This is a genomic window from Kitasatospora hibisci, from assembly GCF_043950205.1.
GTDB classification, from domain to species: Bacteria; Actinomycetota; Actinomycetes; order Streptomycetales; family Streptomycetaceae; genus Kitasatospora; species Kitasatospora hibisci.
The window spans coordinates 2,467,299-2,630,000 of the sequence record NZ_CP171642.1; the positions used below are offsets into that span (position 1 = coordinate 2,467,299).

Below are 162,702 nucleotides of genomic sequence, written 5' to 3' on the forward strand. Positions count from 1 at the left end.
ATGGCGCTGGTCTGGGTCGCCCTGCTGATGTGGGAGCGCGCCAAGGAGGGCGACGGCCCGGCGCAGCCCGCGGTGGCCCGGCCGATCATCCGGCTCTCGTACGTCCTGGTCGCCGTGGTCGGCCTGCTGGTCGCCGCAGGCAGCCTGGTCACCGGCGCCGGCCACCACCCGGGCACCCCGCGGGACAACAAGATCGTCCCGCGCATCCCGATCGACTACGACCGCCTCGCCCAGGCCCACGCAGACCTGGCCTTCCTCTCCGTCGGCCTCGCCGTCGCGGTGGTCTTCGTGTTCGCCGCGGTGAAGGCCCCGCCGGCCGCCCGCGCAAGGGCCAAGGAACTGCTCGCGGTGCTGCTGCTCCAGGGCGTGCTCGGTTTCGTCCAGTACTTCACCGACGTCCCGGAGCTCCTGGTCGGCCTGCACATGCTGGGCGCCGCGCTCACCTGGATCGCCGTGCTGCGCGTCCCGCTGGCTCTGCGGGTCCGCACGGACGGCGCGCCCGCGGTCTTCCGCCCCGCCGACGAACGCCGGCCCGCAGCGGTCTGATCACCGCCCGGCCGCACCAGGCCCCGAGCGGGCCGAGCACGAAGCAGGGCCTCCGGTCGACGAGACCGGGGGCCCTGCGGCGTTCGTACGACCGGGGCGGTCAGCCGCCGACCTGGATGCCGGCCATGCGCTTCCACTCGTACGGACCGGTCTTCACCTTGAGGGCCAGCTCGCCCTCGAAGTCGTCGTGCAGGGTGATCCCGGCCAGCTCGGCGGCCCGCCGGCCGACCGCGTAGCTCGGCGCGACCTGGTCGCCCCAGGCGCCGTCCGCGCCGACCACGACGATCCGGGTGGCGACGCCGCCGACGTACTCGACGACACCGTCGGCGCTGCCGCCGTGCTGCTCGGCGAAGCTGGTCAGGTACTTGGCGATGCGCTTGGCGCGGCGCTCGGCGCGGGCGTCCGGCGCGGCGGGGGTGGCGGTCTCTGCGCTGCTCATGCCCGCATGCTACCCATCGGTAGCGGCGCTGGCGACGGGAGCGGGCTGTGCACCGGGCCACATACTGGTGGCGTGACCTTCCAAGGCTGGCCCGCCGAGGCCCTCGACTTCTACGAACACCTGGAGGCCGACAACTCCAGGACCTTCTGGCAGTCCCACAAGGAGCAGTACGAGCAGACCGTCCGCGAGCCGATGGAGCGGCTGCTGGCCGAGCTGGAGCCGGAGTTCGGTCCGGGGAAGATCTTCCGCCCCAACCGCGACGTCCGGTTCAGCGCCGACAAGTCGCCGTACAAGACGCACATCGGCGCCCACCTCACGGCCGGCGGCTACGTACAGCTCTCCGCCGACGGCCTGGCCTGCGGCAACGGTCTCTACCAGCTCGCCCCCGACCAGCTGGAGCGCTACCGGGCGGCCGTCGCCGAGGACGTCACCGGCGCCGAGCTGGAGCGGGTGATCGACGCCGTCCGCGCGGCCGGCCCGCAGGTGGTCGGCCGGGACAGCCTGAAGTCCGCCCCGCGCGGCTACCCCAAGGACCACCCCCGGATCGAGCTGCTCCGCCACAAGGGGCTGATCGCCTGGCAGGAGTGGCCGCCGGCGAAGTGGCTCGGCACCAGGACGGCGTACCAGCGGATCACCGCCTTCCTGCGTGCCTCCCAGCCGCTCAAGGACTGGCTGGACGGGCACGTCGGCCCGTCCGAACTCCCGCCCCGCTGAGGGGCGCCGCACCGGAACCCGCCGTGTCGCGGAACGCCGGAGGGCCCCGGTCCGCAGACCGGGGCCCTCCTGACGAACGGGGCTACTTCACGAACGGGTCGATCGCGATCACCACGAAGAGCAGCGTCAGGTAGGTGATCGACCAGTGGAACAGCCGCATCTCCTTCAGCTTGGCGCCGACGATCCCGGCCTTGGCCCGGGCGTAGAGCCCGTGCGCCTCCTTCAGCCAGGCGCCGCCCAGCACCACCGCGGAGACCGGGTACAGCCAGCTGGTCTGCGCCAGCGGCCAGAGCGCCAGCGAGACGGCCACCATCACCCAGGAGTAGGCGACGATCTGCTTGGCGACCGCCAGGTTGCCCTTGATCACCGGGAGCATCGGGACGCCGGCCCGCTCGTAGTCCTCGCGCACCTTCATCGACAGCGGCCAGTAGTGCGGCGGCGTCCAGAAGAAGATGACGAGGAAGAGCACCAGGGCCGACCAGGACACCGAGTTGGTGACCGCCGCCCAGCCGACGAAGACCGGCATGCAGCCGGCGATGCCGCCCCAGACGATGTTCTGCGCGGTGCGCCGCTTCAGGCCCAGGGTGTAGACGAAGACGTAGAAGAGCAGTGCCGACAGCGCCAGCAGCGACGACAGCGGGTTGACCAGCGCGGCCAGCCAGAGCGTCGAGCCGACCGCCAGCGTGATGCCGAAGACCAGCGCCTCGCGCGGCGACACCATGCCCGTGACGAGCGGACGCCGCTCGGTGCGCGACATGACCGCGTCGATGTCCCGGTCGATGTACATGTTGAGGGCGTTGGCGCCGCCCGCCGAGAGGTAGCCGCCGATGACCACCTTCAGCACCAGCAGCGGATCCGGAACACCGCGCTGCGCCAGGAACATCACCGGTACGGTGGTGATCAGCAGCAGCTCGATGATCCGAGGCTTGGTCAGTGCGACGAATGCGCCGACACGGGCCCCGAACGGCCGGTGCGCAGGCGTCGCCCCGGTGACCCCGGCGGGACGGGATTCGACGGCGGTCACTAACACCCCAACTGAAGATGAACCTTCGCAGGCGTCCTCCGGAACGAAGTTCCCGAATCGTCCGCTCTGCGCGTACCACGCCACCTTAGACGCTCCATATCTCCCCACCGGCTCCGGGGTCCCCCGGCGAGGCGTAACGCACACCCCTGGGTGAACAGACGAAGCTGGTTCCGTGCGGCACCGGTCCCCCGTCCCGGCCCTCGGGCAGGCGGAGGCCGCGAAAACAGGAGAGCCTGGGACAAACCCGCCCACAGGGCTCTCGTGGGAATCGCCATACCGAAATCACCGTTCTCTCAGCACGGAGGGTGAGCCTCGGCCCGGACGGTAGGCTCACACCGAGAAGCGGGATCTACCCTCCGTGACCGGCACCACCAAGCGTCAGGCCCCAGCGACGTGGCCGACCCGGTCCCCCTCACGGGGTCACTCTTCAATACGGAAGGAGCCCTGAGACAGGGTGAGCACGACGCCGACGAATGCATTCGAGTGGTCCGAACTCGACGAGCGGACCGTGGACACGGCGCGCGTCCTGGCCATGGACGCGGTCCAGAAGGTCGGCAACGGGCACCCCGGGACGGCCATGTCGCTGGCCCCGGCCGCGTACCTGATCTTCCAGCGCTTCCTGCGCCACGACCCGACCGACCCGTCCTGGGCCGGTCGGGACCGGTTCGTCCTCTCCCCCGGGCACACCAGCCTGACGCTCTACACCCAGCTCTACTTCTCCGGCTACGGCCTGGAGCTGGACGACCTCAAGGCCTTCCGGGTCGCCGGCAGCCGCACCCCGGGCCACCCTGAGCACGGCCACACCGCGGGCGTCGAGACCACCACCGGCCCGCTCGGCCAGGGCATCGCCAACGCCGTGGGCATGGCGATGGCCGCCCGCTACGAGCGCGGCCTCTTCGACCCGGACGCACCGGCCGGCGAGTCCCCGTTCGACCACACCATCTGGGCCATCGTCTCCGACGGCGACCTGGAGGAGGGCATCTCCGCCGAGGCCTCCTCGCTGGCCGGCCACCAGAAGCTGGGCAACCTCGTCGCCCTGTACGACGACAACCACATCTCGATCGAGGGCGACACCGAGACCGCCTTCTCCGAGGACGTCCTCAAGCGCTACGAGGCCTACGGCTGGCACGTCCAGCGGGTGACGCCGAAGCCCAACGGCGACATCGACGTCGCCGCGCTGGCCGACGCGCTGGCCGCCGCCAAGGCCGAGACCTCCCGCCCGTCGATGATCGCTATGCGCACGATCATCGCCTGGCCGGCCCCGGACGCCCAGAACACCGCCAAGGCCCACGGCTCCGCACTCGGCGCCGCCGAGATCGCCGCCACCAAGAAGGTCCTGGGCTTCGACCCGGAGAAGACCTTCGAGGTCAGCGACAAGGTGATCGAGCACGCCCGTCAGGTGATCAAGCGCGGCAAGGCCGCCCGCGACGCGTGGCAGCAGTCCTTCGAGGTCTGGCGTGCGGCCCACCCGCACCGCGCCTCCGAGTTCGACCGCATCCAGGCGGGCGAGCTGCCCGAGGGCTGGAAGAAGGCCGTCCCGGTCTTCGAGGCCGGCAAGGAGGTCGCCACCCGCAAGGCGTCCGGCGAGACCCTCAAGGCGATCGGCGCGGTGATCCCGGAGCTGTGGGGCGGCTCGGCCGACCTCGCGGAGTCCAACCTCACCACGATCGACGAGGACAGCTCCTTCCTGCCCGAGGGCAACCCGCTGAAGAGCGCCAGCCCGTACGGCCGGACGATCCACTTCGGCATCCGCGAGCACGCCATGGGCTCGACCATGAACGGCATCGCGCTGCACGGCCGGACCCGCGTGTTCGGCGGCACCTTCCTGGTCTTCGCCGACTACATGCGCCCGGCCGTCCGCCTGGCCGCACTGATGAAGCTGCCGGTCACCTACGTCTGGACGCACGACTCGATCGGCCTCGGCGAGGACGGCCCGACCCACCAGCCGGTCGAGCACCTTGCCTCGCTGCGCGCCATCCCGGGCCTCGCCATGGTCCGCCCGGCCGACGCCAACGAGACGGCCGTCGCCTGGCGCACGGTCATCGAGCGGCAGACCAGCCACCCCGGCCCGGTCGGCCTGGCACTCACCCGCCAGAACGTCCCGACCTTCGACCGTGAGGTGTTCGGCTCCGCCGAGGGCACCGCGAAGGGCGGCTACATCCTGGCCGAGGCCTCCAACGGCGACCCGCAGGTGATCCTGATCGGCACCGGATCCGAGGTCCAGCTGGCGGTCAAGGCCCGTGAGGTCCTGGAGGCCGAGGGCGTGGCGGTCCGCGTCGTCTCGATGCCGTCCTTCGAGTGGTTCCAGGAGCAGGACCAGGCCTACCGCGACAGCGTGCTGCCGCCGTCGGTCAAGGCCCGCGTCTCGGTCGAGGCCGGCATCGCCCAGGGCTGGCGCGAGCTGGTCGGCGACCACGGCCGGATCGTCTCGCTGGAGCACTTCGGTGCCTCCGCCGACTACAAGGTGCTGTTCGAGGAGTTCGGCCTGACCGCCGAGCGCGTCGTCGCCGAGGCCCACAACGCGCTGCGCTCGCTGGAAGCCGTCAACCGCTAGCGGTCGCCCCGGCCCCCTGCGGGCCCACGGCCGCGCGCTCGCCCGCACAGCGGGTGCGCGGCCCTCTGATCTACCCCACGAAGAACAGAAGAAATAAGGACTGAAGCACCATGACTGACGCACTGAAGCGCCTCAGCGACGAAGGCGTGGCGATCTGGCTGGACGACCTCAGCCGCAAGCGACTGAACACCGGCAACCTGGCCGAGCTGGTGCAGAACAAGCACGTGGTCGGTGTCACCACCAACCCGACCATCTTCCAGAAGGCCATCGCCGGCAGCGGCGACAGCTCCTACGACGGCCAGCTGCGCGACCTCGCCGTCCGCAAGGTCACCACGGACGAGGCCGTCCGTATGATCACCACCTCGGACGTGCGCGACGCCGCCGACGTGCTGCGCCCGGTCTACGACGCCTCCAACGGCCGCGACGGCCGGGTCTCCATCGAGGTCGACCCCCGCCTGGCCCACGAGACCGCGGCCACCGTGGCCGAGGCCAAGCAGCTGTGGTGGCTGGTGGACCGCCCTAACGTGTTCATCAAGATCCCCGCCACCAAGGCCGGCCTGCCCGCGATCAGCGAGGTCATCGGCAAGGGCATCAGCGTCAACGTCACGCTGATCTTCTCGCTCGACCGCTACAAGGCCGTCATGGACGCCTACCTGACCGGTCTGGAGGCCGCCAAGGCCAAGGGCCTGGACCTCTCCCAGATCGAGTCGGTCGCCTCGTTCTTCGTCTCCCGCGTGGACACCGAGATCGACAAGCGCCTGGACAAGATCGGCGGCGACGCCAAGGACCTGCGTTCCAAGGCGGCCCTGGCCAACGCCCGCCTCGCCTACCAGGCGTACGAGGAGGTCTTCGGCACCGTCGACGGCAAGACCGCCGGCAGCGACCGCTGGAAGGCCCTGGAGGCCGCCGGCGCCAAGCCGCAGCGCCCGCTCTGGGCCTCCACCGGCGTCAAGGACCCGGCTCTGCCGGACACCCTGTACGTGACCGAGCTGGTCGCACCGGGCACCGTCAACACCATGCCCGAGGCCACCCTGGACGCCACCGGCGACCACGGCGTCGTCACCGGCGGCACCATCGTGCCGAACTACGCCGACGCCAAGGCCGTCATGGACGCGATCGCGGCCGCCGGCGTGGACTACGACGACGTCGTCCAGGTCCTGGAGGACGAGGGCGTCGAGAAGTTCGAGCAGTCCTGGAACGAACTGCTCGACACCGTCACCGCCTCGCTGGCCTCCTTCGCCGCCGAGAAGTGATTCCTGCTCACAGTCAGCGCACGAAAGCGGAGCACATCAAGTGAGCAATGATTTCCCTGAGTTGACGTCGGACTCGGACGCGGGCAACTCCCAGCCGACCCCCGTCAACCCGCTTCGTGACCCGGCAGACCGGCGGCTCCCGCGCATCGCGGGGCCGTCCGGTCTGGTCATCTTCGGGGTCACCGGCGACCTGTCCCGCAAGAAGCTGATGCCGGCCATCTACGACCTGGCCAACCGCGGCCTGCTGCCGCCGGGCTTCTCGCTCGTCGGCTTCGCCCGCCGCGAGTGGGAGGACGAGGACTTCGCGAAGGAGGTCCACGACGCGGTCAAGGAGCACGCGCGGACCCAGTTCCGCGAGGAGGTCTGGCAGCAGCTCGCCAAGGGCATGCGCTTCGTCCAGGGCGACTTCGGCGACGACGACGCCTTCGACAAGCTCCGCGAGACCATCGAAGAGCTCGACAAGGCACAGGGCACCAGCGGCAACTTCGCCTTCTACCTGTCCGTCCCGCCGAAGTTCTTCCCCACCGTCGTCCAGCAGCTGAAGAAGCACGGCCTGGCCGACCCGCCGCAGGGCTCCTGGCGGCGCGCCGTCATCGAGAAGCCCTTCGGCCACAACCTGGAGAGCGCCCAGGAGCTGAACCGGATCGTCCACGAGGTCTTCCCCCGGGACGAGGTCTTCCGGATCGACCACTACCTGGGCAAGGAGACGGTCCAGAACATCCTGGCGCTCCGCTTCGCCAACCAGATGTTCGAGCCGATCTGGAACCGGTCGTACGTCGACCACGTGCAGATCACCATGGCCGAGGACATCGGCATCGGCGGCCGTGCCGGCTACTACGACGGCATCGGCTCCGCCCGGGACGTCATCCAGAACCACCTGCTGCAGCTGATGGCGCTCACCGCCATCGAGGAGCCGGCGTCCTTCCACCCGAAGGCGCTGGTGGCCGAGAAGCTCAAGGTGCTCAGCGCCGTCAAGCTCCCGGCCGACCTCGGCAAGCACACCGTGCGCGGCCAGTACGCGTCCGGCTGGCAGGGCGGCGAGGAGGTCGTCGGCTACCTCGACGAGGACGGCATCAACCCGGACTCCAAGACCGACACCTACGCCGCCATCAAGCTGGAGATCAACAACCGCCGCTGGGCGGGCGTGCCCTTCTACCTGCGCACCGGCAAGCGGCTGGGCCGCCGGGTCACCGAGATCGCGGTGGTCTTCCAGCGCGCGCCGTACCTGCCGTTCGACTCCTACGCGACCGAGGAACTGGGCCAGAACGCCCTGGTCATCCGGGTGCAGCCGGACGAGGGCGTGACGGTGCGGTTCGGGTCCAAGGTGCCGGGCACCTCCTTCGAGGTCCGGGACGTCACGATGGACTTCGCCTACGGCGAGTCCTTCACCGAGTCCAGCCCGGAGGCGTACGAGCGGCTCATCCTCGACGTGCTGCTCGGCGACGCCAACCTGTTCCCGCGGCACCAGGAGGTCGAGCTCTCCTGGCAGATCCTCGACCCGATCGAGGAGTACTGGGACGCCCACGGCAAGCCCGCCCAGTACGCGGCGGGGACCTGGGGCCCCGTCGAGGCGGACGAGATGCTCGCACGAGACGGCAGGAGCTGGCGCCGGCCATGAAGATCGACCTCACGGACACCACGTCCGGCAAGATCAACGCCGCGCTGATGGCGGCGCGGCGGGCCAGCGGCTCCACCGCGGCCGGCATGGTGCTCACCCTGGTGATCGTGACCGACGAGGGCAGCGCGTACGACGCCCTCAAGGCCGCCAACGACGCCTCCCGCGAGCACCCGTCGCGCACCCTGGCGGTCATCAAGCGCGCCGGGCGCTCGCCCCGGGCCCGCGCCGAGACCCGCCTGGACGCCGAGATCCTGGTCGGCTCCGACGCCGGCTCCGGCGAGACGGTCATCCTGCGCATGCACGGCGAGCTCGCCTCGCACGCGCAGTCGGTCGTCCTGCCGCTGCTGCTGCCGGACGCCCCGGTGGTGGTCTGGTGGCCGGACAACGCCCCGCTGCACCCGGCGCAGGACCCGCTGGGCTCGATCGCCCAGCGCCGGATCAGCGACGCCGTCACCGCCGAGTCCCCGGTCGGACAGCTCGCCCAGCGGGCCGAGAGCTACACTCCCGGCGACACCGACCTGGCCTGGACCCGGATCACCGGCTGGCGCTCGATGCTGGCCGCCGCGCTGGACCAGCGGCCCTCCACGATCACCTCCGCGGTGGTCGAGGGCGAGTCGTACAACCCCAGCGTCGAGCTGCTCGGCCTCTGGCTGCACAGCCGGCTGCACGTACCGGTCGAGCGGGTCGTCACCGGCGGCCCGGGCATCACCGCGGTGCACCTGCGCACCAAGGACGGGGACATCACCCTGGACCGCCCGGACGGCCTGATGGGCACGCTGTCCATGCCCGGCTCGCCGGACCGCCAGGTGGCGCTCAAGCGGCGCGAGACCTCCGAGCTGATCGCGGAGGAGCTGCGCCGGCTCGACCCGGACGACATCTACGCGGCGGCCGTGCGCACCCCCGTGGACCGGCTGCGCGAGCCGGGCAACGCCGAGACCGCGGCGGCCGAGAGGGCCGCGGCGGCGGTCTCCGAGGCCTCGGTGGCCGCCCCGGCGCGGGTGACCGCCAAGCTCCCGGCGGCCGGGACCGACGCGGCCGAGCCCGCGGCGGCCGATGGCGGCGCCGCGGCCAAGAGCCCGGCGAAGACGGCGGGCAAGCGCACGACCCGGAAGAGCGACTCGTGAACCGGCGCAGCGGGTTCACCGTCACGTGGTCGCCCGGCCGGCCCGGCGCCGACCGGCGGCACGGGGAGGGGGCATGACCGCCGCCACCCCCCAGCTGGTCGTCCACCGGGACAAGGAACTGATGGCCCAGGCGGCCGCGGCCCGGCTGATCACCCGGATCGTGGACGCCCAGGCCGCCCGCGGCACCGCCTCGGTGGTGCTCACCGGCGGGCGCAACGGCAATGCCCTGCTGGCCGCCATCGCCGCATCCCCGGCCCGGGACGCGGTGGACTGGGGCCGGCTGGACCTCTGGTGGGGCGACGAGCGCTTCGTGCCCTCCGGAGACCCGGAGCGCAACGCCGTGCAGGCCCGGGCGGAACTGCTCGACGCCGTCCCGCTCGACCCGTCGCGGGTGCACGAGATGCCCGCCTCGGACGGGGTGGACGGCTCGGACGTGGAGGCGGCCGCCGCCCGCTACGCCGAGGAGCTGGCCGCGGCGGCCGGGCCGGGCGACCGGCTCGGCGTCCCGACCTTCGACGTGCTGCTGCTCGGCGTCGGCCCGGACACCCACGTCGCCTCGCTCTTCCCCGAGCACCCGGGCGTCCGGGAGACCGAGCTGACGGTGGTCGGGGTGCGGGGCGCACCGAAGCCCCCGCCGACCCGGGTCTCGCTGACCCTCCCGGCGATCCGGGCGGCCCGCGAGGTCTGGCTGCTGGCGGCGGGCGAGGACAAGGCGGACGCCGTCGCGCTCACCCTGTCCGGCCCCGGCGCGCTGCAGGCGCCCGCCTCGGGCGCGTACGGGCGGGCCCGCACGCTGTGGCTGCTGGACCGGGCCGCGGCGGACCGCATCCCGCCCCAGCTCTACCCGCCGGCCTCGGCCTGACCGGCCCCGGACCGGGAGACACCGAAGGGCGCCCCCGTCGGAAGACGGTGGCGCCCTTCGCCGTTGCTCGTCACTCGCCGGACAGGGCTCAGATCTCGCCGCGCAGCTTGGCCAGCGCCTCGGCGAGGATCGCCTCGCCGTCCGCGTCGGTGCGCCGCTCGCGGACGTAGGCCAGGTGGGTCTTGTAGGGCTCGTTGCGCGAGGGGGCGGGCGGGTTGTGCTCGTCCTGGCCGGCCGGGAAGCCGCAGCGCGGGCAGTCCCAGGTGTCCGGGATGACCGCTTCGGCGGCGAAGCTGGGGCGGGTCTCGTGCTTGTTGGCACACCAGAAGGAGATCCGGTTGCGCGGGGCGGACTCGCCGCGCTCCGCCTCCCCCATCGGGCCGGCTCCGACCCTGCTGCCACGGATGGCGTTGCCACTTGCCACGGTCTGACTCCCTGCGTGCTGGTGCGCCGACCCGCCGCGGTGCGCGTCGGTGACGAAAGTCGTCCTAGTGTAAGCAGGAGTTAAGGATGTACCACCCACCGGCTCCGCCCCGGACCGTTCCAGCATAGGCCGCGGGGCGACGGGACGTCAGAGATACGTCAGCTCTTGTACTTCAGCACCAGGCCGAGCACGACGATGCAGGCGAACCAGGCAACACCGATCACGATGGTGATGCGGTCCAGGTTGCGCTCGGCCACCGCCGAACCACCGCCGGTGGACATCGCACCGCCGCCGAACATGTCGGACAGGCCGCCGCCCTTCCCCTTGTGCAGCAGCACCAGGAGGATCATCAGCAGGCTGAAGATGATCAGGGCAATCGAGAACCCGATAACCACGACGGGACCAACTCTCTCGTATCTTCGGCGAAGGGGCCGGACCCGTGATTGGCGGTCCGGCCCCAAAGCCTACGTTGCTGCGGCGGCGTTAGCCTACTGCCTGCTCACGGTAGCGCACGATCTTGACGAACTCGTCGGCGTCCAGGGAGGCACCGCCGATCAGGCCGCCGTCGATGTCGGGCTTGGCCATCAGGCCGGCCGCACTGGAGGACTTGACCGAACCGCCGTAGAGCACCCGGACCTTGCGGGCAAGCTCGGCGCTGTAGAGCTCGGCGAGCCGCGCGCGGATCGCGGCGCAGACCTCCTGGGCGTCCTCGGGGGTCGCCACCTCGCCGGTGCCGATCGCCCAGACCGGCTCGTAGGCCACCACCAGGGTCTCGGCCTGGGCGGCCGGGATGTCCTGGAGGGCGCCGTCGAGCTGGGCCAGGGTGTGCTCGACGTGGGTGCCGGCCTTGCGGATGTCCAGCGGCTCGCCGATGCAGAGGATCGGGACGATCCCGCTGCGGAAGGCGGCCTTCACCTTGGCGTTGACGATCTCCTCGTTCTCGCCGTGGTACTGGCGGCGCTCCGAGTGGCCGATCACCGCGTAGGTGCACTTCAGCTTGGACAGCATCGGGCCGGAGACCTCGCCGGTGTAGGCACCGGAGTCGTGCTGCGAGATGTCCTGCGAGCCGTACTTGATCTTCAGCTTGTCGCCGTCGACCAGGGTCTGCACCGAGCGCAGGTCGGTGAACGGCACCAGCACCGCGACCTCGACCGACTCGTAGTCCTTGTCGGCCAGCGCGAAGGCCAGCTTCTGGGTGTGCTGGATGGCCTCAAGGTGGTTGAGGTTCATCTTCCAGTTGCCCGCCATCAGCGGGAGACGCTCAGTCATTGCTTCAGCCTTCCAGGGCGGCGAGACCGGGGAGCGTCTTGCCCTCCAGGTACTCAAGGCTCGCGCCACCGCCGGTCGAGATGTGCCCGAACTTCTCCTCGTCGAAGCCCAGGATGCGGACGGCCGCGGCGGAGTCGCCGCCGCCGACCACGGTGAACGCGTCGCTGTCGGTCAGGGCCTGCGCGACGGCCTTGGTGCCCTCGGCGAAGGTGGGGTGCTCGAACACGCCCACCGGGCCGTTCCAGAACACCGTCTTCGCGTCGGCCAGCTTCTCAGCGAACAGGGCCCGGGTCTTCGGGCCGATGTCCAGACCCTCCTTGTCGGCCGGGATCCCGTCCGCGTCGACGACCTCGAAGTCCTCGACCGGGGCGTGCGTCCTGGTGTCCGGGAAGCTCGCGGAGACCGCGACGTCCACCGGGAGCACGAACTCGACGTTGTTCTGCTTGCCCCGCTCCAGGTACTCCAGAACGGTCGGGACCTGGTCCTTCTGCAGCAGCGAGATGCCGACCTCGTTGCCCAGCGCGTACAGGAAGGTGTACGCCATGCCGCCGCCGATCAGGATGCGGTCGGCCTTGCCGAGCAGGTTGTCGATCACGCCGACCTTGTCGGACACCTTGGAGCCGCCGAGCACGACCACGTACGGGCGCTCGACCTCCTCGGTGAGGCGCTTGAGCACGCCCACCTCGGTGGCGATCAGGTCGCCGACGGCGTGCGGCAGGCGGGCCGGCAGGTCGTAGACGGAGGCGTGCTTGCGGTGCACCGCACCGAAGCCGTCGCCGACGTACAGGTCGGCAAGCCGGGCGAGCTCGTCCGCGAACGCGCCGCGCTCGGCGTCGTCCTTGCTGGTCTCGCCGGCGTTGAAGCGCAGGTTTTCGAGCAGCGTGACCTCGCCGTCGGCCAGGGCGGCGACGGTGGCCTTCGCGCTCTCGCCCACGGTGTCGGCCGCGAACGCGACCGGCTTGCCGAGGATCTCGCCCAGCCGGACGGCGACCGGGGCGAGGGAGAACTGCGGGTCCGGCTCGCCCTTGGGGCGGCCGAGGTGGGAGGCGACCACGACCTTGGCACCGCGCTCCAGGAGCTTGGCGATGGTCGGGGCGACAGCGCGGATCCGGCCGTCGTCGGTGATCGTCCCGCCGGACAGCGGCACGTTCAGGTCAGCGCGCACGAACACGCGCTTGCCGGCGACGTCGAGGTCTTCGATGGTCTTCACGGTCTTCGGTCTCCTGGGGAGAGTGTGGAGCAGGCGACGGCACAACGGTGGGCCGTCAAGGGGGAGTTGAGGGTGCGCAGACGAGGGCCCGGACGGCGTCGAAGCCTTCCGGGCCCTCCCCCTTACTTCACTTCAGCTCCCGCTGCGTCAAAGCCGGCCGCCGACGAGGGCGGTCAGGTTGACGAGGCGGTTCGAGTAGCCCCACTCGTTGTCGTACCAGCCGAAGACCTTGACCTGGTTGCCCTGGGCCATGGTCAGCAGCGAGTCGAAGATCGTGGAGAACGGCGAGTTGACGATGTCGGAGGAGACGATCGGGTCCTCGGTGTACTGCAGGATGCCGTTGAGCGAGCTCTCCGAGGCCTTCTTGAAGGCCTCGTTGACCTCGGCGGCGGTGACGTCGCGCTCCAGCGTCACCACCAGGTCGGTGATCGAGCCGGTCGGCACCGGGACGCGCAGCGAGGTGCCGTCCAGCTTGCCCTTGAGCTCCGGCAGGACGAGCGCGGTCGCCTTGGCGGCACCGGTCGACGTCGGGATGATGTTGAGGGCCGCGGCACGGGCGCGCCGCAGGTCCTTGTGCGGGAAGTCCAGGGTGACCTGGTCGTTGGTGTACGCGTGCACCGTGGTCATCAGACCCTTGACGATGCCGAAGCTCTCGTTCAGCACCTTGGCCAGCGGCGCCACGCAGTTGGTGGTGCAGGAGGCGTTGGAGATGATCGTGTGCTGGGCGGGGTCGTACTTGTCGTCGTTGACGCCCATGACGATGGTGATGTCCTCGTCGGTGGCGGGCGCCGAGATGATGACCTTCTTGGCGCCGGCGGCGACGTGCTTGCGGGCCGCCTCGGCCTTGGTGAAGATGCCGGTGGACTCGATGACGATGTCGGCACCGAGCTCGCCCCAGGGCAGGTTCGCCGGGTCGCGCTCGGCGACGACCTTGAAGGTCTTGCCGTCGACGGTGATGCTGTCCGCGGTGTGGGACACCTCGCCCGGGAAGGTGCCCAGGATCGAGTCGTACTTGAGAAGGTGCGCCAGGGTCTTCGTGTCGGTGAGGTCGTTGACACCGACGATCTCGATGTCCGCGCCCTGGGACTTCACCGCCCGGAAGAAGTTGCGGCCGATGCGGCCGAATCCGTTGATGCCTACCCGGATCGTCACGAACCGATCTCCTCGTTAGGTACGCCGGAGCTAAGCCGACGGGGTGGAATTTTGGGATGTCCCCGACCGCCTCCGACCCTACCCCTCCAAAGCCTGGTTGGGCACATCACGCCCGGTACGCCGCCCGGGCGTGGCGTGTCAAGAGGATGTGACCAGGTCGTCCACCCTTGTCCGGTTTGAAAGTTGGGGCGCGCGGCGCGGGGCCGCGCGCGGACCGCGCCGTCCCACGGTTCGGACACGAAACGGCCGGTGCCCCGGACACCCGGGGCACCGGCCGTTCGCCGCGGCTGCGCGCGGGCGTCAGTTGAGCGCCATCTCGTCGGTCAGATTGGCCTCGGTACTGGGCAACCCCAGCTCGGAGGCGCGCTTGTCGGCCATCGCCAGCAGACGGCGGATCCGGCCGGCCACCGCGTCCTTGGTGAGCGGCGGGTCGGCCAGCGCACCCAGCTCCTCCAGCGAGGCCTGCTTGTGCTGCATCCGCAGCTGCCCGGCGGCGGCCAGGTGCTCGGGCACCTCGTCGCCGAGGATCTCCAGCGCGCGCTGCACCCGCGCGCCGGCCGCCACGGCGGCGCGGGCCGAGCGGCGCAGGTTGGCGTCGTCGAAGTTGGCCAGGCGGTTGGCGGTGGCGCGGACCTCGCGCCGCATCCGGCGCTCCTCCCAGGCCAGCACCGACTCGTGGGCGCCGAGCCGGGTCAGCAGCGCGCCGATGGCGTCGCCGTCGCGGATCACCACCCGGTCCACGCCGCGAACCTCACGGGCCTTGGCCGGGATGCCCAGCCGGCGGGCGGCACCGACCAGCGCCAGGGCGGCCTCGGAGCCGGGGCAGGTGATCTCCAGGGAGGACGAGCGGCCGGGCTCGGTGAGCGAGCCGTGCGCCAGGAAGGCTCCGCGCCAGGCGGCCTCGGCGTCGCAGGTCGCCCCGGAGACCACGGCCGGGGGCAGGCCCCGGATCGGTCGACCGCGGCCGTCGACCAGACCGGTCTGGCGGGCGAGGAGTTCGCCGTCCTTGACCACCCGGACCACGTAGCGGCTGCCGCGGCGCAGGCCACCGGGGGCCATCACGACGAGGTCGGAGGAGTGCCCGAAGATCTCCAGGAGGTCCTTGCGCAGCCGCCGGGCCGCCGCTCCGGTGTCGAGCTCCGCCTCGATCACGATGCGGCCGCTCACGATGTGCAGCCCGCCCGCGAATCGCAGGATCGCCGACACCTCCGCCTTGCGGCAGCACGCCCGGGTGACCGGGAGCCGGCTGATTTCGTCCTTCACCGCTGGAGTCATCGCCATGGCCCGATCCTTCCATGTGTCCGGAAAATCCGGTCGTACGCGGCGGCCAAGAGCTCCGGGTCGTGTCGCGGGGTGCCGTCCGCGCGGGCGACCCGGCCGAGCACCAGGGCGGCGCCCATCCGCTCGGCGGCCTTCTCCAGACCGGCCAGGTCCGCCTGGCCGAAGGCGCCGCCCGAGACGGCGCGCTCGTCCACCAGGATCGCATCCACCGCGAGGTCCGGGGCGTGGTCGGCGATGACCTCCAGGTGGCGCTGCGGGGTGAAGCCTTCCGTCTCGCCGGGCTGCGGGGCGAGGTTCAGGGTGAGCAGGCGGCGGGCACGGGTCTCGGTGAGCGCCTTGGCCAGCTCGGGCACCAGCAGGTGCGGCAGCACGCTGGTGAACCAGGAACCCGGGCCGAGCACCACCCAGTCCGCCTCGCGGACGGCGGTGACGGCCTCCGGGACGGCCGGCGGCTCGTCCGGCAGCAGCCGGATCGACTGCACGGTGCCGGGCGTCACCGCGACGCTGGCCTGGCCGCGTACGGCGGACAGCTCGGCGGGGTTGGCCGGGTCGTGGCCCCGGACGACCGCCTCGATGTCCAGCGGGACCGCCGACATCGGCAGCACCCGGCCCTGGACGTTGAGCAGCCGCCCCACCCAGTCCAGCGCGGCGACCGGGTCGCCCAGCTTCTCCCAGAGCGCGACGATCAGCAGGTTGCCGACGGCGTGGCCGCCCAGGTCGCCGGTGCCGGTGAAGCGCTGCTGGATCACCTCGGACCACGTCCGGCCCCAGTCGTCGTCGCCGCAGAGCGCGGCCAGCGCCTTGCGCAGGTCGCCCGGGGGCAGCACGCCGAGCTCCGAGCGCAGCCGGCCGCTGGAACCGCCGTCGTCGGCCACCGTGACGACCGCGGTGAGGTCGGTGGTGAGCCGGCGCAGTGCGGAGAGCGAGGCGGACAGGCCCTGGCCGCCGCCGAGGGCGGTGATCCGGGGGGCCTGGTTGGGGCGGGGTGCCTGGCCGGCACGGCTCTGGCTGGTGCGGACCGGCCCGGTGCGCGCCCGGCTGGGCGCCGCGGCTCGCGGCGGGACCCCCGTCCGGTCGGCGGTCCTGGTCTGCAGCTGCCGCCCGGGCACGTATCCCGTCACACCCACCTCGCGTTCCAACTTGCCGGCCGCCGGCCTCCACCGGCGGTCCGGCAGGGTGCGGCGGCTACTCCCGTCCCATGTCACGGTGGACCAGCACCGTTTCCACACCGTCGGCGATGAGGCGCTTGGTCAGGCGCTCGGACATCGCGACGCTGCGGTGCTTCCCACCGGTGCAGCCTACGGCAAGGGTCATGTAGCGCTTCCCCTCGCGCCGGTACCCCTCGGCGACGATGCGCAGCAGCTCCGCGTAGCCGTCGAGGAACTCGTTGGCCCCGGGCTGCTGGAACACGTAGTCGGCGACGTCGGCGTCGGTGCCGGTACGGGCCCGCAGCTCGGGAACCCAGTGCGGGTTCGGCAGGAAGCGACAGTCCACCACGAGGTCGGCGTCGACCGGAAGACCGTACTTGAAGCCGAAGGACATCACGGTGGCGCGCAGCTCGGGCTCGTCGTGGTCGGCGAACTGGGCGTCGAGCTTGGCCCGCAGCTGGTGCACGTTGAGGTTGGAGGTGTCGATCACCAGGTCGGCCTCGCCGCGCAGATCGCGCAGCAGATCGCGCTCCTGGGCGATCCCGTCGACGATCCGGCCGTCGGCCTGCAGCGGGTGCGGGCGGCGGACGTTCTCGAAGCGGCGGACCAGCGCGTCGTCGGAGGAGTCGAGGAAGACGACCCGGAGCCGGACGCCGCGCTTCTCCAGCTCGTCCAGGGACGTGAGCAGGTCGTCGAAGAACTGCCGGCCGCGGACGTCCACCACGACGCCGATCCGGGCCACGTTGCCCTGGGAGCGGGCTCCGAGGTCCACCATGGTCGGGATCAGGGCCGGCGGCAGGTTGTCCACCACGAACCAGCCCAGGTCCTCCAGGCACTTGGCGGCGGTGGACCGGCCGGCTCCGGACATACCGGAGATGATCACCAGCTCCGGGGCGTTCTCCTCGCCGGCCATCGGCCGGGCGCCCCCATCGTCGGACATGCTCACTTCGGTTCCCCGCTCTCGGTGGTTCTGCTGAGGAGAACGCGCGTCGCGCGGGCACGCTTCCCCGGCTCACTCGGGCGAGTGAGCTCGGGGCGCGCCGGCTGACGGGCGGCGTCGGCCGTCATGGCGTCTCCTGGGATGGTGCGGTCTGGGGCGCTGCGTCGGCCGCGCTGTCGCCGGCCGGGCCGGTCGCGTCCGCGCTGTCATCGATGATCTCGCCGGTGGCGGTGTTCACTGCGGGTGCCGCGGGTGTACGGGACGACAACGCTGCCGCAACAGTCTCCGCCGTCCGGCGTCCGATGCCGGGGACGGCGCAGAGTTCGTCGACGGTGGCCGCCCGGAGCTTCTTCAGCGAGCCGAAGTGCTTGAGCAGTGCCTGGCGGCGAGTCTCGCCGAGGCCGGGGACGGAGTCCAGTTCCCCGGCGGTGAGTCGCTTGGAACGCCTGTTGCGCTGGTAGGTGATCGCGAACCGGTGGGCCTCGTCGCGGACCCGCTGGAGCAGGTAGAGGCCCTCGCTGCTGCGCGGCAGGACCACCGGGTCGTCCTCGCCGGGCAGCCAGACCTCCTCCAGCCGCTTGGCCAGGCCGCAGAGGGCGACGTCGTCGATGCCCAGCTCGTCCAGGGCGCGCCTGGCGGCGGCGACCTGCGGCTGCCCGCCGTCGACGACCAGCAGCTGCGGCGGGTAGGCGAAGCGGCGCGGGCGGCCGGTGTCGGGGTCGACCGGGCCGGCCGGGGCCTCGGCGCCGTCCGGACCTGGCCGGTCCGCGCCGACCACGCCGTCCGGACCGACCGGCTCCTCGGCCTCGGGGACGGCCCACTCCCCCGTCTGCTCGCGCTCCTGCAGGTAGCGGCGGAACCGCCGGCTGATCACCTCGTGCATCGAGCGGACGTCGTCCTGGCCCTCGAAGCCCTTGATCTGGAACCGGCGGTACTCGCTCTTGCGGGCCAGACCGTCCTCGAAGACCACCATCGAGGCGACCACGTCCTCGCCCTGGAGGTGCGAGATGTCGAAGCACTCGATGCGCAGCGGGACGGAGTCCAGCTCCAGGGCGTCGGCGATCTCCTGGAGGGCGCGGCTGCGGGTGGTGAGGTCGGAGGCGCGCTTGGTCTTGTGCAGCGCCAGCGCCTGCTGGGCGTTGCGCTGCACGGTGGCCATCAGGTCCTTCTTGTCGCCCCGCTGCGGGACGCGCAGATCGACCTGGCTGCCCCGCAGCCCGGACAGCCAGTCGCGGACCGGCTCGACCGGCTCGGGCAGCGCGGGCACCAGCACCTCGCGCGGGACGGACTCGCTCCGCTCCTCCGCACTGGCACCGCCGTAGAGCTGTTGCAGGGCGTGCTCGACCAGGCCGGCGGTGTCGACGTCCTCGACCTTGTCGGTGACCCAGCCGCGCTGGCCGCGGACCCGGCCGCCGCGGACGTGGAAGATCTGGACAGCCGCCTCCAGTTCGTCCTCGGCGACGGCGAGCAGGTCGGCGTCGGTGGCGTCGGCGAGGACGATCGCGTTCTTCTCCATCGCGCGCTTGAGGGCTCCGATGTCGTCGCGCAACCGGGCGGCCTTCTCGTACTCCATCTCCGCGGCGGCCTCCTGCATCTGCTCTTCCAGCCGGCGCAGGTAGTTGCCGGTGCGGCCGGCCATGAAGTCGCAGAAGTCCGCGGCCAGCGCGCGGTGTTCGTCCGCCGAGACCTTGCCGACGCAGGGTGCGGCGCACTTGCCGATGTAGCCGAGCAGGCAGGGCCGGCCGACCTGGCTGGCGCGCTTGAAGACGCCGTTGGAGCAGGTGCGGACGGGGAAGACGCGCAGCAGCAGGTCGACCGTCTCGCGGATCGCCCAGGCATGGCCGTAGGGGCCGAAGTAACGCACACCCTTCCTGTGCGCCCCGCGCATCACCTGGACCCGCGGGTACTCCTCGTTGAGGGTGACCGCGAGCTCCGGATAGCTCTTGTCGTCACGGTACTTGACGTTGAAACGGGGGTCGAACTCCTTGATCCAGGAGTACTCCAGCTGGAGCGCCTCGACCTCGGTGGTGACCACCGTCCACTCCACCGACGCCGCGGTGGTGACCATCGTCGCGGTGCGCGGGTGCAGCCCGGCGAGATCCTGGAAGTAGGACGACAGCCGGGGGCGCAGGCTCTTGGCCTTGCCGACGTAGATGACCCGCCCGTGGGCGTCGCGGAACTTGTAGACCCCCGGCGACGTCGGGATCGCGCCGGGCGCCGGGCGGTAGGTGGACGGGTCAGCCATGGGTCCACCGTACCCAGTCGGCGGGGCGTCCCGTGGGCCGGTCCGCAGCTCGGGCGCTGGCCCGGCGGGGGACGCGGCCGGCGGCCGGGGTGCGCGCGGTCACCGGCCGCCGCCCCGGTTGAGCAGGTCCGTGCCGAGCGGGGTGATCGAGTGCAGGACGGCGCCGCCGCGGCGCCGCGTGGTGATCAGGTTCGCCTCGCGCAGGACGCCCGCGTGCTGGCTCGCCGCCGCGGCCGAGATGTTGAGCCGGCGGGCCAGTTCGCCGGTGCTGCAGCCCTCCGCGACCACGCCCAGGGCGGCGGCCCTGGTCCGGCCGAGCAGCGCGCCGAGGGGCTTGCGACTGCGATCGGGCTCCCCGTCCCCCCAGAACGCGGCCGCGGCGAGCGGATCGGCGAGGGCGGGCACGGCCAGGATCGGCGGTGCGCTCTCGTCGGTGAGGTCGGTCAGCAGTTCCACGTGGCCGACCAGGAACACCGTCGGCACCAGGACCAACCCGCGGCCGTTCAGGCGGACGTCCTGCTCCCGGGGGAAGCGGACCTTCAGCACGGGGGCCTCCCACCGGACCAGCGTCGGGGAGACCGTCTCCAGAAGCCGCTCGATGCCGCCCTCCAGCACGGTGCGCGCCCAGTCGGCCCGGACGGCGTCCAACTGCCCGCGCATCCGCTGCCAGTGGGGCTGCACCACCGCGCGGTAGCCGGCGTCCAGCGAGTCGGCGAGGACGCCCCGGGCCTCCTGGTCGCCGTCCGCCAGCGCCCGCAGCCACCCCGGGGCGGCCCGGGGCAGCGAGACGTGCTCCAACTCCAGCCGCAGCACGGTGTCGGAGGTGCTCAGCAGGCGGTCGACGCCGGACTCGATGGTCGGCTCGGTGCCGGTCAGGGCGATCAGGTCGAGGCCCGGCCCGCTGTGCGGTAACAGCGAGGCGAGCGGGCGCAGCCGGCGGCTCAACGGGGCGTCCAGCCGGCCGCGCAGGCCCTGGCGCCAGGGACGGAAGACCGCGGGGACGTTCGGACAGGTCAGCAGCCTCAGCGCGTGGCCGGTCTCGGTCGCCGCCCCGACCGTGGAGACCGTCCTCGTCCGCGCCAGGTCGTCGGCCGTGAAGTGGATCCGCAGCACCGAAGTCCCTCCCATGCCTCCGCCGCTGCCGGAAGTCTCGCGCTCCCCGCCGTGCGCCGTCCAGCAGGAGCTTTAAGCCTGGGCCGAAATGTCTGTCGCTGCACGGCCCGGCCACCGCACGATGGAGTCGTGCAGGAGGTCTCGCCGCCCCGACGGGGGTGGGGCGGCGAGACGGGGCACCGAGGTGGCCCGGCGGTGGGCGCGGCCGCTCAGACCGGGGTCACCCTGAGGTTGTCGCCGTCGACGGCCACCTGGTACTCGGGCAGCGGCAGCTTGGCCGGGCCCTCGACGCGGGCGCCGGTGGACATGTTGAACGAACTGCCGTGGCACGGGCACTTGATCAGCTGGTCCTCGACCTTGTCGACCACGCACCCGGCGTGGGTGCAGACCGCGCTGAAGGCCTCGTACTGGCCGGCGGACGGCTGGGTGACGACGATCTTCTGCTCCCGGTAGACCTTGCCGCCGCCCACCGGCACGTCCGCGGCCGGGCCGACCACCACCGGCTCCTTGGGCTTGGCGGGGGCCGAGGTCTTGGCGGTGGAGGAGCCGCCGGAGGCACAGCCGGAAAGGGCGACCGTGCCCCCGGCGGCCAGGACGGCGGCGGCACCGCAGAGCACGGTGCGACGGGAGGCGGCGGGGCTCTCGGGGGCCTCGGACATCGGTGGCTGCTCCTCGGGGGGGGGTGGGGGCGTCGACGGTCAGCGGCAGTCTATGCGCCGCACCCGGCCGTCCCGTGGCGGGACGGCCGGGTGCGGCACCGGAAGGGCTGCCGGCCGTGCCGGGCCGGCTACTTCTTGGCGGCGGCCCGCTTGCGCGGGGCCTTCACCGCGACCGGGGCGTCGTTGAACTCCCCCGGCAGGATGTCCCGCAGGAACTTGCCGGTGTGGCTGTCCGGGACGGCGGCGATCTGCTCCGGGGTGCCCTCGGCGACCACCGTGCCACCGCCGGAGCCGCCCTCGGGCCCCATGTCGACGATCCAGTCGGCGGTCTTGATCACATCGAGGTTGTGCTCGATGACGATCACCGTGTTGCCCTTCTCCACCAGGCCGGAGAGGACCTTGATCAGCTTGCTGATGTCCTCGAAGTGCAGACCGGTGGTCGGCTCGTCCAGCACGTAGACCGTCCGCCCGGTGGAGCGCTTCTGCAGCTCGGAGGCGAGCTTGACGCGCTGCGCCTCACCGCCGGAGAGCGTCGGCGCGGACTGGCCGAGCCGGACGTAGCCGAGGCCGACGTCGTTGAGCGTCCGCAGATGCCGCGCGATCGCCGGGACGGCCTCGAAGAAGTGCAGCGCCTCCTCGATCGGCATGTCCAGCACCTCGGCGATGGACTTGCCCTTGTAGTGCACCTCCAGCGTCTCCCGGTTGTACCGGGCGCCGTGGCAGACCTCGCACGGCACGTAGACGTCGGGCAGGAAGTTCATCTCGATCTTGATGGTGCCGTCGCCGGAGCAGTTCTCGCAGCGGCCGCCCTTGACGTTGAACGAGAACCGGCCGGGCAGGTATCCGCGGACCTTGGCCTCCTGCGTCTCCGCGAAGAGCCGCCGGACGTGGTCGAACACGCCGGTGTAGGTGGCCGGGTTGGAGCGCGGGGTCCGGCCGATCGGCGACTGGTCGACGTGCACCACCTTGTCCACCAGGTCGGTGCCGGTGATCCGGGTGTGCCGGCCGGGCACGCTGCGGGCGCCGTTCAGCTCCCGCGCGAGGTGGGTGTAGAGGATGTCGTTGACCAGCGTCGACTTGCCGGAGCCGGAGACACCGGTGATCGCGGTGAAGGTGCCGAGCGGGAAGCCGACCGTGACGTCCTTGAGGTTGTGCTCGCGGGCGCCGTGGACGGTCAGCTGGCGCTTGGCTTCCCGCGGGCGGCGGGCGGCCGGGATCGGGATGCTGCGCTTGCCGGAGAGGTACTGGCCGGTGAGCGACTCCTTGTTGCCGAGCAGTTCCTTCAGCGAGCCCGAGTGCACCACCTTGCCACCGTGCTCGCCGGCGCCGGGGCCGATGTCGACCACCCAGTCGGCCGTCTTGATGGTGTCCTCGTCGTGCTCGACGACGATCAGGGTGTTGCCGATGTCCCGCAGGCGGACCAGCGTCTCGATCAGGCGGTGGTTGTCCCGCTGGTGCAGGCCGATCGACGGCTCGTCCAGCACGTAGAGCACGCCGACCAGGCCGGAGCCGATCTGGGTGGCGAGCCGGATGCGCTGGGCCTCGCCGCCGGAGAGGGTGCCGGCCGCGCGGTTGAGCGAGAGGTAGTCCAGCCCGACGTCGACCAGGAAGCGGAGCCGCTCGTTGACCTCCTTGAGGACCCGCTCGGCGATCTTCTTGTCGCGGGCGTTGAGCTTCATCGCGCCCAGGAACTCGGAGCAGTCGCTGATCGACATCGCCGAGACGTCGGCGATGGACCGGCCCTCGACCGTCACCGCGAGCACGATCGGCTTGAGCCGGGTGCCCTCACAGGTCGGGCAGGGCACCTCGCGCATGTAGCCCTCGAAGCGCTCGCGGCTGGAGTCGCTCTCCGCCTCGCCGTGCCGGCGCTGGATGAACGGCACCGCGCCCTCGAAGCCCGTGGTGTACGAGCGGTCCCGGCCGTAGCGGTTGCGGTAGCGCACCTCGACCTGGTGCTTGTGCCCGTAGAGCAGCGCCTTCTTGGCGCGGGCCGGCAGCCCGGCCCAGGGGATGTCGGTGCGGAAGCCCAGCTCGCCGGCGAGGGCGTCGATCAGACGCTGGAAGTACTCCTTGGTGTGGCCGCCGGACCACGGGTGGATGGCGCCCTCGTCCAGCGACCGCTCCTCGTCCGGGACGACCAGCTCCGGGTCCACCTCCATCCGGTTGCCGAGGCCGGAGCAGTCCGGGCAGGCGCCGAACGGCGAGTTGAAGGAGAACGAGCGCGGCTCCAGCTCCTCGAAGGACACGTCGTCGTACGGGCAGTAGAGGTGCTCGGAGTACATCCGCTCGCGCTCCTGGTCGTCCTCCGGGAGGTCGACGAAGTCGAGCACGACCATGCCGCCGCCCAGCCGCAGGGCCGTCTCCACCGAGTCGGTCAGCCGCCGCTTGGCGCCCTCCTTGACGGTGAGCCGGTCGATGACCACCTCGACCGTGTGCTTCTCCTGCTTCTTGAGCTTGGGCGGCTCGGCGAGCTGGATCGTCGCGCCGTCCACCCGGGCGCGGGCGTAGCCCTTGGACTGGAGGTCCGCGAAGAGGTCGACGAACTCGCCCTTGCGCTCGCGCACCACCGGGCTGAGCACCTGGAACCGGGTGCCCTCGGCGAGCTCCAGCACCTTGTCCACGATGGCCTGCGGGGACTGCTTGGCGATCGGGCGGCCGCAGTGCGGGCAGTGCGGCTTGCCGATCCGCGCGAACAGCAGGCGCAGGTAGTCGTAGACCTCGGTGATGGTGCCGACGGTCGAGCGCGGGTTGCGGTTGGTGGACTTCTGGTCGATCGAGACGGCCGGGGAGAGGCCCTCGATGAAGTCGACGTCGGGCTTGTCCATCTGCCCGAGGAACTGCCGGGCGTAGGAGGACAGCGATTCGACGTAGCGGCGCTGACCCTCGGCGAAGATCGTGTCGAAGGCCAGCGAGGACTTGCCGGAGCCGGAGAGGCCCGTGAAGACGATGAGGGAGTCGCGAGGCAGGTCGAGCGAGACGTTCTTGAGGTTGTGCTCGCGAGCACCGCGGACGATGAGGCGGTCGGCCACTGCTTCTGGCGCCTTTCTCCGGGGCGAGACGGCTTGCGGTGAGAGGTGTTCTTCTTCCAGGATGCGGCAGCCAGCCTATAGCTCAGGCGTTCGATTATCGAGCTCGTCAAGCGGAGTCCACCCGAACGAGTGACGCCCCGTCTCCGACCGTCCGCGCACGCCCAAGGAAAGCACCTGCTCAGGGCCCGGATCGGCGATAGCGTCACCTGGTGAACGAGCGGTGCCCCCCGTGGGCACGCACCGCCTCTACCGGAAGGCCGATTCGATGACCGACCCGCAGACCGCCGCCGCCCTCGCCGCCGCCCGGCTGAGCCTGGTCGAGGAGGGCACCCGGCACCTGCTGCACACCGTCTCCGGACTGAAGCCCGAGGCCGTCGCCGAGCCCTCCGCGCTCCCCGGCTGGACCAGGGGCCACGTACTGGCGCACGTCGCCCGCAACGCCGACTCCCTGGTCAACCTCCTGGACGGCGCCCGCACCGGCACCGACATCCCGCAGTACGCCAGCAGCGAGGCGCGCAACCAGGGCATCGAGGACGGCGCCCCGCGCCCGGTGGACGTCCAGCTGGCCGACCTGCGCACCTCGGACGAGCGCTTCGTCGCCGCCGCCGCGCTGCTGCCCGCCGAGGCCTGGACGGCCGACGTCCGCCACCGTGCCGGCTACGTCTTCCCGGCCTCCGACATCCCCTGGAAGCGCCTCGCCGAGGTCGAGTACCACCACGTGGACCTGGACGCCGGCTACACCCCGGCGCACTGGCCGGAGCTGTTCGCGGTCACCGAGTTCCGCAAGCTCTCCGCACGGCTGGCCGGCGCCGACCTGCCCGCCGTCGAGCTGATCGCCGAAGACACCGAGGACCGCGGCGTGATCGGCACCGGCACCCCGTCGCTGACCGTCGAGGGGCCGGTCCGGGCGCTGCTCGCCTGGCTCTCCGGCCGCTCCGACGGCGACGGCCTGCGCCGCACCCCCGACGCCGCGCTCCCCCAGCTTCCCCCCATGGGCTGACCGCGCGAGGATGATCCCAGGACCGACAGAGCGAGGAGCGGACGGATGACGTACCACGGAGCGGTCAAGGTCGGCGGACCGCCGGACGTGCGCGAACTGGCCCACCTGATCATCACCAAGGTGGCCGTAGGCCCGTACGACAACAACGCGTACCTGCTGCGCTGCCGGGCCACCGACGAACAGCTGCTGATCGACGCCGCGGCCGATGCGCCCGTCCTGCTGGAGACCGTCGGCGACGACCTCGCCACCGTGGTCACCACGCACCGCCACCACGACCACTGGGGAGCGCTCGCCGAGGTGGTCGCCACCACCGGCGCCCGGACGGCGGCGGGCGAGCACGACGCCGAGGGCATCGACGTCCCGACCGAGCTGCGGCTGGCCGACGGCGACCGGCTGCGGGTCGGCCAGGTCGAGCTGACCGTCCGGCACCTGGTCGGCCACACCCCGGGGGCGATCGTGCTGGTCTACGACGACCCGCAGGGCCACCCGCACGTCTTCACCGGCGACTGCCTGTTCCCCGGCGGGGTGGGCAACACCTGGGGCGACCCGGCGGCCTTCGAGAGCCTGTACAAGGACGTCAACGAGAAGATCTTCGACGTCCTGCCGGACGAGGCCTGGGTCTACCCCGGGCACGGCAACGACACCACGCTCGGGGCCGAGCGCCCGCACCTCCGGGAGTGGCGCGAGCGCGGCTGGTGAACCCCGAACGCGCGGCGGCCCCCGCGACCGTCACCGGTCGAGGGGGCCACCGCCGTTCGAGGGGCCGGGCGAGGATCAGGCGTCGACCTTCTCCGCCTGCTCGACCACCTCCCGCTCCTGCTTCTTCGCGGCCATCAGGCTGGTCACGGTGGTGACGGCGAGCACCGCCACGATGAAGCCCAGGGAGAACGGGATGCCGATCTCCGGCACGTGCACACCCTGCTCGTGCAGCGCGTGCAGCACCAGCTTCACCCCGATGAAGCCGAGGATCACCGACAGGCCGTACGAGAGGTGGACCAGCTTCTTCAGCAGCCCGCCGATCAGGAAGTACAGCTGGCGCAGACCCATCAGGGCGAAGGCGTTGGCGGTGAAGACGACGTACGGGTCCTGGGTCAGACCGAAGATCGCGGGGATCGAGTCCAGCGCGAACAGCACGTCGGTGGTGCCGATCGCCAGCATCACGATCAGCATCGGCGTCATCAGGCGACGGCCGTTCTCCCGGACGAAGAGCTTGGTGCCGTGGTACTTGTCGGTGGACGGGAAGCGCCGCTCGATCGACTTGAGCAGGCGGTTCTCCTCGAACTCCTCGTCCTCCTCCTCGGCCCGGGCCTCCTTGATCAGCTTCCACGCCGTCCAGACCAGGAAGCCGCCGAAGATGAAGAACACCCACGAGAACTGGGCCACCAGGGCCGCGCCGCCGGCGATGAAGACCGCGCGCAGCACAAGGGCGATGATCACGCCGAACATCAGCACGCGCTGCTGGTAGATCCTCGGCACCGCGAACTTGCTCATGATCAGGATGAACACGAAGAGGTTGTCGACGCTGAGCGACTTCTCGGTGATGTAGCCGGCGAAGAACTCACCGGCCGGCTGCGAACCGGAATGCCACCAGAGGAATCCGCCGAAGACCACGGCGAGCACGATCCAGACCGTGGTCCAGATTCCCGCTTCCTTGATCGAGACCTCGTGCGGCTTGCGGCCGCCGATGAAGAAGTCGGCCACGATCAGCGCCAACAGCACACCGATCGTGCCGACCCACATGCTTACGGAAACGTCCATACTGCTCCTCCGGCAGGTAGGCGAGACAGTCATCGTCACTGCCGGAGGTCTCTTCCGCCCGTGGGGCTCGCGACCGCGAGCGCTCGGACCAGCGCCCCGGGACGCCGCTTCCAGGGCGCCCGTGATGACGGGACTACTGCAGGGAATACTCCCCTCCGCTGCCATCGAGGGTAACAGGGAATCCAAGGAAAGGTAAAGAAGGTAAAGAACCCCTTGGCGGGACGGGACGTCAGCCGCCTAGAGGAACGGCTCGATGGCCGGCAGCAGGTCCTGGAAGGTCCGGCCGCGGGCGGGCGCACCGATCGCCTGCATCCCCCATCCGCCGGACGGCTCGCGGAAGACCTTGGCCATGATCTGCCCGGTGTGCAGCCCGCCGCCGGCGAGCTCGTAGCGGGCGAGCTCCAGCCCCGTGGACTCGTCCACCAGCCTGCAGTAGGCGTTCTGCACCTCGTCGAAGGTCTGCCCGGTGTAGGAGCTCACCGTGAACACCACCTGGGTGATGTGCGCCGGCACGTGCACCAGGTCGACCAGGATCGACTCGTCGTCTCCGCCCGCGCCGGTGCCGCCGACCAGGTTGTCCCCCGTGTGCCTGACCGAGCCGTCGTCGCTCTCCAGGTGCTGGAAGAAGACCACGTCGGACGGCGTCTGCTCGGCGTAGAGCAGCGCCGAGGCGTCCAGGTCGATCTGCCTGGTCCGGCTGCCGAACAGGCCCCGCTTGGGCGCCGCCTTCCAGCCCAGCCCCATCCGGACGACTGTCAGCGACTCGCCCGTCCCCTTCTGCAGGCTGACCTGCTGCCCCTTGGCAAGGTTCACCGACACGGCGTCGTCCTCTCTGCCCGGCCGCGCGGCGGTTCGCCGCGCCGGCTCCACGGTGGAACACCCCGTTGCCGTCCCCCGGCTGAGGCCCCCTGGTGCTCCCGCCCCGTCCCGGAGGCGGCACCGCAGGAAAGCCTAGGGCCTGCGGCCCGGCACTTCGCCCGCCGCCCACCCGATCGCGCCAAGCACGGGACACCGCCGGACTCGGCCGGTGCCGGAACCGGCCGAGCCCGGCGGGTGCAGGCCCCTGGACGGGCCCTACGCGATCCCGGCCTCGCGCATCTGCCGCAGCTCCTTCTTCAGCTCCTTGACCTCGTCCCGCAGCCGGGCCGCGACCTCGAACTGGAGGTCCGTCGCGGCGGCGTGCATGCGGTCCGTCATCGACTGGATCAGCTCGGCCAGCTCGGCGGCCGGCATCGACTTGGCCGGCTTGCGGTCCGCGCCCAGCGCCGGCACCGGGGCCTTGCCCTTGGCCGCCGCACCCCGGTACCCGGTGGAGAGCAGCTCGTCGGTGTCGACGTCCTCGCGGGCGAGGGTGTCCAGGATGTCGCCGATCTTCTTCCGCAGCGGCTGCGGGTCGATCCCGTGCTCCTTGTTGTAGGCCTGCTGCACGGCCCGGCGGCGGTTGGTCTCCTCGATCGCCTTCTCCATCGAGGGGGTGATCCGGTCCGCGTACATGTGGACCTGGCCGGAGACGTTGCGGGCGGCGCGGCCGATGGTCTGGATCAGCGAGGTCCCGGAGCGCAGGAAGCCCTCCTTGTCCGCGTCCAGGATCGCCACCAGGGAGACCTCCGGCAGGTCGAGACCCTCACGGAGCAGGTTGATGCCGACCAGCACGTCGTACTTGCCCGCCCGCAGCTCGCGCAGCAGCTCGACCCGGCGCAGCGTGTCGACGTCGCTGTGCAGGTAGCGGACCCGGATGTCCAGGCCGAGCATGTAGTCGGTGAGGTCCTCGGCCATCTTCTTGGTGAGCGTGGTGACCAGGACGCGCTCGTCCCGCTCCACCCGCTTGCGGACCTCGTGCACCAGGTCGTCGATCTGGCCCTCGGTGGGCTTGACGATCACCTCGGGGTCGATCAGGCCGGTCGGGCGGATGATCTGCTCGACCTGGCCGTCGCCGCGGGACAGCTCGTACGGGCCGGGGGTGGCCGAGAGGTAGACGGTCTGGTCGATCCGCCCCAGGAACTCCTCCCACTTCAGCGGGCGGTTGTCCATCGCGGAGGGCAGCCGGAAGCCGTGCTCGACCAGGGTCCGCTTGCGCGAGGCGTCGCCCTCGTACATCGCGCCGATCTGCGGGACGGTGACGTGCGACTCGTCGACGACCAGGAGGAAGTCCTCCGGGAAGTAGTCGAGCAGGGTGTTCGGCGGCGAGCCGGGCTCGCGGCCGTCGAAGTGCATCGAGTAGTTCTCGACACCGGAGCAGGTGCCGATCTGGCGGAGCATCTCGATGTCGTAGGTGGTGCGCATCCGCAGCCGCTGGGCCTCCAGCAGCTTGCCCTGCTTCTCCAGCCTGGCGAGCGTCTGCTCCAGCTCCTGCTCGATGCCGTTGACGGCGCGCTCCATCCGCTCCGGCCCGGCCACGTAGTGCGAGGCGGGGAAGACGTGGACGGCGTCGTCCTGGCTGATGATCTCGCCGGTGAGCGGGTGCAGCGTGTACAGCGCCTCGATCTCGTCGCCGAACATCTCGATCCGGACGGCGAGCTCCTCGTACACCGGGAAGATCTCGATGGTGTCGCCGCGGACCCGGAAGGTGCCGCGGGTGAAGGCGAGGTCGTTGCGGGTGTACTGGATGTCGACGAACCGGCGCAGCAGCACGTCGCGGTCGATCTCCTCGCCGACCTTGAGCTGGACCATCCGGTCGACGTACTCCTGCGGGGTGCCGAGGCCGTAGATACAGGAGACGGAGGCGACCACGACCACGTCCCGGCGGGTGAGCAGCGAGTTGGTGGCGGAGTGGCGCAGCCGCTCGACCTCCTCGTTGATCGAGGAGTCCTTCTCGATGTAGGTGTCCGTCTGCGGGACGTACGCCTCGGGCTGGTAGTAGTCGTAGTACGAGACGAAGTACTCGACGGCGTTGTTCGGCAGCAGCTCGCGGAACTCGTTGGCCAGCTGGGCGGCCAGCGTCTTGTTCGGCGCCATCACCAGGGTGGGGCGCTGCAGCTTCTCGATCATCCAGGCCGTGGTGGCCGACTTGCCGGTGCCGGTGGCGCCGAGCAGGACGACGTCCTTCTCCCCCGCGCGGATCCGGCGCTCCAACTCGGCGATGGCCGCGGGCTGGTCGCCGTTGGGCTGGTAGGGACTGACGACCTCGAAGGGCGCCACTGACCGCTCAATGCTCGTGATGGGTCGCACGTGTCCACCGTACGACCCACCACCGACAAAGACGGCCCGCTCCGCGAGACCGGTGCCCGGCCCGCGGTTGGCGGGGAGCTCCCCCGTGGCGCCCTACCGGGCGCTGTCCCGGGCCAGGGCGACCAGGCGGGAGATCGCCCGGAGGTACTTCTTCCGGTAGCCGCCGAGCAGCATCTCCTCCGGGAACACCTGGTCGAAGGGGACGCCGGAGGCGGTGATCGGCAGCTCGCGGTCGTACATCCGGTCGGCGAGGACGACCAGGCGCAGCGCGGTGGACTGGTCGTCGACCTGGCGCACGCCGCGCAGGCAGACCGCGGTCACGTCGTCCAGCAGCGCACCGTAGCGGCTGGGGTGGACGGCGGACAGGTGGTCGAGCAGCGCGCCGAAGTCGTCCAGCGAGGCGCCCGGGGTACCGGCGGCCACGGCCTCGACGCGGGCGTCGGTGTACGGCGGCGGGGCGTCCGGCAGGCCACGGTGGCGGTAGTCCTGACCGTCGATCCGCATCGGGCGGAAGTGCGCGGACAGGCCCTGGATCTCGCGCAGGAAGTCGGCGGCGGCGAACCGGCCCTCGCCGAGCTTCTCGGGCAGGGTGTTGGAGGTGGCGCAGAGCTTGACCCCGTTGTCGACCAGCCGGCCGAGCAGGGTGGAGACCAGCACGGTGTCGCCCGGGTCGTCCAGCTCGAACTCGTCGATGCAGAGCAGCTTGTGCCCGGAGAGGGTGGTCACGGCCTGCTGGAAGCCCAGCGCGCCGACCAGGTTGGTGAGCTCGACGAAGGTGCCGAAGGCCTTGGGGCCGGGGGCGGCGTGCCAGAGCGAGGCGAGCAGGTGGGTCTTGCCGACGCCGTAGCCGCCGTCGAGGTAGACGCCGGCCGGGCCGGCGGGCGCGGGGGCGCTGCGACGGAACCAGCTGCGCCTGGGCGCGGAACCGTCTCCCCCGTTGAGACCACCCGCGAACTGCTCCAGGACCTGCACGGCCTCGTGCTGGCTGGGCTGGCCAGGGTCCGGGAGGTACGTCCCGAAGCTGACGTCGGAGAAGCGCGGCGGCGGGACCATCTCGGCCACCAGGCGCTCGGCGGGGACGACGGGGCGCCGGTCGGTCAGGGCGGTGGGGGCTGCCGACGGGGCGGCGGTCGCTATGGACTCGGTCGCGGCGTCGGGGTGTGGGGCTGCTGCGGGCACGGTACTAGAGGGTACGCCTGGTCGCGCAGCGGCCCGTTCGGGGCCGCCGGCGGGAGCCGGTGGAAGACTGGTGGCATGCATCAGTTGATCAGCCCGCTGGCCGAGCCGTTCGCCGATCCCGCCTCGCTGGAGTCACTGGCCGCCGTCTACGCGTACCCCGACCAGGTGAATCGGGGCCGGCCGTGGCTGCGCGCCAACATGGTGGCCGGTCTGGACGGGGCGGCGAAGCTGGACGGGCTCTCGGAGGGCCTCTCCGGGGACGCCGACAAGCGGATCTTCGGGGTGCTGCGGGCGCTGTCCGACGTGGTGCTGGTCGGCGCCGAGACGGTCCGCGCCGAGGGCTACCGGCCCGGGCGGGCGCGGGCCGAGTTCGCCGCGGCGCGCCGTGCGGCCGGGCAGGCCCCGGCACCGGCGATCGCGGTGGTCAGCCGCTCGCTGGGGCTGGACCTGGCGGCGCCGCTGTTCACCGAGCCGCTGGTCCGGACGGTGGTGATCACCGTCGAGGACGCGCCCCCCGCGCGCCTCGCCGAGGTCGCCGGGGCGGCCGACGTGATCGTCGCCGGCCGGGGTTCGGTGGACCTGGCGGCGGCGGTGACGGCACTGGCCGACCGGGGCTGGACACGGCTGCTGACCGAGGGCGGCCCGCGGCTGCTCGGCCGGCTGGCCGCGGCGGGGCTGCTGGACGAGCTGTGCCTGTCGGTCGCGCCGCTGGTCACGGCCGGCGACGCGCCGAGGATCATCCGCGATGCGGAAATGCCTGACGTGCAACGGATGCGACTGGTCTCATTGATCGAGCAGAAAGGATTCCTCTTCACCCGCTACCTGCGTCTTCACCCGCAGTCCGCCTCCTCGGCCCCCTGATCGCCGGACGTGGCCGCACTCCCTCCGGGGACGGCCCGCGCGGCCCGGGTGGCCCGCGGAGCAGCGTGCGGAAAGCTTCCGCCGGGCAGTATGGGATGCGATGCCGGGGCCCGGGGGCCGGCCACTGGAAGGGACTCACGTGTTCAAGACGGTACTGATGATCGAGAAGGCGCTCTCCGACGCCGACGTGGAGCTGGTCACCACGCTCCACAGCGACGAGAAGGTGTCCTTCGTCGTCCTGATGCAGCCGCGCGGCAAGCAGGACGAGCTGCTGCGGGCGCTGGACGACGTCGCCCTCGGCCACCTGGACAAGGTGGTGCACGAGCACGACGAGTCCGAGAGCGGGCCGTCGGTGGGCGACGAGTCGCTGGCGCACAGCCTGCGCCACCTGCGGGCCGCCGGGGCCGAGGCGGTCGGCGAGCTGGTCGAGGACAAGCCGCTGGACCGGCTGCGCTCGGTGGTCGAGGAGCACCGGGCCGACGAGGTCGTCGTGCTCACCTCGCCGCACTTCGTGGAGGAGTTCTTCCACCGCGACTGGGCCTCCCAGGCCCGGCACAAGGTGGGCGTCCCGGTCCTGCGGCTGTTCGCCAGCGACTCCTGACCGGACGCGCGCGTGGTGCAGAATCGTCCTTGCGGTCCGCCCGCGAGGACGATTCGCACATCGGCTCGCGGACCCCGCCGCACACCTGTCCTTCCCTCCTTGCCCGCCGTACGGGCGGGAGGGGCCCATCGCTTGTACGGAGCCCCGCCTTGAACGACGCCGCGCACGACCTGCACGCCCCGCACTTCATCGGCATCGGCGGCGCCGGGATGTCCGGCCTGGCGAAGATCCTCGCGGTGCGCGGCGCCAGCGTCTCCGGCAGCGACTCCAAGGAGTCCGAGACCGTCCTCGCGCTGCGCGCGCTCGGCGCCAGCGTGCACATCGGCCACGCCGCCGAGCACGTCCCGGACGGCGTCAGCAGCGTCGTCGTCTCCAGCGCGATCCGCGCGGACAACCCGGAGCTGGCCGCCGCCCGCGAGCGCGGCATCCCGGTCGTCCACCGCTCCGACGCACTGGCGGCGCTGATGGGCGGCCGCCGGGCGCTGGCGGTGGCCGGCACCCACGGCAAGACCACCACCACCAGCATGCTCGCCGTCGCCCTCGGCGAGCTGGGCCTCGACCCCTCGTACGCGATCGGCGGCGACCTCGACGCCCCCGGCTCCAACGCCCACCACGGCACCGGCGAGATCTTCGTCGCCGAGGCCGACGAGAGCGACCGCAGCTTCCACAAGTACGCGCCCGAGGTGGCGATCGTGCTCAACGTGGAGCTGGACCACCACGCCAACTACGCCTCGATCGACGAGATCTACGAGTCCTTCGAGACCTTCGTCGGCCGGATCACCCCCGGCGGCACCCTGGTCGTCTCCGCCGACCACGACGGCGCCCGCGAGCTGACCTCGCGGGTGGCCGGCCGCGAGGGCCTGAACGTGGTCACCGTCGGCGCCGCCGAGGACGCCGACGTCCGCGTCCTGTCGGTCACCGCCCGTGGCATGACCAGCGAGGTCACCGTCCTGCTGGACGGCGAGGAGCTGGCCTTCACCGTCTCGGTCCCCGGCCGCCACTACGCCCACAACGCGGTCGCCGCGCTGGCCGCCGGCGTGGCCCTCGGCGTCCCGGCCGCCGACCTGGCCAAGGCGCTCGGCTCCTACATCGGCGTGCGGCGCCGGCTCCAGCTCAAGGGCGAGGCCGGCGGCGTGCAGGTGGTCGACTCCTACGCCCACCACCCGACCGAGATGACCGCCGACCTGGAGGCGATCCGCGAGGGCCTGGAGGGGACCGGCCGGGTGCTGGTGGTCTTCCAGCCGCACCTGTTCAGCCGCACCCAGCAGCTCGCCGAGGAGATGGGCCGGGCGCTCGCCCTCGCCGACGCCTCGGTGGTGCTCGACATCTACCCGGCCCGCGAGGACCCGATCCCCGGCGTCACCAGCGAGCTGATCATCGACGCGGCCCGCCGGGCCGGCGCCGACGTCACCGCCGAGCACGCCTTCGACGCCGCCCCCGCACTGCTGGCCGGCCTGGCCCGCCCGGGCGACCTGCTGCTCACCATGGGTGCCGGCGACGTCACCAACCTGGGCCCGGCCGTCCTGGAAGAATTGGAGAGGGGCCTTCAGCACCTCGAAAGCGTTGCCACCAACGTCTGAGTCCGCCCGACGGGAGCCGTGATGAGCTACGAGATCGAGAAGTCCGACGCCGAGTGGCGCGCCCAGCTCACGCCGGAGGAGTACCACGTCCTCCGCGAGGCCGGCACCGAGCGCCCCTTCACCGGCGAGTACACCGACACCAAGACGGTCGGCGTCTACGGCTGCCGGGCCTGCGGCGCCGAGCTGTTCAGCTCGGAGACCAAGTTCGACAGCCACTGCGGCTGGCCGTCCTACTTCGCGCCACTGGCCGAGGACCGCGTCCAGTACATCGAGGACACCTCGCTCGGCATGCGCCGGGTCGAGGTCCGCTGCGCCCGCTGCGGCGGGCACCTCGGCCACGTCTTCGAGGGCGAGGGCTACGGCACGCCCACCGACCAGCGGTACTGCATCAACAGCATCTCGCTGACGCTGAAGCCGGCCGACCGGGCCTGACGAAGCGGGGCCGCAGGCCCGGGAGCCGGCCGCCGGCTCCCGGGCCCGCGTGCTACCCGGAGACCGGGTGGAAGCGGACCGGGAGGTGGACCAGGGCGCGGTGGAACGGGCCCGGGCGCCAGAGCAGTTCCGTGGCGGGGGTGGCCAGTTCGAGGTCGCTCAGCCGGCTGGTGAGCTGCTCGATCGCGGTGATCGCGATCAGCAGCGCGGGGTCGCGGGCCGGGCAGGCGTGCGGGCCGGCCGCCCAGGCCAGGTGCGCCGACTCGCCGCTGCGCAGGCCGGTGCCCTCCGCGGGCGGCGCGGCCTGGGAGTTGGCGGCCGCGTAGGAGACCAGCACCAGCGAGCCGGCCGGGATCTCCCGGCCGTGGAAGGTGATGTCGTACCGCGGGTAGTGCGCCGAGAGGTTGGCCATCGGCGGCTCGTGCCAGAGCACCTCGTCGATCGCCTGGTAGGCGGTCATCGCGCCGCCGATCAGCGAGCCGGCGTAGCGGGCGTCGGTGAGCAGGCGCAGCAGGGCGTTGCCGATCAGGTTGGTGGTCGGCTCGTGCCCGGCGATCATGGTCAGGGTGATCTGCCGGATCACCTCGTCGTTGTCCAGCCCGGCGGGGTGGGTGACGAACCACGAGGTGAGGTCGTGCCGGGGGCGTTCACGCCGCTCGGCGACCATGGCGGTGACCACCGCGACGAGGTCCCCGTAGGCGGCCACGGCCTTCTCGGTGGACTCGATCATCCCGGCGATGCCGGCCACCAGCCGCGCGCTGTGCTCCTCGGGCACGCCGAACCAGGTGGTGACGACGGACACCGGCAACTGCCTGGCGTACTCGGCGATCAGGTCCGCGCTGCCGACCGCTTCGAAGGCGCCGATCAGCCGGTGGGCGACCTCGGCCACCCGGCGCTGGAGCAGGTGCGGTTCGAGCAGGGCGAGCCCGTCGGTGATCACCCGGCGGTAGCGGGCGTGGACCTCGCCGTCGCTGAACAGGGCGGTGGGGCGGTAGCCGAGCATCGGCAGCAGCGGGGAGGTCGGCGGAACGGTCTGCTGCCAGGCCCGGGAGTCCTTCGAGAAGGTGTCGGTGTCGCGCAACAGGTCCAGCGCCGCCTGGTAGTCGGTGACCAGCAGGGCCCCGACGCCGGGGGCGATCTCCACCGGGGCGACGGCGCCGTGCCGGCGCAGCCGGTCGTAGACGAGCTGCGGGTCGGCGGCGAACGCCGGGCCGTAGATCGGGGTCGGCCGCTCGGCCGGCGCGGGGGCGGCGGGGCCCGGGGCCGGCGCGGGGGTGACGTCCGCGGCCGGGACGTCGGTGTCGGTTCGGGTGTCGGTGTCGGTTCGGATGTCGGTCACGGCCCCTCCGGGGCGGGATCGGGGGCTGGGGGCAGGCCGTGCAGGACGTGCTCGGCGAGCGCGATCAGCGCGTCCAGGCTGGAACGGCGCTCACGGGCGTCGCAGAGCACCAGCGGAGTGGCGGGGTGCAGGTCCAGGTGGGCCCGGAGCACGTCGACGGAGTGCACCGGCGCGTCGGGGAAGCCGTTGACGGCCACCGCGTAGGGCAGGCCCTGCTCCTCGACCATGTCCATGATCTCGAAGGAGTCCGCCAGCCGACGGGTGTCGGCCAGCACCAGCGCGCCCACGGCGCCCCGGGCGATGTCCTGCCAGAGCGGGAAGAACCGGCGCTGTCCGGGCGTGCCGAACAGGTACAGCACCACCTGGCCGGGCAGCGTGAGGCGGCCGAAGTCGACCGCGACCGTGGTGGTGCGCTTGCCCGGCAGCAGCGCGGCGTCGTCGACGGGCGCCCCGGTCTCGGTCATCGCCTCCTCGGTGTGGAGGGTCGCGATCTCCGACAGGGTGCGGATCAGCGTCGTCTTGCCGACGCCGAACGGGCCGGCGACGACCAGCTTCATCAGGGTCTGGTCCCGGTCGGGCAGGTAGCCCACACGGCTCGCCCGACCGGTGCGGTCGGCCGGGCTACCGGAGTGCGCGGAGTCCAACGAGGAGCCTCTCGACGATGGTGCGGTCGGTCTGCTGGGCGCGGGGGATCGGGGCGCGGGCGCGAAGGCAGCCCGCCTCGACCAGATCGGCCGCGAGGAAGACGGTGGCGCTCACCGGGAGCCGCAGGTGCGCGGCGGCCTCCACCACGGTCAGTGCGCCGGGCCTCAGCAGCTCCCAGAGCCGCTGGTGCTCGGCCTCCAGCTCCGGTGACTCCGGCGACGGCGCGGTGCCCGTCGCGCACAGCACGGTGAGCCGCTCGAAACCGGTGGTGCCCGGCCGGGACCGGCCGCCGGTGGCCAGGTAGGCGGGGACCATCCGCCTGCGGGGGACGGCGGTCATGACCGCGCTGTCGCGTCCTGCCGCCTGGCCGGGCTCGCCAGGGCGCGGCCGAGGGCGGCCACCTGGACCTGCATCTGGTAAGCCACGTTGCCGAGTTGGGCTTCCGATGTGGTGAACACCGCCAGCGAGGTGTTCTCGCCGGCCGGTACGACGATGGCGAAGCCCAGGTCGGACTCGACCACGGTCTGGGCCAGCCGCGGCTGTTCGACGTCGGTGAACGAGGTGGTGAACGCCCGGGAGGCGGCGTGCAGGGTGGCCGTCATCGCGGCGACCCGCTCGGCGGAGGCGCGGCCGAGGCCGTCCGAGGCACCCTCGACGAGACCGTCACCGGTGGCGATGACCGCGTGCAGGACGCCCGGCAGCTCCAGCAGCGGGGTCAGCACCCACGAGATCTCGTCGGTGGCGGTGGGGCTGGACGTGCTGCTCACTGCTCGGCTCCTTCGGGGGACGGGGCGGGACGGTGGCCGGTCTGGCCCGTGCGGGCGGCGGGGCCGGTGTGGTCGGCCGCGCCGCCGTCGGGGTCGCCGTGGTCGGCGGCCCGGGCGTCGGTGCTGGTCCTCGCAGTGAGGGGCTGCGTGGTGGTCGGGGCGGGGGCGGTGCCGGCCACGGGGGCCGGGTCGGTCGCGGGAGCCGGGTCGGTCGCGGGGACGGGAGCGGGGGCGGTCACGGGGACGCGGTCGGTCACGGGGTCGACGGCGGGGGCCGGGTCGGTCGCGGCCTGACCGACGGCTGCGGCCCCGTCGGCGGCTGCGGCCGCTGCGACGGCGGCCCGGCCGGAGCCGGTGCCCTGCTGCAGCGCCTGCCAGCGGGCGGCCGCCTGCTCGGGTGTCCGCGCGTCCGCGTCCGCCGGGCCGTCGGCCGTCGGAGTCCCCGGCCCGACCCCCGTCACCGGGTCCGCCGCGGCAGCGCCGTCGGCGGGCTGCGGACGGTGGGCGAGCGGCTGCCGCCGGCGCCGACTGGGCAGTCCGCTGCCGTCGTCCGGCACGGCGTGCACCGACGGCACGACGTGCATGGCCGGCGCGTGCTGCCGGTCCGGCACCTCGTGCCCGGCCGGTTCGTCCGACCCGCCCCGCCGCGTGGGCAGCGTCTGCACGGTGGGGGCCGGGCCGGATCCGGCCCGCAGCGGCAGCGGGGTCAGCACGGAGAGCGGCTGCTCACCGTCGACCAGCGTCAGCAGCGCGGCCGGGATCCGCACGATGGTCCGCATGCCGCCGTACGGCGAGGGCTCGATGTGGCAGGAGAAGCCGTACTGCCGGGCGAGCTTGCCGACCACCGCGAAGCCGGTCTTCGGCGGGTTGCCCAGCTCGGTCAGCAGCACCTCGGGCGGGCCGGCCAGCAGTCGGCGGGCCCGGCCCAACTGGTCCTCCTCCATCCCGATCCCGCTGTCGTCGACGATCACCAGCGCCCCGCGGCCGCCCTGCTGAACGGTGACCGGCACGTCCGTCTCCGGGTGCGAGTACGAGGTGGCGTTGGCGAGCAGCTCGGCGATGGTGATGGCGAGCGGCTCGGCGGCACGGGCCACCACGGACAGCCGGTTCTCCCGCAGGTGGTTGGCCACCTTGATCCGGGCGTAGCCGGGCACCCGGGAGAGCGCGCCGATCACCACCTCGGCCAGCGGTGAATCGGTCCTGGCCAGGCCCGGCCAGGCCTCGCAGAGCACGGCGACGGTCTGGATCCGGCGCAGCGCGACCTCGTTGCGGAAGTCGACCTCCAGCAGCCGTGGGTCGTCGTTGTCGTTCTGGAGCTGCTGGACGAGGCTCTGGATCTGGTAGAGCAGGGTTTGGATCTTGGAGGTGGCACCGCGCATCGCGGCCCGGGCGGCGGCGTCGACCCGCTCGCGCTCCTCGGTCACGGCGGCGGCCGAGGCGTCCAGCACGGTCTCCAGGAGCCGGACCGCCTCCGGGCCGACCGCCTCGGCGTCCAGCGGCCCGGCGGCGGGGGCGTTGGGGTGGCTGAGCCGCAGCGCGGCGGTGGACACCCGTTCCTCGGCCAGGTGACCGATCTCCGCCAGCAGTGCCGCGGTGCGCTCCTCGGCGGCCGCGAGCAGGCGCCCGGCCTCGGCGGTGCGGTCCTCGGCGGCGCGGGCGTGCAGTTCGGCCTCGGCTGCCCGGTGCTCCGCCGTCGCGGTGCGCTGGTCCGCCTCACGGACCCGGCCCTCGGCGGCCAGCGCACGGGTCTCGGCGCGCTTGGTCTCCTCGGTGGCCCGGCGGGTGACCGCCTGCGCGTCGCGGAGCTGTTGCTCGCCCCGGGCCAGCCGGGCGTCGGCGGCGCGGGCGCGCTCCTCGCCGTGGGCGGCGGCCGTCTCGGCCGCGCCGGCGCGGCCGAGGGCCCGGGACCGTCCGCGGGCGAGGAGACCGGCCGCCGCGAGCGCGGCGACCGCCGTCACGGCCAGGGCGAGCAGCGCGATCTGCGTCATCGAAGTCCTCGGAGGTCCTCGGTCGAAGGGGCTGGAGGGGTGGCGCGGGGCCGGACGGGTGGCGCGCGGATGGACGGGTGGCGCCGCCCCGGGCCGGCGACCGCCGGACCGGGACGTGCGCGTCCGACGGCGGACCGGCCGGTCGCGGCCGGGTCAGGCGGGGGCGGCGGCGTCCTGTCCGGAGCGCGGCCCCGGGGTGCCGCCGGGCTGTCCCGCCGGTGCCTCGATCTCACGGGCCACCAGCGCCACCTGGGTCATCGCCTCCAGCACGTTCGGCACGGCGCTGCCGTCCAGGTGCCGGTACTCGGCGGACACGGTGAGCACCAGCCGCTCGGGCAGGCCGAGTTCGGGGTAGCGCCGCTCGGCGATGATCCGCCGGGCGGCGTCCAGCGCGGGCGTGCCCTCGGCGTGCAACGCGTGCGCGCGCTCGCGCACGTGGGCGAGGTAGGCGATGTGCGCCTGGACGCCGGAGCGGTCGAGCACCGGGCCGTGGCCGGGGACGAAGATCTCCGCTCCGGTGGCCAGGGCCTGCTCGCAGGCGCCGATGATGTTCTCCAGCGGGCCGGACCAGTGCGAGGGGTGGTCGCCGGGCTGCTCGGGCGTCGAGCCGAAGACCACGTCACCGGTGAACACGGCGCGCTGGTAGGGCAGGTGGACCATCAGGTCGCCGCCGGTGTGCGCGGAGGGCAGGCCGGTGATCTGCACGGGGTACTTCCCCACCCGCAGTTCCAGCTCGCCGCGGAAGACGGTGTGCGGGTGCACCGGCTCGGTCTGCGACCAGTCGAACTGTCCGAAATGGCGCTGCAGGTAGCCGCCGAGCGGCGAGTCGGGATCACCGCCGGCGACCAGCGCGTGCTGCTGTTTCGGGGCCGGCTCGTAGTGGATGTGCTCCAGCGCCTCGTGGGTGGCGATCACCTCGGCATCGGGGAGCACGCCGGCGCCCCACAGGTGGTCGCCGTTGGCGTGGGTGACGACCACGCGGTCGACGTCGACGCCCTCGGGCAGCCGCGTGCGGCTCTCGGCGAGGAACTCCGCGGCGAGGGAGGGGTCGTAGGGGGTGTCGATCCAGAGCGCGGTCCTCGGCGAGGCCAGCAGACCGCAGTTGGCCAACCCCCAGCCCCGCTTCGGCGGGAGCCACACGTACAGGTCTTCGGCAATCGCGCTCACGTTCGCGCGGCTGGTCGTCATGGGCGCGATTATGCCGATGATGTGACTGCGGCGAGGTGAAACCCTTGCGATTCCAGCCACGTCCCGCCCCGAACTCACCCGACCCGTCCGGATTGTCCGTATCACGGTCTGGACCATTCTGCCCCACCGGGCGCAGCGAACGCGGTTACCCGGCGGGCGCGCCGGCGCGACGGCGCGGCGACCCGGCCCCTCACACCACCGGCAGGACGCGGCAGACCTCGACGGTCACGTCCACGGTGTCCAGGCCGATCACCCGGCCCTCGACCGCGGCGAATCCTTTCTCCCCCGACCGGAACAGCGCCGCCAGCGGCGACTTCCGGCTCGCCGCCGCCAGCGCCTCCACCGCCATCGCCGAGCCGAAGGCGAATACCCCGCAGAGCACGACGCAGGGCGCGTGCCGGGGCGTCCGGGTCACGAAGACGAAGCCGTGGTCCCGGATCAGTTCGTCGGCCGCGTTGTACTGCGCCTCGAAGGTCATCCCGCCCCACCGCGCCCGCGCCGCCTCCGGGTAGTCCACGCGGAAGTCCGGGAAGGCGGCACCGAGTACGCCCGCCGAGTACGTGTTGACGCTCGGCCCGCCGATCGAGAACGTCGGCATCCGCGGGTCCTGGGCGCCGGCCGCGACCAGCTCGATCGTCGCCTTCCGGTTCACCTTACGCAGCAGGTCTATGAGTTGGGCGATCGCGCGGGCCTCGGCCATCGGCATGAACAGCACGTTCCGCGGGCCCCGGCTGGTCAGCCTGCGGCCGTCCTTGGCGAAGGTGAACTCCGCCACCTCGATGCTCGGGGTGATGATCTGGACCCGGCCGTACGGCGCGAGCATCGCCCGCAGGAAGCCGTACCGCAGGAACAGCCGGGTGCGGGCGAGGAAGCGGGCCGCCAGGAAGCCGATCACGGCCGGAACGAACCCGACCAGGACCTGAAGCAGGATCTCCATACCATCCCCCGCGCGGAAGACTCGGGCACGAACGGTCTGCGGTGCGGTGATGCCCCGTCAGACAGCCGTGATGCGTGGGGGTGCGGTGGTGATGCGCCGGAGGACGACCGCAGCACCCGCCCCGGCCCCGCAGCACCCGCCCCGGCCCCGGGGCACGCACCCCGGCCGCGCGGCGCGGCGCCCGCGCGACCGGTGCGGCGGCGGATCAGCCGTCGAGCCGCTTGGTGAACTTCCGCTCGCTCGCGCACCGCTCGTAGCCGAGCCAGGCGTTGATAGCCAGCATCGGCGCGTTGGTCGCGTCGTTGCTCGTGTACGCGCGGCGGTAGCCGGCCTCCCGGGCCCGGCGCAGCGACTCCAGCTTGGCCAGCTTGGTCAGCCCCCGGCCGCGGAACGCCCGGCGGCAGGCGGTGAACGCAGACCATTGACTTCCGCTCCCCGCCCTAAAGGGCGGGGATTCCTACCACGGTCGTCTGACCGTCTCGGTGGGTTCCTGCTTCTTCGCGCTGTGCGGGGACGGGTCCCCGGCTTACCCGCGCTCGACAGGCTGACACCGCCAGTCCGGCGGCCGTGGCTATGTTGACGGCGGCGTTGACGTCCCGGTCCAGCCAGACGCCGCACGCCTGGCACTGCCAGACGCGGATGTTCGGCGGCTTGGGGCCGTCCTTGACGCCGCAGTGGGAGCAAACCTGTGAGGTCGGCTCGAAGCGGCCGATCTTGATCAGGTTCCGGCCGTACTTCGCGGCCTTGTACTCCAGCATGGTGACGAACGCCGACCATCCGGCGTCGTGCACGGACTTGGCGAGCCGTGTGCGGGCGAGTCCCTTGACCGCCAGGTCTTCCACCGCGATTGCTTGGTTCTCGCGAATCAGTCCGGTGGAGACCTGGTGGTGGAACTCGCGCCGGGCGTCGGCCACCCGTGCGTGGTTGCGAGCGACCTTGTGACGGGCCTTCTCGCGGTTCTTGCTGCCCTTGGCCTTACGGGACAGGGCTTGCTGTGCGCGTTTGAGCTTCTTCTCTGCGCGCCGGAGGAACTTCGGGGCGTCGATCTTCCGCCCGTCCGAGAGGACGGCGAAGTGTCCGAGGCCGAGATCGAGACCGGTGACCGGTTCGGTCTCGGGAAGGATCTCGGGGTCCGTCTCGACAACGAAGCTGGCGAAGTACCGGCCTGCGCTGTCCTTGATCACCGTCACCGAGGATGGCACGGACGGCAAGGCGCGGGACCACTTCACCCGCACGTCGCCGATCTTCGGCAGCGATAGGTCGCCGCCCGGTGTGATCTTCCATCGGGCGTTCGCGGTGAAGCGGATCGCCTGCCGGGTGTCCTTGCGGGACTTGAACCGGGGCGGTCCCATCTTCGGGCGCATGCCCTTGAGGCCGTCGAAGAAGTTCCGGTAGGCGGTGTCCAGGTCCCGGAGGGACTGTTGCAGCACCACGGCGGACACCTCGCCGAGCCATGCCCGTTCGGGGGTGTTCTTCGCGGCCGTGAGCTGCTTGGACAGCTCGCCGGACGGGATGAACGGCAGCCCGGCGGCGCGGGCGGTCTCACGTGCCCGGAGGGCATCATTGAAGGCCACCCGTGCACACCCGAACGCCCTGGCCAGCGCGGAACGCTGAGGCCCGTTCGGGTACACGCGGAAGCTGTACCTGAGCTGCACGGTCAGCACCGTACCATTTTGGTTTATGGCTGAGTATCAGAACATCCGCACTGGTCGGCACTGCGCTTTCGCCCTGCATGCGCACTTGGTTTTCGTGACGAAGTACCGTCACAAGGTGTTCGCCGAGCGGCATCTGACCCGGCTCGAAGAGATCATGCGGGACGTGTGCGCCGACTTCGAGGTGGAGTTGGTCGAGTTCAACGGCGAGAACAACCACGTCCACCTGCTGGTGAACTTCCCGCCGAAGGTCGCCCTGTCCAAGCTGGTCAACTCGCTCAAAGGCGTCAGCTCGCGCCGGCTGCGGCAGGAGTACCCCGAGCTGGTCAAGCACTACTGGCGCGCACAGCGTCTGTGGTCCGGTTCGTACTTCGCCGGATCAGTCGGCGGCGCGCCGCTGTCGATAGTCCGGCAGTACATCGAGCAGCAGAACCGTCCGGCTTGACGGTCTGCGGTGGGCACCGTCCACAGTGCGGGAGGGTGCCCACCGCACAGGTCAGAGCAGGGTTCAGAATCGCTTCACCACCGGGCTGAAGCCCGGTGCACTGCGATTAGGGCCTGTTCCAAGTTCGGATCATTCGGGTTTGAGGCTGCGGAGCCAGATGACGGCACCGCGCAGGTGGAGTCCGGCGAGGTAGCTGGCGGGGGTCTTGTCATAGCGTGTGGCCAGGCCCCGCCACTCCTTGATCTTGTTGATGCAGCGTTCGACGGTGCTGCGCTCCTTGTAGAGCTCCTGATCGTGGGCAACGGGGCGACCGCCGCGTGAACCCCGCTTCTTGCGGTTGGCGGCCTGGTCGGCCTTCTCCGGGATGACCGCCCTGATCCGGCGGCGGCGCAGGTAGTTGCGGTTGGCGCGGGAGGAGTAGGCCTTGTCGCCGGCTATCGCGTCGGGTCGGGTGCGGGGTCGGCCGACCGGGACGCGGACCTTGATTCGCTCGACCACCTCGATGAAGCGCGGGCTGTCAGCAGACTGTCCGGGCGTGAGGACGAACGACAGTGGCCGGCAGCGGCGCTCGGCCGCGAGGTGGGTCTTGGTGGTCAGCCCACCGCGCGAGCGGCCCAGTTCGGCCGCCCGTAGCCGGGCTCTACGGCGCCGGCGGACACGGCGGCGTTCCTCACGTGCCGGGTCGTCGACAGGGGGTGCCGCCTCCGCTAACGAGGCATTTTGCCCCTTTCGCGAAGCCCCTTTTCCTCCGCGACGGCCTTCTCCAGCTCCTCCAGGAGCGCGGAGTCGACGACCATACCGGCCGCGTGGTGGTGTGCGCGGGCGACTGTGGAGTCCACGCTGACCAGGCTGAGATCGACCTGCCCCCGAGCGGCGGCCTCGGCGATCATCCCGTCCATCAGCGTCTGGAAGGTGCCCGACAGCGCCCAGAGCTGGAACCGGCCATAGACGGTCGACCAGGAGCCGTAGCGTTCAGGGATGTCACGCCACGGACTCCCGGTCCGAAACCGCCACATCACCGCGTTGAAGTGCCTGCGCAGGTCCGGGATCGGGCCGCGCTCGCCCAACGGCAGAAACGGCTCCACCAACTCCCACTCGGCATCAGTCAGATCACCACGCGTCACGCCGAACTTCTACCAGGACGCAACCGCCGAGCGTCCGGAAACGGCGAAACCGAAGATCTGAACTTGAAACAGGCCCTAGTCCAGGTAGCGGTCCACGCCGTCCGTCTGGGCCGCGCTGAACGCGACCGGCTCGCCGTCCGCCACGGCCACGACGGTGAGGTCGCGGTCGAGGTCCGGGCGGGCCCAGTCGCCGTTCAGGAACTCCTCGTAGTCCGCGGCGTCCATCTCGACCTCACCGGGCTCGTCGCGGATCGCGTCCGCCTCGACCAGGAAGATCGGGTACGGGTCGTCCGCCCAGTCGCTCGCCGGGCGCAGCTCCACGCCGGCGGGCAGCACGGGGGCCGCGGGCAGCGGCAGCGCGAGGTCCCGGCCGCCGAAGTGCGCCAGCCTGCCCTCGGTGTAGCCGCGCGCGGCCGCGAAGGCCAGCGAACCCGGCTCCTCGTCCACCCAGCTGTGCACCTCCACCACGCCGTGCTCGGCCAGGTGCCGCTCCGCCGCCGCCAGCAGGGCGGTGAACGCGCCGCGCCGGCGGTACCCGGGCAGCACGCTGCCGTTGGCGTAGCCGATGCCCCGGGTCGTCGTCCCGGTGACCACCCCGCAGCGGACCGAGCCGACCACCCGGCCGTCCACTTCGGCGACCAGGCAGCGGTAGTGCGCGCCCTCGGACTGGTGGCTGTTCAGCCAGGCGAAGACCTCGGGCGTCAGCACCAGGTGGTCGCGCCCGGCACGGTGGGCGGCTGCGGCGGCCTCGGCGTCGCCGGTGCGGAAGCCACGAATCGTCAGTGTCGGCATAGGGGCGACACGATAGACCCCGAACAACCTCTCCCGCCTCCGAATATCGGGCCCCACCTGCGGGGATGCACCGACCGCCGGGATACGATCGTGATCACCGGGCCGACAAGCTCAAATAATCCTCTGAGAAGACCGGATGAGGCTTGGCAGGCTTCCCGCCCGGGGACATCCTCAGCAACACGGCCCGGTCCGGCCCTGGCGACGATGCCCGCGCCGACCGACGGCTTCCCACCCAGCCCTCAGAAGGGGGCGCACCGATGACTTCCCCTGCCCCGAGCGCGCCCACCCGCAGCACGCCCCTCGGCGTCGGCCTCGGCTGGCGAAGCGAGATCGACGTCGTGGTCGAGCGCCAGCCAGGCCTGGACTGGGTCGAGGTGGTCGCCGAGAACATCTGCGCCGGCCACCTGCCCGAGTCGCTGCAGATCCTGCTGACGCGCGGCGTGACCGTCGTCCCGCACGGCGTCGCGCTCGGGCTCGGCGGCGCCGACCGGCCCGACCCGGACCGGCTCGCCAGGCTCGCCGAGACCGCCACCGCGCTCGGCTCGCCGCTGGTCACCGAGCACCTGGCGTTCGTCCGGGCCGGCGGTCTGGAGGCCGGGCACCTGCTGCCGGTGCCGCGCTCCCGCGACGCCCTCGCGGTCGTCGCCGAGAACGTCCGGATCGCGCAGGACCAGCTGCCGGTGCCGCTGGCGCTGGAGAACATCGCCGCCCAGCTGGCCTGGCCGGACGACGAGCTGACCGAGGGCCAGTTCCTCGCCGAGCTGGTCGAGCGCACCGGTGTCCGGCTGCTGATCGACGTCGCCAACCTGCACACCAACCGGGTCAACCTCGGCCTGGACCCGGCCGCCGAGCTGGACCTCCTGCCGCTGGAGGCCCTCGCCTACGTCCACGTGGCGGGCGGGCAACTGGTGGGCGGCGTCTGGCACGACACCCACGCCCACCCCGTCACCGAGCCGGTGCTGGAGGTGCTCGCCGAGCTCTGCGCCCGGGTCGACCCGCCCGGCGTGCTGCTCGAACGGGACGCGAACTTCCCGCCGCCGGCCGAGCTGGCCGAGGAACTGGACGCCATCCGGGCCGTGCTGGCCGGGGCCGGGCGCCGTGGCTGAGGCCGCGGTCCGGGACGCGACCGCCGCTCGCGTCCGGCTTGCCCGCCGTCAGGAGGAGCTGCTGGCCGCCCTGGTGGCCGGCGGTCCGGTTCCGGACGGCTTCGACGCGTCCCACGTCCGCAGCCAGGCCGCCGCACTGGCCGCCAAGCGCCGCGACACCGTCGCCAAGGTGGCGCCGGAGCTGCCCCGGCTGCTCGGCCGGCCCTACGGACCGCTCTTCCTGGCCTACGCGGCCGCGCACCCGCAGACCGGCGGGTACCGCGCCGACGCCCGGGCCTTCGCCGCCTGGGCGCTGGCCGACACCGCACCGGAGGCCGGCGGGCGGCTCGGCCCCGAACAGCGCCGGGCCCTGGAGCAGTGGCTCCACGGCCCCGCCGCACCGCGACCCGGGCCGCTCGCCCGCCTGGGCCGGGCCCTGCTGCCCGGCCGGCGCCGGCCCTGACCCGACATCTCCTCGCACCGTTTCACCATCCGGGGGACAGCCCATGTGGCACAACATCTACTTCCTCGTACCCACCGTGCTGCTGACGGCAGCCGTGCTCCACGCGTCGCAGTCCAAGCAGTGGGTCAAGCGGGTCCCGCAGGCCAAGGGCCTGCCCGGCCGCGGACTGCCGCTGCTGGACGCCGCGTTCCTGGCCGGCGGTCCCGGCCGGGTCTTCGACACCGCGCTGGTCCGGATGCACCAGGCCGGCCTGGTCGTGGTCAACCGCGGCGGTCTGGTCACCCTCACCACCGGCCGGCCGTACGACGCCGTGGACCTCGCCGTCATCGAGGCGATCGGCCCCGGCAAGCAGCGCGAACTCGCCCCGCTGCGGCGTGCGGTGATGCGCTCGGCGGCCGTCCAGGAGCTGGGCGACAAGCTCGCCGACCGCGGGCTGCTGCGCAACCCGCGGCGGATGGCCCGGGCTCGGGCGGCACACCGGCGGATCTGGCTCGCCCTGCTCGCCGTGGTGCTCACCACCGCGCTCGCCTACCTGCTCGACCGGGGAGACGCGGAGCGCCCGGCGTTCTGGTTCCCGCTGCTCCTCGTCGCCGTCGGGCTGGTCTCGCTGGTCGCCACGCGGCCGTTCAAGAGCCGGATCACCCCGGCCGGGGTCCGCCAGCTCGGTCTGATGTCCACCGCCGGCAAGCCGTGGAAGCCCAGCGCCGGGCTCTCCTCGGCCAACAGCGGCCTGTTGCTCGGGGCGGTCGCGCTCGGCGGGCTGGCCGCGGCCGGGCTCGGCGACGAGGAGCTCCAGGAGGCCATGCTCGCCGCGGCCGCGGCCGATGAGCAGGTCCGGGCGATCGCCGCCGGATCGCTCTCGTCCTCGTCCTCGTCCTCGTCCTCGTCGTCCTCCTCCTGTGCCGGCGCGGCCACCTGGTGCGGTTCCTCCTCCGACTCGGGCTCCTCGTCGTCGAGCTGCGGCAGCAGCGGTTGCGGCTCCTCGTCGTCGAGCTGCAGCTCCGGCTCCAGCGGCTGCAGTTCCTCGTCCTCCAGCTGCGGCTCCTCGTCCTCCAGCTGCGGCTCCAGCTGCGGGGGCGGCGGCTGCGGCAGCTGAGCCCGGCGGCACCGGCTGGCGTCACAGTTCGGTATCGCGATTCGAAACTCCGTTCCGCACCCGCCCGGCACCGGACTACAACAAGCCCATGTGGTTGCTCTTCCTGATCCCGGCCTGTGCCGCCGCGGTGCTCTCCTGTATCCGGCTGGTCCGGATGACCGCCACCGCCGACGCGCTGGCCGAGCAGGAGGGCCCCCGACCGCCCGAGGCGGTCGGGATCGGGCTGTACGAGACGGCGTACCTGGCCGGCGGCCCGGACCGGGTGGTCGAACTGGCCCTCGTGCTGATGGCCTCCCGGGGCCGACTGCACCTCGCCCACACCGGCTGGACCACCGTCGTCGACCCGCGGGGCCGCAGCCGGCTGGAGCGGGCCGTGGTGGCCGCCGTCGGGCCGGAGGGCCAGTGCCGCACCGACGAGCTGCGCCGGGCGATGGCGGCCCACCCCACCGTGCTGGAGATCGGCAGCCGGCTCTCGCTGGCCGGCCTGGCGACCCCTGCGGCCGTGCAGCGGAACACGGTGCTGGCGGTCCGCCAGGTCCGGCAGGCGCTGCTGCTCTCGGTGGTGCTGCTGGCCACCGCGCTGGTCGTCGACGGCCTCGCGGACGGCAGCGCCTCGGCGGCGCTCGCCTGGTTCTCGCTGCCGCTGGTGCTGACCTCCGGCACGCTGCTGATGGCCCGGGTCGACGTCTACCCGTACACCCGCTGGGCCTCCCCGATCGGCCAGGAGGTGCTGCGCGAGGTCCGGCCGCAGCGCCAGCACGGCCTCACCGACGACGACGAGCGTGAACTCCTCACCGCCGTCGCGATGCTCGGCTCCGCCGCCCTGCCCGACGCGCGCCTGCGCGCGGCCCTGCGGCCGCACCGCCGCTGACCGGGCCGCGGCCTGCCCCGGACACGCCGAAGGCCCGGCTCCGGAGCCGGGCCTTCGCCGGACCGTGCTCAGACCAGGCCGTTGAGCAGCTCGCTGACCGGCTTGCGGCGGCCGGTGAAGAACGGCACCTCCTCGCGGACGTGGAGCCGGGCCCGGGACGGGCGCAGGTCGCGCATCAGGTCGACGATCCGGTGCAGCTCGTCCGCCTCGAAGGCGAGCAGCCACTCGTAGTCGCCGAGCGCGAACGAGGCCACCGTGTTGGCCCGCACGTCCGGGTAGCCGCGCGCCATCTGGCCGTGCTCGGCGAGCATCGCGCGCCGTTCGGCGTCCGGCAGCAGGTACCACTCGTAGGAGCGGACGAACGGGTAGACGCAGACGTAGTCGCGCGGCCGCTCGTCCGCGAGGAACGCCGGGATGTGCGACTTGTTGAACTCGGCCGGGCGGTGCAGCGCCATGTTCGACCAGACCGGCTCCAGCACCCGGCCCAGGCAGGTGCGGCGGAAGCGGTTGTACGCCTCCTGCAGGTCGTCCGAGTCGGCCGCGTGCCACCAGACCAGGATGTCGGCGTCGGCGCGCAGGCCGGACACGTCGTAGGTGCCGCGCACCGTGACGTCCTTCGCGGCGAGCTGGGCGAACAGCTCGTCCACCTCGGCGGCCACCGCGCTACGGTCCTCGGGCAGCGTGCCCGTGAGCTTGAACACCGACCACATGGTGTAGCGGATGACCTGGTTCAGGTCGCGGGCCTTCTTCTTCTCGGGCTGCTGCTCCGGCTGCTGCTCAACGCTCTCAGTCATGCGCCCATTGTCCTCTCCGTGACGTGTTCCCCGCTCGGCGGGGTCAACAGCGTGTTTAGCTCGGCGACGGCCGCCCGCGCGCTCGCGATGCAGGCCGGGATCCCCACCCCGTCGTACGCGGCCCCGCAGAGCGCCAGCGCGCCCGCCCGGGCGGCCGCCGCCCGGATCCGCCCCACCCGGTCGAGATGCCCGACCGGGTACTGCGGCAGGCCCGCGCCCCAACGGGTCACCGCGGTGTCGTACGGCCGGGCGGTGAGGCCGATCGCCTCACCCAGATCGGCCAGCGACCGCGCCACCAGCTCCTCGTCCGGGAGCTCCAGCGGCTGCTCCTCACGCAGCCGGCCGAGCGAGGTGCGCAGGAGGAAGGTGTCCGGGGCCGAGCGCTCCAGCCAGCCCCACTTGTTGGACGAGAAGGTGGAGGCCTTGATCCGGCGTCCGTCCACCGGCGGCACCAGGAAACCGCTGCCGGCCGGCGGCTCGGGCAGGTCGGCCCGCCGGAACGCCATGGTGACCAGCGCCATCCCCGCGTACTCGATGCCGTCCAGTTCGGCGGCCGCCGCCGGCGCGTCCGCCTTCAGCAGCCGGGCGGCGGCCGGCGCGGGCACGGCCAGCACCACGGCGTCCGCGTGCAGCACCTCGCCGCCGCCGGTCACCACCCGCCAGCCGTCCGGGGTGCGGCGCAGCTCGTCCACGGCCGTCCGGGTGCGCAGCTCGACGCCGGCCGCGGCGCAGGCCGCGGCGACCGCCTCGGGCAGGGTACCGAGGCCGCCTCGCAGGCCCTGGAAGACCGGAGTGGCGGCGGTCTGCGGGCGGGTGGCCAGCCCGTGCACGCCCTCGACCAGCGGGCCGCCGCTCCGGGCGATCTCCAGCAGCTGCGGCACGGCGGCGCGCAGCGAGATCTCGTCCGCGTGCCCGGCGTAGACGCCGCCGAGCAGCGGCTCGACGAGGCGGTCCACCACCTCGCGGCCCAGCCGGTCGGCGACGAACCTCCCGATCGCCACGTCGTCCGCGACGGCCTCGCCGGCGGCCTCGTGCCGGGCCCGCTCCAGACCCTCGGACGTGAGCACCCCGGCGGCGGCCAGCGCGTCGAGGTCGCCGGGGACGCCCATCACCTGGCCGCCGGGCAGCGGGCGCAGCGCGCCGCGCGTCCAGATCGCGGCCTTGGCGGTGGTCGGCGGCTCCAGCTCCGTGCCCAGCCCGACCGCCCTGGCCAGGTCGACCGCCTCCGGCCGCCGTGCCAGCATCGACTCGGCCCCCAGGTCCACCCGGACCCCGCCGACCTCTCCGCCCCGCAGCTTCCCGCCGAGCCGTTCGGACGCCTCCAGCAGCGTCACCCGGGCCCGCGCGGGCCCGCCCGCGGCCCCACTCAGAAACGCGGCAGCGGCCAACCCCGCGATCCCGCCACCGATCACCACGACCTGTGCTTGCGCCATGCCCCGCAGTCTCGCAGGTCCTTACACCGACGACTCAATCCGCCCGCTTGGTCCGCTTCGGCACCGGCACCAGGGCATCGAGGTCGATGTCGACCGGGAACGGCACGGGCCGCTTCAGCCGGCCCCGGAAGATCCCGGCCGAGACGTACGAGGCCGTGCAGGTCTCCAGCTCGAAGACGTGCGCGACCGGCAGGCCGTTCTCCTCCTCGATCACCCAGTAGTGCGGGATACCGGCCTCCGCGTACTTCCGCACCTTCACGTTGCGGTCACGATCGGCGGACTCCGGCGAGACGACCTCGACGACGAGCACCACGTCGGACGGCGCGTACCAGGTACGGTCCGGGTCGTACTCGGCCTCCGCCGCCACCAGGTCCGGTTCGGGACGGTTGCGCCGGTCCAGCTTGATCGTCATCTCGCGCTCGGCCAGGACGCCGTCCGGGACGAGGTCTTCCAGCGCGGCGGTGAGCCCGGTGACTGCTCGGCTGTGCCAGGAGCGCTGCGGGGACATCATGAAGACCAGGGCTCCGTCGATCAGTTCGGTGTGCCGCGGCGCCTGCGGCAGGTGGTCGAGGTCGTCGGCGATCCAGCCCTCTTCTCTGGGCGGGTACATCCACTCCGGCAGCTCGCTCATGAGCCCAACAGTAGCGAGACCGGCCCGTGCCCGGGGCCTTGTCCGGGCCGCGGCCGAGCCGTGACGGAGTTGCGACCTCCGGGGCGGGTCCGATCGGACGGGGGCTCCGTCCAATGGGCTGAGCGTCCGGATCCGGGCGCCGGCCAAGGGACTTGGGGAGGGCTCGATCGTGGTGCGAGAAGTGCGCGGGGCAGGGCGCAGAGCCGGGGCGGCGGCGGCCGTGGTGGTCGCGGCGGCGGTGCTGGTCGGGGGGTGCAGCGCCGGCGGCGGGTCCGTCGTGGCGAGCGACAGCGCCAAGCGCGACGCCGCCGCGCCGGCGGCCGCGCCCCCGGTGGCGGCCTCGCCGGGCGGGGCCGGCGCGGGCGCCGCGGCCGGCGAGTCAGCGGGCAGGCCCGCCGGCGGGGCGGGGCAGCCGAGCACCGTCCAGGTGGCGGACAACCGCCTGATCGCCTACACGGCGCAGCTGTCGCTGCGCGGCGAGGACGTCGCCTCGGTGCTGGCGAAGGCACGCGAGCTGACCTCGGCCGCCGGGGGCTACGTCGGCGGCGAGACGCTGAGCGGCGGGGGCGACGAGAACGCCGGGCAGACCGGCCAGCTCACGGTCAAGGTGCCGTCGGCGACGTTCCAGCAGACGCTGGACCAGTTCGCCGCGCTCGGCGAGGTGCTGTCGCGGCGGAGCCAGGCGGACGACCTGACCCAGCAGGTGGCGGACGTGTCGAGCCGGCTGCAGACCCAGCAGGCGAGCGTCGACCGGGTCCGGGCGTTGATGGCGCAGGCCGGCACGCTGGCCGAGATCACCAGCCTGGAGGGTGAGCTGAGCCGGCGCGAGGCGGATCTCGAATCGCTGCAGAAGCAGCTGAAGGAGCTCTCCGCCCGGACGTCGCTCTCCACCATCACGCTGGACGTGCGGCGGGAGCCGAAGCCCGTCCACGACCAGCCGGACGTCAGGAAGGGGCAGGACGAGGGCTTCTGGTCCTCGGTCGGCTCCGCGCTGGGCGGCGGCTGGCACGCCCTGGTCACGGTGGTCCGCGTGCTGGCCATGGCCCTCGCGGCGGCGGCGCCGTTCCTGCTGGTGGCCGGGCCTGCGGCGCTGGCGGTCCTGCTGCTCCGGCGGCGCCGGGCCCGCACCGCCGGCTCCGCGGTGCAGCCGGTGCCGCCGATGCCGGAGCACCTCCCGGGCCCGCGGGAGGAGGCGGACGGGGAGCGCCGGAAGGCCTGAGCGCACCCGGTACGGCCCTGGCGGGCCCCTCCCCTCGGAGGGAGCCCGCCACCGGGTCGTGCCGACCGGACCGGCGTCAGCGCGCGCTGGCCTCGTGCACGAACTCGACCAGCCGGCTGAGCGCGTCCGGGTCCATGCTCGGGAGCACGCCGTGGCCGAGGTTGAAGATGTGGCCGCTGGTGCCGAGCGCCTGGGCGGCGTGCAGCACCTCGCGGGCCTTGGTCTCGACGGCCTTGGTCGGCGCGAACAGCACCGCCGGGTCGAGGTTGCCCTGCAGGCCCTTGCCGGGGCCGACCCGCTCGGCCGCGACGTTCAGCGGCACCCGCCAGTCGACGCCGACGATGTCCGCGCCGGCCTGGCCCATCAGTCCCAGCAGCTCGCCGGTGCCGACGCCGAAGTGGATCCGCGGCACGCCGTAGTCGGCCACCGCGTCGAACACCTTGGCGCTGGCGGGCATCACCGAGCGGCGGTAGTCGTCCGGGGCGAGCGAACCGACCCAGGAGTCGAAGAGCTGGACGGCCGAGGCTCCGGCCTCGATCTGCACCTTGAGGAAGGCGGAGGTGATGTCGGCCAGCCGGTCGACCAGGGCGGCCCAGAGCTCGGGCTGCCCGTACATCATGGCCTTGGTGTTCTCGTGGTTCTTGGACGGGCCGCCCTCGACCAGGTAGCTGGCCAGCGTGTAGGGGGCGCCGGCGAAGCCGATCAGCGGGGTGGAGCCGAGCTCGTCGACGAGCAGGCCGACCGCCTCGGTGATGTAGGGGACGTCGTCCGGTTCCAGCGGGCGGAGCCGCCGGAGGTCCTCGGCGGTCCGGATCGGGTCGGCGATGACCGGGCCGATGCCGGGCTTGATGTCGACGTCGATGCCGATCGCCTTGAGCGGCACCACGATGTCGCTGAAGAAGATGGCCGCGTCCACCTTGTGCCGGCGCACCGGCTGCAGGGTGATCTCCTTGACCAGCTCGGGCCGCATGCAGGACTCCAGCATGGGGATGCCCTCGCGGACCTTCAGGTACTCGGGCAACGAGCGGCCCGCCTGGCGCATGAACCAGACCGGCGTGTGCGGTACCGGCTCCTGCCGGCAGGCGCGCAGGAACGCCGAGTCGTGCGCGGCGCCGCGGCGCGCGGGGGGCTGCTGGCCGGGGGCGGCGCCGGCCGGGGCGCCTGCCCGGGTGGCCGCCGTGGTGTCTGCCGTAGTCTCGCTCACGGTTCAAATCTTCGCACGCGCCCCGCACCGCCCTTCCCAGGCGGGCTCGTCGGTTCCTCCAAGATCTGGGCGGTTTGCCGTCCCGGCACGCCGCGCAGGCAGAAGTTGCGGCGATTACCCGCGTTTTCGACCTAGTCTTCGGGTCATGGCAGCGGTCGGCGGGCACCCAGCGCAGGGTGGCGGAACAGGTGGCGGGACGGATCGGGAGGCGGCGCCGAGCGAGTTCCGGGCCGCGGTCGAGGCTCTGCGGGGGGCGCGGCTGCGCCCCGAGATCGAGCTCTCCCCCGCTCCGGCGCCCCGCCGGCTCGCCCCGCACGCCTTCGCGCTGACCGCCGCGGTGGAGGTGGACGGCGAGGAGCTGGCCGACGGCCGGCTGGTGCTGCTCCACGACCCGGCCGGGCAGGAGGCCTGGAACGGGGACTTCCGCGTGGTGACGATGACCCGCGCCGAGCTGGAGCCCGAGATGGCCGGCGACCCGATGCTCTCCGAGGTCGGCTGGGCCTGGCTGCTGGACGCGCTGCAGGCCCACGGCGCCGGGTACGCGGAGCCGTCCGGCACGGTGACCAGGTGCGCCTCGCAGTACTTCGGCGCGCTGGCGGACCGTGCGTCGTCCACCGAGATCGAGATCCGGGCCTCCTGGACGCCGGCCGACGGCCGGTTCGAACGGCACCTCGCGGCCTGGGGGGACCTGCTCTGCATCAGCGCCGGCCTGCCGCCGGCCGCCCCCGGGCCGCAGCCCGCGGCCGACGTGCCGTCACTCGGCGGAGTGGTCCCGATGCCCGCCCGCCGGCGTCCGCGCTCGCACTGACGAGTGGCGTCCGGGCCGGTCGGCGTCGGCGGGGTCCGGCGCCACCCCCAGGGCTGACAGAGTGTGACTTCGGATCAGCTCCGCGTCAATTGTCCGGTCAAGGTCGACCGATTCGCTCCAGATGTGATCGATTTTGTGCGAATTCCAGGCATGTCGTATCAGTCACCTGCGCGATTTGTCCGTATTGTTACTCACTAGATCGTGATCTTTCGCTAAAGCCGGGCACGGTAGCTGCCGAAGCAGACTGTGACCCTTTCCAAACGCGGAACACTCCGACCGCCCCCATCGGGGTTCCGTCCGCCACTCCCCGCAGGAGGCCTGGTGTCGGTCCTTCTTGAGCACCCCGCAAACGTGGTCGCCTACCGTCCGACCAAGCCCACCGCCATGGTGGTCATCGCCGATCCGCGTGTCCGCAACACCGTCACCCGCCACCTGTGGGCGCTCGGCGTCCGGGACGTGATCGAGGTGTCCTCGATCGCCGAGGCCCGCCCCCGGGTCTCCACCCCGCGCGACATCTGCGTCGCCGACGTGCACCTGCCGGACGGCTCCGGGCTGACCATCCTGGCCGAGACCCGCGCCGCGGGCTGGCCCAACGGCCTGGCGCTCTCCGCCGCCGACGACATCGGCGCGGTCCGCAGCGCGCTGGCCGGCGGCGTCAAGGGCTACGTGGTCACCGGCACCCGCACCAACGTCGCCATGCCCGGCCGCCCCGGACTGCCGCTCGGCGCCGGCGGCCTGGCCGGCCGGATGCGCCGTCCCGGCATGCCGGGCGTGCCGGGTGCGGCCGGTGTGCCGGGCGCCCCCGGGGCCCCCGGTGCGCCGGGCGCGCAGCAGGCCGCCTACCGCGAGCTCTCCGGCCGCGAGGTCGAGGTGCTGCGACTGGTCGCCGAAGGGCAGTCGAACAAGGCGATCGGCGTCGCGATGGGACTGTCCGCACTCACCGTCAAGAGCCACCTCGCCCGCATCGCCCGCAAGCTGGGCACCGGGGACCGGGCCGGCATGGTCGCGGTCGCGCTGCGCACCGGCATCATCCACTGATCACCCGGCAGGACCGCTGCGGCGGTCTTGGAGGAACGTTCCTTCAAGACCGCCGCAGCGGTCGTGTCCGCCCCGGTCGGCGTCCGGGCGAGCACAAGGGCATATGCGGACTCCCGGTCTGACCAGTCCGACAACACTCCCGGCCGCGAGGACCGTCGTACCCTTGGTGGGTGACCGACGCCGTAGCAGCCATCCCAGAAGAAGCAGCCCCGGTCCCACTCCTCGAACCGAAGGAGGGGATCCCGCCGGTGGTGGCGGACGAGCGGACGCTGGCCGCCGTCGTCGCCGCCTTCGCCGCGGGTACCGGACCGGTCGCCGTCGACGCCGAGCGGGCCTCCGGCTACCGCTACGGACAGCGGGCGTACCTCATCCAGCTGCGCCGCGCGGGCGCCGGGACCGCGCTGATCGACCCGATCGCCTGCCCCGACCTGGCCGCGCTGGGCGCGGCCCTGGCGGACGCCGAGTGGGTCGTGCACGCGGCCACCCAGGACCTCCCCTGCCTCGCCGAGGTCGGCATGCGCCCGAAGCTGCTGTTCGACACCGAGCTGGCCGGCCGGATCGCCGGCTTCGCCCGGGTCGGCCTCGGGCCGATGACCGAGAGCGTGCTCGGGCTGAGCCTCGCCAAGGAGCACTCGGCGGTCGACTGGTCCACCCGGCCGCTGCCCGAGCCGTGGCTGCGCTACGCCGCTCTGGACGTCGAGGTGCTGGTCGAGCTGCGCGACGCACTCGAACAGGAGCTGGACGCCCAGGGCAAGCTCGGCTGGGCGATGGAGGAGTTCGCCGCCATCGCCGCCGCGCCCCGCCCGGCGCCGCGCACCGACCCCTGGCGCCGCACCTCCCAGCTGCACAAGGTCCGCCGGCGCCGCCAGCTGGCCGTGGTGCGCGAGCTCTGGCTCGCCCGCGACCGGATGGCGCAGGAGCGCGACGTCTCGCCGGGCCGGGTGATCTCCGACGCCGCGATCGTCAACGCCGCGCTGGCCATGCCGCTCAACCTCGCCGCGCTGCAGGCCGTCCAGGGCTTCGGGCCGCGGGTGCACCGGCGGCAGCTGGAGCAGTGGCTGGCCGCCGTGCAGCGGGGCCGGGACGTCCCGGAGAACCAGCTGCCGCCGGCCACCGCGCCGCACGACGGCCCGCCGCCGCCGCGCGCCTGGGCCGAGAAGGACCCGGTGGCGGCCGCCCGACTGTCCGGGGCCCGGGCCGGGGTCACCGAGCTGGCCGAGGCGCACAACCTCCCGGCCGAGAACCTGATCACCCCGGACCTGGTCCGCCGCGTCTCGTGGGAGCCGCCGGCCGACCCGAGCGCCGCCAACGTGGCCGCCGCGCTGCGCCGGCTCGGCGCCCGGCAGTGGCAGGTCGACCTGGTGGCCCCGGTGGTCGCCGCGGCCTTCGCCAAGGCCGCGGCCCAGCCGCCGCAGGCGGACTGAGGACGGTCGGCGCCCGCCGGGCGGCAGCCGCCGCGGCACCGCCGCACCGCCGCACCGTTCGGCCGCATTGCACCGAAGGGGATGTCGTCCGAGGACGGCATCCCCTTCGCCGTCCCCGCGGACCTGCAGCGGCGTCCCGGGGGGACGTGTCGCGGGACACATCCGGAGATCCGGCCGCCGGGCCTGGGCAGGCTGGTTACCGACGGGTAGCATGACCGTGAAGCGGCGCCGCTCACGTCCCGACTGCGACGGACGGCGGCAGCCTGCCCACCTCAACCTGTTGGTCCCTGGGAGGAGAGCCCCCGTGCCTCGTACCGCGAGGGACGTCGTCTTCGTCGATGGCGTCCGCACCCCGTTCGGCAAGGCCGGCCCGAAGGGCATCTACCACGAGACGCGCGCCGACGACCTCGTCGTCAAGTGCATCCGGGAACTCGTGCGCCGTAACCCGAACCTGCCCGTCGAGCGGATCGACGAGGTCGCCGTCGCGGCCACCACGCAGATCGGCGACCAGGGTCTGACCATCGGCCGCACCGCGGCCCTGCTGTCCGGCCTGCCGAAGTCCGTTCCGGGCTACGCGATCGACCGCATGTGCGCCGGCGCGCTGACCGCCGTGACCACCACCGCCGGCGGCATCGCCTTCGGCGCGTACGACGTGGTCGTGGCCGGCGGCGTCGAGCACATGGGCCGCCACCCGATGGGCGAGGGCGTCGACCCGAACCCGCGCTTCGTCTCCGAGAAGCTCGTCGACGAGTCCGCCCTGTTCATGGGCATGACCGCGGAGAACCTGCACGACCGGTTCCCGCACATCACCAAGGAGCGCTGCGACGCCTACGCCGTGCGCTCGCAGGAGAAGGCCGCCAAGGCCTACGCCAACGGCGACATCCAGCCGGACCTGGTGCCGATCTCGATCCGCAACACCAACCCCGAGGTCGGCGAGACCGGCTGGGGCCTGGCCACCGTGGACGAGCCGCTGCGCCCGGGCACCACGATGGAGTCCCTGGCCAACCTGAAGACCCCGTTCCGCCCGCACGGCAACATCACCGCGGGCAACTCGGCCGGTCTGAACGACGGCGCCACCGCCTCCCTGCTGGCCGCCGAGGACGTCGCCGAGGAGCTCGGCCTCCCGGTCAAGATGCGCCTGGTCTCGTACGCCTTCGCGGGCGTCGAGCCCGAGGTGATGGGCATCGGCCCGGTGCCGGCCACCGAGAAGGCGCTGGCCAAGGCCGGTCTGACCATCGACGACATCCAGGCCTTCGAGGTCAACGAGGCCTTCGCCGTCCAGGTGCTGGCCTTCCTGGACCACTACGGCATCGCGGACGACGACGAGCGGGTCAACCCGTTCGGCGGCGCGATCGCCTTCGGCCACCCGCTGGCCTCCTCCGGAGTGCGTCTGATGAACCAGCTGGCGCGCCGCTTCGAGCAGCGCCCGGACGTCCGCTACGGCCTCACCACGATGTGCATCGGCTTCGGCATGGGCGGCACCATCATCTGGGAGAACCCCCACTGGAGCGGAGCGACCCAGCAGACCGAGTCCGAGGGCGGTAAGTGATCATGAGCACCACGACCGAGCTGCTGACCCGTGGCGCCGAGCTGTTCCCCGGCGAGGTCGTCACCACCGCCCACGTCCGCCACCTGGACCTGCCGCTGCAGGCCGGCAGGCTGGCGCTGGTCACCCTGGACAACGGCTTCGACCACACCAAGCCGACCACCTTCGGCCCGGGCTCGCTGCTGAAGCTGGACGCGGCGCTGGACCAGGTCGAGGCCGAGGCCGCCGAGGGCAAGATCGTCGGCGTCGCCGTCACCGGCAAGCCGTTCATCTTCGCGGTCGGCGCCGACCTCAAGGGCGTCGAGCTGCTCAAGGAGCACGCGGACGCACTGGCCATCGGCAAGGGCGGCCACGAGGTCTTCAAGCGGATCGCCGCGCTGCCCGTCCCGTCCTTCGCGTTCTACAACGGCGCGGCGATGGGCGGCGGCGTCGAGGTCGGCCTGCACTGCACCTACCGCACGGTCAGCGCGGGCGTTCCGGCCTTCTCGCTGCCGGAGGTCTTCCTGGGCCTCGTCCCCGGATGGGGCGGCTGCACCATCCTGCCGAACCTGATCGGTCCGGCGAAGGCCGTCAAGGTCATCATCGAGAACTCGATGAGCCAGAACAAGCAGCTCAAGGGCAAGGACGTCTTCGAGCTCGGCATCGCCGACGCGATCTTCGAGCCGGCCGACTTCCTGGAGCAGTCGCTGCTCTGGGCCGCCAAGGTCCTCAAGGGCGACGTGGTCGTCGAGCGCGAGGAGATCGACCGCGGCAAGGCCTGGGACGACGCCGTCGCCTGGGGCCGGCTGGTCGCCGACGCCAAGGTGCACGGTGCCGCGCCGGCCGCCTACAAGGCGCTGGACATCATCGCCCAGGTCAAGGACGAGGACCTGCAGGCCGGCTTCGACGCCGAGGACGCGGCCCTGGCCGACCTCATCATGAGCGGCGAGCTGCGCAGCGGCATCTACGCCTTCAACCTGGTGCAGCGCCGGGCGAAGAAGCCGTTCGGCGCCCCGGACAAGTCGCTGGCCCGCCCGGTCACCAAGGTCGGCGTCGTGGGCGCCGGTCTGATGGCCTCGCAGCTGGCGCTGCTGTTCGCCCGTCGCATGGAGGTGCCGGTGGTCCTCACCGACATCGACCAGGAGCGCATCGACAAGGGCGTCGGCTACGTCCACGCCGAGATCGACAAGCTGCTCGGCAAGGGCCGGATCGGCCAGGACAAGGCCAACCGCCTCAAGGGCCTGGTCACCGGCTCGCTCGACAAGGCCGCCGGCTTCGCCGACGCGGACTTCGTGATCGAGGCCGTGTTCGAGGAGATGGGCGTCAAGCAGACCGTCTTCGCCGACCTGGAGAACGTGGTCTCGCCGACCTGCGTGCTGGCGACCAACACCTCCTCCCTCTCGGTCACCGAGATGGCCTCGAAGCTGAAGCACCCCGAGCGGGTCGTCGGCTTCCACTTCTTCAACCCGGTCGCGATCCTGCCGCTGCTGGAGATCGTCCGCGGCGAGCAGACCGACGACGCCTCGCTGGCCACCGCCTTCGGCGTCTCGAAGAAGCTGAAGAAGACCGCGGTGCTGTGCAAGGACGCCCCGGCGTTCGTGGTGAACCGGATCCTGACCCGCTTCATGGGCGAGATCCAGGGCATCATCGACGAGGGCACCCCGATCGCCACGGTCGAGAAGGGCGTCGAGCCGCTCGGCCTGCCGATGTCGCCGATCATGCTGCTGGAGCTGGTCGGCCCGGCCATCGCGCTGCACGTCTCGGAGACCCTGCACGGCGCCTTCCCGGAGCGGTTCGCCGTCTCCGAGAACCTCGGCAAGGTGGTCAAGGCCGGCAAGCGCGGCTTCTACACCTGGGTCGACGGCAAGCAGGTGCTCGACCCCGAGGTGCTGGAGCTGCTCTCCTTCGGCGACAGCGTGCTGACCGAGGAGCAGGTCCTGAACCGCGCTCTGGACGCCGTGGCGCAGGAGATCGGCCTGATGCTGGAGGAGGGTGTCGTCGGCGAGGCCCAGGACATCGACCTCTGCATGATCACCGGTGCCGGCTGGCCCTTCCACCTGGGCGGGATCACCCCGTACCTGGACCGTGAGGGCGTCTCGGAGCGGGTGAACGGCAAGCGGTTCCTCGCCCCGGGTGTGGCCTCGGTGCCCGCCTAGCAGTGGTACGGAAGGGCGCCCGTGCGCCGGGGCGGGCGTCCGCGCGCCGGGGCTGGGGCCCGGCGCCGGGGCGGGCCTCAGCGCTTGAGGCGGTAGACCACGGTGTCGGCGAAGACGCCGACCATCTCGTAGTGGGTGTCCAGCAGGTTCTCGATCTTCGGGATCTGGGTGGGCTGGTACGGCGCCAGGCCGGAGTCGTCCACGACCACCTCGGGCAGGCCGTTGTCCACCAGCTCCTTGTCGAAGGTCTGCCAGGCGTTGCTGACGCTGAACTGCTCGCCGACGTTGAGGTTGCCGTCCTTGCCGCCGCTGTAGTTGGTCAGGAAACCCGCGGTCAGGTAGCGGGTGGCCGGCTTCCGGTCGGCCAGCCAGTACAGCTCTGGGTGCATGCCCCAGACCAGCACGGTGTCCTTGGGGGTGGTCTGCGCGGCGACCGCGGTGGCCACCTCCGTGGTCCGGTCCAGCCGCTCCCCCGGCCAGGCCAGCGCCAGTGTCCAGAAGGCCGTCGCGGCGACCGTGGTGTACACCAGGACGGGCTTCCAGCGGACCGCCGAGGTGGCGACCGCGCCGGTGCCCAGCAGCACCAGCGGCGGCATCAGCTGCAGGTAGTAGTGGCCGAAGAAGTGGAAGCCCACGCTGACCGCGACGGCCGAGGAGAGCAGCCAGACCCAGAGGTCGGCGGTGGAGCCGTGCTCCTCCCCGGCGACCGGAAGCGGCCGGTGCCGGTGCTTCAGCCAGAGCCGGCGGCCGACCGGCAGCAGGAAGCCCAGCCCGGCCGCGGCCAGGATCGCGGAGTTGCCCAGCGCCCGGCCGGTCATCTGCAGCCATGCGCCGCCGAAGGAGGCGTAGTCGCCGCTGCCGGTGACCACCCAGAACAGGAAGCCCTTGGGCTTGGTGAGGATCACCGCGACCAGCGCTATCGGCAGCGTGAAGCCGAATCCGATCTTGAACAGCGCGGGCGGCCAGTGCACGCCGCGCCGGCGGGCGTCCTGGAAGAGCATCCAGAGCACCGGCAGCAGCACCGCTCCGCCGGTCTGCTTGGTCAGTGAGCAGAGCGCCACCGCGATGCCCGCGGCCAGCCAGCGGCGCCGCTCGGCGTACCGGAAGGCCGCCACCATGGCGGGCAGCATGAAGACCTCGAAGGTCGCCGCCTGGGTGTCCTCCGGCGAGAGCCCGATGGAGACCAGCAGATAGAGCAGGCCCGCGCCGGCGCCGGCCCGGTTGCCCCAGCGGCCGCGGGCGATCGAGGCCAGCAGGATCGCGGTGACCAGGTGGGCGGCCACCGCCAGGGTGCGCAGCGGCCAGAGCGAGGCCGAGCCGAAGACCGCGAAGCAGGCCTGGTAGAGCCAGGGCAGCAGCGGAGGCTTCCGGTCGACCACGGTGTCGTACAGCACGCCGCCGTCGGCCAGCATCCGGGCCTGGGTGGCCAGGAAGCCCTCGTCGGGGCTCCAGACCGGCCGGACGAAGGACGGGATGTGGGTGACGAGCGCAACCAGGGCCAGCACCGGCACCAGCCTCGTCCAGTAACCCTGGCGGACGCGGTCGGGCAGGCGCTCGGCGAGCCCGGCGAGGCGGGGGCGGGTGGGGGTCGGCACGGATGACAACCTACCGGGCGGGACCGGCGCGGGCTGCGCCGTTCCCGCCTTTCGGTGCGATTATCGGCCTGTTCCCCGGGGAACTGTTGCCCAGTTGTCGCAAACGGCGGCCGTGGGTCGAACGGGTCAGGCCTCGACGGCCGCCACGTCCAGACGGGCGAGCCGGGAGACCAGGGCGGTCACCTGGCGGGCGATGTCCGGGCCGTTGAGGCCGATCTCGGCGAGGATCTCGCCCCGCGAGGCGTGGTCCAGGAACTCCTGCGGGATGCCGAAGTCACGCAGCGGGACGTCCACCTCGGCGTCGCGCAGCGCCTGCGCGACCGCGGCGCCCACACCGCCGACCCGGCCGTTGTCCTCGATGGTGACGACCGCCCGGTGCTCGGCGGCCAGACCCGGCAGGGCGGGGTCGACCGGCTTCACCCAGCGCGGGTCCACCACGGTCGAGGTGATGCCCTGGGCGGCGAGCAGCTCGGCCACCTCCAGGCTGGTCTGGGCCATCGCGCCGACCGAGACGATCAGCACGTCGGCGCGGCGGCCCTCGGTGCCGTCCTCGTCGGCGCGCAGCACGTCCATGCCGCCGATCCGGCCGATCGCGGGGACGGCCGGGCCGACCGTGCCCTTGGAGTAGCGGACCACGGTCGGGGCGTCCTTGACCTCGACGGCCTCGCGCAGCTGGGCGCGCACCTGGTCGGCGTCGCGCGGCGCGGCCATCCGCAGGCCCGGGACGACCTGGAGGATCGACATGTCCCACATGCCGTTGTGCGAGGCGCCGTCGGTGCCGGTGACGCCGGCCCGGTCCAGCACGAAGGTGACGCCGAGCTTGTGCAGCGCGACGTCCATCAGGACCTGGTCGAAGGCCCGGTTGAGGAAGGTCGCGTAGACCGCGAAGACCGGGTGCAGGCCGTTGGTGGCGAGGCCGGCCGCGCTGGTGACGGCGTGCTGCTCGGCGATGCCGACGTCGAAGATGCGGTCCGGGAACGCCTTGGCGAAGGGCGCGAGCCCGACCGGGTGGAGCATCGCGGCGGTGATGCCGACGATGTCCTCGCGCTCGTGACCGAGCGCGACCATCTCCTCGCCGAAGACCGAGGTCCAGTCCTTGCCCGAGCTCTTCACCGGCAGGCCGGTGTCCGGGTGGATCACCCCGACCGCGTGGAAGCGGTCCTCCTCGTTGTTCTCGGCGGCGTGGTAACCGCGGCCCTTCTCGGTGAGGCAGTGCACGATCACCGGCCCGCCGAAGCCGCGCGCCTTGGTGAGCGCGGACTCCAGCGCGGCGAGGTCGTGGCCGTCGATCGGGCCGATGTACTTGAGACCGAGGTCCTCGAACATGCCCTGCGGGGCGATGAAGTCCTTGAGGCCCTTCTTGGCGCCGTGCAGCGTGTCGAACAGCTGCTGGCCGACCACCGGGGTGCGCTGCAGGGCGTCCTTGCCCCAGGACAGGAAGCGCTCGTAGCCCTGGGTGGTGCGCAGCGTGGCGAGGTGGTTGGCGAGGCCGCCGATGGTCGGGGAGTAGGAGCGCTCGTTGTCGTTGACGACGATGACGACCGGCAGGTCCTGGGCGTCGGCCAGGTTGTTGAGCGCCTCCCAGGCCATGCCGCCGGTGAGCGCGCCGTCGCCGATGACGGCCACGACCGGGTCCGACTTGCCGAGGATCTTGTTGGCCTTGGCCAGGCCGTCGGCGTAGGAGATGACGGTGGAGGCGTGCGAGTTCTCGATCACGTCGTGCTCGGACTCGGTGCGCGAGGGGTAGCCGGACAGGCCGCCGCTCATCTTCAGCCGGGAGAAGTCCTGGCGGCCGGTGAGCAGCTTGTGGACGTAGCTCTGGTGGCCGGTGTCGAAGAGGATGCGGTCGCGCGGCGAGTCGAAGACCCGGTGCAGCGCGATGGTGAGCTCCACCACGCCGAGGTTGGGGCCGAGGTGGCCGCCCGTCTTGGAGACCTCCGTCACCAGGAAGGTCCGGATCTCCTCGGCCAGGGTGGCCAGCTGTGCGGGCGTGAGCCGGTCGAGATCGCGCGGTCCCCGAATGCGGGTCAGCAGGGCCACCCGTTCCTCCTCGTTCAAAGTCGCGGACCGCGGGCGGTCCGGCGGGCGTCGCTGCCCGGTGTGCCGACGCGCTCCGACGGTCGTCTCGGTCGGTGCCGACCGGTCGAGTCTAATGTCCGCCCACCGGACGCCTTGCGGGGTGCCCGGTGCGGTGCGCCGGTAACCCCCCTCATCCTGCGGTTCTCGCCACGAAGCCGGGCGCGGCGGACGCCTGTGCGGGCCGGCCGAGCGCCCCGGAGTCACCCATCTCGCTCATCACCAGTGCCAGCGCGCCGAGCACCTCGGCCCGGCCGCCCAGGGTGCCGGGGACCACCGAGAGCTGGCGGGCGGCGCTCGGGATGGCGTAGCGGGCCACCGAATCCCGGATCGGGGCCAGCACCAGCTCTCCGGCGTCGGCGAGGTCGCCGCCGAGGATCACCCGGCGGGGGTTGAGCAGGTTGCACAGGGTCGCCACGCCGGTGCCGATCTGCCGGCCGGCGTCGGCGATCACCCGGCGGCAGCCGAGGTCGCCCTGGTGGGCCAGCTCGACCACCCGGGGCAGGGTGAGGTCCGGTCCGAGGGTGGAGGTGAGCAGGCCCAGCAGGTAGCGGGAGCCGACGAAGGTCTCCAGGCAGCCGCGGTTGCCACAACGGCAGACCGGGCCGGCCTCGTCCAGGGTGATGTGCCCTATCTCGCCGGCGGTGCCGCCCGGTCCGCGGTAGATCTGGCCGTTGACCACCAGGCCGGCGCCGACACCGCTGGCCACCTTGATGTAGGCGAGGTCGCTCAGGCCGCGGCCGGCGCCCCAGACCAGCTCGCCGAGCGCGCCGAGGTTGGCGTCGTTGTCCACGTGCACCGGCATACCCAGGCGCTCGGCCAGCTCGTGGCCGGGGGCGATGCCGGTCCAGCCGGGCAGGATCGCGGTCGAGCCGAGCGCACCGGTCTCCACGTCGATCGGGCCGGGGACGCCGAGGCCGACGCCGATCACCTTGTCCGGGCGGAAGCCCGCCTGCTGGAGCAGCCGCTCGACCAGCGCCTCGGCGCGGTCGAAGCCCTGGGCGGCGGAGACGTCGACGTCGATCGGGGCGCTCTCCTCGGCGAGCACGCGGTGCGCGAGGTTGCCGACGGCGACCCTGAGGTGGGTGTGGCCGAAATCGATCCCCACCACGATGCCGGCGTCGCCGCTGAGCGACACGCTGCGGGCGCGGCGGCCCCCGGAGGAGGTGTCGGCCACCACGACGGTGCCGCTCTCCTTGAGCTCCCGGACGATGTTGGACACGGTGGCCGCGGAGAGCCCGGTGCTGCGCGCGATCTCGGCCTGGGTCAGCGAGCCGGCCATCCGTACCGCACGGAGCACCCGCTCCAGGTTCGCCCGGTGCAGTGAGGACTGCGAGCCCGGTGTGTCCGTCGACATGATCCACCCTCCCAAGGGCAGGGGAACCGCTCGGCCGGGTATTCCCCTTTCAACTCCTGAAGCCTAGGCCCTGACGCGTCCGGACGGTGCGGCGACCGGCGAGGCGGGTGGGGGGCCGGGGCGCGCCCGGGCGCCACGACGACCTGCGGGAAGCGGTCGGACGGCGGCGCCCGGCGCGGCGACACGCCCGGGCGGGCGGGGAGCGGACAGCGGGGAAGCCCGGCAGCTCAGCGGGATGACGGGGGCGCTGCGGGGCTCCTGCGACCGGGTGAAATCGGGCCACCCGTACCATGGTGCCCAATCTCACCCGCCCCACGGCCCACGGATGTGATCCGGCCGGGGGCGATTCAAGACATGACGGGGCATCATATGGCAGGGGATCACCCTACTCCAGGGGCGGGCGACTCGCCCGGCAGCAGTCCGGTGGACAACCGGGGCGTATCGCTCGGACGCAAGGCGGGCGTCGACCCGGCGGCCGTGGCGGACCAGATGACACGGCTTGACGGAGCACCGGTCCCGGGTCAGGGCGGCCCGGCCGCACCGGCTGCGCCCGGCACCCCGCCACAGCCTCCGGCCCGGCCGCCGGCACCGGGCAGCGAGTACGCCTACGCGCCCACCGCCGCCGCCGGCTTCCCCGCCCAGGCCCCGCCGCCGGCCGCCGCACCCGTCGGCCCGTACGACCCGGCCCCGACCAACGGTCAGGGCTACGGCTACCCGGGCCAGCAGCAGGCCGACGGCGGCTACGGCTACCCGCAGCAGCAGGCCGGGTACGGCTACCCCGGCGCCCCGGTGCCGCAGCCGCCCAAGCAGCGCAACCCGGTGATGCTCTGGGGCGGCATCATCGGCGGTGTGCTGGCGATCGCCATCATCGCCGGCCTGGTCGTCCTGTTCACCCAGAACGACAAGCCGGACAACCCGACCGCCAACGGCGGGACGAGCACCTCCGGCGGCACCAACACCGACCCCAGCGCCTCGTCGGGCCCGGGCGGTTCGAGCGGCGGCTCGGGCGGTGGCGGCGGCAAGGCCGGCGCCTACAACCTCGCCTGGAGCGCCCCCAAGCCGACCGCCGCGGCCGGCGGTTCGCAGCTGCTCGGCATCTGGGGCGCCGACAAGACCGTGGTGCGCGCCGACAGCTACGGCATCCGCGGCCTCAACGCGGCCGACGGCAAGGAGCTGTGGAACATCGCGCCGCCGTCCGGCAGCAAGGAGTTCTGCGCCGCCTCGTACGGGGTCAACTCCAAGCACATCGCCGCCGTCGCGCTCAACACCGGTGACAGCGACTGCTCCACCGTCGGCGCGGTCGACGTCAGCACCGGCAAGCTGCTCTGGACCGCCAAGGCCAGCCAGGAGCGGATGTCCTACCCGACCCTGACCGTCACCGAGAAGGTCATCGGCATCGGCACCACCAACGTGGTCGGCGCGCTGAACGTCTCCGACGGCTCGCCGGCCTGGCAGTTCCAGCCGCGTGAGAAGGACTGCAGCATCTACGGCAAGGCGGCCGGCTCCCAGATCGCGGTCAGCGACCGCTGCTACGGCTCCGGCACCACCACCAAGTCCCAGCTGGTCGTGGTGGACGCCGACACCGGCAAGACCGCCACCTCCGCGCCGATCACGCTCGCCGGCAGCATCGAGCGGGTCGACAAGGTCATCTCGGACCAGCCGCTGGTGCTGCTGATGACCAACGGCCCCAACGGCGACTACATCCTGCCGTTCGACAAGAGCACCAAGCCGATGACCCCGATGTCGGTCAAGGAGCCCGGCGCCGACAGCCTGCGCCTCTCCGGCCAGTCCGACGCGTTCACCCAGAACGTGGTCAGCGGCAACACGCTCTACGTCCAGGTCAACCCGAGCAAGCCGGCCATCAACGCCTACGACCTGACCACCGGCAAGCGGCTCTGGTCCTCCAACGGCGGCAACGACGACGACATCCGGCTGGTCTCCGGCACCGACAAGGACGGCAAGGTCCGCGCGGTGATGGACATGGGCTACAACAAGGACGCCAAGCTGGTCACGCTCTCACCGGCTGACGGCAAGCCGACCGACCTCGGCACCATCACGTCGCAGAAGAGCACCGACTTCATCAGCATCACCAGCACCGAGTACGTGCTGCAGTCGGACGGCTCGCTGTACGGGTTCTCCCGCAGCTCCAGCTCCGACTCCTCGGTGCTGAAGTACGCGAAGAAGTGACGCGCCGACACCGTTGACGCTCCACCCGCCCGGGCCCGTTTCCCCCGGAGCGGCACGGTGGGCATGGGAGGATGCGGACCACCAGCCTGACGAAGGAGTCCAGCGAGTGCCCGGCACCAACCTGACCCGTGAGGAGGCCCGCACCCGGGCCGACCTCCTGCACGTGGATGCGTACGACATCGAGCTCGACCTGAGCTCGGCCCGTGAGGGAGGCACCTTCCGGTCCACCACCGTGGTCCGGTTCACCGCCACCACCCCCGGCGCGGCCACCTTCATCGACCTCGTCGCCCCCGGCGTCGAGGAGATCACCCTCAACGGCGAGCGGCTCGACAACGCCAACTTCGCCGACGGCCGGATCACGCTGCCGAACCTCGCCGCCGAGAACGAGCTGAAGGTCGTGGCCGACTGCGCCTACACCAACACCGGTGAGGGCCTGCACCGGTTCGTCGACCCGGTCGACGGCGAGACCTACCTCTACACCCAGTTCGAGGTGCCGGACGCCCGCCGAGTCTTCGCCTCCTTCGAACAGCCCGACCTCAAGGCCTCGTTCGCCTTCACCGTGACCGCGCCCGAGGGCTGGGTCGTGGTCTCCAACTCCCCCACCCCGGCCCCGGCCGGCGACGGCCCGACCCGGACGTGGACCTTCGAGCCGACCGGCCGGATCTCCAGCTACATCACCGCGCTGATCGCCGGCCCGTACGTCGGCGTCTTCGACGCCTACGAGAACGGCGACCAGAAGGTGCCGCTGGGCGTCTACTGCCGCCCCTCGCTGCGCGAGTTCCTGGACGCCGAGGCCGTCTTCGAGGTCACCAAGCAGGGCTTCGACTACTTCCAGGAGAAGTTCGACTACCGCTACCCGTTCGCCAAGTACGACCAGCTGTTCGTGCCGGAGTTCAACGCCGGCGCGATGGAGAACGCCGGCGCCGTCACCCTGCGCGACCAGTACGTGTTCCGCTCCAAGGTGACCGACGCCGCGTACGAGGCGCGGGCCGCCACGATCCTCCACGAACTCGCCCACATGTGGTTCGGCGACCTCGTCACCATGGAGTGGTGGAACGACCTCTGGCTGAACGAGTCGTTCGCCACCTACGCCGAGGCCGTCTGCCAGGCCGAGGCGCCCGGCTCGCGGTGGCCGCACTCGTGGACCACCTTCGCCAACCAGATGAAGACCTGGGCGTACCGGCAGGACCAGCTGCCGTCCACCCACCCGATCATGGCCGACATCAACGACCTGGAGGACGTCCAGGTCAACTTCGACGGCATCACCTACGCCAAGGGCGCCTCGGTGCTCAAGCAGCTGGTGGCCTACGTCGGCCAGGACGCCTTCTTCGAGGGCGTGCGGGCCTACTTCAAGCGGCACGCCTGGGGCAACACCCGCCTGAGCGACCTGCTCGGCGCCCTGGAGGAGGCCAGCGGACGCGACCTCAAGGCCTGGTCCAAGGCCTGGCTGGAGACGGCCGGCATCAACGTGCTGCGCCCGGCCGTCACCCTCAACACCGACGGCGAGATCGAGTCCTTCGCCGTCCTCCAGGAGGCACCCGCGCTGCCGGTCGGCGCCAAGGGCGAGGCGGTGCTGCGCCCGCACCGGATCGCCATCGGCCTGTACGAGCTGGCCGACGGCGCCCTGGTGCGCACCGACCGGATCGAGCTCGACGTCGACGGCCCGCGCACCGAGGTGCCGCAGCTGGTCGGCCGCCACCGCCCGGCCGTCGTCCTGCTCAACGACGACGACCTCTCCTACGCCAAGGTCCGCCTCGACGAGGACTCGCTGGCCGTCGTCGCCGAGCACCTCGGCGACTTCACCGACTCGCTGCCCCGCGCGCTCTGCTGGGCCTCCGCCTGGGACATGACCCGCGACGGCGAGATGGCCGCCCGCGACTACCTGGCGCTGGCCGTCTCCGGCCTCGGCCGGGAGTCCGACATCGGCGTCGTCCAGTCGGTGCACCGCCAGGTCAAGCTCGCCCTGGACGCCTACGCCGACCCGGCCTGGCGCGAGCAGGGCCTGGCCCGCTGGGCCGAGACCGCCGAGGCGCAGCTGCGCGCCGCCGAGCCGGGCAGCGACCTCCAGCTGGCCTGGGCCCGTGCGCTCGCCGCGGTCGCCCGCACCGAGGGGCAGCTGGGCCTGCTCGCCGGGCTGCTGGACGGCTCGGTCGAGGTCAAGGGCCTGGCCGTCGACACCGAGCTGCGCTGGTCGCTGCTCGGTCGGCTGGCGGCCACCGGGCGCGCCGACGAGGCCGCGATCGCGGCCGAGCTGGAGCGGGACAACACCGCCGCCGGCCAGGAACACGCCGCCACCTGCCGCGCCGCCCGGCCGACGGCCGAGGCCAAGGCGGAGGCCTGGGCCTCGGTGGTGGAGTCGGACAAGCTCACCAACTACGTCCAGGAGGCCGTGATCGCCGGCTTCCAGCAGGCCGACCAGCGGGAGCTGCTGGCGCCGTACGCCGCGAAGTACTTCGCGGCCGTCAAGGGCGTCTGGGAGACCCGCAGCCACGAGATCTCGCAGCAGATCATCGTCGGCCTGTACCCGTCGCTCCAGGTCGAGCAGGCCACGCTGGACGCGACCGACGCCTGGCTGGCCGCGGCCGAGCCGGCTCCGGCGCTGCGCCGGCAGGTCGTCGAGGCGCGGGCCGGGGTCGAGCGCGCGCTGAAGGCGCAGGCGGCGGACCGCGCGGCCGGCGCCCGGGCGCCGGGGCACTGACGTCCGCCGTGGGGGCCGCGGGCGGAACCCGCGGCCCCCACGGGTACCGGGGGCCGCCGGCCGCCCGGACGCCGCGGAAACGCCGGAGGGGGCGCCGGACGTGCTGTCCGGCGCCCCCTCGGGCGTGGTACGGGGCTGGGTGGAGGGCCCGCGGCTACTTCTTCTTGTCCTTGGCGCCGTACGGCATCCCGGCCAGCGCGGCGATGACCACGAAGAGGCCGATCGGCAGGAGCACGAACAGGCCGAGGGTCTGGGCGACGCTCAGGCTCGTACCCGGGTCGTCGCCGTCGTCCCGGGTGAGGGCCATGGCGGGCGACGACAGCAGCATCATCAGCGTGACCGTTGCGGTGACCGCGCCGGCTCGCAAAGCGTTCCTCTTGTCCACGTCGCCCAACTTACCCGCCGCTTACGTCGCCGCGCGCGGCGGGGTCGGCCTTTCGGGCCCGTCGAGCAGGACGGATACGAGCGCGGCGGCCGCGCGGTCCGCGGCCAGCCCGTCCAGGGTCACCGGGTCACCGGCGCCGTCCGCGATCGGCAGCCGCCAGTTCGGGTACTGGTCCCACGTGCCGGGGAGGTTCTGCGGGCGCGGATCGCCCACCAGGTCCGGCAGCCAGACCCCGACCAGCTCGGCCGGGGTGGCCCGCAGGAACCGGTACAGCGCCTGCGCGGAGAGCGGCTCGTCCTCGCCCAGCAGGCCGAGCGAGGCCAGCTCCGCCCGCCAGTCGGCCAGCTCCGTCGCCGCCTCCGTCTGCTCCTCGCCGAGCGTGCGGGCCAGCAGGCCGAGCCGGTGTCGCAGTTCGACGTGCTCGCCGGACAACCGGGCCGCGGTGCTCGGCAGGTCGTGGGTGGTCAGGGTGGCCAGGCTGCCCGGCCGCCACCGCTCCGGGGCGAGGATCTCGCCCTTCGCCTGCCAGTCCCGCTCGAACCAGAGCACGGAGGTGCCGAGGATGCCGCGCGCCGCCAGCTCCTCCCGGACCCCCGGCTCCACCGTGCCGAGGTCCTCGCCGATCACCGCCGTGCCCGCGCGGTGCGCCTCCAGGGCCAGCACGCCGAGCATCGCCTCCGCGTCGTAGCGGACGTACGCGCCCTCGGTCGGCGCGTGGCCGGCCGGCACCCACCAGAGCCGGAACAGGCCCATCACGTGGTCGATCCGGATCGCGCCCGCGTGCCGGGCCGCCGAACGGAGCAGCTCCGCGTACGGGGCGTAGCCCGCCGCGGCCAGGGCGTCCGGGCGCCAGGGCGGCAGGCCCCAGTCCTGGCCGTGGGCGTTGAAGGCGTCCGGCGGCGCGCCGACCGAGATGCCGGTGGCGAGCACGTCCTGCAGCGCCCAGGCGTCGGCCCCGTCCGGGTGCGCCCCGACGGCGAGGTCGTGGATCAGGCCGACCGGCATGCCCGCGGTGCGGGCCGCCTGCTGGGCCCCGGCGAGCTGCTGGTCCACCTGCCAGGCGAGCCAGCGGTGGAACTCGACGGCCTCCGCGTGCTCCTCCGCCGCCAGCCTGACGTGCGGGCTGTCCGGGTGGCGCAGGCCCTTCGGCCAGGTGTGCCGGTCTGCGCCGTGCACCTCGGCGAGGGCGTTCCAGAGCGCGTACCGCTCCAGCCACTCGCCCTCCCGCCGCCGGTACGCCTCGTACGCGGCCCGGCGTCCGGCGCCGCGCGGCACCTCGTGCAGCAGTTCCAGGGCCCGGCGCTTCAGTGCCCAGACCGCGTCCCGGTCGATCAGGCCGTCGTGGGACAGCACCTCGGCGCGGAGCCGGGCGGCACGCCGGACCAGTTCGTCGGCCTCGGCGCGCTGCTCGCCGGCCAGGTAGGCGTACTCGGGGACGGCCTCGACCCGCAGGTGGACGGGGTCGGCGAAGCGGCGGGAGGAGGGGCGGTAGGGCGACGGGTCGGAGGGGGTCACGGGGAGGGCCGCGTGCAGCGGGTTGATCTGTACGAACCCGGCGCCGAGGCTCGCCGCCCACTGGGCGAGTTCGCCGAGGTCACCGAGGTCGCCCATGCCCCAGGAGCGGTCCGACAGGACGGAGTAGAGCTGCGCGAGGAAGCCCCAGCTGCGGCCGGGGAGCCGCGGCAGGCGCTCGGGGGCGACGATCAGGTGGGCGCGCTGCTCCGTCCCGTTCGTCACCGCCCTGAGGGCGTGCCGGCCGAGCGGCAGGTCGGCCGGCAGCCAGTGCGAGTGACCGCACGGCAGCTCCCAGACACCGCCCTCCTCCAGCTCGACCGCGAGCCGCGCGTCCGCCGGCACGTCCAGCGCCGTCCGGCGTCCCTGTCGCACGACCACGGTCGGCGGCAGCAACCGCGCCCGCTGCTCGGCCCGGTGACGCTCCAGGGTCTCCCGTGCGGCCTCGGGCGTCCCCGCCTCCAGCCCCAGGGCGGCCAGCACCGCGACCAGCGTCCGCGCCGAGGGCCGGTGGGTCGTGTCCACTCCGTACGCCTGCGCCAGCGCCACCAGTTCGGCCGGGGGCGGCGGGGCGTCCTGCACCGGCACCTCCAGGCCCTCGGCTCCGTCACGATCGAGATAAGCGGCCACTCGCGGCTCCTGCGGTGTCTCGGCAACGCCCGGTCAGAACAGCCACAGTCCTACCCGCGTAACGCCTCGATCACCCAGTGCGACACGACCGCGCGGCTTGTGGATGAGCCGGGGCCGCGATGGGCGACGGAGTGTCAGGAGGCTGCGCACGGATGGCACACGGATGAACGGAGAAGGAGAGCAAATACGACAAACCGGTCATAGCTGTCTGTCACATTGACACCGGCTGGGCCAGCTGGTGGGCTTTGGCGGCGATGTCGTATCCGCCCGCGAGGAGGCTCCTGTGCAAGCCCGAGTGTCCGTCGCGGCAGGTCGGCGGCTGCGGCAGCAGCTGGAGCAGAGCCCGGCGCTGCGCGACGTTTTGTACCACCCCGCGGCGATCGCGGCCCGCCGGGCGACCGCGCGGACGTGCCGTCAGCTGGCGCCCAGGACGGCGGACCGGCTGATCGCGGACCTCAAGGGGACGGAGCCGCTGCTGGCGTCCGTCCGGGCCGAACGGGCCGCGGCCGCCCGGCCGGGGGCGCCGAGCCGGCGCACCCTGCAGATGGCCGCGACGCTGTCGGCGGCGGCCGTGGTCGGCGGGCTGCTGGTGAGCGGGCCGCCCGCGTACGCGTACAGCCCGGCGCCCGACGTGGTGAGCACCGCGTCGCAGACGCCGCTGGGCAGCATGAGCGACCCGCAGGTGTTCCCGCGGCCGCAGGAGCAGACGGTGGCCGGCAAGCCGGTCGCGGTGCCCGCCGCGGTGACCCTGGTGACCGCCCCGAAGGCGGACCTCGGCGCGGTGGACGTGGTGCGTGAGGTACTGGGTGTGGCCGGCGCGACGTCGGTGACGCCGCAGGCGGACGCGGGTACGCCGGCCGCCGGTTCGCTGGTGGTGTACGTCGGCGGGGCCGCCGAGGGCGCCGGCGGCGAGGCGGACCGGGTGCTGGGCGAGCTGGCCGCCGCGGCCGGCAAGGACGGCGCCGCGCCGTCCACCGCCGGGATGCCGGCCGGCGGCTACGTGCTGTCGGCGGGCCAGCTGCCGGCCCAGGGCGGCGGGACGTACGGCGTGGTGGTGCTGGCCGGCGCGGACGCCGCGGGCACCTACTACGCGGCGCAGTCCATGCGCCAGCTGCTGGCCGCGGTACCGGCCGGGCAGGGCCCGGACTCCGGTGCGGCCGGGCTCGGACTGCCCGGGATCACGCTGCGCGACTGGCCCACCGGCGCGCCGGTACGCGGGACGGCGGAGGCCTTCTACGGCACCCCGTGGACCCAGCAGCAGCGGCTGGACCAGGTCGACTTCCTCGGCCGGTCGAAGCAGAACTTCTACCTGTACGCCTCGGGCGACGACCCGTACCGGCTCTCCCGCTGGCGCGACGGCTACCCGGCCGCCAAGGCCGAGGAGCTGAAGGCGCTGGGCGCCCGCGCCCGGAAGAACCACGTCACGCTCGGGTACGCGATCGACCCCGGGCAGGCCTTCTGCTACAGCTCGGCCAAGGACGCGGACGCGCTGGTGGCCAAGCTGGACGGGCTGCGCAAGCTCGGTTTCACCGCCTTCCAGCTGCAGTTCCTGGACGTCTCCTACGACGAGTGGCACTGCGGCGACGACCGCTCCAAGTACGGCACCGGCCCGGCCGCCGCCGCCAAGGCGCAGGCCGAGCTGGCGGCCAAGGTGCACGAGCGGCTGATCGCCCGGACCCCTGGGCTGGCGCCGCTGTCGATCGTCCCGACCGAGTACCACAAGCAGGGCGCCACCCCGTACCGCAAGGCGCTGGCGGCGGCGCTGCCGGACGCCGTCCAGGTGGCCTGGAGCGGTGGCGGGGTGATCCCGGAGAAGATCACCGGCGCTCAGACCTCGGAGACCGCGGACCTGTACGGGCGTCCGCTGGTCACCATGGACAACTACCCGGTCAACGACGCCAACCCGGACCGGCTCTTCCTCGGCGCCTACGGCGGGCGCGACACCGAGGTCGCCACCCGCTCGGCCGTGCTGCTGACCGGCGCGATGCAGCAGCCGGTCGCCTCCCGGGTCGCGCTGGCCACCGCGGGCGACTTCGCCTGGAACCCGGCCGGGTACAAGCCGGAGGAGTCCTGGCGGGCCGCGCTGCGCTCGCTGGCCGGCCCGACCGGCACCTCCGCCACGCCCGCCGGGGAGGCTCTGGCGGCCGTCACCGCGCTGGCCGGCAACAGCTCCTCCTCCCCGCTCTCCAAGCAGGAGTCCGGCTACCTCGCGCCGCTGCTGGATCGGTTCTGGGCGGCCGCCGAGCCGAACTCCGGCGCCGCTCCGGACCTCGCCAAGCTGATAGAGGCGGCAGCCCCGCTGCGGGACGCCTTCGCCGCGATGGCGAACGCCCGGCGGACGCTGGCCGCCACCCCGGCCACCGCCGCGCTCGCAGCCGAGTCCGGCCCGTGGCTGGCCTCGCTGCACGACTACGGCCTGGCCGGCCAGTCCGCGCTGGACATGCTGCTCGCCCAGCGCGGCGGCGACGGTGCGGCCGCCTGGAAGGCCCGGGTCGAGCTGAACAGGCTGCGCGAGCAGCTCGGCCAGAGCCCGGCGACGGTCGGCGCGGGCGTGCTCGGCCCGTTCCTGGAGCGCGCCGCGCAGGCCGCCGACAACTGGGCCGGCGTGGTCGGCGGCGGCATCACGCCCACCACCAGCATGGGCACCGCGCACGACCACCTGCCCGCGCTGATGACCGACGGCGTGGCCGACACCTTCTACTGGAGCTCGGCGCCCCCGCAGCCCGGCGACTCGGTCGGCCTGGACCTCGGCGGCGGCCGCCCGGTCGGCACCGTCACCGTGCTGATGGGCTCCTGGGGCAGCGGCCCGGACGGCCGGACCGCGATGGACGACTACATCCGCGACGGCGTGCTGGAGTACTCCACCGGCGAGGGCGGCTGGAAGCAGCTCTCGGTGGTGAAGAACCAGAAGAACATCAGCGCCCAGGTGCCCGCCGGCACGGTGCTCCGGGGGGTGCGGCTGCGCGCCACCGCCGCCCAGAAGACCGCCGTGGCGGTGCGCGAGTTCACCGTGACCGCGCCCGACGAGGCCCCGGCCAGCGTCTCCGGCGGACCGGCCGCGCTGCCCGGTGCCTCGGCCTCCGCCGTCCTGGACGGCAACCCCGACACCGCGTACCGGGCGGCGACCGCGCCCACCGTCGCGGACGAACCGCTCACCGTGGAACTGGGCGCGGCCCGGCCGCTGGACCGGCTGACCATCCTCACCGACCCGTCCGTGCGGGCCAGCGCCACCGTCTCGCTGCGCCGCGCCGACGGGACGTGGGTGGAGATCGGCACCGTCCAGCCCGGCTACAACGAGCTCGCGGCCGGCGGCCAGAGCGCGGACGCGTTCCGGCTGGCCTGGAAGGCCGGCGGCGAGCCTCCGGTGGTCAACCAGGTGATCCCCTGGTACTCGGACGTCCCGGCGGCCCGGCTCAGCCTGGCCGACGCCTCACTGGACGTGGTGACCGGTGCGGCCGCGCCGGCGCAGGCCCGCGCGGTGGTCGAGGCCGGCCGCCCGGAGGGCGCGACCGGCGAGCTGCGCACCGAGGTGCCGGCCGCAGCGAAGGGCCTGACGATCGCCCCGGTCAGCGGGGTGACCGTGCCGCGCGGCGGCAAGGTGGGCGTGCCGCTGCAGGTCAGCGCCGCCGCCGACACCCCGGCCGGGACGTACCAGGTGCCGGTGCTGTTCGTCTCCGGCTCGACCACGGTCCGGCAGGTGCTGCAGGTGCACGTGGTGCCGCCGGCCGGTGGGCCGGACCTGGCCACCACCGCACAGGCGAGCTCCTCGGCCGACGAGACGCCGAACTTCCCCGCCTCGGCGGTGGCCGACGGCGACCCGAAGACCCGCTGGTCCTCGCCCGCCAAGGACGACGCCTGGGTGCAGCTGGAGCTGCCGAAGGCCGCTCACCTGGGCTCGGCGGTGCTCCACTGGCAGTCCGCGTACGCGTCCTCGTACAAGATCCAGACCTCGGCCGACGGTGTCTCCTGGACCACGGTGGCCACGGTGAACGACGGCAAGGGCGGCAACGAGACGGTGCGCTTCGACGCGCCGGGGGCGAAGTTCCTCCGGGTGCAGGGCGTCGCCCGGGCCACCAAGTTCGGCTACTCGCTCTACGGGATCGAGGTCTACGCCGTCACCCCGCCGGCCCCGACGCCCCCGCCGGCCGGGCAGGAACCGACCGCCCCGCCCAGCCAGCCGCCGGCCGCGCAGCCGACGACCGCCCCGACCGCCCCGACCACGCCGAGCGCGCCGCCGCAGAAGCCCTGACGGGCCCCGTACGACGGCGGGCCGCCGCGCTCCCCGTGCGGGGTGCGCGGCGGCCCATGAGGCGTACCGGAAGTCGTGACGGGCAGGCCCTTGTGGAGCGGGGGTCAGGCGGAGAGCGGTTCGGGCTGCTCGCCGCGGCGGACGGTGGCGGGGTGGGCGGCGTGGGCGCGCCCGAGCGGGACGGGGTGCGCCTCGGTATGGTCGTGGTGCTCGTACTCGCCCCACTGCGGGGCGCGCAACTGGTCGGCGCCGCCGTAGGGCTCCAGGTAGGGCCGCCAGCGCGGGTCCTTGATCCCGGTGCCGATGATGCGCCAGGCGAGGCCGCTGGGCGGGGCCGGCGGGCGCTTCATCCGCCAGCCGAGTTCGGTCAGGTGGCGATCGGCCTTGGTGTGGTTGCAGCGGCGGCAGGCCGCCACGACGTTGTCCCACCGGTGCTGGCCGCCCCGGCTACGCGGGATGACGTGGTCGACGCTGGTGGCGGCGGCCCCGCAGTAGACGCAGCGGCCGTGGTCGCGGGCGAACAGCGCCCGGCGGGTGAGCGGGACGGGCCCGCAGAACGGAACCCGGACGAAGCGGGTCAGGCGGACGACGGACGGCGCCGGAAGGGCGCTGGTGGCGCTGTGCAGAGTGACTCCCGAGTCCTCAAGGCTGACCGCCTTGTGGTTGAGGACCAGGATGAGTGCGCGGCGCATCGATACGACGCCGAGTGGCTCGTAGGACGCGTTGAGGACCAGGACATGCGGCACGGATGCCTCCTTGGACGCCTGCGGCGCGTGGCTCGCGCCGGGACGAGCGGTTGGATCACACAACGGGTGCGTGATCTCCCCCAGTGTCGCCTTACGCCTTCGTACGGCGCCACCACTCCTGTGTAACGGACCTGACGTGAACTCCGGGTGTGGCTTCTGTCATACCCGGTATGCCCGGGGGACGGACGGGTTGCACGCGGGTGCCCGCCGGCGCCCTCCCGCGCCCGCCCGGGGGACGGCTCGGCCGGTCGGAGCAGTCCGGGTGCGGGGCGGGGCCGGGCCCTGTCCAGGGGCGTCACAGGGGCGTGCAGAAGCGTTGACGGGGCGTTCGGGCCGTCTCCGCGCGCCGTTGAAGGGGCCCGGGACGGCCCGAAAACCGCGCGCGACCTGCGGTCATGCCGCCCCCGGGCGGCCTCCCGGCGTGTCCGGGGGGCGCTCCGGCGGCCGATAGGCTAAGGCGGACGGCCCACAGGCCACGGCATGTCTTCCGCGCCGGCGGGCCGGGCCACACACCCTGCAGGAAGGTCCCGCCTGTGTTCAGCTCCGGTCACGCCGGTCTCCTGGCCGACGCGTCCACGACGACGCCCACCTCCACGGCGTCGAGCCCGTCGCCGAGTCCGACGGCCCCGGCGGTGCCGCAGCTCGACCTCAGAATCCCGACCAGTGCGCAGGAGGTCAGCGACACCACGAAGCAGGCGGCCAGCTGGTTCGACTCGCACTGGCAGGAGTGGCTGGCGAGCGGGATCCGGATCGTCTTCATCGTCGTGCTGGCGCTGGTGCTGCGCGCCGTGGTGCGCAAGCTGATCACCCAGCTGATAGCGCGGATGATCAAACCGGCCGAGAGCCCCGACGAGCCGGGCATGCTCGGCGGGCTGCTGGCCAACACCGGGGTGGTCAACCCGGAGCGCCGACAGCAGCGCTCGGAGGCGATCGGCTCGGTGCTGCGCAGCGTCGCCTCGTTCACCATCCTGGGCACCGCGGCGCTGATGGTCCTCTCCGCACTCGGGGTGAACCTCGCGCCGCTGCTGGCGAGCGCCGGTGTGGCCGGTGTGGCGATCGGTTTCGGCGCCCGCAACCTGGTCACCGACTTCCTCTCCGGGGTCTTCATGATCATGGAGGACCAGTACGGCGTCGGCGACGAGATCGACACCGGGGTGGCCACCGGCACGGTGCTGGAGGTCGGCCTGCGGGTCACCAAGCTGCGCGGGGCGAACGGGGAGATCTGGTACATCCGCAACGGCGAGGTGAAGCGGATCGCCAACATGAGCCAGGGCTGGTCGACCGCCACCGTGGACGTCCAGATCGCCTACAAGGAGAACCTCGACCGGGCCGAGGCGCTGATCCGGGAGACGGCGGAGGCGATGGCCAAGGAGGCCCCGTTCGACGAGCTGGTCTGGGCGCCGGTGTCGATCCTGGGCATGGAGTCGGTCGCCGCGGACTCGGTGGTGCTGCGGGTGGAGGCCCGGACGGCGCCGGGCAAGTCGCTGAGCGTGGCGCGGGCGCTGCGGCAGCGTCTGAAGGCGGCCTTCGACCTGGCCGGGATCAAGGTCAAGGAGGAGGCCGCCTCGGCCGGGGCCGCCGCTGCCGCCGCCGGTACGGCCGCCGCCGCGGTGGTGCTCACGGCGGCGGCCACGGGGGCCACCGACGCCGCCCCGCCGTCCGCGCTGGCCGACCCGACCTCGCCGCGCTACCTCGCGACGGCGCCGATACCGGCCCCGGTCAAGCCGGCCGACGACGGCACCAAGACGCCCTGACGGCCCGCGAAGCCGCGGATCGACCGGACGCAGGCCCCGCCCTCCCGAACGCTCGGGGGCGGGGCCTCGTGCTGCCCGGTAACGCTTCGGCATCCTCCACCGGAAGGGCCATTGACACCCTCCGGACGGGCGCCGTACGGTCCTGTGCCAAGCGACTGGAAAGTTTCCTAACAGTTCGCGCCGAGTCGGCCCGCCGGCCGCCGCGACCAGCCGGAAGAGGGAGGATCTCCGCGTGACCAAGTCGACCGCCAAGGCCCCCCTCGCCGGGACCCCCAGCCTGCTGCGCGCCATCAACGACCGCGCGGCCCTCGAACTGCTGCTGGAGAACGGACCGCTCTCCCGTACCCAGATCGGCACCCTGACCGGGCTCTCCAAGCCCACCGCCTCCCAGCTGCTGGCCCGGCTGGAGGCAGCCGGGCTGGTCCTGCCGGTCGGCACCACCGCCGGCGGCCCCGGGCCCAACGCGCAGCTGTACCAGGTGAATCCGGCCGCCGGGTACGTCGCCGGGCTGGACGTCACCACCAGCGAGGTGCGGGTCGCCGTCGCCGACATCACCGGCACCACCCTGGCCGAGCACACCGCCCCCACCAAGGGCTGGCCGGCCTCCGAGACGGTGGCCCGGGTGGCCGGGGCGGTCGCCGAGACCGTCCGCGCCGCCGGGCTCGCCGAGGGCATCCTGCACACCGTGACCATCGGCGTCGGCGGTGCGCCCGACCCGGTCACCGGCAAGCTCCGCTACGCCTCCCACCTGCCCGGCTGGCACGCACCGAAGCTGCTCCGGGAGCTGAGCGCGGCGATCGGCGCCCCGGTGTCGATCGAGAACGACGTGAACCTCGCCGCCGTCGCCGAGCAGGCCTCCGGTGCGGCCCGGGGCTCGGAGGACTTCGTCCTGCTCTGGGCCGGCGAGGGCACCGGCGCCGCGATCGTGATCGCCGGCCGGCTGCACCGCGGCTTCACCGGCGGCGCCGGGGAGGTCGGCTACATGCCGGTGCCCGGTGCCCCGGTGCTGAGGGACGTCCGGCGGCGCAACTCCGGCGGGTTCCAGGAGCTGGTCGGCGCGCCCGCCGTCCGCGCCCTGGCCCGGGAGCACGGGCTCGGCGCGCCCACCGCGGAGGGGTCGGTCGCGAGGGCCCTGGAGACCCCGGGGGCCGGGGACGACTTCCTCGCGGCGCTGGCCGGGCGGCTCGCCGTCGGCCTGGCCGTCATCGTCGCCGTCGTCGACCCCCAGCTGGTGGTGGTCTCCGGCGGTGTGCCGACGGCGGGCGGCGAACGGCTGCGCGCGCTCGTCGAGGAGGAGCTGGCCCGGATCTCGATCGCCCGGCCGGAGGTCCGCAGCAGCGCCCTGACCGGCTCCCCCGTGCTGCTCGGCGCGCTGCAACGCGCGCTGTCGGCCGCCCGGGAGGCGGTCTTCTCCACCCACTGACCGCCCGGAGCCCACCGGCGCCACGCACCGCCCGCACCGCAGCCCGTCCACCGCCCGCACCGCAGCCCGTCCTCGGACCGCGCCCGCCGACACCACCGACCCGCACCCTGCACACCTCTCCCCCAACCCCCGAACGCGGGCCCGGAGGCGATGACGCCTGCCCGCGCACCCCCAGGAGGACCTCGAAGTGCACGCCAACACCCCCCGCAGAGGCCGCCGTACGCTCGCCGCCGTCGCCGGCACCGCCGTCCTGGCCCTGTTCGCCTCCGCCTGCACCGGCAGCAGCGACGCCGGCGGCAACGACGACTCGGCGAGCGGCAGGGACGTCACCATCACCTTCTGGCACGGCTGGAGCCAGGAGTCCGAGGTGAAGGCGATCGACGAGAACGTCGCCGCCTTCCAGAAGGCCCATCCGAACATCCACGTGAAGACCGTCGGCAACATCGCCGACGACAAGATCAACCAGTCCCTGCGGGCCGGCGGCGACGACGCCCCGGACGTGGTCTCCTCCTTCACGACCAACAACGTCGGCATGTTCTGCTCGACCAAGGCCTTCGTCGACCTCAAGCCCTTCCTGGCCAAGAGCGGCATCGACCCCGCCAAGACCTTCCCGGCCGCGATGCTCGGCTACACGCAGTTCCAGGGCAACCAGTGCTCGCTGCCGCTGCTCGGCGACGCCTACGGCCTCTACTACAACCTGAAGGCCTTCGCCGCCGCCGGCATCCCGGGCCCGCCGAAGACCTTCAGCGAGTTCGCCGACGCCGCCGCCAAGCTGACCGTCGCCGACGGCGACTCCTACAAGCAGCTCGGCTTCATGCCGCTGTACCACGGCTACGAGTCCACCACCGAGCACTTCCTCGGCCAGTACGGCCCGACCTACTTCGGCACCGACGGCAAGTCCAGCCTCGCCACCGACCCCAAGGTCGCCGCGATGCTGACGTGGCAGAAGGGCCTGGTCGACAAGCTCGGCGGCTACGCCAAGCTGGACAAGTACCGGGCCACCTTCGGCGAGGAGTTCAGCGCCAAGAACCCCTTCCACACCGGCCAGGTCGCGATGGCCATCGACGGCGAGTGGCGCACCGCCTCGCTCGCCGAGGACAAGCCCGACTTCGAGTGGGCCACCGCGCCGTTCCCCGTCCCGGACGACCAGGCCGACACCTACGGCCGCGGCTACCAGACCGGCACCATCGTCGGCATCGCCAGCACCAGCAAGAAGCAGGCCGCCGCCTGGGAGCTGGTCAAGTACCTGACCACCGACACCGAAGCGGTCGTCTCCTTCGCCAACGCGATCCACAACGTGCCCAGCACCTTCGAGGCGCTCAACTCGCCCAAGCTGGTCAGCGACCCGAACTTCAAGACCTTCCTGGACGTCGCCAAGAACCCCCACTCGGGCACCACCCCGGCGAGCGTCAACGGCGGCGGCTACATCGTCTCCCTGCAGAACCTCGGCTACGACTACGAGTCCGGCAAGCAGGCCGACCTCCAGGCCGGCCTCGCCGCCACCGCCAAGGAGATCGACGCCGCCATCGCCCAGGCGAAGTAGCGGGAACGGCCCACGGAGCTCCCATGTCACTCGCGTTCGGCACCCGCAGGGGCACCGGACCGACCGACCCGGCGGCGCCCTCCACGCAGCACCTGCTGCGCCGGAAGCGCCGCCGGGAGGCGGCCCGCACCCTCGCCTTCCTCTCCCCCTGGCTGATCGGCTTCGGCGTCTTCTTCCTGTACCCGCTGATCTCCACCGTCTACTTCTCGTTCACCAGGTACAACGGCTTCGGCACGCCCACCTTCAACGGCCTGAAGAACTGGGACTACGTCCTCAACGACCTCCCGGCGTTCTGGCAGGGCCTGCGGAACACCCTCTGGCTGGTCGTCGTCATGGTGGGCCTGCGGGTGGCGTTCGGCCTCGGCATCGGCCTGCTGATCACCAGGATCAAGACCGGCGTCGGCTTCTTCCGCACCGTGTTCTACCTGCCCTACCTGGCCCCACCGGTGGCCGCCACGGTCGCCTTCGCCTTCCTGCTCAACCCCGGCACCGGCCCGCTCAACCACCTCCTGGGCGAGCTGGGCCTGCCCCAGCCGGGCTGGTTCGCCGACCCGGAGTGGTCGAAGCCCGCGCTCACCATGCTCGCCCTGTGGGGCATCGGCGACCTGATGGTCATCTTCATGGCCTCGCTGCTGGACGTCCCCAAGGAGCAGTACGAGGCCGCCGAGCTGGACGGGGCCGGCCCGTTCCAGCGGTTCCGGTACGTCACCCTGCCGAACATCTCGCCGATCATCATGTTCGCCGTGGTCACCGGGGTGATCCAGACCATGCAGTACTACACCCAGGCGATCGTCGCCGGGAAGGTCGCCGGCGGCATCGCGGGCAACTCCGGGCAGCAGTTCGAGCCCGGCTACCCGCAGGGCTCCACCTGGACCCTGCCCCAGATGGTCTACAACCTCGGCTTCCAGCGCTTCAACTACGGCGCGGCGTGCGTCGTCGCCCTGGTGCTGTTCGCCATCTCGATGGCCGTCACCTCGATCCTGCTCCGCCGCAAGTCCGGCTTCATGGCGAGCGACGACTAGCGGACAGTGAGGACCCGATCATGACTCTCAGCCCGACCCTCGCCGCCGAGGCGCCCGCACAGGGGCCCGCCCGCCGCGTACCCACCGCCGCCGCCCGCGCCGCCCGCCGGCGCACGATCCTCAACTGGGTGGCCGTCCACGCGCTGGCGATCGCCGCCGCCCTGTTCTTCCTGCTGCCGTTCGTCTTCGCCTTCCTCACCGCGGTGATGACGGACAGCCAGGCGCTCACCACCGACTACTGGCCCACCTCGTGGGAGTGGGGCAACTTCGCCGAGGTCTGGGAGACGCCCGGCTTCCTCACCTGGTGGCGCAACACCCTGCTCTACGCGGGCCTCGGCACCGTGCTGACCATCGTCTCCAGCCTGCCGGTCGCCTACGCGCTCGCCAAGTTCCGTTTCCGCGGCCGCAACCTCGCCCTGACGGCCGTGATCGCGATGATGATGCTGCCGCCGCAGGTCACCGTCATCCCGATGTACCTGTTCTGGGCGAAGCAGCTCGGCCTCGGCGGCTCGCTCTGGCCGCTGATCGTCCCGATGGCCTTCGGCGACGCCTTCTCGATCTTCCTGCTGCGCCAGTTCCTGCTGACCATCCCCAAGGAGTACATCGAGGCCGCCCGGATCGACGGCTGCGGCGACCTGCGCACCCTGCTCCGGGTGGTCCTGCCGATGGCCAGGCCGGCCGTCGCGGCCGTCGCGCTGTTCCAGTTCTTCTACTGCTGGAACGACTACTTCGGCCCGCAGATCTACGCCAGCAACAACCCCGGCGCCTGGACCCTCTCCTACGGCCTGGAGTCGTTCAAGGGCGCCCACCACACCAACTGGAACCTCACCATGGCCGCCACCCTGCTGGTGATGGCGCCGGTGATCCTCCTCTTCTTCTTCGCGCAGAAAGCCTTCATCGAAGGCGTGACACTGACAGGGGTCAAGGGCTGATGTCCTCACTCAAGCTGGCCATCGTCGGCGGAGGTTCGACGTACACCCCGGAGCTGATCGACGGCTTCGCCCGGTTGCGGGACACCCTGCCGATCGGCGAGCTGGTGCTCGTCGACCCGGCAGCCGACCGGCTGGAGCTGATCGGCGGGCTCGCCCGGCGGATCTTCGCCAAGCAGGGCCACGGCGCCACCGTCACGACCGTCACCGACGTCGAGGCCGGCGTCGCCGGCGCCGACGCGGTGCTGCTGCAGCTGCGCGTCGGCGGCCAGGCGGCCCGCGACCAGGACGAGACCTGGCCGCTGGAGTGCGGCTGCGTCGGCCAGGAGACCACCGGGGCCGGCGGCCTCGCCAAGGCGCTGCGCACCGTCCCGGTGGTGCTGGACATCGCCGAGAAGGTCCGCCGTGCCAACCCGGACGCCTGGATCGTCGACTTCACCAACCCCGTCGGCATCGTCACCCGCGCGCTGCAGAACGCCGGGCACCGGGCCGTCGGCCTCTGCAACGTCGCCATCGGCTTCCAGCGGCGGTTCGCCGGGCACCTCGGCGTCGACCCGGAGCTGATCCGCCTCGACCACGTCGGCCTCAACCACCTCACCTGGGAGCGCGGCGTCACCCTGCTCGACGCCCCCGGCGCGGCCACCGGCCGGGAGGTGCTGCCCGAACTGCTCGGCGGCTTCGGCAAGGAGATCGCCGAGGACCTGCTGCTGCCGCAGCGGGTGATCGAGCGCCTCGGCGTCGTCCCCTCCTACTACCTGCGCTACTTCTACCAGCACGACGCCGTGGTGGCGGAGTTGAGGACCAAGGGCTCCCGCGCCGCCGAGGTCGCCGCGATCGAGCGGCAGCTGCTGGAGCTGTACGCCGACCCCACGCTGGACACCAAGCCCGAACTGCTCGGCAAGCGCGGCGGCGCGTTCTACTCCGAGGCCGCGGTGCAGCTGATCGCCGCCCTGCTGGGCACCGGCGGCGGCACGTCGGTACAGGTGGTGAACGCCCGCAACGGGGGCGTGCTGCCGTTCCTGCCCGACGACGCCGTCATCGAGGTGCCGGCCGAGGTCGACGCGGCGGGCGTGCGCCCGCTGCCGCAGCGGCCCGTCGAGCCGCTGTACGCCGGCCTGATCGCGGCCGTCACCGCCTACGAGCACCTCGCCCTCGACGCCGCCCTGCACGGCGGCCGCGGCCGCGTCTTCGACGCCCTCCTCGCCCACCCGCTGGTCGGCCAGATCGAACTCGCCGACCAGCTGACGGACCGGCTGCTCGCCCACAACCGCGAGCACCTCGCCTGGGCCTGACCGGCCCGCCGCACCCGGCCCGCGCGCCCCGTCCGCCCCTGTGCGGAGGGCCCCGCGGGCCGGGCCGCGAGGAGACCCACCACCCCCGGCCGGGGACCACGGCCGGGCCACTGACGAGCCGCGGGGACCTCATGACCCACCAGCCCGAACCGCTCCTGCCCGGCGTCCTCGCCATCGACGCGGGCAACTCCAAGACCGACGTCGCCCTGATCGGCGCCGACGGCACCGTCCACGGCTCCGCCCGGGGCGGCGGCTTCGCTCCCCAGACCATCGGCGGCGCGGCCGCCGTCGCCGGCCTCGCACCCCTGGTCGAGGAGGCCGCGGCGGCTGCCGGCCTCTCCCTCCGCAGCGGCGTGCTGACCAGCCACGTCAGCGCCTGCCTGGCCAACGCCGACCTGCCGGTCGAGGAGGAGTCGCTGCGCGCCGCCCTGGAGTCCCACCCCTGGGGGCGTAGCACCACCGTCGCCAACGACACCTTCGGGCTCCTCCGGGCCGGCACCGACGGCCCGCGCGGAATCGCCGTCGTCTGCGGCGCCGGGATCAACTGCGTCGGACTGCTTCCCGACGGCCGCACCGCCCGGTTCCCCGCCCTCGGCGAGCTGACCGGCGACTGGGGCGGCGGCAGCGGCCTCGCCGTCAGCAGCATGTGGCACGCCGTGCGCGCCGAGGACGGCCGAGGCGGGCCCACCGCACTGGCCCCGGCCATCGCCGAGCACTTCGCGCTGCCCAGCACCGGCGCCGTCGCCGAGGCCGTCCACCTCGGGGAGCTGCCGTTCGCCCGGCTGCACGAGATCGTCCGGGTGCTGTTCGCGGTGGCCGAGGGCGGCGACCAGGTCGCCCGGGAGCTGATCGACCGGCAGGCCGACGAGATCGTCCGGCTCGCCGTCGTCGCGCTGAGACGGCTGGACCTGCTGGACGAGCCCACCCCGGTGGTGCTGGGCGGCGGGGTGCTCGCCTCCCGGCAGCCGCTGCTGCTGGACAACGTCACCACCCGGCTGGCCGCGGCGGCGCCGCTGGCCGAGCCGCGCGTGGTCGTCGCACCGCCCGTGCTGGGCGCGGCCCTGCTCGGCCTCGACCACCTCGGGGCCGACCCGGCCGCCCAGGCGAGGGTCCGGGAGGCGTACGACCCGGCGCGGCGCGTGGCGGCGTAGCGGCCGCGGCGATTGCCGGCGCCTCCTCCCCGGCTCCGTTCCCGCCGGGTCCGCACACCCGGCGGGAACGGGAACCCGCCGGGTGGCAACCGGCGGGTGCGGAAACATGGCGGGGACGGGAACGCAGCGGGGGGTCCACGGCGTGTACTCCAGTACTGATCGTCGGCCACGTCTCGGGGGACCTCCGCCATGCCCGCCTCTTCGCGCCGCCTCCTCGCCGCCGCCCTGCTCTGCTGCGCCGCGCTCACCGCCTGCGGCCCGGCGGACGACGCGCCGCGGGCCGCACCCGCCGCGCCGTCGTCGGACGCGCCGCAGGCCGCACCCGCCGCGCCGTCGTCGGACGCGCCGTCGGCCACCGCCACCGCCGCACCGACCACCGCACCGACCACCGCGTCCACACCCGCGGTCCCGGCCACGCCGACCCCGGCCTGCGCCTCCGCCGCGTACCGGGCCGGACACCGGGTCGTCCAGCTCGCCAGCGTCGGCCCGACCGCGCTGACCGCCCGCCCGACCCGATTCGTCTGCGGCCCGGACGTCCCGAGCGACGGCTACTACGAGGCGACGGGCGAGCCGGCCCAGTACACCCTCGCCCCCACCGCGACGGCCACCCTGGTCGACCTCGGACACGGCGAGGGCGCGAAGCCCGTCCCGCTCACCGTCCTGGTCCAGCACGCCGACGACTGCCTCGCCAAGCGCACCCCGGCCGCCCCGTACGGCTGCTACGGCGACAAGTACGACCTCGTCCAGGACTCACAGGGCCGCGTCATCCGCATCGCCGAGCTCTATCACCCGTGACGGCCCCGGCCCCAGGACGTCCAGGATCTCCTGAGCCGCCTTCGAGGCGGCGTGGTCGGCGCCGAGCATCCGCAAGAGGTCGGGCAGCACCTGCTCCACTTCCTCGCGTCCGACGTCAGTGCGACCGCTGAACAGCAGACCCATCCCCAGGAGCGTCCGGACCAGCAGGTGGAGGTCACCTGACGTCCCTGCGCACCGGCCGTGCTCCTCCGACAGTGCGATCAAGGCGTGCTGCGCGGCGGCGTCCGATCTGTCGGACAGGAGCTGCACGAGGAGTTGCACGGCCGAGGACAGGACATCCAGCTCCCTCGGATCGAGGCCCTCCGATACCTCCGGGGCCCCGGTCTCGGCCATCTCCGCCGCAGCGGCCGCGAAGTCGCCGTGGCGCATCAGATAGCCGGCCACCTCCATCCGGGCGGCCCACGCCCGCTGGTCCGCACTGCCGTGCTGCCGGGTCAGCTCGGCCGCCAGGCAGCGGGCCGCCTCCAGCTCACCGGGCTGGTCGCCGAGGAACCGGCAGAGGTCCCGGCGGGTGGTCAGAACGTCCGTGTGCTCGGGTCCGAGGAGCCGGAGCTGATCGGCCAGGAGGTCTTCCAGGAGAGCGGCGGCACCGTCCGGGTCCCCCGCCAGCCCGAGGTGGTAGGCGTGCAGACCTCGGATCTCACACGAGTAGCCGTCATCGGGCCCGAGCCGGGCACAGGCCGCGGCCGCGAGTCGCCCGAAGTGCTCAGCGGCGTCACCGCCGCACCCTGAGGTCCCCAGGACGACGCCCTCGATCCGCGCCAGCGCCTTGCCGGTGTCGTTCCACCACGCCTCGGTGTCGCGATGACGCAGGACGGCGGAGTTGGCCGCCATGACCCTTGAGATCTCCTGGCGGTCGAAGGCCTCTGTCCACGCGTCGACCAGAGCACCCGTGGCACGTTCCAGGAGCGCGGCGCGCGCGTCCTCGTTCGGGACCGTGTCGTGGGCGGCGTGCTGCGTGAGGACGTGGACCCGGAACAGGTCGGGACGGTGCTCGGGCGTCGGCATGATGCGATCGGCGAGGCAGAGACGGGAGAGGCTCCGGAGGACCTCCTCGGCGGCTGCCCCGCTCACGTCCGGCCCGAGATGGGTTCGGGCCTTCTCCGCGACCAGGACGGCGACCGGGATGCCGTTGGGGTCGAGCACCGAGGCGAGTTGGAGCATCGGGGTGGCCAGGCCGGCCGTCGCGGCGTCGGCGCGTTCCAGTGAGAGCGCCAGGACGGCCGCCAGGGTCGCGCTCTGGTCGTCGGGGAGGGCGGCCGGTCCGGGGGCGAGCTCGGCCAACGGGCGGCGGGCGCGGAGCCCGGCGCGGTAGTCGGCGGCGGTGTGGCCGGTGTCGGCGAGGTCGATCAGATAGGCGGCGGCCTGGGCGAGGGCGAGCGGGAGGCGGCCCAGGTCCTCGGCGAGCGCGGCGAGTTCGTCGTCGGGTTCGGCGAGGCCGTGGAGGTCGAGGCGCTCGGTGAGGTAGGCGAGGGACTCCTCGGGCGAGAAGAGCTCCACGTCGAGGACGGCGCGCCCGGCCGTGCGCAGGGCCGGGTCACGGCGACGGGTGGTGGCGACCAGATGCCCCGTCGCCGTGCCCGGGGGCCAGAGTCCGCGTAGGTCGGCCGGGTCCTGGAGGTCGTCGAGGACGACGAGCCACCGGCAGTCGGTCGTGTTGAGCCAGGCGAGGAAGCGGTCAGGGTCCCCGGTGGGGGCGAGTCCGAGTTCGACGGACGCCTGCGCGTACGTCTGCCGGACGGCCTGGCGGTCGACGGCGGTGACCCAGACGAGAAGGTCGACATGGCCGTCGTGCAGCTCCGCGTGGGCGTGGTGGGCCGCGAGCTGGGTCTTGCCGATGCCGCCCATGCCCACGAGGACGACGGCCCCGGCCTCGGCGATGGCCGCGACCAGGCCACGCGTCTGGAAGGCGTCGGCGACGGTCGGGACGACGCCCACCTGATGCGGCCACCGCGGGCCCGGCGGTCCCTGCGCCGCCTCGAACGTGAGGTTGACGTGGTTCGCCTGGATGAGCTGGCCGTTGACCGTTCCGCCGGTCATCCGGTTGCGTGTCGGATCAGGCACGGCGCCAAGTCTTGCAGCCCGCGGTCCGCCAGGTGGGCGGCTCTACTGAATCCGTCGCTCATCTGATGAGCTGCCCCGCATGGACGAGGAGCAGGGCGATCCGCGGCGCTGGCTGGTGCTGGCGGTCGGGATGTTCGCGATGACCTCCGGCTGCGCGTTCCAGTTCGGGCTGCCGTACCTGATCCCCGCGCTGCGGGACGAGGGGCTGTCGCTCTCTCAGGCGGGCCTGCTGGCCGCGTGCCCGACGATCGGCCTGGTGCTGACGCTCACCCCGTGGGGGGCGGCCGCGGACCGGTGGGGTGAGCGGTGGGTGCTGGCGTCCGGGCTGGGGCTCGGCGGGCTGGTGCTGCTGGGGACGGCGCGGGTGCACAGCACGGTCGGGCTCGGGGCCGGCTTCCTGCTGGCAGGCGCGGCCGGGGCGTCCGCGCACGCCTCCAGCGGGCGGCTGATCCTCGGCTGGTTTCCGGCGCGCCAGCGCGGGTCGGCGATGGGCCTGCGGCAGACCTCGCTGCCGCTGGGCGTCGCCGTCGCGGCGCTGCTGCTGCCGCCGCTGGCCGGGCACGGGCGGGCGACCGCGCTGGTCGTGCTGGGCGGGTTGAGCCTGGGGGCGGCGTTGCTGGTGGCGGCGGCCGTCCGCGATCCGGCGCGGCCGGCGGCCGGTGACGGGAGGCGCGCCGGCAACCCGTACCGGACGCCGGTGCTGTGGCGGCTGCACGGGGCGGCGACGCTGCTGGTGGTACCGCAGTTCACGGTGTCGGTGTTCGCACTGGTCTTCCTGGTGGACGAGCGCGGGTGGCCGCCCGAGGCGGCCGGTCCGCTGCTGGCCTGCGTGCAGGTGGCCGGGGCAGGCGCGCGGCTGGCGGCCGGGCGCTGGTCGGACGTCGCCGGCAGCCGGGTGGGCCCGATGCGGCGGCTGGCGCTGACCGCGGCCGGGGTGCTGGCGGTGCTCGCGGTCGCCGCCTTCACCGGCTCGGCGGTCGCGGTGGTGGCGCTGGCGGCGGCCGGAGTGCTGACGGTGTCGACCAACGGCCTGTCCTTCACGGCTGTGGCCGAGTACGCGGGTCCGGCCTGGGCCGGGCGGGCGCTGGGCGTGCACACCACCGTGCAGAACGCGGTCGCGGCCTGCGTCGCCCCGGCTGTGGGCGCGCTCGTCGGAGCGGTCGGCTACGGTGCGGCCTACGCACTGGTGGTGGCGTTCCCGCTGGTGGCGGCGACTGTGGTGCCACCGGCGCTGCGCGAGAAGTCGGCCGGTCCGACTTCTCGCGCTGCCGCGGGCGGCTCCGACCCGCCCGGAGCCGCCGGGAGCACCGGCGTGGCGGCGGCCCGCGCCCGCCCCTCCCGCCGCCCGGGGCCGGGTCTCCCCGGCTCTTCGTGCAGCGAGCCCGCTCGGTGGGGTGCCGCGGATCGGACCGGGGGCGGGAAGGGCAGCGGCGTGGCGGAGTCGGGCGGGCCGGAGCGGCGACTTCCTGCGCGGGCCGTCGGTGCACCCACGGACTCGCGGGTCAGCGGGGGCGGCGGCGGGTGGCGGCGAGGAGCGCGGGGACGGTGGTGAACTTGACCCGAGGGCGGCCGGCGGCCCGGCCGAGGTCGCGCTCGGTGCGGTCGATGGCGCGCAGCTCCTTCAGACCGAGGGCGTCCGGCCGGCGGCTGCGGACCAGCCGGGCGAGATCCTTGCCGCCACCGGTCGGCACGGGAAGCACACCGGCGGCCGCGTCGTCCAGGAAGGCGTCCACGGTCTCCTGGGCGCAGGCCCGGTTCGCGCCGATCCCGCCCGACGGGCCGCGCTTGGCCCAGCCCACCACGTACGTGCCCGGCAGCGGTTCGCCGGTCGCCGGGTCGACCACCCGGCCGGCGCGCTGCGGGACGGCCGCGGCGTCCACGTCGAAGGGGAGGCCGGGCACGGGCACGCCCCGGTAGCCGATGGACCGCACCACCAGGCCGGCCGCCACCGTCCCCCCGCCACCCCGGCCGTCCTCGACGCGCAGCCCCTCCACCCGGCCGTCACCGACCAGGGCCGCGGGCGCGGCGAGGAAGCGCAGCACGATCCGCTTTCCGGGGCGAGGCGGCGCGGCGGTGTCGACCGCCTCCAGCGGCAGCCCGGCCAGCAGGGCCGCCTTGGAGCCGGGGGCGGCGCCGGCGAGCGCGGCCCGGACCTGCGGGTGGTCCTCCACCACCACCTCGACGCCGGGCAACTGCCGCAGGGCGAGGAACTCCGGCCTGGTCCAGGCCGCCTGTTCCGGCCCGCGGCGGGCCAGCAGCACCACCTCGCGGACCCGGCTGCCGCGCAGCGCGGCCAGCGCGTGGTCGGCGATGTCGGTGGCGGCCAGCCGGTCCGGGTCGAGCAGCAGGATCCGCGCGACGTCCACGGCGACGTTGCCGTTGCCGATCACGACGACCCGTTCGGCGGAGAGGTCGACGGCGTCGGCCGGCACGGTCGGGTCGGCGTTGTACCAGCCGACGACGGTGGTCGCGGGCAGACTGCCGGGCAGGTCCTCGCCGGGGAGGCCGAGCCGGCGGTCCGCGGCGGCCCCGACCGCGTAGACCACCGCGTGGTGGTGGGCGGCCAGTTCGGCGTGGCTGAGGTCGCGGCCGACCTCCACGTTGAGGTGGACGGTGAGCCGGGGGTGGTGGAAGACGGAGGCGAAGCTCTCGGCGATCCGCTTGGTGGCCTGGTGGTCGGGGGCCACGCCGTGGCGCAGCAGCCCGCCGGCCACGGGCAGGCGGTCGATCATCGTGATGTCGGCGCCGGTGGTGCGGAGCAGCGACTGCGCGGTGTAGCCCGCGGAGGGGCCGGTGCCGACGATGGCGACGCGCAGCGGGCCGAGGCCGTCGGGCAGGCTGCGGGGGAAGGTCGGCGCGCTCCAGGCGTGGTCGCCGGGGTGGTCCCGGAAGTACTGCCGGTTGAGGTCGCCGAAGACGGCGTCGGGGCCGGCGAGCCGGTCGACCGGGAAGACGGCGTCGACCGGGCAGGCGTCGGCGCAGGCGCCGCAGTCGATGCAGGCGGCCGGGTCGATGTACAGCATGTCCGTGCTGCCGAACGCGGGCTCGCCGGGTGTCGGGTGGATGCAGTTGACCGGGCAGACGGAGACGCAGGAGGCGTCGTTGCAGCAGGTCTGGGTGATCGCGTAGGCCATGGCCGGGGTGGGGTCCTCGCTGCGTGGGGGGTGGTCCGATCGGGGCGGGCTGCGGTGCCGGGCCGCCGGCACCGCGGCCCGGCCCGGACTCGGCGCAGGTGCCGGGATCAGAGCATGTGGATGCGGCGGTAGATCGCCGTCGAGGCGCGGGTGAGCAGCCCGGCCTCGGCCAGGAACGCCATCAGGTGGCGCGAGCTGGTGCGCATCATCGCCCTGCGGTGCTCGCTGCCGCGGACCTCGGCGATCGCCCGCTCGACGTCCAGGCCCGCGGCCCGGTAGACGCCGGGGTGGACCATGCTGCTGACGATGACGAACGCGCCGGCGGCGATGCCGGTCGCCGCGGCCCTGCGCCGTGCCGGGCTCGCGCCCCGCAGCCGCTCGCGGATCTCCTGGCGGGCGAACTTCATGTGCCGGGACTCCTCGACCACGTGGATCCGGGACGTCCCGCGGACGATCTCCAGGACGTTCTCGCCGCGCATCCAGTCGCGCTGCATGACGTCGAGCACCTCCTCGGCCACGAGGATGCCGCCGTAGGCGAGTTCGCCGCGGGCGGTGGCCTTGTAGAGGCGGCCCGCCTGGGCGATCAGCCGACTCGGCCGGTACTGCGGGACGCCCATCTTCTCGCAGGCCCGGGCGAACATGATCGAGTGCCGGCACTCGTCGGCGATCTCGGTGAGCGCGAAGCGGAACTCGGCGCTGCCCGGGTCCTTCAGGTACTGGTCGCGCAGCACCATCTGCTGAAGGATCATCTCGAACCAGATCCCGGTCGTCATGATCGAGCAGACCTCGTGCCGGGTGAGGGTGACCCGTTGTTCCTCCGACATCTCGCCCCAGAGGCGGGTGCCGTACAGCGTGCTCCACTCGGGGTTGAGACCGTAGTGGCCGTCGGGGAGCGGCGCCTCCCAGTCGATCTCGGCCGCCGGGTCGTAGGAGAGGGTCGCGGCCGACTCCAGAAGCCGCTTCGAGACGTCGTCGTCGGCCGCGGTGTGGCCGTGGAACCGTGCCGCCGTACCGGTCCGGGTCATGGCTGCCTCCAGGTGCGTGGCCTGCGAGGTCCCCGCCGACCCCGCTTATTGACGGAGAGTACAATAAGAGCCCCGGCCCGAGAACCCCTCGCGCGGCCACTCCTCCCGCCGCCACGCCTCGTGCCCGCCGCACTGCGCGCCGTGCCCGCGCCGTGCCGTACCGCTGGCGGCTGCGCCCGTCGGAGGGATGATGGCGGGGTGGGCGTGCACGACCGGGAGCGGACGGGTGGCACGAGCAGCACGGTCGGTCGCCGGCCGGTCGCGGTCACGACCGTCGGACGGCGGGCGGCCGGTCGGCGGGACACGGGCGAGACACATCCGAGGTGTGCACATGGACAGCCGGCGGTTCCCCTACGTCGACCGCGCGGCCGGCGCGCTGCTCGACGCGGCCGGCCGGATCACCCGCTGGACGCCGGAGGCCGAGCGGCTGCTGTCCCTGCGAGCCGACGAGGTCTGCGGCCGATCGGTCCGGAGACTGCTCGCGGACCCGGCCACCTGGCCCGCGCTGCTGGCGGGCCGGCTGCCGGGCACCTGGTCCGGCCAGGCCGTGGTGCGCTCCGGCGAAGGCGACGACCTGGGGGTCGTCTTCCAGGTCCTCCCGCTCGCCGCCCCCGGCCCCGCCGCCGAGGCCGCCGCCACCACCGACACCACCGACACCACCGCCACGGGAGACCCCGGCAGGGCGGAGCCGCGCTACTTCGTGCTCGCCGCCCCCGCCGGCCTGGTCTCCCAGTGGCGCCAGGACCAGGCGTTCACCCGCGAGCTGTTCCTCCAGGACCGGGTGGGCCTCGCCGTCTTCGACGAACGGCTCCGGCTGGTCAGGACCAACACCCACCTGCTCCCCTACACCGGACTCCCGCCCGACCTCGGCGGCCACCGCCTGGGCGACTTCCTGCAGGCCGCGGACGCGGCGGCGGTCGAACGTCACCTGCACGAGGTGCTGGAGTCCGGCCGGCCGCTGGTGCTGGCCGAGGAACTGGTCCGCACGATCGACGACCCGGGCCGCGGCGCGGTGATGGCCGTCTCGGCCTTCCGGCTGCAGGCGCCCGACGGCAACGCGATCGGCGTCACCGCGCTGTTCACGGACGTGACCGAGCTCCACCGGACGGGTGAACGCCTCGCCGTCCTGCACCGCGCCACCGCCGCGGTCGGCAGCTCGCTCTCGGTCGCCAGGACGGCCGAGGAACTGGCCGCGGTGCTCGCGCCCGGACTGGCCGACCTCGCGGTGGTCGAGGTCGCCGAGGCGGTCTTCAGCGGCGACGAGCCGGTACCGGACCGCGACGGCCGGCTGCTGCTCCGGCGGGCCGCCGTCGCCCTCGACCGGCACCCCGGCTCCGGCGTCGACGCCTTCGCCGTGCCGGCCGCAGCCGAACAGGTCCTGGTCGACGCCACCGACCCGCCGGGCGGCTCCGACATCGCCGCGCCCACCGCCGAGGCCCCCGCCGACGACCCCGCCGACGACCCCGCCACCGCGATGACCGCACCGCTGCGCGCACGCGGCACCCTGCTGGGCCGGGTGACCGTCCGCCGCGGCCCGCGCCGCCCGCCGTACGGGCCGGCCGACCACGACCTGCTGCGCGAGATCGCCGCCCGCGCCGCGCTGGCGCTCGACAACGCCCGCCGCTACACGCGCGAGCGCCGCGCCGCCGTCGGCCTGCAGCGGAGCCTGCTGCCGCCGGCGCAGACCGAGACCGCCGCCGTCAGCACCGCGAGCGTCTACCTGCCGACCGACACCGCCACCGGCGTCGGCGGCGACTGGTTCGACGTGATCCCGCTCTCCTCCGCCCGGGTCGCCCTGGTCACCGGCGACGTGGTCGGCCACGGGCTGGAGGCCAGCGCCACCATGGGCCGGCTGCGCACCGCCGTCCGCACGCTCGCCGACCTCGACCTGGAGCCGGACGAACTGCTCGTCCACCTCGACGACCTGGTCTCCCGGCTGCTGGCCGACGAGGACGAGCCCTACGCCCCCGAGGCGCCCGGCGGCGGCCTCGACCAGGGGTGGGGGCACACGCTCGACCACGGCGGGAGCCACCGGGTCGGCGGCGGGCACGGCGAGGCGTCCCGCTCCGGCACCGGAGCGTCCGCGCCGGGCGGCCCGGCGGACGGCGACGAGTGGCCCGCTCCCCGCCGCGCCGTCGCGTTCGGCGCGACCTGCGTCTTCGCCGTCTACGACCCGGTGTCCCGGCGGCTGGCGGTCGCCTCGGCCGGCCATCCGCCGCCCGCCGTGGCCGCACCGGACGGCAGCGTCGAGTACGTGCCGGTGCGCCCCGGTCCGCCGCTCGGCGTCGGCGGACTGCCGTTCGAGGTGGCCGAGGTCGAGGTCGCCCCCGGCAGCCTCCTCGCGCTCTACACCGACGGCCTGATCCACGGCCGCGGCGGCGAGATCGACCTCGACCAGGGCATGGCCGAGCTGCGTCGCCGCCTCGCCCGGCCCGGCACCACCACCGCCGCGCTGCCGGAGCTCGGCCGGGAGCTGGTCGACGGCCGCCCGGCGGACCGGCTCGCCGACGACGTCACGCTGCTGCTGGCCCGCACCCGGGCCGTGCCACCCGAGTCCACCGCGACCTGGTCGGTGGAGGCCGACCCGGCCGCCGTCGCCGCCGTCCGCGAGCGGACCGCGGAGTACCTGACTTCCTGGGGGCTGGAGGACCTGATCTTCACCACCGAGCTGGTGCTCAGCGAGCTGGTCACCAACGCCATCCGCTACGCGGGCGGCCCGGTGGAGGTCCGGCTGATCCATGCCGAGCGGCTGACCTGCGAGGTGTCCGACCCCAGCGCCACCCAGCCCCGGATGCGCCGGGCCCGGGTCACCGACGAGGGCGGCCGTGGCCTCTACCTGGTCGCCCAGCTCACCGACCGCTGGGGCAGCCGCTACACCCGGCACGGCAAGACCATCTGGGCCGAGCAGGAGCTGCCGCAGGGCGCGCCCGACAGACCGGCGGATCAGCGGACGGACGGCCGCCGGTGACATGGTGACGCGACCGCCGGACGGCCGTCAGCATGGTGTGCTCGCCGCGGCTGCCAGGAGCCGGCCGGCTCCCCGGCCCCTGCCGCGGCGATCGGACGTTGATCGGATGTTCATTCCGCTCGGCCACGGTGGTGCCGACGGCCCCGGAGCCGTCGTCCCCCCCCTGCCGACGGCGCCTGCTCCCCCGGCCGCCGCACTCCCCCTGAAGGGAACCCCCCATGCCCAAGGTCATCGTCGCGGCCACGCCCGCCGCCGGGCACACCGGTCCGCTGCTGCGGATCGCCGGCCACCTCGCCGGTCTGGGCCACGACGTGGTGTTCCTGGGCGGCGCACGCTTCGCCGAGCCGGTGGCAGCGGCCGGCCTCGGCTTCCGCGCGTTGCCCTCGGAGGCCGACTTCGACGACCGCGACCTCGCCGTCAGCTTCCCGGAGCGGGAGCTGGTGCCTCCCGGCCCGGAACGGACCGCCTGGGACGCCAGGCACATCTTCGGCGACCCGGTGCCGGCCCAACTGGCCGTCCTGCACGAGCTGCTGGCCCGGTTCCCGACGGCCGTCCTGATCTACGACAGCCTCTTCCTGGGCGGGGCCGCCCTGGCGCTGGAGCGGAAGGCCGGTGACCGCCCGGTCGTGGTCGCCGTCGGCACCCTCCCGGTGATGGTGGACAGCCGGGACACCGCACCGTTCGGCCCGGGTCTGCTCCCTCCGACGGACGAGGCCGAGCGGGCCCGCTACGCGGCGCTCGCCGAGCAGTTGGCCGAGCGGGACCGGCCGGTGGCCGAGCACCTGCGCCGGGCCTTCGCCGCCGCCGGCGTGGAGCTGCCCGCCGGCGAGCGGGCCCGGGCCGTCACCGAGGCCGCCGACCACTTCCTGCAGTTGACCGTGCCCGGCTTCGAGTACCCGCGCGGCGACCTGCCCGCCAACGTGCGGTTCGTCGGCGCCCTGCCGCTGCCCGCGCCGGACGGCGCGCCGCTGCCGGTGTGGTGGCCCGAGCTCACCCGGGCCGGGGCGGAGGGCCGCAAGGTCGTCGTGGTCACCCAGGGCACCACCGCCAACGGGGATGTGACGGCGCTGCTGGCACCGACGGTGCGTGCGCTGGGCGGGCGGTCGGACCTTCTGGTCATCGCGGCCACCGGCCGCCGGGACGGGGAGCGGCTGCTGGCCGCCGAGGTGTCCGGGCTGCCCGCCAACGCCCGGGCGGCCGGGTACGTCCCGTTCGACGCGCTGCTGCCGCACGCGGACGTACTGGTCAGCAACGGCGGTTACGGTGGCGTGCACACCGCGCTGGGGCACGGCGTGCCGCTGGTGGTCGCCGGCGGGAGCGAGGACAAGCCGGAGGTCGCCGCCCGGGTGGAGTGGGCCGGCACCGGGGTCAATCTGCGCACCGGACGGCCGTCCGCGGAGGCCGTGGCAGCCGCGGTCGAGCGGGTCCTGACCGATCCCGGGTACCGTCGGCGTGCCGAGGAGCTGCGTACCGAACTGGAGGCCTATCGTGCGCTGGACGTGATCGCCGACCTGGTCGCCGGCCTGACCCCCGCCCCGGCCGACCGGACCCACCGGACCGGCGAGGCCGCCCGCACCGACCGGGCCGACCGGGCCGACCGGGCCGAGGCGCTGGCCGCCGAGGCCGGCTGAGCACCGGAACACGCAGCTCCCCAGCCCTCCCCGCACCGGGGGCGGGGCGTCGGCCCCGGGACGGGCTCCCGCGGCCGACGCCCCGTCCGCAAGAGAACGGAACCGAAGCCATGGGCCGCCTCCCGCTCGCCGTCCGGGCCTACCCGAGGCGATCACCGCTGACCTTCGCCTACGTGTGCCTGCTGCTGCTCACCCACGTCTGGGTCGAGTCCGTGCTGCCGGCCGACAACTCGGCCGTCCTGTTGCGCCACGTCAGCACCAACCTGGACAACCTCGCAGACCACCCGCTCTCCGCCCTGTTCGGCAGCGCCCTGTTCTTCGACGGCACCCTCACCGACGTCGGTTCGTCCAGCTTCGTGAGCACGTTCATCACCCTTTGCATCGGCGTCGCCGTCTGCCTGGCCCGGCTGGAGTACCGGCTGGGCACCGCGCGGGCGTTCGGGGTCTTCCTCGCCGGGCACATCGGGGCGACACTGCTCACCGCCCTGGTCATCACGGCCGCGCTCGGGCAGGGGTGGTACCCGGAGAGCGTGCGTCAGGCCTCGGACTTCGGCGTCAGTTACGGCGCCCAGGCCGTCATGGCGGCCGCCACGGCCCTGCTGCCGCGCCGCACCCGGCTGCCCTGGGCGGTCTTCGTGCTCGGCTGGCCGCTCGGCGGAGCCGACTGGAGCGGGCCGCTGCCGGACTTCACGACGGTCGGCCACCTCCTCGCCGCCGGCATCGGCTTCGCCCTGGCGCCACTGGCCGCCGGCCGGGCCCGCTCCGGGCCGAGGCCGAGGGTGGGCGCCGACCGGGCGGGCGCGCCCTCGGCCGGCGCGGGCCGGCCCTGAGTCCGTCCCCACCCCTCCCGGCCCGCGGAGCCGGCCCGACCCGGAACCGGGCCCGCTCCGGCCGCCTCCCAGCGGTCGCGTGGCCGGCCGCGGCGGGCCGCGGAGAACGCGGCGGGGAACGCGAAGGGCCCCTCACGAAGCCGTGAGGAGCCCTTCACCGTTGTGCGCGAGGGGGGAGTTGAACCCCCACGCCCTTGCGGGCACTGGAACCTGAATCCAGCGCGTCTGCCTATTCCGCCACCCGCGCATCTGGTGATGGGCTAAAGCTTAGCCCATCCGCGGGGGTGCTCCGAACCAGGTTTCCCGGCACCCCCGCGGAACGGCCCACGTCAGCGGGTCACGCGCTCCAGGATCCACTCGATCAGGGCGCCGGAGACGTGACTGTGCTCGGTGTTGTCGGTGTCGAAGGCGACGTCGTCAAGGTGGCCGGCGGCGAGGTCGGCGTCGGTGATGGAGAGGGCCGGCTCGACGTTCCACCGGACCGGGTCGAAGTCCAGCGCGGCCGCACTGACGGACGGTACGAAGGTACCGCTGCGGCACTCGTCGGAGATCTTCGCCTTCAGCGCGTCCGCGACCCTGCCGAAGGAGTCCAGAGTGCCGCCGGGCGCGCCGTCCAGCGCCGGAACCTCGGTGGTGGTGCTGCGCCGCACCGCCAGGCCGAGGTGCATGCCGCCGATCTTCTGCGCCTCGCCGCGCTCCGGCTGGAAGCGGGCGGTGGCGCTGGCGATCAGGGCCTGCCAGTCGAAGGCCACCTCGCCGGGGGGCAGCGGGAGGCCGATGCCGTCCCGGCGGCCGTTGGAGACGCCGAGCCGGAGCGGGCGCTGCGGGAAGTTGCCGACCCGCGCCAGGTCCGCCAGGAACTCCTGGCGCAGCGGACTGGAGACGGCCACCGGGCCGGAGTACCTGGAGTCCTCCACCCAGGCCCAGAGCAGCTGCTGCGCGGCCTCGCTGCGGATCAGCTCGGCCTGCTTGGGCTGGCCGGGCTCGGCCGGTGTGAAGTCCTCGAAGAAGTACGCCATCTGCTGGAGGACCAGCGGGATCCACGCGCCGTTGTGCGGGGAGTCGTAGGAGAGGTAGGTGGCGGTCTGGTGGTCGATGCCCTCGTGCTCCAGCTTGGCGAGCGCGTAGCGGGTGACGATGCCGCCCATGCTGACACCGCCGACGGTGAGCGGGGCGTCCCCGACGCGTTCGGCGATCACCCGCATGATGGCGCTGATCGCGATGCCGGCGTTGGCCTGGATGTGGGTGTGGCGCTTCTCGAAGCCGATCAGGACGACGTCGATGCCGTGGGCGAGCAGCTGGTCGAAGAAGCCCGGCGTGCCCTGCTGGTAGGGGGCGTTGAAGTGGGCGAAGAGGCCGGGGAGGTCGCTGGGACCGTAGTTGAAGCCGTCCGCGAAGAGGAACGGGCGCTTGAGGCCCAGCTTCGGGTTGGCGAGGTAGACGGCCGCCTGGCCGGTCGGGGTCTCGCCCTTGTACGGAGCACCGACCAGGTCCCAGGTGAAGTCGGCCGGGCGTGACGTTCCGGCGTCGATGCGCTGCGGGGCGGTCGCGAACCAGACTTCGGGCCTCAGCGACGCGGCCAGCTCGGCCCGCTCGGCTTCGGTGGGCTCGGTCTCGCGCCCGAGGAGCGTGAGGGCGACGTCGATCCGGGGTTCCTGTGCCATGAGTACCGCCTCTGTCGTGGTGAGGAGCGATCATCAGCGCGCGCAGGGCGACGGTATCGGTTCGGTTACGGAGGGCACCAGGCCGTGACCGAGAGTGGTCGAAAGTGTCCGGGCGGGACGGGGCCTGACGGAACGCGATCGGTCAGCCGAAGTCGCCGGCCCGGACGGCGGCGAGGAAGGACTCCCAGGCAGTGACGGAGAAGAGGAGGGCCGGGCCCTGGGGGTCCTTGGAGTCACGCACCGGAACGACGCCGGGGAATCCGGGGGCCATTTCGATGCAGTCGCCGCCGTTGGTGCCGCTGTAGCTGCTCTTGCGCCAGGCAGCCGCGGCGAACTCGCTGCTCGTCATGCCTGTACCCTTCCAGCGCATCGGAGATCAGTGCAAGCGAGTCACACACTGACAGCACCTCACCGCGCAGCAGGTCATATGTGCGCTGATGCCCGTTCACGATCGCCGGAACATTGCTCGGATAGCCCCGGTCGAGGCTCTCCGAATAGACCCAGTGCTGCCCATCGGGCATGGCCAACAGCACCATCGATGTGTTGATGATCGTTCGCCGGGACGTGAACGGTGCGACTTGGATGACGACATTCGAGAACTCGGCAACGCGCAGGAGATGTTCCATCTGGCGCCACATCACCCTCGGCCCACCGACGACCGACCGGATCGCGCTCTCGTCCAGGACGGCTAGCAGCAGCGGCCCACCGGGCTCAAGAAACCGCTGCTGCCGCGCAAGCCTCGCAGCAATCCGTTCCTCGACGAGCTTGGGGTTCCCGGCGGCATCACCTGCTTCGAACATCGCCCGCGCATAGTCCCGGCACTGCAAGAGTCCGTGCATGAAGCCGTACTGGAACACCCGGACCGCAGCCGCCTCGGCTTCCATGTCCGCGTGGTCCCGGAACCAGTCCGGGTGCTCAACCTCCGCGTCCCAGTCGACCCGGTCCCAGAGCCGCTTCAGCAGGCCGCCCGTCTTCAGCACCCGGTCGGCGTCCTCGACCGAGTCGGCCGGCATGCGCCGCTTGCCGCTCTCGTACCGGGTGATGTTGGTCCGGTTGCAATGGAGCAGCTTGCCCAGCTCCTCCTGCGTGCAGCCCAGCATCTCGCGGTAGAAGCGCAGTTCCTCGCCGAACATCACGGCCGAGCTCGCCGTGGGCCCCTGCTTCGCGCGCCGGTGTGACATGCCGACTCCCTCACGTGCCGGATGTGCCATGCACTGCCAATCGGCCGTCACCGTACCTCCGTGGGCCGATGATTGAGACCGGAACGCGATCGTCTGCCTGCGCAGCGTGAGGTGTGCGCCCCTGCCGCGAGCCGCTTCCACAACCCCCTTCGCCCGTCACGCCCGGAGGCTGCCCCGCCATGCCCGAGACCTGTCCCCACCACCGACCCCGCGAGTTCGCCGCTCGACTGCGCCCGCGGCCCGACTCCACCCCGCTCGCCCGGCTCCTCCTCCGCGCCTACCTCGCCGGCATGCCACAGGGTGAACGCTACGCCGACATCGCCGAGTTGCTGCTCGGCGAGCTCTTCGCCAACGCCGTCCAGCACAGCGACGCGCCGCCGGACCGCCTGGTCGAGGTCCGGTTCGCGCTGATCGCCGGCCGGCTGCGCGTCGAGGTGCACGATGCGGGCAGTGGCCGTCCCACCCCGCGCGCCGCCTCCACCGACGACGAGCGCGGCCGCGGGCTCTTCCTCGTCGACGAGCTCGCCGAGCGCTGGGGTTGCTGCCCGCGCGCGGGTGGGGTCGGCAAGTTCGTCTGGGCGCTGGTCGGCCCCGCGCCCGGCTTCGCCGACCCTGCCGTCGCCCCGGCCCGGTCGGCCGTCTCGGTCTGACCACGGCGCCGACCCGCGCACTCCGCACCACCGCCCGCACCGCGTTCCCCCCAAGGTGGGGTTTGGCTCAACCCCCCGTCCGCCCACGACCGATGCCCCATTCGGCACAGGTCCGCCCCCGCGGACCGCCGACACGAATGGGGACACATCATGCTGCGGAGCAAGCGCGCCCTTGGAGCGGGCCTGTTGGCGGCGGCACTGGCCGTCGGGACGGGCTGGGTCGTGCGGGCCGACGCGAACGACGTGACCACCGACAACCCGCCCGCCCGTGACTCGGCAGCCGCCGTCCAGGCCGTGGACGGCTATCAGCTGGTCACCCTGCCCAACGCCGACGTGCCGAACTTCCGGCGCCGCACCGTCCACTGCCCGACCGGGAAGAAGGCCCTCGGCGGCGGCGCCGAGGTGCAGGGCAACGAGGCCGTCCTGACGGGCAGCTTCCCGACTCCCGACGGCAGGGGCTGGGTCGGAGTCGGCCGCCAGAACGCCTACGGCACCGTGGGCATCAGCGTGTACGTGATCTGCGCCAACGCCTGACCCCCACCAGCCGGACGGGACGAGCGGGGTGGCGGCGCCGCCCGCCGCCACCCCGTCATCCACCGGAGTCATCCGCCGGAACCGCAGCCCGCTCAGCCGTCGTTCTTGATGATCTTCATGGTCAGGTGCGAATCGACCCGGGTGACGGCCGGCAGCCCCATGAGCCGGGCGGTCAGGAAGCTCTCGTAGGCGGCATGGTCCTCGACCGCGACGCTGACGAAGTAGTCGGGCCGGCCGAAGAGCCTGCGGAACTCGACCACCTCCTCGTAGGAGGCCACCGTCGACTCGAACTCCTCAACCGTCTGGAGGTCGTTGACGCCGATCTCGACCGCTACCACGACCTCGAAGCCGCGACCGGCGGCGGCCGGGTCGATCCGGGCCCGGTAGCCCGCGATGATCCCGGCCTCCTCCAACCGCTTGACCCGGCGGAGACAGGGCGGCGGGGTGAGGCCGACCCGCTTGGCCAACTCGACGTTGGTCAGCCGACCGTCCCGGCGCAGCTGGAACAATATTTCACGATCGATGGCATCCAGCATTTCTTCGTTGCTCATTCCACAGCTTCAAGGCAATGATTGGAAACCATATTACCCGCAATTCGCCCTAGAATTTCCGGTATGGATTCCGCATCCGTCGGGACGTTCACGCGCCTCGATTCCCCGTCCTCGCCGCCCCCGCCCCCGCCCCCGCCCCCTCCCACCCCTGTCCCCGCCCCCGCCCCCGGGCCACGGGCCGACCTGCCGGCGGCGCTGCGGGACTCCAGCTCGGTGGGGCTGGGCCTGTTCCCGCTCGGGATCGCGTTCGGCGTGCTCGTCGCCCACGCGGGTCTGGACTGGTGGTGGGCCACCGCATTCACGGCCCTGGTCTACGCCGGGTCGCTGGAATTCCTGCTCGTGGGGCTCGTCGTCGCCGTCACCCCGCTCGCCCAGATCGCGCTCACCGCTTTCCTGGTGAATTTCCGTCACGTGTTCTACGCACTGTCCTTCCCGCTGCACCGGGTGCAGGGGCGTCTCGGCAAGGCGTACAGCACCTTCGGCATGACGGACGAGGCCTATGCACTGACCACCGGAGCGGGCGCCCGGTCCTGGAACGGCCGGCGGATCATCTGGCTCCAGGTGCTCTGCCAGGTCTACTGGGTGGCCGGCGGTACGGCCGGCGCGCTGTTCGGGGCGCTGGTGCCCGCGCGTCTGGTCGGACTGGACTTCGCGCTCACCGCGCTGTTCGTCGTCCTGACCGTCGATGCCTACCGGGCCCGGCGGGACATCGCCACGCCTGCTCTGGCCCTGGTCTGCGCGCTGGCCGCACGCTTCGTCCTGCCGGGTCAGATGCTGCTCGCCGCCACCGGGCTGTTCACCGCCGGTCTGCTGGTCCGGTACGCCCGCGCGGAGCACCGCACGCCGGATGCCCCGACCGGGCCCACGACCCCGACCGCAACCGCGAAGGAGCCGGCCCGTGCCTGACACGCCCTACCTGCTCGCCGCCATCGGCGTCTCGGCCGCCGTCACCTGGGGGCTGCGCGCTCTGCCGTTCGCCGCCCTCGCCCCGCTGCGAGCCAGTGCCGTCCTGCACTTCCTGAGTGTGCGTATGCCGGTCGGGGTGATGGTGATCCTCACCGTCTACTCGCTGCGCGACCTGCCCGTCGCCAGTCCGCTCCGGGCCGCGCCCACCCTCCTCGCCCTGGCCGCCACCCTCGGCCTGCACCTGTGGCGGCGCAACGCGGTGCTGAGCATCCTGGGCGGAACCGCCGTGCACGTGGCCCTCGCGAGCACGCTCTTCGCCCACGTCTGACCGGGCCACCCGTGACCGGCGCCGCTCCCGCGCCCGCGGATCCAACTCGTCCACCACTACTTCGCGGCCGTCTCCAGGGTGGCGCGCCAGAGCGGGCTGTCCACGTAGTGGTTGTCGTACAGCTCGGAGGAGTCCTTGATCTCCTGCGGGCTCGCCTCGCCGCGCATCACCCGGCCGAGCAGGCGCAGGTAGTCGAAGCGGGGCATGCCGGGGGTGAAGGTGAAGAGCACGTCGGCGGTCGAGCCGGGGGCGGCGGCGAAGGCGTGCGGGGTGTGCGGCGGGACGAGCAGGAAGTCGCCCTCGTCGAGCACCGTCACGTCCTCGTCGACGAGCACCTGGAGCGAGCCGCCGATGACGAAGAACAGCTCCGAGGCCCGGGTGTGGAAGTGGGCCGGCGCGCCGACGGCGCCTTCGGCGAAGGTGGAACGGTAGCTGGTGATCGGGCTGCCGCCGGTGCCGCAGTCGGCCAGCAGGGTCATCACGCTGCTCGGGTCGCTGGTGGTCTCGGCGGTGGCGGCGCGGGTCAGAACAGGCTTGGCGGCGGCGCTGCTCACAGTGGATCTCCCCTGGTCAGTGGCGGCTCCGGCGTTCCGCCGTGGCCTTGTGACACAACTCTACGAGGCCGAAAGACCACCGGTATGGTTCATTCCAACGCCGGAACCCTGGGTCAATTCACGAGGCGCCACCGGCCGTCCGGCGGGCGGCACGGATCGGTGCATCCCTCCCCTCTGCACACCGACTTCCCCCCAACGTGGGGTTTGGCTCAACCGATCGGCGTGCGGGTGCCGATGCCCCATCCGACGCAAGTCCCGGCCGGGGCGGCGGAGCTGAGGGCCGCCGCCCCGAACACCGGCTCGACCGAGTCGAGTTCACCGGCCGAACCCGCACCCGGCGCGCGTCCGGCCACTCCCACCGGCCGGCTCCGCTGCCGGAGCCCTGCACTCAACGGTCCAGGCTGATGGCGTTCTTGGCCTTCTCCACCGACTCCTCCGAGGCCGGGCCGCCGGGGTTCTCGGTGGCCAGCGCCTGGTTGAGGGCGACGAAGGGGCGCATCCGCTCCTCGTAGCGCTCGAACGCGGCGCGGTGGTCCTCGCCGGCGGCCGCGGCCCGGCCGAGCTCGTCGGCGAGCAGGTGGGCGCCGACGAGGGCGAGGCTGGTGCCCTGCCCGGACAGCGGGGAAGCGCAGTAGCCGGAGTCACCGACCAGGACGGCACGGCCGGCCGACCAGCGGTCCATGCGGACCTGGGCCATCTCGTCGGCATAGAAGTCGGGGGCGCGGTGCAGCGCCTCCAGCAGCCGCGGGGTCTCCCAGCGCAGCGCCGCCATCCGCTCGGCGACCCGGGCCTTGGCCTCATCGGCGTCCCGGACGGCCGGCTCCTCGCTCGCCCAGCCGAAGGCGACCCGCAGCTCGCTGTTGCCGCGCACCGGGTAGATGCCGTAGCCGGCGTCACCGTCGCGCTGCCAGACCTGCCAGTCCTCCAGACCGAGGAAGTTGTCCGCGCCGAATATGGCGACGTGCATCCCGAGGCGGTTCAGGTACTGCTCCTCGGGGCCGAAGGCCAGCCGGCGAACGCGGGAGTGCAGGCCGTCCGCGCCGACCACCAGGTCGAAGGTGCGGGGCTGCGCGTGCCGGAAGGTGACGTGGACGCCGCGCTCGTCCTCCCGCAGCCCGGTGACGGCGTCGCCCCAGACGAACTCGACTTCGTCCGCCACCCGTCCGGCGAGTATCGCGACCAGGTCCTCGCGCAGCAGCTCGACGTCCCCGCTGTCCAGCCGGCCACTGCTGAAGGTCGCCTCGGTGGAGTGGTGCACCTCGGTGCCGTCGCCGTCGAGCACGGACATGCCGCGCATCCGCGTACGCACGGCGCGGACCTGCCCGGTCAGGCCCATCCGGCCGATCACTTCGAGGGCGACGCCCCGGATGTCGACCGCCTGGCCGCCGCGGCGCGGGCCGGGGGCGAGCTCCACCACGGTCGGGGCGAAGCCCTGACGGCGCAGCAGACGGGCGAGCGCGGTGCCGGCGATGCCGCCGCCGGAGATGAGCACGGTGTGCACGGGGACTCCCTGGTTCAGGTCGGTGCGATTTCTGCCTGTACGCCGTAAGCGACGAACTGAATGTACGACGTAAATTCAGAGAGTTCAAGCGAACCAGCAGGGCCCACGGGGATCACCTGTACTAGTACAGATGGCACAGCAGTCGCCGCGACCCGCCCGGCGTCGGCGCCCGGAAGAGAGCACTCATGATCGATTTGGTACGAAAAGGAGTGAACCTCCGGCGCTCCCTGAGCGTGATTCAGATGGATCCCGATCGTCCGCCGAGGCCGATCGCCGACGTCCAGGAGTTGCCATCGCCATGTCCGTCCACGACACCAGCCACCGCCACGGGGCAGCCCAGCACGGGGAAGCAGGCCGGGGAGAGACCCGTCCGACAGACGCCCGCCAGGAGAAGCCCAGCCGCGGCAGGGCCGTGAAGGGCGCACTCACGCTGCTGCTGGTCGCCGCCGTGGCGGCGGGGCTGCTGTGGTGGCACCCGTGGAGCGAGAAGAAGGCCGCCGGTCCGAAGCCGCTGAAGTTCACCTCCGCCACCGGCGGTTCCGAGCGATTCGGCACCGGGGCGCACCTCTACCGCTACAAGGTGCGGGTGGAGGACGGGCTCCCCGAACGGCCCGAGCAGTTCGCCGCCGAGGTGGACGCCGTCCTCGGGAACGTCAAGCTCGGCTGGGCCGCGGGCGGTGAGGTGTCCTTCCAGCGCGTGGCCGCCGACCCGGTGGACTTCACGGTCTACCTGGCCACCCCGAAGTCCACCGACCGGATATGCGGCCAGTACGGGCTCGACACCGGCGGCTGGGTGAACTGCGGCGCCGGCCACCAGGTGGTCATCAACGTCAAGCGCTGGACCGAGCTCTCCGAGTTCTACGTCGGCCGTCCCGAGCTCTACCACGCCCTCGCCGTCAACCACGAGGTCGGCCACATCCTCGGCAACGGGCACGTCGACTGCCCCGGCCAGGGTGCGCCGGCACCGGTGATGCAGCAGCAGATCAAGGGCCTGAACGGCTGCGTCCCCAACGGGTGGCCCTACTCCGAGACCGGCGCCCTGCTCACCGGCCCGCCCACCCCGGACGCGGTCCCCGCCCAGGGCGCCACGCCGGCCCAGGGGAGCGCGCCCACGCAGGGCGCCTCGCCCGGCCGGACCGCGGGGGCGGCCGCGCCGTAGGCCCGCCGGGCCGTCGCCGGGGCCGCCGGCCACCGCGGCGTGAGCGGCTGCGACGCGCATCCACGCTGGTAGGGTCTGAGCCCGTACGGGCCGGTCCCGTACGGGCCGGTACAGAGCGGCCGGCGGCACAGCGATACTCCGAGGAGTCGGCACCATGGCACCGGAGACGGAGCCGCCCTTCCAGCGCATCGCCACCGAGATCCGCCGACGCATCGCCACCGGGGAGCTGGCGCCCGGCGAGCGGGTGCCCTCCACCCGGCGGATCGCCCAGGACTGGGGCGTCGCACTGGCCACCGCCACCAAGGCACTCACCGTGCTGCGCCTGGAGGGCCTGGTGGAGGCCCTGCCCCGGGTCGGCACCGTGGTGGCGACACCCGCCGGACCGGCGGCCGGCGCCGCGGCGGCGCCCGGCGTCCCGACGGACCACGCGCCCGGGCGGCGGCACCGCCCCTCCGACGCGCCCGAGAGCGAGTTGAACCGCGAGCGGATCCTCCGGGCCGCGCTGGAGCTGGCCGACGCCGAGGGCCTGGCCGCGCTCTCGATGCGGGCCGTCGCGGCCCGGCTCGGCGTCTCCGCGATGTCCCCGTACCGCTACGTCACCAGCAAGGACGAGCTCGTCCTGCTCACGGCCGACCTGGCCTTCGGCGAGGCGGCCTACCCCGCCGACCCGCCCGCGGGCTGGCGGGCCCGGCTGGAGCTGGGAGCGCGCACCCTCTGGTCGCTGTTCCGCCGGCACCCCTGGCTGGCGCAGCTCAGCCCGGTCACCCGGCCGCTGGTGCTGCCCAACCTGATGGCGCACGCGGAGTGGGCGCTCGCCGCCCTGGAGGGTCACGGCCTGGACGCCACGACCGCGCTGGACACCCATGTGCTGCTGTACAGCTACGTCGAGGGGATCGCCGTCAACCTGGAGCGCGAGGCCCAGGCGCGGGCCGCCACCGGTCTCACCGAGCAGGAGTGGATGGACAGCCGGACGCCGGCCTTGGGCGCGCTCATCGCCTCGGGCCGCTTCCCGGCGTACACCCGGCTGACGGCCGCCCTGCCGGACGGCTACGACCTGGACCTGGACGCGCTGTTCGAGTTCGGCCTGGCCAACCTGCTGGACGGCCTGACCGCCCGCATCGAGCGGGCTGGCGCCGAGCACGACCGGGCCTGACCGGCCCCGGGCCCGCTACCCGGCCTCCCGCCCCCGGAAGGTGCGGCGGTACTCCCGCGGGGCGACGCCGACGCGCGAGGTGAACGCCGGGCGCAGCGAGACCGCGGAGCCGAACCCGCAGCGGACGGCGACCGCGTCCACCGGCAGGTCCGTCTCCTCCAACAGCCGCTGGGCGAGCAGCACGCGCTGCTCCAGCAGCCAGCGCAGCGGCGTCGTCCCGGTCGCCTCGACGAACCGGCGGGCGAAGGAGCGCTCCGACATCAGGGCCAGCCCGGCCATCCGGGCGACCGTCCACGGGGTGTCGAGTGCGGCCAGGACGTCGGCGCGCGCCCGGGCCAGGGCGTCGTCGCCCCGGCCGGCGTCCTCGGGGACGGGCGAGGGGATGAACTGGGCCTGCCCGCCCGCGCGGAAGGGCGCGGTGACCATGGCCCGGGCGATGGTGGCGGCGGCCTGCTGCCCGTGGGCGGCCCGGACGAGGTGCAGGCAGAGGTCGATGCCGGCCGCCACCCCGGCGGAGGTCCAGAGGTCGCCCTCGCCGGTGAAGAGCACCTCCCGGTGTACGTCCACCTCCGGGAACCGGCGGGCGAGTTCGGCGCTGAGCGCCCAGTGCGTGGTGGCCCGGCGACCGTCCAGCAGGCCGGCCTCGGCGAGCACGAAGGCGCCCGCGCAGAGCGAGGCGACGGTCACCCCCTGCTCGTGGGCGGCCCGCAGCGCCGCCAGCACGGCCGGGTCGCAGGGCTCCCGGACGCTCTCCAGGCCCGGGACGACGACAAGGTCGCACGCGCCGAGCTCGTCCAGTCCGAAGTCCGGTACCCGTTCCAGCCCGCCGCCCAGCCGCACCCGGGCCCCGGCCGGCCCGCACACCCGCAGGTCGAACGCGGGCAGCCCGGGCCGGGTGGACCGGTTCGACCAGACCTCGTTGATCACCGCATAGTCGAACGCCCGCACACCGTCGAAGATCAGGCAAGCCACCGTACGCATGGCAGCAAACCTACGCCGCCGGGCCGCCGCGGTGGCAGGATTTGATCGATGGGTGGCGGCAGCGCCCCTCACGGCCCCCGACCCGGCCGCAGCACGATGGACGCATGACGAACACCAGCGCTTTCGACGCCCCGCTCACCATCGACTCCGATGCCGTCCTCGTCGTCATCGACGTCCAGAAGGGCTTCGAGGACTACGCGTTCTGGGGCGAGCGGGACAACCCCGAGGCCGAGCAGCGGATCGCCGAGCTGATCGACGTGTGGGAGGCCACCGGCCGCCCGATCGTCACCGTGCAGCACGCCTCGGCGGGCGGTCCGCTCGTGCCGGGCACCCCGGGCTACGAGCTGAAGGACTTCGTCGCGGCGGCCAAGTCCGACCTGCACATCACCAAGCAGGTGAACAGCGCCTTCTACGGCACGCCCGACCTGCACGACTGGCTGCAGCAGCGGGGCGCCCGGCAGGTGGTCATCACCGGGATCATCACCAACGTGTGCAACGAGACCACGGCCCGGATGGCCGGCAACCTCGGCTACGACGCGATCTTCCCCGCCGACGCGATGCACGCCTTCGACATGACCGGCCCCGACGGCGTCACCGTGCCGGCCGCCGAACTCGCCCGCGCCACCAGCACGGTGCTGCACGCGATGCGGTTCGCCAAGGTGGTCGGCACCGAGACCGTGGTCGCCGCGGCCGGGGCCGGTCGGCCGGCCGCGGCCGGCGCCCGGTAGGTCCGGCACCCGGTGGGCCGACGTGGTGCCGCCGTCACGTCAGCCCACCCGCTCGGCCAGGAACTCCTCCCAGGTGCGCCGACCGGTCTGCGCGCCGATCAGGGTCAGGTTGTCGCCGGCCCGGTAGGCGCGGCCGACCCTGCCCGGGACGCGGACCGGCAGCATCGGCCGGCGCCGGCCGCTCGCCCGGAGGTAGCCGCGGACCAGCTCGGCCATCGGGTACACGGTCGGCCCGGCCAGGTCGGGCACCAGGCCGGCCGGCTCGTCCAGCGCCAGCTCGACCAGCCGGGCCGCCACCTCGCGCGAGTCGACCGGCTGCCAGCGGATCCCGCCCGGCGCCGGGACCACCGGTATCTTCGCCATCCCGGTGGCCACCTTGAGCGCCAGGTCGTGGAACTGGGCCGCGCGCAGCGTGGTGTACGGGATGCCGGAGTCGGCGACGGCCTGCTCCGCACCGAGCTTGGAACGGAAGTAGCCGAGCGGGAGCCGGTCCGCACCGATCACCGAGATGAGGACCACGTGCTCCACCCCGGCCCGCCCAGCGGCGCGCACCAGGTTCCGGGTGGCCACGTCGTCGCCCTTGGCGCCGCCCGCGAGGTGGAGCACCGTCCCGACGCCGGCCACCGCCGCGTCGATCCCCTCGTCCCCCAGCAGGTCGCCGGTCACGTAGGTCACGCCGTCGGCGGACGGGCGTGCGGTGCGGGTGAGCACCCGGACGTCGCGGCCGGCCGCGCGCAGCAGCGGGAGGACGTGGCCGCCGAGGGTGCCGGTGCCGCCGGTCACGAGGAGCGGGGAGTTCGCCATGATCGTCTCCGATTCGTCCGGCCGGGAGTGGATCCCCGGCCTCGGCCGTTAGGTCTCGTGGTCCTGCAGTACGTGGTTCTGCAGCGATGACCCGGGGCAACGGAGGAATGTGACACGGTGATCGGGAATTCTTTGCCGGCCGGCAGACCGGCCGACGCACGGACCGGGCTCTTCGAGCAGCACCGGTCGCATCTGCGCGCCGTGGCGTACCGGATGCTGGGCTCGCTCAGCGAGGCCGAGGACGCGGTCCAGGAGACCTGGCTGCGCTACGACCGGACGGACACCTCAGGGGTGGAGAACCTCGGCGGGTGGCTCACCACGGTGGTCGGGCGGATCTGCCTGAACCTGCTGCGCTCCCGCGCGCAGCGGCGCGAGGAGTCGCTGGAGTCGCGGATGCCGGATCCGGTGCTCGGCCGCGAGGGCGTGGTGGACCCGGAACAGGAGGTGCTGCTCGCGGACTCGGTCGGACTGGCGCTGATGGTGGTGCTGGAGTCGCTGTCGCCGGCCGAGCGGGTGGCGTTCGTGCTGCACGACATGTTCCAGGTGCCGTTCGAGGAGATCGCCCCGCTGATCGAGAAGACCTCGGCCGCCACCCGACAGCTGGCCAGCCGGGCCCGCCGCAAGGTCCAGGGCCAGGCGCCGGCGCCCGACCGCGACCTCGCCCGGCAGCGGGCGGCCGTGGACGCGTTCTTCGCCGCCACCCGGACCGGGGACCTGGAGGCGCTGCTCTCGGTGCTCGATCCCGAGGTCGTGCTGCGCGCAGACGGCGACGTCGGCCGGATCCGGCAGACCGTGGTGCTCTCCGGCGCCCTGACGGTGGCGAGCCAGGCGGTCCTGTACCGCTCGCTGGCCCCGTACGTCCGCCCGGCGCTGATCAACGGCGCGGCCGGCGTCGTGGTGATCGGTGCCAACGGCAAGCTGGTGTCGATCATGGCGTTCACCGTGGTCGACGGCACGATCGCGGCCATCGACGTGCTGACCGACCCCGAGCGGCTGCGCGCCCTCGACGTGACGCCGTTCGAGAACTGAGCCGGCGGACGCACGGCCGCTCCCGCACGGACTTCCGTGCGGGAGCGGCCGCGTCGGCGGCGTGTGGGGCCGGGATCAGCCCTTCTTCGACAGGAAGTCGTACGCGCCCGCCGCCACGTCGTCCAGGTACGGACCGGCCTGGAACTTCGGGTCTCCGGTGTGCTTGCCGACCGAGACGTTGCTGACCAGGACGGGCTTGCCGTCCTTCACCGCCAGCCAGCCGCCGCCGCTGGAGCCGGCGGTCATGGTGCAGCCGATCGCCAGCATCGGCGGGCGGCTCGGGTCGAACGACAGCCGGGTCGGCTTGCCGCTCTCGCAGTGGTTGAGCTCCATGCCGTCGTACGGCGGGGCCGCCGGGAAACCGAACTCGGAGATGCTGAGCTGGTCGCGCGGGGCGTTGAACCAGACCGGCAGCGCGCCGCCGACCGTCTCCTCCAGCGACTTGCCGTTGTCCGCGGGCTTCACCCGGATGATCGCGAAGTCGTAGTGGGTGGCCGCGTCACCGGTCTTCCCGCCCTCGGCCTTCCACTGCGGGGAGGTGACGGCCTGCGTCCCGGGCCAGATGCCGTACGGCGCGTACTGGGACTCGTCGGCCTGCTTGCCGCCGCTCAGGGCGGCGTTGCTGTTGAAGGCCGGGATGAAGGTGATGTTGCTGTAGAACGAGCCGCCCTTGCCCTGGTGGACGCAGTGGCCGGCGGTCCACACCAGGTTGCTCTTACCGGGGTGGGCCGGGTCGGCCACCACGGTCGCCGAGCACTGGTTGTGGTTGAGGCCGCCGGCGGCGCCCGCGCCGGCGCCCGGCGCGTCCGCGAACAGCTTGCCGTGCACGGCGAACTTCGTGTACGGGTGCTGGACCGGCTGGGCGTTGACGGTCTTCGGCAGCGGGTCGTTGCCGTTGTCGCCCGGCTGGGCGGGCTGCGCCGGCGGCTGGCCCGGCTGCGACGGCTGCGCGGCCGGGGGCTGGGTGGGCTGGGCCGGCGGCTGCGACTCGGGCGGCGCGGGGGCCTGCGAGGCCGGCTGCTGGGTGTTGGACGGCTTCGGCGCGGCCGGGGTGGTCGGCTGGCCGGCCGGCGGCTTGGCACCCGGCGCGGTGGTGGCGGGCGCCGGAGCCGACGGCTTGCCGGGTTGCGACGGCTGGGCGGACGGCTGGCCCGGCTGCGACGGCTCGGCGGGCGCGGCCGGCGGCGCGATCGGCTCGTCCGGCTTGGCCTGGAGCAGCTTCTCCAGCGTCCAGAAGCCCTTCGAGGCGGCCGGGAGGGCGTAGTCCTTCGCCCACTTCTCCCAGTCCTCGAACTTCCACTTCTTCAGGTCGTCGAGGTTGGCCGGCAGTCCCAGGTTGGGCGCCGCCGCCGCGGCGGCGGCGTCGGCGGAGCCCTCGTTGTCCGGCCCGCAGGCCGAGGTGCCGAGCAGGGCGAGGGCGAGGACCGAGGCGCCGAGGGCGGTCCGGACGGTCCGGGCGGAGCGGACGGCACGCACGGCGGAACGGCCCGCGCTTCTGACTGACGATGACATGGACTTCTGATCCCCCTGTTGGAAAACGCGCGGCGCGGCCGTCGAGGCGGCACCGCGGTGCGCGGGGGAGTATTCCACTGTCCATCAGCACGCCGCCCACCCGCCCCCGGGTGGACCGCGTCAGCGCCCGACCGCGCCGTCCAGCTGCTCGCGGATGATGTCGGCGTGGCCGGCGTGCCGGCCGGTCTCCTCGATCATGTGGACCAGCAGCCAACGCATCGACGGGGGCTCGGCGTTGGGGCGCAGCGAGCGGACCCCGGGGCGGTCGAGATCGCCGGCGGCCGCGGCGGCGACCTCGTTGGCGCGGGCGATCGCCGCGCGGTAGGCGGCGACCGACTCCACGACGGTCTCGTCGCCGGGCGAGGGGGCGTCGTCGTCCCACGGCTCGACGTCGTCGCCCCGGTAGGCCCAGAGGAACCAGTTGAGTTCGACCGCGGTGAGGTGGCGGACCAGCCAGAGCAGGCTGGTGCCGGAGGCGACGCCGGGGCGGCGGGCGTCCTCGTCGGAGAGGTCCGCGGCCTTGCCGATGACGGACTCGCGCAGGTAGTCGAGGAAGGTCAGCAGGGTGGTCGGCTCGTCGGCGTTGAGGCCGGGCGGGCGGGCGTCGGAGCGCTTGCGCGCGGCGGTGTTCTCGGTCACGCCCGCCAGCCTAGCCAGGCATGCTGACGGCGCGTCACCACCCCTGGCCGTGCAGCCAGTCCGCGAGGTGACGGGCGCAGTCGTCGACCGACTCGCGCCAGGTGTGCACGGCGCCGTCGCCGGCCTCGTCGCTGACGTGCTTGACCAGCCGGACCGACACTCCGGCCCGGTGGGCGACGGAGGCGACGGCGTAGCCCTCCATGTCGACCAGGTCGGCGTGCTCGGCCAGCCGCTCGCGGGCGGCGGCGGAGGAGACGAAGAGGTCGCCGGTGGCCAGGATCGGGCCCTCGCCCTTGCCGACGACCAGCGGGGCGCCGTAGACGCGGCCGGTGAGCTCCTCCAGGGCCGGGCTGTCCAGGTCGTGCTGGATGACCTGGGTCACGGTGTGGGTGCCCTCCCAACCGGGCCGCAGGGCGCCGGCGGTGCCGAGGTTGAGCACCTCGGACGGGTGCTCGCCCCGGGCCAGCACGGTGGCGAGCGCGGCGGCCGCGTTGACCTTGCCGATGCCGGTGAGCAGCACCGGGAGCCTGTCCCCGAGGTAGGCGGCCTCCTCCCGGACGGCGACGACGACGAGCGGGCGGTCGGCGGAGATCGTTCCCATCAGGCGCATACCGCCATGGTACGGAGCGGGTGCCCCGTCGGCGGCGGCCTCGCGGCGACACCGGCACCACGGGCAGCGCGGCGTGCGGCGGCGCACGGGCGCGGACGGCGGCGCGCGACGGCTCCCCGCAGCACCGTCCACCGCAGCCGCACACAAGCGGACCCCTCCCCTCCGACTGCACGGGGAACCGCATAGGGTGCATCCGGCGTCGACCCGGTCGCCGCCCGCCCCGCACCGGGGCGGCGGGCCCTGGAAGTGCTCGACCACCGTGCTCGACCGCGCGCCCGGAACGGCTCCCGGCGGCGCCCGCACGAACGCGTTCGCCCCCGTTCCCGGACGGGCTCGAAGATGCTCAAGATCGGCGCAAGTCGGGTGTGGCCGCGGGGAGTGACGGCCATACTGCTGGCAACGGCCGGGCCCCGTCGCCACGGGGCGGGCCACAGGGGAGGGTGAGGCGGGGTGGCGACACCAGTACGTACGGAGGGGGCGGGCGCACCGGCGCGACCGGACGGCCCGGTCGCAGCGGGTCGCCCGCATCCGGTGGCCTGGCTGGACCTGGCCACCCGGACGGCGCCGGGCCGGCTGCGGCTGGCCGGAGCGCTGCTGGCGGTGGTCACCGTCGCGTTCGGCACGCTCACGGCCTGGCAGGTCGACGCCCGGGCGCGGGCGGCCGAGCGGGTCGTCTCGTACAGCCAGCCGCTGAGCCAGGCGGCGGCCGACATCCACCGCTCGCTGGCCGACGCGGACGCCACGGCGGCCACCGGCTTCCTGCTGGCCGGCGCCGAGCCGAAGGCCGTCCGGGAACGCTACGAGCAGGACCTCGCGACGGCGTCCCGGCTGATCGCGGAGGCGGCGGCGCGGACCACCGCCTCCTCCCCCGCCCAGGGCTGGCTCGCCACCCTCAACCAGCACGTCCCGGTCTACGCCGGCCTGGTGGAGACGGCGCGGGCCAACAACCGGCTGGGCTACCCGCTCGGCGGCGCCTACCTGCGGTACGCCTCCGACCAGATGCGCACCGTGCTGCTGCCGGCCGCCGCACAGCTCGGCACCGCCGAGAACCAGGAACTGGCGGACGACTACGCCGCGGCCCGGTCGGTTCCGTGGGCGGCGTACGGGCTGGGCGTGCTGTCGCTGGCCGTGCTGGTCTGGGTGCAGGCGGTGCTGTTCCGGCGGACCAACCGGGTGTTCAACCTCGGGCTGGTGGCCGCGACCGCCGCCGTGCTGTCCGCCGTCCTCTGGCTGACCGTGGCCGGCACCACCGCCGACTCTGCGCTGCAGCGCAGCGAGCAGCGCGGCGCCGCCCCGCTGCGGGCGCTCAACGCGGCCCGGGTCGACGTGCTGACCGCCCGGCTGGCGGAGAACCTGCACTTCGTCGCCCGCGGCTCCAGCACCACGTACGCCGAGCTCTGGTCGAAGACGACCGAGCACCTGTCCGCCACGGGCTCCCGGGGCGAGCCGGCCGGAACCCTGGGCGAGGCCCAGGTGCTGGCCCCTGCCGAGGCGCGCGCCGCCGTCGCCGCAGCGGGGGAGCAGTACCGGCACTGGCGCGACCAGCACGCCGCGGCGAGCAGGCTGGAGACCGTCGACGGGGACTACCAGGCGGCGCTGAACGCCACGGTGGCCGCCGAGCCCGAGGACGCGGCGAGGACGGCCGACGCCTCGTTCAGCGCCACCGACCGAAAGCTGGCGGAGGCGGCCGGGGCCGAGCTCGCGCAGTTCCGGCGGGCGGCCGAGGGAACGGACGGGGACCTGCGCACCGCCGCCGTGGCGGTCGCGGTGCCGGCCCTGGTGGCGGCCGCCTCGGCGGTCCGCGGCCTCGGCCGGCGGCTGGCCGAGTACCGGTAGAGGGGGAACGGACATGATGCGCGGCATGGGCGGCAGGAACGGACGGGCCCGATCGGTGGCGGCGGTGGCGCTGCTGGCCTCCTGCGCGGCGGTGCTCGGCGCCGGCGGCCCGCAGGGCGCGGTGCTGCCCGGGGCGCAGCGGGCGGCGCAGGCACCGCAACGGGGACAGCAGGAGCAGGCCGGCGGCGACTGCGACGTGTACCAGAGCGTCCCGCCGAGCGCCGAGGACGGCCCGGCGGTGAAGGCCATCAAGGCCAAGCGCAGCCTGGTCGTCGGCATCGACCTGAACAGCTACCGCTGGGGCGCCCGCAACCCGGACACCGGCCAGCTCGAAGGCTTCGACATCGACCTCGCCCGGGCGATCGGTACCGCCATCATGGGCGACCCGGACAAGGTGACCCTCAAGGCGGTGCCCACCGCCGAGCGGATCAGGTTCATCCAGGAGGGCCGGGTCGACATGATCGTCCGCACCATGACGATCACCTGCGACCGGTTGGAGCAAGTGGCCTTCTCCCGACCGTACTTCATTACCAGCCAGCGGGTGGTGGTACCCAAGTCGTCCACGGCGCGCAACCTCGACGAGGCGCTGAACGGCGCGACCGTCTGCGCCGCGGCCGGCTCCTCGGCCCAGGACGAGCTGAAGAACCACCCGGTCAAGCAGGTCGTCTCCCCGGAGAACCACCTGGACTGCCTGGTGCTGATGCAGCTGGGCAAGGTCGACGCCACCATGACCGACGACGCCCTGGCGGCCAGCCAGGCGGCCCAGGACCAGACCGTCCGGGTGGTGGACGGCGAGATCCGCCCGGGCGTGCTGGGCGTCGCGATGCTCAGGACCAGCACCGACCTCACCGCCCGGGTCAACCAGGTGCTCGCCGACTACTACGGGAGCGGCGCCTGGCGCGGCACGTACGACCGCTGGCTCAAGCCGTACCTGCTGAACGACGCCGACCACTACTGGCCGGTGCAGCACTGAGCGGCGGGCCGCCGGGACGCCCGGCAGCGCTCCGGCGGCTCCTCGACGACCGGCCAGGACCGGCTCCGAAGGCCGCAGGCTAGGGTCGGGAACCGGTCCGGGACGGACCACCAGGACGACGAAGGGGAAACGGCGTTGGCGGCTTCTGCTGGCCCGGTGCTGAGCCGGGAGGAGGTGGACCGCGCACTCGCGCGCCTCGGCGCGGAGCGCGACGCGGTCGAGTCGGCGCTGCTCTCGCTCCAGGACCACGCGGGACTGCGGCTGCTCGACGGCGCCGAGCTGACCGGGCGCACCCAGGAGCGCTGGGCCGTCGCCGGGCAGGGCCTGCCACTGCTCTGGGCGCTGTTCGACCGGTACTCGGAGGCGCTGGCCTCGGCCCGCGCGGTGCGGGCCCGCAAGACCCGGCCGGGCGCGGCCGAACTCGCCGAGCTGAGCGAGCTGCTGACCGGCGATGCGGTCACCGTGCCCGGCGGCGCGGTGCCGGACGGCCCGCAGCTGCTCGGCGCACCCGCCAGGCTGGTCGAGCGGATCAGCCTGGACGAGCTGGTGGCCCGGATGAACTCGTGGTACGCCACCGTGCTGGAGGTGGTCTGCGCCGCGGACGCGGTCTGGTCGGCGCTGCCCGCCCGGATCGACCTGCTGCTGGCCGAGCTGCGCCGGGTGCAGACGCTGGCCGGCTCGCTCGGCGTGCACCCGGGCAGCCACCCGCTCGGCGACGACCTGGCCGGGCTGGAGGCCGATCTGACCGGGCTGCGGACCGAGGTGCGCGGGGACCCGCTGGCACTCTGGCGGCCGGCCCGGGTGCCCGCCCAGCGGGGCACCGTCCCGGACGGCACCGCGCTGGCCACGCCCTCCGGCGTGGTCGACACCGAGCGGTTCGACCGGGCCGGCCGGGCGCTGGACGGCGTCCGGCTGGAGCTGGAGGACCTGCTGCGGCTGCGTGACGACGCCGAGGAGCGGCTCCAGGGCGTCGGCGACCTGCTCCAGCGGGCGGACGCCACGCTGGCCGAGGCGCGCCGGGCGCGCGGCGAGGTGCTGGCGAAGATAGCCGCCACCGAGGTGCCCGCGGTGCCCGGCCCGGCCTCGGCGCTGCGCGAACGGATCGTGGTGGCGCTGGAGTTGCGCCAGGGCGGCCAGTGGCACCGGCTGGCGCCGCTGCTGGACGCGCTGGAGGACGCGGCCGCCAAGGAGCTGGCCCGGGCCCGGCAGTCGCTGACCGAGGTGACCCAGCCGCTGGCCGTCCGGGCCGAGCTGCGCGGGCGGCTGGACGCGTACAAGGCGATGGCGGCCCGGCTGCGGGTGGCCGAGGACCCGGAAGTGGTCGAGCGGTACGAGAAGGCGCGCTGGCTGCTCTGGAGCGCACCCTGCGACCTGCGGGCGGCCGCGGCGGCGGTGTCCCGCTTCCAGCAGTCGCTGCGTCCGGCGCAGGCCGAACGGCCCGGCGGCGCGCAGGTCGACGGACAGGCACAGGAACGCGGACTGGGGGGCTGAGGTTCATGGGCGAGGCGTGCGAGCGGCCGGAGTGCACCGGCGGCGGGACGATCGACGCGGACGGCTACTGCGACGAGTGCGGGCGCGCACCGGCGCGCACCGGCAGCGCGGGCACCGGTACGGGCGCGGGCGCGGGTACCGGCACCGGCCGCACGAGCGCGGGCCCGGCCCCGGGCTCCGTCTGCCCGCGCGAGTGCTCCGGCACCATCGACCCGGACGGCTACTGCGACGAGTGCGGCCTCGCCGCCCCCGGCGCCGACACCGGCCTCACCCAGCCCCACGTGCCCTCCGCCCGGGCCGCCCGGGACTCGGCCCGCTCCACCCGCACCGGCTCGGCCCGCTCGATGTCCGGCCGCTCCCGCAGCCACCGCTCGACCCGCACCGACGGCAGCCGCTCGGTGTCGGTGGTCAGCGCCCGCCGCAGCACCAGCGCCGGCACCCGCAACCGGCTCGGCGCCGGCCTGGTGACGGTCCCGACCGTCCCGACCGCGGACCCGCTGCAGGCGGTGATGGCCGACCCCCAGGTGCCGGAGCGCAAGCGGTTCTGCTCCAAGTGCGACGCCCCGGTGGGCCGGACCAAGGGCGGGCGGACGGGCCGCCCGGACGGCTTCTGCACCAAGTGCGGCACGCCGTACTCGTTCACGCCCAAGCTGCGCCGGGGCGACCTCGTCGGCGGACAGTACGAGGTGGTGGGCTGCCTGGCACACGGCGGGCTCGGCTGGATCTACCTGGCGGTGGACCGGCGGGTCAACGACAAGTGGGTGGTGCTGAAGGGCCTGCTGGACACCGGCGACGAGGAAGCGCTCGCCGTGGCCGTCGCCGAGCGGCGGTTCCTGGCCGAGGTGGACCACCCCAACATCGTCCGCATCATCAACTTCGCCGAGCACCCGGACCTGCGCACCGGCGCCACCGACGGCTACATCGTGATGGAGTACGTCGGCGGCAAGTCGCTCAAGGACATCGCCAACGCGCGTCGCACCCCCGACGACCGGCGCGAGCCGCTCCCGGTGGAGCAGGCGATCGCGTACGCACTGGAGGCCCTGCCGGCGCTCGGCTACCTGCACGGCCGCGGCCTGGTCTACTGCGACTTCAAGATCGACAACGTGATCCAGAGCGGCGACAGCCTCAAGGTCATCGACATGGGCGCCGTCCGCCGCTTCGACGACGAGGGCCCGATCTACGGCACCATCGGCTACCAGGCACCGGAGATCGCCACCGACGGCCCCTCCCCCGCCTCCGACCTCTACACCGTGGCCCGCACCCTGGCGGTGCTCAGCTTCGACTTCCAGGGCTACAGCACGACCTACCGCGACTCGCTGCCCGGCCCGGAGACCGTCCCGGCCTTCGCCGCGTACGAGTCCTACTACCGCCTGCTGGTCCGCGCCACCGACCGCGACCCGGCCCGCCGGTTCGCCTCCGCCGAGGAGATGGCCGACCAGCTCACCGGCGTGCTCAGGGAGGTGCTGGCACTCCAGGACGGCCGGCCGCGCCCGGCGCTGTCCACCCTGTTCGGCCCCGAGCTGCGGGTGGTGGACACCGAACTGGTGCAGCCGCCCCGCACCCCCGGCGAGCTGCGGGTGACCGCGCTGGACCCGGCCGCCGCCGCGCTGGGCCTGCCCGTCCCGCGGGTCGACCCGGCCGACCCGAACGCCGGCTTCCTGGCGACCCTGCTCGCCACCGATCCGGAGGAGGCGCTCACCGCCCTGGCCGGCGCGCCCGCCGACTCCGTCGAGCGCCGGCTGCGCGAGCTGCGCGCCCACCTCGAACTCGGCGGCGGCGTACCGGCCGAGGAAGCCCTGACCGCCCTGCAGAAGGACCACCCGGACGACTGGCGGGTGGTCTGGTACCGCGGCCTCGCCACGCTGGTCGCGGCCGCCGGCGGGACCGCCGACGAGGACGGGCTGCGCGCCGCCGCCGAGGCCTTCGACGCCGTCTACGACGCGTTCCCCGGCGAGTGCGCCCCCAAGCTGGCCCTCGGCATCTGCGCCGAACTCCTCGGCGACGGCGCGGACGCGGCCGAGTTCTACCGGCTGGTGTGGGCCACCGACCAGGCCTACCTGAGCGCCGCCTTCGGGCTGGCCCGGGTCCGCCTCGCCGACGGCGACCGGGCGGGCGCGGTCGCCGTCCTGGAGTCGGTGCCGGCCACCTCCAGCCAGTACACCGCCGCCCGGATCGCCGCCGTCCGGGCCCGGCTGCGCGAGCGGCCGTCCACCGACCCGCTCGGCCCCGACCTCGGCGCCGGCTCCGACCAGCTGACGGCGCTCCGGCTGGACGACCGCCGCCGCGAGGAGCTCTCGGTCGAGGTGCTCGGCGCCGCGCTCGGCTGGGTCGCCGCCGGCTCGCCCGGCGAGACCGGCCTCGGCCGGAGCACCGGCGAGGTCACCGTGCTGGGACGACCTGCGGTGGAGCGGGAACTGCGGTTCGCACTGGAGCAGTCCTACCGGGTACTCGCCCGGTTGGCCGACCGGGCCGAGACCAGGATCGAGATGGTGGAGCGGGCCAACCGCGTCCGCCCCAGGACGTGGGTGTAGCCGATGCCGCAGCAGACCGTGTGCCAGAGCTGTTCCGAGCCGCTGGACCCGGAGGACGTCTATTGCGGCTCCTGCGGCCACGGCCGGGACGCCCGACCCGCCGCCGGCGCGATGCCGCCGAGCTGGTCGGCCGCCCCGGGCGGGGCCGACCACCCGCCGACGCTCGCCGTGCCCGCCCAGAGCGGGCCCGCCTGCGCGCACTGCGGCATGCCACAGGTCACCGCCGACGGCTACTGCGAGGCCTGCGGCCGCGCCCAGCCGCGCCCGCGCGACCACATGGAGAAGGCCCTGGCGGGCGTCGCCGGGGTCAGCGACCGGGGCGTGCGCCACCACCGCAACGAGGACTCGTTCACCGTCGCGGCCTCCTCGCTGCCCGGCGGCGAGCCGGTCGTGGTGGCCGTGGTCTGCGACGGCGTCTCCTCCTCCGACCGGCCCGACGAGGCCTCCGAGACCGCGGTCGACGCCGCCTCCGAGTCGCTGCTCACCGCGCTGGAGGCCGGCCGCGACCCGAACGCCGCGATGCGACAGGCGATCGCCGACGCGGCCGCCGCCGTGGCCGGCCTCGCCGCCGACGGCGCCTCGCCGCGGCGGCCCGACATCAACGCGCCTGCCTGCACCTACGTCAGCGCGGTCGCCGCCGGCGGCCGGGTCACCATCGGCTGGGTCGGCGACACCCGGGCGTACTGGATCCCGGACGACCGGGTGTCGGCCGAGCCGTTCCGGCTCACCCAGGACGACTCCTGGGCCGCCCGGATGGTCGAGGCCGGCCTGATGGGTGAGGCCGAGGCCTACGCGGACCCCCGCGCCCACGCCATCACCGGCTGGCTCGGCGCCGACGCCGAGGAGGTCGTCCCGCACACCCTGGACTTCACCCCGCACGTCCCGGGGGTGCTGTTGATCTGCACCGACGGTCTCTGGAACTACGCCGAGGCCGCCACCGACCTCGCGTACTACGTCCGCCCGGACGCCCGGACCGAACCGCTCGCGGCCGCCCAGAGCCTGGTGAAGTTCGCGGTCGCCGCCGGCGGGCACGACAACATCACCGTCGCCGTCCTGCCGATCGACCCGCCGGTCGGGCTCGCCGGCGCGGAGCGCCCGGCCGCCGGCGAGGCCGCCCGGACCGCCACCGCCGTGGACCTGCCGGTCGTCCGGCCCGGCGGGGGCGCGGCCGGGCCCGCCGAGGAGGAGGACCACGACCCGACGCTGCCGGACCTCCCGGTGATCGGCTCGCCCGCCGCCCCGCTGCCTCCGGTCCCGCCCGGACCGCCGGTCACGCCGCCGCGACCGACGCACCCCCCGGTGGGCTGACGCCCGCCGCCACCGACCGCTCGCACCATCCGACCACCCGACGGGAGCCATCGGCCCATGGCCACACTCGCGAAGCCGAACCTGCCCAGGTTCGACGTCGAGATCTTCCAGAACGAGTTCCTCGCGGACGGCGCCCGCGAGGTGAACGCCATCGTCACCGTCACCGCCACCGGCGGCGGCACCTCCGGCGGCCGCCCGCTCGGGGTGGCCGACGCCGGCCCGTTCGGTGCGGACGCGCAGTCCGCCGCGGTGGTGATCATGGTGGACTGCTCCGGCTCCATGGACTACCCGGCCAGCAAGATGCGCGGTGCCCGGGAGGCCACCGCGGCGGCCATCGACACCGTCCGCGACGGCGTCGCCTTCGCCGTGGTCGCCGGCACCCACGAGGCCCGGGACGTCTTCCCCGGCGACGGCACCCTCGCGATCGCCTCGCCGGACACCCGGTCCCGGGCCAAGGAGACGCTGCGCCGCCTCACCGCCGCCGGCGGCACCGCGATGGGCACCTGGCTGACCAAGGCCGACCAGCTCTTCCTGACCCGCCGGGACATCGCCATCCGGCACGCCATCCTGCTCACCGACGGCAACAACGAGCACCAGTCGGCGGCCGACCTGGACCGCACCATCGAGCAGGTCACCGGCCACTTCACCGCCGACTGCCGGGGTGTCGGCACCGACTGGCGGGTCGACGAGCTGCGGAAGATCTCCTCCGCGCTGCTCGGCACCGTCGACATCGTCGCCGAGCCCGCCGGCCTGGCCGACGACTTCCGCTCGATGACGGCCGGCGCGATGAACAAACAGGTGGCCGACGTCGCGCTGCGGATCTGGACGCCGGCCAACGCGGTGGTCAGGTTCGTCAAGCAGGTCGCCCCTTCGGTGGAGGACCTCACCGGCCGCCGCACCGAGGCCGGCCCGCGCGAGGGAGCGGCGGCGCAGAGCGCCTCGAACGGGGGCGGCGGCGGGCGACGGGTGGGCGACTACCCGACCGGCTCCTGGGGGGACGAGAGCCGGGACTACCACGTCTGCGTCGAGGTCCCGGCCGCCGCCGTGGGCGACGAGATGCTCGCCGCACGGGTCAGCCTGGTGCTGCCGCCGCAGGCCGGCGCCACGGCCGAGGTGCTCTCCCAGGGCCTGGTCAAGGCGGTCTGGACGGACGACCTGGCCTCGTCCACCCGGATCAGCCCGCAGGTCGCCCACTACACCGGGCAGGCCGAGCTGGCCTCGTCCATCCAGGAGGGCCTGGAGGCGCACCGCGCCGGGGACGTCGACCGCGCGACGGCCAAACTGGGGGCGGCCGTTCGGATCGCCCACGCCACCGGCAACGAGGGCACGTTCAAGCTGCTGCAGAAGGTGGTGGACGTGGTCGACCCCAAGGAGGGTACGGTTCGGTTCCGTAAGAACGTGAGCGAGGCCGACTCGATGACCCTTGAGACCCGGTCGACCAAGACAGTGCGTGTGAAGAAGTGACCGCTGAAGAGCTGACCGGGCCGGGGCCCGGCCGGACACCGCCCCAGCTGGCTGGAATTGAGGGGGGACCTGATGCCGATCTGCCCGAGGGGCCATGAGTCGCAGGCCGAGGACTGGTGCGACTTCTGCGGCTTCCCGATGACACCGCCGACGACATCGCCGGTGCCACCGCCGCCGCCCACCAACCCCGGCACTGCGCCCACCGGCCACGGCCACGCCGGCCCGGCCGCGGGGTCGTACCCCCCGCCGCCTCCACCACCGGGTGCCGTACCGCCGCCGGGTGCCCCGGCCTATCCGGAGCTCACCGAGGGCCTGGTGGTCTGCCCGATCTGCCGCAGCCCGCAGACCGGGCGGTTCTGTGAGGAGTGCGGGTACGACTACGACCTCTCCGCCCCCTCCCGCCGTCAGCCCCCGGCCGCCGGTGCCCCGGTGCCCGGGCCCGGCCCGGTCCCGGCCCCGCCGAACATCCCCGCGGCGTACGGCGGCCCGCAGCCGCCGGCCCCGCACCTCCAGCCGCCGGTGCAGCCGCACGCCCAGCCGCAGCCCGTCCAGCCGGCCGGTGCGCCCTCCGGCTACGGCTACCCGCCGGCCGCGCCCGCATCCGGCGCCCCCTACCCCTACCAGGAGCCGGGGTTCGGCGAACCGGGCCACGGCCAGCCCGGGTTCGGCGAACCGAGCCACGGTCAGCCCGGGTTCGGTCAGCCGGCCTACCCCGAGCAGCTGCCGCGCGAGGAGTCCGGCCCGGTCTACGCCCAGCCCGGTCCGACCGGGCGCGGCGGCGAGTTCGGCACCTCGTTCAACCTGGCCCCGCCGATGCCCCCGCAGTCGGAGCAGCCCCAGGCCGCCCCGCCGGAGCCGGTCCGGTCCAACTGGATCGCGGTGGTCGCGGCCGACCGCGACTACTTCACCGAGATGATGGCCCGCAGCGGCCCGGAGGCGGCGGGCCTGTTCTTCCCGCCGTACTGCCCCGAGCGGCGCGTCCCGCTGACCGGCCGCGGCCAGCTGCGGATCGGGCGGCGCAGCCAGCACCGCGGGACCGTGCCGGAGATCGACCTCTCCGTCCCGCCGGAGGACCCGGGCGCCTCGCACCAGCACGCGCTGCTCGCCGAGCAGGCGGACGGCAGCTGGGTGCTGGTCGACCAGGACTCCACCAACGGCACCACGCTGAACGGCGGCGCCGAACCGGTCACCCCGCACACCGCGATCCCGCTGAACGACGGCGACCGGATCCACATCGGGGCCTGGACCACCATCAGCGTGCACCGCGCCTGAGCCGCCGCCCGCCCGGCCCGGCCGGACACAGCTCGGGCACACTTTGGGAAAATGATCTTCAAATCGCCCGGATCGCTGCCGCGGTGCGCCCGCCGCCCCTTAGTCTCAGGATCCATGACTGCAGCAATATCCGCCGACGGTATCCGTCAGCGGTACGGGGACGTACAAGCGGTCGACGGCGTGTCACTCACCGTCGAGGCCGGCGAGTTCTACGGGATCCTGGGCCCCAACGGCGCCGGGAAGACCACCACACTGGAGATCCTGGAAGGGATCCGCAAGCCCGACGAAGGGCGCATCGAGCTGCTGGGGCTGGCGCCCTGGCCCCGCAACAGGAAGCTGCTGCCGCGCATCGGCGTGCAGTTCCAGGCCTCGGCCTTCTTCAACAAGCTGACGGCGCGTGAGACCATCCGCTCCTTCGGCTCCTTCTACGGCGTCGGCCCCAAGCGGGCCGACGCGATGCTGGAACGGGTCGGCCTGACCGAGTCGGCCGGGGTGATGACCGACAAGATGTCCGGCGGCCAGGCCCAGCGGCTCTCCATCGCGTGCGCGCTGGTCCACGACCCGGAGCTGGTCTTCCTCGACGAGCCGACCACCGGCCTCGACCCGCAGGCCCGCCGCAACCTCTGGGACCTGCTGCGGACCATCAACGCCGAGGGCCGCACGGTCGTCCTGACCACCCACTACCTGGACGAGGCCGAGGTGCTCTGCGACCGCGTCTCGGTGATGGACCGCGGGAAGATCCTGCGCACCGGCGCACCGGCCGCCCTGGTCCGCGAGATCGACGACACCGTCCGGATCAGCGTGGAGTCCGGGCTGCTCACCGCCGAGCGGGCCCGCGAGCTGCTGGCCGCGGTCGGCGCCGAGGTCTCCGCCGTGGACGACGACGGCGTCTCGCTCTCCGTCGCCACCCGCCTGCCGGCCCCGGTACTCGCCGTGCTGGCCGAACAGAACGCCCTGCGTGGCCTGGAGGTCCGCGGCGCCACCCTGGAGGACGTCTTCCTCCAGCTCACCGGACGGGAGTACCGCGCATGACCGCCGACGAACGCACCCGCGGGGCGGCCGTCCCGGCCCAGCGCGGAACCGCCGGCCCCACCGCACCCGGTGAGCAGCCGGAGCGCGAGCGGGTCAGCGCCTTCGCGAGCCTGTCCCGGGTGATGCTGGTCTCCTTCCTCCGCGACAAGGCCGCCGTCTTCTTCGTGCTCCTCTTCCCGCTGATGTTCCTGATGCTGTTCGGCACCCTCCTCAAGGGCGCCAGCAGCCCGCACGCCAAGGTGGTGCAGGTCGGCCCGGTCCAGGTGCTGGACGCGGTGCAGGGCGACGGCCGGGCCGAGCTGGAGAAGGTCCTGACCATCAGCCGCAGCGACGACGAGGCCGCCGCCGTCCAGAAGGTCCGCAAGGGCGACCTCGACGCGGTGATCACGCAGGGCCCGGACGGCCGGGTGGTGCTGCGGTTCAGCGCCGCCGACCAGGTCCGCGCGGGCTCCGTCCAGGGCATCGTCAACTCGGTCGTCCAGCAGGCCAACCAGGCCGCCACCGGCAAGCCGCCGGCCTTCTCGCTGGACGTGAGCCGGGTCGAGGACGAGTCGCTGAAGCCGATCCAGTTCCTCACCCCCGGCCTGCTGGGCTGGGCGGTGGCCACCGGTGCGGTGTTCAGCGCCTCGCTGACCCTGGTGTCCTGGCGGAAGAAGATGGTGCTGCGCCGGCTGCGGCTGGCGCCGGTGAGCGCGGGGGCCATCATCTCCTCCCGGGTCGCGGTCTCGGTGATCACGGCGCTGGCCCAGACCGCGATCTTCCTGGTGGTCGCCACCACCCCGTTCTTCGGGCTCAAGCTGACCGGCAACTGGTGGCTGATCGTCCCGTTGGTGGTCTGCGCGACCGTCGCCTTCATGTCGATCGGCCTGCTGGCCGGGTCGCTCGCCAAGACCGAGGAGGCGGCCAACGGCATCTCGCAGATCATCGTGCTGCCGATGTCCTTCCTCTCCGGCTCGTTCTTCCCCACCGACGACATGCCGGCCTGGCTGAAGGCGATCTCCAACGCACTGCCGCTCAAGCACCTGGTCACCGCCGCGCAGTCGGTGCTGTCCCGGGGCGGCGGCGTGATGGACGCGCTGCCGGCCATGGGCGGGCTGCTGGCCTTCGCCGCCGTCGTCACCGCGATCGCGTGGCGGTTCTTCCGCTGGGAGGACGCGTAACGGCGGGCGTACCGCCGAGAGGTGTGCGGGGTCGTACGCCCGCGGTCCCGGGTCCCGGGTCCCGGTGTACGGCCCCGCCGCCGTCTGCGACCATGGTCGGGTGAACGAGATCCGGCGTGGCACGCTCAGCGAGGAGACCTTCTTCGACCAGGTCGGCGGCGAGCCGACCTTCCGGCGGCTGGTGCACCGGTTCTACCAGGGCGTCGCCGAGGACGAGTTGCTGCGGCCGATGTACCCGGAGGAGGACCTGGGCCCGGCCGAGGAGCGCCTGGCGCTGTTCCTGATGCAGTACTGGGGCGGCCCCCGCACCTACAGCGAGGAGCGCGGGCACCCTCGGCTCCGGATGCGCCACGTGCCGTTCCGGGTGGACCGCGCGGCGCACGACGCCTGGCTGCGGCACATGCGGACGGCGGTGGACGAGCTGGCGCTGCCGGCCGAGGCCGAGCGGCAGCTCTGGGAGTACCTGACGTACGCCGCCGCCTCGATGGTCAACACCGAGGGCTGAGCGGCGTCGGCGCCCGGGGCCCGCGGGCGGACCGGGCCTAGCGGGCGGGGCTGAGGCCCAGGCCTGCTCCGGGCGCGGCCGCCGTACGGACCGCCACCGACCCGGCCGGGGCGCTCAGCCGCAGCCAGCCGCCCGCCCGGTGCACGGTCAGCGGGGCGTCCGGCTTCAGGAAGCCGATCACGTAGGCCGCGTGTGCGGCGCGCAGGGGCAGTTCGGGCAGCGCGGTCACCGGCCGCGACCAGATCTCGTCGGCGAGCGCGTCCAGCACCGCGCGGCTGCGGTGGTGCTCCGGAACGGCCTCGCTGCGCTCGCGGAACTCCCGCACCCCGGACATCAGTTCGGGGTAGACCTCGGCCACCGGCGGCTCCCCGACCGGCCGCCAGCCGGCGCGCGGCGGCAGCAGGCCGGCCCAGGCCGGTCCGGTGACGGCGGCCGGCAGGGCGACGGTGTCGGCCCCGCCGTCCAGGCCGTCCAGCAGCTGGCCCGCGGAGACCGTCCGGTCGACCGGTTCGACGCTCCCGGACAGCCGCGCGGTACGGATCGCCAGCGCGCCGGAGCCGCCCAGCGGCAGCCGTCCGAAGACCGCCAGCACGCCCGAGTCCGAGCCGTCCGCCGCCGGCACCGCCTGCAGGCGCACCGCCGCCGCCCGGTCGAACCGCAGCAGGCGGACCAGGAACGCCGCGAGGTCGGCGGCCTCCCCGGCGTCGGCGAGGGCGAGGGGGGCGGTACCGGTCAACGTGTTCAGCTCGAATCCGTGGGTCGGTGGTGGTGGTCCGGGGTCGTGGTGCGGTGCCCGGCGGGGGTGCGGTGCCCAGCGGGGGGTGCGGTGCCCAGCGGGGGGTGCGGTACCCGGCGGGGGGTGCGGTGCCCGCTGGTCAGACGGCCGCGACGGCGCGCGCCCCGGCCGACCGGTCCGCGACGGCGCCATCCTGGTCGTCGTCCGCGTAGCGGGAGAGGAAGTCCCGCTCCACGGCGCTGATCCGGCGCGGCCGGCCCTCCGCCAGGTCGTAGGGGACGACCACGGTGGACGCCCGGACGTAGACCGTCTCGGTGCCGTCCTCGGCGGTGTCCTTGATCTCGTACGCGACGGTCAGCGAGGCGACGCCGATCTTGGTCACCCAGGTCTCGATGGTGACCGGCTCGGGCCGGTGCACCAGCGGCCGCTTGTAGTCGATCTCGTGGCGCGCCACCACCGAGCCGCCCGCGAACTCCCCGGCGCCGGCCTCGGCGGCCTGGGTGAACATGAAGTCGATCCGGGCCTCCTCCAGGTAGCGCAGGAAGACCACGTTGTTGACGTGCCCGAACGCGTCCATGTCGGACCAGCGCAGCGGGCAGGCGTAGATGTGGCGGGCCACGGAATCTCCTCGACGTCCGGTTCCCGCCGACCGGTGGTGGCCGGCGGGCCGCGGCCCGGCAGGCCGCCCCGGAGGGCGGTCGGCCGGGCCGTCGTGACGGCTGGGTGTCAGCCTCGGGTCAGCTTCTTGTAGGTGGCCCGGTGCGGACGGGCGGCGTCGGCGCCCAGCCGCTCGACCTTGTTCTTCTCGTACGACTCGAAGTTGCCCTCGAACCAGAACCACTTGCTCTCGCCCTCGTAGGCGAGGATGTGGGTGGCCACCCGGTCCAGGAACCAGCGGTCGTGGGAGATGACCACGGCGCAGCCGGGGAACTCCAGCAGCGCGTTCTCCAGCGAGGACAGGGTCTCGACGTCGAGGTCGTTGGTGGGCTCGTCGAGGAGCAGCAGGTTGCCGCCCTGCTTGAGGGTGAGCGCCAGGTTCAGGCGGTTGCGCTCACCGCCGGAGAGCACGCCGGCCGGCTTCTGCTGGTCCGGGCCCTTGAAGCCGAAGGCCGACACGTAGGCGCGGGACGGCATCTCGACCTGGCCGACGTTGATCCAGTCCAGACCGTCGGAGACGACCTCCCAGAGGGTCTTCTTCGGGTCGATGTTGGACCGGGTCTGGTCGACGTAGCTGATCTTGACGGTCTCGCCGACCTTGACCGTGCCGCTGTCCGGGGTCTCCAGGTCCTGGAGCATCTTGAAGAGCGTGGTCTTGCCGGCGCCGTTCGGACCGATGATGCCGACGATGCCGTTGCGCGGCAGGGTGAAGCTGAGGTCGTCGATCAGGACCTTCTCGCCGAAGGCCTTGTTGAGGTTCTCGACCTCGATGACGACGCTGCCCAGGCGCGGGCCCGGCGGGATCTGGATCTCCTCGAAGTCCAGCTTCCGCATCTTGTCGGCCTCGGCCGCCATCTCCTCGTAACGGGCGAGACGGGCCTTGGACTTGGCCTGGCGGCCCTTGGCGTTGGAGCGGACCCACTCCAGCTCTTCCTTGAGGCGCTTGGCGCGCTTGGCGTCCTTCTGCCCCTCGACCTTGAGACGGGACTGCTTGGTCTCCAGGTAGGTGGAGTAGTTGCCCTCGTAGGGGTAGGCGCGGCCGCGGTCGAGCTCCAGGATCCACTGGGCGACGTTGTCCAGGAAGTACCGGTCGTGGGTCACGGCCACGACGGTGCCCTTGTACTTCTCCAGGTGCTGCTCCAGCCAGTTCACCGACTCGGCGTCGAGGTGGTTGGTGGGCTCGTCGAGCAGCAGCAGGTCGGGGGCCTCCAGCAGCAGCTTGCAGAGCGCGACGCGGCGCTTCTCGCCACCGGAGAGCTTGGTGACCGGCCAGTCGCCGGGCGGGCAGCCCAGGGCGTCCATGGCCTGCTCCAGCTGGGCGTCCAGGTCCCAGGCCTCGGCGTGGTCCAGCTCCTCCTGGAGCTTGCCCATCTCGTCCAGCAGCGCGTCCGAGTAGTCGGTCGCCATCAGCTCGGCGATCTCGTTGAAGCGGTCGAGCTTCCCCTTGATCTCCTTGACGCCGTCCTCGACGTTCTCCAGGACGGTCTTGCTCTCGTCGAGCGGCGGCTCCTGGAGCAGCATGCCGACGGTGAAGCCGGGCGAGAGGAAGGCGTCGCCGTTGGAGGGCTGCTCCAGGCCGGCCATCATCTTCAGCACGGTGGACTTGCCGGCGCCGTTGGGGCCGACGACACCGATCTTCGCTCCCGGGAGGAAGCTGAGCGTCACGTCGTCAAGGATGACCTTGTCTCCGTGCGCCTTGCGCACCTTGCGCATCGTGTAGATGTATTCCGCCACGTGAGATCGCTCCGGCGTCGTCGGGAGTATTCGGCTTGCAGCGTTCCATTGTGCCGCACCCGGCCCGGAGCCCCGACCGCCCGCCCTGCCCCACCGGGGTATCCGGCCGGCTCTCCCGCGCTCTCCACGGCGGACGTCCGCGCCGGGCCCGCGCCCGCCGCGCCCCCGCCCGGCTCCGGACGCGACCCGGCCCGGCTCCCCGCATCGCTGCGGGGAGCCGGGCCGGGCCGGGTCGGCGCTGGCGAGCCAGGGGCCTCAGACCCCGTGGTTCAGGACCTCAGGTGCGGTCCGGACCGTGCTCAGGCGGCGGTGCCGCTGTGGCGGCCGCGACGGCGCAGGACGAAGACCGCGGCGCCGCCGGCCACGACCAGGCCACCGGCGACGGCGGCGATGATCGGGGTGGCGTCGTTACCACCGGTCTGGGCCAGGCCGGTGGTGCCGGCCGGGGTGGTGGTGGCCGGAGCCGGGTGGGCGGCGGTGGTGGTGGCGGAGGCCGACGGGGTGGTGCTCGGGGTGCCGGTGGGCGCCGGGGTGGCCGAGGCGCTCTTGCTCGGCGACGGGGTGCCGGTCGGCGTGGTGCCGCTGGTCACCTTGCAGTCCAGGATGCCCTTGAACTCCTTGGTGAAGCCGTTCGGGCCGGTGACGGTGATGTCGTAGGCGGTGTCCTCGGCGACCGGGACGAGGACGCTCTCGACCTTGCCCGGCTGGACGGTGAGGGTCTTGCCCGGCTTCACCGTGACGCTGGCCGGCTCGTCGCCGCCGTTGGCGACGGAGACGCGGACGCCGTTGTTGTCACACTCGACCTGGGAGATGCTGTCGACCTGCGCGCCCTTGCCCTGCTTCCAGACGGCCTTGGCGGCGTCGGCGACGCTGAGCTTGGTGGAGCCGGCCAGGATCATGGTCTGGCTGTGCTTCGCGGGGGTGTACCCCTTGCTCAGGAAGACGCGGCCGCTGGGCACGACGGTCTCGGCCGAGGCCTTCACGGTGGCGGCGCCGTCCGGGGTGCCGGCCGGCACGTCCAGGAAGAGCTGGGTGTCCTTGGCCACCGGGCCGGTCAGACCGGTGACCGGCTTGCCGTCCTTGTCGACCAGCTTCACCTTGTCCGCGGCGTCGCCGGAGACCGCGAGCTTCACCTCGTTGGCGCTGGAGTTGATGGTGAACGGACCGAGCTTGTTGCCCGGCTTGCCCGACACCGAGTCCGGGGTGAGGCTCAGCGAGGGCTTGGGCTCGGCGGCGATGCCCTTGTTGGCGTCGCTGACGAGGTAGTCGCGCAGCTGCTTGGCCTGCGGGTCGGTCGGGATGGCGTTCTTGCCGTCGGAGAACTTCCAGATCGCGGCCTGGGTGCCCGCGGCGGCGTCCTCCTTGGTCAGCTCGCCCTGGACACCCGCGGCCTTGGCCAGCTTCGGGAGGTCCTCGGCCTTGACCTGCGGGTAGGAGTTCTCCAGGATCCAGCGGATCTTGGCGGCGGCCTCGGCCTTGCCCTTGCCGCCCAGCGAGCTCGACTTCCAGTCGGACTCCTGGTACTCGACACCGCTGGTGATGTCGACCGGGTGGTCGATGTCGATGCAGTACGTCTTGATCTCGCCGTTGGGCGTCTTGAGGGTGAACAGGCCACCCTGGATGGGGTGGCTGCCCTCGATGGCGATCTCCTCGCTCAGCAGCGTGGGCTGGATCACTGCCGTGACACCCGCGCCGGGGGCGTCGGCCGCAACCGCCGCACCGGTCGCGAACAGGCTTCCGCCCAGCGCGATGCCGGTCGTGAGCATGACAGTGGATATGCGCGGAAGACTCCGCCCCTGCATCTGGAACATCTGGGATCCCTCCGGGCCAGGCCGCACCGAAGGGCGACCCGCCTTGCATTGCCGCGCCCCCTGTGGCGCCGCTGCACGTGTGTGAACCAGACGAATCCTATTGACGCCCGCGGGCCCGCAAACCCCCATGCGAAATCAGGACGATTCCGTATCTGGATCGTTATCAACGGTCCCAGCATCCACACAAGCTGACGATCAGCCAGAAAGTGTGGATCTTTCGCTTAACCCGTGGATGATTGCACAGGCAGAGACAACTACCTTCTCGATCAACATATTTGTCGACAGTTGAGCTCGACCCCGGGTCAGGCCGGCACCCTCCGGCGGGCACCGCCGCCCACGGGGTTTCACCGCCCACCCCTCCCCTGCCGGTCGCAGCGGCACCTCTGCTTCCGGTCGCGGCCGGGACCCCGCCTCCGACCGCAACGGCACCCTGTCGGCGCCGGCGGAGTTCGCCACCGACACGCCTCCGGCCGCCCGAGGCGGGCCGCTTCGGTCGCTCCGGCCGCATTGGTCGCGGGATTCACCGATCACCACCGCTCCGACCCCGCCCACGGAACACGCTCTGCTCCCTCGAATGCACCGTACGAAATCGACCGGCACGGGTTGAGAGTGCACTTCCCGGGAAATCCTTGCCGAGGGGGGATCCGAAATCCGGTGGACAACTCGGGCAGGCGGAAAACCGTCGTCACCCCCAGGGGTGAATTTCAGCCTTCCGCGCTCCCTCCGCCCCTGATCTGCGCTGGCCATGACAACAATCGACCCGCTTCCCACCCTGCCTCGGCACCCCCAAGGGTGGGTGCATCGGACGTCCCCGCACGTCATCCGACCGAACGAACCCGAATACGACCCCCCACCCGCTCCGAGGGTGACTCTTTCTCCGTGCCGAATCCATAACGGGTGGGGCGGCAGCCCCGTAACGACTGCACAACGTCCGGCCCCGAAGACCGCCAGACCGCTGCACGCACGGCCTTCACCTGCGATTATCGGACCGCTCCACCGAGGCCGACACACCCGCAACGGTGCCGTTACAGCCGGCCGAGGAACTGGGCACCCTTATCCTGTCCCCGACAGGACGAGGGCCCGCCAACCCCCAACCCCACCCTCAGGTACGGGGCCGGACGGCGGGCGCGGCACGCGTCCGTCACCCGATCCCGGCAACGGTCACGCCCATCAGGGCGCCGTCCGTCCCGCCCCCATAGCTCAGCGGATAGAGCACCCGCCTTCTAAGCGGTAGGTCGCAGGTTCGAATCCTGCTGGGGGCACACATCGACGGGGCCGGCCCGCCCGGAGCGGGCGTCCCCCTCCGCCCGGCCGCATCCGCGGCCGAGTTCCCGGCCCTTACCGGCCGACAACCCGCCCGGAATCCGGTGCGAACTCACGGTGAATGCGCGAACACCCCGAGCGATAATCAGGGGTGTTTTGCGGTGCGTCACCGCGCGACTACACCCAGGGCAAATTCCGTTGGCATAGTCACCGGGCTCGCACCGGCGGGACACCCCGGCGGCAGCCGCCTGCCGGCACCGGTCAGGAGATGCCGGGACCCGCCGGGGTCGCGGCCAGGCCGGCCAGGTAGGCGTCCAGCAGCGCCGTCTGCCGCTCGGGCGGGTACGCCGACGGGGCGAGCAGCGCCTGCACCACCAACCCCAGGACGAAGGCCTGCGCCCCGGCCGCCAGCTCGGCCGGCGCGAGCCGGTCCGGCAGCTCGCCGAGCCGCTGGGCGGCCGCCACGTGTTCCGCCAGCATCTCCCGTGCCCGCGCGTACCGGACGGCATGGGCGGCGGCCAGGTCGGGATCGGCCAGCGAGGCGTCCCAGGAGCCGACCCAGATCCGGTTGCCGGCCGTGGCAGCGTCGTCCAGCGGGAGGATGTCGAGCAGCGCGGCCCGCAGGCGGGGCAGCCCCGCGGGCGGCAGCGGCGCGCCGTCCGCCGGGGCGTTGCGGCGCGGTCGGTCCAGCGAGCGCCGGTCGAGCTCGTCCAGCGCGTACGCCACCAGCGCCCGCTTGTTGGGGAAGTAGTGCGTCAACAGGCCGGTGGAGGCGCCCATTTCGGCGGCGACCGCGCGCAGGGTCAACCCGCCGAAGCCGCGCGACGAGAGCACCCGCCACACTGCCTCGGAGACCTCCAGTCGTCGGGCGGCATGGTCTCCACGGGCAGGCGTCATGGAGCTATCGTACATACCAAACGTTTGTTACGGATGCGGGGACCACCGACCCGCGCTCCTTCGAAAGGCCCACCCATGTTCGCCATCCCTCTGGCCGACAATGCCGAGCTGCGTCCGCTGGAGCCCTGGCAGGCTCCCGAGTTCTTCGCCCACATCGAGCGGGCCCGCGCCCACATGGACCCGTGGATCGGCTGGGCCGGACGCTCCACCGACCTGGACTCGGCCCGTGCCACCCTGCAGGGCTACGCCGACCGTCAGGCCGCCGACGCCGGCCGGCTCTTCGGCATCTGGCTGGACGGAACGCTGGTCGGCGGCACGATGTTCGTGAGCTTCAGCACCGCCACCTCCACCGCCGAGATCGGCGTCTGGACGGAGCCCGCCGGCGAGGGCCGTGGCCTGGTCGGCGCCGCCGTCCGCCACCTGATCGAGTACGCCTTCACCGTCCGCGGACTGCACCGGCTGGAGTGGCACACCAGCCCGGACAACGTCCGCAGCCAGGCGCTCGCCCGGCGGGTGGGCATGACGCTGGACGGCACCCTGCGGGAGTCCTACCTGAACAACGGCGTCTTCCAGGACTCGCAGATCTGGTCCGTCCTGGCGCACGAGTGGCAGCCTGCCCCTGCCTGACACCGCGGCACCCGTCACACCCTCAGCACCCCGGCGACCCGGCACCCCGGCGACCCGGCGTCGTCGCCCACGGCGCCCGGCCCCTCGGAACGACGAAGGGCCCGGTGGACGGCCGTCCACCGGGCCCCGCCCGCCGCCCCCGCCCGGGCGGCGGGCACCGGCGGCTCGGCGGCCGGGCGGCACCCCGACCGCCGGGGAGTGCCGCCGGGCGTTCCTGAGAGAGTGGGCGCACCACGATCACCGGAGGTGCGCATGGACGACCAGCCGCTGCTCACGCGGGACCGCTCCCCGTTGCCCACGCACGTCGAGGGCCTCAACGCCCGGACCGGCGAGGACGGCGTCGCGGTACTGGAGTTCGCCCGGCCGCACCGGCGTAACGCGATCACCCTGGCGATCTGGCAGGCCCTGCCGAAGGTGCTGCAGCAGCTGGCCGAGCAGCCGGGCGTGCGCGCTCTGCTGGTCACCGGCGCCGGCGGCACCTTCAGCGCCGGCGCGGACATCACCGAGCTGTCCGAGGTCTACGGCGATCCGGACCTCGCCGACGCCTACCACGCCACCAACGTCGCCGCCGAGGAGGCGCTCGCGGCCTTCCCGCACCCCACGATCGCGGTGGTGCACGGGGCCTGCGTCGGCGGCGGCTGCCAGCTGGCCGTCGCCTGCGACCTGCGGTTCGTCGCCGAGACCGCCCGGATGGGCATCACCCCGGCCAGGCTCGGCGTGGTCTACCCGGCGGTGCCGACCCTGCGGCTGGCCCGGCTGGTCGGCCCGGCCCGGGCGAAGCTGCTGCTGTTCTCCGGTGAGTTGGTGACCGGCCGGGAGAACGTCGCGCTCGGCCTCGCCGAACGCGCCCTGCCGGATGCCGAGCTCGACGCCGGCGCCCTGGAGTTCGCCCGCCTGCTGACCCGGCGCTCGCCGCAGACCATCGGCGCGGTCAGGGCGGCTCTGGCCGTCCCGCCGGAGCAGGCGGCCGAGGCGCTGCGTCCCTGGGAGCGCCGGTCCCGCGAGGCCTCCGACACCCACGAGGGCCTCGCCGCCTTCCTCGAAGGCCGCCCGCCCCGTTTCTGAGCCCCCGCGCCCGGACCGCGGACGGCGACGGCCCGGCGTCCGGCCGGAGCCGGGGGCCGGGCCGTCGGGGGCCGGGCCGTCGCCGGGCCGTCGGGAGTGGTCAGCGGATGGGCATGCCCGAGATGGCGCGGGCGATGACCAGGCGCTGGATCTCGCTGGTGCCCTCGAAGATCGAGTAGATCGCGCTGTCCCGGTGCATCCGCTCCACCGGGTACTCGCGGGTGAACCCGTTGCCGCCGAGGATCTGCATCGCCTGGGCGGTGACCCACTTGGCGGTCTCGCCCGCGTACAGCTTGGACATCGAGCCCTCGGCCGCGGTGAACGGCTGGTTGTTGGCCGCCATCCAGGACGCGCGCCAGACCAGCAGCCGGGCGGCGTCGATCCGGGTCTTCATGTCGGCCAGCTGGAAGGCCACGCCCTGGTTGTCGATGATCGGACGGCCGAACTGCACGCGGGTCCTGGCGTAGTCCAGAGCCACCTCGTACGCGGCGCGCGCGATGCCGATCGCCTGGGCCCCGACCGCCGGCCGGGAGGCCTCGAAGGTGGCCATCGCGGCGTTGCCCTTGCCGGCCGCGCGCTTCGCGCCCTCGCGGGCCCGGGCCAGCCGCTCGTCCAGCTTCTCCTTGCCTCCGAGCAGGCAGTGGCCGGGCAGCCGGACGCCGTCCAGGACGACCTCGGCGGTGTGCGAGGCGCGGATGCCGTGCTTCTTGAACTTCTGCCCCTGGCTCAGCCCGGGCGTGCCCGGCGGCACCACGAAGGAGGCCTGGCCGCGCGCCCCGAGCGCCGGGTCGACGGCGGCCACCACCACGTGCACGGCGGCGATCCCGCCGTTGGTGGCCCAGGTCTTCGTGCCGTTGAGCACCCACTCGTCCTTGGCCTCGTCGTAGACGGCCCGGGTGCGCAGTGCCGAGACGTCCGAGCCGGCGTCGGGCTCGGAGGAGCAGAACGCGGCCACCTTGACGTCCTCCGGCGTGCCGAACATCTGCGGGGCCCAGGTGCCGATCTGCTCCTCGGTGCCGTTGGCGAGGACGGCGACCGCCGCGAGCGTGGTGCCGACGATGGACAGGCCGATGCCGGCGTCGCCCCAGAACAGCTCCTCCATGGCGATCGGGATGCCGACGCCGGAGGGGTCGAAGTACTGCTGGGCGTAGAAGTCCAGGGAGTAGATGCCGAGCTTGGCCGCTTCCTGGATGACCGGCCACGGGGTCTCCTCCCGCTCGTCCCACTCGGCCGCGGCCGGGCGCATCACGTCGGCGGCGAAGCCGTGCAGCCAGTCGCGTACGGCGAGCTGGTCCGCGCCCGGGTCCAGCGAGAACGTGCTCATGATGCCTCCGGTGGGAGCGGCGGCCCCCGGCCCGGACTCCTGGCGGGCGGGGAGCGCTGAAGCGGTGTCGGTCAGGTGTTACCGGCGGTAACATCGCCGGAGTCTGCTACTCATAGGTAGGAATGTCAACGCCCCGCACGACACCGCCCGGACCACGGCGGACCACGACCCCTCAGCCGCGACCCCGCCGGCCAGACCCGTCAGGAGCCCCCATGCCGCCCGCCGACGAACCGCGCCGGGAGCAGCTGCTCAACGCCGCCGACCGGGTGATCCAGCGGGACGGCCCGGGCGCCAGCATGAACGCCATCGCCGCCGAGGCCGGCATCACCAAGCCGATCCTGTACCGCCACTTCGGCGACCGGAACGGGCTGATCCGGGCCCTGACCGAGCGCCACACCAGCGGCCTGCTGGCCGCCGTCCGGGCCGCGCTCAACGAGCCGCTGGAACGGCGCGACCGGGTCGAGCACGTGCTGGACACCTACCTGTCCGGCATCGAGGCCCGCCCGCAGGTCTACCGGCTGCTCACCCACCCCGAGCCCGGCGACCCGAGCGGCGCCGGGCACGCGCTCGCCCCGGCACTGCGGCAGATCGCCGAGGAGATCACCCGGGCCGTCGACAGCCAGGTCGACCTCGGCGCCGACCGCGAACTCCTCGCCGAGGCCTGGGGGCGGGGCATCACCGGCATGGTCCTGGCGGCCGGGGACTGGTGGCTGGAGACCAGGCCCTGCTCGCGGACCCGGATGGTCCAGGCGCTCGCCGACCTGCTCTGGGGCCGGCTCGCGGCTGCCGCCGACCTCCCCACCGCCGTCCTGCCGGCCCCGGCCGCGGAGGCCCCGCCGGTCTGAGCCGCCCCGGCGCCCCCGGGGCCCCCGCCGGCGGCCGGGACTCGGCCGAAGTCCCGGCTCCCGTGCGGTACAAGACTCTTGTGCGGTACACGACGATCCGGGCATCATCGGGCCCCACCCCAGCCCGAGCGATCCCCCAGAGGTCCCGATGCGCTTACGCCGCACCGTCGTTGCCCTCCTGCTCGCCGCCACCGCCGCCGCGACCCCGTTCACCGCCGGCCCGGCCGAGGCCCGGTCGGCACCCCGTGAAGCCGCCTACCCGACCGGCACGGCCACCACCGCCGACCGCACCAGCCTCACCGATTCCGCAGGCCGCCGCCTGCAACTGCGCGGCTTCAACCTCGACAAGTACGCCGAGGCCACCGAGCAGGACGTCGAGGGCCTCGCCGACCGGGGCTTCACCCTGATCCGGGTCGCCGTCTCCTGGACCAGGCTGGAGCCGCAGCGCGGCCGCCTCGACGAGGCCGAGCTGAACCGGCTGCACCGCGTCCTCGGCTGGGCAGACCGGTACGGCCTGCTGGCCCTGGTCGACTTCCACCAGGACGTCTACGGGCCGAAGTTCGGCGGCGGCGACCGCGGCATCCCGGTCTGGGCCACCCGCGACGACGACCTGCCGTTCACCCCGGACCCGGACGACTGGTTCGCCGGCTACTTCCAACCCGCCGTCCAGGCCGCCTTCCGCCACCTCTACGACGACCCCGACCTGCGCACCTGGCAGGCCGACTTCTACACCCGACTCGCCCGCGAACTGCGCCGCCACCGCTCACTGTTGGGCTACGACCTGTTCAACGAACCGTTCGGCCCGGTGGACGGCGACCCGACCGACCCGGCCGTCCTCGCCGCCTCCGCGGCCGCCCTCGAACAGGGCCGGCTCGCCGACATGTACCGCCGGTTGATCCGGGCCGTGCGCCGGGCCGACACCCGCGCCTGGCTGTTCGTCGAGCCCACCGTCCTGGTCGGCCAGGGCGTGCCCACCCGGCTGCCCGGTTTCACCGACCCCCGCCCCGGCGCGACCCGGATCGGCTACGCGCCGCACTTCTACGACACCGCCGTCGAATCCGGCGCCGACTGGGACCCTGCCGGCGGCTTCGTCGAGGACTACACCGCCGCGATCACCGCGTACCCGGCCGAACACCGGCTGCCGGTCCTGGTCGGCGAGTGGGGCCCGCCCGACTCCCGCAGGCCCGGCAACACCCAGCTGGTCCGCCGCCAGGTCGCGGCCATGGACGGCTTCGCCGCCGGCTGGGCCATGTGGTACTGGTGCCGCGGCAACGGCGGCTACTGCGCCCTCGACCCGGCCGGCCGGCCCGCCCCCGGGGACGAGCCCGTCTTCGGCCCCTACCCGGTGGCGGTCGCCGGCTCGGACCCGGCCACCACGGCCGGCCCGGACGGCCACACCGTGCGCTACCGCGCCGACGGCACCGGCCACAGCACCGAACTCACCCTGCCCGCCTCGGCGTTCCCCACCGGCGCGCGGGTCGCCGTGGTGCCCGCCGGAGCCCGGGTCGAGATCGACCAGCCGGCCGGCGACCGCGCCGGCACCGCCCGGATCCGCCTCCCGCACGCCCGGCCGGGCACCCCGGTCACGGTCACCCTCACCCCCCGCTGAGCCCGGGCGGCCCGCCGCGCACGGGCGGGCCGCCCCGAAGCGCCTACGCCAGGCCGCGGCGGGCCAGCAGCGGGCCGGGCTGCGGGTCGCGCCCGACCACCGCGCGGAAGGACTCCAGCGCGTCCCGGCTGTCCCCGCGCGAGAGCAGCTCGCGGCGGAACACCTCGCCGCTCTCCCGCACGCTGCGGCCGTTCCGCTCGAACCAGTCCACCGTCTCGGCGTCCAGCACCTCGGACCAGATGTACGCGTAGTAGCCCGCGCTGTAGCCTCCCGAGAAGATGTGCGAGAAGTACGCCGTCCGGTAGCGCGGCGGGATCGCCGCCACCGACAGCCCCGCCTTCGCCAGTGCCGTGGCCTCGAACTCCTCGGCGTCCGCGACCTCCTGGCCCTCCGGCACGCTGTGCCAGGCCCAGTCCAGCAGCGCCGCCGCCAGGTACTCGACGGTCCGGAAGCCCTGCCCGAAGCCCTCGGCCGCCGCCATCCGCTCGACCAGCTCGGCCGGCAGCGGCTCCCCCGTCACGTGGTGCCGGGCGTAGTTGGCCAGCACCTCCGGCCGGACCATCCACATCTCGTTCACCTGCGAGGGGAACTCGACGAAGTCCCGCGGCACGTCGGTGCCGGCGAAGTACGGGTAGCGCACGTCCGAGAAGAGCCCGTGCAGCGCGTGCCCGAACTCGTGGAACAGCGTGCGCACCTCGTCCCAGGAGAGCAGCACCGGCTCACCCGGCGCCGGGCGGGCGACGTTCAGGTTGTTGTACACCACCGGCCGCTGTCCCAGCAGCCCCGACTGGGTGACCAGTTCGTCCATCCAGGCCCCGCCGCGCTTGGACGCCCGGGCGTGGAAGTCCCCGAGGAACAGACCCAGCGGACGGCCGTCCTCCTCGAACACCTCGAAGACCCGCACGTCCGGGTGGTAGGCGACAAGGTCGGTGCGCTCGGTGAAGGTCACCCCGTAGGCCAGGTTGGCGGCGAAGAAGACGCCGTCCCGCAGCACCCGCTCCAGCTCGAAGTACGGGCGCAGCGCCCCGGCGTCCACCTGGTACGAGGACTGCCGGACCTGCTCCGAGTAGTACGCCCAGTCGTGCGCGGCGATCTCCTCGATCCCGTCGGCCGCGGCCAGCTTGGCCAGCTCGGCGGCCTCCCGGCGGGCGTTGGCCACCGCCGGCGGCACCAGCCGGGCCAGCAGGGCGTCCACCGCGTCGACGCTGCCCGCGGTCTCGTCCGCCACCACGTAGGCGGCGTGTGTGTCGTACCCGAGCAGCCGGGCCCGCTCGGCGCGCAGCGCGGACATCCGGATCGCCAGCGGCCCGTTGGTCGCGACGGCACGGCCCAGCGAGGCCGCCAGCAGGCGCTCGCGCACCGAGCGGTCGGTGAGGGAGGCCAGCTCGCTCTGGTTGGAGAAGTTCTTCAGGCTGAGCACGTACCTGCCGTCGTGCCCGAGCGCCCGGCCGTTCTCGGCCGCGGCGGCGATCTCGTCCGGCGAGAGGCCGGCCAGCTCCTCGGCGGAGTCCACCACCAGCGCCCGGGCATTCGAGTCGGCCGCCACGTTCTGCCGGAACACCGCGGACGCGGTGGCCAGTTCGGCGTTCAGCTCGCGCAGCCGCTGCTGCCGGTCGGCGTCCAGCCGTGCGCCGGCCCGGACGAAGGCCGTGTGCCACCGCTCCAGCAGCCGCAGCGACTCCGGGTCCAGCCCCAGCTCGGCGCGGCGCGCGTACAGCTCCTCGACCCGGGCGAACAGGGCCGCGTCCAGGTGGATCGCGTCCCGGTGCGCCGCCAGCAGCGGGCTGATCTCGGCGTCCACCCGGTCCACCCCGGGCGTGGTGTCCGCGGAGCTCTGGTTCTGGAAGACCACCCGGACCCGGCGCAGCAGGGCCCCGGAGCGCTCCAGCGCGATCAGCGTGTTCTCGAAGGTCGGCGGCTCCTGGTTGGTGGTGATCTCACCGATCTCCGCGAGCTGCTCGGCCATTCCGCGCTCGAAGGCGGGCAGGTAGTGCTCTTCCCGGATCTCGGCGAAGGGCGGCAGTTCGTAGACCAGGGTGCTGGGCTTGAAGAAGGGGTTCTCCGTCATTCGGCCGACCCTACGCGTTGGCACCGGCCCTGCCTACGCCGCCCGGTCGGCTCGACGGCGCACCGCACCGGCCCCGGCGCGCCACCCGGACCGCGTGCCCGAGCCACGCGCCCGAGCCACGCCCCTCCCACGCGCCCCCGCCGCGTCGACCCCGGCCGACCTGCGGCGCCCCGCCCTCCGACCGGCTGTCGTACCCACCGGTTACCGTCGAGGTCCCCGTCCGTCCGCCCGAGAGGAGGAGCCCGCGTGGCGCCCCGGATCGCCCTCGTCCCCGACCCGCACGGCCCGGGCGGCCGGCTGCAGCCCCTTGACGACGCCGGCACCCCGCTCGGCCCGCCTGCCGAGGCCCCCGACCTCGCGGCCGCCGTCACCGCCGCCGAGCGGGACGGCACCGTCCGGTGGGTCTGGGCCGCCGCCGACAGCGCCTACGCACCCCTCCTCCCCCGGCTGCCCGACCGGCTCGCCCGCTGCCACGACCTGCGGCTGGTCGAGGCGCTGCTGCTGGCCCACGAGGGCCGGTTCGGCGCGCCGCGCTCGCTCGGCGCCGCCTGGGCGCGGCTCCGCGGCCTGCCCGTCCCGCCCGACCTTCCCGAGCCCGGCTCCGCCGAGTCCGACGACGGCCAGGACACCCTCTTCGCCCCCGACCGGCTCCAGCTGCCGCCCGGGGCCGACCCGCTGGCCGCGGTGGTCGCCGTCCACGCCGAACAGCAGCGCCGGCTCGCCGCGATCCAGGACGACGGCGCCCGCGCCCGGTTCCGGCTGCTGGTCGCCGCCGAGTCGGCGGGAGCCCTGGTGGCCGCCGAGATGGCGTACGACGGCCTGCCGTGGCGCGCCGACATCCACGACCGGCTGCTCACCGAGCTGCTCGGCCCGCGCCCGGGTGTCCCCGGCGCCCGGCCCAAGCTCCTCGCCGACCTCGCCGCCGAGCTCCGGCAGGCCCTCGGCGGGCGCCCGTTCAACCCCGACTCGCACACCCAGGTGCTGCGCGCCTTCGCCGACCGCGGAATCCAGCTCGGCTCGACCCGCTCCTGGGAGCTGAAGGAGGTGAACCACCCGGCCGCCCGGCTGCTGGTCCGGTACAAGGAGCTCTCCCGGATCCACACCGCGCACGGCTGGGCCTGGCAGGACGCCTGGGCCCGCGGCGGCCGCTTCCGCCCCGAGTACGTGGTCGGCGGCGTGGTGTCCGGACGCTGGGCCAGCCGCGGCGGCGGCGCCCTGCAGATCCCGCGCATCCTGCGCCGCGCCGTGGTCGCCGACCCGGGTTGGCTGCTGGTCGTCGCCGATGCCGCCCAGCTGGAACCGCGCGTCCTCGCCGCCCTCTCCCAGGACGCCGGTCTGGCCCGCACCGCCGCCGGCGGCGACCTGTACGAGGCGCTGGCCGCCACCGCCTTCCACGGGGACCGCGACAAGGCCAAGCTCGGCCTGCTCGGCGCCATGTACGGCCAGACCAGCGGCGACATCGGCCCGCTGCTGAACACCCTGCGCCATCGCTACCCCGCCGCCATGGGCTACGTCGAGGCGGCCGCCCGCACCGGCGAGGACGGCGGCGTGGTCGCCTCCCGACTGGGCCGGGTCTGCCCGCCGCCCTCCGCCGACTGGCTCGACCTCACCGAGGCGGCGGAGACGGCCGGCGACGCCGGCGGGCGCTCGGCCCGCGCCCGGGGGCGCTTCACCCGCAACTTCGTGATCCAGGCCAGCGCCGCCGACTGGGCGCTCGCCCTGCTCGCCGCGCTGCGCCGCAGGCTGAACGCCCTGCCGGTGGCCGGCCCCGCCGAACGCCCGCACCTGGTCTTCTTCCAGCACGACGAGGTGGTGGTGCACACCCCGGCCAACCTCGCGGACGGGGTGGCCGACGCCGTCGCCGCCGCGGCCGACGAGGCCCGGCTGCTGGTCTTCGGGGACACCCCCGTCCGCTTCCCGCTGACCACTGCGGTGGTGGACTGCTACGCGGACGCCAAGTAGGCGGGGCGAGTCGGCCGGCCGGCGGGCGGCCGGCCGGGCGCACCGGAGGGAAGGCGCTACAGCTTGCGGAAGCCGCGGGCCTCCTCGGCGGCGGCCACCACCTCCGCCAGCCCCGCCCCGGTCGCGGCGGTGACCGCGGCCGAGACCGCGCCCTCCACGAACGGCGCGTCCACCAGCACCACTCCGGGCCGGTGCTCGTCCTCCAGCACCGTGACGGCGGTCAGCACCGAGCTGCCGAGGTCGGGGACGACCACGACGCCCGCCCCGCCGTCCGCCTCCGCGACCGCTCCGGCGATCAGGTCGTAGCTCGTGCCGAGCCCGCCGTCCTCGGTCCCGGCCGCCGCCACCACCCGCACCGCGTCCGAGGCGAGCTCCCCCAGCAGCTGCCGCAGGCCGGCGGCCAACTGCGGACTGTGCGAGACCAGGACGATGCCCACGTAGTCGCTCATACCGCCGACCCTACGGCCCACCGGCTGCTCCGCAAGGGTGACCCGACGGCGTGTCCCCGCCGCCCGCCCCTCCCGACGCGGCCCGGCACCCGTCACGTCCGCCACGTCCGGCCCACCCCGTCACCCGCGTGTCGCAGCACCGCCCCCCGCCCCACCATCTGGCGTAGCGTCGGGTCAGCAGCGTCTGCCGAGGGAGCGAAGCGCTTTGAAGAAGCTGATCAACACCCCGGAGAGCGTCCTGGAGGACGCGCTGGCCGGAGTCGCCGCCGCACACCCCGAGTTGACGGTGGACCTCGCCAACCGGGTGATCACCCGAGCGGTCCGCCCGAGCACGCCGAAGGTCGCCCTGGTCTCCGGCGGCGGCTCGGGTCACGAGCCGCTGCACGGCGGCTTCGTCGGCCGGGGCATGCTGGACGCCGCCTGCCCGGGCGAGGTGTTCACCTCCCCGGTGCCGGACCAGATGCTGACCGCCGCCAAGGCCGTGGACTCCGGCGCCGGCGTGGTCTTCGTGGTCAAGAACTACACCGGCGACGTGATGAACTTCGAACTCGCCGCCGAGCTGGCCGCCGAGGAGGGCATCGAGGTCCGCACGGTGCTGGTCGACGACGACGTCGCCGTCGAGGACTCGACCTGGACGGCCGGCCGCCGCGGCACCGGCGCGACCGTGCTGGTGGAGAAGATCGCCGGCGCCCTGGCCGAGCGCGGCGCCCCGCTGGACGAGGTGGCCGCCCTGGGCGAGCGGGTGAACGCCGCCTCCCGGTCCTTCGCGATCGCGCTGACCGCCGCGACCGTCCCGGCGGCCGGCAAGCCCGGCTTCGACCTGCCGGAGGACGAGATCGAGGTCGGCGTCGGGATCCACGGCGAACCCGGCCGCCGCCGTGAGAAGCTCCGCCCCGCCTGCGACCTGGCCGCGGAGGTGGTGGAGACCGTCCTCGCCGACCACCACCTGGCCGCAGGCGACGAGGTGATCGCCCTGGTCAACGGCCTCGGCGGCACCCCGCTGCTGGAGCTGTACATCGTCTTCGGCGAGGTGGCGGCGCGGCTGTCCGAGCACGGTATCAGGGTGGCCCGGAACCTGGTCGGCAACTACGTGACCAGCCTGGACATGGCGGGCTTCTCCCTCACCCTGACCAAGGCCGACAGCCGGCTGCTGGAACTCTGGGACGCCCCTGCGGACACCCCCGCGCTCAAGCGGGCCTGACCGCGCGATCGAGCCGCCGGGACCGATCGCAGGAACGCTGGAAGGAGAGGGCATGGACTTCGACACCCGCCTCGCGGAGGCCTGGGTCCGCGCGGCGGCCGCCGCCGTCGACAAGGAGCAGGAGCGGCTCACCGAGCTGGACTCCGCGATCGGCGACGGCGACCACGGCAGCAACATGCAGCGCGGGTTCACGGCCGTGATGGCCGCGCTGGACGGGCTCGACCCGGCCGGTCCCGGCGCGGTGCTGACCAGGACCGGCACGACACTGATCTCGAAGGTCGGCGGCGCCGCCGGGCCGCTGTACGGGAAGGCATTCCGCGCCCTGGGCGCGGCCCTGCCGGGGCCCGCCGACCCGGCCGGCTTCGGCGACGCACTGGCGGCCGGCCTGCAGGCGGTCCGGGACCTCGGCAAGGCCGAACCCGGGGACAAGACCATCGTGGACGCCTACACCCCGGCCCTGGCCGCCTTCCGTGCGGCGGTTGCGGCCGGCGCCGACCTGCCCAGGGCCGCCGCCGCGGCGGCGGACGCGGCCGAGCGGGGAGCCCGGGACACCGTGCCGCTCCAGGCCCGCAAGGGTCGCGCCTCCTACCTGGGCCCGCGCAGCGTCGGCCACCAGGACCCGGGCGCGACCTCCACCGCCCTGCTGTTCCGCGCCCTCGCCGACGTCACCAGGCCCTGACCCGAGGCCACGACCGCCCGCCGTCGGTCCGCGTCGGTCCGCATCGGGCCCGCCGGCCGCGTCAGACCCGATCGGTCCGGGTGATCAGGAGCAGCAGGGCGTCGTCCCGCAGGTCCCCGCCGGTGTGCTCCAGCAGGTCGGCGTAGACCCGGCCGACCGCCGCCTCCAGCTCCGCCGAGGAGCGGGCCGCGCCCCGGACCAGCGGGCCGACCCGCTCCGACAGCGGGTAGAACTCTCCGTTCTCCCGGTGCCGGGCCTCGATCACGCCGTCGGTGCAGAGCACCAGCACGTCCTCGTGCCCGAACGGCTGGTCCCAGGCGGTCGGCTCGCCCGCGGCCAGCCGCCCGAGGCCGAGCGGCACCCAGGGGTCGGGCGCGTCGAGGACGTGCACCCCGCCGTCCGGGCCCACCCGGATCGGCGCGACGTGTCCGTACTGGAGCAGCTCCACCACCCCCGGCGTGCGGAACTCGGCGAACAGCGCGGTGGTGAACTCCCCGTCGGGGGCGTGCCGCTCGACGCTGGCCTCGATCCGGGCGGCCACCCCGCGCAGCCCGGCCTCGTCGTAGGCGGCCTCGCGGAACGCACCGAGCACCACGGCGGCGGTCTGCACCGCGCCGAGCCCCTTGCCGCGCACGTCCCCGACCGCCACCCGGGTGCCGTGCGGGGTCTCCAGCACCGAGTAGAGGTCGCCGCCGATCCGCGAGGCGTCCGCCGCGGAGACGTACCGGACGGCGAGGCGCAGCGGTCCGACCTCCGGGCCGGGAAGCCGGAGCAGCGCCCGCTGGGCGGCCTCGGCGACCGAGCTGACGGCCGCGAAGGCCGCCGCCCGGCGCATCCTGATCTTGGCGACCCAGGCGGAGAACAGGGTCAGCAGCACGTAGGTGACCAGGGCACCGTAGAGGAAGCGCTCGTCGTCGACGTTGTCGACCTCGTCGTAGTGGCTGAGGCCGAAGACCGCGAGGAAGCCGAGCGAGCAGACGAGCAGCAGCTCGACCGGCCGCAGGGTGAGTGCGGCGATGGCGGGCACCACCGTCATCAGCGGCGCGAGGTAGCGGTCCTTGCTGGAGAGCAGGTCGGCCGTGCCGATCAGGGCGATCGCGAGCAGCGCGGGGGTGGCCCGGAGCCAGAACGGGATGTCCTGGAGGTCGGTGGCCAGCAGCGCGCCGCGGCGCCGCTCCGGCGACAGCCCCGCGGCCGTGGGGAGCGCGGGCAACCGGAATCGGCGGATCGAGAACACATATCGAACATAACGGACGTTCAGCGCCCCCACCCGCGCACGTCCGCCCGATCGTGCACCGACCGCGGGGGCGGTCCCGCCACCTCCCCCGCCGGGCCGATCCGCACCCGCCCGGTCCGCCGCGCAGCGCGACCGAGCAGCCGCACAAGGGGGGAATCCGCACGCCACCCCGGCTGCGGATTCGAGCGCCGCGTGTCCAGGCGCATACGCTCTGCTCTCGGAGCCCGGGCCGCGGCGCGGCCGACCCGGTGATCCGGACCACACCGCCCCCGCCCGCTGGAGATACCCCGCAGGGGTATGGTGTTATCAGAGGAAGAGCCCGGGCAGCCCGCCCGCGGCGGCACAGACCGGAGGCCCCGATGTCCAGCACCATCACCTACACCGTGACCGGCATGAGCTGCGGCCACTGCGAGAGCTCGGTCTCCAAGGAGCTCTCCGCCCTGGCCGGCGTCACCGAGGTGGCGGCCGACGCCAAGGCCGGCACCGTGACGGTCTCCTCCGCGGCCCCGCTCGACGAGGAGCTGGTCCGCGCCGCCGTCGACGAGGCCGGCTACGAGCTCGTCGGCCCGGCTGCCTGAGCCCGGGCCGCGCCGCGCGGCGGGGGTCCCGCCACCCCGGGCTCCCGCCCCTCGCCCCCGCCCTCTGTCCTCACCAAGGAGCTGATCCGCCATGAGCACCTCCACACCGGGCACCGCCGCCCCGGACGCCGCCGCGGCCGAGGGCGACCGCCGGTCGGGCACCCGGGACCGCGTCGAGCTGTCGATCGGCGGAATGACCTGCGCGTCCTGCGCGGCCCGGATCGAGAAGAAGCTCAACCGGATGGACGGCGTCGAGGCCACCGTCAACTTCGCCACCGAGAGGGCCCGGATCGACTTCGGGCCCGGGGTCGGCGTCGCGGACCTGATCGCCACCGTCGAGAACACCGGCTACACCGCGGAGCTCCCCCCGCCGCCCGTTACGGCACCGGGTGAACCGGCCGGCGCCGCCGCGGAGCAGCACCCGGCCGACCCGCTGCTGGACCGGCTGCTGATCAGCGCCGTGCTCAGCGTCCCGGTGGTCCTGCTCTCGATGGTCCCCGCCCTGCAGTTCACCAACTGGCAGTGGCTGGCGTTCGCGCTCACCGGCCCGGTGGTCGTCCACGGCGGGCTGCCGTTCCACCGGGCCGCCTGGACCAACCTCCGGCACGGCGCGGCGACCATGGACACCCTCGTCTCGCTCGGCACCCTGGCGGCCTTCGGCTGGTCCTCCTGGGCGCTGTTCTGGGGCCACGCCGGCATGCCGGGCATGCGGCACGAGTTCTCGCTCTCCGTCGGCGCCACCGACGCCTCCTCCGCGCTGTACCTGGAGACGGCCGCCGCCGTCACCGTGCTGATCCTGCTCGGCCGCTACTTCGAGGCCCGTTCCAAGCGCCGGGCCGGCGCCGCGCTGCACGCGCTGCTCGACCTGGGCGCCAGGGACGTCTCGGTGCTGGAGAACGGCCGCGAGGTCCGGCTGCCGGTCGACCGGTTGACCGTGGGGATGCGCTTCGTGGTGCGTCCGGGCGAGAAGATCGCCACCGACGGCACCGTGGTCGAGGGCGCCTCGGCCGTGGACGCCTCGATGCTGACCGGTGAGTCCGTCCCGGTCGAGGTCGCGGTGGGCGACGCGGTCACCGGTGCCACCGTGAACGCCGGCGGCCGGCTGGTGGTCGAGGCCACCCGGGTCGGCGCGGACACCCAGCTCGCCAGGATGGCCAAGCTGGTGGAGGACGCCCAGAACGGCAAGGCCGCAGCCCAGCGGCTGGCCGACCGGATCTCCGCCGTCTTCGTGCCCGTGGTGATCCTGATCGCGCTCGGCACGCTGGTCGGCTGGCTGCTGGTCACGGACAGCCCCACCGAGGCGTTCACCGCGGCCGTGGCCGTGCTGATCATCGCGTGCCCGTGCGCCCTCGGCCTGGCCACCCCGACCGCGCTGATGGTCGGCACCGGGCGCGGCGCCCAGCTCGGCGTCCTGATCAAGGGCCCCGAGGTCCTGGAGACCACCCGCAGGGTCGACACCGTCGTGCTGGACAAGACCGGCACCGTCACCACCGGCCGGATGACCCTGCTCGCCGTCCACACCGCCGAGGGCGTCACCGAGCACGAGGCACTGCGGCTGGCCGGCGCGCTGGAGCACGCCTCCGAGCACCCGATCGCCGCCGCCGTCGCGGCCGCGGCCGCCGAACGCACCGGCACCCCGCCCGCCGTCCAGGACTTCGAGAGCCTCCCCGGCCTCGGCGTCCAGGGCGTGGTGGACGGCCACCGCGTGGTCGCCGGCCGTGCGGACCTGCTGGCGGAGCGCGCCCAGCCGCTCCCACCGGCGCTGGCGGAGGCCAGGCGCGCCGCCGAGGCCACCGGCCGGACCGCCGTCGCGGTCGGCTGGGACGGCGCCGCGCGGGCCGTCCTGGAGATCGCCGACGCGGTCAGGCCGACCAGCGCCGAGGCGATCGCCGGGCTGCGGACCCTCGGGCTGACCCCGATGCTGCTCACCGGGGACAACACGGCGGTGGCCGCCGCGGTCGCCGCCGAGGTCGGCATCCCCCCGGAGCACGTGGTCGCCGAGGTGCTGCCGGAGCAGAAGGTCGACATCGTCCGGCGACTCCAGGACGAGGGCAAGGTCGTCGCGATGGTCGGCGACGGCGTCAACGACGCGGCCGCACTCGCCCAGGCCGACCTCGGCCTGGCCATGGGCACCGGCACCGACGCCGCCATCGAGGCCGCCGACCTCACCCTCGTCCGCGGCGACCTGCGCGCCGCCGCCGACGCCATCCGCCTCTCCCGCCGCACCCTCGCCACCATCAAGGGCAACCTCTTCTGGGCCTTCGGCTACAACGTCGCCGCCCTCCCGCTCGCCGCCGCCGGCCTGCTCAACCCGATGATCGCCGGCGCCGCGATGGCCTTCTCCTCCGTCTTCGTGGTCACCAACAGCCTCCGGCTGCGTCGCTTCCGGCCCTCCTGAGTCCGCCATGGCGTGAGTCCGTCATGGCGAAGGCCCGTACCGCGTGGTACGGGCCTTCGCCATGACCGGCTCGCGGCTCAGCGGCCGAGCAGCTCGCCGCCGTTGCAGTGCAGGATCTCCCCGGTGATGAAGCCGGCCTCCGGCGAGGCCAGGAAGTGGACCGCCGCCGCGACCTCGCCGGTCTCCCCGATCCGGCCGAGCAGCGTCCGGGCCGCCCGGCGGGAGACCTCCGCCTCGTCCAGCCGCGGGCCGAAGAACTCGGTGCCGGCCACCGTGCCCGGGGCGACGATGTTGGCCGTGATGCCGGAGGTGCCGAGCTGGGCGGCGAGGAAGTGGTTCCAGGCGTGCAGCGAGGCCTTGGCGGCCCCGAAGGAGCCGGCACCGCGCAGCGCGGCGATCGAGCTGATGGTGACCACCCGGCCGGAGCCCGGGGTGAGCCGGTCTCGGATGGACTCGGTGAGCAGCACCACGGTCAGCACGTTGCGCTCGAAGTCGCCGCGCCAGCGGGCCAGCAGGGCGTGCGGGCCGCCGCCGATCACGGTCTCCCGGCTGCCGGCGTTGTTGACCAGCACGTCGATCTGCTCGGGCAGTTCGCCGAGTGCCGCCTCGACGGCGTCCGGATCCGCGAGGTCGCAGACCAGCGGGGTGACGTTCGCTCCCAGGTCGGCCGCGGCCTGTTCGAGCACCGCTCGCCGGCGGCCCACGATCACGACCCGTTCGCCCGCGTCGGCGAAGCGGCGCGCCACCTCGTACCCGATCCCCGTGCCACCGCCGGTGACAACCACGTTCCTGGCCATCTGCGCACTCCCTCCCCAGTTCCGCCGCCACGCTGCGAGGGTGCGGGGCGGTCCGTACCGGAATGCCACGATTCCTATCACGCTCGGTTGCCGTGACTGCGGGGAGGGTGACGTCGCCGCCGCCGGAAGGTGTGGTATGGGCGGGACACCGCGCGGACACGGAGCGTGGCGAGAGGCAGCTCACACCCCACGGGCGTAACTTCTCGCACCCTGATACGTCTTAGGTTGGTAGTGCGGCAGTATTCGGTGGGCGGCGGCGTGGTGAACGGCTTCACGTCACCGCACGGCGACCCGCTGCCGCCGACGGGGCTCCGGCGGGCCCCGGGACGGTCGCCGAGTTCGGCGGCCTTCGCGCACGGCGCCGGGGTGTGGCGGGTCAGGGACGCTTTGAGCGGCCGTCCCGGGCCGCGGCCGCCCCGGAGTCGTGCGCCGTCTGTCCCCCGTCCTCGCGACGGGACGGCGAAGGGCCCGGCCAGTGCGGCCGGGCCCTTCGAGGTCCCACGTCGGCGGCCCCGGCTCAGCGGGGCCTGGTCAGCGACCGGTCAGGCGCCAGTGACCGGTCGCGGATCAGCGGTCGCCGAGCTCGACGTAGTCGCGGATCGCGGTGCCGGTGTAGATCTGGCGCGGACGACCGATCCGGCTGGTCGGGTCGTTGATCATCTCGTGCCAGTGGGCGATCCAGCCCGGCAGCCGGCCGAGGGCGAACAGCACGGTGAACATGCTGGTCGGGAAGCCCATGGCGCGGTAGATCAGGCCGGTGTAGAAGTCCACGTTCGGGTAGAGCTTGCGCGAGACGAAGAAGTCGTCCTTGAGCGCGTGCTCCTCCAGCTTGAGCGCGATCTCCAGCAGCTCGTCGGACTTGCCGAGCTGGCTGAGGACCTCGTGCGCCAGCTGCTTGACCTGCGCGGCACGCGGGTCGAACGCCTTGTACACGCGATGGCCGAAGCCCATCAGCTTGACGCCGTCCTCGCGGTTCTTCACCTTGCGGATGAACGCGTCGACGTCGCCGCCGTCCTTCTGGATGCTCTCCAGCATCTCCAGCACCGCCTGGTTGGCGCCGCCGTGCAGCGGGCCCCAGAGCGCCGAGATGCCGGCCGAGATCGAGGCGAACAGGTTGGCGTGGCTGGAGCCGACCAGGCGCACGGTGGACGTCGAGCAGTTCTGCTCGTGGTCCGCGTGCAGGATCAGCAGCTTGTCCAGGGCGTTGACCACGACCGGGTTGAGCTCGTAGTCCTCCGCGGGGACGGCGAACGTCATCCGCAGCAGGTTCTCGACGTAGCTCAGGTCGTTGCGCGGGTAGACGAAGGGCTGGCCCATCGCCTTCTTGTACGCGTACGCCGCGATGGTCGGGAGCTTCGCCAGCAGGCGGACCGTCGACAGGTGCCGCTGGGCGGCGTCGAACGGGTTGTGGCTCTCCGGGTAGAAGGTGGAGAGCGCGCCGACCACCGAGGACAGCATCGCCATCGGGTGGGCGTCCCGCGGGAAACCCTGGAAGAAGCGCTTGACGTCCTCGTGCAGCAGGGTGTGCTGGGTGATCTCGCGGTTGAACTCCGACAGCTGGTCGGCCGTCGGGAGCTCGCCGTTGATCAGGAGGTACGCGGTCTCGATGAAGCCGCCCCGCTCGGCGAGCTGCTCGATCGGGTAGCCGCGGTACCGCAGGATGCCGTTGTCGCCGTCCACGAAGGTGATCGCGGACTTGTACGCGGCGGTGTTACCGAAGCCGTTGTCCAGGGTGACCAGGCCGGTCTGCGGGAGCAGCTTCGAGATGTCGAAGCCGGCGTTGCCCGCAGTGCTCTCGACGACGGGGTACTCGTACTCGCCGTCCTGGTACCGCAGTACTACCGAGTTGTCGCTCACGTCTTCCTCACCGACGAAATGAATCCTCTTCCAAGGTGCCCTGACTGTCTCTACCATCCCCCATCTGGAGGACAGCCGCGCACCCGGGGTGGCCCGAAAGGGACCACCCCTACAAAACCTGCCGCCCCAGCCGGTACGAACCGGACAAGATCGGCACCACCCCAGGCTCTGTCGTAAATCTCTTCACGTCAAGAGAACAATAGAGGCAACCATCCGTTGGAGAATCATCCAGTGGCCAGCCGATGATCCAGAGCGGCATGCCTCCGACCTGCGCTGACAGCCCGAACGGCCTGCCCGATCGCCTTCCGTGACCCCACCAGCACCACCAGTTTCCTCGCCCTGGTCACGGCCGTGTAGAGCAGGTTGCGCTGGAGCATCGTCCACGCGGACGTGGTGACCGGAATCACCACCACCGGATACTCGCTCCCCTGCGACCGGTGGATCGTCACCGCGTACGCGTGCGCCAGCTCGTCCAACTCGTCGAAGTCGTACGGCACCTCCTCGTCCTCGTCGGTCAGCACGGTCAACCGCTGGTCGTCCACGCTGAGCGCGGTCACCACCCCCACTGTGCCGTTGAAGACCCCGTTGCGCCCCTTGTCGTAGTTGTTGCGGATCTGGGTGACCTTATCCCCCACCCGGAACGTCCGCCCCCCGAACCGCCGCTCGGCCAGCCCCTCCCGGGCCGGCGTCACCGCGGCCTGCAGCAACGTGTTCAGGTTCCCCGCGCCCGCCGGTCCGCGGTGCATGGGTGCCAGCACCTGGACGTCCCGCCGGGCGTCGAAGCCGAACCGCTGCGGGATCCGCCGCGCGACCACGTCCACCGTCAGCCCCGCCGCCCGCTCGGCGTCGTCCTCCACGAACAGGAAGAAGTCCGACATCCCCTCCGTCAGCGGCGGCAGCCCCTCGTTGATCCGGTGCGCGTTGGTCACCACCCCGGACTGCTGCGCCTGCCGGAAGATCCTGGTCAGCCGCACCGACGGGATCGGGCTCCGCTCCGCCAGCAGGTCCCGCAGCACCTCGCCGGCACCGACCGAGGGCAACTGGTCCACATCCCCCACGAACAGCAGGTGCGCCCCCGGCGCCACAGCCTTGACCAGCTTGTTCGCCAGGATCAGGTCCAGCATCGAGGCCTCGTCCACCACCACCAGGTCCGCGTCCAGCGGCCGGTCCCGGTCGTACGCCGCGTCCCCGCCCGGCTTCAGCTCCAACAGCCGGTGCACCGTGGAGGCCTCCACCCCCGTCAGCTCCGACAGCCGCTTCGCCGCCCGGCCGGTCGGCGCCGCCAGCACCACCTTCGCCCGTTTCGCCAGCGCCAGCGTCACGATCGACTTCACCGTGAACGACTTCCCGCAGCCCGGACCGCCCGTCAGCACCGCGACCTTCTCGGTCAGCGCCAGCCGTACCGACTGCTCCTGCTCCTGAGCCAGCTCAGCCCCCGTCTGCTTCGCCAACCACCCCAGCGCCACCGGCCAGTCCACGTCCGCGAACCACGGCATCCGGTCCGCGTCCGCCCGCAGCAGCCGCAGCAGCTGGTTGGAGAGCGAGATCTCCGCCCGGTGGAACGGCACCAGGTACACGGCGGTGATCGGCTCGCCGTCGTCCGACGGCACCGTCTCCCGCACCACCCCCTCCGCCGCCACCAGCTCCGCCAGGCAGTCGATCACCAGCCCCACGTCCACCTGGAGCAGCTTCACCCCGTCCGCGATCAGCCGCTCCTCCGGCAGGTAGCAGTGCCCCTGGTCGCTGCTCTGCGACAGCGCGTACTGCAGCCCCGCCTTCACCCGCTCCGGGCTGTCGTGCGGGATGCCGACCGCCTGCGCGATCCGGTCCGCCGTCAGGAAGCCGATGCCCCACACGTCCGACGCCAGCCGGTACGGCTCCTGCCTCACCACCCCGATCGAGCCGTCCCCGTACTGCTTGTAGATCCGCACCGCGAGCGACGTCGACACACCGACGCCCTGGAGGAAGACCATGACCTCCTTGATGGACTTCTGCTCCTCCCAGGCCACCGCGATCTTCTTCGTCCGCTTCGGCCCGAGCCCCGGCACCTCGATCAGGCGGCCCGGCTCGTTCTCGATCACCTCCAGGGTGTCCACCCCGAACCGCTCCACGATCCGCTCGGCGAACCGCGGCCCGATGCCCTTGATCAGCCCCGACCCGAGGTAGCGCCGGATCCCCTGGACGGTCGCCGGCAGCACCGTCGTGTAGTTCTCCACCACGAACTGCCGCCCGTACTGCGGGTGCGACCCCCAGCGCCCGTGCAGCCTCAGCGACTCCCCCGGCTGCGCGCCCAGCAGGGCACCGACCACCGTGAGCAGGTCGTTGCTCCCGCGTCCCGTGTCCACCCGGGCCACCGTGTAGCCCGTCTCCTCGTTCGCGTAGGTGATGCGCTCCAGCACGCCCTCGACCTGCGCGAGCTGGCGCGGCTGGTCCGCCCGGCCCGCCGTCGACTGCTGCTGCGACTGCCCGGCCACCCAGCCCCCTCTACCAGTACGGGTGCACTTCCGCTACGCACCGTACCGCCCGGGTGCGACAGCCGGTGGCCGGATGCCAGGCTGGTACCGGTAGAGGGGGATCCCCCCGCCCCGGCCGCGACCCCGCGGCGACGGGCCCGCCCAAGGAGCCGTGCCGCCATGCTCACCACCGCCGTCACCCCCGGGTCGCCGAACTGGCTCGACCTCACCAGCCCGGACACCGCCGACTCCGCGACCTTCTACGCGACCGTGCTCGGCTGGACCTTCGCCGCCACCGACCCGGAGGACGGCGGTCACGGGCTCTTCCAGCAGCACGGCCGCACCGTCGCCGCCCTCGGCCCGATCGGCTCCGACGACGGCGACCCGGCCTGGACGATCTCCTTCTGCAGCCTCGACGTCGACCGGACCGCCGAGCTGGTCGAGACCGCCGGCGGCCTCGTCCACACCACCGCGTCCGACGCCGCGGCGACCGCCGCCGCGGCCGCCGCCCCGCTCGCCACCCTGGCCGGAGCCCGGACGATCCACTGCACCGACACCACCGGGGCCCGGTTCGCCGTCCGGCAGCCCGGCCGGACCCCCGGCCTGGAGGCCGTCACCGAGCCCGGCACGTTCTGCTGGGCCGAGTGCTACAGCGTCGACGCCGAGGCGGCCAAGGCCTTCTACCGCGCCGTGTTCTCCTGGCAGGAGCAGGACGTCCCGTTCGGCGAGGAGATGTACACCGTCCTGACCCCGGCCGGCGGGGGCACCGACGACGCCCACGGCGGTCTGATGCAGCTCAGCCCCGCGCACACCGCCGCGGGCACCGGCTCGCACTGGCTCCCCTACTTCGAGGTCCCCAACGTGGACGCGGCCGTGGCCCTCGCCGAACGGCTCCACGCGACGGTCCGGACGGGACCGACGGACGTGCACGGCGTCGGCCGGCTCGCCCAGCTCGCCGACCCGTACGGTGCCGTGTTCGCCGTCATCACCAGTGCGGCGTCGAGCGGGTGACAGGAGCTCACCCGCTCGGCCGCCTCGTCGAGCCCGTCACGCGGGGCCCGAAGGGCCTGGAGGGGCCCCCAGGGCGCCGACGAGGACAACAGCGAACAAAAGGGGGCCGACCGGGCCCGTGCGTGCCGGTAACGGGCTGCAGCGGCGCCTACGGCTCCGCTTAGGCTGTGATCATGACCGACCTGACGATCCGCCGGGCCACCGCCGGCGACCTGCCGGCAATGGTGGCCATGCTCGCCGACGACCCCCTGGGTGCCACCCGCGAGAGCCCCGACGACCTGACCCCCTACCGAACGGCCTTCGCCCGGATCGACGCCGACCCGAACCAGCACCTCGTCGTCGCCGAGCGCGCCGGCCGGGCCGTGGGCACCCTCCAGCTGACCGTCGTCCCAGGCCTCTCCCGCAAGGGCTCCACCCGCACGATCATCGAGGCGGTCCGGATCCACGCCGACGAACGCGGGAGCGGGCTCGGGACCGAGCTGATCCGCTGGGCGATCGACCGCTCCCGCGAGCTCGACGCCGACCTCGTCCAGCTCACCTCCGACGCGACCCGCACCGACGCCCACCGCTTCTACGAGCGCCTCGGATTCGTCGCCTCGCACCTCGGGTTCAAACTCAAGCCCTGATCGTCCGGAAATGCGAAGAACCCCCGATCCGTTCCCGGACCGGGGGTTCTTCAGAAGAATTGTTCGGCGGCGTCCTACTCTCCCACAGGGTCCCCCCTGCAGTACCATCGGCGCTGTGAGGCTTAGCTTCCGGGTTCGGAATGTAACCGGGCGTTTCCCTCACGCTATGACCACCGAAACACTATGAAACTATCTACCGCCCACCACACGGGCGGGGGTCGTTGTTTCAGAACAACACAGTGGACGCGAGCAACTGAGGACAAGCCCTCGGCCTATTAGTACCGGTCAACTCCACCCCTCACAGGGCTTCCATATCCGGCCTATCAACCCAGTCGTCTACTGGGAGCCTTACCCTCTCAAGGAGGTGGGAGTGCTCATCTCGAAGCAGGCTTCCCGCTTAGATGCTTTCAGCGGTTATCCCTCCCGAACGTAGCCAACCAGCCATGCCCTTGGCAGAACAACTGGCACACCAGAGGTTCGTCCGTCCCGGTCCTCTCGTACTAGGGACAGCCCTTCTCAACACTCCTACGCGCACAGCGGATAGGGACCGAACTGTCTCACGACGTTCTAAACCCAGCTCGCGTACCGCTTTAATGGGCGAACAGCCCAACCCTTGGGACCTACTCCAGCCCCAGGATGCGACGAGCCGACATCGAGGTGCCAAACCATCCCGTCGATATGGACTCTTGGGGAAGATCAGCCTGTTATCCCCGGGGTACCTTTTATCCGTTGAGCGACGGCGCTTCCACAAGCCACCGCCGGATCACTAGTCCCTACTTTCGTACCTGCTCGACCCGTCAGTCTCACAGTCAAGCTCCCTTGTGCACTTACACTCAACACCTGATTGCCAACCAGGCTGAGGGAACCTTTGGGCGCCTCCGTTACCCTTTAGGAGGCAACCGCCCCAGTTAAACTACCCACCAGACACTGTCCCTGATCCGGATCACGGACCCAGGTTAGACATCCAGCACGACCAGAGTGGTATTTCAACGACGACTCCACAACAACTGGCGTTGCCGCTTCAAAGTCTCCCACCTATCCTACACAAGCCGAACCGAACACCAATATCAAGCTATAGTAAAGGTCCCGGGGTCTTTCCGTCCTGCTGCGCGAAACGAGCATCTTTACTCGTAATGCAATTTCACCGGGCCTATGGTTGAGACAGTCGAGAAGTCGTTACGCCATTCGTGCAGGTCGGAACTTACCCGACAAGGAATTTCGCTACCTTAGGATGGTTATAGTTACCACCGCCGTTTACTGGCGCTTAAGTTCTCAGCTTCGCCAGAGCGAACTCTAGCTAACCGGTCCCCTTAACGTTCCAGCACCGGGCAGGCGTCAGTCCGTATACATCGCCTTACGGCTTCGCACGGACCTGTGTTTTTAGTAAACAGTCGCTTCTCGCTGGTCTCTGCGGCCACCCCCAGCTCAGACAGCACGTGTCATCACCAGGAATGGCCCCCCTTCTCCCGAAGTTACGGGGGCATTTTGCCGAGTTCCTTAACCATAGTTCACCCGAACGCCTCGGTATTCTCTACCTGACCACCTGAGTCGGTTTGGGGTACGGGCCGCCATGAAACTCGCTAGAGGCTTTTCTCGACAGCATAGGATCATCCACTTCACCACAATCGGCTCGGCATCAGGTCTCAGGCTACATGTTGTGCGGATTTGCCTACACAACGCCCTACACCCTTACCCCGGGACAACCACCGCCCGGGCTGGACTACCTTCCTGCGTCACCCCATCGCTCACCTACTACAGGCTTGGTTCAGCGGCTCCACCACGTCCCATCATCCGAAGACTCCGGGCCGGCTTCACGGCTTTAGCATCACCTGGTTCAGCGTTGGCGCTTCAAAGCGGGTACGGGAATATCAACCCGTTGTCCATCGACTACGCCTGTCGGCCTCGCCTTAGGTCCCGACTTACCCTGGGCAGATCAGC

The 162,702-nt window shown here is 73.1% G+C and carries 129 protein-coding genes, 2 tRNA genes, 2 rRNA genes and 2 pseudogenes (2 of these 135 running past the window's edge); 68 read left to right on the forward strand and 67 right to left on the reverse strand.

Annotated features, from left to right (window positions below; genetic code table 11):
- On the forward strand, positions 1-546 hold the 3' portion of the coding sequence (locus ACF9IK_RS10555; RefSeq protein ID WP_395298535.1) for a COX15/CtaA family protein. 462 nt of this gene lie to the left of the window's left edge; the window shows 546 of its 1,008 coding nt (coding positions 463-1,008); its start codon lies beyond the left edge, outside the window; its stop codon occupies positions 544-546.
- A gap of 100 nt (positions 547-646) precedes the next feature.
- Here ACF9IK_RS10555 and ACF9IK_RS10560 read toward each other — a convergent pair whose 3' ends face one another.
- Entirely contained in the window at positions 647-985 is a 339-nt protein-coding gene (locus ACF9IK_RS10560) for a hypothetical protein (protein WP_395293975.1), read from the reverse strand.
- 72 nt (positions 986-1,057) lie between these two features.
- Between ACF9IK_RS10560 and ACF9IK_RS10565 the strand changes: the two genes are divergently transcribed.
- Positions 1,058-1,699 carry a DUF2461 domain-containing protein gene (locus ACF9IK_RS10565; protein ID WP_395293976.1) on the forward strand — a complete coding sequence of 214 codons (642 nt, stop codon included), beginning with the start codon at positions 1,058-1,060 and terminating at the stop codon, positions 1,697-1,699.
- An 82-nt stretch (positions 1,700-1,781) separates the two neighbouring features.
- On the opposite strand, the gene ACF9IK_RS10570 is transcribed toward ACF9IK_RS10565, so the two are convergent.
- Positions 1,782-2,723, reverse strand: coding sequence for a heme o synthase (locus ACF9IK_RS10570; protein ID WP_395293977.1), 942 nt, complete (start codon positions 2,721-2,723; stop codon positions 1,782-1,784).
- A 454-nt stretch (positions 2,724-3,177) separates the two neighbouring features.
- Here ACF9IK_RS10570 and tkt point away from each other — a divergent pair, with 454 nt between their 5' ends.
- The 5 genes from tkt (at position 3,178) to pgl (ending at position 10,134) form a co-directional block, all read left to right on the forward strand.
- Positions 3,178-5,277 (forward strand): transketolase, encoded by a 2,100-nt coding sequence (tkt, locus tag ACF9IK_RS10575; RefSeq protein ID WP_395293978.1) that lies wholly within the window; start codon positions 3,178-3,180, stop codon positions 5,275-5,277.
- Positions 5,278-5,387: 110 nt separating this feature from the next.
- Positions 5,388-6,530: a transaldolase gene (gene tal / locus ACF9IK_RS10580; RefSeq protein ID WP_395293979.1), complete on the forward strand. Its 1,143-nt coding sequence runs from the start codon at positions 5,388-5,390 to the stop codon at positions 6,528-6,530.
- 61 nt (positions 6,531-6,591) lie between these two features.
- Positions 6,592-8,148 (forward strand): glucose-6-phosphate dehydrogenase, encoded by a 1,557-nt coding sequence (gene zwf, locus ACF9IK_RS10585; RefSeq protein WP_395293980.1) that lies wholly within the window; start codon positions 6,592-6,594, stop codon positions 8,146-8,148.
- Positions 8,145-9,272, forward strand: coding sequence for a glucose-6-phosphate dehydrogenase assembly protein OpcA (opcA, locus tag ACF9IK_RS10590; RefSeq protein WP_395293981.1), 1,128 nt, complete (start codon positions 8,145-8,147; stop codon positions 9,270-9,272). The genes zwf and opcA overlap by 4 nt, the downstream gene beginning before the upstream one ends.
- A gap of 73 nt (positions 9,273-9,345) precedes the next feature.
- On the forward strand, positions 9,346-10,134 hold the full coding sequence (pgl, locus tag ACF9IK_RS10595) for a 6-phosphogluconolactonase (protein ID WP_395293982.1): 789 nt from the start codon (positions 9,346-9,348) through the stop codon (positions 10,132-10,134).
- An 88-nt stretch (positions 10,135-10,222) separates the two neighbouring features.
- Here the strand turns inward: pgl and ACF9IK_RS10600 are convergent, their stop codons facing one another.
- From ACF9IK_RS10600 to uvrA, 12 genes are all read right to left on the reverse strand, one after another.
- The gene (locus tag ACF9IK_RS10600) at positions 10,223-10,510 is read right to left on the reverse strand and encodes an RNA polymerase-binding protein RbpA (protein WP_030308030.1); all 288 of its coding nucleotides are present in this window, start codon (positions 10,508-10,510) and stop codon (positions 10,223-10,225) included.
- Positions 10,511-10,716: 206 nt separating this feature from the next.
- Positions 10,717-10,953, reverse strand: coding sequence for a preprotein translocase subunit SecG (gene secG / locus ACF9IK_RS10605; RefSeq protein ID WP_395293983.1), 237 nt, complete (start codon positions 10,951-10,953; stop codon positions 10,717-10,719).
- Between the two features lie 88 nt (positions 10,954-11,041).
- Entirely contained in the window at positions 11,042-11,827 is a 786-nt protein-coding gene (gene tpiA, locus ACF9IK_RS10610; RefSeq protein WP_395293984.1) for a triose-phosphate isomerase, read from the reverse strand.
- A 4-nt stretch (positions 11,828-11,831) separates the two neighbouring features.
- Positions 11,832-13,037 (reverse strand): phosphoglycerate kinase, encoded by a 1,206-nt coding sequence (locus tag ACF9IK_RS10615; protein WP_395293985.1) that lies wholly within the window; start codon positions 13,035-13,037, stop codon positions 11,832-11,834.
- Positions 13,038-13,184: 147 nt separating this feature from the next.
- Positions 13,185-14,189 (reverse strand): type I glyceraldehyde-3-phosphate dehydrogenase, encoded by a 1,005-nt coding sequence (gene gap, locus ACF9IK_RS10620; protein WP_395293986.1) that lies wholly within the window; start codon positions 14,187-14,189, stop codon positions 13,185-13,187.
- Between the two features lie 300 nt (positions 14,190-14,489).
- The gene (gene whiA, locus ACF9IK_RS10625) at positions 14,490-15,470 is read right to left on the reverse strand and encodes a DNA-binding protein WhiA (protein ID WP_209411690.1); all 981 of its coding nucleotides are present in this window, start codon (positions 15,468-15,470) and stop codon (positions 14,490-14,492) included.
- A complete protein-coding gene (locus ACF9IK_RS10630; RefSeq protein WP_395298536.1) occupies positions 15,461-16,564 on the reverse strand; it encodes a gluconeogenesis factor YvcK family protein in 1,104 nt (367 codons plus the stop codon). Before ACF9IK_RS10630 ends, whiA begins: the two co-directional genes overlap by 10 nt.
- Before the next feature lie 91 nt (positions 16,565-16,655).
- Positions 16,656-17,558, reverse strand: a complete 903-nt coding sequence (gene rapZ / locus ACF9IK_RS10635; RefSeq protein WP_395293987.1) for an RNase adapter RapZ — start codon at positions 17,556-17,558, stop codon at positions 16,656-16,658.
- A 124-nt stretch (positions 17,559-17,682) separates the two neighbouring features.
- A complete protein-coding gene (gene uvrC / locus ACF9IK_RS10640) occupies positions 17,683-19,803 on the reverse strand; it encodes an excinuclease ABC subunit UvrC (protein WP_395293988.1) in 2,121 nt (706 codons plus the stop codon).
- A 99-nt stretch (positions 19,804-19,902) separates the two neighbouring features.
- The gene (locus tag ACF9IK_RS10645; protein WP_395293989.1) at positions 19,903-20,931 is read right to left on the reverse strand and encodes an ArsR/SmtB family transcription factor; all 1,029 of its coding nucleotides are present in this window, start codon (positions 20,929-20,931) and stop codon (positions 19,903-19,905) included.
- Between the two features lie 194 nt (positions 20,932-21,125).
- Positions 21,126-21,575, reverse strand: coding sequence for a Rieske (2Fe-2S) protein (locus tag ACF9IK_RS10650; protein WP_395293990.1), 450 nt, complete (start codon positions 21,573-21,575; stop codon positions 21,126-21,128).
- A gap of 128 nt (positions 21,576-21,703) precedes the next feature.
- Positions 21,704-24,604 (reverse strand): excinuclease ABC subunit UvrA, encoded by a 2,901-nt coding sequence (uvrA, locus tag ACF9IK_RS10655; protein ID WP_395293991.1) that lies wholly within the window; start codon positions 24,602-24,604, stop codon positions 21,704-21,706.
- A 229-nt stretch (positions 24,605-24,833) separates the two neighbouring features.
- Between uvrA and ACF9IK_RS10660 the strand changes: the two genes are divergently transcribed.
- Entirely contained in the window at positions 24,834-25,604 is a 771-nt protein-coding gene (locus ACF9IK_RS10660; RefSeq protein ID WP_395293992.1) for a maleylpyruvate isomerase family mycothiol-dependent enzyme, read from the forward strand.
- A gap of 45 nt (positions 25,605-25,649) precedes the next feature.
- A complete protein-coding gene (locus tag ACF9IK_RS10665) occupies positions 25,650-26,303 on the forward strand; it encodes an MBL fold metallo-hydrolase (protein WP_395293993.1) in 654 nt (217 codons plus the stop codon).
- A gap of 75 nt (positions 26,304-26,378) precedes the next feature.
- Here the strand turns inward: ACF9IK_RS10665 and ACF9IK_RS10670 are convergent, their stop codons facing one another.
- From ACF9IK_RS10670 to zapE, 4 genes are all read right to left on the reverse strand, one after another.
- Positions 26,379-27,362 (reverse strand): TerC family protein, encoded by a 984-nt coding sequence (locus ACF9IK_RS10670; protein ID WP_395293994.1) that lies wholly within the window; start codon positions 27,360-27,362, stop codon positions 26,379-26,381.
- 237 nt (positions 27,363-27,599) lie between these two features.
- Positions 27,600-28,181, reverse strand: coding sequence for a TerD family protein (locus tag ACF9IK_RS10675; protein ID WP_395293995.1), 582 nt, complete (start codon positions 28,179-28,181; stop codon positions 27,600-27,602).
- A 255-nt stretch (positions 28,182-28,436) separates the two neighbouring features.
- Positions 28,437-30,530 carry an excinuclease ABC subunit UvrB gene (uvrB, locus tag ACF9IK_RS10680; RefSeq protein ID WP_395293996.1) on the reverse strand — a complete coding sequence of 698 codons (2,094 nt, stop codon included), beginning with the start codon at positions 30,528-30,530 and terminating at the stop codon, positions 28,437-28,439.
- 93 nt (positions 30,531-30,623) lie between these two features.
- The gene (gene zapE / locus ACF9IK_RS10685; RefSeq protein ID WP_395293997.1) at positions 30,624-31,709 is read right to left on the reverse strand and encodes a cell division protein ZapE; all 1,086 of its coding nucleotides are present in this window, start codon (positions 31,707-31,709) and stop codon (positions 30,624-30,626) included.
- 75 nt (positions 31,710-31,784) lie between these two features.
- Here zapE and ACF9IK_RS10690 point away from each other — a divergent pair, with 75 nt between their 5' ends.
- From ACF9IK_RS10690 to msrB, 4 genes are all read left to right on the forward strand, one after another.
- Positions 31,785-32,570: a pyrimidine reductase family protein gene (locus tag ACF9IK_RS10690; protein ID WP_395293998.1), complete on the forward strand. Its 786-nt coding sequence runs from the start codon at positions 31,785-31,787 to the stop codon at positions 32,568-32,570.
- Positions 32,571-32,709: 139 nt separating this feature from the next.
- Positions 32,710-33,171, forward strand: a complete 462-nt coding sequence (locus ACF9IK_RS10695) for an indole-3-glycerol phosphate synthase (RefSeq protein WP_395293999.1) — start codon at positions 32,710-32,712, stop codon at positions 33,169-33,171.
- A gap of 149 nt (positions 33,172-33,320) precedes the next feature.
- Positions 33,321-34,751, forward strand: coding sequence for a UDP-N-acetylmuramate--L-alanine ligase (gene murC / locus ACF9IK_RS10700; RefSeq protein ID WP_395294000.1), 1,431 nt, complete (start codon positions 33,321-33,323; stop codon positions 34,749-34,751).
- 21 nt (positions 34,752-34,772) lie between these two features.
- A complete protein-coding gene (gene msrB, locus ACF9IK_RS10705; RefSeq protein WP_395294001.1) occupies positions 34,773-35,183 on the forward strand; it encodes a peptide-methionine (R)-S-oxide reductase MsrB in 411 nt (136 codons plus the stop codon).
- A gap of 52 nt (positions 35,184-35,235) precedes the next feature.
- On the opposite strand, the gene ACF9IK_RS10710 is transcribed toward msrB, so the two are convergent.
- The 8 genes from ACF9IK_RS10710 to ACF9IK_RS10745 form a co-directional block, all read right to left on the reverse strand.
- Complete coding sequence (locus ACF9IK_RS10710) at positions 35,236-36,522, reverse strand: cytochrome P450 (protein ID WP_395294002.1); 1,287 nt, start codon at positions 36,520-36,522, stop codon at positions 35,236-35,238.
- The gene (locus ACF9IK_RS10715; RefSeq protein ID WP_395294003.1) at positions 36,519-37,166 is read right to left on the reverse strand and encodes a GTP-binding protein; all 648 of its coding nucleotides are present in this window, start codon (positions 37,164-37,166) and stop codon (positions 36,519-36,521) included. The genes ACF9IK_RS10710 and ACF9IK_RS10715 overlap by 4 nt, the downstream gene beginning before the upstream one ends.
- Positions 37,144-37,506 (reverse strand): DUF742 domain-containing protein, encoded by a 363-nt coding sequence (locus tag ACF9IK_RS10720; RefSeq protein ID WP_395294004.1) that lies wholly within the window; start codon positions 37,504-37,506, stop codon positions 37,144-37,146. The genes ACF9IK_RS10715 and ACF9IK_RS10720 overlap by 23 nt, the downstream gene beginning before the upstream one ends.
- Entirely contained in the window at positions 37,503-37,934 is a 432-nt protein-coding gene (locus ACF9IK_RS10725; RefSeq protein ID WP_395294005.1) for a roadblock/LC7 domain-containing protein, read from the reverse strand. The genes ACF9IK_RS10720 and ACF9IK_RS10725 overlap by 4 nt, the downstream gene beginning before the upstream one ends.
- The gene (locus tag ACF9IK_RS10730; protein WP_395294006.1) at positions 37,931-39,922 is read right to left on the reverse strand and encodes an ATP-binding protein; all 1,992 of its coding nucleotides are present in this window, start codon (positions 39,920-39,922) and stop codon (positions 37,931-37,933) included. Before ACF9IK_RS10730 ends, ACF9IK_RS10725 begins: the two co-directional genes overlap by 4 nt.
- 153 nt (positions 39,923-40,075) lie before the next feature.
- Positions 40,076-41,110, reverse strand: coding sequence for an MBL fold metallo-hydrolase (locus ACF9IK_RS10735; protein ID WP_395294007.1), 1,035 nt, complete (start codon positions 41,108-41,110; stop codon positions 40,076-40,078).
- A 190-nt stretch (positions 41,111-41,300) separates the two neighbouring features.
- The gene (locus tag ACF9IK_RS10740) at positions 41,301-42,047 is read right to left on the reverse strand and encodes a hypothetical protein (protein WP_395294008.1); all 747 of its coding nucleotides are present in this window, start codon (positions 42,045-42,047) and stop codon (positions 41,301-41,303) included.
- 440 nt (positions 42,048-42,487) lie between these two features.
- Positions 42,488-43,702, reverse strand: a complete 1,215-nt coding sequence (locus ACF9IK_RS10745; RefSeq protein WP_395298480.1) for an RNA-guided endonuclease InsQ/TnpB family protein — start codon at positions 43,700-43,702, stop codon at positions 42,488-42,490.
- Positions 43,703-43,727: 25 nt separating this feature from the next.
- Between ACF9IK_RS10745 and tnpA the strand changes: the two genes are divergently transcribed.
- Positions 43,728-44,144, forward strand: a complete 417-nt coding sequence (gene tnpA / locus ACF9IK_RS10750; protein WP_395292292.1) for an IS200/IS605 family transposase — start codon at positions 43,728-43,730, stop codon at positions 44,142-44,144.
- Positions 44,145-44,273: 129 nt separating this feature from the next.
- Here the strand turns inward: tnpA and ACF9IK_RS10755 are convergent.
- Both ACF9IK_RS10755 and ACF9IK_RS10760 read right to left on the reverse strand, forming a co-directional pair.
- Positions 44,274-45,268 (reverse strand): annotated as a pseudogene (locus tag ACF9IK_RS10755) (IS5 family transposase).
- A gap of 75 nt (positions 45,269-45,343) precedes the next feature.
- Positions 45,344-46,060, reverse strand: coding sequence for a GNAT family N-acetyltransferase (locus ACF9IK_RS10760; RefSeq protein ID WP_395294009.1), 717 nt, complete (start codon positions 46,058-46,060; stop codon positions 45,344-45,346).
- A gap of 257 nt (positions 46,061-46,317) precedes the next feature.
- Here ACF9IK_RS10760 and ACF9IK_RS10765 point away from each other — a divergent pair.
- The 3 genes and pseudogenes from ACF9IK_RS10765 to ACF9IK_RS10775 all read left to right on the forward strand — a co-directional run bounded on the left by ACF9IK_RS10765 (position 46,318) and on the right by ACF9IK_RS10775 (position 49,575).
- Positions 46,318-47,608: pseudogene (locus tag ACF9IK_RS10765) on the forward strand (DUF692 domain-containing protein).
- 43 nt (positions 47,609-47,651) lie between these two features.
- Positions 47,652-48,704, forward strand: coding sequence for a TIGR04222 domain-containing membrane protein (locus ACF9IK_RS10770; protein WP_395294010.1), 1,053 nt, complete (start codon positions 47,652-47,654; stop codon positions 48,702-48,704).
- A gap of 88 nt (positions 48,705-48,792) precedes the next feature.
- On the forward strand, positions 48,793-49,575 hold the full coding sequence (locus tag ACF9IK_RS10775; RefSeq protein WP_395294011.1) for a TIGR04222 domain-containing membrane protein: 783 nt from the start codon (positions 48,793-48,795) through the stop codon (positions 49,573-49,575).
- A gap of 68 nt (positions 49,576-49,643) precedes the next feature.
- Here ACF9IK_RS10775 and hemQ read toward each other — a convergent pair whose 3' ends face one another.
- From hemQ to ACF9IK_RS10790, 3 genes are read right to left on the reverse strand one after another with little or no spacing between them, the layout of a single operon-like run.
- Entirely contained in the window at positions 49,644-50,369 is a 726-nt protein-coding gene (gene hemQ / locus ACF9IK_RS10780; protein ID WP_395294012.1) for a hydrogen peroxide-dependent heme synthase, read from the reverse strand.
- Positions 50,366-51,802 (reverse strand): protoporphyrinogen oxidase, encoded by a 1,437-nt coding sequence (gene hemG, locus ACF9IK_RS10785; RefSeq protein ID WP_395294013.1) that lies wholly within the window; start codon positions 51,800-51,802, stop codon positions 50,366-50,368. Before hemG ends, hemQ begins: the two co-directional genes overlap by 4 nt.
- A 34-nt stretch (positions 51,803-51,836) precedes the next feature.
- A complete protein-coding gene (locus ACF9IK_RS10790) occupies positions 51,837-52,433 on the reverse strand; it encodes a Uma2 family endonuclease (protein WP_395294014.1) in 597 nt (198 codons plus the stop codon).
- A 169-nt stretch (positions 52,434-52,602) separates the two neighbouring features.
- Here ACF9IK_RS10790 and ACF9IK_RS10795 point away from each other — a divergent pair, with 169 nt between their 5' ends.
- Positions 52,603-53,652 (forward strand): DUF4349 domain-containing protein, encoded by a 1,050-nt coding sequence (locus ACF9IK_RS10795; protein ID WP_395294015.1) that lies wholly within the window; start codon positions 52,603-52,605, stop codon positions 53,650-53,652.
- A gap of 76 nt (positions 53,653-53,728) precedes the next feature.
- Here the strand turns inward: ACF9IK_RS10795 and hemE are convergent, their stop codons facing one another.
- Positions 53,729-54,742, reverse strand: coding sequence for a uroporphyrinogen decarboxylase (hemE, locus tag ACF9IK_RS10800; RefSeq protein WP_395298537.1), 1,014 nt, complete (start codon positions 54,740-54,742; stop codon positions 53,729-53,731).
- Between the two features lie 259 nt (positions 54,743-55,001).
- Between hemE and ACF9IK_RS10805 the strand changes: the two genes are divergently transcribed.
- The 5 genes from ACF9IK_RS10805 (at position 55,002) to ACF9IK_RS10825 (ending at position 61,807) form a co-directional block, all read left to right on the forward strand.
- Positions 55,002-55,664 (forward strand): DUF3000 domain-containing protein, encoded by a 663-nt coding sequence (locus tag ACF9IK_RS10805; protein ID WP_395294016.1) that lies wholly within the window; start codon positions 55,002-55,004, stop codon positions 55,662-55,664.
- Positions 55,665-55,985: 321 nt separating this feature from the next.
- On the forward strand, positions 55,986-56,702 hold the full coding sequence (locus tag ACF9IK_RS10810; RefSeq protein WP_313765886.1) for a response regulator transcription factor: 717 nt from the start codon (positions 55,986-55,988) through the stop codon (positions 56,700-56,702).
- Positions 56,703-56,872: 170 nt separating this feature from the next.
- Positions 56,873-58,126, forward strand: a complete 1,254-nt coding sequence (locus ACF9IK_RS10815) for an HRDC domain-containing protein (RefSeq protein ID WP_395294017.1) — start codon at positions 56,873-56,875, stop codon at positions 58,124-58,126.
- Between the two features lie 304 nt (positions 58,127-58,430).
- A complete protein-coding gene (locus ACF9IK_RS10820) occupies positions 58,431-59,675 on the forward strand; it encodes a thiolase family protein (RefSeq protein ID WP_395294018.1) in 1,245 nt (414 codons plus the stop codon).
- Between the two features lie 2 nt (positions 59,676-59,677).
- On the forward strand, positions 59,678-61,807 hold the full coding sequence (locus tag ACF9IK_RS10825) for a 3-hydroxyacyl-CoA dehydrogenase NAD-binding domain-containing protein (protein WP_395294019.1): 2,130 nt from the start codon (positions 59,678-59,680) through the stop codon (positions 61,805-61,807).
- A 77-nt stretch (positions 61,808-61,884) separates the two neighbouring features.
- Here ACF9IK_RS10825 and ACF9IK_RS10830 read toward each other — a convergent pair whose 3' ends face one another.
- From ACF9IK_RS10830 to ACF9IK_RS10840, 3 genes are all read right to left on the reverse strand, one after another.
- Entirely contained in the window at positions 61,885-63,402 is a 1,518-nt protein-coding gene (locus ACF9IK_RS10830; RefSeq protein ID WP_395294020.1) for an ArnT family glycosyltransferase, read from the reverse strand.
- Between the two features lie 126 nt (positions 63,403-63,528).
- Positions 63,529-65,442: a 1-deoxy-D-xylulose-5-phosphate synthase gene (gene dxs / locus ACF9IK_RS10835; RefSeq protein ID WP_395294021.1), complete on the reverse strand. Its 1,914-nt coding sequence runs from the start codon at positions 65,440-65,442 to the stop codon at positions 63,529-63,531.
- 169 nt (positions 65,443-65,611) lie between these two features.
- Positions 65,612-66,835: an ROK family transcriptional regulator gene (locus ACF9IK_RS10840; protein WP_395294022.1), complete on the reverse strand. Its 1,224-nt coding sequence runs from the start codon at positions 66,833-66,835 to the stop codon at positions 65,612-65,614.
- Positions 66,836-67,324: 489 nt separating this feature from the next.
- On the opposite strand from ACF9IK_RS10840, the gene ACF9IK_RS10845 reads away from it, so the two are divergent.
- Positions 67,325-69,022 (forward strand): PQQ-binding-like beta-propeller repeat protein, encoded by a 1,698-nt coding sequence (locus ACF9IK_RS10845; protein WP_395294023.1) that lies wholly within the window; start codon positions 67,325-67,327, stop codon positions 69,020-69,022.
- Positions 69,023-69,128: 106 nt separating this feature from the next.
- Entirely contained in the window at positions 69,129-71,720 is a 2,592-nt protein-coding gene (gene pepN / locus ACF9IK_RS10850; protein ID WP_395294024.1) for an aminopeptidase N, read from the forward strand.
- Between the two features lie 154 nt (positions 71,721-71,874).
- Here the strand turns inward: pepN and ACF9IK_RS10855 are convergent, their stop codons facing one another.
- Both ACF9IK_RS10855 and malQ read right to left on the reverse strand, forming a co-directional pair.
- Entirely contained in the window at positions 71,875-72,105 is a 231-nt protein-coding gene (locus tag ACF9IK_RS10855; protein ID WP_395294025.1) for a hypothetical protein, read from the reverse strand.
- Between the two features lie 21 nt (positions 72,106-72,126).
- The gene (malQ, locus tag ACF9IK_RS10860) at positions 72,127-74,247 is read right to left on the reverse strand and encodes a 4-alpha-glucanotransferase (RefSeq protein WP_395294026.1); all 2,121 of its coding nucleotides are present in this window, start codon (positions 74,245-74,247) and stop codon (positions 72,127-72,129) included.
- Between the two features lie 283 nt (positions 74,248-74,530).
- Here malQ and ACF9IK_RS10865 point away from each other — a divergent pair, with 283 nt between their 5' ends.
- Positions 74,531-78,496: a beta-N-acetylglucosaminidase domain-containing protein gene (locus ACF9IK_RS10865; protein ID WP_395294027.1), complete on the forward strand. Its 3,966-nt coding sequence runs from the start codon at positions 74,531-74,533 to the stop codon at positions 78,494-78,496.
- A gap of 104 nt (positions 78,497-78,600) precedes the next feature.
- Here the strand turns inward: ACF9IK_RS10865 and ACF9IK_RS10870 are convergent, their stop codons facing one another.
- Entirely contained in the window at positions 78,601-79,242 is a 642-nt protein-coding gene (locus ACF9IK_RS10870) for an HNH endonuclease (protein WP_395294028.1), read from the reverse strand.
- Positions 79,243-79,775: 533 nt separating this feature from the next.
- Between ACF9IK_RS10870 and ACF9IK_RS10875 the strand changes: the two genes are divergently transcribed.
- The 8 genes from ACF9IK_RS10875 (at position 79,776) to ACF9IK_RS10910 (ending at position 89,151) form a co-directional block, all read left to right on the forward strand.
- A complete protein-coding gene (locus ACF9IK_RS10875; protein ID WP_395294029.1) occupies positions 79,776-80,996 on the forward strand; it encodes a mechanosensitive ion channel family protein in 1,221 nt (406 codons plus the stop codon).
- Positions 80,997-81,228: 232 nt separating this feature from the next.
- Positions 81,229-82,419 (forward strand): ROK family transcriptional regulator, encoded by a 1,191-nt coding sequence (locus ACF9IK_RS10880; protein ID WP_395294030.1) that lies wholly within the window; start codon positions 81,229-81,231, stop codon positions 82,417-82,419.
- 187 nt (positions 82,420-82,606) lie between these two features.
- The gene (locus tag ACF9IK_RS10885; RefSeq protein ID WP_395294031.1) at positions 82,607-83,962 is read left to right on the forward strand and encodes an ABC transporter substrate-binding protein; all 1,356 of its coding nucleotides are present in this window, start codon (positions 82,607-82,609) and stop codon (positions 83,960-83,962) included.
- A gap of 23 nt (positions 83,963-83,985) precedes the next feature.
- Positions 83,986-84,984 (forward strand): carbohydrate ABC transporter permease, encoded by a 999-nt coding sequence (locus tag ACF9IK_RS10890; protein WP_395294032.1) that lies wholly within the window; start codon positions 83,986-83,988, stop codon positions 84,982-84,984.
- A gap of 20 nt (positions 84,985-85,004) precedes the next feature.
- Positions 85,005-85,916: a carbohydrate ABC transporter permease gene (locus ACF9IK_RS10895; protein WP_395294033.1), complete on the forward strand. Its 912-nt coding sequence runs from the start codon at positions 85,005-85,007 to the stop codon at positions 85,914-85,916.
- Positions 85,916-87,205 carry a 6-phospho-beta-glucosidase gene (locus ACF9IK_RS10900; protein ID WP_395294034.1) on the forward strand — a complete coding sequence of 430 codons (1,290 nt, stop codon included), beginning with the start codon at positions 85,916-85,918 and terminating at the stop codon, positions 87,203-87,205. The genes ACF9IK_RS10895 and ACF9IK_RS10900 overlap by 1 nt, the downstream gene beginning before the upstream one ends.
- Before the next feature lie 131 nt (positions 87,206-87,336).
- Complete coding sequence (locus tag ACF9IK_RS10905) at positions 87,337-88,356, forward strand: N-acetylglucosamine kinase (protein ID WP_395294035.1); 1,020 nt, start codon at positions 87,337-87,339, stop codon at positions 88,354-88,356.
- A 189-nt stretch (positions 88,357-88,545) separates the two neighbouring features.
- Entirely contained in the window at positions 88,546-89,151 is a 606-nt protein-coding gene (locus tag ACF9IK_RS10910; RefSeq protein WP_395294036.1) for a hypothetical protein, read from the forward strand.
- Here the strand turns inward: ACF9IK_RS10910 and ACF9IK_RS10915 are convergent.
- Positions 89,107-91,236 (reverse strand): NB-ARC domain-containing protein, encoded by a 2,130-nt coding sequence (locus tag ACF9IK_RS10915; RefSeq protein WP_395294037.1) that lies wholly within the window; start codon positions 91,234-91,236, stop codon positions 89,107-89,109. The two genes, ACF9IK_RS10910 and ACF9IK_RS10915, sit on opposite strands and share 45 nt — an antisense overlap.
- Before the next feature lie 79 nt (positions 91,237-91,315).
- Here ACF9IK_RS10915 and ACF9IK_RS10920 point away from each other — a divergent pair, with 79 nt between their 5' ends.
- The gene (locus ACF9IK_RS10920; RefSeq protein ID WP_395294038.1) at positions 91,316-92,788 is read left to right on the forward strand and encodes an MFS transporter; all 1,473 of its coding nucleotides are present in this window, start codon (positions 91,316-91,318) and stop codon (positions 92,786-92,788) included.
- Here ACF9IK_RS10920 and ACF9IK_RS10925 read toward each other — a convergent pair.
- Complete coding sequence (locus ACF9IK_RS10925; protein WP_395294039.1) at positions 92,739-94,370, reverse strand: FAD-dependent oxidoreductase; 1,632 nt, start codon at positions 94,368-94,370, stop codon at positions 92,739-92,741. The genes ACF9IK_RS10920 and ACF9IK_RS10925 overlap by 50 nt on opposite strands.
- 107 nt (positions 94,371-94,477) lie before the next feature.
- Entirely contained in the window at positions 94,478-95,395 is a 918-nt protein-coding gene (locus ACF9IK_RS10930; protein ID WP_395294040.1) for an AurF N-oxygenase family protein, read from the reverse strand.
- A gap of 331 nt (positions 95,396-95,726) precedes the next feature.
- Between ACF9IK_RS10930 and ACF9IK_RS10935 the strand changes: the two genes are divergently transcribed.
- The 3 genes from ACF9IK_RS10935 to ACF9IK_RS10945 all read left to right on the forward strand — a co-directional run bounded on the left by ACF9IK_RS10935 (position 95,727) and on the right by ACF9IK_RS10945 (position 100,824).
- Complete coding sequence (locus ACF9IK_RS10935) at positions 95,727-98,363, forward strand: SpoIIE family protein phosphatase (protein ID WP_395294041.1); 2,637 nt, start codon at positions 95,727-95,729, stop codon at positions 98,361-98,363.
- A 218-nt stretch (positions 98,364-98,581) separates the two neighbouring features.
- The gene (locus tag ACF9IK_RS10940; RefSeq protein ID WP_395294042.1) at positions 98,582-99,994 is read left to right on the forward strand and encodes a glycosyltransferase; all 1,413 of its coding nucleotides are present in this window, start codon (positions 98,582-98,584) and stop codon (positions 99,992-99,994) included.
- Positions 99,995-100,104: 110 nt separating this feature from the next.
- A complete protein-coding gene (locus ACF9IK_RS10945) occupies positions 100,105-100,824 on the forward strand; it encodes a rhomboid-like protein (protein WP_395294043.1) in 720 nt (239 codons plus the stop codon).
- Positions 100,825-100,987: 163 nt separating this feature from the next.
- Here the strand turns inward: ACF9IK_RS10945 and ACF9IK_RS10950 are convergent.
- The 4 genes from ACF9IK_RS10950 to ACF9IK_RS10965 all read right to left on the reverse strand — a co-directional run bounded on the left by ACF9IK_RS10950 (position 100,988) and on the right by ACF9IK_RS10965 (position 103,669).
- Positions 100,988-101,071, reverse strand: a tRNA-Leu gene (locus tag ACF9IK_RS10950).
- An 82-nt stretch (positions 101,072-101,153) separates the two neighbouring features.
- Positions 101,154-102,488: a hypothetical protein gene (locus ACF9IK_RS10955; RefSeq protein ID WP_395294044.1), complete on the reverse strand. Its 1,335-nt coding sequence runs from the start codon at positions 102,486-102,488 to the stop codon at positions 101,154-101,156.
- Between the two features lie 142 nt (positions 102,489-102,630).
- Entirely contained in the window at positions 102,631-102,759 is a 129-nt protein-coding gene (locus tag ACF9IK_RS10960) for a DUF397 domain-containing protein (RefSeq protein WP_395294045.1), read from the reverse strand.
- A complete protein-coding gene (locus tag ACF9IK_RS10965) occupies positions 102,722-103,669 on the reverse strand; it encodes a helix-turn-helix domain-containing protein (protein ID WP_395294046.1) in 948 nt (315 codons plus the stop codon). The genes ACF9IK_RS10960 and ACF9IK_RS10965 overlap by 38 nt, the downstream gene beginning before the upstream one ends.
- 179 nt (positions 103,670-103,848) lie before the next feature.
- On the opposite strand from ACF9IK_RS10965, the gene ACF9IK_RS10970 reads away from it, so the two are divergent.
- Positions 103,849-104,319, forward strand: a complete 471-nt coding sequence (locus ACF9IK_RS10970) for an ATP-binding protein (RefSeq protein ID WP_395294047.1) — start codon at positions 103,849-103,851, stop codon at positions 104,317-104,319.
- A 150-nt stretch (positions 104,320-104,469) separates the two neighbouring features.
- Entirely contained in the window at positions 104,470-104,853 is a 384-nt protein-coding gene (locus ACF9IK_RS10975; RefSeq protein WP_395294048.1) for a hypothetical protein, read from the forward strand.
- 92 nt (positions 104,854-104,945) lie between these two features.
- Here the strand turns inward: ACF9IK_RS10975 and ACF9IK_RS10980 are convergent, their stop codons facing one another.
- On the reverse strand, positions 104,946-105,404 hold the full coding sequence (locus ACF9IK_RS10980) for an Lrp/AsnC family transcriptional regulator (RefSeq protein ID WP_395294049.1): 459 nt from the start codon (positions 105,402-105,404) through the stop codon (positions 104,946-104,948).
- Positions 105,405-105,467: 63 nt separating this feature from the next.
- Here ACF9IK_RS10980 and ACF9IK_RS10985 point away from each other — a divergent pair, with 63 nt between their 5' ends.
- Positions 105,468-106,310, forward strand: coding sequence for an AzlC family ABC transporter permease (locus ACF9IK_RS10985; RefSeq protein ID WP_395294050.1), 843 nt, complete (start codon positions 105,468-105,470; stop codon positions 106,308-106,310).
- On the forward strand, positions 106,303-106,638 hold the full coding sequence (locus tag ACF9IK_RS10990) for a branched-chain amino acid transporter permease (RefSeq protein WP_395294051.1): 336 nt from the start codon (positions 106,303-106,305) through the stop codon (positions 106,636-106,638). The genes ACF9IK_RS10985 and ACF9IK_RS10990 overlap by 8 nt, the downstream gene beginning before the upstream one ends.
- Before the next feature lie 56 nt (positions 106,639-106,694).
- Here ACF9IK_RS10990 and ACF9IK_RS10995 read toward each other — a convergent pair whose 3' ends face one another.
- Both ACF9IK_RS10995 and ACF9IK_RS11000 read right to left on the reverse strand, forming a co-directional pair.
- Complete coding sequence (locus tag ACF9IK_RS10995) at positions 106,695-107,192, reverse strand: cupin domain-containing protein (protein ID WP_395294052.1); 498 nt, start codon at positions 107,190-107,192, stop codon at positions 106,695-106,697.
- A 388-nt stretch (positions 107,193-107,580) separates the two neighbouring features.
- Positions 107,581-108,693 carry an FAD-dependent monooxygenase gene (locus ACF9IK_RS11000; protein ID WP_395294053.1) on the reverse strand — a complete coding sequence of 371 codons (1,113 nt, stop codon included), beginning with the start codon at positions 108,691-108,693 and terminating at the stop codon, positions 107,581-107,583.
- A gap of 298 nt (positions 108,694-108,991) precedes the next feature.
- On the opposite strand from ACF9IK_RS11000, the gene ACF9IK_RS11005 reads away from it, so the two are divergent.
- Positions 108,992-109,852, forward strand: a complete 861-nt coding sequence (locus tag ACF9IK_RS11005) for a DUF3152 domain-containing protein (RefSeq protein WP_395294054.1) — start codon at positions 108,992-108,994, stop codon at positions 109,850-109,852.
- A 154-nt stretch (positions 109,853-110,006) separates the two neighbouring features.
- Positions 110,007-111,005: a TetR/AcrR family transcriptional regulator C-terminal domain-containing protein gene (locus tag ACF9IK_RS11010; protein ID WP_395294055.1), complete on the forward strand. Its 999-nt coding sequence runs from the start codon at positions 110,007-110,009 to the stop codon at positions 111,003-111,005.
- A gap of 15 nt (positions 111,006-111,020) precedes the next feature.
- Here the strand turns inward: ACF9IK_RS11010 and ACF9IK_RS11015 are convergent, their stop codons facing one another.
- Entirely contained in the window at positions 111,021-111,986 is a 966-nt protein-coding gene (locus ACF9IK_RS11015) for a GlxA family transcriptional regulator (RefSeq protein ID WP_395294056.1), read from the reverse strand.
- A 104-nt stretch (positions 111,987-112,090) separates the two neighbouring features.
- Here ACF9IK_RS11015 and ACF9IK_RS11020 point away from each other — a divergent pair, with 104 nt between their 5' ends.
- On the forward strand, positions 112,091-112,714 hold the full coding sequence (locus ACF9IK_RS11020) for a cysteine hydrolase family protein (RefSeq protein ID WP_395294057.1): 624 nt from the start codon (positions 112,091-112,093) through the stop codon (positions 112,712-112,714).
- 39 nt (positions 112,715-112,753) lie between these two features.
- On the opposite strand, the gene ACF9IK_RS11025 is transcribed toward ACF9IK_RS11020, so the two are convergent.
- Complete coding sequence (locus ACF9IK_RS11025) at positions 112,754-113,518, reverse strand: SDR family oxidoreductase (protein WP_395294058.1); 765 nt, start codon at positions 113,516-113,518, stop codon at positions 112,754-112,756.
- Positions 113,519-113,635: 117 nt separating this feature from the next.
- Here ACF9IK_RS11025 and sigJ point away from each other — a divergent pair, with 117 nt between their 5' ends.
- Complete coding sequence (gene sigJ, locus ACF9IK_RS11030) at positions 113,636-114,547, forward strand: RNA polymerase sigma factor SigJ (protein ID WP_395294059.1); 912 nt, start codon at positions 113,636-113,638, stop codon at positions 114,545-114,547.
- A gap of 75 nt (positions 114,548-114,622) precedes the next feature.
- Here the strand turns inward: sigJ and ACF9IK_RS11035 are convergent, their stop codons facing one another.
- The 3 genes from ACF9IK_RS11035 to ACF9IK_RS11045 form a co-directional block, all read right to left on the reverse strand.
- Positions 114,623-116,059: a trypsin-like serine peptidase gene (locus ACF9IK_RS11035; protein ID WP_395294060.1), complete on the reverse strand. Its 1,437-nt coding sequence runs from the start codon at positions 116,057-116,059 to the stop codon at positions 114,623-114,625.
- Positions 116,060-116,179: 120 nt separating this feature from the next.
- A complete protein-coding gene (locus ACF9IK_RS11040) occupies positions 116,180-116,698 on the reverse strand; it encodes a DinB family protein (protein ID WP_395294061.1) in 519 nt (172 codons plus the stop codon).
- Between the two features lie 34 nt (positions 116,699-116,732).
- On the reverse strand, positions 116,733-117,308 hold the full coding sequence (locus ACF9IK_RS11045) for a nucleosidase (protein WP_395294062.1): 576 nt from the start codon (positions 117,306-117,308) through the stop codon (positions 116,733-116,735).
- Between the two features lie 531 nt (positions 117,309-117,839).
- Between ACF9IK_RS11045 and ACF9IK_RS11050 the strand changes: the two genes are divergently transcribed.
- The 10 genes from ACF9IK_RS11050 to ACF9IK_RS11095 all read left to right on the forward strand — a co-directional run bounded on the left by ACF9IK_RS11050 (position 117,840) and on the right by ACF9IK_RS11095 (position 130,880).
- Entirely contained in the window at positions 117,840-119,144 is a 1,305-nt protein-coding gene (locus tag ACF9IK_RS11050) for a hypothetical protein (RefSeq protein ID WP_395294063.1), read from the forward strand.
- 25 nt (positions 119,145-119,169) lie between these two features.
- The gene (locus tag ACF9IK_RS11055; RefSeq protein WP_395294064.1) at positions 119,170-120,117 is read left to right on the forward strand and encodes a glutamate ABC transporter substrate-binding protein; all 948 of its coding nucleotides are present in this window, start codon (positions 119,170-119,172) and stop codon (positions 120,115-120,117) included.
- A 135-nt stretch (positions 120,118-120,252) separates the two neighbouring features.
- Complete coding sequence (locus ACF9IK_RS11060) at positions 120,253-121,608, forward strand: hypothetical protein (RefSeq protein WP_395294065.1); 1,356 nt, start codon at positions 120,253-120,255, stop codon at positions 121,606-121,608.
- Positions 121,609-121,613: 5 nt separating this feature from the next.
- Positions 121,614-124,139: a serine/threonine-protein kinase gene (locus tag ACF9IK_RS11065; protein WP_395294066.1), complete on the forward strand. Its 2,526-nt coding sequence runs from the start codon at positions 121,614-121,616 to the stop codon at positions 124,137-124,139.
- 3 nt (positions 124,140-124,142) lie between these two features.
- A complete protein-coding gene (locus ACF9IK_RS11070) occupies positions 124,143-125,447 on the forward strand; it encodes a PP2C family protein-serine/threonine phosphatase (RefSeq protein ID WP_395294067.1) in 1,305 nt (434 codons plus the stop codon).
- A gap of 57 nt (positions 125,448-125,504) precedes the next feature.
- Positions 125,505-126,911 (forward strand): vWA domain-containing protein, encoded by a 1,407-nt coding sequence (locus tag ACF9IK_RS11075; RefSeq protein WP_395294068.1) that lies wholly within the window; start codon positions 125,505-125,507, stop codon positions 126,909-126,911.
- A 72-nt stretch (positions 126,912-126,983) separates the two neighbouring features.
- Positions 126,984-128,183, forward strand: a complete 1,200-nt coding sequence (locus ACF9IK_RS11080; RefSeq protein WP_395294069.1) for an FHA domain-containing protein — start codon at positions 126,984-126,986, stop codon at positions 128,181-128,183.
- A gap of 114 nt (positions 128,184-128,297) precedes the next feature.
- Positions 128,298-129,215: an ABC transporter ATP-binding protein gene (locus ACF9IK_RS11085; protein ID WP_395294070.1), complete on the forward strand. Its 918-nt coding sequence runs from the start codon at positions 128,298-128,300 to the stop codon at positions 129,213-129,215.
- Complete coding sequence (locus ACF9IK_RS11090) at positions 129,212-130,375, forward strand: ABC transporter permease (RefSeq protein ID WP_395294071.1); 1,164 nt, start codon at positions 129,212-129,214, stop codon at positions 130,373-130,375. Before ACF9IK_RS11085 ends, ACF9IK_RS11090 begins: the two co-directional genes overlap by 4 nt.
- 100 nt (positions 130,376-130,475) lie before the next feature.
- Positions 130,476-130,880 carry a globin gene (locus ACF9IK_RS11095; protein ID WP_395294072.1) on the forward strand — a complete coding sequence of 135 codons (405 nt, stop codon included), beginning with the start codon at positions 130,476-130,478 and terminating at the stop codon, positions 130,878-130,880.
- 37 nt (positions 130,881-130,917) lie between these two features.
- Here the strand turns inward: ACF9IK_RS11095 and ACF9IK_RS11100 are convergent, their stop codons facing one another.
- The 4 genes from ACF9IK_RS11100 to ACF9IK_RS11115 all read right to left on the reverse strand — a co-directional run bounded on the left by ACF9IK_RS11100 (position 130,918) and on the right by ACF9IK_RS11115 (position 135,773).
- Positions 130,918-131,616, reverse strand: coding sequence for a hypothetical protein (locus ACF9IK_RS11100; RefSeq protein ID WP_395294073.1), 699 nt, complete (start codon positions 131,614-131,616; stop codon positions 130,918-130,920).
- A gap of 139 nt (positions 131,617-131,755) precedes the next feature.
- Positions 131,756-132,235 carry an acyl-CoA thioesterase gene (locus ACF9IK_RS11105; RefSeq protein WP_395294074.1) on the reverse strand — a complete coding sequence of 160 codons (480 nt, stop codon included), beginning with the start codon at positions 132,233-132,235 and terminating at the stop codon, positions 131,756-131,758.
- A gap of 107 nt (positions 132,236-132,342) precedes the next feature.
- Positions 132,343-134,007: an energy-dependent translational throttle protein EttA gene (ettA, locus tag ACF9IK_RS11110; RefSeq protein WP_395294075.1), complete on the reverse strand. Its 1,665-nt coding sequence runs from the start codon at positions 134,005-134,007 to the stop codon at positions 132,343-132,345.
- 299 nt (positions 134,008-134,306) lie between these two features.
- Positions 134,307-135,773 carry a Cys-Gln thioester bond-forming surface protein gene (locus ACF9IK_RS11115; RefSeq protein ID WP_395294076.1) on the reverse strand — a complete coding sequence of 489 codons (1,467 nt, stop codon included), beginning with the start codon at positions 135,771-135,773 and terminating at the stop codon, positions 134,307-134,309.
- A 1,234-nt stretch (positions 135,774-137,007) separates the two neighbouring features.
- Here ACF9IK_RS11115 and ACF9IK_RS11120 point away from each other — a divergent pair.
- Positions 137,008-137,080, forward strand: a tRNA-Arg gene (locus ACF9IK_RS11120).
- Positions 137,081-137,342: 262 nt separating this feature from the next.
- Here ACF9IK_RS11120 and ACF9IK_RS11125 read toward each other — a convergent pair.
- A complete protein-coding gene (locus ACF9IK_RS11125) occupies positions 137,343-137,978 on the reverse strand; it encodes a TetR/AcrR family transcriptional regulator (protein ID WP_395294077.1) in 636 nt (211 codons plus the stop codon).
- A 75-nt stretch (positions 137,979-138,053) separates the two neighbouring features.
- On the opposite strand from ACF9IK_RS11125, the gene ACF9IK_RS11130 reads away from it, so the two are divergent.
- Positions 138,054-138,605 (forward strand): GNAT family N-acetyltransferase, encoded by a 552-nt coding sequence (locus ACF9IK_RS11130; RefSeq protein WP_395294078.1) that lies wholly within the window; start codon positions 138,054-138,056, stop codon positions 138,603-138,605.
- Positions 138,606-138,857: 252 nt separating this feature from the next.
- The gene (locus tag ACF9IK_RS11135; protein WP_395294079.1) at positions 138,858-139,670 is read left to right on the forward strand and encodes an enoyl-CoA hydratase/isomerase family protein; all 813 of its coding nucleotides are present in this window, start codon (positions 138,858-138,860) and stop codon (positions 139,668-139,670) included.
- Positions 139,671-139,770: 100 nt separating this feature from the next.
- Here the strand turns inward: ACF9IK_RS11135 and ACF9IK_RS11140 are convergent, their stop codons facing one another.
- Positions 139,771-140,994: an acyl-CoA dehydrogenase family protein gene (locus ACF9IK_RS11140; RefSeq protein WP_395294080.1), complete on the reverse strand. Its 1,224-nt coding sequence runs from the start codon at positions 140,992-140,994 to the stop codon at positions 139,771-139,773.
- A gap of 212 nt (positions 140,995-141,206) precedes the next feature.
- Here ACF9IK_RS11140 and ACF9IK_RS11145 point away from each other — a divergent pair, with 212 nt between their 5' ends.
- Both ACF9IK_RS11145 and ACF9IK_RS11150 read left to right on the forward strand, forming a co-directional pair.
- The gene (locus ACF9IK_RS11145) at positions 141,207-141,839 is read left to right on the forward strand and encodes a TetR family transcriptional regulator (protein ID WP_395294081.1); all 633 of its coding nucleotides are present in this window, start codon (positions 141,207-141,209) and stop codon (positions 141,837-141,839) included.
- A 148-nt stretch (positions 141,840-141,987) separates the two neighbouring features.
- Positions 141,988-143,448: a cellulase family glycosylhydrolase gene (locus tag ACF9IK_RS11150; RefSeq protein WP_395294082.1), complete on the forward strand. Its 1,461-nt coding sequence runs from the start codon at positions 141,988-141,990 to the stop codon at positions 143,446-143,448.
- 43 nt (positions 143,449-143,491) lie between these two features.
- On the opposite strand, the gene ACF9IK_RS11155 is transcribed toward ACF9IK_RS11150, so the two are convergent.
- Entirely contained in the window at positions 143,492-145,516 is a 2,025-nt protein-coding gene (locus tag ACF9IK_RS11155) for a M3 family metallopeptidase (protein WP_395294083.1), read from the reverse strand.
- Between the two features lie 246 nt (positions 145,517-145,762).
- On the opposite strand from ACF9IK_RS11155, the gene ACF9IK_RS11160 reads away from it, so the two are divergent.
- Positions 145,763-147,478, forward strand: a complete 1,716-nt coding sequence (locus ACF9IK_RS11160; RefSeq protein WP_395294084.1) for a bifunctional 3'-5' exonuclease/DNA polymerase — start codon at positions 145,763-145,765, stop codon at positions 147,476-147,478.
- A gap of 56 nt (positions 147,479-147,534) precedes the next feature.
- Here ACF9IK_RS11160 and dhaM read toward each other — a convergent pair whose 3' ends face one another.
- A complete protein-coding gene (dhaM, locus tag ACF9IK_RS11165; protein ID WP_395294085.1) occupies positions 147,535-147,927 on the reverse strand; it encodes a dihydroxyacetone kinase phosphoryl donor subunit DhaM in 393 nt (130 codons plus the stop codon).
- Positions 147,928-148,132: 205 nt separating this feature from the next.
- On the opposite strand from dhaM, the gene dhaK reads away from it, so the two are divergent.
- Together dhaK and dhaL are read left to right on the forward strand one after the other, a co-directional pair.
- Entirely contained in the window at positions 148,133-149,128 is a 996-nt protein-coding gene (gene dhaK / locus ACF9IK_RS11170) for a dihydroxyacetone kinase subunit DhaK (RefSeq protein ID WP_395294086.1), read from the forward strand.
- Positions 149,129-149,180: 52 nt separating this feature from the next.
- The gene (dhaL, locus tag ACF9IK_RS11175) at positions 149,181-149,807 is read left to right on the forward strand and encodes a dihydroxyacetone kinase subunit DhaL (RefSeq protein ID WP_395294087.1); all 627 of its coding nucleotides are present in this window, start codon (positions 149,181-149,183) and stop codon (positions 149,805-149,807) included.
- A 61-nt stretch (positions 149,808-149,868) separates the two neighbouring features.
- On the opposite strand, the gene ACF9IK_RS11180 is transcribed toward dhaL, so the two are convergent.
- Positions 149,869-151,044 (reverse strand): PP2C family protein-serine/threonine phosphatase, encoded by a 1,176-nt coding sequence (locus ACF9IK_RS11180; protein ID WP_395294088.1) that lies wholly within the window; start codon positions 151,042-151,044, stop codon positions 149,869-149,871.
- Between the two features lie 305 nt (positions 151,045-151,349).
- On the opposite strand from ACF9IK_RS11180, the gene ACF9IK_RS11185 reads away from it, so the two are divergent.
- Positions 151,350-151,622: a heavy-metal-associated domain-containing protein gene (locus ACF9IK_RS11185; RefSeq protein WP_395298538.1), complete on the forward strand. Its 273-nt coding sequence runs from the start codon at positions 151,350-151,352 to the stop codon at positions 151,620-151,622.
- Positions 151,623-151,713: 91 nt separating this feature from the next.
- Positions 151,714-154,020, forward strand: a complete 2,307-nt coding sequence (locus ACF9IK_RS11190; RefSeq protein WP_395294089.1) for a heavy metal translocating P-type ATPase — start codon at positions 151,714-151,716, stop codon at positions 154,018-154,020.
- Positions 154,021-154,097: 77 nt separating this feature from the next.
- On the opposite strand, the gene ACF9IK_RS11195 is transcribed toward ACF9IK_RS11190, so the two are convergent.
- The 3 genes from ACF9IK_RS11195 to recD2 form a co-directional block, all read right to left on the reverse strand.
- Positions 154,098-154,817: an SDR family NAD(P)-dependent oxidoreductase gene (locus ACF9IK_RS11195; RefSeq protein WP_395294090.1), complete on the reverse strand. Its 720-nt coding sequence runs from the start codon at positions 154,815-154,817 to the stop codon at positions 154,098-154,100.
- Between the two features lie 567 nt (positions 154,818-155,384).
- Complete coding sequence (locus ACF9IK_RS11200; RefSeq protein ID WP_395294091.1) at positions 155,385-156,674, reverse strand: citrate synthase; 1,290 nt, start codon at positions 156,672-156,674, stop codon at positions 155,385-155,387.
- A gap of 224 nt (positions 156,675-156,898) precedes the next feature.
- Positions 156,899-159,148 (reverse strand): SF1B family DNA helicase RecD2, encoded by a 2,250-nt coding sequence (gene recD2 / locus ACF9IK_RS11205; RefSeq protein WP_395294092.1) that lies wholly within the window; start codon positions 159,146-159,148, stop codon positions 156,899-156,901.
- Positions 159,149-159,307: 159 nt separating this feature from the next.
- Here recD2 and ACF9IK_RS11210 point away from each other — a divergent pair, with 159 nt between their 5' ends.
- Positions 159,308-160,138 (forward strand): VOC family protein, encoded by an 831-nt coding sequence (locus ACF9IK_RS11210; RefSeq protein WP_395294093.1) that lies wholly within the window; start codon positions 159,308-159,310, stop codon positions 160,136-160,138.
- 173 nt (positions 160,139-160,311) lie between these two features.
- Entirely contained in the window at positions 160,312-160,764 is a 453-nt protein-coding gene (locus tag ACF9IK_RS11215) for a GNAT family N-acetyltransferase (RefSeq protein WP_395294094.1), read from the forward strand.
- Positions 160,765-160,825: 61 nt separating this feature from the next.
- On the opposite strand, the gene rrf is transcribed toward ACF9IK_RS11215, so the two are convergent.
- Positions 160,826-160,942: ribosomal RNA gene (gene rrf, locus ACF9IK_RS11220) — 5S ribosomal RNA — on the reverse strand.
- Between the two features lie 77 nt (positions 160,943-161,019).
- Positions 161,020-162,702, reverse strand: a 23S ribosomal RNA gene (locus ACF9IK_RS11225) (it continues 1,435 nt past the right edge of the window).

Excerpts from the sequence above, each read along its gene's own strand:
- ACF9IK_RS10560 (WP_395293975.1), bottom strand. The coding sequence starts at position 985 with ATGAGCAGCGCAGAGACCGCCACCCCCGCCGCGCCGGACGCCCGCGCC.
- tal (WP_395293979.1), top strand. The coding sequence starts at position 5,388 with ATGACTGACGCACTGAAGCGCCTCAGCGACGAAGGCGTGGCGATCTGG.
- opcA (WP_395293981.1), top strand. The coding sequence starts at position 8,145 with ATGAAGATCGACCTCACGGACACCACGTCCGGCAAGATCAACGCCGCG.
- pgl (WP_395293982.1), top strand. The coding sequence starts at position 9,346 with ATGACCGCCGCCACCCCCCAGCTGGTCGTCCACCGGGACAAGGAACTG.
- ACF9IK_RS10600 (WP_030308030.1), bottom strand. The coding sequence starts at position 10,510 with ATGGGGGAGGCGGAGCGCGGCGAGTCCGCCCCGCGCAACCGGATCTCC.
- tpiA (WP_395293984.1), bottom strand. The coding sequence starts at position 11,827 with ATGACTGAGCGTCTCCCGCTGATGGCGGGCAACTGGAAGATGAACCTC.
- whiA (WP_209411690.1), bottom strand. The coding sequence starts at position 15,470 with ATGGCGATGACTCCAGCGGTGAAGGACGAAATCAGCCGGCTCCCGGTC.
- rapZ (WP_395293987.1), bottom strand. The coding sequence starts at position 17,558 with ATGTCCGACGATGGGGGCGCCCGGCCGATGGCCGGCGAGGAGAACGCC.
- uvrC (WP_395293988.1), bottom strand. The coding sequence starts at position 19,803 with ATGGCTGACCCGTCCACCTACCGCCCGGCGCCCGGCGCGATCCCGACG.
- ACF9IK_RS10645 (WP_395293989.1), bottom strand. The coding sequence starts at position 20,931 with ATGGGAGGGACTTCGGTGCTGCGGATCCACTTCACGGCCGACGACCTG.
- ACF9IK_RS10650 (WP_395293990.1), bottom strand. The coding sequence starts at position 21,575 with ATGTCCGAGGCCCCCGAGAGCCCCGCCGCCTCCCGTCGCACCGTGCTC.
- ACF9IK_RS10665 (WP_395293993.1), top strand. The coding sequence starts at position 25,650 with ATGACGTACCACGGAGCGGTCAAGGTCGGCGGACCGCCGGACGTGCGC.
- ACF9IK_RS10670 (WP_395293994.1), bottom strand. The coding sequence starts at position 27,362 with ATGGACGTTTCCGTAAGCATGTGGGTCGGCACGATCGGTGTGCTGTTG.
- ACF9IK_RS10690 (WP_395293998.1), top strand. The coding sequence starts at position 31,785 with ATGCATCAGTTGATCAGCCCGCTGGCCGAGCCGTTCGCCGATCCCGCC.
- msrB (WP_395294001.1), top strand. The coding sequence starts at position 34,773 with ATGAGCTACGAGATCGAGAAGTCCGACGCCGAGTGGCGCGCCCAGCTC.
- ACF9IK_RS10720 (WP_395294004.1), bottom strand. The coding sequence starts at position 37,506 with ATGACCGCCGTCCCCCGCAGGCGGATGGTCCCCGCCTACCTGGCCACC.
- ACF9IK_RS10730 (WP_395294006.1), bottom strand. The coding sequence starts at position 39,922 with ATGACGCAGATCGCGCTGCTCGCCCTGGCCGTGACGGCGGTCGCCGCG.
- ACF9IK_RS10735 (WP_395294007.1), bottom strand. The coding sequence starts at position 41,110 with ATGACGACCAGCCGCGCGAACGTGAGCGCGATTGCCGAAGACCTGTAC.
- ACF9IK_RS10740 (WP_395294008.1), bottom strand. The coding sequence starts at position 42,047 with ATGGAGATCCTGCTTCAGGTCCTGGTCGGGTTCGTTCCGGCCGTGATC.
- tnpA (WP_395292292.1), top strand. The coding sequence starts at position 43,728 with ATGGCTGAGTATCAGAACATCCGCACTGGTCGGCACTGCGCTTTCGCC.
- ACF9IK_RS10760 (WP_395294009.1), bottom strand. The coding sequence starts at position 46,060 with ATGCCGACACTGACGATTCGTGGCTTCCGCACCGGCGACGCCGAGGCC.
- ACF9IK_RS10770 (WP_395294010.1), top strand. The coding sequence starts at position 47,652 with ATGTGGCACAACATCTACTTCCTCGTACCCACCGTGCTGCTGACGGCA.
- ACF9IK_RS10775 (WP_395294011.1), top strand. The coding sequence starts at position 48,793 with ATGTGGTTGCTCTTCCTGATCCCGGCCTGTGCCGCCGCGGTGCTCTCC.
- hemQ (WP_395294012.1), bottom strand. The coding sequence starts at position 50,369 with ATGACTGAGAGCGTTGAGCAGCAGCCGGAGCAGCAGCCCGAGAAGAAG.
- hemG (WP_395294013.1), bottom strand. The coding sequence starts at position 51,802 with ATGGCGCAAGCACAGGTCGTGGTGATCGGTGGCGGGATCGCGGGGTTG.
- ACF9IK_RS10790 (WP_395294014.1), bottom strand. The coding sequence starts at position 52,433 with ATGAGCGAGCTGCCGGAGTGGATGTACCCGCCCAGAGAAGAGGGCTGG.
- ACF9IK_RS10805 (WP_395294016.1), top strand. The coding sequence starts at position 55,002 with ATGGCAGCGGTCGGCGGGCACCCAGCGCAGGGTGGCGGAACAGGTGGC.
- ACF9IK_RS10825 (WP_395294019.1), top strand. The coding sequence starts at position 59,678 with ATGAGCACCACGACCGAGCTGCTGACCCGTGGCGCCGAGCTGTTCCCC.
- ACF9IK_RS10840 (WP_395294022.1), bottom strand. The coding sequence starts at position 66,835 with ATGTCGACGGACACACCGGGCTCGCAGTCCTCACTGCACCGGGCGAAC.
- ACF9IK_RS10845 (WP_395294023.1), top strand. The coding sequence starts at position 67,325 with ATGACACGGCTTGACGGAGCACCGGTCCCGGGTCAGGGCGGCCCGGCC.
- ACF9IK_RS10890 (WP_395294032.1), top strand. The coding sequence starts at position 83,986 with ATGTCACTCGCGTTCGGCACCCGCAGGGGCACCGGACCGACCGACCCG.
- ACF9IK_RS10895 (WP_395294033.1), top strand. The coding sequence starts at position 85,005 with ATGACTCTCAGCCCGACCCTCGCCGCCGAGGCGCCCGCACAGGGGCCC.
- ACF9IK_RS10900 (WP_395294034.1), top strand. The coding sequence starts at position 85,916 with ATGTCCTCACTCAAGCTGGCCATCGTCGGCGGAGGTTCGACGTACACC.
- ACF9IK_RS10905 (WP_395294035.1), top strand. The coding sequence starts at position 87,337 with ATGACCCACCAGCCCGAACCGCTCCTGCCCGGCGTCCTCGCCATCGAC.
- ACF9IK_RS10910 (WP_395294036.1), top strand. The coding sequence starts at position 88,546 with ATGCCCGCCTCTTCGCGCCGCCTCCTCGCCGCCGCCCTGCTCTGCTGC.
- ACF9IK_RS10920 (WP_395294038.1), top strand. The coding sequence starts at position 91,316 with ATGGACGAGGAGCAGGGCGATCCGCGGCGCTGGCTGGTGCTGGCGGTC.
- ACF9IK_RS10925 (WP_395294039.1), bottom strand. The coding sequence starts at position 94,370 with ATGGCCTACGCGATCACCCAGACCTGCTGCAACGACGCCTCCTGCGTC.
- ACF9IK_RS10930 (WP_395294040.1), bottom strand. The coding sequence starts at position 95,395 with ATGACCCGGACCGGTACGGCGGCACGGTTCCACGGCCACACCGCGGCC.
- ACF9IK_RS10935 (WP_395294041.1), top strand. The coding sequence starts at position 95,727 with ATGGACAGCCGGCGGTTCCCCTACGTCGACCGCGCGGCCGGCGCGCTG.
- ACF9IK_RS10940 (WP_395294042.1), top strand. The coding sequence starts at position 98,582 with ATGCCCAAGGTCATCGTCGCGGCCACGCCCGCCGCCGGGCACACCGGT.
- ACF9IK_RS10945 (WP_395294043.1), top strand. The coding sequence starts at position 100,105 with ATGGGCCGCCTCCCGCTCGCCGTCCGGGCCTACCCGAGGCGATCACCG.
- ACF9IK_RS10955 (WP_395294044.1), bottom strand. The coding sequence starts at position 102,488 with ATGGCACAGGAACCCCGGATCGACGTCGCCCTCACGCTCCTCGGGCGC.
- ACF9IK_RS10960 (WP_395294045.1), bottom strand. The coding sequence starts at position 102,759 with ATGGCCCCCGGATTCCCCGGCGTCGTTCCGGTGCGTGACTCCAAGGAC.
- ACF9IK_RS10965 (WP_395294046.1), bottom strand. The coding sequence starts at position 103,669 with ATGTCACACCGGCGCGCGAAGCAGGGGCCCACGGCGAGCTCGGCCGTG.
- ACF9IK_RS10970 (WP_395294047.1), top strand. The coding sequence starts at position 103,849 with ATGCCCGAGACCTGTCCCCACCACCGACCCCGCGAGTTCGCCGCTCGA.
- ACF9IK_RS10975 (WP_395294048.1), top strand. The coding sequence starts at position 104,470 with ATGCTGCGGAGCAAGCGCGCCCTTGGAGCGGGCCTGTTGGCGGCGGCA.
- ACF9IK_RS10980 (WP_395294049.1), bottom strand. The coding sequence starts at position 105,404 with ATGAGCAACGAAGAAATGCTGGATGCCATCGATCGTGAAATATTGTTC.
- ACF9IK_RS10985 (WP_395294050.1), top strand. The coding sequence starts at position 105,468 with ATGGATTCCGCATCCGTCGGGACGTTCACGCGCCTCGATTCCCCGTCC.
- ACF9IK_RS11005 (WP_395294054.1), top strand. The coding sequence starts at position 108,992 with ATGTCCGTCCACGACACCAGCCACCGCCACGGGGCAGCCCAGCACGGG.
- ACF9IK_RS11010 (WP_395294055.1), top strand. The coding sequence starts at position 110,007 with ATGGCACCGGAGACGGAGCCGCCCTTCCAGCGCATCGCCACCGAGATC.
- ACF9IK_RS11015 (WP_395294056.1), bottom strand. The coding sequence starts at position 111,986 with ATGCGTACGGTGGCTTGCCTGATCTTCGACGGTGTGCGGGCGTTCGAC.
- ACF9IK_RS11020 (WP_395294057.1), top strand. The coding sequence starts at position 112,091 with ATGACGAACACCAGCGCTTTCGACGCCCCGCTCACCATCGACTCCGAT.
- ACF9IK_RS11025 (WP_395294058.1), bottom strand. The coding sequence starts at position 113,518 with ATGGCGAACTCCCCGCTCCTCGTGACCGGCGGCACCGGCACCCTCGGC.
- ACF9IK_RS11035 (WP_395294060.1), bottom strand. The coding sequence starts at position 116,059 with ATGTCATCGTCAGTCAGAAGCGCGGGCCGTTCCGCCGTGCGTGCCGTC.
- ACF9IK_RS11045 (WP_395294062.1), bottom strand. The coding sequence starts at position 117,308 with ATGCGCCTGATGGGAACGATCTCCGCCGACCGCCCGCTCGTCGTCGTC.
- ACF9IK_RS11055 (WP_395294064.1), top strand. The coding sequence starts at position 119,170 with ATGGGCGGCAGGAACGGACGGGCCCGATCGGTGGCGGCGGTGGCGCTG.
- ACF9IK_RS11065 (WP_395294066.1), top strand. The coding sequence starts at position 121,614 with ATGGGCGAGGCGTGCGAGCGGCCGGAGTGCACCGGCGGCGGGACGATC.
- ACF9IK_RS11070 (WP_395294067.1), top strand. The coding sequence starts at position 124,143 with ATGCCGCAGCAGACCGTGTGCCAGAGCTGTTCCGAGCCGCTGGACCCG.
- ACF9IK_RS11075 (WP_395294068.1), top strand. The coding sequence starts at position 125,505 with ATGGCCACACTCGCGAAGCCGAACCTGCCCAGGTTCGACGTCGAGATC.
- ACF9IK_RS11080 (WP_395294069.1), top strand. The coding sequence starts at position 126,984 with ATGCCGATCTGCCCGAGGGGCCATGAGTCGCAGGCCGAGGACTGGTGC.
- ACF9IK_RS11085 (WP_395294070.1), top strand. The coding sequence starts at position 128,298 with ATGACTGCAGCAATATCCGCCGACGGTATCCGTCAGCGGTACGGGGAC.
- ACF9IK_RS11090 (WP_395294071.1), top strand. The coding sequence starts at position 129,212 with ATGACCGCCGACGAACGCACCCGCGGGGCGGCCGTCCCGGCCCAGCGC.
- ACF9IK_RS11115 (WP_395294076.1), bottom strand. The coding sequence starts at position 135,773 with ATGCTCACGACCGGCATCGCGCTGGGCGGAAGCCTGTTCGCGACCGGT.
- ACF9IK_RS11125 (WP_395294077.1), bottom strand. The coding sequence starts at position 137,978 with ATGACGCCTGCCCGTGGAGACCATGCCGCCCGACGACTGGAGGTCTCC.
- ACF9IK_RS11130 (WP_395294078.1), top strand. The coding sequence starts at position 138,054 with ATGTTCGCCATCCCTCTGGCCGACAATGCCGAGCTGCGTCCGCTGGAG.
- ACF9IK_RS11135 (WP_395294079.1), top strand. The coding sequence starts at position 138,858 with ATGGACGACCAGCCGCTGCTCACGCGGGACCGCTCCCCGTTGCCCACG.
- ACF9IK_RS11140 (WP_395294080.1), bottom strand. The coding sequence starts at position 140,994 with ATGAGCACGTTCTCGCTGGACCCGGGCGCGGACCAGCTCGCCGTACGC.
- ACF9IK_RS11145 (WP_395294081.1), top strand. The coding sequence starts at position 141,207 with ATGCCGCCCGCCGACGAACCGCGCCGGGAGCAGCTGCTCAACGCCGCC.
- ACF9IK_RS11150 (WP_395294082.1), top strand. The coding sequence starts at position 141,988 with ATGCGCTTACGCCGCACCGTCGTTGCCCTCCTGCTCGCCGCCACCGCC.
- ACF9IK_RS11155 (WP_395294083.1), bottom strand. The coding sequence starts at position 145,516 with ATGACGGAGAACCCCTTCTTCAAGCCCAGCACCCTGGTCTACGAACTG.
- dhaM (WP_395294085.1), bottom strand. The coding sequence starts at position 147,927 with ATGAGCGACTACGTGGGCATCGTCCTGGTCTCGCACAGTCCGCAGTTG.
- dhaL (WP_395294087.1), top strand. The coding sequence starts at position 149,181 with ATGGACTTCGACACCCGCCTCGCGGAGGCCTGGGTCCGCGCGGCGGCC.
- ACF9IK_RS11190 (WP_395294089.1), top strand. The coding sequence starts at position 151,714 with ATGAGCACCTCCACACCGGGCACCGCCGCCCCGGACGCCGCCGCGGCC.
- ACF9IK_RS11195 (WP_395294090.1), bottom strand. The coding sequence starts at position 154,817 with ATGGCCAGGAACGTGGTTGTCACCGGCGGTGGCACGGGGATCGGGTAC.
- ACF9IK_RS11210 (WP_395294093.1), top strand. The coding sequence starts at position 159,308 with ATGCTCACCACCGCCGTCACCCCCGGGTCGCCGAACTGGCTCGACCTC.
- ACF9IK_RS11215 (WP_395294094.1), top strand. The coding sequence starts at position 160,312 with ATGACCGACCTGACGATCCGCCGGGCCACCGCCGGCGACCTGCCGGCA.